Here is a 229,371-nt window from a genome sequence, read left to right on the forward strand (position 1 = left end):
AGCCGCGCGTGGCACCACGCCTCCCGGGAGGGGTACGGATCGGGGTGCAGCAGGAACTCGTCGGTGCACACCACGCCGGTCTCGTAGGCGCGGGCCAGCCCCTCCTCCTTGGAGGAGGTCCCCGGCGGATGGAACGAGTAGTCGTACAGTGTGAACAGCGGGGCCACGGTGACCGGGCCGCCGTCGCCCTCCCAGATCGGATAGGGGTCCTCCGGCGTCACCACGCCGAGGCTCCGGCACAGCCCCACCAGGTGCTCGTAGCGGGCCACCCCGCGCGGCCCGTCCGGATCGCCGCGGGGCGTCCACAGTTCGTGGTTGCCCGGCGTCCACACCACCTTCGCGAAGCGCGCGGCCAGCGTCCGCAGCGTCCGCGCGACGTCGTCCGCCTTCTCGGCGACGTCCCCGACCACCAGCAGCCAGTCGGCGTCCGAGCCGGGCCGCAGCGACTCGGCGATCCCCCGGTTCTCGGCGTAGGAGACGTGCAGGTCGCTCACTGCCAGCAGGCGGGGGGAACGGCTCATGTCGACGTCACCGCGCTCCTGTCTCGTCGCTCCGCCCCGCGTTCCGGGAACGGTCCCGGCGCAGGATAACAAGCGACCCCCGACGGCACGGACGCGACTTGCCCCGCGGGACTGGCGTTTCCGAAAACCTCTGACTAAGGTCAGAGAATGGATGTCGCACTGATCGAACAGGTGCGGCGGTTCAACCGGACCGTCACCCAGCGAATCGGCGCCCTCGACGACGCCTACCTCTCCCGCGGCCGCCCCCTCGGGCAGGCCCGCGTGCTGTGGGAGATCGGACCCGAGGGACGCGAGGTGCGCGCCCTCCGCTCCCGCCTGGACCTGGACTCCGGCCACCTGAGCCGACTGCTCGGCGCCCTGCGGGCCGACGGACTCGTCGTGGTCGAACCGGACCGCGCCGACGGCCGGGTGCGCCGGGCGCGGCTCACCCCGGCGGGCCGCGCGGAGCGGGCCGAACTGGACCGGCTCTCCGACGAACTGGCCGCCTCGATCCTCCGCCCGCTCAACGGCCGCCAGCGCGCCCGGCTGGTCTCCGCCATGGCCGAGGTCGAGCGCCTCCTCCTCGCCTCCATGGTCGACGTCGCCGTCACCGACCCGCGCCACCCGCACGCCCGCCACTGCCTGCGCTCCTACTTCGCCGAACTGGCGCGCCGGTTCGACCACGGCTTCGACCCCGCCCGCAGCATCTCCGCCGACGACGAGGAGCTGACCCCGCCCGCCGGGCTGCTGCTGGTCGCCACCCTGCACGGCGACCCCGTCGGCTGCGGCGCGCTCAAACTCCACCCGGACGGCCACGCGGAGGTCAAACGCATGTGGACCGCCCCCGCCGTGCGCGGACTGGGACTGGGGCGGCGGCTGCTCGCCGAACTCGAGTCCCGCGCGGCCGCCCACGGCGTCCACACCCTGCGCCTGGAGACCAACCGCGCCCTGGTCGAGGCGGTCGGGCTCTACCGCGCGGCCGGATACCGCGAGGTGGCCGCGTTCAACGACGAGCCCTACGCCGACCACTGGTTCGACAAGTCCCTTGCTCCCGACAGTTCCCGACGAAGCGAGTAGAGAGGAAGCCGAATGGATCCCGAGAGGCTGCGACGGCGGTTCGCGACGCTGACCACCGCCCACCTGGCGGACGCGTGCCTGCGCGCCCGCGTCCCGGTGCGCTGCGCGCCCGCCGCCCTGCGGGCCGCGAACCCCGGCGACCGCCTGGCCGGGCGGGTGGCCCCGGCGCGGCACGCCGGCAGCGTCGACGTGTTCCTGGAGGCGTTCGAGCACGCCGGACCCGGCGACGTGCTGGTGGTCGACAACGGCGGGCGGCTCGACGAGAGCTGCGTCGGCGACCTGGTGGTCCTGGAGGCCCGCGCCGCCGGACTCACCGGGGTGGCCATCTGGGGGCTGCACCGCGACACCGCCGACATCCGCGCGATCGGCCTGCCGGTCTTCAGCATGGGGTCGCTGCCCACCGGCCCGCAGCGACTCGACCCCCAGCCTCCCGACGCCCTGGAGCGCGCCACCGTGGGGGAGTGGACCGTGGACCGCACCGACCTGGTCCTGGGCGACGACGACGGCGTGCTGTTCGTCCCGGCCGACCGCGCCGAGGAGCTCCTCACCCTGGCGGAGGCGATCCGCGACACCGAGCGCCGCCAGGCCGACCGCATCCGCGAAGGCGTCTCCCTGCGCGCCCAGGTGCGTTTCGCCGACTACCTCGCCCGGCGCCGCGAGGAGCCCTCCCTCACCTTCCGCGACCACCTGCGCGCCGTGGGCGGAGCCGTCGAGGAGTGACGGTCCGGGGCGTCACCACTGTGCGGCGGCGGTCCAGGCGCCGTCCCGCGGCCGAATCGACGACGGTCAGCCCGGTCCCGGTGATCTCCTGGCCTGCCGGGACGGCCATGCCGTAGAGCGCAGGGGGCGGCGCCGTGGCGGTCATCCGGTTTCTCCGGCACCCGGCCCCACCGCGGCCGCCGCCACCCGGCCGAGACGGTGTACCCGATCCGGAAAAGGACGTCCACGGGAAACGGAGGGAGAGACGCGCCTTTGCGGTCCTTTCGGAAAACGGAACCGCCGCACGCGGTCACGGGGTTCTCCCACCGGATCGGCAACCGAACGCGAGTCCACTACTATGGGATTCCCGAAATGGGCGGGAGGCGACCGTGCATCTCCTCTTCTGGTATCTCCTCTGTTTCTTCTCCGTCCTGTTCGCGCTCCGAATCGTGACGCGCCTGGTCCTCATCCGGGCAGGGCACTACGACTACGAGTGCCAGAGGCGGTACGGCCGGTTCGCGGTCTTCGCGATCCATGACACGTTGTTCTCGGCGCGGAGGAAGCTGTGGGAAGCGCGGAGGAACCTGGAGTCCCTGTACCTGATCGGCTGGCGAACCCACCGCGGCGGCGGGAGGTCCGCGGCGGCCTCCGACTTCCACGAGACGCGGTCGACGCTCCTCGCGCAGTGCGCCGAAGCGACACGTGAGGCCCTGACGGTCGCGGAGAACGGGCGCCGCTTCGTCCACACCCGAAGGGTGCTCAACAGAACGGTCCTGCTCAGCCTGCTGGCGAATCTCGTGGTTCTGCTGCTCTTCTCCCCTCTGCCTCCCGCGTAGCGGGGCGGGGAGAGAAGGGGGCGGGACGTGATGCGGCATGACCGCGAAGACCCGTCGACCAAGGGACAGGAATGGACACGGTATCGCTTCCGGTGATTCTGCTCGGGGTCTTCGTCCTTTCGGGGGCCACCCTTGTCTACTCGCTGGAGGGGCTGTGGAGTGATCCCAGAAGCACCGCCCGGGGTTTCGCCGCGAACAGAATCGACCGGCGGCGGGTGCTGAGGATGGCGGAGATCCTCGCGGAGGAGGCCAAGGCCGTCGAGCCGGGGACGGGTAGGGAGGAGCCGGGGCTCTCCCCCGAGCGGAGGAGGGAGCTGGACGAATTGGGACTGGTGCAGGAGACCGGACTCTCCGACGACGAGATCCAACCGGACCTGCGGGCGCGCAGGGCCGTCTTCGTGGTGGACGTCTCGTTTGCCGTGCTCGCCGTCATCGGGATGGCCGCCTCGGTTGTCGGGGCGGTCGCCGCCCTCGTCTGAGGGCTGTTCCGCTGCTCGTGGCCAGAGGACCCGGGGGTCGCCGCGGGCGGCCGTCACCGCGTTCCGGACGGCCCTGGTCCACGAAGTGGCCGATGAGGTGGTCGGCGACCTCACCGAGGTGTTCGCCGACGATGACCGCGCCGGAGCGCCGGTCGAGGGGGTGGAGTGGGTCTTGGTGACGGTCTCGATCAGGTCGTCGAGTCGGACGGGCTGGTCCATGCGAACGGGATCTGCCATGCGTCAACCTCAGGTTGACGAAACCGGAGCGCCAACCTGACGTTGACGGACGTGCGGGGTGGCGTGCGGGCGACGGGCCTCGCGATTGGACGGGCCTCCTCCGGGAAGCCGTGCCAGAGAATCCGCGGCGCCGCTCTTCGACCCCCGGAGTGGCACGCCGACACGACAGACGCACGGAGGCAGTCATGAACGGTCCCGAGTTCGGCGCTCCGACCGGTGGTGTTCCCGCCCAGCGGGGGCAGCGGCTGGTCGCGAGTTTTCCCACCTACGTCGACGCCCAGCGGCTGGTGGACGAGATGTCCGACCAGGGATTCCCCGTGGAGCACCTGCGCATCATCGGCGACGGCGTGCGCACGGTGGAGCAGGTCACCGGACGGATGACCAAGGGCAGGGCCGCGCTGGTCGGAGCCGGGGCCGGCGCCTGGTTCGGCCTGTTCATCGGCCTGCTGTTCGGCCTGTTCGCGGTCGGTCCGGCGTGGCTGTGGGTGCTCCTGGTCAGCGTGGCCGTCGGTGCGCTCTGGGGCGCGATCTTCGGTTTCGTCGCCCACTGGGCGACCCGGGGCCAGCGCGACTTCTCCAGTGTCCACACCCTGCAGGCGGAGCGCTACGACGTCTACGTCGACGCCTCCCACGCCGGAGAGGCGGAGCGCTTCCGCCAGGAGGCCAATCTGTAGGACCGCCGCCGCGTCGCACGGCGGCACCACCTCCCGGGCGCGCCCGGGAGAGCGGGGAGGGTCAGCGGTAGGCGGTGGGTCCGGCGCTGCTCCTCCCGGAGGTCGAACGCGCGGCTCCTCCGGGGCGAGGGGTCCGGCGCCGCCGACGGAGCGGGAGCCGAGAACAGGTCCCACGCTGCCGCCACCGAGCAGAGCGGTCCTTCGGAAAGCGGAATCGCTGGAGGGGCGGGCGGAGCGCCGCCCCGCTCCGTCTCCGGGGGGGAGTGGGGCTTCGGGTGTGGGATGGTCGGATGGTGACCGCCCCGGTCCGGCCGGGGACCAGAAGAGAACGCCACTTCCGCAAAATGGAAACCGAATGGCTGCTCCGACTGCTCCGTACGCCGTCAACCGCTCGGTCCTGCTGACGGACCTGCCCCTCCTCGGACGCCCCGCGGTGGCCGGAGCGGCCGGATTCGACGGTGCCGAGTTCTGGCGGCCCCGGCCGGGCCGACGTCGACTCCCCGGAGAGGAAGACCGCAACCGTGACCCGCATCGCCTTCATCGGACTGGGCATCATGGGCAGTCCCATGGCCGTCCACCTGCAGAACGCCGGAAACCAGGTCATCGGCTACAACCGCACCCGCGCCAAGACCGGACCGCTGGTCGAGGCGGGTGGAACCGCGGCGGCGAGCGTCGCCGAGGCCGTCGCCGACGTTGACGTCGTCGCGCTCATGGTCACCGACACCCCCGACGTCACCGAGATCCTCACCGGTGAGGCAGGGGTCTTCGAGACCGCCGGGCCCGGCACCCTCGTCATCGACTTCTCCACCATCCGCCCCGACGCCACCGCCGAACTCGCCGCACAGGCCCGGGACAAGGGCCTGCGCATGGTCGACGCCCCGGTCTCCGGCGGCGAGGCGGGCGCCCGCAACGCCGCACTGTCCATCATGGTCGGCGGCACCGAGGAGGACTTCGCCGCGGCCCGGCCCGTCCTCGACGTCGTCGGCAGCACCATCGTGCACGTCGGCCCCAGCGGTTCCGGCCAGACCGTCAAGGCCGCCAACCAGCTCATCGTGGCGGGCGCCATCGGCGTGCTGGCCGAGGCGATCGTCTTCCTGGAGGCCTACGGGGTGGACACCGAGGCCGCGATCCGGGTTCTGAGCGGCGGGCTCGCGGCCTCCGCCATCATGGACCACAAGGCCGCCAACATGCTCGACCGCTCCTTCGAGCCGGGATTCCGCCTCGACCTGCACCACAAGGACCTCGGCATCGTCACCTCCGCCGCCCGCGAGGCCGGTGTGGCCATCCCGCTCGGCGCCACCGCGGCCCAGCTCATGGCCGCGGCCCGCGCGAACGGCGACGGCGACCTCGACCACTCCGCGCTCTTTCGCACCATCGCCCGGCTCTCGGGCCGCCGGTCCTGATCCACTCTCCGGAGGCGGCCACGGCTCCAGTCGACGACAGGACAGCCGTGGTGGACACCGCGGTCGCCTCCGGATACCACCAGCCGATGAGTGCGGGTGACGGCAGTGGTCTGCTGGAGATCAGTGAAGTGCTGCACTCCGCCAGAGCGAAGCCGATAGACGCAAAGAGGTGTCTGCTCCTCCTGCGCCGGTTCGGCCACAGAGAGGAGTGGTGGTCGCACATCCCGAGCGGATCACGGTCGACGAGGCCGGTGCCAGGGTGTCCGAGCAGTGTGCCGGTGCGACACGTGAGATCCGGAAGGTGGCGGAGAGCGGGCGCCGTCTCTGCGATTCTCGGAGCGTATCCACCAGGAAAGCCATGGGAAGCCTGGCCTTCGACGTCCTCGTCCTGGGTCTGGTTGCCCTCCTCGTTCTCTTCTGAAGCCCCGTGGGATTGGGGAGGAAGGATCATTCCGACGGTGGCCGCGGGTGGTTGCCTTTGCGAGTCCTGTCGCACTTCTTCCTGTTCCCGCTTCTGGGTCGGGTCAGTTGTTCTCCCCGGGGGGGAACGCAGGCCCCACGTCGCGGGGCGCAGACTGAACTCCGGTGACGGAGTTCGCGTGGGGCTGTGTGACTGGAACGCGTGAAGCATCGGCCGCACGGGGACCGAGGAGCTCCTCCGGTTGCTTGGGAGTGCGAATCCGCTGTGCACAGCCCGACCAGGTCGAGGCATTCCACGGAATCCTTCGGAGTGGGACGCCCCCGGTTGTCAGCGGGCGGTCGAGGCGTCCCCCCGAGCCCACCATCCCCCGACCCGCCCCCTGTCCTCCAGTTCCGGGCCGAGTTCGGCGAAGAACGCGGCAGCGGCCTCCAGGCCGTTGACGACGATGCCGACGTCGTCCATCCGCTGAGTCGTCATCCCCCGAGCATGGGTGGGTTGTTCGGCCGTGCCGGTGAGGGGCGGCACCCCGGCCCCACGCCGGAGCCGCGAGTGTCCGTGGTGGCCGGGTGGTGCGCCAGCGTCGTCACTCCTCGGACCTGGCCGATGCCCGGTGGGTGTTGACCGAGCTGTGCCGTCGGCGCCGAACACCGGTGGACGGCCCGGGAAGCATCCGCGAGGCGACATCGTCGACGCGGTCTTGTCCGTGGTGCGCACCGGCTGCGCGTGGCGGCGGTTGGGCGGCGATCAACGGCATGGTCCGCCGCCTCACCCGCGGCAGGCCCGCCGCCCGTCAGTTGGGAGACGGAGCGAGAAACCCGGAAAGCCCCTTCGGGTGAAGGAACAGACTCCCGTGTGCGAGCAGAGGTCGAAGGAGGCGGAGCCTCGTGTCCTCGACGCGGTGGAGACGGAACTGGCGGCGGCACCGGGCCACCACATTGCCGCCTCGACGGAGCTTCGGGGACGAGGCGGACGGAAGTGACTGTCGGGCAGGTGGCGCCGTTTCACCGGAACGGGCGTGGAGACCCCGGTGGGAGGCGAGGGGACAAAATCCCGCCCGGCCACCGAAGAGGCTCCACGTGGCTGTCCGCCGTGCCGTCCTCGACGCGCACCAGGAGGGCTTGCGCGGCCTGCGCAGTCGAGACGGTTCCCGGTCGTCCTGGATGGCAGGACCTCTGCCGCCGCCGACTGCGCACAAGAGCGACCGCGGAACCGAGTTGCGGCGCCGAGCCCGCATCGGTCTCCGACGGTGTCGGAGCAGCCATCCCCTCCTCGTCCGGGCGCGCCTTCTCGTCCGGCCGACCGGTCTGGTCGGGCCGCCGAAGAGCCACCGCCCCACCAGTGGAAATCCGAGAGGAAGTACCTCTCCACAATGGCGGAAGACATCGGAGAAGCGGTTTCCAGGTCTGGCCCGGTACGGCTTCGTCGCCCACTCGGAGCCGTACCGCCGAGGTACGGGAAACCTGGTCCTGCGGCTCGGCGGGAAAACGGGATAGGGTTGCTCCGAACAGCCTGAACCAGGAAGTCCTAGGCCATATGGAACCATCGAGACCTGTCCGGACCTCTCTGACTCTCCTGTGGCCGGACGCAGAAGTCTTCGGTGACAGTGACGGCGCTCGGCACTTCGAGAAGCATGGGACGTTGAATTGCCGCCCATTCTCCCCCTCCTGAACTATCTGAACGCGAACGCCCCCGTTGTGATCCTGGGGGCCGTCATCGTTTCCTACCCCATTATAAGAAATTTGCTGGAGAACCGTCGGAACTCCAGGGACGAGAAAGCTCTGAGGAATTTCTTCGAAAAAGGGGAGAAGCAGACGAAGAGGGTGTGGTATGCCCCCTGGAGGAAGAGGGAGTCGGAGTTCATACCGGGCACCCGGACCAGGATGCCGGTACGCGACCACAACAGGGTCAGGGAGGAGATCGAGACGGGGGTGGACGCCTCCGACGAGTTGCGGGACCTCGGGGAGGCGGGTGGATTCTTCCCGTTGGTCATCACGGTCGCATACGAGGAGAAGCTCGAGGGGGAGGTCAACAAGCTCAGCCCGTTCGAGAGGAAGATAGCCGGAGTGGAGGCTGAGTTGATGGTCCTCGACGGGGTCTACGGAAGGATCGAGGAGGTGATGGAGCCCTACAGCAGACTGGCGGAAAGAGCCGAACTGGTCAAGATGACCGCGGAGAACTGGGAGAAGGACGTCAAGGTCAGCGTGGAAGGCGCGACCGAAGCGGTGAAGTCCCTGGAGGGCGAGGTGGCGTCGCTGTCGGACTCCGTCGCGGGAATCGTGGGGAAGGTGATGCCGGAGGCTCAGCAGACGCAGAGTCCGGATCAGGGACAGTCATCGGAGGAGGAGCGTAGGGGCGGGAGGGCGACCGGCCAGAGGAGCGGTCCCGCACAGGAGGAGAGGAACACGAGAAGGAATGCCGTGAACCGGCAGAACGGTCCGGGTCAGCGGAATCAGGGAAGCGGGCGGGAGTGACTCCGCCGCAGCGGTGGACAGGAAAGCGAGTGTGATTCTGGTGTACCTTCTCTTCTGGTTTTTTGCCGCCGTCTTCGCGGTGCGGGTGGTCCTGCGCCTGGTTTTCATGTGGCTCGGGTTCTACCAGTTGATGAGCGGCCACAGGGGAAGCGACATGCTGGAGGTAGCCCACAGGCTGCACTCGGCTCGAATGGCGCTGCTGGGCGTCGGTGGACGCCTGCTCGTTCTCGACGAGATCAGCCGCGGTGGGGGAGTGGGACCGGAGGACCTGTCCGCGGCGGAGGAGGAGAAGAGAAAAGCCGTCGAGGAGTGCGCCGAAGCGAGACGAGAGATTCTCTCGGTGGCCGGAAGCGGACGGCGCTTCGTCGATCCGGGCAGCGTGTTCACCAGGCGGGCTGTGGGAAGCCTGGCGCTGGACGCGGCGATTCTTCTGATTCCCGTCCTGCTGGTCGTCCTCTCCTAGGGAAAAGGAACCAAAGCAGTGGAGTTGTTCGGTGTCACCGTGACCTACGTGCAGGCCGGAGTGCTGGCCTCCATGGCCGTGATGTCGTATGCCATCGCGAGGGTGAGGGCCAAGAAAGCCCGCGACGACTACTACATCAAAATGACCCAGGAGAAGGACCGGGCGATGAAGGACCGCCCGAGGACCCAGAAGCTGATAAGGGAGACGCTGCAGTACGAGAATATCGACCCGGAAACCGGTGTGAGCCTGAAGAGGCACGAGATCAACAAGAGGATGGCCTCTCTCAGGGAGCAGCACGGTTCCAAGCTGAAGTCGATCAGGGAGAAACTCGACTCCAGTACCCAAGATCCTTGAGGAGACGAAGAACAAGCACAGGGCGGCGCGGCGGAGCTTGAGGGGCGGAGAAGGACTTCTCAAGGACCTCAAGGGGCAGGAGAAGAAGTTCGCCGAGACCAGGAAGAGACTGAAGGAGACGCTGGAGAGCGTCGACAGGATGATCAACGAGAAAGTCCTGGCGGAGGAGCGCAGGTCGATGAGCACCGCCCGGGCTTTCTCGGCCTACGAAGAAGTTCTCCATAATCAGGGGGACGTGGAGAGGGCCACGAGGATGGTGGAGGGGATCCTGGGCCAGGCGGAGCGGATCGTCAACGAGCAGCTCGCTCCCGCGGGAACCGATCCGGTCGACCTCGTGGGTATGGTCTCCACCTACAGGGAGTCCTATGAGGAATGGATCCAGGCCGTTCGGTCCACCAATGAGTACCGTGCGGAGATCGGCGAGATCTCGACGAGCATCGACGGCGTCAGGGAGGAGCTGGCCCGTCTCCGCGGAGAGGCCAGACCGGAACTCGCCGCTCTCTACGAGCAGTCGAGACAGGAGTTGGACAACGAGTACTTCAGGGGGATCTCCAGGGAGAGCCTCGGACAGGAAAGCCTCAGACGCCTCCTCGGTCAGGAGCCGGACCAGCGGCGGCAGGTCGGTCCGGGAAGGCAGACGAGAGAAGACCGCTCCCGAGGGCGCTGAGTCCGCTCGCCCCCGTCCCCCTTCTCTGATCGAGGATGAAAGATGAACACTCTGCTGCTGGTGGCCATCCTGTTCTTCTCCGTTTTCCTGGTCCTCCGATCACTCGACGGGTGGTGGGACAGTGACGAGAGGGAGATCCGTTCCGCTGTCGAGAACAGGGTCAACAGAAGACTGGCGCTGGACGCGGCAAAATCCCTCGAAGCCCGTGCCGAACTCGCTCTGCAGAGAATCCGGGAGACGGGGAGCGGAGGTCCTCCGGCGGAGGGCGCCGACACCGCCCCGCCGAGCCCTGTGGACATCGACGACCTGTCGGCCGGTATGAAGGCGGACCCCCGCGACCTTCCCGAGGACGAACTGGAGAGGGAGAAGCGCGTCCGCGGGCTGGTCTTCGCCGTGGACCTGTCGTTCACGGTGATCGGCGCCCTCGGGATCGTCGTGTTCGCCGTCGGATCGATCATGCTCCTGTTCTGAACGGAACCGCCACGGCGCTGGACCGCCCCCGAGCACGGCCGCCGAGCGGCACTCCGCCACCCGACCGAACCGGACACGGAAAGGTCGGGTGCGGCAGGAGGTCCCCTTCCTAGCGTGGGTGCCGCAAGGGAAGGAGATCCGGGATGCTGGACCGGCTCAACCGGGCCATGGAGCACATCGAGCGCCACCTCGACCAGCGGATCGAGGGGGCCGAGCTGGCGCGGATCGCCGCCACGTCCGAGTACCACCTGCGGCGGCTGTTCTCCGCGCTGGCGGGGCTGCCGCTGTCGGAGTACGTCCGGCGCAGGCGGCTCACCGTCGCCGGGGCCGAGGTGCTCGCCGGGGAGCGGACGCTGCTCGACATCGCGGTGCGTTACGGCTACGGCTCGGGCGAGGCGTTCGCGCGGGCGTTCCGCGCCATGCACGGCGTGGGGCCCGGCGAGGCCCGCCGCAGCGGCGCCGCGCTGCGCTCCCAGCCCCGGATGTCCTTCCGCCTCGTCGTCGAAGGGAGTGGTGACATGCGGTACCGGATCGTGGACAAGGACGCCTTCCGCGTGGTCGGGAGGAAGACGCGGGTGCCCCTGGTGCACGAAGGACAGAATCCGGCGATCGTCGAGTTCGTGCGGGGCATCGACGCGGGGACGCTGCGGCGGCTGGAGGAACTGTGCGACCAGGAGCCGCGCGGGATCGTCGCGGCCGTCGACAACCTCGCCGACAGCCGCGCGGAGGGCACCGAACTGGACTACTACCACGGCGTGGTGACCGGCGCGGAGCCGCCCGGCGACCTGGAGGCCCTGTCCGTCGCCGCGGGCATGTGGGCGGTGTTCGAGGTCTCCGGCGAGGTGCCGCAGGCGATCCAGTACCTGTGGCGGGACGTGTTCACCCAGTGGTTCCCGTCCAACCCGTACCGGAGCGTGCCGGGGCCGGAGATCCTGCGCACCCTCCTGTCGGAGGACGGCGCCCACGCCGAGGCCCAGTTGTGGATCCCCGTGGAGCGGACCACCTGACGCGGTCGTCGTGCCGCTGCGGTCGCCCCCGCGCATCGGGGGTGACCGCAGCGGCACTCCCGGCCCGGACCGCGTCGACGGTGGGCGGCTTATCTGGGCATTTGACCCGCTATCGTCGAGATCGTCCCTGTAGGGCGAGTAGGCGAGACGGGGTGTGCCGGTGAGCGCCGTGAAGAGGACCGTGCTGGTCGAGGTCTGGTCGGACGTCGTGTGCCCGTGGTGCTACATCGGCAGACGCCGCCTGGAGCGCGCCCTGGAGCAGTTCGAGCACGCCGACGAGGTCGAGGTGGCCTGGCGCAGCTTCCAGCTCGACCCGGCCTTTCCCGTGGGCGTGCGCCGGTCGGTGCCCGAGGTTCTGGCGGAGAAGATCGGCGGCTCGCCCGACCGGGTCCGCCGGATGCACGCGGAGATCACCGAGCTGGCCGCACAGGAGGGCCTGGCCTACGACCTCGACCACGCCACCATGGTCAACACCGTCGACGCCCACCGCCTGACCCACCTGGCCAGGGCGCACGGCCTGGGGGACGCGGCCCACGAGCGGCTGCTGCGCGCCCAACTCGTCGAGGCGCAGGTCCTCGACGACGTCGACACCCTGGTCCGGCTGGGCGTGGAGATCGGACTGCCCGAGGAGGAGACCCGTAGGGTCGTCCTCGGCGACGACCACGTCCAGGACGTCCGGGCCGACGTCGCAAAGGCCCGTGCGCTGGGCATCACCGGGGTGCCGTTCTTCGTGCTCAACCGTGCCTTCGCGGTCTCCGGCGCCCAGCCCGCGGGGACGCTGCTGTCGGCGCTGCGCACCGCCCGCGAGCACGCGCGCGACTCGGCCGCCTGATTCCGCCGCACGGCCCCGCCGACCGGCAGGCGGTCGGCGTCAGACGGTGAGCCGGAACTCGGCCGTCGCGTGGCGCCGACCGTTCACCTGCAACTGCACCGCGTGTGTGCCGGAGTGGTAGCGGCGGGTGCTGATCGGTCGGAAGGAGTGGACCTTGCGCAGCGCACAGCTCTCGCCCGGCTCCAGGGTGCGCGTGGTGAGCTTGAAGACCTTCGCCGTGCGCGTGCCGTTGGCCTTGACGTGGTGGACGACGTAGTCGACCGCGACGGCTACCGGCGTCGTGCCGCGGTTGGTGACCGTCGCGGTGAAGCCGAGTTCGCCGCCGAGGGCGACCTCGGCCGCCGCCAGGTGGGGGCCGTCCACCGTGACGGGGACGTCCGCCGGGTAGCCCAGGGCGGCGAGCGCGCCGGGATGACCCTGCTTGACCAGGCCGCGCAGGCCGTGCCGGACCACCCAGGGGGTGTTGGCGTCCGCGTCGGCCAGCCATCGGAGGGCTGTTTCGACCGCCGTGTCGGGGTGGTCGTGGCCGATGTCGTTGAGGTGGTTGGCCACCGATCTGCGGACGTAGTCGGAGCCGTCCCGGTACAGGGCGTGCAGGACCGGCAGCGCCGGGGTCGGGTCGGCCACGAGCGCGGGCAGGCGCGCCGCCCAGGGCAGGCGCGGCCGACAGCCCTCGCTGGCCAGGCGGCGCACGTGCGGGTCCGGATCGGCGGTCCAGTCCAGCATCACCGCCAGGGCTCGCTCCAGGTCGCTGTCCAGGAACGGGCGGACCGCGTACTCGCTGGTGAGCCGTGGTGTGAGCGCGGCCAGCAACTCCAGGGCCGGCTCGAAGTCGGCCAGTCCGCGAACCGCCACGGCCTCACCCACGGGCAGGGTCATCCACCCCCGAAACGCCTCGTCCTCCAGCGCGGCGCGCACCACCGCATCGAACCGCGGGTAGTCGGCGGGCAGGTCGGCGAGGACGGCGTCGCGGACCAGGGTGACGCGCTCCTTGAAACCGTGGCCGGTCAGGCGGTCGGCGCAGGCGCGCACGGCGCTGCCAGCGGCCCCTGCGCGTTCCAGGTGGTCGGAGAGGGCGCGCACGGTGGCTGGACCGAGCATCTCGTCCGCGGTGGGCATGGGGTCTCCCGGAGGTCGGAGGGGTGGGCGACCAGCATGCCGCAGGGATGTGACAGTGCCGGGCGCCGGACCTCACGGCCTCCGTCCGCGCAGGCGCAGCCCCAGCCACGCGACGACCACTCCGAGCAGGCCGTAGAACGGCTGCAACCAGGAGAAGTACCTGATGATCACGGGTTGCACGAGGACCCAGCCGATCAGGAGCACACCGGCGGCGACGGCGGCCGTCGCGGTGTGCCGGGAGCCGACGGCGGCGAGCAGCGCGCACACCGCCATCGGGACCGCCACCACAACGGCCAGCGTGATCCCGGCGAGGAGGGAGCTGGCGAAGGGCAGGCGGGCGGTCACCGCCGGGCCGAGGATGTCGCCGCCCATCAGGCCGACCGCTCCGACCGTCGCCGACACCGCGACGAAGGCGGAGACGACGGTCAGCGGTACGGACCTGCGGCGGGTGGTCTCTGCGGGCATCGGCGCCCCCTTCCGTTCCGCACCGGCCGGAGTCGGTCCGGGTCCCACGGTCGTCCTCTTCCCGGATACCGGGCCCGGATGCCCGGTGCGGAGCGCCGCCGAAGACGCGGCGGCCCCGCCGGACGTGGTTTTCCGGCGGGGCCCGCGGCGTGGTCGCCTGACCTAGCGGATCAGACGAAGTTCACGTCGCTGCACAGGTAGTAGGTCTGGTCCATGTGCGAGGCCTTCCAGATCGTGAAGACGACGTGGCGGCCGCTGCGGTTGGGGGCGTTGACGGTGAACTGGATGTTCTGGCTGGGCGCGTAGCTGCCGGTCTGGTGCACCAGCTCCAGGCTGCCCCAGGTCAGTGGCTGGGTGGTGGGGTCGAAGCCCTGGTGGGTGACGTAGACCTGGAAGTAGTCCGCGCCGTGGCTGGCCTGGTCGTACAGGTGGATCGTGAAGGTGTTGTTGATGTTGGTGGTCTTCCACGGACCCACGGCGTCCAGGGACCGGTAGCGGCCGCCCTCGGCGTTGCCGCCGCTGCACAGCTGCCCGTCGGGGAGCGCCGCCCGGTGGTTGCCGCCGACGCCGTTGCGGTACAACCCGTTCCAGTTCCACATGGCGTTCGGGTTGTCCTGCCACGCCTGCCAGCACATCGGGTCTTCCTGCTGCATGTTGGGGTTGAGGTGGTCGCTGCCCCACCGCTCCCAGCAGCCGTAGTTGCGCGTCGCCGGGTTGATGACCGACCCGTGGGCGGCCGCGGGCGCGGTCCACTGGGTCAGGCCGAGCAGGGCCGCGAACAGCACGGCCAGAGCGCGTACAGTCCACCGGGAGTTCCCGGTGCGAACATGACGATGCATTGTTCGATCTCCAATTTCCGGATGTGGGGGTTCCGGGCATGGGAGCGTTCCCATGCTGCGGAAATATTACCCCATGAAGCCGGATAAAAACAGTCAGTTACGAACACGGAGAGTTTGTACCTGGTCATCCGCTGTGGTCAGACCTTGTGCGGCCGCCGTGGCCGGGGCCCTCGTCGGGTCGGGGCCGGTCGGGCGTGGCGGCGCCGAGGAGGCGGATCCGGTAATGTTCCTTTTGTTCGGATCGATCCGAACAAAAGGAACGCCTTCGAGGACTCCCCATGACCGACCGACCCCTGACCATCGCGATCACCGGAGCCAGTTCGGGCATCGGACTGCGCGCCGCCGAGCGGCTGGCCGCCGACGGGCACCGCGTCCACGCGATCTGTCGTGACCCGGACCGCGGCGCGGCCGCGGTGGCGCGGATCTCCGTGGCGGCGCGCCACCCCGCGCGGCTGGTGCTCGCCGACCTGGCCGACCAGAAGTCCGTCGCCGCCGCGGCGGACCGGCTCGGCGACGAACTGGACCACCTGGACGTCCTGGTCAACAACGCCGCCGTGTTCGACCAGACGATCCGCCGACCGCGCTTCACCGCAGACGGGCACGAACTCTTCTGGGCCACCAACCACCTGGGTCCGTTCCGGCTCACCGCCGCCCTCAGCCGCCTGCTCGCCGCGGCCCCCCGCCCCAGGGTCGTCACGGTCGCCAGCAAGGGACTCGTCACCATGCCGCGCATCCGCATCCGGTTCGACGCGCTCGACAGCGCCGACTGGTACACCCCGACCCGGGCCTACTACCACGCGAAACTGGCGCAGGTCATGATGAGCCACAGCCTGGCGCTACGCGCGGCGGGCCGGGCCGACGTGGCCTGCGTCCGGGTGCCCTCGGTACGGCTCGACCCCGGGCGGGTGGCCGCGATGCCCCGGCTGCTGCGCGTCCTGTACGCGCCCAAGAACCGGATCGCCCATCCCCCCGAGCGGATCGCCGAGACCTATGCCCGCGTCGCGACCAGGGACTCCGTCTGGAGCGACCACGCCGACCCCGGCGGGGACGCGCGGGCCGCACTCAGGGGTGTCTACCTCGACGAGAACGAGCGGCCGGTCGACGCCCCGGCGTTCGCCTACGACGAGGAGGCGCGCGAGCGGCTGTGGGCGGTGAGCCAGGGGGCGACCGGTGACCCCGGGTGGGCCTGGTGAGGCGGGGGACGACCGTGGGAGAGGACACGCGGGAGGAGTTCGTCGAGAACGCCGGACTGTACTTCGAGCGGCTCGGCCTGAGCCGGACCGCCGGACGCGTTCTGGGGTGGCTGCTGTCCGAGCCCGCGGGGACGGCCGACGCCCCGCGGCTGTGCGCCGAACTCGAGGTGGCCAAGAGCAGCATGAGCGTGGCGCTGCAGCAGCTCACCGCCGCCGGACTGGTGGAGCGCCACCGGCCGCCGCGGCGGCGCCGGGACCACTACCGGGTGGTCGAGGACGTCTTCGGCCGCGCGTTCCGGGCGAAGATGGCTGAGTTCGCCGCGTTCCGGGAACTGGTGGAACAGGGGTTGCGCGCGGTCGGCGACGAGCCCGCGGCGCGGGACCGCCTGAGCCGCATGGCCGGGATGTACGAGTTCATGGCCCGAGAGTTCCCCAGGCTCCTCGACCGCTGGGAACGGGAGCAGGGGAGGGAAGGAAGGCCGCGGTGACCGAGCGCAAACCGTCCGGAGAGCGGTTCGAGTCGTGGGTGGACCGCCAGGTCCGCGAGGCGATCGAACGGGGCGAGTTCGACGACCTGCCCGGACTGGGTCAACCCATTCCCGACATCGACAAGCCCTACGACGAGATGTGGTGGGTCAGGCGCAAGCTGCGGCAGGAGAACGTCTCGCTGCTGCCGCCCGCGCTCGCCCTGCGCAGGGAGGCCGAGCAGGCGCTGGCCGAGGCGGCGCGGGCGGACTCCGAGGCCGAGGTGCGCCGCATCGTCGAGGACGTCAACGACCAGATCCGCGCGATGACGCGGCGGCCGATCCCCGGCCCGCCGCTCACCCTGGTCCCCTACGACGTGGACGAGATCGTCCGCGAGTGGCGGGAGCGGCGGGGAGGCGGCGAGGGGCGCTGAGGTCCGGAAGCGGCCCCTGTCCCGTCCGGTCGTCGGGCGGGACAGGGGCCGCAGGAGCCGGGCGCCGTCGGCGGCCGCTCAGCGGCCGCCGACGGGCGCGGACGGGGTCCTGGGCCGGGGCGCGGCCGCCTCCTCCGCGCCGGTGCGGCGCGCGATGAGGTCGAGCGCCTGCTTCAGGTATCCGGCGAACCTCGGGTAGTTCTCGCTCATCGGGAAGTGTCCGATCTCCGACATCTCGATGAACTCGGCCCCGGGGATCTGCTCGGCGGTGCGTCGACCGTCGTCGGGCGTGGTGAGGTAGTCGTACTCGCCGGTCAGCATGACCACCGGGCAGCGTGAGGTGTCGATCTCGCCGCAGCGGCCCCGCAGGTCGTGGTCGACGGAGTAGAAGTAGAGGTCGCCGCGGAACGCCTCGGAGCCCTGCGTGTAGTAGAACCACGTGCGTCGGCGGTCGCTCTCCGGTGACTGGGGCGCCATGAGGTCCCACACGCCGCTCGCGCACACCTGCGCGGCGTTGGCCTGCGGGTGCTGCCACCAGTCGAGGAAGAAGCCGGGCGAGTGGTCGGCCGCCTCCACGGGGATGACCGCCTTGAACCGGTCGGGGTGGCGCAGCGCGAGCTGCAGGGCGACGTTGCCGCCGAAGGAGGAGCCCATGAAGATCGGCTCCTCCAGGCCGAGGGCGTCGCAGAAGGCCGTGATGAACGCGACGTAGTGGTCGGCGGTGAGCAGGTACTCCTCCTTCCACCACTCCGAGTTCAGCGGCGGGTCGGACTTGCCGTGCCGGGCGAGGTCGTAGGCGATGACCCGGTAGTTGTCGGTGATCTCCGAGTCCTCCAGCAGGCCCATCCACTGGTGGTTGTGGCATCCGGCGGTGTGCTGGCAGACCAGGGGCTGCCCGGTCCCGTTCTCCAGGTAGAAGACGCGGTACTGGGAGCCCTCGACCTCGATCGTGACGTAGTGCCCGGTGACCGGGGAGATTCCTGTCGGGGTTGTCATGGCGGTGTCCTTTCCGGGGTCAGACCAGCGGGCCGGTGGCGCGCAGCAGTTCGATCTGGCGGGTCACGCAGCGCAGGTTCTGCATGAGCACCAGGAGGTTGCCCTCCAGACGCATGTCGCGCTGGAAGGAGGCGGCCCAGATGCCGTGGAACATCGGTGCGGGAGTCTGCCGGCCGAACTCCCGCCAGGTGTCGGCGCCGGCCCGGACGGCGAAGTCGTAGTCCTCGAGCGGCCCGGGATCGACGATCAGCTCCTCGATCCTGCCCCGGTGCATCCGGACGAGGAACTTCTTCTCCTCCATGTCCCACAGGAACGAGCAGGAGAAGTACTTTCCGTGGGCCTGGATTTCCGGGTCGGAATCGCTCAGCCGACGGAATTCCGTCACGGCGGATTCCGTGCTGGTGGTCATGGTCATGGCGGTCGCCTCCGACGTGGGTGAACGGCTGTGCCCTGCGACCCCGGGTGACAGGGATCACAGGGCACATGTTCTCCCCCAAAGAGGGAGATAACGGTGATTCGGTGAATATGGCACTGGCTCGCCCGAATCTTTGTGCTTCTTTTGTGCGGGGTGCCGGAGTCCGCCCGCGGTGTTCGAGCGGAAGTCCTTCCCCGCGAACCTCCAGGCGTTCCCCGGGCACGTCAACCACGCGGCCTCGGGGGACCCGACCGCGGCCCGGGGGCGGTGAGGCGTCCCGGGCCGGAGCGCCTCCCGGTCCGGGCGACCGGGGAGCGAATCCCGTTCGGCCAAGGGTTGTAGAACCGGATTCGGTCCTGTTAGCATCACCGCGTCAAGTGAGTTGGATATTCCAACCCACTGGGAGTGGGAACGGTCGCGGCCCCGGTGGGCCGGAGCGGCCCGACCGGTGAGTGGGAAATCCCGACAGAGGAGGGCGTCATGCGGGACGCGGTGATCGTCGAGGCGGTGCGCACGCCGATCGGCAGGGGGCGGCCGGAAGGAGCGCTGCACGGGGAACACCCCGTCGACCTGCTGGCCCGCACCCTCGCGGCGCTGGTGGAGCGGGCCGGGATCGATCCCGCGCTCGTCGACGACGTCATCGGCGGCTGCGTGACCCAGGTGGGGGAGCAGGCGGGCAACATCACCCGAAAGGCAGCCCTGGCCGCCGGGTTCCCCGAGAGCGTCCCCGGCATGACCGTCGACCGGCAGTGCGGCTCCTCCCAGCAGGCCGCGCACATCGCGGCGCAGGGCGTGATCAGCGGGGCCTACGACATCGCGGTCGCCTGCGGGGTGGAGGCGATGTCGCGGGTGCCGATGGGCGCCAACGTGCTCCCCGGAACCGACCCGCTCGGTTCCCGACTGGCCGGACGCTACCCGGACGGACTGGTCGGGCAGGGCATCAGCGCCGAACTGATCGCGGCCCGCTGGAAGATCGGCCGCGAGGAGCAGGACGCCTACGCCCTGGAGTCGCACCGGCGCGCCACCGCCGCCTGGGAGCGCGGCGAGTTCGACCGGGAGGTCGCCTGGGGCGGGCAGTGGGACGAGACCGTGCGCCCCGACACCTCGGCCGAGGCACTGGCCGGACTCCGGCCCGCCTACCACCACCCGGCCGTCGCGGAGCGTTTCCCCGAGATCGGCTGGAACGTCACCGCGGGCAACGCCTCGCCGATCAACGACGGCGCGGCGGCCCTGCTCGTCATGGGCGCGGACGTGGCCGAACGGCTGGGACTGCGGCCGCGCGCCCGCTTCCACACCTTCGCCGTGGCCGCCGACGACCCGCTGCTGATGCTCACCGCCGTCGTCCCGGCCACCGAGAAGGCGCTGGCCAGAGCCGGACTGCGGGCCGACGACATCGACCTGTTCGAGGTCAACGAGGCGTTCGCCTCGGTGGTGCTGGCCTGGCAGCGCGAGACCGGGATCGACCTGGACAGGGTGAACGTGCGCGGCGGCGCGATCGCCGTCGGCCACCCCCTGGGCGGCAGCGGCGCCCGCATCATGACCACCCTGCTGCACCTGATGGAGGACCGCGGCGCCCGCTACGGACTGCAGACCATGTGCGAGGCCGGGGGAATGGCCAACGCCACCGTCCTCGAACTGCTCTGACCGCCGCTGTCGGGAGCCTCTCCCGCGCGGCTTTTGGCAGTGCTTCCGGGAAAGACCGTTCGAAATCCCAACCGACTGATCTAGGATGGGGCCATGTCGAAGAGCGTGGCTCCCCGGAAGTGCTCGGTCGCCGACACGCTCGACCTGGTGGGCGACCGCTGGTCGCTGCTGGTCGTGCGCGAGTTGAGCCACGGGGTCCACCGCTTCGACCGGATCGTCCGCAACACCGGGGCCTCCCGCGACGTCCTCACCGCCAGACTGCGCAGACTGGAGGCCGTGGGCATCATCCGCCGCAGGCTCTACAACGAGCACCCCCCGCGCTACGAGTACCGCCTGACCTCCGCGGGCTGGGAACTGTGCGACGTGCTGCTCACCCTCATGAGGTGGGGGGACCGGCACCTCAACCCCGACGACCCGCCGCTGCGCTACCAGCACTCCTGCGGCGAGGTCCTGGACCCGGTGGTGGTCTGCGCCCACTGCGGCGGCCCGGCGGTGCGGGGCGCCCACTCGCCCTCCGGCCCCGCCCTGGCCGACGACCGGTGCTCCTGACGCCGGAGCCGCCCGAACGCGGAAGAACGGGTCCCTGGCACCGGGATCACCGGTGCTGTTCGGGGGAGAGCAGACGCAGCAGCAGTTCGCTGTTCCGCAGCAGTTCCTTCTCCGGATCCCACAGTCCGGGCAGGTCGGTGCCCGGAGCCCGGTGCGGGTCGGCCAGGCGCGACTGGATCTGCCGCGCGGTCGCGCGGGCGTCCTGGGCCTCCCCCGAGGTGAGGTCGGACGACCAGCGGATCAGGGACGCCAGCTCCCGCAGCAGGCGGGCGTAGTCCAGACGGAACTCCATGGACGGGTGCGACGGGTCGCCCTGGACACGGTCCAACTCGTCCACCGTGGCCGCGATCACCCGGATGCGGGAGCTGACCCGCTCGGAGAGGTCCATGAGGCGGAGCACCGGCCTCGGGTCGTGCCGTTCCAGCACGGCCCGAGGGTTGCCGCGCACCGACTCCTTGGCGTCGTCGCAGGCGCGGCGCGCCCTGCGGGTGCTGCGGTGCAGTGCGTCGGACCACCGTTCCCACCAGGTCAGCCCCTTCTCGGGGTCGGCGACGCTGTCGGCGAGCGCCTCCGTCGCGGCGGCGGCGTCCGAACGGAGCTCCTGCAGCGCGCGGTGCGCCCGGCCCAGGTGGGTGGGCGGGAACAGCAGCGCGTTGATCCCCAGCCCCACCACCACCCCGACACCGACGTCAATGAGACGGGGAAGCACGTAGGAGACCACGTCGTGGCCGCCGAACAGCAGCGCGAACAGTGCGGTGAACGACACCTGCGAACTCTGGTCGCCCAGCGCCCGCAAGCTCGCCACCAGCAGCGACACCACGACCACCACGGCGATCCCCAGCGCCGTGGGACCGAAGGCCTCGCCGACCGGGATCGCCACGAGCCCGCCGAGCAGGAAACCGGCCGCGTAACTCGTCCCCTCCCGTACCGACAGCGCGATCGTCGGGTAGACGCCCAGCAGCGCGGCCAGCGGCGCGAAGTACGGGTTGGGCTGGCCCAGCCCGTACTTGGCGATCACCCAGGCCAGCACGGCGGCCAGAGCGGCCTTCACCACGAGCCGCAGGCGTTCGGACCAGTACTGCCGCCATCCTTCGGGGTGGGCGGGTGCCCACGTCCGCACCAGGTATCCGACCCAGTTGCGCAGCACGGAAATGCTCTCTCTCCCAGCACACGACGTCGGGCGCGGCCGCTCGGGTGGCCGCGCCGCGGATCAGGGACGCGGGAACGTCCTGGTCCAGCCACGGCCGGCGCGCCGCGAACGCTTCCCGCCCGCCGCGGCCCGGCACCTGGGGCAGACCCGGCGGACCTCGTCGGCCGCGCCTCCGGACTCGGGGAACGCGTCCGACCACGGGACGTGGGGGAAGCGCCGCAGCCGCGCCCGGCTCAGCGGCAGGCCGCACAGTGTCTGGTTCTGCCCCGGCCAGCAGGCGTGCGCCTCGCCCGAGGGCAGCCGCACCCCGTCCTCGTCGATCCACTGGCCCGAGGCCGCGACGAAGGGCTCGCCCTGTGCCGCCATCGTGGACCCCCTCTCCACCGCCGTGCACCGCTACCCGCGCCGCCCGCGCCCAACCGCGCGGGGATGCGGAACAAGAGGGGCGTCTCCTCCGCGAGGAGACGCCCCGGGATGCCGATGCCGGCGGTCGGCCGGAGGAGAGACCGGACCACCCGCGGGAGAGACGCGGGGAGGCATCGGCGGTCGAGCGGCTCAGGGCGTGAGCACGGTGCGCGCGCCGAGGGGGTTGTCGAGGTCGGCGAGGGCGCTGTTGACCTCGGTGAGGGGCACCCGGGCGCTGAGGAGTTCGTCGAGTTTCAACCGGCCGTCCAGGTAGAGCCGGCAGTAGAGCGGGATGTCGATCCGGAACCGGGCCGAGCCCATCTTGGAGCCCTGGAGGCGCTTCTCCAGCAGCAGGTCGGTGGCGGGGACGCGGATCTGCACGTCGGGGCGGGCCACGCCCACGACGGTCGCGGTGCCCTTGGTGTCGAGCATCCGGAACGCCTGCTCCATGGTGGCGGCGATGCCCACCACCTCGATGGCGTGGTCCACGCCGCCGCCGGTCAGTTCGCGCACCGCCTCCACCGGGTCGGTGGTGCCGGCGTCGACGGTGTGGGTGGCGCCGAACTCCCGGGCGAGGGCCAGTTTGTCGGCGAGCCGGTCGACCGCGATGATCTGCGCGGCCCCGGCGATGCGGGCGCCCTGGACGACGTTGAGGCCCACGCCGCCGCAGCCGATGACCGCGACGGTCTGGCCGACCTGGACCTTCGCGGCGTTGCGCACCGCGCCCACGCCGGTGATCACCGAGCAGCCCAGCAGCGCGGCCCGGTCCAGGGGCATCTCCTCGGGCAGTCTCACCAGGGCGCTCTCGTGCACGAGGAGCTGCTCGGCGAATCCGCCGAGGCCGACGAACGGCTCGACGGGCGTGTCGCCCCGGCAGAGCCGGGGCGGTTGGCCGGGCGGGCGGGAGCGCCGCTTGCGCTCGCAGTGCTGCAGTTCGCCGCGCATGCACCAGCGGCAGACTCCGCAGAAGGCGGAGGCGCAGGCCGCGACGGGGTCGCCGGGCCTGACGTAGGTGACGGCGCTGCCCACACGCTCGACGATCCCGGCGGCCTCGTGGCCGAGGACGAGTGGCAGGGGGAGGGCGTTGGCCCCCAGGTGCATGGTCCGGTCGGTGTGGCAGACGCCGGAGGCGACGACCCGGACGAGGACCTCGTCGGGTGCGGGGTCCGAGACGGTGACGTCCTCGATCACCAGGTCCTCGCAGAACTCGTGCAGGACGGCTGCTTTCATCAACGCCTCCCGTGGGTTTGCTCATGAGATGCAAATAACAATATATTGCTTATCATTAATTGCGTAGATGTCTGCTTCGGGTGGCGTGGCAGAGGCGCCCGGGACGGCCGCGCGGCGGGGAGGAGACCGGTTGGGCCGCGCCTCCCGTTGGGTGGGCGCGCAGGTGGCGGGCTGTCAGCGCGTCACCGTGGGCGGCGGGGTCGGCGGGGGCTCCGGTGAACACCACCGGGCCGCCGCCGTGGCCCGCGCCGGAGCAGGGTCGATGATCCGGTCGGCGCGGGCCGTCACCGCCCGGTGGCACTCGATGACGACCACCGTGGCGCCCCGCCGCGTCCCGCCGGCGAGCCGTGGACCAGCGTGCTCTTGCCCGCCCCGGCCGGGACCTCCGGGAGCGGGTCCGTTTCCGGGGACCTGGCGGGGTGGGTCACGGCCCCGGTGGCCGCGACGCCGGGGACGCGGAGCGGCGGTGGCAGGCCCCGGCGTCGCGGTCGTCCCGCGAGGCGACTAGCCGCAGTGGTCGTAGACGCTCACGCCGGACAGTTCGTCGTTGCCGACATTGCCGTACGGGAAGTTGCCCGCCCGGTTCTTCGGGAAGAACGCCGCGGGCCGGGTGCCCGGGTCATGGACGTGGAAGTGGCCGCAGAAGCCGTAGGAGCCCCACGCGCTGGCCTCGTCGTTGAACTTCCGGGGCACGTAGTACAGGCCGGGTTCGACGAAGTAGAGGTGCCAGCCCTCACGTTCGGCGCGGGACCCCCACGGGCCGTGCTCGGTCACGACCACGTAGGAGACGCGGTCCCTGTCCCGGCCGTCCCTGCCGTCCCGGCCGTCCCTGCCGTCCCTGCCGTCCCTGCCGTAGCGGTCTCCGCTGGCGGTCTCCCGGGCCGGCTGCAGGCACTCGGCGTTCCCGGCGTCCCCGCCGTCGGGGACGAGGGTCACCGCGCAGCCGGGCAGGACCACCGGCTCGTGGTCGATGCCGGCCTCGGCGGTGGACACGGTGCCGGACACCAGAGCACCGGTCAGCGCCCCGGTGAGAGCGATCTTGGTGAAACGACGCATGACTCCCCCCAAATGTCACGTCGCATGGTGACTGTATGGTTACACACCGTCCCAGGGTGGCGCAGTCTCCGCACCCGTGTCGGCTTTCGGAGTAAGGGAGCGGAAAAGCCCTGGTCAGGGTGTCGTGGTCGGGGGAAGCAGGCGTAGTACCGGCACGGTGGTCCCGGGGACGGCCAGGTCGGTTCCGGCGACCACGAGCAGACCGGTGCCCGGGGGCGCGGAGGCGGCGGTGTCGCCGGGGGGAGTCATCCGCCGGAAGTGGAACTCCGGTTCGGCGAAGGCCTCCTCGCGCGTCGCGGCGGTCTCCGCCGGTCCGGGGCGGCGGGCCACGGACCGGCTGATCCGGCCCACCGTGCGGGCGAAGTCGGCGGCCGCGGTGGGGTCGTGCGGCGGCGGTTCGGGCGGTGGCGCGCCGGGGACCAGCCACAGCGTCGCGCCGGGGGTGCACAGTCCGGCCAGCAGCGCCACGGCGGGGTGGCCGTGCGGGTCCCCGACCCGCACGGTCGCGTCCCGGCCGTCGCGGAGCCGCCCGACCGCGGTCAACTGCTCCTCGGGCGGGTCCGCCCAGTCCAGCAGCTCCAGGGCCGCCGGGACCGGCAGCGGGTCGGGACGGGCGCGCCGCAGCGGCCAGCGGGGGAAGACCGGCGGCGGCCACACGTAGGGAAGCCCGTCGGGCACGTCGCCGAACAGCGGCCGGTAGTGCTCGGGATCCTTGCGGAGCAGCGCGGAACGGTGCGACCGGTGCAGCGCCACGTCGCCCAGCCACGGCGGCAGCAGGTCGCGGGCGAACAGCTCCGCCTCCCGCGGTGCGCGTCCCCCGGTGAACTCCAGCAGCGCGGGCAGCGTGGCGTCGGCTCGGCCCCGCGAGCGCCACTCGGCGCAGACCGCCACCCCGTAGGCCACGAGGGCGGGGACGAAGCCGCGCCACATCGCCACGGCCGGGTGCCGCTGCCAGCCGTACTCGGGCCACACCAGGGCGCGCAGGATCTGCAGGGTCTCCACGCGCTGCTTGCCCAGTCGGCGGTCGTCCAGCACTTCGGCGCAGGCCGCGAAGGTGGGAAGCGGCAGAAAGGTCTGCATGGGCTCCCCCTACCCGGCTCGGCCGCTCCGTACGGTCCGGGACGGGGCGCCGGAGGTGCTTCGGGGCAATGCCCTGCCCGCCTGACTTCCCGCACCGGTTCTCAGGTGATCTCAACCCCTGGGGGCCGTGTGGCACCAGCCCGTGGGAGTTTCCAGGTCACCTCCACTCCAGGGGGGTGTGGAACCCGGCCCCGTGGGGTGGAGGCCGCATGCGCCCCCCTCGGGGCCGAGGCCGCAAGCCCGGGGGGCGAGGTTCCACGACCCCCGGAAGTCTGCGGCCCTTGGATCGGAAAGTCCATCACGTTCCCGAGGAGCGGGTGTTGCGGCGGCCGCTGGAACCCGAGAGGGCCGCCCGGGAGCCTTCCTCCCCCGCGTCCCGGCCTCGGTCGAGGCCGGGACGGGACCGGCCCCGTCCCGGGCGGCGGTGGGGGCGGGGCCGATCGTCGGAGAGGAGCTTCGGCCGCTCGCCTACTTCGTGCGCGGCGGCGCGAGTTTCGCCGAGAGGTCGCGCAGGGCGGCCTCGTCGGGGCGCGCCCCCGCCTCGATGGCCATCCGCGCGTCGACCATCTGCCGGGGCGAGTCGACGCTCAGGTGCGCGGTGAGCCGACCGTCGGCGGCCAGCCAGGCCGCGGCCCACCGCTCGCCGCCGTCGCGGACGACCACCGTGTCGTCGGGGCCGTGATGCCCCACGTACTGGATCTTGTGGCCGAACTGGTCGCTCCAGAAGTAGGGGACCGGATCGTGGACGGGCGGCGGCGTGTCACCGGACGGGTCGTGCAGCAGGACCGCCGCGACGACCCGCGCGGCCTCCCGGGCGTCGTCCCAGTGCTCGACGCGCAGCCGGCCGTTCCAGCGCGGCGACCACCGCACCGCCACGTCGCCGAGGGCGTGGACCCCGGGCTGCGAGGCGCGCAGGTGCTCGTCCACGAGCACCCCCCGCTCCACGTCGACCCCCGAGCCCTCCAGCCAGGCGGTGTCGGGGCGGACGCCGACGCCGACCACGACCACGTCGGCGTCCACGTGCTCGCCGCCGGCCAGTCGCACGCCGGTCTCGGTGACCTCCGCGACACCGGCGTCGAGCCGCAGGTCCACCTCCGCCCACCAGGGCAGGAACCGGGCGCCCACCGTCGGCCCCAGGGCGGCGGCGAGCGGGGCCGGGCCCGCCTCGACGCAGGTCACCGAGCAGCCGTGGCGCAGCGCGGCGGTGGCGACCTCGGCGCTGATCCAACTGGCCCCCACCAGGACGACCCGCTGGCCGGGCTTCAGTTCGGCCCGGAGCCGGGCCGCGTCGTCCAGGGTGCGTACCGTGAGCTGGCGGCCCGGGCCGGGGAGCCTGACGGGGGAGGCGCCGGTGGCGATGACGAGCGCGTCGTAGGACAGTTCACCGTCGGTGGTCCGCACCGTCCGGGACGCGGGGTCCAGGGAGGTGGCGGAGACGCCGAGGCGCACGTCCACCGACAGCTTCGCGTAGTCGGTGGGCAGGGTGGGGTCGTGGTCCTGCTCGACCAGCGCGGCCTTGGTCAGCGGCGGCCGGTCGTAGGGCGGGTGCGGCTCGGCGCAGAGCATGACCAGTTCGCCCTCGTAGCCCTTCGAGCGGAGCTGTTCGCACGTCCTGGCCGCGGCCAGGCCGCCACCGGCGATGACGATCCGTTCCATCGTGACGCTCTCCGTCTCCTCGGTCAGCCGATGACGGCTTCGGACTCGGCAAGCACCCGTCCGCCGGGGGTGAACCTCGCGGGGATGCGGCGGAAGCCCACGTTGGTGCCCTGGTCGGGGAAGCGCTCCAGCGCGGCGAAGTCGATCGTGTAGTCGGGCATGCGGGTCAGGATCTCCTGCAGCAGCCGCTTGGCCATGAGGCGGCCGAGGTGGGAGCCCGCGCAGCGGTGGACGCCGATGCCGAAGGCGACGTGGCGGTTGGGCCAGCGCCTGATGTCGATGGTGTCGGGGGCGTCGAACTGCTCCTCGTCCCGGTTGGCCGAGGCCCACGACAGCAGGACGCGGTCGCCGGCCTTCATCGGGCAGCCGTGGAAGTCCACGTCGCGGGTGACGGTGCGGGCCAGGGCCTGGGTGGGGGAGAAGACGCGCAGGAACTCCTCGACCGCGCGGTCGAGCAGGCCCGGGTCGTCGATGAGCTCCCGGCGGACCTCGGTGTTCCTGGCCAGCCACACCAGGGCCTGGCTCACCAGCGACGCCGTCGTCCCGGTGCCGCCGGAGACGAGCAGGTCGACGATGGCGAAGACCTCCTCGTCGGTGATCGGGCGGCCGTCGATCTCCTGGGCCACCAGGAAGCTGATGACGTCGTCCCGGGGCTCGGCGCGCCGGTCCCGGATGGTCTGCCACATCTGCTCGGACAGGGCGGGCAGTTCGACCTCGACGGCGTGGCGGAACTCGGGGCTGTCCTGCGGGTCGGCCAGGGTGGCGCGGTGGGCCCCGGCGTAGCGGTTCCAGTCCTCGACGGGCAGGCCGAGCCAGTCGATGGTGACGATCGCGGGCACGCCGATGATCGTGGTGAAGTCGCACTCGCCCTTCTCGATGACGCTGTCGACGAAGGCGGTGGTGTAGCGCTCCACCATCTCCTCCATCCGCTTCACCGCGGAGGGGGCCGTGATCTGGTTGACGATCTTGCGGTACTTGCGGAACTCCGGCGGGTCGACCTCGATGGGGATGTGGTGGTACATCGGGGTCGGCGGGATGACGATGGCCAGACCGTCGGTGTCGGCGGCCTCCCGGGTGGAGGAGAACAGGTCGTCGTCGCGGGCCGCGTCGAATACGCTCTGGTAGTCCGAGAGCACCCAGTAGCCGCCGTGGGCCTCGGTCCAGCCCCTCTTGTGGCTCTGGCGCAGTGCGCGGTAGGAGGCGACCGGGTCGTCCGCGTGTTCTGCGGAGTGGTGGTCGAAGTGGACGACCGGGCAGCGTGTGGGGTCGCTCATGGCTGTGTGCCCTTCCTCTGTGCGCGCGGATGTTCCCTGTGTGGCCTGGTTGGGGATTTCTGTGACGTGTGCGGAAGCCTGGTGTGATCTGTGTTGCAGCCCTAGTGATAATCGTTATACTGAAAACCATCAATGTCAAGATGGTCGGAATGAGGGAGCCCCGACCGAAGGAGGGCATCATGCGCGTCCGAGTCGACGGGAAGCAGTGCCAGGGGCACGGCGTGTGCTACATGACCTCGCCCGACGTGTTCGCACCGGACGAGGAGGACGGCCACGCCCACGTGCTCGTCGACGAGGTCGGCTCCGACCTCGAACAGGCGGCCAAGGAGGGCGCGGAGGCCTGCCCCGAGCGGGCCATCACCGTCGAGTGAGACGGCGCGGCGCGGGGCCGCCGCCGCTCTTCGGAGCGGCGGCGGCCCCGACGTGTGCCCGGACCGCGTCGCCCCAGCGGCCGGGGAGGCGGGAGACCTATACTCCGGCACACGGAAGCGCCCGCGATGCCGAGGGGAAAGTGGATGTTCGCTGTCTACGCCGAGAGTTTCTCGCCCGATGACCCGCTGTCCGCCCTGCGCCTGGGGGAGCGTCCCGACCCCGAGCCCGGAGCGGACTGGGCGGTCGTCACGGTCAGGGCCGCGGCGCTCAACCACCACGACGTCTGGTCGCTGCGCGGTGTCGGTCTGCGCGAGGAGCAGTTGCCGATGATCCTCGGCTGCGACGCCGCCGGGTACGACGAGGACGGCAACGAGGTGGTCGTCCACGCCGTCATCAGCAGCCCCGACTGGGTCGGCGACGAGACCCTGGACCCGCGCCGCTCGCTGCTCAGCGAACGCCACCAGGGGACGCTGGCCGAGCGGGTGGCCGTGCCGCGGCGCAACCTCGTCCCCAAGCCGAGGTCGCTGTCGTTCGAGGAGGCGGCCTGCCTGCCCACCGCGTGGCTGACCGCCTACCGGATGCTGTTCACCCAGGCCGGGCTCAAGCCGGGCGACAGCGTGCTGGTGCAGGGCGCGGGCGGCGGCGTGGCCACCGCCCTGATCGCCCTGGGCCGCGCGGCGGGGCTGCGGGTCTTCGCCACCAGCCGCGACGGGGCCAAGCGCGAGCGCGCTGTCGGCCTCGGCGCGCACGAGACGTTCGAGCCCGGCGAGCGGCTGCCGACGCGGGTGGACGCCGTCATGGAGACCGTCGGCAGGGCCACCTGGTCGCACTCGGTCCGGTCGCTGCGTCCCGGAGGGACGGTGGTCATCGCGGGCACGACCTCGGGCGCCGAGCCCGACAGCGCCGAGCTGCCCCGGATCTTCTTCCAGCAGATGCGCGTACAGGGCTCCACCATGGGCACCCGGCGCGAACTGGACCAACTGGTGAACTTCCTCGACGTCACCGGGGTGCGCCCGGTCATCGACCGGACGATGCCGCTGGAGCGGGCGCGCGACGGCTTCGCGGCCATGGTCGAGGGCGAGCTGTTCGGCAAGATCGTCTTCACCCGGTGAGCCGCTCCCGACCCCTCCCGGTCGGGACCGGCCGCCATGACGGGTGCGCCGCCGCTTCGCGGAGAGCGGCGGCGCACCCGTCCGTCTTCTCCCCGCCCTCCGTCCCGGCTTGCCCGGCCCCGGGACGGGTATATGCGGAACGGTTTTTGTATTTGTGTGATAACCCTTGGTAATTTTAGAGGGTGAATTAATTTAACTATGCATATCATTAAGGTACCCCGGGGTGTCCGTGCCACTGGGGAGCCGACCGACTTGTGGAGGTGCTTGCCATGGCACAACCGCCCCTGAGGCCGCAGAAGACGGCGATGCTGGTCGCCCAGCAGATCGTCGCCGACATCAACCGACGAGGAAACACGGTGGGCGACCGCCTTCCCCCCGAGCGGGTCATGCTCGACGAGTACTCCGTGGGCCGGGGGACCCTGCGCGAGTCACTGCGCTTCCTCGAACTGCAGGGAGTCATCTCACTGCGCCCCGGACCCGGCGGAGGGCCCATCGTCCAGCAGCCCGACGCCACCAGTCTGACCACCACGCTGACGCTGCTGATGCAGTTCGAGAAGGCGCCCTTCCGCACCATCACCGAGGCGCGCACCGCGCTGGAGCCCATGATGGCCCGGCTGGCCTCGGAGCGGATGAGCGACGACCGGCTCAAGGAGCTCAAGGAGAGCGTGGACACCATGCGCGAGAACCTGGAGGACCAGGAGGTCTTCCTGGAGGAGAACAAGCGCTTCCACGACCTCATCGCCCACGGCTCCGGCAACGTGATGTTCGGCTACCTCGTGGACTCCCTGCTCGACATCCTCGACGGTTCGGCCATCGGCATCGACTACCCCCAGTTCCGGCGCGCCGCGGTCCACAAGGCGCACCTGAGCATCTACGAGGCGATCGCCTCCCGCGACCCCGAGGCCTCCGCCGAGGCGATGTCCAGGCACATCCACGAGTACGTCCGCTATGCGGAGAAGAAGTTCCCCGACGTCCTCGAAACGCCCATCGTGTGGAGCTCCTGACCCCGGCGGGACGCGGCGACGGCGGCGACGCCACCCCTCCGGTGCCCCGGGCGCGCCGCATCAGTGGATCCGCGCTGCTCACGTGACTCTCATATAGACCCATGATTCCAATCATGATAAGAAATATGTATGTCACAAGCGCGATCCAACGATGTGGTCATCGTCGACGCGGTGCGCACCGCCGCCGGCCGTGGACGTCAGGGCGGGGCGCTCGCCGACCTCCACCCGGTGGACCTGCTCGCCCAGACCCTCAGGCAACTGATCTCGCGCCACGACCTCGACCCGGGGACCGTGGACGACGTCATCATCGGATGCGTGTCGCAGGTGGGCGAGCAGTCGGCGACCCCCGGCCGCATGGCCTGGCTCGGCGCCGGGTTCCCCGCCCACGTCCCCGCCACGACCATCGACCGCAAGTGCGGCTCCAGCCAGCAGGCGGTCCACTTCGCCGCACAGGGCATCGCGGCCGGTTCCTACGACATCGTGGTCGCCGGCGGTGTGGAGTCGATGAGCCGCGTCGTCATGGGCTCGGCGCGCATGGGCGCCGACCCCTACGGCGCCCTGGTCGCCGAGCGCTACGCCCCCGGACTGGTCTCCCAGGGGGTGGCGGCCGAACTGGTCGCGGCGCGCTGGAAGCTGGACCGCACCACCCTGGACGAGTACTCGGTCCGCTCCCACCGGCTCGCCGCCCAGGCCCAGCAGGCCGGTCTGTTCGATCGGGAGATCGTCGGCGTCCGGACCCCCTCGGGTACCTTCGACCGTGACGAGACCATCCGCCCGCAGAGCACCGTCGACAAGCTCGCCGCGCTCAGGACCGTCTTCGCCACCCCCGAGCTGTCCGAGCGCTTCCCCGAGATCGACTGGAGCATCACCGCGGGCAACTCCTCGCAGATCACCGACGGGGCCAGCGCGCTGCTGCTGATGAGCCGCGCCAGATGCGAGGAACTCGGCTACACCCCGCGCGCCCGCGTCCACTCGATGGCGGTCTGCGGCGACGACCCCCTGCTCATGCTGACCGCGCCCATCCCGGCGACGCGCAGGGTCCTGGAGCGCTCCGGTCTGTCGCTGTCCGACATCGACCACATCGAGATCAACGAGGCGTTCGCCCCCGTTCCCCTGGCCTGGCTCGCCGAGTTCGACGCCGACATCGCCAGGGTCAACCCCCGCGGCGGCGCGATCGCGCTCGGCCACCCGCTCGGCGCCTCGGGCACGCGGCTCATGACCACGATGCTGCACGCGCTGGAGGACAACGACCAGCAGTTCGGCCTGCAGTTGATGTGCGAGGCCGGCGGCATGGCCAACGCCACCCTCATCGAACGCATCTGACCAGCGACATCCCAGCGACATCGACTTTCGGAGGAGACAGCGTGGACGTCAACGGAGCTTCCGTCGTGGTGACCGGAGGGGCCTCCGGCCTGGGCGCCGCGACCGCGGCGCGGCTGGCGAAGCAGGGGGCCCACGTGGTCATCGTCGACCTGCCCCGGTCCAGGGGCGGGGAGGTGGCCGAGGAGATCGGCGGGCGGTTCGCCCCGGCGGACGTGACCGACCCCGACGCGGTCGACGCCGCGCTCGACCTCGCCGAGACCAGGGCCCCGCTGCGCGCGCTCGTGCACTGCGCCGGACGCGGCGCCACCGTGCGCGTGGTCGAGAAGGACGGCAGCCCCGGCTCCCTGGAGACCTACGAGCAGATCGTCCGGACCAACCTGTTCGGCACGTTCAACGTGCTGCGCCTGGCCGCCGCCCGGATGGCCCGCAACGAGGTCGTCGACGAGGAGCGGGGCGTGTGCGTCCTCACCGCCTCGGTGGCCGCCTACGAGGGCCAGATCGGCCAGATCCCCTACGCCTCGGCCAAGGCGGGCGTGGCGGGCATGACCATCGTCGCCGCCCGCGACCTGGCCACCAAGAAGATCCGGGTCGCCACGATCGCCCCGGGCGTGTTCGACACCCCCATCCTCAGCCGCTTCCCCCAGGAGGTCCGCGACGCCCTCGGCAGGTCGGTGCCGCACCCCAACCGCCTGGGCCATGTCGACGAGTACGCCATGCTCGCCCACCACATCGTCGAGAACAAGATGATCAACGGCGAGGTCATCCGCCTTGACGGGGCCATGCGCATGAGCGCGCGCTGAGGCGGGCGCACACCGAGCCGACCAGCGGGGCACAGGAAGAGGAATCCACAATGAGCAGCACTGTCAACGGCGACGCACCCGACCTCCTCGTCGAGGAGCGCGGGCGGGTGCTCGTGCTCACCATGAACCGGCCCGGGGCCCGCAACGCCATGTCGCAGGCCATGGCCCACCAGATCGCCGAGGCCCTGGAGACCCTCGACAGCCGGCCCGACCTCAGCGTCGGCGTCATCACCGGGGCGGGCGGCACCTTCTGCGCGGGGATGGACCTCAAGGGGTTCGCCCGCGGGGAGCGCCCGGTCGTGCCGGGCCGGGGGTTCGCCGGTCTGGTGCAGCAGCCGCCGAGGAAGCCGCTCATCGCGGCGGTGGAGGGCTACGCGCTCGCCGGGGGCTTCGAGATCGTGCTCTCGTGCGACCTGGTCGTGGCCTCCCGCGAGGCGAGGTTCGGGCTTCCCGAGGTCAAGCGCGGACTCACCGCCGCCGCGGGCGGCCTGCTCCGGCTGCAGCACCGCATCCCCTACCACCTGGCGATGGAGCTCGTCCTCACCGGACGGATGTGGCCGGCGGCCGAGGCCGCCGACGTGCACCTGGTCAACCGGCTCACCGAGCCCGGCGAGGCGTTCGCCGCGGCGCTCGCCCTCGCCGGGGAGGTCGCCGCCAACGCGCCCCTGGCGCTGGCCGCCTCCAAGCAGGTGCTGGTCAACTCGGTGGACTGGACACTGGACACCCAGTTCGCGCGCCAGGAGGAGTACGTCAACCCGGTGCGGGAGTCCGCCGACGCCAAGGAGGGCGCGCTCGCGTTCGTCGAGAAGCGCGAACCGCGCTGGAGCGGCCGGTAGGCCGGTTCCCGGCAGGGGCGGCGCGGTCGCGGCCGGGGACGCGCGCCGCGCGCCTCGAACCGGCGGACGCCGCGCAGGAGGGGCCGCTGGACACGGAAGCGGGGGCGCTCCCACGGAGCGCCCCCGACGTGTACCCCACCGCGAGGCGGGAATCGGCGCATAATTGTTGATCAACATAACCATGATTATGGTAGGCTCGGTGTCGATCCGAGGGGTGTCGCGTCGGCTCCTCCGACCCGTCCGGAGGGCGGAATCCGGGGAGGTGGCGGCCGGTGCGCTCCGGTGGGGTCGCGCCGCGGGGGATGTCGTCTTGGGGTGGCGCGACGGCCTCGGGTTGTGCCCGCGGCGGCAAAAGGTTCCGCCGCGGGCATTGACTCGGGGGACTGGGTACTCATATCTAGTATAATGATTAACCAAGACAGAAGGGGACTGCCCCATGACGGCCAAACCCGTCGATGAATACACGGAGATCCGTGAACTGGCTGCGAAGGTCGCCCGCGAGGTGTACGGGCCGATCGCCGAGAAGCTCGACGTGGAACGGAGCCCGATCTCGCGCGAGGAGCGGCTCCGCCTGGGTGAACTGGGCTTCCTCGGCATCGCCCACCAGGAGCGCTACGGTGGGGCCGGGGCTCCCCTCGCCCAGGCGCTGGCCGTGATCGAGGAGTTCGCCAAGGTCTGCCGGCCCGCGGCCTTCCAGATCTTCGAGGCCAACACCGGACCGGCGCAGGTGATCAACCACCTGGGCACCGAGGAGCAGCGCGAGCGCTGGCTGCCGGACATCGTCTCCGGCGAGAGGACCATGGCCGTCGCCATCTCCGAGCCCGACGCCGGCTCCGCCGCCACCGACATGCGTACCTCGGCCCGGCCCTCCGGCGACGGCTACGTGATCAACGGCACCAAGCGCTGGATCTCCAACGGCGGAGAGGCCGACCAGTACCTCGTCTACGCCCGGCTCGGCGACGCCCCCGGGTCCAAGGCGATCGGCGCGCTCGTGGTCGACAAGGGCACCCCCGGACTCAGCTTCGGCCCTCCCGAACGGCTCATGGGCTTCCGCGGCATCCCCTCGGCCGACATCATCTTCGACGACGTGTGGGTGCCCAGGGAGAACCTGGTCGTTCCCGAGGGCGGCTTCGGCAGGCTGTTCGGCGTCTTCTCCGTCGAACGCCTCGGCAACACGACGATGAGCCTGGCCATCGGCCAGGAGGCCCTGGACCGGACCATCCAGTACGTCCAGGAGCGCGAGCAGTTCGGCAGGCCGCTCATCGAGTTCCAGAGCATCCAGGTCACCCTCGCCGACATGGTGCTGCAGGTCGACGCCGCGCGCCTGCTGCAGCAGCGCGCCGCTGCCAGCGCCGAGAACGGGCTGCCCGACCCGCTGCAGGTCTCCCTGGCCAAGTGCACCGCCAACGAGATGGCCAAGCGGGTCACCGACCTGGCCATGCAGTTGCACGGCGGCAACGGGTACACCGAGGAGTACGGCATCGAGCGACTGCACCGCGACGCCCACGGCTGGGCCATCGCGGGCGGCACGCCGACCATGCAGCGCATCCGCATCGTCTCCGAACTGCTGGGCCGCAAGTTCAACCAGCGCCGGTAGCCGAGCCGCCGTTTCAGGACACATCCTCGAGGAAGAAGAGGGCGATCGTGGAAGATGGGCAGTTGTTCGACCTGGGTCCGCGTCACCGCGAGATCCAGCGGATCGCGCGGTCGGTGGCCGAGAGCGTCGAGGAGTTCGCCGACGAGGCGGACGCCGCGGTCGAGGTGCACCGGGGCGTCGCACAGGCGCTGCGGGACAGCGGTCTGGCGCGCCAGGTGGTGCCCGCGGCCTACGGAGGTGAGAGCGACGTCCTCGACCCGCTCGCGATCGCCGTCGTCCGCGAGGCGCTGATGTACACCTCGGCGCACCTGGACTCCCTGTTCGGCATGCAGGGGGTGGGGAGCTACTCGCTCACCGTCGGCGGCTCCGACGAGCTGAGGCGCGAGTGGCTCCCTCGGGTGGCCCGGCTGGAGGCGATCGCCGGGCTCGCCCTGACCGAACCCGACATCGGTTCCGACCTGCGGGGCGTCACCACGACCATCGAGGCCACCCCCAGGGGGGTGCGGGTCGACGGCCGCAAGTCGTTCATCACCAACGGCGGCGTCGCCGACTTCTACTGCGTCCTCGGCCGTGAGGGCGAGGGCTACTCCATGGTGCTGGTCCCCGCGGACGCGCCCGGCCTGACCGTCCGGCGCGGCGACGACCTCATCGCGCCGCACATCCTGGGGGAACTCCACTTCGAGGGGGTCGAGGTGCCCGAGGGCAACCGCCTCGGCGTGCCGGGTCGGGCGTTCTCCCTCATGCTGCAGACGCTGGCGGTGTTCCGGGTGACCGTGGCGGGCTCGGCCGTCGGGCTCGCCCAGGCGGCCCTCGACGAGGCGCTGCGGCACGCCGGGACCCGTCAGCAGTTCGGCAGGCCGCTGCTCGACCTGGGTGCGGTGTCGCAGAGCCTGGCGTTGTCGTGGACCGAGGTGGAGACGGCCAGGGCCATCACCTACCGGGCGGCCGCCCTCGCCAAGAGCGACCCACTGGGGCATCTGGACTACTCCTCGATCGCCAAGGTCAGCGCGACCGAGGCGGCGGGGCGCGTGGCCGACCGCTCGGTGCAGACCATGGGCCGCTTCGGACTGGTCCGCGGCTCCAAGATCGAGCGCCTCTACCGCAACGCGCGGCCGCTGCGCGTGTACGAGGGGGCCACCGAGGTGCTGCTCGACTCCCTGGCCAGGCGGCTCGCCAAGCGGAGCGGCTGAACCCTCCCCGCGACACCGCGTACAGGGACCGTGCTCCGCCGCGAACGCCTCTTGACCTACGTCACAATAATTTCTTATGATGATTAGAAGTAATAGGGGTGTGGGGTGGCCGGAAGTCGCGGCGGCGACGCCGCGGCGGAGTGCGGTACGCGCGGCCGGCGGGCACCCCACGTGACGATCAGGCTGGACAACCACTGTGAAGGGATGCGATAGCATGCGCCGTTTCGAGGGACGTATCGCCGCCGTCGTCGGCGGCGGGTCGGGCATGGGCCGCGCCATCTCGCACCGCCTGGCCTCCGAGGGCGCCCACGTCTACGTGGCCGACCTCAGCGAGGACGCGGCGAAGAAGGTCGCCGAGGAGATCGCCGCCGACGGTGGGACCGCCAGCCCCGTCCAGGTCGACGCCACCGACAACGACAGCATCACGGCGCTGTTCGACCGCATCCGCTCCGAACACGGCGTCCTGCACGTCCTGCACGCCCAGGTCGGCATGCCCGGCCCCGGCGGCATCGAGGTCGACGACGCCCAGTGGCAGAAGAACATCGACGTCAACGTCAAGAGCGCCTACTACACCTGCACCCTCGGCTACGACCTGCTCAGGGCCGCCGACGGCAAGGGGTCGATCACCATGACCTCCTCCACCTCGGCGCTCGTCGGCTCCCCGTTCAGCCCCGTCTACTCGCTGACCAAGGGCGCCCTCGTCCCCTTCACCCGCGCCCTCGCCCTCAAGGGCGCCCCCGACGGCGTCCGGGTCAACGTGATCTGCCCCGGCACCGTGCAGACCCCCATGCTCGCCCAGTTCTTCGGGCGCGAGCCGGGCGCGGACGTCTCCGAGCTGACCAAGGACTTCGTCAGCGGCATCCCGCTCGGCCGCGGCGCCCAGCCCGAGGAGATCGCCTCCGTCATCGCCTTCCTCGCCAGCGACGACGCCAGCTACGTCACCGGGGTCACCATCCCCGTCGACGGCGGACTGACCGCCAAGTAGCAGCCCCACACCGACACCGCTCCCGTCCGCGCGGTCCCACCCCGCGCGGACGGGGTCTGATCGGGAGGATCAGATGGACTTCAGCAAGGACACAGTGCACGAGGACATCCGCTCGGCGGTGCGTGACCTGTGCGCGAACTTCTCCGACGACTACTGGATGGAGCACGACCAGTCGCAGGAGTTCCCCTGGGAGTTCTACAACGCCGTGGTCAAGGGCGGCTGGCTGGGGCTGACCGTCCCCACCGAGTACGGCGGCGGCGGGCTCGGCGTCACCGAGGCCGCCATCGTGGAGCAGGAGATCGCCGCCTCCGGCGCGGGCATGAACGGCTGCAGCGCCGTGCACATCGGCATCTTCGGCTTCGAGCCGATCATCAGGCACGGCAGCGAGGACCTCAAGCGGCGCTTCCTGCCCCGCCTCGTCGGCGGTGACCTGCACGTGTCCTTCGCCGTCACCGAACCCGACGCGGGCACCGACACCACCAACATCTCCACCTTCGCCCGCAGGGTCGACGGCGGCTGGCTGGTCTCCGGCAAGAAGGTGTGGATCACCAAGGCCCAGGAGGCCGAGCGGCTGATCCTGCTGGCCCGCACCACCCCGCGCGACCAGGTGGCCAAGAAGACCGACGGGCTGACGCTGTTCTTCGCCCCCATGGACCGCGAGCGCGTCACGGTGCGGCGCATCCCCAAGATGGGCCGCAACGCCATCGACACCAACGAGCTGTTCATCGACGACCTGTTCGTCCCCGAGGGAGACGTCGTCGGCGAGGTCGGCAGGGGCTTCCGGACCATCCTGGCCGGCCTCAACGCCGAACGGGTCATCTCGGCCAACGCCGCCATCGGCATCGGACGCGCCGCGCTGCGCCGGGCCACCGACTACGCCAGGCAGCGCACGGTCTTCGGCCGCCCGATCGGCCAGAACCAGGGCATCGCGTTCCCGCTCGCCCAGGCCCTCATCAAACTCGACGCCGCCGACGTGATGTGCCAGCGCGCCGCCTGGCTCATCGACAACGACCAGCCCAGCGGCCGCGAGGCCAACGCCGCCAAGTACCTGGCCGCCGAGGCCGGGTTCTTCGCCGCCGACGCGGCGCTGAGCGCGCACGGCGGCTACGGCTACAGCAGGGAGTACCACGTCGAGCGGTACTTCCGTGAGGCGCGGCTCATGCGCATCGCGCCGATCAGCCAGGAGATGGTCCTCAACTACGTGTCCGAGCACGTCCTCGGACTGCCGAGGAGCTACTGATGCAGCCCTACCGCTCCGTACTCTTCGTCCCCGGCCACCGCCCCGGGTGGGTGGACAAGGCGCTGGCCTCGGGAACAGACGCGATCGTGCTCGACCTGGAGGACTCGGTGCCCCAGGCGCAGAAGGCCGCCGCCCGGGCCACCGTCGCCGAGTCCATCCGGCGGGTGCGCGCCGACAACGCCGACGTCGGCCTGTTCGTCCGGGTCAACCCGCTCAACACGAGGATGACCGGCGCCGACCTGGAGGAGGTCGTGGTTCCGGGACTGACCGGCGTCTTCGCCCCCAAGGTCGAGCAGGCCACCGACGTGCTGCGCTACGACGCGCTGCTGGACCACTTCGAGTCCCGCAACGGCGTGGACGGCCTGGAGTACATCATCCCGGTGGAGACGGTGCGCGCCATCCACTCCTGTCTGGAGGTGGCCACCGCGTCCCCGCGGGTGGGGGCCATGATCGGCCCGACCGCCGAGCACGCCGACATCGCGCGGGCCGTGGGCTACGAGTGGACGCCGGAGGGCACCGAGACGCTCTACCACCGCAGCCGCATCCTGCTCGCCTGCCGCGAGGCCGGGATCCACGCCCTCACCGGACTGTGGGAGGACCTTGAGAACCTCGACGGCCTGCGCGAGTTCGCGCGGCGGGGCCGCCGGCTCGGCTACCGGGGGATGATCGCGATCCACCCCAGCCACGTCGCGGTCGTCAACGACGTGTTCACCCCCTCCGACGCCGACGTCGCCTTCTACCGGGGGCTGGTCGAGGCCTACGAGAAGGCCGCCGCCGAGGGGGTCGGAGCGCTGCGCTACCGGGGTGTGCACATCGACAAGGCCCACTACGACAAGGCACTGGACTGGCTGGAGCGCGCCGAGCGCCTGCGGGCGGACGGCCGCGGGGCGGGGAGGGAAGCGAAATGACCATGCGCGGGCTGTACTTCGAGGAGTTCGAGGTGGGCAGGGTGTACAAGCACCCGTTCACCCGGACCGTCACCGAGATGGACAACGTCATGTTCACCTCGCTGACGATGAACCTGCAGCCGCTGCACCTCGACGAGGAGTTCGCCAAGAACACCGTCCACGGCCGCCGCGTCTTCAACAGCCTGTTCACCCTCGCGCTCATCGGCGCCTTCCACGTGCCCGAGCTGACCATGGGCACCACCCTGGGCAACCTCGGCTACGACGAGGTCAAGTTCCCGCACCCGGTCTTCCACGGCGACACCCTGCGCGCCGAGACCACCATCCTCGACAAACGCGAGTCCAGGAGCCGGACCGACTCCGGCATCGTCTGGTTCGAGCACCGCGGATACAACCAGGACGACGTCCTGGTCTGCATGTGCCGCCGGGTGGGACTCATGCTCAAGAAGCCGGTCGACGCCGACAACAGCGAGGGAGAGGCCTGATGAGCGTCAGCAGCGAGACCATCGCCGCCATCCGCGACTACGTTCCCGAGGTACGGGACCTGACCATCGGCGGCCGACCGGTCACGCCCGCCGGTGAGCGCTGGGACGTGTACAACCCCGCCACCGAGGAGGTCATCGGCACGGTCGGCGGCGCCTCCCCCGAGCAGGTCGACGAGGCCGTCCGCGCCGCCCGCGCCGCCTTCGGCCCCTGGTCGGTGACGCCGGGCGAGCAGCGGTGCGCCGCCATCCTCAGCCTCGCCGACCGCATGGAGGAGCGCTTCGAGAAGCTGCTGGCCTCCATCGTCAACGAGGTGGGCACCCCGGTCTCCCTCGCCGAGTTCCTCCAGGTGCGGATGGGGATCGGCCACCTGCGCTGGCAGGCCGAGGCGGCCAAGAAGGACCGTACGGTCCACCTGGGCCCCTACGACGTCCCGGTGCCCACGATGAGCGACGTCGACCACTTCCCGGTGGGTGTGGTCGCCGCGATCACCGGCTACAACTACCCGCTCAACCTGGCGATCTTCAAGTTCGGCGCGGCGCTGGCCGCGGGCTGCACCGTGGTGCTGCTGCCCTCGCCCCGAACCCCGCTGACCACCCTGCTGCTGGGCGAGCTGGTCCGCGAGTCGGACCTGCCCGACGGCGTGCTCAACATCATCGTCGGCGGCGCCGACGTCGGCCAGTGCCTGTCCTCCCACCCGGGTGTGGACAAGGTGTCCTTCACCGGCTCCGACGCGGTGGGCGCCAAGATCATGGCGCAGGCGGCGGCCAACCTCAACGGCGTCACCCTGGAACTCGGCGGCAAGTCCGCCAACATCGTCCTGCCCGGCTGCGACGTCGAGTCCTTCGCGGTGGACATGCACCTGCGCTGGTCCCGCAACGCCGGGCAGGGCTGCGCGGCACTGGCCCGGCTGCTGGTCCACGAGGGCCTCTACGACCGCTTCCTGAAGTCCGGCGCCGACGCCTTCGGCCAGATGAAGGTCGGCGACCCCTGGGACCCGGCCACCAACATCGGCCCGCTGATCCGCCCCGACCACCGCGACCGCGTCAACGGGTTCGTCACCGAGGCGCTGGAGCAGGGCGGCCGGGCGCTGCTGCGGGTCGACACCCCACTGCCGGAGAGGGGCTGGTACGTCAACCCGGTGCTGCTGGGCGACCTGCCGCACAGCGCCCGCGCGGTGCAGCAGGAGATCTTCGGCCCGGTCGCGGTCGTGCTGCCGTTCGAGGACACCGACGAGGCGGTCCGCCTGGCCAACGACACCGCCTACGGCCTGGCCGCCAATGTGTGGGCGCCCGACCTGCAGGAGGGCCGCCGCGTCGCCGAGCGGCTGCGCGCCGGAACGGTGTGGATCAACGGCGGCGGAGCGATGCGCCCCGACGCCCCCTTCGGCGGCGCGGGCCGCTCGGGCATCGGCCGGGAGATCGGCGAGTGGGGGATCATGGAGTTCCTGGAGCCCCGCCACATCCAGTGGGCCCTGTGACGCCCGCGCTCACCCCTTCGGTACGGCTTTTCGAAAGTAGGCGGAGATGACGGAGAACAGGGCCGCGGCGGACGGCCCCCTCGCCGGGGTGCGCGTCCTCGAACTCGGTTCGATGTACGCGGCGCCCACCGCGGGGCGGATGCTGCGGGACTTCGGCGCCCGGGTCGTCAAGGTCGAGGACCCGGTCACCGGGGACTACGCCCGGCAGTGGGTGCCGCAGAAGGACGGACTGTCGCTGGGCTTCTCCCGGCTCAACGCGGGCAAGCGCTCGGTCGGCGTCGACCTGCGCAGGCCGGAGGGCCAGGACCTGGTCCGGCGGCTGGCCGCCGAGGTGGACGTCGTGGTCGAGTCCTTCCGGCCGGGCCGGCTGGAGGAGTGGGGGCTGGGCTACGACGCGCTCAGCGCGGACAACCCCGGCCTGGTGCTGACCCGGGTGTCCGGTTTCGGGCAGACCGGCCCCTACCGGGAGCGGCCCGGGTTCGGCACCGTCGCCGAGACGGCCTGCGGGTTCGCGGGCATCAACGGGTGGCCCGACTCGCCGCCGACCGCGCCGCCGTTCGGCTTCGCGGACTCCATCGCCGGGATCTCGGCGGCCATGGGCACGGCCATGGCCCTGTTCCGGCGGGAGCGCACCGGGCAGGGCGACGTGGTCGACGTGGCGCTGTACGAGCCGCTGATGTTCATCATCGGCGACCTGGTGCTGCGCTACACCGGGCTCGGCGAGATCCAGACCCGTATCGGCAACGACACCGGCGCGGCCTCGCCCCGGGGCATCTACCAGGCCTCCGACGGCAGGTACCTGGCCATCGCCGCCTCCAACCAGTCGATCGCGGCGCGGCTGTTCGCGGCCATGGGCCAGCCCGACCTCATCAGGGACCCGAGGTTCGCGACCAACGCCGACCGGCTCGCCAACAACGAGCTGGTGCAAAAACAGGTCGCCGACTGGGTCGGCTCGCTCCCGCGCGACCGGGTGCTGGCCGTGCTGGAGGAGTACGAGGTGGTCAGCTCCCCGGTCAACGACGCCAGCGACATCGTGGCCGACCCGCACTTCCTGGAGCGCACCCTCGTGCCGATCACCGGCAACGAGACACTCAGGTCGGTGCTGATGCCCGGTCCGGTGCTGCACATGGCCCACTACCCGGGACCCGAGTACCACGGCGTGCCCGCGGTCGGTGAGCACACCCACTCGGTGCTGTCCGAGGAGTTCCGGTTCTCCGAGTCGGAGTTGGCCGGACTGGTCGACGGCGGTGTCATCAACGCCGCGCGTTGACGAACCGAGGGGTGTTTGCGACGCCACTCCTCCGTCGAGCGCGCAACGGTCCCATTCCGGGTGGGGATTTACGGTCCTGTTGTTTTCCCCGGGATAAAGTGCCGCGGAATCGGCGGAGGAGTGGAACAGCGGTATGCTGCCGAACATTATGAGTGGATTTGGGTCATCCGGCGTCACATGGGAACGGCGCAGCGAGAAGGTCTCCGAGATCGTCGCCCGTGAGATCGTGCGTGACATCGCCAGACGGCGTCCCGCTCCGAATTCCGTCCTGGAATCGGAGAGCGCCATGATCAAGCGCTACCAGGTGGCACGCGGTTCGCTCCGTGAGGCGCTGCGCATCCTCGAGGTGCACGGCCTGATCCGGATGAAACCGGGGCCGGGCGGCGGTCCCGTGCTGTCCGAGGTGAGCAGTCGCGATTTCGGCCGGATGGCCACTCTGTTCTTCCAGGTTCTCGACATTCGTTTCGCCGAACTCGTCGAGGCCCGTCTCATGTTGGAGCCGTTCATCGCCCGACTGGCGGCCGAGCGGCACGATCCGGACGACAACGAGGAACTGCGGGCCATCGTGCGGCAGGGTTACGAGGCCCAGACCACCGAGGCCTGGCTGCGGGCCACCGACGCCTTCCACACCAAGGTGCTGTCGATGTCGGGCAACGGCATGCTCACGCTCATCGCCTGCGCGTTGAAGGACATCTTCACCGAGCGCGCCTCGACCGTCTACGTGGCCAACGAGGGCGGCCACATCAGGGACGCGCACTCCGGGATCGCCGAGGCCGTCATCAACGGCGACGCCGAGACCGCGGAGCGCCTGATGCGCGACCACCTCCAGGGGTACGCGGAGATGGTCGCCCAGCGCGAACCGAACCTGATGGACGAGGTCGTCGACTGGCGTTAGCCGTCCTCCGCGTGCGCCGGTTCCCCGGCGCACGCGCTCCCGCCGGGCCCGTCGGACCCGTCGGGTCGCCCGTCCCCGTGCACCGGGGCCCGCAGCGGTGCGGCGGACGCGGGGGCCGTGTCCGCTCCTTCACCGCCTTCCCTCCGGTCGGCGCGCGGGTGCCCCGCACGTCGACCGCGTCGGCAACAGGGGCGTCCGGGGGTTCGCGTCCCGGTCTTCCCGGAAGGAAGCCGTCGCCGGCGCCGCACGGACGCGCCGAGGAGCGCCCACGGGCACCGCCCCGGTGACAGGGCAGAACCGTCACCGACGTGTTGCGTGCCGGGCCACACCGTTTCCAAATATTAATAATAATGGTTATATTATCCTGCTCTCCGCGGTCCGCCGGGTGCTCCGCGAGGCCGCGGTCGCCGTGGGCGGCGGTCCGGCGGGAGGAGGCGCCCGGTGGGCCGGTGGGGCCGGGGGTGAGGCGGCGTCCGCCCCGAAAGGGGTGGACAAGTGTGACCTGGACCTCTAACGTGACAACCATCACTATAATCATCATGATTATGTGGTTGGCGATTGGATGGTCCATGAACATGCGTAAGAACTGGTTCCGCTCTGTCTTCGCCGTCACCGGAGCCGCAACACTCATCGCCGGTCTCACCGCCTGCGGCAGCTCCGACGCCGGAGAGGCCGCGGGGAGCGGAGCGGGCGAGGGCCTGCCGGACACGATCAAGATCATGTCCATCAAGGAGATGACCGGCCCCGTCGCCTTCGCCGGGGAGAACAGCACCAAGGGCGTCGACCTGGCGGTCGAGCAGATCAACGAGCAGGGCTTCCTCGGCGACACCAAGCTGGAGATCGACCTCAAGGACAGCTCCGACAGCACCCAGGAGGCCGCCAGCTTCGCCACCCAGGCGGTGTCCGACTCCTCCTACGCCGCCATCCTCGGCCCCGGACTCAGCGCCCAGGCCTCCGCCATCTCCCCGATCGCGGAGAAGGGCCAGATCCCGGTCGTCTACTACCAGGCCGGCAGCGAGGGCGTCCTGGTCGGCGACTACACCTACCGGGTCACCGCTCCGGCGGGCTCCTACTACCCCGTCATCGGCGACTACCTGAAGGACAGGAAGGTCGAGACCGCCGCCGTCCTCTACAACAGCGGCAACCCCACCCTCACCGAACTCGGTGAGAAGACGGTGCCCGGGGTGATCGAGGACAACGGCGTCTCCATCGAGCGCTCCGACGGCGTCGCGGTCGACGCCCAGGACTTCACCGCGGTCAGCTCCCAGATCGCCAACGACGCCCCCGACGCGGTCTTCGTCCTGCTCACCGGCCCGCAGAACCCCCGCGCCGTCAGCCAGCTGCGGCAGAAGGGCTACGAGGGCGAGATCATCGGCATGACCACGATGGGCGCCGGCAACCTGCAGACCGCCGGGGAGGAGGCCGCCGGAGTCGTGTGGCCCAGCAACTTCAGCGCCCGCAGCGAGGCCCCCTCCACCCAGGAGTTCGTCGAGGCCTACCAGGAGAAGTACGACGGCGAGGTCCCCAACAACTACGCCGCCGAGGGCTACGACACCGTCTGGCTGCTGGCCCGCGGCATCAAGGAGGCGGACAGCGCCGAGCGCACCGCCATCCAGGAGGGAATCGCCAAGATCGCCGCGGAGGGCTTCGACGGCGCCCAGGGACCCCTGGCCTTCGAGGGCAACGACGTGCGCGTCGAGGGCGTGCTGGCCAGCTGGGACGGCTCCGAGGAGATCGTCCTCACCCTGGACGGCTCCTGATGCCGCGTCCCCCAGGCAGAGGTGTCACGGAAAGACGTGAGGCCGTGTTGAGCACACGTGACGCGGGCGCGCCGCGCACCGGAGCGGCGGAGAGGAGGAGGCGGTGGCGGAGATCCTGATCGACGCGGTCACCCTCGGCGCGCTGTACCTCCTCTTCGCGCTCGGCATGAGCGTGGCGTGGGGAACCATCGGCATCCTCAACTTCGCCCACGGCAGCACCTTCATGTTCTCGGCGATGGTCGCCCACTACGCCGTGCAGTCGGTGGCGCTGCCGATGTGGGCCATGGTCCTGCTCGGCGCCGCCGTCGGCATGGTGCTGTCGGTGCTGACCCAGGCGCTGATCTTCAACCTGATCCTGCGCCGCAACCCCGACCTGCTCAAGGCCGAGATGCAGATCGTGGTGGGCGGCATCGGCGCCGCCAGCGTCCTGCTGGCGATCGCCCAGAACCTGACCAAGAGCGTGCCGTTCGGCTTCTCGGCCAGCACGTTCCAGATCGCGACCTACCAGCTCGGCCCGGTGCAGATCTCCAACGTGCAGATCGTCATCCTCGTGGCCGCCTTCGGGCTGGCGGGCCTGGCCGCGTGGTGGCTGAGGTCCGCCCGCGCCGGACTGGCACTGCGCGCCATCGGCGTCAACCCCGAGGTCGCCAGCCTCATGGGCGTCGACCGCGGCCGGATGGCGCTCGGCACGATGGCGGCGGCCGGGGCGCTGGCCGGGGTCGCCGGGATCCTGCTCACCTACTACCTCGGCTCGATCGCCCCCGAGACCGGCGACAGCTTCCTGATCAGCGCGTTCGCCGCGATCATCCTCGGCGGTATCGGATCGGTCGCCGGAGTGGTCACCGGAGCGATGGTCCTGGCCCTGGCCGAGACCCTCGTGGTGACCCAGATGTCGGGCACCTGGGCCAGCGCGGTGGCCTTCGGCCTCATCTTCGTGGTGCTGCTCTTCCTGCCGCGCGGCATCTTCGGCCGTAAGGAGGTGCGTCGGACATGACCGCCTGGTACGCGTCCCACCTGGTCCTGATCGAGGCCACGTTCATCAACTTCCTGCTGGCGCTGAGCATCCACGTCCCCCTGCGGGTCGGCGTCTTCTCCTTCGCCGGAGTCGGCAGCTACGGACTGGGTGCCTACACCGCGGCCGTCCTGACCCTGCGCTACGAGGTCCCGGCCGCCGTCGCCATCGGCGCGGCCGTCCTCTTCTCCGCGCTCGTCGGCTACCTGTTCTCCCTGCTGGTCGCCCGGCTGAGCGGGTTGTACCTGGCCATGGCCACCATCGCGTTCGTGCTGATCATCGCGGTGCTCGCCACCAACGGCGGCGAGCTGACCGGGGGCGCGCACGGCCTGTACGGGGTGATCAGCGACCTGACGACCGGGGGCGTGGTGGTGGTCTGCGCGGTTGCGGCGCTGCTGCTCGCCCTCACCGAGCGCGGTCCGCTGCGCAGGCGCGTCGACGCGGTGCGCGAGGACCCGGAGCTGTCGCTGTCCATGGGCATCGCAGTGGTGCCCATGCGGCAGATCGCCTTCGCGGTCAGCGGCGCGCTGGGCGCGTGCGCCGGGGCGATGAACACCCTGCTGCGCACCACCGTCTCCCCCGAGGAGGTCAACTTCCACCTGATCGTGCTCGCCCTGACGATGGTCATCATCGGCGGGATCCGGTCGTGGCTGGGAGCCCTCATCGGCGCCGTGATCTTCACCTGGCTGCCGAGCGTGCTGTCCACCGCGGGCCAGTGGCAGGACCTGGTCTACGGACTGATCATCATCCTCGCCGCGGTCTTCATGCCCACCGGCCTGCTGGGCCTCGCCCAGAGCGGCTACCGGAAGCTGCGCGGCCGGTCGGGCGGGGCCGTCGCCGCGTCGGCCGACGGGGCCGACGCGCAGGAACGCGCGGTCCGCGAGGCGCTCGGCGGCGAATCCTCCAAGGAGGGGGTGCGATGACGACCACCGAAGCCGCCCCCGCCGTCCTCGAAGCCGAGGACGTGGCGGTGCACTACGGCGGCATCAAGGCCGTGGACGGGTTCGGGCTGAGGCTGCCCGCGGGCCGGATCTACGGCATCCTCGGCCCGAACGGCTCGGGCAAGAGCACCTTCCTGGCCGCCGTGACGCGCCTGGTGCCGCTCACCCGGGGGCGCCTGCTGCTCGACGGCGAGGAGTACCAGACCGCGCCGCCGACGAGGCTGGCCCACCGCGGACTGGCTCGCACCTTCCAGACCGTGCGGCTGCTGCCCGAACTGACGGTCCTGGAGAACGTCCAGCTCGGCGCCGACCTGCGCCCCTCGGGGGGCAGGCTGCGGTCCTGGCTGGGCCGCGACCGGCCCTCCGAGGCGGTCGAGGAGGCGATCGAGCGGACCGGGCTGGGCGACGTCCGCGGCTCCTGGCCGGGCGAGCTGTCCTACGGCATGGCCCGCCGGGTGGAGATCGCCCGCGCCCTGGCGGCGCGGCCGCGGCTGCTCCTGCTCGACGAGCCCACCGCCGGAATGAACCACTCCGAGCGCCAGGAGGTCTCGGAGCTGATGCGCAGACTGCGGGACGAGGGGCTGGCCCAGCTGATCGTCGAGCACGACGTCCAGATGATGGTCGACACCTGCGACCACCTCGTGGCGATGAACTTCGGCTCGCTCGTGGCCGAGGGATCGCCCGAGGAGGTCGTCTCCCATCCCGCGGTGCAGGAGGCCTACCTGGGGAAGCGGTGGCGGTCCCATGCTTGAGATCCGTGATCTGCACGTCAGCTACGCAAAGATCGAGGCGGTGCGCGGGGTGAGCGCGTCCGCGGCTCCCGGACGGATCACCCTGCTCCTGGGAGCCAACGGCGCGGGCAAGACCACGACGCTGCGGGCGGCCATGGGGCTGCTCCCGGTCAGGTCCGGACAGGTGGTCCTGGACGGCAGGCCGATCACCGGCCATCCGACGCACCGGATCGTGCGCGACGGCCTGGTGCTGGTCCCCGAGGGGCGGCAGGTGTTCGCGCCCCTGACGGTGGAGGAGAACCTGGTCCTCGGCGGCTACACCGCCGGCCGGGACAGGGCGGCCGAGGCCATGGCCCGCGTCTACGAGATGTTCCCGATCCTCAGGGAGCGGCGCAACGGCCCGGCGGGCCTGCTCAGCGGCGGCGAGCAGCAGATGCTGGCCTTCGGTCGGGCCCTGATGTCCACGCCGCGCGCGATGATGCTGGACGAGCCGTCCATGGGGCTGGCCCCCACGATGGTCGAGTCCGTGCTGGGCGCGGTCCGCGCCATCGCCGACTCCGGCATCGCGCTGCTCATGGTGGAGCAGAACGCCGACATGGGACTGGAGATCGCTGACGACGTCGTGGTCGTGGCGCGCGGCGAGGTCGTGTTCAGCGGTCCGGCCGAACAGGCCCGCCGCAACACCTCGGTGGTCCGCGCCTTCCTGGGGGAGGCGGCTCTCGAGTCCTGACCCCTCCCGTGGCGGGGCCGTGCGCGGCACGGCCCCGCCACGGTGCGTCCGCAGGGCGCCCGTCCGGTCCACGGCAGTACGAAGGCGGTGCAGCGTGTCGCTCCCCCCAGCCGGTCCCGCCGGGGTGTCCCCGTCCCGGGTCGTCGTCCCCCTGGTCTTCGGCGGGCTGACCTACGCGATGTCGCAGAACGCGATCGTTCCGGTCCTCTCCGAGATCCAGGCGGCCACCGGCTCCACCGCCAGCGAGGCGGCCTGGGTGGTCACCGGCTTCTTCGTCTCCTCGGCGGTGCTGACCGTGATCGCCGGGCGTCTGGGCGACCTGTTCGGCCGCAAGCCGGTGCTGCTGGTCTCGCTGGGGCTGTTCGCGGCCGGCGGGGTGATCGCCGCGGCGGGCGGCTCGCTGGGCGCGGTCGTCGTCGGGCGGGTGATCATGGGGGTGGCGGGCGGTGTCTTCCCGCTGTCCTTCGCCATCCTCGGCCGCCTGCTGCCCCGGGACCGGGCGGCGTTCGGCATGGGAATGGTCAGCTCCATGCTCGGACTGGGCGGAGCGCTCGGGCTGCCCGTGGGCGGCCTGGTCGCCGACCACTTCGGCTACCAGGGGCTGTTCTGGGGAGCCGCGGGCATGGCGGCCGTGGCACTGGCCGCGATCGCGCTCCTGGTGCCGGGGGTGCCCGACCGCGGCACGGGACGGGTCGACTGGGTCGGCGCGCTCCTGCTCACCCTCGCGTTGAGCACGTCGCTGCTCGCGGTCAGCCGGGGGGAGGCGTGGGGGTGGCTCTCCGCGCCGGTGCTGGCCCTGTTCGGCTCGGGTGTCGTGGGCCTGGCGGTCCTGGTGGCCTTCGAGCGGCGCGTCCGCGACCCGCTGGTCAACCTGGACCTGATGCGGCGGCGCAACGTCTGGCTGGCGCACGCCCTCGGGTTCCTGGTGACCTGCGGGCAGATCACGGCCTTCCTGCTGGTGCCGCAGATGGTCCGGTTGCCCGCCGGGGGAGGGGCGGGCCTGGACGCGGGGGCGACCCAGGCCGGGCTGTACCTGCTGCCCTTCTCGCTCACCACGCTGGTGGCGGGGGCGCTGACCGGCAGGGCCGTCGCGCGCTTCGGCACCCGGCCCCCGCTGGCGGTGGGCGCGGCGTCGGCGGTCGTCGGCCTGGCGGTCCTGGGTTTCTGCCCGGTGGGCCCGGTCACGGTTCTGGTCGGTGCGGGAGCCACCGGCATCGGGGGCGGGACGGTCTACAGCGTGCTGCCGGTGCTCATCGCCGAGGCGGTGCCCGAGAACGAGGCGGGTGCGACCAATGGGATCAATACCATCATCCGTAACATCGCCATGGCGATTGTGTCGCAGGTGTCCGCGGTGGTGCTGGTCCTGTGGACGCCGGCCGGCGAGGAGCATCCCGTGCGGGTGGCGTTCACGATCGACTACGGCATGAGCGCACTGCTCAACCTGCTGGCCCTGTGCCTGGTGCCGCTGGTGCTGCCCCGGCAGGGGGTCGGCGGTCGGCGGGGGAGGGGGCCGCTGCCGCGCGGCGCCGACCGGGCACACGGCCGCGTCCCGGAGCGGGGGCGCAAGGAACGGCCGACGGGCGCGCGCCCCGAGGCCGAGAGACCGGATGACAGGAGGGCATGTTCATGACCGACCACGAACAGTTCGAAAGACGGCTGCGCCGCGTGGAGGACCGTGCCAGGATCCACGACCTGGTCGCGCGCTACGCCGTCGCGGTGGACGACCGCGACCACGCGGCCGTCGCCCGGATGTACACCGCCGAAGGCGTCTTCGAGCACGCGGGGGTGCGGCTGCGGGGCCGCGAGGAGATCGAGGGGTTCCTGCGGGAGCGGGGCGGGCTCAACGGCAAGACCGTGCACTCGCCGCACAACGTCGTGATCGACTGGCTCACCGACGACACCGCGCGGGGCATCGTCACCGGGCACGCCGAGATCGAACGCGGCGGCGAGTTCCTCGTCGCGGCGCTGCGCTACCACGACTCCTACGTCAGGGAGGAGGGCGTCTGGCGGTTCCGGGAGCGCAGGACGAAGTTCCTCTACGTCACTCCGGTCCAAGAGCTCGCGGAGATCTTCCGCACCCCCTTCACCAAGCGCTGGCCGGGCCTGCCCCCGCAGCCGGGCGACCTGTAGGAGGGGCCGGGCCCCAGGGGAGTTTCCGGGGCCGTTCGGAAGGGGTACGGGGGCGGCGTCGGGGGCCTCCCTCCACGCCGACGCCGCCCCCGCTGCCCCGGCTCCGTGCCGCACAGGGGTGGCGGTACGGAGCCGGGGCTTTCAGGATGGTCCCGTCCGGCGTGGCTCCCGCGCGGCCACGGAGACCCGGGAGAGGGTCAGCTCCGCATGCCGAGGATGCGGGCGAGGTTGCCGCCCAGGATCGCGGCCTCGTCGTCGGGGTGCAGTTCCAGCCGCCGGATCGCCTCGATCTCGGCGGCCGGGTCGACCATCGGCCAGTCGGAGCCGAAGATCATCCGGTCGGGTCCGTGCCGGTGCACCAGGGCGCGCAGCCGTTCCGTGGGGATCTCGGCCAGACTCGGCGGCCACGAGGTCTCCAGGACCACGGGCAGCCCCACCACGTACTCCTCCGCCTCGTCGAGCCGCCGGAAGCCGCCGAAGTGGCAGGCCATCAGCCGCAGGTCGGGGAAGTTGCGCACCACCTCGGCGAGCATCTGCGGGGTGGAGTTCTCGTTGGCCGATCCCTCGCCGCCGAAGCCCACGTGGGCGATGACCGCGATGTCGGAGCCGAAGGCGTCGAACAGGTCCCACAGCCGCCGGTCGTCCAGGGCGAACCGCTGGAACAGCGGGTGCAGCTTCACCCCCCTGATCCCGTTGCGCTGCAGCGCGGCCATGTTCTCCTCGACCGAGAGGTCGAGGTGGACGGTGCCGAACGGGGTGAGCCAGTCGCTGCGCTGGGAGGCGATGAACTCGTTGGCGCGTTCGACGTGGCGGGCGTGGTCGGCGATGCCGAAGGCGACGCAGTGGTCGATCCCCGCGGCCGCCATGGAGCGCCTGAGACCGGGAACGGTCCCGTCGAACACCGCCTCCATGCCGGGGACGCGTCCGGCCAGGGCCTTGGCCGCGATCTTCTCGGGCCAGACGTGGGTGTGCGCGTCGATGATCATCGGTACCTCACAGCTTTCCGGACTCGCCGCCGTCGATGACGAAGATCGACCCGGTGATGAAGTCGGAGCCCGGTGCGGCCAGCAGGCAGGCCAGCGGCACCAGTTCCGACACGTCTCCCATGCGCTTGGCCGGGATGCGGCGCACCCGGCGGTTCAGCAGGTCCGGCGACTCCAGCACCGCGCTCTGGGCGTCGGTGGCGAACGCGCCGGGGGCGATGCAGTTGACCTGGATGTTGTGGCGGGCCCACTCCGCGGCCAGTGACTCGGTGAAGCGCATCACCGCGCCCTTGGAGGTGGAGTAGCCGACCAGTCCGGGCTTGCCGCGCAGGCCGGTGGTCGAGGCGACGTTGATGATCTTGCCTCCGCCCTGGGCGATGAAGTGCCGTCCGGCGGCCTGGGCCAGCGCCATCGGGGCGACCACGTTCACCGCCAGGGTGGCGCGCCACTGCTCGACGGGCTCGGTGGTGAAGTCGGCGGCCGGGGCCACACCGGCGTTGTTGACCAGGATGTCGATCCGGCCGTGCCGCTCGACGACCTGGTCGACGAGTCCGGCCAGCGAGGCCTCGTCGCGCAGGTCGGCCGTTGCCGTGGAGATGCGCTCGGGGGCGGTGGCCGCCAGTTCGCGCAACTGGTCCTCGGAGCGGGCGGTGCCGACCACCAGCGCTCCGCGTTCGGCGTATCCGCGGGCGATCGCGGCTCCGATGCCCCGGCCCGCACCGGTGACGAGCGCGACCCTGCCTTCGAGTTCTCCCGCCATCAGGCCCACCCCCCAACGGGTCGCCGGGGCGGGGCCGTGGGGTACTGGTGGATCGGGGGTCGGTCGGACACCGGTGACCCTCCTACTCGTGGTTGACTGCTGCCGTACCTCTGCCGTTGGCTGGTGGGCGCCCTGGCAACGGTGCGCCCGGGGAAACCGCGTCGGCGTTCTGCCGCCGGAAGCCGCAATTATTTATTATAATGATTATGACGCCACTATGCCAGGGGGGTCAAGGCGGTTGACACGGGAGGTGTGATCGCCCGAACATTAATCATGAATATGATTATATGGTAAGTATGGGAGGTGCCATGGCAGGGGAAGACGTACTCGTCGAGCGGCGCGACCAGGTCGCCTGGATCCGGCTGAACCGCCCGGAGCGGTTCAACGCCTTCGACGGACCGATGGCGCGGGCCGCGGTCAGGGCGATCGAGGACTGCGTCGACAGCGGTGTGATCGTGATCACGGGCCAGGGGAGGGGGTTCTGCGCGGGCGGCTACCTGGCCACCATGGACGATCCCGACCCGCGCGAGGTGCGCGCCATGTACGAGGGGTCGCTCGCCCTGCTCGACGCGATCCGCACCTCCCCGCGCCCGGTCATCGCCGCGGTCAACGGCGCGGCGGCGGGCGGCGGCAACGAACTGGTCGTCGCCTGCGACCTGGCCGTCGCCTCGACGAGGGCCACGTTCGGCCAGACCGGTCCCCGGGTCGGCAGCGCCCCGGTCCTCGGCGGCACCAACATCATGCCGATCCAGATCGGGGAGAAGCGCGCCAAGGAGCTGTCCTTCCTCTGCCGCCGCTACACCGCGGCCCAGGCACTGGAGATGGGACTGGTCAACGCGGTCGCCGAACCCGAGGAGCTGGAGGCCACCGTCGAGGAGTGGGCGGCCGAACTCCTCGCGCTCAGCCCCCGCTACCTGGAGATCGCCAAGATCAGCTCCAACCTGTGGTGGAACAGCGCCCGCGACTCCTTCCGCTCCGGAATCGGCATGCTCGCCCAGGCCATCGGCAACCCCGACATGCTCGAAGGCGCCCGCGCCTTCGCCGAGAAGCGGCCGCCCCGTTTCGCCCCCCTCTTCACCAGCCCCGAGGAGAACTGATGCGCACCTACAAGGATCTCCGCCCCGCCTTTTCCGACCGTGCGGACTGGGCACTGCCCACGGTGCTGCGCAACCGCGCCGAGCGGGCACCCGAGGCCGTCTACCTCGACGCCCCGGAGGAGGGGCGGCGCTGGAGCTACGCCGAGACCCTCGCCACCGCCGAGAACGTCGGCCGCTCGCTGCTCGTCGACGGCGCCCCCGGAGACCGGGTGCTCATCATGGCCCGCAACTCCTCGGCGTTCGTCTTCACCTGGCTGGGCAGCGCCATGGCGGGCATGGTCGAGGTCCCCATCAACACCGCCTACAAGGGCGACTTCCTCACCCACCAGGTGCGCACCTCGCGGCCGCGCTGGGCGGTCATCGACGCCGAGCACGCCGAGCGCTTCGTCGAGGTGGCCTCCGAGTGCTCCGACATCGAGCGCTTCTGGGTGGTCGACAACGGCGACGTCGACGGGGCGATCGCCGCGCTGCGCGGGGCGGGCTGGCGGGCCGACCGCTGGGAGGAGCTGACCGCCGAGCGCGAGGGCGAGTTGCCCGAGGTCTCGCCGCGCTCCCTGGCCTCCATCTTCTTCACCTCCGGCACCACCGGCCCCTCCAAGGGCGTGGCGATGCCGCACGCGCAGATGTTCTTCTTCTCCGCCGAGACCGCCTGCCTGACCCGGCTCACCGACGCCGACACGGCCATGGCGGTCACCCCGCTGTTCCACGGCAACGCCCAGTTCATGTCGGCCTACCCGGCGCTGCTGAGCGGCGCCCGGTTCGTCCTGCGCAGCCGGTTCAGCGCCAGCCGGTGGATCGACCAGATCCGGGAGTCGCAGGTCACGGTCACCAACTTCATCGGCGTGATGATGGACTTCGTCCACAAGCAGCCGCGCCGTCCCGACGACGCCGACAACCCGCTGCGCTGCATCTTCGCCGCCCCCACCGCCTCCTCCATCCTCGCCGACTTCAGGGACCGGTTCGGCGTCGAGGCGTTCGTCGAGGTCTTCGGCCTCACCGAGACCTCCGCGCCGATCCTGTCGCCCTACGGCGAGGACCGCCCCGCGGGCGCGGCCGGACTCGCCGCCGACGACTGGTTCGACGTGCGCCTGGTCGACCCCGACACCGACGAGGAGGTCCCGGTCGGCGAGGTCGGCGAGCTGGTCGTGCGCTCCAGGGTCCCGTGGATCACCAGCATGGGCTACTACGGGATGCCCGAGAAGACCGCCGAGGCGTGGCGCAACCTGTGGTTCCACACCGGCGACGCGCTGCGCCGCGACGCCGACGGGTGGTACTACTTCGTCGACCGCTACAAGGACGCGCTGCGCCGCCGCGGCGAGAACATCAGCTCCTACGAGGTGGAGCAGGCGATCCTCAGCCACGACTCGGTGGTGGAGTGCGCGGTCATCGCGGTGCCCGCCGAGGTCGACGCGGGTGAGGACGAGGTCATGGCCTGCGTGGTCGTGCGCGAGCCGGTCGAGGCCGAGGAGCTGTGGAAGTGGTGCGACACCCGCCTTCCGGCCTTCGCCGTCCCGCGTTTCCTGCGCGTCATGGAGACCCTGCCCAAGACCCCCTCGGAGAAGGTGCAGAAGGCACGGCTGCGCGAGGACGGCGTCACCGGCGACACCCACGACCGGCTGGCCGGTCAGCGGCGCTGAGTCCGCGGGGCCGGCCACCGCGCGGCGACCGGCCCCTCCCCGGGGTGCGGCGTCCGGCGCCGCTGAACGGACGCCGCACGCCTGCTTTCCCCGGGCCGTCCCCGGAGGGGCAAGGCCACAGGACCGGTGCCGGGAAGTGGGGGAGGGGCGCGGTGTTCCAGGCAGGCGTCCGGGGCGGCCCGCCACGGGTGCCGGGGGATGCCCTGCCCGCCTGACTTCCCGGCATTGGTCCTGTGGCCTCAGTCCCGGAAGAGGGTTTCAGGTGGCCTCGGTCCTACGCACGGTCGAGGCCCGGACTCCCGGCGGATTCAAGGGGTCCTCGCAACACCTCGTTGACCGAACGGGTTTGGGCAGAACGCTCGGCTGGGAAACCCCAGCCGAGCGTTCTGCGTGGCCGGGCGTCGACCGTGCGCGGTGGGGAAGGGTCAGCGGAACGCGGGCAGCACCTCGTTCCTGAACAGTTCCAGCGTCGCCAGAACCTGCTCCTGGGGGGTGTCGTACCACTGCGCCCGCAGCACGATGTAGGTCAGGCCCTGCCGCTCCAGGTCCTTGAGCGCGCGGACGGCGCCTTCGGGGTCGGTGAACAGGTAGGAGGAGTCGGCGACCTCCGCGGCGGCCTGCTCCGTGGCCAGGTGGCGGTAGTTGTCGCCCTTCTCCGGCGCGTTGAACTCCGCGTACTTGCGGGTGAGCGCGCCGCGGTAGCGGATGCCCAGTGCGCGGGCGCGGTCGGCGTCGTGGTCGAGCAGGAGCTCCCTGCGCACCACGAGTTCGGAGGGGCCGCGGCCCAGGCGCTCGCGCTCGGCCTGGTAGTGGCCCAGGACGACCTCCAGCTTCTCCGGGGTGACGTGCGGCGGGACGATCCAGGCGTCGCCCAGGCGCGCGGCGCGCTGGGCGCCCTTCTTGTGCGGGCCGGCGCCGATCCAGATCTGCGGGCCGCCCGGCTGGACCGGCCTGAGGCTGATGTGCTGGTCGCGGACGGAGTAGTGGGAGCCCTCGAAGGTGACCCGCTCGCCCGACCACAGTTGGCGGATCAGCGAGACGCTCTCCTCGAAGCGCCCGACGCGCTGGTCCATCGGGACGCCGAAGGAGTCGAACTCGTTCTCCCGGTAGCCCATGCCGAATCCGGCGACGGCGCGGCCGCCCGTGATGTGGTCGAGGGTCGCGAAGTCCTCGGCGACCTGGACCGGGTGGTGCAGGGGCAGGATGAACATGTTGGTGCCCAGCGTCATCTCACCGGCGTCCTGGGCCAGCGCGGACAGGATCGGCACCGGCTGGAGCGTGGGCATGTTTCCGAGGTAGTGCTGCAGCACCCAGACGGAGGAGATCCCCGCGTCACGGGCGGCCCGGACCTGTTCCCGCATGGCCGCGACGCGGTCCGCCGGGACCGCGTCCGGGGGGAAGTCGTTCATGATTGCGAGACCGAACTTCAGCGGCACGAAGCGCACCCCACTCATTCGCTGTTATTGATGATAATGAACAGTATTCTACCCGTCGCCGGGGGGCAACGGCCGAGAGGTGTGCCGAAGTCCCGGGGCTTGAGGGGTGGTCTTTAACTATGCTAATGATTGTTTTGATAGGTGCGACACGGCTCACAGTCTCCCAGGACGGCACGGCATGGCTCTCGACCTCAAACCGCTGATCAACCCGGACTCGGTCGCCATCATCGGCGCCTCGCCCAACCAGGCGGGGCACGCCGGGCGCTGCCTGGCCAACCTGGAACGCACCGGCTTTTCCGGCCGGATCTACCCGGTCAACCCCAAGTACGACCGCATCGGCGACCACCCCTGCCACCCCTCGGCCCGCGACCTGCCCGAACAGGTGGACGCGGCCTACCTGCTCGTCCCGGCCCGCGCCGTGGAGAGCGCGCTGGAGGACTGCCTGGACCGCGGGGTCCGCACGGTCACGATCTGTTCGGCGGGTTACGCCGAACTCGGCGAGGAGGGCGCCGAACGCCAGCGCCGTCTGGTGGAGCGCGCCCGTGAGCGGGGGGTCCGCCTGCTCGGCCCCAACTGCATCGGCGTGCTCAACCCGGTCGACTCCTACGTCGGCTGCCCGACCTTCAACATCACCTACTCCCACACTCCCGGCTCGATCGCCCTGCTCAGCCAGAGCGGCGGCATGGCCGCCGCGCTGTTCAACCGGGCCCAGGGGCGCTCGATCGGCATCCGGGCGATGGTCAGCCTCGGCAACGAGGCCGACATCCGGATGGGAGAACTCCTGGACGCCTTCGTCGCCGACCCCCGGACCGAGGTGATCGCGCTCTACGTCGAGCAGCTGCGCGACGCCGAGCACTTCGCCGCCGCGGCCGAACGCGCCCGCGCGGCGGGCAAGCCGATCGTCCTGCTCAAGGTCGGCGGCTCGGAGGCCGGGCGGCGCACCGTCCTCGGCCACACCGGCGCGATGGCGGGAGAGCAGGCGGTGTTCTCCGACATGATGCGCCACCTGGGCGTGGTGGAGGTCGCCACCGTCGACGAACTCCTCAACACCGCCTACGCGCTGAGCCGCCTGCCGCTGCCGACCGGCCCCCGCCTCGGCGCGCTGAGCCCCTCGGGCGGCGAGTGCGGCTACGTGGCCGACCGCGCCAGCGCGCACGGACTGCGGATGCCCCTGCCGACCCCCGACACCCTCGACGCCCTCACCGAGAAGCTGAAGCTGGCACTGCCCGGCAACCCCCTCGACACCACCGGACAGGTCATCGGGGACGGCGCGCTGCTCAGCGAGGTCATGCGGATCTTCACCGGTGACCCGAACCTGGACATGGTCGTCATGGGCATCCCCACCTGGGGCCCCTACGACTCCGAGGCGCTGCTGCCGCGCATCGTCGAGGCGGTCAAGGCCTGCGGCAAACCCGCCGTGATCTCCGCCTGGACCGCCCGCGACCTCACCGAACGCGCCGAGGAACTGCTGCGCGAGTCCGGGGTGTGCTGGTTCACCGGCTCCGACGACGCCGTGGCCGCGCTGGCCAACCTGTGGCGCCACGCCGAACTCGCCCGGGTCCCCGCCGCCGAACGCCCCGACCCCGTCGCGCTGCCGCGCCCCGCCGCCGACGCGCTCAACGAGCACGCCGCCAAGCGGCTGCTCGCCGAGGGCGGGGTGCCCGTCGCCGCCGAGACCCTCGCCGCCGACGCCGACGCCGCGCTGCGCGCCGCCCGGGAGATCGACGGACCGCTCGTCGTCAAACTCGTCGCCGCCGGTATCACCCACAAGTCCGAACTGGGCCTGGTGCGCCTGCTCGACACGGTGGAGGAGGCCGAGGTGGCGATCGCCGAACTGGTCCGCACCGCCGAGGAGGAGAACCTGGACGTCGAGGGCTACCTCGTCGCCGAACGGCTGTCGGGAACCGAGATCATCCTCGGCGCGGTCCGCGACGGCACCTTCGGCCCGGTCCTGATGGTCGGCGCGGGCGGAATCCTCGCCGAGCACTTCGCCGACCGGGTCTTCCTGCCCTGCCCCGCCGCACCCGAACAGGTCCGCGCCGCCGTGGAACGGCTGGCGGTCCACCCCGTGCTCGCGGGCGCCCGCGGCCGCCACCACGACGTGGACGCGCTGGTGGACGCCGCGGTCGCGCTCTCCCGTGTCTTCGCCGGAAGCCCGTGGATGACCGAGGTCGACCTCAACCCGGTCATCGTCGGCCTCCGTGGACGGGGCGCGGCCGCGGTGGACGCCGTCGTCGGCGTCGCCCCGCGGGCCTGAGGCCGCCCGGCCCCGCCGAGGAGGTCACCGCCGCACCGAGGACAACCGAGGCACGCCTGTCCCGCTCGGAGGAGAGCCAGGGACATCCGCGCACCCCCGTCGAGACCACGAGTAAGGAAGCACGATGCGGAGTACGGAGAACCAGCGGCAGAGCGTGCCCGCCGGAGGCGGCACGGCCTTCCCCCACCTGTTCGCCCCCACCCGGATCGGTCCGATGAGGCTGCGCAACCGGGTGATGGCCCCGCCGCACTCCTCCGCGATCGGCAACCTGTGGGGAACGGAGGAGGAGGCCGAGCGCAACTTCGCCTACTGGCGCTCGCGCGTCAGCGACGGCGGCCCCGCCTGGGTCGGGGGCGTCACCGGACGGGTCCGCAACAGGCTGATCCCCGGGTTCGAGCCGCACGGCTACGGCGCGGAGACCACCGGCTACTTCCGCCAGCCCTTCTACGTGGAGCGCGTCGGACGGTTCGTCGAGGAGATGCACTCCGCCGGGGCGGTCGTCACCACCCAGTTGACCCTGCTCGGCGGGGTGCCGCACGCCCCGTCGACGCGGCGCAGCTCCACGCTGTACAACTTCCGCCCGCACGTGCTCAACACCGACGAGATCGCCGAGTTCGTCGAGGAGTACCGCTTCTCCGCCGCCCAGGCGCGCCGGGCCGGACTCGACGGCATCGAACTGCACCTCAACCACGACGACATGCTGGAGTGGTTCCTGTCGCCGATGACCAACCAGCGCGACGACGCCTACGGCGGCTCGCTGGAGAACCGGGCGCGCTTCGCGGTCGAGGTGCTCACCGCGGTCCGCGAGGAGATCGGCGACTCCATGGCGCTGGGCGTGCGCTTCAACCTGCGCGAGGAGGAGCCCGGCGGCTACACCGCCGCCGACGGCGTCGAGATCGCCCAGTACCTGGAGTCCACCGGCCTGGTCGACTTCCTGCACGCCGTCATCGGCAGCCCGTGGGGCGATCCCAGCTACATCCAGCCCTACTTCTACAGGCCCGCGCAGTGGGCCGACCTCGCCGGTGAGCTCCGGCGGGCGGTGTCGCTGCCGGTCGTCCACACCGGCAGGATCAACAGCGTCCAGGTTGCCGAACAGGTGCTCGCCGACGGCAACGCCGACGTCGTGGGCATGGCCCGGGCGCTGATCGCCGACGGCGACATCCTCGGCAAGGCGCGCGGGGGCCGCCTCGGCGACATCCGGCCGTGCGTCGGCGGCAACGACTGCATCAGCCGCCGCTACGTGGAGAAACTGCCGTTCGGCTGCGCGGTGAACCCGCACACGGGCAACGAGGTGGAGGGGCCGTGGCGGAGGGCGGCCCACCCCCGCCGGGTGCTGGTCGTCGGCGGCGGCCCCGCGGGCATGGAACTGGCGGCCCTCACCGCCAAGAGCGGCCACACCGTGGAGCTGTGGGAGGCCACCGACCGGTTGGGCGGTCAGTTGCGCGCGGCGGTCAACGCGCCGTTCCAGGAGCAGATGGGCCGCTACCTGGAGTGGCAGGAGCGCCGCCTGGCGAACGCGGGCGTGAGGGTCGTGCTCGACGAGCGCGCCACCGCCGACAGCGTCCTCGCCGCGGACTTCGACGTGGTCGCGGTCGCCACGGGCGCCACCCCCCGGCGGCCCGCCGAGATCGAGGGTGTCGACCAGGACCACTTCGTCCACGACATCCGCGACGTGCTGCACGGGACGGTGGCGGTCGGCCGGGCGGTCCTGGTGGTCGCCCAGGACGACCACCTGCCGCCGCTGATGGTCGCCGACCACCTCAGCGAGCGCGGGCACGACGTGACGGTTGTCTACCCCACGGCCGGTCCCGCCCCGCTGCTGGGCCGCTACATCCTGGGCGGCATGCTGGGACGGCTGTCCGCCCGGGGGGTGGTCTTCCGCTTCATGGAGGACGTCGTCGGCATCGGGGAGGAGCGGATCCGGCTGCGCCACACCTACTCCCACCGGGAGAGCGAACTCGGCGCCTTCGACTCGGTGGTGCTGGCCTGCGGCGGCGACGCCGACTCCGCGCTCTACGACGACCTGCGGGGACGGGTCTCGGACCTGCACGTCCTCGGCGACGCCTTCGCCCCCCGGCGCCTGGTGGCCGCCACCCGCCAGGCCTACGCGCTGGCCGGGGAGCTGCGGAAGTAGCGGCCGGCCCGGACCGGCCCGCGGCGGACCCCACACCGGAAGCACCCCGGCCGTGCGGGGCCGCCGCCTCCTTCCCCGACCGGCAACAGCCCGGCGCGCGTTCCTCGCCGAAAAGACGGCGGATGCCGTCATGAGACGCTCGGAACGGAAGAGGAACTGCTCCGATCCGTCAGATCCGCTGCCTGACGAGGAGAACTTCTTCGGTTTCGCCGCGTACGCGCGGTTGCTCTCGGTAGTGTCGCGCGTATGCCCGCACAGAGGTGCCCGAGGAGGTGCGCCGGCGGGTGCTGGACTGCGCCGACCTGGACGTCCTCAACCGGTGGCTGGAGCGGGCCGTGACCGTCCCCACCGCCCACGACCTGTTCACCGACTGAGACACCGATGACGCTCCCGGGGACCGGCGGGCCACCCGGCCACCGGGAGCGGCCTCCTCGAGTGCCGCCGGCCGGAGGGCCGCTCCAGGCGGGTGGAGGTGAGCGGTTCAGGCCGTTCACCCGCGAGGGGCTGGAGGACGCCGCCCGGCAGTGGTCCGGGAGCCGCGGTCACGCTCAGCTTCGCGTGTGACCGCGGCGCGGGAAGAGGTTCCCCGGCGCCGAGTCACCGGACCGCCACCACGCGCAGCCTCCGGTAGTCCGCCCACCAGGAGCCGTCCCGGTACAGGGTCGGGCGCAGCCGCTCGGCGACCTCGGCCAGGAACGCGTCGGGGGCGGCGACGTCGGCCAGCAGGTGGGCGGCGAACATGCGCACCCAGTCGGCCAGGCCGTCCGGGCCGGTCAGCCGGGTGGGCCGGTCGAACAGCCAGGCGGCGCGCACCTCGAACCCGGCGCTCTCCAGCACGCGCGCGTACTCGGCGACGGTGGGGAAGTACCAGGGCGAGACGGGCCCGGGCAGGCCCCGCTCGGCGCGCAGGGCACGGACCGCCGAGTCGATGGCGGAGATGTTGCCCGCCCCGCCGAGTTCGGCCACCAGGCGTCCGCCGGGCCGCAGCGCGGCGTGCAGGGAGGCGGCGGCCCGGTCGGCCTCCGGGACCCAGTGCAGGACCGCGTTGCTCAGCACCGCGTCGAACTCCTCACGGAACGACAGGTCGCGCAGGTCGGCGACGCTGACCTCGATCTCGGGGAAGCGTGCGGCGGCCCGCTCGACCATCTCGGGGCTGGCGTCCACCCCGACCGCGCACACCCCTGCCCTGACCAGTTCCGCCACGTGGTCCCCCGTGCCGCATCCGGCGTCCAGGACCCGCTCCCCGGGGGAGGCGTCGAGCAGGTCGAGCAGGGCGGTGCCGTACTCGGCGACGAAGGAGTGTCGGGAGTCGTACAGTTCGGCGTTCCAGGTCTGCGAAGTCATGGTGTGACCCTACTAGTACGTCTCAAAATAAGAAACTTCGATCTCATATGTCGAGACATCGTGATGTGTGTGCAGTTCAGGGGTTTGTGCTCGTGTCCGCTTCATTGCGGCCGCTCGTGCTTCGCGGCCGGGGACGGTCGGTGCGTCCGCGCCGCACACCGCCCCGCTTCCCCGCCGCCGAACGCCCCGCGCCTCGCCGCGCTCGACCCCGCCCCGGTGAACGTCACCGAACTCCTCACCTGATTCGCCGCACGGTCCGGGGCGGGCGCCGTCCGCCGGGTGGGCCGGCCCCCGGCAACCGACAGTGATGGAGCACGATGGGCGGCGACGTCACCCTGATTCGCGGTCGGCCGCTCACCGACACGGTCGACCACGCCTACGCGGCAGCGGTCGAGGCGCCGGTACGCGCTGTGTGGACGGCGGGAGCCTGTCCCCTGGACGCCGAGGGCAACACGGCCGCGGTCGGCGACTACGCGGGCCGGGCGCACCAGGTGGTGCGCAACCTCGTCACCGCCCTCGACGGCGCGGGGGCCGGTCTGGGCGACGTCGTCAGGACCACCGTGTACGTCGCCACCGCCGAACAGGCCCACCTGGTGGAGGTCTGGAACGCCGTCCGCGAGTACATGGGCGAGCACGACGCCCCCGGCACCCCGCTCGGCGTCACCGTCCTCGGATACGACGACCAACTCGTCGAGGTCGAGGCCGTCGCCGTGACCTCCTGACCCCGGCCGGGACGGAGCGGCACTGGCACGCGTCGGCGCCTTCCTGGAATGCTGGGACCATGCGCGTGATCGTGGTGGGCGGAGGAATCGTCGGGGCCAGCGCGGCCTTCCACCTGGCACGGCGCGGTGTTGCGACCACGCTGGTCGACGCGGGCCACGTCGGCCGGGCCACATCGGCGGGCGCCGGGGTGGTCTTCCCCCGGCCGCTCCCGTGGGACCCCGAACCGCTGCGCGCGCTCACGCTGGCGGCGGCCGCGCACTACCCGGCCCTCATGACGGAGCTGGCCGAGGACGGCCATACCACCGGCTACCAGGCCGTGGAGGGGATGTCGGTGAGCGCCGGTGCGGCCACCGCCGACCGGGAGCACGCCCTGCTCGGACAGATGGCCGCCCAGCCCGGTTGCGCGGGCCTCGGAGGGGTGCGGCGACTCGCGCGGGGCGAGCCCGCGCGGCGGGTCCCCGTCCTGCCCGAGCACCTGGAGGGCGTGGCCTTCGGCGGCATGGCGCGACTGGACGGCCGCCTCGCCCGCAACGCGCTGGTCGACGCCGCCGAGGAGCGCGGCCTGCGCCGTGTCGGCGGCGACGCCGAACTCCTCGGCGACGGCACACGGATCACCGGGGTGCGTGCGGGCGGCGAGGACCTGTCCGCCGACGCCGTCGTCGTCGCGGCCGGGGCGTGGACGGCACGGCTGCTGGCCCCGTTCGGCGTGCGGGTGCCGGTGTTTCCGGTGCGCGGCCAGATCACGCACGTCGCGCTGCCCGAAACGAGCACCCGCGACTGGCCCGTGGTGCGCTTCGCCGACCATGACCGGTTCATGGTCGCGTTCCCACCGAACCGGATCGTGCTCAACGCCACCCACGAACCGGATGCGGGCTTCGACCACCGGGTGACGGTCGCGGGCCTGCGGCAGGTGCTCGCCGATGCCGTCGAGACGGCTCCGGGGCTGGCTGAGGCGACCGTGCTGGAGACCCGGGTCGGCTTCCGCCCGGGCAGTCGGGACGGCCTGCCGATCCTCGGCCCGGTGGAGTCGCTGCCGGGGGTGGTCGTCGCCACCGGCCTGGGCCCGTCCGGACTCACGCTCGGCCCCCACCAGGGCGCACTCGCCGCCCGCCTGGCCATGGGAGAGGCGGTCGGCATCGATCTGGACCCGTTCCGCCCGGACCGGGACACCGGGCGGTCGTGACGGCCGGGCTGGGGACCGCGGGCGCCGCGGAGGCCGCCGTGCCACGGTCCGGACGGTCACTTCGAAAAGCAGGCCGCTGCGGTCCGCGACGAGTCGACGGCGCAGTGCGGACGCGGTCAGCTCCGCTCCTCGGCCGCTTCGGCGTCGGCGATCCTCCCGCGCAGCATGAGGCTCATCACCGCCATGAACCGGTGCGCCCGCCGCCGGCCGAGCACGAAGGGATTCGCCCCGTCGGGGTGGCTCCTGAGCTGCTCGGCGCGAGCGGTCGGCGAGGTACCGCGCGCCCCCGAAGTGGTCGTAGTGGCCGTGGGCGACAACAACGTGTTTGGTCGTTGCCGGATCGGCCCCCACCTCGCGCAGTCCGGGGACGATCACGTTCTCGGCGTCCTCGGCTGACCTGAGCGCGTCGATCAGCACGATCCCGTCGTCGGTCAGGACCGCCATGGCGTGGACGAAGCCCACGCTCAGCATCGCGAGGTCGTCGAACAGTCTCAGCGGTTCCGGCGCGGGCAGGTCGGGAAGGCCGCTGCCGGGGGTCAGTGCCGTGACGAGGGCCAGCAGGACCGGGTCCTCCCCGGCCAGCCTGCGGGCGCGGTCGTAGTGGGTCTGCCCGCCGGTTCCGGCGGCTGCGGCCGGAGCGGCACCGACCACGCCGGTACCGGCCGCGAGCCCGAGGGCGGCCAGTTGACCGAAGCGGCGTCGGGAGACAGGCGTGTCCGTGCCGTCGTGGCGGGACGAGGAGTTCACCGGGACCCTCCTGTCGACAGTTGCGTCTCATGTGCGGAGGGTGACCGGGTTGCACAAGCCCGTACGGCCGGAAACGACATCGCCCCCCGGTTCCTGATGCCGCGTACCCACTCCCGGTTCGCTGTGGACGCAACGCCACGCCGCACCGCCCACCGAGGCGCTCCCGCGACCGTGGGCGGGCCCGTCGGTGGGCTCAGGCCGTCCGCGACACGCGGTCGCCGTCCAGCAGCGCCGCGACCTCCCCGGGCGTCCACGCCCCGCGCGCTCCGGGACGGTCGGCGAGGTGGGAGGCGATCCGCCCGGCCGTCCAGCCGTGGGACTCGGCCAGCCCCGAAGCGATCGTGCGCAGGTAGGCGGCACTGGGCGGGACCGGCCGCACCGAGGCCATCGGCCACGGCGCGGCGAGGGTCACCATGGGGCGGCCGTCCAGGGCGCCCAGCACCACCAGCAGGTCGTAGCGTCCCGACCCCAGCCGCAGCCGTCCCCGTTCCAGCAGCGCGGCCACGTCCAGATCCGTCCCCGGCGTCCGGTACATCTCCTGCGCGGCGATGTCGCCGAACTGCGAGACGGTGACCAGGTGCGCGCGGGCGGGCGTCACCGCGGGCAGGTCGGGGTCGTACACCGCCAGCCCGCCGCCCCACATCGGCGACTCCAGCGCGAAGTACACCCCGCCCCTGATCCACACCGCGCGTCGCTTCGACGGCGGCGTGCGGTCGCGGCAGCCGGGGTTGACGCGCGTCCCGCCGGGAGGACAGCCACCCAGGAGGTAGTGGTCGAGCCGGTGCGCGGCCATGTTCGCTCCGTAGCTGACGTACCAGACGAGGCCGGGGAGCACGGTCACGCCGCCGAGGACGCCAGGAGCCGCTCGAAGCAGACGCTCTCCTCGCAGTCCACGTAGTGCCCGAACCGGTCGATCCGCCGGTAGCCGCACCGCTCGTACAACCGCAGCGCCTCCGGTTGCTGGATGCCCGCCTCAAGGCGCATGCGGACCGCACCGCGGTTGACGGCCGCCTCCTCCAGCGCCCGCAGCAGGACCTCGCCGATCCGGCGCCCCCGCCAGGCGGGCGTGACGTACATGCGTTTGATCTCGTAGGTCGTCTCGTCCAGGCGGCGCAGCCCGCCGCATCCCACCGACACGGCGGTCTCGGCGTCGCGGGCCAGCAGGAACACGTCCATGTCCGCGGCCGAGGGCTTGGGGCCGCGTTCGAGGTCGATTCCGTACCGTCTGATGATCTCCGCTTCCTGCTCCTGGCGCAGTTTCACGCCGACGGGGTCGTCCCAGCTTGTGGCTTCCACGATCACTCCCACGCGCAGCAGGCTACCCCGATCACCGGTGTGGGCTCCGTGGTTCGCGTCGATTGGACGTCACCGCTCGGTCACGCACCGGGACGGACGCGGCGGTGGCGGCCGGTGAAGTCGCAGGCGGGGCGGGCGCTAGGCGAGCGCGGGCAGGATCTCGGTGGCGTAGAACTCGAAGAACCCGTCCTGGTCGCGGCCGATGTTGCTGATGTAGACCTCGTCGACCCCGGCCTCGACGTACTCGGAGATCGCGGTGAGGTACTCGTCAGGGTCGGGGCCGCACGGCATCTGCGCCGCCACCCGTTCGGTGGTGACCAGTTCGGCGAGCTGGGCGAAGTGCCGGGGCAGCGGCAGCAGTTGCGCGGCCTCCCCCGGCAGGGCGTCGTTGGGCCACCGCCTGCGGGCGTACTCCCGCGCCTCGTTCCGGTCGGGGCCCCAGCAGACCTTCAGGCCTGACTGGATCGGCTTGCCCGAGCCGCCGTGGTCGCGGAACTCCTCGATCACCGTCGGGGCGGTGCCCATGGTGATCAGGCCGTCGCCGATCCGCCCGGCCAGACGGGCCGATCCGGTGCCGAACGCCGAGACGAACACCGGGGGAGGCCGGTCGGGGAGGGTGTACAGCCGTGCGGTGTCGACCTGGTAGTGGCGGCCCCGGTGGCTGGTGAGGCGGCCGCTCCACAGTTCGCGGATGAGGCCCACGGCCTCCTCGAGCATCTCCCGGCGCTCCTCGGCGGACGGCCAGCGTTCGGCCACGACGTGCTCGTTGAGGGCCTCGCCGGTGCCCACGCCGAAGGTGAGGCCGCCGTGTAGCTGGCAGGCGGCGGTGGCGGCGGCCTGCGCGGTGATCACCGGGTGGATTCGCATGATGGGGCAGGTCACGGCGGTGGTCACGGGCAGCGAGGTGGCCTCGCCGAGCGCACCGATGACCGACCACACGAACGGGCTGTGGCCCTGTTCGTCCAGCCACGGGTGGAAGTGGTCGGAGATCCACAGAGCCGAGAATCCGGCCTCCTCGGCCCCGCGCGCCTGGCGGACGAGTTCGCGCGGCCCGTTCTCCTCGCTGGCCAGGAAGTATCCGAATCGTGTCATCGACGTCTCCTCTGCCGGCAGCCGTTCCCGGCTCCGCTAACCGGGGGCGGGAACGCTAATCCCGGGAGCTGTGGCATGCTGCGTGCGTGACCGCGGACACCGACGGGGCAGCCGAGTTCGAGACGCACCGGGGGCGGCTCTTCGCCATCGCCTACCGGATGCTGGGGTCGGCCGCAGAGGCCGAGGACGCGGTCCAGGACACCTACCTGCGCTGGCACGCCGCCGACCGCTCCGCCGTCGCCACCCCCGCGGCCTGGCTGACCCGGGTGCTCGCCAACCTGTGCGTCAACCGGCTGACCTCGGCCCGCGTCCGTCGGGAGCGCTATCCGGGGCCGTGGCTGCCCGAGCCCGTACTGACGGGAAGCGCGGCGGGTGAGGCGCCGCTGGGCCCCCTGGAGACCGCCGAGCAGCGCGACTCCGTCTCGTTCGCGCTGCTGACGCTGATGGAGCGGCTCACCCCCGTCGAACGAGCGGTGTTCGTGCTGCGCGAGGCGTTCGGGTACAGCCACCGCGAGGTCGCCGGAATCCTGGACACCACCGAGGAGTCCTCCCGGCAGGCGCACCGGCGGGCACGGCAGCGGCTCGCCGGGGAGCGGCGGTTCGAACCCTCGCCCCGGCACTGGCGGGAGACCGTGCACCGCTTTCTGGACGCCGCGCGCGGCGGCGACCTCGCGGAGTTGGAGAAGCTGCTGGCCGAGGACGTCGTGTTCTGGAGCGACGGGGGCGGCAGGGCCAGCGCGTCCCGGCGGCCCGTACCGGGCAGGGAGAAGGTGCTGCGGCTGCTCGGCGGGCTCCTGCGTCAGCTCACCCCCGAACACGAGTTGCGTGCGGTCGAGGTCAACGGTGCTCCGGCGGTTCTCGTGCTGCTGTCGGGGGAGCCGGTCTCGGTGCTCGTGCCCGAGGGGCGCGACGGCCGCGTCGCCGCGGTCCGCACCGTCGTCAACCCCGACAAGCTCGGTTTCCTCGCCGAGCAGCTCGCCCGCACCCCGCCGACGAAGATGTGATCCGAATCACCCATCCTTCCGCTCACGGTTGCCGCCACCACCCGGTTCAGGTCACGACGCCCCACACGGGGGCGGCGCACCGAAGGAAGGAGCCGGAATGGACAGGCACAGGGTCGTGATCGTCGGGGCGGGGTACGCGGGACTCACCGCGGCCCGGACGGTGGCCGCGCGCACGCGGTCCGACAGGGTCGAGGTCGTCCTCGTCAACGCACGGGACCACTTCGTCGAACGCGTCCGGCTGCACCAGGTCGCCTCAGGGCAGCCGGTCCCCGGACGCCCGCTGGCCGACCTGCTGGAGGGGACGGGGATCACGCTCGTCGTCGCACGGGTGGAGCGCATCGACACCGGAACGCGGACCGTCCACGCCGACGCCGCCGGACAGGCGATCACCGTCGGCTACGACACCCTTGTCCACGCCCTCGGCAGCGGTGCCGCCGACACCGCGGGCGTGCCCGGCGCCGCCGAGCACGCCCGCACCCTCGCCGACCTCGCCTCGGCGCGGGAGACCGCCGCCCTCCTCGCCTCCGAAGCGGCGACGGCCGAAAGGAGCGTCGTGGTCGTCGGCGGCGGGCTCACCGGGATCGAGGCGGCCGCGGAACTCGCCGAGACCCGCCCCGGCGCGCGGGTACGGCTCGTCACACGGGGCGAGGCCGGAACCGGGCTGTCCCCGCGCGGCCGACGGCACCTGCGCCGCACCCTCGACCGGCTCGGCGTGCGCCTGCACGAGCGCGTCGGCGTCACCGAGGTGCGCTCCGACGGAGTGCGGCTGGACGACGGCACCGTGCTGCACGCCGACGCCGTGGTGTGGAACACCGGCTTTCGCGTCCCCGACCTGGCACGCGAGGCGGGCATCACCGTGGACTCCCACGGCCGCGTCGTCGTCGACGCCACCCTGCGCTCCGTGTCCCACCCCGACGTCTACGCGGTCGGCGACGCCGCCCGGGCGCCCGGCCCGGGCGGACGGGAGTTGCGCATGGCCTGCGCCACCGGACTGCCCATGGGCGCAGCGGCGGGCCGTGCCGTCGCCGAGCGCCTGGCGGGACGGCCCGCGCCGCCGCTGCGCTTCCGGTACCGCATCCAGTGCGTGAGCCTGGGGCGGCGCGACGGACTCGTCCAGTTCGTCGGTGCCGACGACACCCCGCACGCGGCGGTGCTGACCGGACGGCCCGCCGCCCTGGTCAAGGAAGCCGTGGTGCGCGGCGCCGCGCTGTTCGCGCAGCGCCTGTCCGGTCTGCCCGCGCGCCGTCGGCGTCCGGTCACACACGGGAGGGGCGCGACCGCGGCGGTGTGAACGCTCCCACGCACCGTGTGTAAAAGCCGGACCCGCGGCTAGAGAGCCGGATACGCGGCACACGGGACGGGCGGTGGTCGCGGGCGGGACCGGTGGTTCGGCGGGGAACCCGCGGTGGGACGCCCGGCGAGGAGCAACGGTGGCGAGATCCGAAGCGGCGAGGGCTCCCAGCGGGGGCGAGGTGAGCATCGCCCACGTGGCGATGATCGCGGCGGCCGCGGCGATGGGCGGCTTCCTGTTCGGTTACGACAGCGCCGTCATCAACGGCGCGGTGAGCGCGGTCCAGGAGACCTTCCAGGTGGGGGCGACCGTGATCGGGTTCACGGTCGCCTCCGCCCTGCTCGGCTCCGCCGTGGGCGCCGCGATCGCGGGCGCGCTGGCCGACCGGCTGGGACGCATCAGGGTCATGCAGATCGCGGCGGTGCTGTTCGCCGCCAGCGCCGTCGGCTCGGCGCTGCCCTTCACCGTCTGGGACCTGGCCTGGTGGCGCGTGGTGGGCGGGGCGGCGATCGGTATCGCCTCGGTGATCGCCCCCACCTACATCGCCGAGGTGTCCCCGGCCGCCTACCGCGGGCGGCTCTCCTCGCTGCAGCAGTTGGCGATCGTCCTGGGGATCGCCACCTCCCAGTTGGTCAACTACGGGTTGGCCGCCGCGGCCGGAGGCAGTGCCCTGAACCCGCTCGGCCCGCTGCAGGCCTGGCAGTGGATGCTCGGCATCGAGACCGTGCCCGCGGCCCTGTACTTCCTGCTGTCCCTGGTCATTCCCGAGTCACCGCGCCACCTGGTGCGCGTGGGCCGCGCCGACCAGGCGCGCCGGGTGCTCGCCGAGGTCGAGGGCGGTGACGTGGACGGGCGCGTGGCCGAGATCCGCCGTGCCCTCGGGGCGGAGCGACGTCCCCACCTGCGGGACCTGCGCGGCCGCTACGGCCTGCTGGGCATCGTGTGGGTCGGCATGGCGCTGTCGGCGTTCCAGCAGCTGGTCGGCATCAACGTGATCTTCTACTACTCGGCGTCGCTGTGGCAGTCGGTGGGCATCGCCGAGACCGACTCACTGCTGCTGAGCCTGTTCACCTCCGTCGTCAACATCGTCGGCACCTTCATCGCGATCGCCCTGGTGGACCGCGTCGGCCGCAAACCGCTGCTGCTGGTCGGCTCGGCGGGCATGAGCGTGGCGCTGGGCGTGACCGCGTTCGCGTTCGACCACGCCCAGGGCAGCGGGGACGACGTGGTGCTGCCGCCGGAGTGGGCGCTGGTGGCGCTGCTGTCGGCCAGCACGTTCGTGCTGTTCTTCGCCCTGTCGTGGGGCGTGGTCACCTGGGTGCTGCTGGGCGAGATGTTCCCGCTGCGTATCCGTGCCGCCGCCATGGCCGTGGCCACGGCCACCCAGTGGATCGCCAACTGGCTGGTGACCGTCACCTTCCCGCCGCTGCGCGACTGGAGCCTGTCGGGCACCTACCTGGTCTACACGTCCTTCGCGCTGCTGTCCTTCGTGTTCGTGGCCAGATACATCAGGGAGACGAAGGGCCGGACCCTGGAGTCGATGGGAGAGCTCGCGGACTGAGTCCTCGGCCTTCCGCCCCTCCACGGCCACCGCCCCTGGTGGCGCCCGTGGTACGGGTGCGCCCCCGCGGGTCCTCGGACCCGCGGGGGCGCCTGCCGCGGAGGGCCGTGGCTAGTGGTTTCCGGCCAGTTCTCCGGTGAGGGTGCTGTGGATGCGGGCGCTGTGGGAGTTCAGACCGACGATCTCCACGGTCTTGCCGCGGTCGGCGTACTTGGTGGTGACCGCGTCGAGCGCCGCGACGGAGGAGGCGTCCCAGATGTGCGCCGCGCTCAGGTCGATGATGACGTGCTCGGGGTCGTTTCTGTAGTCGAACTGGTAGACGAGGTCGTTGCTGGAGGCGAAGAACAGCTCGCCGGTGACCACGTAGACGATGTGGCCGCCCTCGGGGTCGGGCACCGAGGAGACCTCGACCAGGTGGGCGACCCGGCGGGCGAAGATGACCATGGCGGTGATGACCCCGGCGACGACGCCGATGGCGAGGTTGTGGGTGACCACCACGATCACCACGGTGACCGTCATGACGGTGGTCTCGCCGATGGGCATCCGCCTGAGCGTCGCGGGGGCGACGGAGTGCCAGTCGAACGTCGAGACCGACACGATGATCATCACGGCGACCAGGGCGGCCATGGGGATCTGGGAGACCCAGGGGCCGAAGGCGATGCACAGGACCATCAGGAACACGCCGGCCAGGAACGTGGAGAAACGGGTCCGGGCCCCCGCGGTCTTGACGTTGATCATGGTCTGGCCGATCATCGCGCAGCCGCCCATGCCGCCGAAGCAGCCGGTGACGATGTTGGCGATGCCCTGGCCGATGGCCTCGCGGGTCTTGTTGGAGTGGGTGTCGGTGATGTCGTCCACCAGCTTGGCCGTCATCAGCGACTCCATCAGCCCGACCAGTGCGAACGCGAACGCGTAGGGGGCGATGAGGGTGAGGGTGTCCAGGGTGGGCGGCACGTCGGGCAGGCCCGGTGCGGGCAGGGAGGAGGGCAGGGCCCCCTTGTCGCCGACGGTCGGCACGGCCAGGCCCGCACCGATCGTCAACGCGGTCAGCGCGACGATGGACACCAGCGGGGCGGGCACGGCCCGGGTCAGCCTGGGGAAGAGGACCATGATGGCCAGCGCGCCCAGGACCAGGGGGTAGACGGTCCACGGAACGTCGCGCAGTTCGGGGACCTGGGCCATGAAGATCAGGATCGCCAGGGCGTTGACGAAGCCGACCATGACCGAGCGGGGGACGAACCGCATCAGCTTCGCCACTCCGAGCGAGCCGAGGAGGACCTGGAAGACCCCGCCCAGGATGACCGCGGCGACGAGGTGGCCCAGCCCGTACTCGCGCGCCAGTGGCGCCACGACCAGGGCCATCGCGCCGGTGGCCGCGGAGATCATCGCCGAGCGGCCGCCGACGACGGAGATGACCACGGCCATGGTGAAGGAGGCGAACAGGCCGACGCTGGGGTCGACTCCGGCGATGATCGAGAACGAGATCGCCTCGGGGATCAGCGCGAGCGCGACGACCAGGCCCGCCAGAATCTCGGTGCGTACCGTGGACAACGGGGGGAGGGGGAGTCGGCGGCGCGGCCGGACCGTTCGTAGGAGGTTCAAGAAACGCCAATCTAGTGCTGGGCAGCCCGAACGAGGGCGGCCTGAGCGGCCGGGGCTTCGGGAGGGGTACTGGAGGTCGGGGGCGTGTGCTCACCACTGCGGTGGTCGGTGCGGAAAGCCTCTCCAGTGGAGACCGTCCTGCCGGACGGAAGTCGTGCGGTGACCTTTCGGGAATCCGGGCGCGAGCGGCGTCGGTCGGCAGCCGCGGAATCGTCGACCGCCGGAAGCGGTCTCCGGCGGTTGGTACCTCCGGAATCCTACCCTTACGTCACTGTCTGGATGGCTCCGAACGCATGAGAGTGTCCTCACAGACCCTGGTGAGGAAGGAAACCGTCGGGCAGGTGCCCGGTCTCCGACCGCCCGACGGTTCCCGTGCGGCGTCAGCCGGGCCGCCCCGAGCGGTCCGTGGCCGCGGTCAGGAGGTGCCCCGGCGGACAGCACGAAGAGCGCGACGAGTACGGGCAGCGCTCCCAGCGCCAGGACGGCGGGCTGGTAGGACCCGGACACCCCGTATCCGGCCGACAGCAGGAGCGGCCCCAGGACGGTGGAGCCCACGGCGACGGACCGGGTCAGACCGCGCAGCGAGCCCAGCGCGGCCGCCCGTGGTAGTGGGGGAGTGCGGCGGTGTGCACGGCACGTGTCGCCGCGGCCGCCGCGCCCAACGTGACTCCGTAGGCGGTGGCGGTGACTCCCGGCGGCACGAGCGGCAGCGGCGCGAGGCCGCCCGCGTGTGCGGCCATCGTCACGCAGACGAGCAGTTTGGGGGAGAAGCGGTCGGTGGCCGAGCCGAACAGCAGGGAGGCGGCCAGCCCCGCGAGGGCCTGCGGCAGGAAGTCGGCGGCGGCTTGGGCCGGAGTGAGTCCCTGCCAGCCCAGGACCGGGGCCCCGCCGGGAGCAGACGGCCTCCCCCGCGTGCCCGCCGGAGCGTCCCGGGTCTCTCCGCTCCTCCCCGGGGCCGCCCTCTCCGGGAACCTACTCTAACGTTAGAGATGGTTTGTTCTCCGTTCATGTCCGGCGGATCGCCCGCCGGACGGAGGAAGCGCCCGAACGGGAAGGAGAGGGCTCATGCCCCGACAGCTGACCTGCCCCGAGTGCGGGGAGACCGAGGAGCTCACCGGGCGGCGCACCGACGAGGGCATCGAGGTGTCCTGCGACAGGTGCGGGGCGCGGTGGCCGCGCGACACCCCCTACTCGTGTGCCACCTGCGGTGGTCAGGACATCCACATGCGGGCCCAGGCCCTCACCCAGTACTCCCGGGGGACGCAGTTGTCCATCGTGGGCCTGCACCACGTCCCGCTGTGCGCCGTGTGCGACGCCGAGATGCTCGAACGCGCCAACCAGCACAAGCCGGTCCCCGGCCGCTACGAGCCCGCCGCCGTCCACAGGCGCGAGGACGGCGACGGCGGCGCGGCGTCGGAGTCCCTCATCCTGCCCCGGTGACCCCGGGCGGGCGCGGCACGCGGAGAACGGGTTCCGCGTGTCCGCGCGCGGAGGAACGTGGCTGCGGCGGCACGGACGTCGACAAAGGGGAGACGTCCGCGCCGCCGCGAGGGAAAAACCAGCGAGTACGCGTCGGAAGCGGTGCTGGACTCCCGTCCGGAAACTCTACTCTCCCGTGAGGGTAGACATGAACGGCGGGCCCCGCGGGAACCGCCGAGGAGCGTTCAGTTCTGTTCTTCGATGCCTCCGGCGAGGAGGGGTTCCATGAGCAGGGTGGGGTGGTCGCGTTGGATGACCTTGAGGCGCCACTTGTTGTGGACCAGGACCAGCAGCGCGTTGTCGGAGCGGCGGGTCAGGACCTCCGCGCCCGACAGGCCGTGCAGGACGGGGGCGGAGTCGGGGTCGGTGCGTCGGGCCAGGCCGTAGTCCAGGTGTGCCAGTTCCACCGGGGCGCGGAACTCGTGTTCCATGCGGTGGCGTACCACGTCGAACTGCAGTGGGCCGACCGCGGCCAGTACCGGGGCCTGTTCGCCGCGCACGTCGGAGACCAGCACCTGGACCACGCCTTCGGAGTCGAGTTGGGCGATGCCGCGGCGGAACTGCTTGTAGCGGCCCGAGTCCAGGGCGCGGGCCACCGCGAAGTGTTCGGGCGCGAAGCTGGGAATGGGGGGAAACTCCACCTTCGGCCCGTCGTAGAGGGTGTCGCCCACCCGCAGGGATTGGGCGTTGACCAGCGCGATCACGTCTCCGGGGTAGGCGGTGTCCACCGTGTGGCGCTCGCTGCCGAACACCGCCTGGGTGTACTTGGTGGCGAACGGGCGGCCCGTGGCGGCGTGGGTGAGGACCATGCCCCGGTCGAAGCGGCCGGAGCAGACGCGTACGAACGCCATCCGGTCGCGGTGCTGCTTGTCCATGTTGGCCTGCATCTTGAACACGAATCCGGCGAACGGCGCCTCCACCGGGCGGGGCGCGCCGGTGGTGTCGGTGCGCGCCGAGGGCGCGGGGGCCAGGTCGATGAGGGTGCGCAGCAGGTGGGACACCCCGAAGTTGGGCAGGGCGGCGCCGAACAGCACGGGCGAGGACCTGCCCGCCAGGAACGACGCCTCGTCGAAGTCGGCGCCGATCTCGTCCAGCAGGTCGAGTTCCTCGGTGGCCTGGTGCCAGGCGGGGCCTTCCAGTTCGGCGGCCGCGGCGTGGTCGAGGGTCTGCTCCAGGGCGCGGGTGGCGCCGCCGGGGGTGCGGTGCAGTCGGGTGTAGGTGTTGTCGCGGGTGCGGTCGATCAGGCCGCGGAAGTCTCCGGCGATGCCCACCGGCCAGTTCAGGGGGGTGGGGCGCAGTCCGATGCGCTGCTCGATCTCGTCGAGCAGTTCCAGGGGTTCGCGGCCGGGCCGGTCCCATTTGTTGACGAACGTGATGACCGGGATGTTGCGGTTGCGGGCCACGTCGAACAGTTTCAGGGTCTGGGGTTCCAGGCCCTTGGCCGAGTCCAGCAGCATCACCGCGCAGTCCACCGCGGCCAGTACCCGGTAGGTGTCCTCGGAGAAGTCGGCGTGGCCGGGGGTGTCCAGCAGGTTGAGTACCCGGTCGTCGTAGTCGATGCGCAGTGCGGCGGAGGTGATGGAGATGCCGCGGGCCTGTTCCATGTCCATCCAGTCCGAGGTCACGCCCCGCCGGTCGCCCTTGCCGTGCACGGCTCCGGCCGAGGTGATCGCCGCCGCGTGCAGGGCCAGGGCCTCGGTCAACGTCGACTTGCCCGCGTCCGGATGCGAGATCACCGCGAACGTACGCCGCCGCCCCGCCTCGTTCCGGATCTCGGCTGTCACCCGGTGCCCGGACGTGTCCGCTGGTGCGCTCAACGACTGCTCCTCTTCCTCGCTCAGGGGCGGGTGCCGATCTTGTTCCGTTGCGCGCGCAGCCGATCGCCGAACTCCTCCGCCATGGCCAGTTGTTCGCGCAGTGCGGTGCAGCGTGCCTCGATCGCCTCCTCGAACAGATCGAGTCGGGCGGTCAGTGCGGCGCGCTCGCGTTCGTCGGCCGCACCGGATTCGAGTCGGTCGATGACGTCCAGCAGGTCGCGGGTCTCCTCCAGGCTGAACTCCAGCGGTTTCATCCGCTTGATCAGCAGGAGTCGTTCCACGTCGGACTCGGTGTAGAGGCGGAAGCCCCCCTTGGAGCGCGCGGACGGCTCGACCAGGCCCACCTCGCCGTAGTAGCGGATCGTCCGCAGCGACAGGCCCGTGCGTTCGGCCACCTCGCCGATCTGCATGTGGTCCCTGTGCATCGGACCACCTCCTCAACAAATCTACCCTAACGTTATGGACGACTTTCCGCGATCCGGTCGCCGAAGTACCGCCGACTGACGCGTAGCCGACCCGGACTGGTAGGAGAGCCTGCCACAGATCGGTCGGGCATCCCCGCCGCAGTCCGGCCTCTCTACTCTTACGTAAGGGTAGACTCCGGGAGGGGTGGCGCGCCCTCCGGCTCGGCGCCCGGGGCCCCGCACGGTACGCCACCGGTTCGGGACAGCCGCCTTCCCCAGGCAACGGCGACCTCGAAGGGAAAGAACCATGGCGACCTACCGCCTCCGGCTCCGCGACGGTTCCACGGTCACCCACCGGGCCCTGCGGATCCGCACCGACGCCACCACCCTCTACCTGGAGGACCGGGCCGCCGGGGCCTGGCGCCCCGTCGTCGACTACCGGCTCGACGACGTCGAACGGCTGCAACGCCGGTTCGTCGAGAACAACGGGAGCTGGGTCTGGATGGAGGAGCGCCTCTCCGTCTCGCGGACCGGCCACCGGCCCTGGCGGGACTCCGCTCCCCCGAACCCCTCCGGCCAGGTCGGCTGACGGACGAAAAGCCCCGCCCCTCAGGGGTCCGGAGCGCTGTGGAACCGGTGGCCGGCCCGCGCCGCTTCGCGGCGGACGCCGCCGCGCGGCCCCGCCGCCTCAGGGACGGAGTCCGCGCAGGGAGGCGGGCAGCGGTTCGGCGTGGACGATGTGCAGACCGCTCACCGCACGGGTCAGGGCCACGTAGAGACGGTTGAGGCCGCGCGGTTCGGCGGTGACGATCCGGGCCGGTTCGGCGACGACGACCGAGTCGAACTCCAGTCCCTTGGCGAGGGTGGCGGGCACGCACACCAGCCGGGCGGACTCCAGCGCGTCCTCGTCCGCACCGAGCAGCGCGGGCTCCAGCCCCTCGGCGGACAGCCGCTCACGGATGGCGGGAACGTCGGAGTCGGCTGCGACGAGGCCGACGGAACCGTCGCCCCCGAGCGCCTCCCGGCAGGCCGACACGAGCGCGTCGAAGTAGTCGCTCCCGGCGGCCTCGGTGACCCGCAGCGCTCCGGGGGCCTGCCGCACTCCGGTGGGCGCTCCCAGGCCGGGAGCGATCTTTGGGAGCAGCCGCGCGGCGTAGTCGATGATCTGCGCCGGGACTCGGAACCCGCGGTCGAGGACCGCCAGGCGGGCGTCGGGCTGGCCGAGGTGGGCCAGCAGGGTCGACCAGTCGTCGACCGCCGCCGGGCTGGTGCCCTGGGCGATGTCGCCGAGCACGGTGAGCGACCCCCGGGCGCAGCGGCGTCCGAGGGCCCGGCACTGCATCGGGCTGAGGTCCTGGGCCTCGTCGACGACGATGTGGCCCAGCGTCGACGGCCGCTCGATCAGGGCGGCGGCCTCGTCGATGAGCGCCAGGTCCTCGACGGACCAGCGCGCCGACTTCGGACCGCGCGGCCGCCCGGGCAGCAGGATCGCCTCCTGCTCCTCGTCGGTGAGGATGCCCCCGGCGGCGCGGGCGAGTCGGTCGCGGTCGGTGAGCAGGCCCAGGACCAGGCGGACCGGGTCGGCCTTGGGCCACATCTTCCGGGCGGCGGCGCCGATCGCCCGGTTGCGGCGCAGTTCGCTGAGCGTGCGCGCCTCGTAGGGCTCGCCGGAGAACTCGATCCGCTGCATCACCAGGTGGGCGAGGCGCTGGGCGAGCAGGGTCGGCCCCGCCCCGTAGCCGATGCCGCGCTCCCGCAGTTCGGTGAGGACCTCGGCCAGTTCGTCGGGGTAGAGGCGCCACCTGCGCGCGCCCTTCGAGACGACCAGGGCCTCCTCGAGCGGCCGCGGCTGCGCCCACAGATCCCGGAAGACGACCTCGGCCATGCGGGCGTCGCCCTTGATCCGGGCGGCGTGCGGCTCCTCGACCCGGGAGACGGGGACCCGGCCGATCAGCTCCTCGACGGTGGTCTGGCGCACCCCGACCTCGCCGAGCGCGGGCAGCACGTTGCGGATGTAGGACAGAAAGGAGCGGTTCGGTCCGACGATGGCCACGCCGCCGTCCTGGCGCAGCCGGTCCCGTTCGGTGTAGAGCAGGAAGGCGACGCGGTGCAGGCCCACGGCGGTCTTGCCGGTGCCCGGGGCGCCCTGTACGCACAGCGCGGGCCGCATCGGTGCGCGGACCAGTTCGTCCTGCTCCGGTTGGATGGTGGCGACGATGTCGCGCATCGGCCCGGAACGGGGGCGTTCGATCTCCGCGGTCAGCAGCGCACCGGCCGCGTCGGACGCCTCCCCTTCCCCGGGGGCGGACAGCGGCTCGTCCTCGTAGGCGGTCAGCTCCGCGGAGTCGGAGAACCCGTAGCGGCGGCGCAGCAGTACTCCCTGCGGGTCGTCGCGGCCGGCCCGGTAGAACGCGGCGGAGACCGGCGCACGCCAGTCGATGACCAGGGCGTCGCCGTCGGCGTCGTGCACGTGCCGCCGCCCGATGTAGACCCGGTCGGCGTCGGGGGCGCGCACGGGCGAGGACGAGTCGGCGGGCCCGCTCTCGTAGACGGTGCCGGGCGGGTAGTCGAGCCGTCCGAAGAACAGCGGGACGTCGGGCAGGTCGACCAGGGCGTCGGCCCGCCGCTGGCGGTCCATGACCAGCAGCCGGTTGGTGAAGGTGTAGTCGGCGTCCTCGGAGCTGTCCTGCACGGTCTCGGTGGTGACGACGTCCTCGTGCATGCGCCGCAGGGCGGCGCGCGCCTCGGAGAGGAAGGCGCGTTCGGCCCGGATCTCGGGATCGAGCTCGAAAGAGGGCACGGTCTCGGACATGGTGGAGACGACCTCGGTGCTTGTCGGAGCGGTGGACTGCGGGGCGGTGGGGGCCGGACGGCCGGCGCGCCGGGGGGGCGGCGCGTGCCCGCGGGGCCTGGATCGCCGTCGTGACCGGGGGCTACCGCCACGCAAACTCTACCCTTACGTTAGACACATTTCGCCGCGCCGGTACGGCTGCTCCTCCACCGCGGCCCGTGGGACGCGGCCGTGCCACCGGCCCCGGACCGGGACGCGCACCGGCCGGGGCGGCCCGGGACAGAAGCGCCGAGGAGGCCTCCGCAGCCGTCGCCGTGCCCCTCCACCGCCCCGGTGCCTCTAGGACAGCACGGTCAGGAACGGCCCCGCGGCGACGCCCAGGGCCACCGACAGCGCCGCCGCGGCGACCGCCACCGCGGCGGCGCCACGCCCCTGCGGTCCGGCGCCTGCCGCCGGTCCGCGGCCGTCGTCGGACGGGACCCGCCGAAACAGCGGGAGAACCCACCGCAGGTAGTAGAAGAGGCTGGCGACGGTGTTGGCGAGCGCCACCACCACGAGCCAGACCAGACCCGCGTCGAAGGCGGCGGTGAAGACGGTGAGCTTGCCCACGAACACCGCCGTCGGCGGCGTACCCACCAGGCCCAGCAGGCAGACGACGAGACCGAGGGACAGCCACGGGCGGCGGCGGAACAGCCCTGTGAAGTCGCCGAGGTCGCGCGCTTCGGGCAGGGCGCACACGACGGCGAAGGCCCCGAGGTTGGTGACCGTGTAGGCGGCGAGGTAGAACAGCAGGCCCGGCAGCGCGAGCCCGGTCCCGACCGCCGCGACCGCCGTGAGCAGGTAACCGACCTGGCCGACGGTGGAGTAGGCGAGCAGGCGGCGCGCGTTGTCCTGGAAGAAGGCCGCGAGGTTGCCCAGGCTCATCGTGGCCGCGGCCACCAGCGCGACCAGCGGCGGCCAGTCCACCTCCACCCCCGCCAGCACCTGCCCGCCCAGCCGGAACAGCGCCGCCAGCGCGCCGACCTTGGGCACGGTGGTGACGAACGCGGCCACCGGCGCCGACGCGCCCTCGGTGACGTCGGGAACCCAGAAGTGCGCGGGCACGCCCCCGGCCTTGAACAGCAGCCCACCGGCGACCGCGACCGCGCCGACGGCGACGAGGGCTCCGGACGCGTCGGGCAGGCGCCGCGCCAGCTCGGTGTAGCCGGTGGCGCCCCCGGCGCCCAGCAGGAGGGCGGCGCCCACCAGCAGCACGACGGTGAAGAGCGCGCCCATCAGGTAGTACTTCAGGGCCGCCTCGGTGCCTCGGGCGTCCTTGCCGAACCCGGCGAGGGCGTACAGCGGGATGCTGGCGAGCAGGTAGCCGACGGCCAGCACCAGCAGGTCGCCCGCCCCCGCGACAACGATCGTGCCGAGCGCGCCGAGGAGCAGCAGCACGTGGTACTCCGTCTCCCGGCGGTGGCCCGCCACCCGGTCGGCCGACAGCAGGACGACCAGCGCGGTCCCGGCCAGCACGACGGCGCGCACGGCGTGCAGCAGCACGTCCAGCACGTAGGTCCCCGAGGCCGTGGCCTGCGGGGGTCGGCCCGCGAGGACGATCGTGGCGGCCAGGGCGACGGCCAGTGCGGAGAGGGCGAGCAGCCGCACGATCCACTGGCGGTGGCGGGGCAGCCAGCCGCCCAGCAGCAGTCCGGTGACGGCCGCCACCGCCACGGCGGCCTCCGGCACGAGCGCGACCGGGTCGACTCCTCCCATGCCGCTCACCGGACCACCACCGCCGCGACCGCCCGCGCGGCCGGGTCGATGACGTCCAGCAGGAACCACGGCAGCAGGCCGACGGCCACCGACAGTGCCGTCAGCGCCGCGATCGGCACCGCCTCGAAGGCACGCAGGTCGGTGACGCGGGTGTTGTCCGGGGTCCGCTCCGCGCCGAGGAACAGCCGTTGCAGCGCCCGCAGGAACAGCGCCGCGGTGAGCAGGATGCCGACCAGGGCCAGTGCGGTGGGCACCGGCGCCGGTCCCAGACTGCCGGTGAAGATCTGGAACTCGGCGATGAATCCGGAGAGCCCGGGCAGACCGAGCGCGCCGAACGCGGCCACGGCCGTCAGCGCCGCGAACCGGGGCGCCGGGGCGGCCAGACCTCCGTAGGAGGCCATGTCGTAGGTTCCGGCCCGCGCGTACAGGACCCCGGAGAGCAGGAACAGGGCACCGGTGAGCAGGCCGTGGCTGACCATCTGCGTCACCGCGCCGGTGACCGCCACCGCGGCCGCGTCCGCCTCGGCCCCGGTGGCCAGCCCGGCCGCGCCCAGTCCCAGCAGGATGTAGCCCATGTGGTTGACGGAGGTGTAGGCGACCATCCGCTTGAAGTCGGTCTGGGCCAGCGCGACCAGTGCTCCGTACAGCACCGAGACCACTCCCAGGGCCACGAACACCGAGGCGTGGGCGCGCCACGCCTCGGGCAGGACCGGCATGGCGATGCGGACGAAGCCGTAGGTGCCCATCTTCAGCAGCACCCCGGCCAGGATCGCCGAACCGGCCGCGGGCGCGTCGGTGTGGGCGGGCGGCAGCCAGGTGTGGAACGGCACCAGGGGGGTCTTGACCGCCAGACCGAGGGCCACGGCCAGCAGCACCAGGCCCCCGGCCGGGCCCCGGCCGTCCAGCGGGGTCTGGCGGGCCAGCTCCACCATGTCGAAGGTGCGCGGGTCGGCGGCCAGGTACAGGCCGATGAAGCCCAGCAGCAGCGCCAGCGACCCGACGAACGTGTACAGGAAGAACTGCAGCGCCGAGCGCGCGGCGGGGCCGTGGCCCCATCCGGCGATGACGAAGTACATGCCGACGATCGACAGGTCGAAGAAGACGAAGAACAGGATCAGGTCGAGCGCGACGAACAGGCCCAGCGACACCGTCTGCAGGAACAGGAACAGCGCGGCCTGACCGCGCACCCGCTCCGTCCGCCGCAGCGAGTACACCGCGCAGGCGCAGAACAGGACCGCCGTCATCGCCACCAGCGGCAGGGACAGGCCGTCCACCCCGATGTGGTAGCCGGAGCCGACGCTGGGGATCCAGCGCAGGTCCGTCTCGTAGGCGATCGGTCCGGCCGTACCGACCGCGGCTGAGGGGGAGCGGACGTAGCCGACCCACAGGCCGACGACCAGAGCCAGGTCCACGGCCGTCACCGCGATCCAGGTCCACGCGACCGTCCGGTCGCCCGGTCGGGGCAGCACGAGCAGCACCACGGCGGCGACCAGCGGCAAGAAGACCACGACGGAGAGCACGGATCACCCCAGCAGGACGAGCAGGACGAGCAGGACGGCCAGGAACGCCATGGCGGCAACGGCCTGGACGTAGTACTGGTGCAGCAGCCCGGTCTGCGGCCGCCGGGCCCACCGGCCCGCGGAGCGCAGCCCCGAGGCCACCGCGCGCACCGCGCCGTCCAGGCGCGGCTCGATCCGCGCGCCGGCGAGCCGGGCCAGGCGCACCCCGGCCGCGGCGCCCGAGCCGACCCCCGCCGCGAGAACCCGGTCGTCGAACGTCGCCAGCGCACGCGACACCGCCAGGACAGGCGCGACCGCACCGGTACGCGCGGCCCGCTCCAGCCACAGCCACTCCCGCGACCACCGCGGCCGTGCCCGCGCGGCCGCCCTGAGCGGGGCGGGGCTCCGGTCGCCGTGCGCCCACGCGACCGCCACGAGCACCGCGACGGCGAGCGTCCCCGAGACAACCATCTCTCCGACGCCCGGCGAGGCGGCGCCCTCCTGCCCCAGCAGGCCGCGCCACCACGCGGCCAGCGGCGGCAGCGCCACCACGCCGAGCCCGGCAGCCGCCGCGGCCAGCACCGGAAGCGGAATCCGCTCGGAGGCGGGCACCCGGCCCGCCTCCGAGCGGGGGGCCGGGGCCGACCACACGGCCACCAGAGCCCTGGCGGCGTAGGCGGCGCTGACCGCCGAGGCGGCCAGGCCGGCGGCGTAGAGCGCCCCCGACGCCGCCAGGGCGGCTGCCAGCACCTCGTCCTTGGCCACCCAGACCGCCAGCGGCGGCAGCCCGCCCACGGCGAGCGCCCCCACCGAGAACACCGCGCCGACCAGTGGACGGCGGCGGGCCGCGCCGCGCAGTTCCCGGAGATCCTGGGTGCCCAGCGTGGTCAGCCAGGCACCCGCGGAGAGGAAGAGCAGGCTCTTGGCCGCCGCGTGCGCGGCGAACTGCAGCGCGCCTCCGCCGAGGGCGCCCACTCCGGCGGCCAGCACCACGAACCCCAGTTGCGAGCAGGTCGAGGCGGCCAGCAGTTGCTTGAGGTCGCGCTGGACGTAGGCCACCGCGCCCATCAGCAGGGCGGTGAGCACGCCGATCCAGGCTGAGGCCGACGCGGCCCAGCCCGTGGCGGCCAGCGCGGGGTGGACGCGCAGTAGCAGATACCCTCCGGCCGCGACCATCGTCGCCGAGTGCAGCAGCGCGGAGACCGGGGTGGGACCGGCCATCGCGCGGGACAGCCAGAAGCTGAACGGCAGTTGCGCGGACTTGCCCAGCGCGGCGACCAGCAGACCGGCGACCGCGGCGTCGCGCCACGCGCCGCCGAGGCCGGGCAGCGCCGCCAGCTCCAGGGCCGCCGCGCCACCGGCCAGGGCCGCCCCCGCCGCCAGGTACATGCCCAGGTCGGCGGTGCGCGTGGTGAGGAAGGCGACGGCCGCCGAACGCCCCCGAGCGGGATCGCGCCACCAGTAGGCGATGAGCGCGTAGGAGACCGCGCCCATGACCTCCCACGCGACGAGCAGCCCCAGCAGGTCGACGGCGGTGACCGTGGCCAGCATGGCCGAGGCGAACAGCAGCAGGAAGCCGTGGTAGCGGGCGCGCGCCTGATTCGGCCCGAGGTCTCCGACGGAGAACACCGCCACGGCCGCGAACACCGCGGTGACCGTGGTCACCCCCACCGCCGCCAGCCCGTCGACGGCGAAGGCGACGCCGATCGAGGGCAGCGCCGCAACCGGGAGCGTCGGCGCGGTGACCGCCGCCGCCACGCCCAGTCCGACCAGGAGCACCGCCACGGCCACGGCCAGCGGCGCGGCCACGGTGTCGGCCCGGCGCCCCGACACCAGCAGCGCGGCCCCGGCCAGTGCGGGCAGTGCGAGCAGAATCCCCAGTACCACGGCGACCGCCTCAGTCCCGCAGGTCGGCGGCGGAGTCGACCATGTCGACGTCGCGGGCCCGGAAGATGGCGGTGGCCACGGCGAACCCGACCGCCATCTCCACCGCCATGGCGGTGATCGCCACCAGCACGAGCACCTGCCCGTCGGGGCGGTCGGCCGACAGGTGGAACCAGAACGCGGCGGCCGCCACGATCACGGCGTTGACCATCAGCTCCAGGCCCATCATGATCATGACGACGCCCTGCTGGCTGAGCGCCCCGTACAGGCCGACCGCCAGCAGCGCGGCCGCCAGCAGCAGGAACAGTTCCAGGCTCACCGGCCCACACCTTTACGGACGGGGGCGTCGGCCGCGCCGCGCCGCAGGTCGTCGCCGTAGCGGTCGTAGCGGCCGCGGTCGGTGGCCAGCACGACCGCGGCGACCATCGTGGCGAACAGCACCATGCCGACGACGACCATCACGAGCATGTGCGAGCCCATCAGCGCCGCACCCAGCGACTCCGTCGGGTCCGGTGGTGGGGCCGCTCCGGCCTCAGGCCAGGGCACCAGCCAGATCCCGGCGGCAAGGGCGGTGAACACGGCGACGGACACCGCCAGGGCGCCCCGCCGGTTGTGCACCATGGCCATCGGTGTCAGCCCGGCCGGGTTCATCATGTACATGATCATGAAGACGGCCATGACCAGCATCTCCATGACCATCATCAGGATGATGAGGACCCCCAGGTAGGACAGGTCCAGCAGCAGCAGCACGGCCACCCCGGTGAACACGAACGAGGCCAGCAGCGCGAACGTCGCGCGGGCCATGGAGTCCACCCGGAACACCGCGATCCCGGCGGCCACGGCGCCCACCGCGCAGACCATGAAGACGACCATTTCCCCCATCGGCGGTCACACCCATTCCAGGAGCACGAACACGGACACGGCCAGCGCCTGCAGCAGCGTCACCGGCAACAGCACCACCCAGCCGACCTCCACGAAGCGGTCCACGCGCACCGTGGGCAGCCGGTGCGCCAGCCACACCAGCACCGCGAGCACCGCCGCGGTCTTGAGCAGCGACCACAGCCAGTCCGGCAGCAGCGGTCCCGCGCCGCCGCCCAGGAACAGCGGGACCGCCATGGCCGAGGCCGCGGCGAGCATCAGGTAGCGGCCGGTGCGCAGCACCAGGGCGTCCACCCCCGACAACTCGGCGGCCACACCGCCCGCCACGTCCCGCCCCACCGCCTGGTCGAGGGGCCCCCAGAACGCCATCGCCAGCGCCGAGAGCAGGTAGACGGCGAACGCCACCGGCATCACCGCGGCGAACCACACGTCCTGCTGCGCGGCGACGATGTCACCGACCCGCAGCGACCCGGCCCCCACCGCCGCCGTGATCAGCGCGAACATGTGCGGCAGTTCGTAGGCCAGCCCCAGCGCCAGGAACCGGTAGGCGCCCAGCAGCCCCCACACCGAGTCGGCGCCCCAGCCCGCCAGCCACACCGCGGCCCAGATCAGCACCTCCATGGCGTTGAACCAGACCACGCCGACCGACAGGTCGCCGACCACCCGGCCGCCGAGCGGAACCACCAGCACGGCCATGGTCGCGGCCACGGGGACCAGCGCCACGCCCGACTGCCGCAGCAGCGTGTCGGCCCCGGGAACCGAGCGGCGCTGCCCCACCAGCAGCCGCGCCGCCTCGCGTCCCGGGGCGGCCAGGCCCGCGGTCGGCGCTGCTCCGGCGGCGTGCGCGCGCAGCAGCGCCGCGAGGGCCGCCGCCCCGTAGGCGAGGACGGCGAGCAGCAACGGGGCGGCCACGGCGCCCCACACGGGGGTCTCAACCACGGGCCGCCTCCGGTTCGTGGGTGGCGAGCGCCTCCAGGTCGGGGTCCAGGGAGGCCACGGTCAGCCGCGCTCCGGCCAGTTCCTGACCGACCAGCAGTTCCGGCAGCGCCGCCAGCGCGGCGCGCGCGTGCTCGGCCCGCTCCCGGCCCGGCGGCCGGGCCGCTTCCCGAGCGGACGGCGCCGCGAGGACCACGGCCGCCACGTCGTCGAGCCAGCGCGTCCACCGCGCCGTGGCGTCGCCCCGCAGGGGTTCGGGAAAGTGCGCGGGCGCCGGTCCCGTGCCGTCGGTCGTCCAGCGCAGCAGCCGGGAGCGGCGCACCCGCCGCACCCACCGGATGTGGCGGGCGCGCGGCCGCCACGGCCCCGGGGCCAGCAGGTCGTCGCGCAGCAGTCGGAACGCCGCGGCCGCGTCGGGCCATCCGGCCACGGCGAGCAGCCGCTGCAGCGAGTCGGCAGCGGCCGCCGCGCGGGTGCGTGTCCAGTCGGGCCGCCCGTCCGCGTCCGGCACGGGGGCGTCCCAGAACGGGGGACCGTCCGGTTTCCCCACGGTCGAGACCTCGGCCTGCTGCACCACGTCGCCCTGGAGCACCGTCCGCACCAGCAGACCGCTCGGCCAGTCGGGCAGCGCCGGTCCCAGCGCGACGTGCAGCCGGTCCAGTTTCAGCCCGTCGCGGTCGGGACCCCGCTGCGCCATCGCCAGGCCACCGGGCATCTTCATGCCCCCGCCGTGCGTCCCGTGCCCGTCGTGCGTTCCGTGGTCGTCGTGGCCGCCGTGTGTCCCGTGGTCGTCGTGGCCGTCGTGTGTTCCGTGGCCGCCGTGTGTCCCGTGGTCGTCGTGGCCGTCGTGTGTTCCGTGGCCGCCGTGCGTCCCGTGGTTGCCGTGTCCCTGCTGCTCCTCGTCTCCCCGCGGGGCGCGGGGTTCCGGCGGTCCGGGGCGGGAGGCCGCGTCGCGGCGCTGGGCGGCGACGTCGTGCAGTTCGGCCCGCGCCCGGTCGAGGCGGCGGGCGGCCTCGTGCGCGGAGACCACACGTACGCGGGCGCGCGGACCGGGCATCTGGTCCCACAGCCGGTCGACGGCCTCCTCCGCCTCCGGACCGCCGGAGCCGCACACCACCAGCAGGTCCGCGTCGATCGGGGTGAGCGCCCGCCGCCAGCCGCGCTCGCGCAGCACCCGCTCCACGGCCAGCCGGGCCTCCGTCCCGCCGACGGCGGCGACCAAGAAGACGCGGGGGAGGGACCACCGCAGCAGGCGCTCGGTCAGGTCCACCGGAAGACCCCCTCCCGCCAGGCGTAGACGACGGCCGCGACCAGGACCGCGAGGAAGAGGAACATCTCGACCACGGCCCCGGCCCCCATCTCGCCGACGACGAGGACCCACGGGTACATGAAGACCATCTCCATGTCGAAGGCCAGGAAGAGCATCGCCACCGCGTACCAGCGCACGTGGTGGCGCGAGACCGCGTGCTCGCGCACCGGCATCCCCGACAGGAAGGGGGCTCGCACCAGCGGCTCACGCCCCACGCGCACCAGGGAGGCGACGCCGTGGAGCCCGAGAGGCACCGCGACGGCCACCCCGAGCAGGGGCAGCGCGACCCAGAAGGAGTCCACCGATCCGCCTCCCCTCCGTGTCCGGACAGCCACCGAGAACGGCTTCCCGGAACGCGGGCGGATCATGCGCCGTGCGCGGCAGCGGATCGGACACGGTGGCGGACCGGCCTGACCCGGTGACGGATCCGTGCCCGGACGCGGACCCAGAACCGGTGCCGGAAGGTCGGGAGAGGCGGCGGGGCGTTCCGGGGATGGGGTTCGGGGCACCCCGACCACGGGGCTGCGGGGGCATGTGGTGCTGGTGGGCTGTGGTGGGGCGGGTCGTCCCGGGGCCGGGGTGCTGTGGTGCGGGCCTGCCGGGAAGGCGGGGGCACGGGCGGGTCGGCGCCGGGGCGCCTCCCCGTTCCTGCGCCAGCCCGTGGCGGGGCCGCCCGGGGGTCTGGAACACCTCGCCCGCCCGGCTTCCCGGTATCGGACTCAGAACCGGTCGATCTCGGTCAGGTCGATCGTGATGTCGAAGGGCACGGTCACGTCGAGCCGGTCGTGGAAGATTCCGGTCAGCGCGTAGGCGGCGGTGGCGGGGTCGAGCTGGTAGACGTAGACCGTCGGTCCGCCCGAGACGTTCTCCACCCGCCAGAAGTGCGGGATGCCCGCCGCCGCGTACAGTTGCGGTTTGCGTTCGCGGTCGCGCACCTGGGATTCGGGGGAGACGACCTCCACGGCGAGTTCGACCGCGTCGGGGCGGTAGAAGGTCTGCCCGTCGCTCTCGTCTCCGGCGCGGACCACCAGCAGGTCGGGTTCGGGACGCTGGCGCGGCCCCAGCACCACGCTCATCTCGCGCCGGACGCGCAGGTGGCGGGGGAGGGCCCGGCGCAGTCCCACCTCCAGCAGGGACAACACCAGGGAGTGGAAGAGTGTCTGCGGGCTCACCAGGACGAGGCTTCCGTCGATCAGTTCGGTGTGCGGGGGGAGGTCGGGCAGCCGGTCGAGGTCGGCGGCGGTGAACCCGTCGGGCGGGGGAAACAGCCAGTCGGGGATGGGCTGGGCGTTCACCGGTCCCCTCCTTGATCGGTTCGTGACGCGCGCGTCATACAGGGTAGCCGACGAGGGGGTTTCGGCGCGGACGAGCGTACCCTGGAACGTCGCGGCGACCGGGAAGGGGGACACGGCGTGCGGGTGCTCATCGTGGACAACCACGACTCCTACACCTACAACCTCTTCCAGCTGTTCGCCCGGACCCTCGGCGCCGAACCACTGGTCGTCGCCAACGACGACGCGCGATGGCGGAGCCTGGACCCGACCGACTTCGACGCCGCGGTGATCTCCCCCGGTCCCGGCACCCCGCGGCGCGCGGGCGACCTGGAGCAGGCGGTGCGGGTGCTGGCCGAGCCGGACCTGCCCGTTCTGGGCGTGTGCCTGGGCCACCAGGCGCTCGCCCACCACGAGGGAGCCGTGGTCACCGCGGCCCCCGCTCCCCGGCACGGCCATCTGAGCCGGGTGCGCCACGACGGCTCCGAGCTGTTCACCGGTGTCCCGCAGGACTTCACCGCGGTGCGCTACCACTCGCTGCACGTCGCCGAACCGCTGCCCGGGACCCTGGAGGCCACCGCGTGGGCCGAGGACGGCGTGGTCATGGCGCTGCGCCACCGCGCCCTGCCGCGATGGGGGGTGCAGTTCCACCCCGAGTCCGTGGCCAGCGAGCACGGCCGCGTCCTCGTCGCCAACTTCGCCCGCCTGGCCGCCCGCCACCGCCGCGTCGCCGCGGGCCGTCCGGGGAGGTCCGAGAACCGGGCAGGCACGGCCGCGGCGAGGACGCCCGCCCCCGCCCCGCGACCCCCGAGCACCCGAAGCGACCCCGCCACCCCGGAAGGACGCCGGGAGGCGCGGGCCGAAACCCCCTCGGAGGCGCGGTGGCCGCACCCCGGGGCGCTGCGGTTCCGGGTGCTGGAACGGGAGGTGGACGCCGAGGCGGTGTTCCTCGCCCGCTACGCCGAGCGCGAGTACGCCTTCTGGCTGGACAGCAGCCGCGTCGGCGGCACCGCGCGGTTCTCGTTCCTGGGCTGTGCCGACGGCCCGCGCGGCGAGGTGCTCACCTACCGGGTGGGCGACGGCGCGGTGCGGGTGCGGTCGGCCGACGGCGCGGTCAGAGACGAGCCCGGCACGATCTTCGACGTGCTCGACGCGCGCGTCGCCCCTGCCCCCGGCGCCCGCCCCGACCTGCCCTTCGACTTCGCCGGCGGCTACGTCGGCTACTTCGGCTACGAACTGAAGGCCGACTGCGGCGGCGCGGCCGCGCACCGCGCCGCCACCCCCGACGCGGTGTGGCTGCGCTGCGACCGCTTCGTGGCGGTCGACCACGTCGCGGGACGCACCTACCTGGTCGCCGCCGACGGCGACGACGACTGGCTGGCGGAGACCGAACGCGCTCTGGCCGGTCTGCGGCCCCTCCCGCCGCCGCCCGCGGCGCGCGGCGCGGACCCGGCGCGCTGGGCGGAGCGCTCCCGCGCCGACTACCTGGTCGACGTCAAGGAGTGCCTGAGCGAGCTGGCGGCGGGGGAGAGCTACGAGATCTGCCTGACCGCGCGGGTGCGGCTGCCCGCCCCCGCCGACGGCACCGCCTTCTACCGGAGGCTGCGCCGCACCGGTCCGGCCCCCTACGCGGCGCTGCTGCGGCTGGGGGAGACCACCGTGCACAGCGCCTCCCCGGAGCGCTTCTTGAGGGTGGGCCGCGACGGGACGGTGGAGAGCCGACCGATCAAGGGGACCGCGCCGCGCCACGGCGATCCGGACGTCGACGCCCGGCTGCGGGAGGAGTTGCGCCGCGACCCCAAGACGCGGGCGGAGAACCTGATGATCGTGGACCTGCTCCGCAACGACCTGGGCCGGGTCTGCGAGGTGGGCAGCGTCGAGGTGCCCGCGTTCCTGTACACCGAGTCCTACGCCACGGTGCACCAGCTGGTCTCCGCGATCCGGGGGCGGCTGCGCGCCGACCGGTCGGCGCTGGACGCGGTCCGGGCGTGCTTCCCGGCGGGGTCGATGACGGGGGCGCCCAAGGAGCGCACCATGCGGATCCTGGACCGGTTGGAGTCCAGCGCCCGGGGGGTGTACTCGGGGGCGCTGGGCTACCTGTCGTACTCGGGCACGGCCGATCTGAGCGTGGTGATCCGCTCCGCCGTCAGCCGTGCGGGGGAGTTGACGGTGGGGGCGGGAGGGGCGGTCGTGCTCGACTCGGTTCCCGAGCGGGAGCACGCCGAGATGCTGCTCAAGGCCGCCGTTCCGCTGCGGGGCCTGGAGACGGGACGAGCCCGTCCCGGCGCGGGGCCGGGACGGGCCGAGGCGGGGTGAAGGCGAGGAGGGGGCCCGCCCTCACCGCGCTCTCAGGGAGGGGAACCCGGGTCAGGCGACGGAGCAGGGGCTTCCGTTGAGCTCGAACCCTTCGGGGGTTCCCGCGCCGTTCGGGGCGTCGGCGTTGAAGCCGAACTCCACCGAGCCGTGGTGCGGGATGGTGCTGTTCCACGAGGCGCCGGTGACCGTCACGGTGGAACCGGACTGCTCCGCCACCGAGCTCCACGACTGGGTGAGGGTCTCACCGTTGGTGAAGTCCCACGTCAGCTCCCAGCCGTCGATGGGGGAGTGGCCGCCGTTGTAGACGCGCACCTGCGCGGTGAAGCCGCCGTGCCACGAGCTGGGCGTGTCGTACTCGACCTCGCAGGACGTCGCGGGTGCGCTGCCGGAGTTGAAGGCCAGCGTCGGCGACGGGCTGGAGGTGTTGCCCGCGGCGTCCCGGGCCACGACGTAGACCTCGTAGTCGGTGTCGGGGCTCAGCCCGGTCAGGGTGGCGCTGGTGTTGGTGGTGGTGGCCAGCACCTGGTCGGTGGCGGCGTCGTGCACCCGGTACTCGGTGACGCCGACGTTGTCGCTGGCGGCGGGCCAGCTGATCCGGGCGGAGGTGCCGTCCGTCGAACCGGCGGTGGGGGTGCCGGGCGCGGTGGGCGCCTCGGTGTCGCTCGGGTCGGGGTCCGGGTTCGGGTCGCCGCCGGTGAAGACCACGTCGGAGCAGTTGTAGAAGGCCTCCGGGCTGTCGGAGCGCTGCCAGATCGAGTAGATGATGTGGCGGCCGGACTTGTTGGGAAGCGTGGCCTCCCAGTAGTACTCGGCGCCCTCGGGGCCGCCGTCACGCATCGGCGGGTTGGTCACCTGGTCGAAGGGGACGGGTTCGAGGTCGTCCCAGCCCAGCGGGCTGTTGGGGTCCCAGTCGTCCTTGGTGACGTACTGGTACCAGGTGCCGGGGTGCGGCGCCCAGGCGTTGTACTGGAAGGTGATGGTGCTTCCGGCCTGCAGCGTGGTGGTGGGCCAGTGCTCGCTGACCGCGTTCATGCCGCTGAACTGCGGGTGGGGTCCGCACAGCTCCCCGTCGGGGATGATCTCGCGGTGCCGGCCCCCGGCGTCGCTGATCAGGTTGCCGTACCAGTTGTAGAAGGGGTAGTTGCCGTTCTCCGCGAGCACGTCCTGGCAGACGGGGTTGGTCGGCACGACGTTGCCGCCGGTGCCTCCCTCGATACCGTTCACGTAGCACGCGTAGCTGCGGGTGGCGGGGTAGGTCATGCCGCCGTGCGCGTAGGCCTCCTCGGCCGGGACGACGGCGGCGAGCGTGGCGGCCAAGCCAGCGAGCGCGCCGAGAGCGGCGAGCCGGCTTCTCATTCTCACCGTGAAACTCCTTGAGAGACGTTACGGCTTGGGGGCCGTCGCGACCTGTGGGGGGTGGCCGCGACGGCCGGATCCGGGCGTCACGGGACGGTCCGGAATCGTCTCCTCCGCTGAGAGCGCTCCCGGGATGGGGATGGATGCGGAAAGGAAGTGGGAGCGCTCCCAGAGGGGTTGATACCAGAATCGTGATACGGATCACGGGCGATGTCAACAGACGGTTACCCACAAATGACACAACGGAAGATCGGGGAGGGTTTCGGGTGGCCCGAAAGCCGCAGATCACAGGAGGGGGAGTGCGGGGAGCGGTGGTGGAAAAATTAACCAAACCGGTTCAGCGGGTCAGAGGGGCGGTCCGGGGCGCCGGACTTCGGCAAGCATCGGACTTCTCGGCGCCGAAGCGATAGCGTGGCCCCATGGCGACTGTTGCGAATCGGCCGTCCACGTCGGTCGAGGACTACGTCAAGGTCATCTACGACCTCCAGGAGCGCGGAACCGGCCCGGTCACCATCTCGGGGATCGCCGAGCGGCTGTCGGTCTCCAACTCCTCGGTGTCGGGCATGCTGCGCAAACTCTGCGAACTGGGACTGGTCGACCACCAGCGCTACGGCGACGTGCGGCTGACCCCCACCGGCGACAAGGTCGCCCTGGCCGTGCTGCGCCGCCACCGCCTGATCGAGCTGTACCTGGTCGAGGCGCTCGGATACTCCTGGGACGAGGTCCACGACGAGGCCGAGATCCTCGAACACGTCGTCTCCGACCGTTTCGTGGACCGGGTCGCCGAACGCCTGGGGCACCCCACCGCCGACCCGCACGGCGACCCCATCCCCACCCGAGACGGCCGGATCGCCGCCCGCGAGACCCGCCTGCTGGCCCAACTGGAACCCGGCAGCGGCGGCGTCATCGTGCGCGTCAACGACTCCGACCCGGCCCTGCTGCGCTACCTGGCCAGCCAGCGGATCGGTATCGGCATGCGGGTCGAACTCGTCGAGCGCCAGCCCTTCGGTGGTCCCCTCGTGGTGCGCCTGGGATCGGAGAGCGACCAGCAGGAGCAGTCCATCGGCCTCGGCGTGGCCGAGGCCCTGTGGATCGCGACCGACCACTGACGCCGCGCGCACGTTCTTCCGCCGAATCAGCCCCGACGAGGATTGCCGGGGCGCTGCGGTGGTAAAAGTTAGGCGTGGCGAACTCTGTAGATTGTCGCACCTTCCGCACGGCCGCGGTCGGTCTCGCGCTCGCGTGCGCCCTCACCGCGTGCAGCCTCTCCACCGCCGAACAGGCCGACGACGGACGCCCCACCGTCCTCACCACCTTCACCGTCCTCGCCGACATGGTCCGCAACGTCGCCGGCGAGCACGTCCGCGTGGAGTCCGTCACCAAGGTCGGCGCCGAGATCCACGAGTACGACCCCACCCCCAGCGACCTGGTCCGCGCCCAGGGCGCCGACCTCGTCCTCGCCAACGGCATGAACCTGGAACTGTGGTTCGAACAGTTCACCGACCCGCTCGACGCCCCCACCCGCGTGCTCACCGAGGGGGTCCGGACCATCCCGGTGGCCTCCGGGGGGTATGCGGGACAGCCCAACCCACACGCGTGGATGTCCCCCGACGAGGCCCTGGTCTACGTCGACAACATCCGTGCGGCACTCAGCGAACTCGACCCTGACCACGCCGCCGACTACGCGGCCAACGCCGAGGCCTACCAGGAGGAGATCGCCGAGATCGGCGAGTTCCTCCAGGCCGAGATCGCCACGCTCCCCGAGGAGCACCGGGTGCTGGTCACCTGCGAGGGCGCCTTCTCCTACCTGGCGCGCGACACCGGACTGACCGAGAAGTACCTGTGGCCGATGAACTCCGACGGCGAGGGCACCCCCCAGCAGATCGCCTCGGTGGTGGAGTTCGTCCGCGAGCACGAGGTCCCCGCCGTCTTCTGCGAGAGCACCGTCAACGACGGCGCCCAACGCCAGGTGGCCCACGAGACCGGAGCCGTCCTGGGCACCCCCCTGTACGTGGACTCGCTGTCCACCGCCGACGGCCCGGTGCCCACCTACCTGGACCTGCTGCGCCACGACGCCGAGGCCATCGTCAGCGGACTCAACGGAGAGGGGGAGCGACTGTGACCACTCCGCAGGCGCTGTCGGTGCACGGCCTCACCGTGCGCTACGGCGACGTCCTGGCACTCGACGACGTCACCCTGGAACTCGGCCACGGCGTGGTGTGCGGACTGCTGGGCGCCAACGGTTCGGGCAAGTCCACCCTGTTCAAGGCCATCACCGAGATGGTCGCCCCGCAGCGCGGAGACGTCCGGATCCACGGCCTGTCCCCCGCGCGGGCCCGCAGACGCGGACTCCTCGGCTACGTCCCCCAGACCGAACAGGTGGACTGGGCCTTCCCGGTGCGGGTGGTCGACGTGGTGATGATGGGGCGCTACGGCCACATGGGTCCGACCCGCCGCCCCAGGAGGTCCGACCACCAGGCCGTCGCCGAGGCCCTGGAACGCACCGGACTGACCTCCCTGGCCCACCGGCAGATCGGCGCGCTCTCCGGCGGCCAGCGCAAACGCGCGTTCGTGGCCCGCGGCATCGCCCAGGGAGCCGGCGTGTTCCTGCTGGACGAACCGTTCGCGGGAGTGGACAAGCCCTCCGAGCGCACCATCGTCCGGGTGCTGCGCGACATGCGTGACGCCGGCGCCACCCTGCTGGTGTCCACCCACGACCTCGCCGGGGTGGGCGAGCTGTGCGACGAGGCGGTGCTGCTGCACCGGCGCGTTCTGGCGCACGGCAGCCCCGAGCAGGTGCTCGCCCCCGATCTGCTGCTGCGCACGTTCGGTCTGGAGGAGGAGACGGCATGACGCTCGTCGACTGGCTCACCCTCCCCTTCACCTTCGAGTTCATGCAGCGGGCGCTGCTGGTCAGCGTGCTGGCGGGCGCGGTGTGCGCGGTGCTGTCCTGCTGGGTGACACTGATCGGCTGGTCGCTGATGGGCGACGCCGTCTCGCACGCGGTACTGCCCGGCGTGGTGCTGTCCTACCTGCTGGGGCTGCCCTTCGCGGTGGGGGCGCTGGTGTTCGGCGTGGGCTCGGTGGCGCTGATCGGCACGGTCAACCGCACCTCCCGGGTCAAGGAGGACGCCGCGATCGGCATCGTGTTCACCGCGATGTTCGCCCTGGGCGTCGTGGTGCTGTCCCGGATCTCCAGCGACACCGACCTGCGGCACATCCTGTTCGGCGACCCGCTGGGCGTCAGCGGCACCGAGATCGCGCAGATCGTGGTGATGACCGTACTGGCACTGGCGGTGGTGGCACTCAAGCACCGCGACCTGACCCTGTACGCCTTCGACCCCACCCACGCCCACGCCATCGGACTGAGCCCGCGCCGCCTGGAGGCGCTGCTGCTGGGGCTGCTGGCGGTGACGGTGGTCATCGCGCTGCAGGTGCTCGGCATCATCATGGTGGTCGCCATGCTGATCATCCCCGGCGCCACCGCCTACCTGCTCACCGACCGCTTCGAACGGATGGTGCTCATCGCGGTGGCGGTGTCGGTGGCCGCCTCCGTGGTGGGCGTCTACGCCAGCTTCCTGCTGGACGTCACCCCCGGCGGAATGATCGTCGTCGTCCAGGCCCTCGCCTTCGCCGCCGCCTACCTGCTGGCCCCCCGCCACGGCCTGCTCGCCCGGCGGATCGCGGAGCGGCGGCTCGCCGCACCGGCGGCCGGGCGCGGGAGCTGAGGGGCGACGGGTCAGTCGTCGGCGGCGACCAGCAGGGTGAGGCGGTGCTCGCGCCGGTCGACGAGCACGAGTTCGTGGAACTCGGTGTGGACGCCGCCCCAGTCGTGGAAGGCGCCGCAGCCGAGGTCCTTCAGCAGGTAACGCGCGGAGGCCGTCCGCACCGGCCGGTAGACGGTGTCGAGCAGCACCTCTTCCGGGGACTCCGGGACGGTGCGCTCCTCCTCGGCCCGTTCCCGGACCGGCTTCTCCGCCGCCTGCGGACCGGTCGGCTCGTAGGCGTCGACGGTGATGTGGCGGATCCGGTAGGGGCCGTGCCAGGTGGTGGACTCGTGCACCCCGTCGCCCGCGTAACCGTCCCGGAACCGGACGGGGCGGATCAGCGCGGCGAGGAGTTCGGTGTCGGACGCCTTCGGCGGGACGAACCGGAGGAGTTGGGCGTCGACCCAGCGGAACCCGTGGTCGTGCGGGTGGTCGGACACGAGGTTGCGGAAGTCCACGAAGATCTGCTGCCGGAAGGAGAGCGAGGCCGCCACGGGATCGACCCCAGCGGCCCGCGCACACCACGGTCCGGGCGCCGTCCGTCGCGGCGGATCCGGTCAGGGAGCGGCCGGGGCGGTGGAGCGGTCGGTGAACATCCGTACCGCCAGGGCCCCCAGCACGGTGGCCATGAAGGCCTTCTGCACGCGCAGCCACACCGGGCGCTCGGCGAGGAAGCGGGCGATGAGACCGGCGCCGAGGGCGATGACCGCGTTGCCGGTGACCGCCACGCAGACCTGCACCGAGCCGAGGACCAGGCTCTGCACGGCCACGTGCCCCAGGGACGGGTCGACGAACTGGGGGAGCAGGGAGACGTACAGGACCGCGATCTTGGGGTTGAGCAGGTTGGTGACCAGCCCCATCGTGAACAGCCTCCCGGGCGACTCCGCGGGCAGCGGAGCGGGCTCGAACGGCGAGTGCCCGCCGGGGCGGAGCGCCTGCCAGGCCAGGTACAGCAGGTAGCAGCCCCCGGCGATCTTCAACGCGGTGTAGGCCGCGGGGACCAGGGCGAACACCGCGAGCAGCCCCGCGGTGGCGGCGCACAGGTAGACGAGGAAACCGGCGGCCACCCCCAGCAGCGACACCAGTGCCGCGCGCGGCCCCTGCGTGATCGACCGGGACACCAGGTAGACCATGTTGGGCCCCGGGGTGAGCACCATGACCAGGGAGACGGCGGCGATGCCGAGCACGGCGGGGAGACTGACCACGAGGAGGGCTCCGTTCTGTCGTCCGCCAGCCTACGGCCGCGGCGCCCCGCGCGCACGGGGTTTGCGGCCGACCGGGCCCGCGGACCGCGGACCCGGTCGGCCGCACGCGCCCCGGGAGCCCGGAGCCGCTGCCGCCCGGAATCCCGGTGGACAGGCGGGAGAGGGATCTCCTGGACACCGGGAGTTCCGGGCGGGCTTTTCCCGGAACGGAGGGGGAGAACGGAGAGATCCGTGCTCGGCGGGGCCGGGCGCTGCTTCCCGGACCGCGTCCGGCGGGCCGGTGCCGCCCGGGGGAAGCGGTCAGTCCCGGCCCATCTGGTCCTCGGGGGACAGGTGCTCCACGGTGATCCCCGTGTCGGTGAAGGTGCGCGTCACCGTGCGCGAGGTGTAGACCCACAGGATCCGCAGCGGGGTGTCGCCGACGTTGCGGAACAGGTGCGGAATGGGCGAGGGGATGTAGGTGGTGTCGAACCGGCCGAGACGGGTCACCGACCCCTCCACCACCACCTCGGCCTCGCCCTCGAGAACGGTGACGTGCTCGTCGCAGTTGTGCGAGTGCATCGGCGCCCCGGTTCCCACGGGATAGACACTCATTCCGCTGGTGATCCGGTTCTCCTCGCCCGCCGACTCCTTGGTGATCAGCGGGGTGGTGGTGATCGAACCGCCGCGGTCGAGCACCCGAACCTCGGACGCCTTGATGATGGTCGGCACCGCATCCTCCTCTGCCTGGGCTTCGGCGTCCGAGGCTAACTCCCCGACCCCCTCCGGAGGAGCCGCAGAACATACAGCTTTACCTTGCATCGCGTGCTCTGTGCGGGCCGCGGCGCGCGCTGTACGGTCGTGCCACATCGTTTCCGAGCCCCCCGAAACCGAGGCGAAGGCGGTAACCGGCCGTGAGACTTCCCAAGATCGACCCGAACGACATGAACGAACGGCAGAAGGAGATGGCCGCGCGCATCGCCGGGCGCCGGGGTGCGGTCCGCGGCCCGTTCCAGGTGTGGTTGAACAGCCCGGAGCTGTGCGACCGCGTCGAGGCGCTCGGAGCGTTCGTCCGCTTCGAGTCCTCCCTGCCCCTGCGGCTGAGGGAGCTGTCGCTGCTGATGGCCGCGCGGCACTGGGACGCGCAGTACTCCTGGAACGCCCACGTCGACAAGGCGATCGAGGCGGGCATCCCCGCCGAGGCCGTCCGCGCGATCGCCGAGCGCGGGGAGCCGGAGTTCGAGCGCGAGGATGACGACGCCTTCTACCGGTTCTGCCGCGAGATCCTGGAGGAGCACTTCGTCCGGGAGGAGACGTTCCGCAGGGCCGAGAAGCACTTCGGGGCCCAGGGGCTCGTGGACGCCGTCGGTTCGCTGGGCAACTTCAGCATGCTCGCCATGTGCCTCAACACGTTCCAGGTCGACCTGCAGCCCGACCGCACGCCCCCCTTCCCCGACATCCGCGGCTACGGCCGGGTGGCGGACGGCGCCGACGGGCAGTAGCGGCGCGGCCGCCCCGGGACGCGGGAGCGCCGACGCCCGCGGCGCGACGGCGCCGCTTCCAGGGCGCAGGAAGGTCGCCGGGTTCCGCCGAGGAGGGGCACCGAGAGTGGCCGGAGGGGAGCGCCGCGAAGTACTTCTAAGTTCATAACTACTGTCGCCCCTGATCGCTGTTAAAGTCGTCAAGGAACACAAAAGCGCAGGTTAGAGGGGTACTTCCCCGCCTGTGGCCTGTGCCGGAGGTATTCATGGACCGCCTTCTCGTCATGCGGAGCTTTGTCACGGTCGCAAGGGTCGGCAGCTTCAGCGGCGCGGCCAAGCTGCTGGGTACCTCGGGGTCGCTCATCTCCCGGCACGTGGCGGACCTGGAGAAGCAGGTCGGCGTGCGGCTGGTCAACCGCACCGCCCGGTCGGTCAGCCTGACCGAGCTCGGGGTCCGCTACAGCGAGTTCGCCCAGCGGATCCTCGACGAGATCGACCAGGAGGACGCGAGCATCGCGCAACTGCACGACCGCCCGGAGGGGACGCTGTCCATCATCTGCCCCAAGTGGATCGGCGGCCTCGACCTCGGCGACGCCGTCGCCGCGTTCGCCGTCGCGCATCCCAGGATCCAGGTGCGGTTCGAGCTCGGCGGCCTGTCGGACCGGACCTACGACTTCCTGGACAGCGGGTTCGACATCGCCTTCCACACCCGGGACCTGCGCGACTCCAGCGTCCGGTTGAGGAAGATCGCCTCGCTGCCGTTCGTCCTGTGCGCCGCGGAGTCCTACCTCAGGCGGCACGGCTCCCTGACCTCGCCCAACGACCTGGCGTTCCACAACTGCCTCGTCCACGTCAACGATCCGGTCTGGCGCATCGGCCACGGGCACGAGAGCACCCTGCACAAGATCCGCAACGTCGCCTTCCAGTCGAACTCCTACATCGCCCTGCAGAAGGCCGCCGTGCACGGACGGGGGATCGCCCTGCTGCCCCACCGGCCGGCCTACGAGGACCTGACGAACGGGGCGCTGCAGGTCCTGCTCCCCGAGCTGCCCGTGCCCGACCGGCCGCTGTACGCGATCTACGGGCCGGCGCAGCGCACCCCCCGCAAGATCCAGGTCTTCCTGGACTTCATGACCGCCTGGTTCTCGGACAACCCCATCCCGGTGTTCGAGGGGTGAACGGCGGGCCCCCTCGCCGTGTGCAACAAACGGTTGCGGCATTCACGGTGGTGGCCGACCTGTCCGATTTCTAGGATCAACAGGTGTCGGCGGTGACCACGGCACCTCGAAGCCCGCGAGAAAGGTGACGGCGGTGGGAATCCAGCGCGTCGAATCTATCACTTACAGTGTTGAGGATGTTTCGGAGAGTGTCCGTTTCTTCGAGGACCTCGGACTGACGCTCGTCGAGTCGGACCACACCGGGGCCGTGTTCGAGACCCTCGTCAAGCAGACCGTCCACCTCCGGACCGAACCCGACAGCGCCCTGCCGCCTCCCGTGGAACCGGCCCCCACCGTCCGAGAGGTCGTCTGGGGCGTCGACACCCCGGACGAACTGGAACGGCTCGTCGGCAGGCTCGCGGTCGACCGCCCCGTGCGGCGCACCGACGACGGGACCTACCACACCTATGACGAGACCGGCTTCGGGCTCGGCCTCACCCTGGCCCGACCGGACGGCTTCGAACCGGACGAGCCGCGCCCGCGCAACACGATGGGGCACATCACCCGCAGGAACACCGTCCTGGAGACCGTCGGGCAGGTCCGGCCGCTGCGGATCTGCCACGTCGCGCTCAACATCCCCAAGCAGGGCCACCAGGAGGCGATCGACTTCTACCTCGACCGCCTCGGCTTCGTCGCCACCGACGTGGTGAAGCCCATGGGCACCTTCATGCGCTGCGAGGACGACGAGGAGCAGCACAACTTCCTGCTCTGCCACCGCCCCGACCGGGCCGGGATGAACCACATCGCCCTGGAGGTGCCCGGCTTCGACGACGTCATCGAGGGCGCCAACCACATGATCGAGCGGGGCTGGCTGGAGTCCAGGCGCCTGGGGCGGCACACCATCGGCTCCAACGTCTTCCGGTTCGTCCACGCCCCCTGCGGCGGACGCGTGGAGTACGCCGCCGACATGGACCGGGTGGACTCCTCCTACGGAACCCGCGTCCACGAGACCGCACCACCCCACCACATCTGGACTCTGCGCACGTCACGAGAGAACCGATAATGCCTGAACCCACCTACCCCGCCATCCGGATGTACATCGCCGGCGAGTGGTGCCGGGGGGAGACGGGGCGGACCGCCCCGGTGCTCAACCCGGCCAACGAGAAGACCGTCGGCGAGGTGCCCCTGGCCACCGTCGCCGACCTCGACCGCGCACTGGAGGCGTCCGTCACGGGCTTCGAGGCCTGGCGTGCCGCGCCGATCGCGCGGCGCACCGCGATCCTGTGCGACGCCGCCGACCGCCTCACCGCCCGGGCCGACCACGTCGGCCGGATCATGACCATCGAACAGGGCAAGCCGTTCAAGGAGGCCCGCGGCGAGGTGCTGCGCGTCGCCGACTCGCTGCGCTGGAACGCCGAGAACGCCCGCCGCGCCTACGGCCGGGTCATCCCCTCGGCCCCCGACACGGTGCTCTCGGTCCGCAGGGAGCCCATCGGACCCGTCGCCGCGTTCACCCCGTGGAACTTCCCGGCGGGCTCGCCCATGCGCAAGATCTCCGCCGCGCTCGCCGCCGGCTGCTCGATCATCATCAAGGCCTCGGAGGAGACCCCCGGCACGGCCTGCGAGATCGTCCGCTGCTTCGACGAGGCCGGACTCCCCGCCGGAGCCCTCAACCTGGTCTTCGGCGAGCCCGCGGAGGTCTCCTCGCACCTCATCGCCTCGCCCGTCACGCGGCTGGTCGCCTTCACCGGCTCCATCCCCGTCGGCAGACTGCTCGCCTCGGCGGCGGGTGCGGCGATGAAGCCCTCCGTCATGGAACTGGGCGGGCACGCACCCGTCATCGTCTGCGCCGACGCCGACCCGGTGACCGCCGCGAAGCGCGCCGCGGCCGCCAAGTTCGCCAACGCCGGGCAGGTCTGCACCTCCCCGAGCCGCTTCCTGGTGCACGAGAGCGGCTACGAGCGGTTCGTCTCCGCCTTCGTCGAGGAGGCCGAGGAGGTCGTCATCGGCGACGGCCTCGCCGACGGCGTGACGATGGGCCCGCTGGCCAACGACCGCCGCCTGGCCGCGATGGAGGAACTCGTCGCCGACGCCACCGAGCGCGGCGCCAAGGTCCTGTGCGGTGGCCAGCGCCTGGACCGGCCGGGCTACTTCTTCGCGCCCACGGTCCTGGTCGACGTCCCCGAGGACGCCGAACTCATGCGGGAGGAGCCGTTCGGCCCGCTCGCCCCCGTCGTGCCCTTCAGCGACCTCGACGAGGCGCTGCGCATCGCCAACTCGCTGCCCTACGGCCTGGCGGCCTACGGCTTCACCGGGTCGGCGGCCACCGCCGAGCGGCTCGTGCGGGACCTCGAGGCGGGCATCCTCTCCATCAACCACTGCGGCGGCTCCGTGCACGAGGCCCCCTCCGGCGGCTTCAAGTCCAGCGGTTACGGCCGCGAGGGCGGCGAGGAGGGACTGGACGCCTACCTCGTCACCAAGCGCGTCTCCCACCGGCTGAACTGAAAGGGCCTGGTCCGACCATGCGATTCTGCCGTGTCGCGGTCGACGGACGCCCCCGCTGGGGCCGCGTCGACGGCGACGCCGTCCACCTGCTGAGCGGGTCGCCCCTGGAGGGCGACCCCGCCCCGAGCGGACAGGCGCTGGCGCTGGAGACGGTCGAGTTCCTGCCGCCCGTCGTCCCGGGCGTGTTCTACGCCGTGGGGCTCAACTACCGGCGCCACGCCGAGCACGCCCTGTCCACCGGCTACGCGGGCGCGGTTCCCGACCGCCCCGAGGTCGGCTACCGGGCCAACAACGCCCTGATCGGCCACGGCGCGCCCATCGTCAAGCCCGTGGACGTCAGCGGACGCTTCGAGGCCGAGGGGGAGGTGGTCGCGGTCATCGGCCGCCCCCTGCGCCGCGCGACCTACGAGGAGGCCCGCGAGGCCGTCTTCGGGTGGACCGTCGGCAACGACGTGAGCGCCCGCGAGTGGCAGCACCGGGACCGCACGTTCTGGCGCAGCAAGAACAGCGACACCTTCAAACCCATGGGGCCCTGGATCGAGACGGACGTCGACCCGCTCGTCCAGACCACGACCGTGCGCGTCAACGGGGAGGAGCGGACCTCCTGCCCCACCGGCGACATGATCTTCGACCCCTACGAGTACATCGTCGAGACCACCAGGTACATCACCATGCACCCCGGCGACGTCCTGTGGATGGGAGCCGACTCCCTCTGCCAACTGGAGCCGGGAGACACCGTCGACATCGACATCAGCGGAATCGGTGTGCTCTCCAACCCCGTCAGGTCCGAAAGTGACGCACCCCCGGAAAGGAAACCCCGACAGCCATGGAACTGAAGGCCAACGAGCCGAAATACATCCACCACGTGAACTTCCCGACCACCGACCCCGAGCGCACCAAGGAGTGGTACGGCAAGGTCTTCGGGCTCAAGGCGATCCCGGCCAAGAGCAACACCAGGGTCCTGCTGATGACCCGCGGCAACTTCGACCTCCACTTCACCCCCGTGGAGGAGATGGACCGCATGGCGCCCTACCACTTCGCGGTGGAGGTCGAGGACTGGGAGGGCTTCCTGGCCCACCTCAAGGAGATCGGCGTGCGCCACACCCGACCGAACGAGCGCCCCGAGAACCGGTCGAAGTTCTGCTACATCCACGATCCCGACCACACCATGATCGAGATCGTCTACCACTCCAAGCGCCCGGCCTGACCGACCCCGCACCACACGAGGAGAGACCGATGGCGATCGCCAACTCCAACGGCGTGTCCATCTACTACGAGGTGCACGGCACGGGACCGGCGGTGCTGCTCGTGCACGGCTCGGGCGGCCACCACGCCGCCTGGTGGCAGCAGGTCGCCGAACTGCGCGACCGCTACACCGTCGTCACCATGGACCTGCGCGGCTTCGGCAACTCCGACTCGTCGATGACCGAGTTCGACAGTTGGGAGTTCCCGGACGACATCATCGCCGTCCTCGACGCCGAGGACCTGAGCGACGTCCTGCTGGTGGGCCAGTCCATCGGCGCCGTCGTCGCACTGCGGGCCGCCATGCGCCGCCCCGACCGCGTCGGCGGGGTCGCCCTGGCCCACTCGCTGGGCGGCATCAACCACCCGGAGCTGACCGAGCTGGTCGCCGCCGACCGCGCCGAGGCCGTCAAGCTCCCGGTGATCGACCGGCTGCTGAGCAGGGACTTCCAGAAGCGGGAGCCGGCCCGCACCTTCCTGTTCCAGCAGATGGGCACGTTCAACGTCGCCAAGATGGCCGACCTGCGCAACCTCTCGACCGGTGGTCCGACCATCGACGAGATCGCCGCCGCGCGGATCCCCGTCTGCTTCCTGGCGGGCGAGAACGACGCGGTGCTGAGCGCCGCCACCGTCCGGCGCGCCCACGAACTGCTCCCGGGATCGCGCCTGGAGCTCATCCCGGGCGCACCGCACTCCATGTACTGGGAGGCGCCGGAACTGTTCAACGCCGCCGTCATCCGCATCCGTGACGGCCTCACCCAGCGAAAGGCAACCGCATGAAGCTCACCCTGGCAGACGCCGAGGAGATCGTCGAGGCCGCACTGAAGAGCGGCCAGAGGATCGGCAGGGCGTTCAGCGTCGCCGTCGTGGACTCCGGCGGCTTCGTCGTCCTGATCAAGCGGTCCGACGGCGCCCGCCCGCTGACCCCCAGCATCGCCACGGCCAAGGCCTACACCGCGGCGGTCATGCAGCGCCCCGGCAAGCTGCTCAAGCCGTGGGCCGAGAGCAACCCGGGCTTCTTCGCCCAGCTCTCGACGATGGGCACCCACCCCATCATCGCCTCAGACGGCGGCGTCACCATCAAGCGCGACGGTGAGATCCTCGGCGGTCTGGGCATCTCCGGCGGAACCAGCGAGGAGGACCAGCAGATCTGCGACGAGGTGCTGGAAGCGCTGGGATACGAACTGCAGTTCCAGGCCTGGGGCGGCGCGCAGCAGCAGACCGCCGCGGAGGAGGAGGAACGGCGCGATGGCTGACGACTTCAAATACCGCATCGACCACCACGGCAGCCTCATCCGGCCGTCGGGTCTGATGGAGGCGCGCCGACGCTGGCAGGCCGGCGCCATCGACGAGGAGGAGCTGCGCAGGGTCGAGGAGGAGGCGATCGCCGAGGCCGTGCGGCTGCAGCGGAAACTGCGCTTCACGGTGGTCACCGACGGCGAGTTCCCGCGGGAGGACACCCGCAGCGTCGTGTTCGACGCGGTGAGCGGGTTCCGTCCGACCGACGAACTGGACGCCTACGGCCGGGTGCGCTGGATCGCCGACGGCGAGCTGAAGGCCGAGCGGCCGCTCGTCGCCGACCGGATCGCCTTCCTCAAGGAGCAGACCGTCATCGCCCCCAAGGTCAGCCTGCCGTCCCCGGCCTGGCTGGCGGCGCAGTGCTTCGAGCCGAGCGGGCCGTGGAGGAGCGCCCGCGAACTCGGCGAGGAGCTGGCGCGCATCATCGGCGAGGAGATCGGGCGGCTCGTCGAGGCCGGTGTGCGCCTCATCCAGATCAACAACTTCGCCTACGCGCGGCACCTGGTCCCCGGGCGCACGCCCCTGCTGCCGCTGGAGGACTGCATCGCGATCGACACCGCCGCGGTCAGCGGGGTCTCCAGGCCCGAGGACGTCCGCATCGGACTGTGCCCCACGCACTCGGCCAAGGGCGAGGTGGACACCGCCGCCGCGGCCAGGGTGTTCGAGGAGGTGCCCGTGGACCGGTGGGTGCTGCCGTACTGCGGGGGCACCGAGGGCGAACTGGCCCTGCTGCGCGCGGTCCCCGCCGACCGGGACGCCTGCCTCGGCGTGGTCGACCCGAGGACGCCGGAGCTGGAGGACATCGACACGGTCGTGGCGCGGATGGACGCCGCCGCCGAGGTGAAGGACATCGACGACATGGCGGTCAGCCCCAGCGAGGGCTTCTCCGACGTGGCGGGCCGGGCGGTGCTGAACGAGGACGAGCAGCGCCGCAAGCTGGTCCACGTGGAGACCGTCGCCCGCATGTGCTGGGGCAACGAACTGTAGCGCGCACCCGGTCGCACAGACTCGTCGGCCGACTGGTCCTCGGATCGACGCGGTTGGAGACCCCCGGACGCGGTGGGAGCGGCACGCTCCCGCGCCCCGGGGGTCTTCGTGCCCGGTCCGCGCACGGGGCACCCGCAGGGGTGCGCGCCGCGGCCCGCTAACCGGGTTCGTCGCTGGGGGAGCCTCCGTCACCGTCGGTCCGCAGAAGGTCGTCGAGCAGGTCGGTGGTGACCGTGGCGGCGAAGACGAACGGTTCGAGTACGGTGTCGGCCCCCGCGGCACGCAGTTGTTCGGACTCGTACGAGGTGTGCGCGGTGAACGCGACCCGGCCCCGGTAGCCGTGGTGGCGCAGGCCGTGCAGCAGGGCCAGGTTGGTGTCGCGCACGGGAATGGTGCTGACCACCCACCGGGCCCGCGACAGCGGCAGCGACTCCAGGAAGTGCGCGTCCTCGGCGCTGCCGAACACGGCGGTCACGCCCTCCCGGTCGTTGGCCGCGACGCGGTAGGGGTCGAAGTCCACCGCCAGCACCCGGTGCCCGGCACTGCCGAGCCGGTCGGCCACGTGCCCGCCGAACCGGCCGAGCCCGTAGAGGATGACGTCGGCCTCGGCCTCGGCCTCGCTGAGCCGCACCCGGCGGCTGTCGGTGCGTTCGAACACCGCGAGCCAGCGTTTGATGCGCTCGTAGATCTGGTGGGAGTACAGGATCAGGTAGGTCGAGCCGCCGATGGTGACCAGCCCGACGATGGTGATCAGGCTGACCGTGGCGTTGGTGATGTGGCCGAGACTGAGCCCGAGCGCGGCGAGGATGAGGGAGAACTCCGAGATCTGGGCGACGGTGAGCCCGCACAGGAAGCCGATCCGCACCGGGTAGCGCATCGCCGACATGATCACGATGACCACCAGGGGGTTGCCGACCAGCACGAACACCGAGAACACCAGGGCCGCGGTGAGCTGGTTCCCGGCGTCGGTGAACTCCAGCCTCGCCCCGAGGTCCAGGAAGAAGAACAGCAGCAGGAAGTCGCGCAGGCTGACCAGCCGGGAGCCCAGGGCGTCGCGGTAGGGGGTGGTCGCCAGCGACACCCCGGCCAGGAACGCCCCGACCTCGGAACTGAAACCGAGCCATTCGCTGAACGCGGCCACCGCGGCCGCGTAGGCCACCCCGAACAGCACCAGCAGTTCCTGGGAGCGGGCGATGTGGTGCAGCAGCCACGGCAGCACGAAACGCATCAGCACGGCGATCGCCGCCAGCAGGCCGACCCCCCTGGCGAGCACCAGGGCGATGTCGAGCGGCAGGTTGCCGCCGGTCTGCTGCCCGAACGCGGTCAACGCGATCATCACCAGGACCACGACGATGTCCTGGACGATGAGGAAGCCCACCGCGATGCGTCCGTGGAGCTGCTCGATCTCGCGCTTGTCCGACAGCAGTTTCACGATGATGATCGTGGACGAGAAGGTGAGGGCGACCGCGACGTAGATCGAGGTCACCGTGTCCATGCCCAACGCCAGCGCGATCAGGAAACCGATCACCGAGGTGAACACGACCTGACCGAGTCCCGTGGCCAGCGCCACCGGCCCGGTGGTGCGGATCAGGTGCAGGTCGAGGCGGAGCCCCACCAGGAACAGCAGGACCGCGATCCCGAGCCGGGCGAGCAGTTCGATCGTGCCCTCGGGCGTGACCCAGCCGGTACCGACCGGGCCGACCAGGAGGCCCACGCCGATGAACGCCACGATCAGCGGCTGACGCAGCCAGGTGGCGAGCAGACCCGCCAGGGCGGCCGCGGCGAGCACGACGGCGACGAGCGGAAAGGCGTGCGGCTCCATCAGCGGCCCCGCCGGGGTTCGCGGTACCGGTGCGGGGACCACCCCGGCCGCGCCACAGGGATGTCAGGACCGTCTTCCGAACGCATACGGTGCCTCCTGCCCCTCCGACCCCCGGTTCATGCCGGGGCGGGCGCGAGCACCGGGACGAACGTCGAAGGCCGACAGCCGTGCGCAACGGGCCCCGGTGCCGGGACGCGGCGGGTGCTCGGCCGGGGCATGGAAGACACAGGGGAGCCCGCCGGCCCCCGCGGGCGGCGGACTCCCCTCGGAACCCCGGGCGGTCAGGCCCCCGCGAGAACCTTCTCCTCCTGGTGCACCTCGTAGAGGTGGCAGGCCACGCGGCTGCCGTCGTCCAGCTTCCGCAGCGCGGGCGTCCGCGTGCGGCAGATCTCCATGGCCTTGCCGCACCGGTCGCGAAACAGGCAGCCCGCCTCTCCGCGCTGGACCCCGCCGGTTCCACCGCCGCGGCGGTCGGACCGGTGGCCGGCGCGGCGCGCGCGGCGCTGCTCCCGGCCCTCGGGGTGGGTCGCGGGACTGGCCGCCAGCAGGGCGCGGGTGTAGGGGTGCTTCGGGGAGTCGAACAGCTGCTGTGCGGGAGCCGACTCCACCAGCCTGCCGGAGTGCATGACGGCGATCCGGTGCGAGATGTGCCGCACCACGCGCAGGTCGTGGGCGATGAACAGGTAGCTCATGCCGGTCGACTCCTGGATGTCGGCCAGCAGGTTGATGATCTGGCTCTGCGTCGACAGGTCCAGGGCGCTCACCGCCTCGTCGCACACCACCAGCTTCGGCTGGAGCGCGAGCGCGCGGGCGATGGCGACGCGCTGCTGCTGGCCGCCCGACAGCTCCGACGGGAAGCGGTTCAGGTGCGCCCGCGACAGCCCGACCCGCTCGAAGGCGTCGGCGACCATCGCGTCGCGCTGCGCGCGGTCCGCCACGCCGTGGCGGCGCAGCGCGGCCGTCAACGACCTCGACACCAGGTGGCGCGGGTTGAGTGAGGACGACGGGTCCTGGAACACGGCCTGGACGTCACGGCGGTACGACAGGGGCGTGCGGTGGCCCAGCGCGGTCACGTCGAGCCCGCCGAAGCGGATCGAGCCGCTCGTGGCGTCGACGAGCCGCAGGATGGCGCGGCCGGTGGTGCTCTTGCCCGATCCCGACTCGCCGACCAGGCCCAGCGTCTCGCCCGGGCGGATGTCGAAGCTCACCGCGTCGATGGCGGGGAACCGGCGCCTGCGCCACCCCGTCGCCCGTCCGGTCTCGTAGTCCACCGTCAGGCCGCGGACGTCGAGCAGCCGCTCGCTGCTGGGAGCGCTCATCGCACCGACACCTCCAGGGTGAGTTCGCCCGTGCGCAGGCAGCGCACGTCGTCGGCGAGGGGGACCGGGGTCCGCAGGCAGCTCTCCCGGGAGAACGCGCAGCGGTTGGCGAAGTGGCAGCCGGACGGCCACTCACCGGCGAGCGGCACGCGGCCGGGGATCGTCGGCAGCCGGTCGGTCGTGGCCTCACCGGAGGGGTTCGCCGCCAGCAGGGCGGCGGTGTAGGGGTGCCGAGGCCGGTCGAACAGCGACCGCACGTCGTTGACCTCCACGATCTGGCCCGCGTACATCACGGCGGCGCGGTCGCAGGTCTCGGCGACCACACCGAGGTCGTGGGTGATCATGAGGATCGCCATGTCGAACTCGTCCTTCAGATCCAGCAGCAGGTCCAGGACCTGGCTCTGGGTGGTGACGTCGAGGGCCGACGTCGCCTCGTCGGCGATCAGCAGCCGCGGCTCGGCCGCCAGCGCCATGGCGATCGCCACACGCTGGGCCATGCCCCCGGAGAACTGGTGGGGGTAGTCGTCCAGGCGGCGCCGGGGGTCCTCCACGCCGACGCGGTCCAGCAGTTCGGCGGCCCGCTTGCGCGCGGCGGCCCGCGACATCCCCAGGTGGGCGTGGAGGGGCTCGGTGAGCTGCTGGCCGATCGTGTGCACCGGGGACAGCGCGGCCAGCGGGTCCTGGAAGACGGCGGCGAGTGTGCGGCCACGGACCTGGCGCATCTCCCGTTCGGAGCGGTGGGCGAGTTCGGCGCCGTCGAGCCGGATCGACCCGGCCGCCAGCCGGGTGCCCGGGGGCAGCAGGCCGAGGACGGAGCGGGCGAGCATCGACTTGCCCGAGCCGGACTCGCCGAGCAGGCCCACCATCTCGCCGCGGCCCACCGACAGCGACACGTCCTGGATCAGCGGGACGGGCGTGCCTGCGGGCCGGTCCAGTTCGACCGTCACCCCGCGGACCTGGAGCAGGGCGCCGGGCTCGGCCGCCGTGTCCCCGACGCTTCCGGCGGCGGCCGGACGGGCCCCCGTGCCGTCGGGCGTGCGCGTCCGCCGTTTCGCGGGCCTGCGCCGGTTGGTCAGCGCGTCGTTGACGCCGTCGCCGAGGAGGTTGAACGCGAGCACGCTCGCGATGATCGCCACGCCGGGCGGGAAGGCCAGGAAGGGCTGGCGGGCCAGTTCGCCGGAGGCGACGCTGAGCATGCCGCCCCAGGTCGGCGTGGCAGTGTCGAGACCGAGGCCGAGGAAGCTCAGCGCCGACTCCACCATGATCGCCGACCCCATGAACACGGCGGCCTGGACGATGAGCGGACCCACGAGGTTCGGCAGCAGTTGCCGGAACACGATCTCGGGGGTGCGCAGACCGGCGACGCGGGCGGCGTCGACGTAGAGCTTGCCGCGTTCGGCGAGGGTGACCGCACGCGTGATGCGGGCGAAGTTCATGCAGAAGATCAGCCCGATCGCGGCCATCATGGGCAGCAGACCGCGCCCCAGGATCGCGATGACCGCGAACCCCACGAGCATGCCCGGCAGCGCGTCGGCGATGTCGAGGGCACGGGTGCCGAGCCGGTCCCACCAGCCGCCGTAGTAGCCCAGCAGCAGACCCAGCGGTACGCCGATCAGCATCGCGATGGTCACCGAGCCGAATCCGACCAGCAGCGCGATCCGGGCGCCGTAGACCAGGCGGCTGAGGGTGTCGCGGCCGTAGTCGTCGGTGCCGAGCAGGAACTCGGCGGAGGGGCCCTGCAGGACGGCGGAGTGGTGCTGTTCGGCGGGAGGGTACGGGACGACCAGGGGCGCGGCGATCGCCGAGGCCGCCAACAGAAGGAGGAAGACGAGGGCGCCCAGCGTCACGGGCTGGCGCGCGATGCGCCCCAGCACACGTGCCGAGCCGGACGCCGCGGACGCGCGCCCGACGGAGGAGTCGTCCTCCGCGGGCGCCTTCAGCGGTTCACTCATTGCGGACGTGCCTTCGGGTTGAGCAGGCCGTAGCCCATGTCGATGAACAGGTTCACAGTGATGACCAGGCAGGCGATGATGAGCACACCGGCCTGGACCACGGGGAAGTCCTTGCCGATCACGCTGGTCAGCATCAGGCTTCCCACGCCGGGGAAGGCGAAGACCTTCTCCACCACGAAGCTGGCGCCGATCAGGATGCTGAAGGTGATGCCCGTGGTCGCCAGCACCGGGACCATCGCGTTCTTCAGGCCGTAGCGCAGCACGATCCGCCGCCGGGAGACCCCCGCGGCGGTCAGGGTGTCGACGTAGCGCGAGGAGAGCGCCTCCGCCATCGCGGTGCGGGTCTGCCGGGCGATCAGCGCCGCCGCGCTGATGCCGAGGGCCAGCGACGGCAGGATCAGCCCGTGCAGCCAGGCCAGCGGGTCGTCGCCCGGCGGCGTGTAGGCGATCACCGGCACCCACCCCAGGTTCACGGCGAACACCAGGGTGAGCAGCAGACCGGCCCAGAACTGCGGGAGGGCCAGGCCGACGGACGTCACGGAGGAGACCACGCGGTCCAGGGCGCTGCCGGGGCGCATGCCCGCGAGCGCGCCGAGGCTGATGCCCAGCAGCAGTGCGACGGTGATCCCGCCGAAGACCAGCGACAGCGTCGCGGGCATCCGCTGCAGGAGCATGTCGGTGACCGGCCGGGCCGTGGCGAAGGAGACGCCGAGGTCCCCCTGGAAGGCGCCCGCGTACCACTCGACCAGGCGCACCAGGGCCGGGCGGTCGAGGCCCAACTGGGCCTCGACCTGCTCGATCCGCTCCGGTGTCGCCTGCGCGCCGAGGATCGCCGCCGCGGGGCTGCCCGGGATGAGGTAGGTCAGTGAGAACACGACCAACGACACGGCAGCCAGTTGGGGCAGGGCGAGTGCGAGGCGGTAGGCGACGAGCTTCCTCATCGCTCCTCCCGCCCCGTCGCAGACTTCATGACCGGCATGGCCTACTGTCCTCCGGAGGGTCGCAGAGCCCTGTAGTCGACCAGGTTGGGCTCCCACGGCTGCGAGGGGGCCGTGACGCCCTCAACCCGGCCGGCGTTCCACACGATCGTCTCCTCGGAGGCGGCGTGACCGCAGGTCAGGGCCTCGTCAGCGATGATCTTGGTGACCTCGGACCACAGCTCCTCGGCCTCCTCGGAGGTGCCGGCCGCGATCGCCGCGTCGGCCGCGCTCTTGAGCTCCTCGCTCTCCACGCCCGCCGGGTTGCCCGGGGCGTCGGCGGCGAACCACGCCTTGTACCAGTCGTAGGGGGTCAGTTCGTCGTTGCTGCTGAGGCCGAGCGGGTAGGTACCGTTGCTCCACGAGGAGAAGAACTGCGGCGGCGGGGCGACCTGCACGGTGATGTCCATGCCGATTTCGGCCATCTGGAACGTGTACACCTCGATCTGCTTCTGGTTGAAGGGAGCGGCCATCATCTCGGCGGAGATGTCGGGGCTGCCCGCCTCCTCGTACAGTTCCTCGGCGCGGTCCAGGTCGTGCGGGTAGCCGTGGATGTCCGGGTTGTACCCGGGCTCTCCCTCGGAGAAGTGCTGGACGCGGGGGGCCAGGTCGGGAGCGATCTCGGGAAGGGCGTCGGTGTCGATGGCGTAGCACGCGGCGCGGCGCACGTCGGCGTCCGCGAAGAGACCGCCGGGGCCGCGGTCGAAGAAGATCAGGTTGTTGCGGATCGCGGGGTAGGAGAGCGAGTCGATGGAGGGCGTCCCTCCGAGCTGCTCCAGCGCCTCCGGTTCAACGCTGGAGACGTCCAGTTCTCCGCTGGAGAGCGCGCCCGCGGCCGTGTTGGCATCCTCGATGCCGTAGAGCTCGATCGTCTCGAAGCCGACGCTGTCCTCGCCCCCCCCAGTAGTCCGGGAAGAACGTGAAGGCCATGCGGGTGCCCAGGGTGGAGGCGTCCGGGTCGTAGGCCCACGGGCCGGTGCCGACGGGGTGCTCGGCGACGCTGCCGTCCTCGATCGCCTTGGGGCTGGCCATCGGGGCCGCGCGGGTCGACAGGGTGGTGAGCAGCGACGGGGACGGCTCGGCGAGGTTGAGGCGCACGGTCAGCTCGTCGACGACGTCGATCGACTCGATGACCTGCAGCGGGCCCGCGTACGGGCCGTTGCTGCCGCGGATCGACTCCAGGTTGGCCTTGACGGCTTCGGCGTTGAACGGGGTGCCGTCGTGGAACACCACGCCCTCGCGCAGGGTGAGGGTGAGTTCGGTGTCGGTCTGCTCCCAGTCGGTGGCCAGCACCGGGGTGATCTCCCCGGCCCCGTCCAGCGCGACGAGGTTCTCGTACGGCACGCGCATGTACCCGGCCTCCATGTCGGCGCCCGGGGCCCAGCTCTCGGGGAAACCGGCGTAGTTCACGGCCAGCGTCTCGCCACCGCCGTCGGCGGACTCCTCCGAGCCTCCGCACGCGGAGAGGGCCAGAACGGCCGCCAGGGTGAGGGGGAGGGCTGAGGTTCTCAGTCGTGGTGTGCTCATAGCGGTTGGGTGCCTCCTTGCGGCGGGCTGTCAGGGGGGTGGGGGTGTGTACGTGCAGGCAGTGATGCGGAATGCCGGGTTGTACAGAGCCCTCATCCTGCCGCCGGGGAAGAGACGTATGCCACAGGTCACACCGCAAGATTAAGATGCGGTTTTGTTCGGGTGGCGGCTGGGGCCGCGATGGGTGCAGGTCAGCGGGCCGTCCCGGGGCGCCGCGCCCCCGGTCTCCCGGCGCCGGCGACCGCGCCCCGCCCCGGCCGGGAACCGGAGGCCGCCTCCCGGCCGGGGCGGCGGCAGAGCCGGGAGGAAAAAGAAGAGGGCCGCCCGCGCGGACGGACGCCTGCTCCGTCCGCGCGGGCGGCCCCGAGGCCCGAGGGGGCGTGTCAGAGAACCTCGCCGAACCACACGGTCCGGTCGACCAACCGGGGGCGGACCGTGCCCAGGATGTACTCGGCGAAGTGCTCCGAGGCGGCGTGGGCGTCGAAGGCGGCCCGGTCGACATACTGCTCGTACAGCGTGAACGCCGCCTCGGCGTCGGCGTCGGCGTGCACGACGTAGGCCAGGTTCCCCGGCTCGCGCAGCGTGTGCTCGCGCATCTTCAGCAGCGCGTCCCGGACCAGCTCCGCGTCCTGCGGCTCGCACCGGTAGTGGGCCACCACGGCGTAGGGCATGCAGATCCTCCCTGTCTGTCGGAACGCGCAGATTCCATCACGGATCGGCGCCTGTCAGCAGTGCGCGGCGCGCAAGCAATGGATGTTCCCCGACACGTGGTTCTCGGCGCGCCGTGTTCCTATCGTGGGCTGTCAGACGCGGCCTCTCCGCGACATCCCCTCTTTCACCCCAGTGACAAGGAGCAGCATGCCCGTGCGAGAAATGGAGATCCTTGCGGGAGGACAGTGGGTGAGCTCCTCCGGGTCGGTGGACGTGTTCGACCCCACCGACGTACGCGAGCCCGCCGCCCGCGTCCCGGCGCTGACCGCCCGGCAGGTCGCCGAGATCTACGACGCCGCCGCGGCCGGTTTCGCCACCTGGCGCCGGACCTCGCCCTTCGAGCGCGCGAAGATCCTGCACGAGGCCTCCGCGCTGCTGCGCTCCCGCACGGCGGAGATCGCCGACGCCCTTGTCACCGAGATGGGCAAGACCCTGGCCGAGGCCACGGGCGAGGTCGGCAAGGCCGCCGACTTCTTCGAGTACTACTCGGGCATCGCCCGCGAAGGCTACGGCACCCTGCTCAACGACGCCCGGCCCGGCACCAAAGCCAGCTTCCAGCGGGAGCCGATCGGCGTGGTCCTGGCCGTCACCCCGTGGAACGACCCGCTGCTGACCCCCGCCCGCAAGCTCGCGCCCGCACTGGCCTCCGGCAACTCCGTGGTCATCAAGCCGGCCAGCGAGACCCCCATGTCCGCCATCCACCTGGCGAGAGCCCTGCACGACGCGGGCCTGCCCGCCGGGGTCCTCAACGTCGTCACCGGCCGCACCTCCGAGATCTCCGACGCCCTGCTCGACGACCCGCGCATCGCCGCGGTCACCTTCACCGGCAGCAACGAGGTGGGGGAGCGGCTGCGGGTGCGGCTCGCCAGCCGCAACGTCCGCTTCCAGGGTGAGCTGGGTGGCAAGAACGCCACGGCCGTCCTGGCCGACGCCGACCTGGAGGCCGCGGCAGACGCCGTCATGGCCGCCGCCTTCGGCCAGGCCGGGCAGCGCTGCACCGCCACCAGCCGCCTCGTCGTCGAGCGGGAGGTCCACGACCGGTTCGTCGACATTCTGCGCGAGCGCGTGGCGAAGCTGACCGTGGGCCCCGGCAAGGACTCGGCGACCACGATGGGACCGCTCGTCAGCGTCTCCCAGCGCGACTCCGTGCTGGGCGACATCGCCCGCGCCGTCGAGCAGGGCGCGGTGGTCCGCGCCGGAGGCGACACGCCCGCCGACCCCGAACGCGCCCACGGCTGCTACGTCAACCCGACCATCCTGGTGGGCGTCACCCCGGCGATGGACATCTGGCGCCACGAGGTGTTCGGCCCGGTCCTGGCGGTGCGGGCCGTGGACGGCTTCGACGAGGCCGTCGAGGCGGTCAACGACTCCGTCTACGGGCTCTCCGCCGCCGTGTTCACCCGGGACCTCAGCGCCGCCCACCGGTTCGTCGACGAGGTGGAGTGCGGCCAGGTCGCCGTCAACACCGCCACGACCGGCTGGGACGTGCACCACCCCTTCGGCGGCTTCCGCGACTCGGGTTCGGCCTTCAAGGAGCAGGGCTCTGAGGCGCTGCGCTTCTACACCCGCGTCAAGACCGTCGCGATCAACTACGGCGCGTGACAGCCTCATGCGCGCACCGAACCGGGAACGGGGGGACCAGTAATGGCTGACGAGGTTGTGGGCATCGTCGGCGCCGGCATCGTCGGACTCGCGGTCGGCCGGGAGATCACCCGCAGACGGCCGGGAACGCGCGTGGTGGTGCTGGAGAAGGAGGACCGCGTCGCCGCCCACCAGACCAGCCACAACTCCGGGGTCGTCCACGCCGGTCTCTACTACAGGCCCGGCAGCCTCAAGGCCCGCCTGTGCACGCGCGGCAGAAAGATGCTGCGCGAGTACTGCACCGACCGCGGCCTGCCCTACGACGAGTGCGGCAAGCTCGTCGTCGCGGTCACCGGGGAGGACGTGGCGCGGCTCGACGACATCTACGCCAGAGCCGACCGCAACGCCGTCCCGGGGCTGCGCCGCATCGGCCCCGACGAGATCCGCGACATCGAACCGCACTCCGCGGGGCTGGCCGCCCTGCACTCGCCGCACACGGCCATCACGGACTACACGCGCGTCTGCGAGTCCTTCGCGGAGGACATCGCCGCGGCGGGCGGGGAGATCCGGCTCAGCTCACCGGTCACCCGGATCCACGAGACCGCGGGTCCGCTCCAGGTCGTCGCGGGCGGACAGACCGTGCGGGTGGACAACCTCATCATCTGCGCCGGACTGCACACCGACCGGGTCTCCCGCCTGGCCGGGGACGAGGCCGGCCCCAGGATCGTGCCGTTCCGGGGCGAGTACATGCTGATCCGCCCGGAGAAGGCGGACATGGTGCGCGGACTCATCTACCCCGTTCCGGACCCCAGGTACCCGTTCCTCGGCGTGCACTTCACCCGCCGGGTGTCCGGGGACGTGGAAGTGGGCCCCAACGCCGTCCTCGCGTTCTCCCGCGAGGGCTACCGCCGCTTTGACATCCGCCTGGCGGATCTGGGAGGAACCGCCGCGTGGCCCGGTGCCTGGAGAATGGCTTTCCAGCACTGGCGCACCGGAGTCAAGGAAATGTACGGGTCGCTCTCCAAACGCGCCTACATGAAAGCCGCGCAGCGCTACGTGCCCGAGATCGGCCCCGACGACGTCGTGCGCGGCGGGGCGGGCGTGCGCGCCCAGGCGCTCGACCGCGACGGCAGCCTCGTCGACGACTTCCGCATCAACCGGCTGGGACGCGTCACGGCCGTCCGCAACGCCCCCTCGCCCGCCGCGACGTCGTGCATGGCCATCGCCGAGCACGTGGTCGACGCCCTCCACGGCGAGAAAGCCCGATAAAACCTCGAACCATTCGATTCGCGCAGCAACCGATTGCGTGAACAGAACTCCGCACGGAGCGATTCCGTCTTTAAGGTCGACAACAACTCCGGTCCTCTGGCCCGGCACAGAAGGAAAAGGAAAAAGGGATATGTTCGTCGTTGACACCCAGGTCCACATCTGGAGAGAAGAGACCCCCGACCGTCCCTGGGTTCCGGGCGCGCGGGAGCGGATCCGACTCAACGGACACCGCGAGGAGCCGTTCAGCTACGAGGAGTGCCTGGCCCTGATGGACGAGGCGGGCGTCAACCGCGCGCTCATCGTGCCCCCGTCCTGGGAGGGCGACCGCATCGACTACGCCCTGGAGGCCTGCGAGGCCCACCCCGAGCGGTTCGGCATCATGGCCCGCATCCCGCAGAACAAGCCGAACGAGGGCAGGGCCATGCTGCGCGACTTCGCGCAGAACCCCCACGTCAAGGGCACCCGGCTGACGTTCCACCGGCCCCAGGACCGCAACTGGATGATCGACGGCACCAACGACTGGTACTGGCCGGTCGCCGAGGAGCTCGGCATCCCCACGATGGTGCACGCCCCGATCTGGAAGGCCGAGCTCGGCGCCATCGCCGAGAAGCACCCCGGCCTGAAGATCATCATCGACCACATGGGCATCATGGCCCGCTGCGTCGACGACGCCATCGGCTACTGGGTCTCCGAGACCGCCGACCTGAACAAGCACCCCAACATCTACGTCAAGGTCTCGGCGCTCCCCGGCTACTCCACGCACCCCTTCCCCAACCTCAACATCGAGAAGTACGTGCGCGAGATGGTCGACAAGATGGGCCCCCAGCGCTGCTTCTGGGGCACCGACATCACCCGTCTGCTCGGCCACGGCCTCACCTACACCGACACCATCGAGCAGTTCACCAAGCACTTCGACTTCACCCCCGAGGAGCTGGAGTGGATCATGGGCCGCGGGATCTGCGAGGTCCTCGACTGGCCGATCGAGAACTGAGGCGATCCATGAGTCACCACCTCGACGGCGGGGACGCCGTGGTCGCCGCGTTCGGCGCGATCGGGGCCGACTACATCTTCTCCTCACCCGGCTCGGAGTGGGCCCCGGTGTGGGAGTCGCTGGCCCGGCACCACCGCGACCACCTGCCCTGCCCGAAGTACCTCGACCTGACCCACGAGACCGTGGCCGTGGGCATGGCCACCGGCTACAGTCTCCTCACCCGCCGCGCCCAGGGCGTGCTGCTGCACGCAGGCCCCGGCCTGCTGCAGGGGGCGTGCGCCATCCACGGCGCACTCCTGGCCGGCGCGCCCATGGTGATCGCCTCCTCCGAGTCGACCACCTACGGGGACGGCACCGGTCCGGACCCGGGCGGGCAGTGGTACCGCAACCTGTCGGTCGTCGGCGGTCCGCACACGATGGCGCAGCCCTTCGTGAAGTGGGCCAACCAGGCCGCGAGCGTCTCCACCCTGTTCACCATGGTGACCCGCTCCGCCGAGATGGCGGGGCGGGCCCCCTCCGGTCCGGTCTACCTCAACGTTCCGCTCGAGGTGCTGCTGGAGCCGTGGGAGGAGCGTGCGACGGCGCCGACCGCCCCGAAGGGCTCGACCGTCAGCTCCCCCGAGGAGATCGCCGCGGTTCTCGACCTGCTCGCCGAGGCGGAGAACCCGGTCATCGTCACCGAGAGCACCGGCCGCGAGGCCGACGGCATGCGGGCTCTCGTCGGCTTCGCCGAGGCCCTGCAGATCCCGGTGGTCGAGCCGAACTCCACCGTGTGCGCGAACTTCCCCAGAAACCACGAGTTGCACGCCGGCGACAGCATCGACCCCTTCATGGACACCGCCGACCTGATCCTCCTGGTCAACTGCCGGTCGCCGTTCTATCCGCCGAGCAGGCGCCCGGCCCGCGCCAGGATCGTCGTGGTCGACGAGGTCCCCCAGCGGCCGCACATCGCCTACCAGGTGCTGTATGCCGACCACTACCTGGAGGGGGGCGTGGCCGCCACCCTGCGGGAGATGACCCGGCTGGTCCGCGAGAACCCGCCCGAGGCGGCCCTGCTGGAGCGGCGGCGCGCGGCCCAGCTCACCAGGCGGGCCGCCGAGACCGCCGCCATCGAGGCCGCCGAGCAGCGCGCCGCGGGGGCCGACGGGATCGACCCGGTCCACCTGGTCGCCGCCCTGCGCGAACTGTTCGCCGACGACGACCCGATCGTGGTCGACGAGACCATCACCCACGGCGGCCTGGTCCGGCGCCACATGCGACGCTCCACCCCCGACTCCTACCTGTACGTGCAGGGCGGACTCGGTCAGGGCATCGCGTGGGCACTGGGCGCCAGGCTCGCCGCACCCGAGCGTCCCGTCGTGCTGACGGTCGGGGACGGAGCGTTCCAGTACAACCCCGTCATCCAGTCGCTCGACGCCGCACGGGCCTACGGCCTGCCGCTGCTCGTCGTCGTCTTCAACAACCACCAGTACCGGTCGATGAAGATGAACCACCTGCGGTTCTACCCGGAGGGAGCGGCGGTCGAGACCGGCGAGTTCCTGGGGGTGGACCTCAGCGGACAACCGGAGCTGTCCGCCTTCGCCGAACCCTTCGGCATGCACGCGGAAAGCGTCGCGCACGCCGACGACCTGACCCCGGCCCTGTCCCGGGCGCTGAAGGCCGTCAGAGAGGGCACGACCGCGGTCGTCAACGTCTCGGTGACCCGCTGATCCGCAAGCCGCCGACCGACCAACCGGAGCACCACCGATGCCACCAGCAAAAACCGTGATCCCCGCCGGTGACCTGGCCGACCTCGTCACCGCTCTGTTCACCGGGGCGGGAACCAGCCCCGAGCACGCCCGCACGATCAGCGACGTCCTGATCTGGGCGGGCCTGCGCGGAGTGGACTCCCACGGGGTCTCCCGCGTCCCCCGCTACCTGGAGCTGCTCGCCTCGGGCGAGGCCAACCCCAGGCCCGACCTCCAGGTGACGTCGAGCACGCCGGGGGTCGCCGTCCTCGACGCCGACCGTGCCCCCGGGCCGGTCGCCCTCACCGAGGCCGCCGCCGAGGCGGTAAGCCGCGCCCGCGCCAACGGGATCGGCGCGGTCGCGGTCCGCCGCACCGTCCACACCGGGGCCATCGGCTACTACACCTCGAAGATCGCCGAGGAGGGACTCGTCGGCATCGCCTTCGTCGCCGGAATGCCCAACATGGGCTACACCGGCGTCAAGGGCGCCGCGGTCGCGACGAGCCCGCTGTCGATCGCCGTCCCCACCCGGGAACGGCCCCCGGTCCTGCTCGACATGGCGACCGCCACGATCGCGCTCGGCAAGATCGCGCAGTACCGCAACAGCGGGAAACCGCTGCCCGAGGGCGCCGCCGCGACCGCCGACGGCGTACCCACCACCGACCCCGGCCTCGCGAAGATGCCGCTGCCGCTGGGCGGGGCCAAGGGCGCCGGGATGTCCCTGCTGTTCGAGATGCTCACCAGCGTCCTGGTGCAGGCGCCCATCCTCGCCTCGTTCCACGGCGACGACCCCGAGGGGAGGGTGCACCGGCAGAACGCCCTGATCATCGCGTTGGACCCCGCCGCGTTCGGGGACGCCGACGGCTACGCCGAGACCGTCGCCCAGACCCTCGACGCGCTCAAGGGCCTGCCGCGCGCGGACGAGGCCACCGAGATCAGCTACCCGGGGGAGCGCAGCGCGGCGACCGCCGCCGAGCGGTCCCGGGAGGGAATCCCCGTGGCCGGGAAGGTGTGGAAGGAGCTCGCCGCCGCCGCCGAACGGACGGGCGTGCGGCTTCCCGCGGTGTTAGGGGATACCGTGCGTCTGTGACGCGCGGTCCGCGACCGGCCCCGCCGTCAGGCGGGGCCGCACCGCAGCCCGTACGATCAGGTCCTCGGAAGCCGGACGGCCCACAGGTCCGGCCGGGGCCCTTCACCGTCTGTGGGGGACGCCTTCGCCGGTGTCCAGGGGGAGGAAGGAACGATCCCATGGCCGAACGTCCCGGACGCAGAAACCCGCGGGTCACGTGCGCACAGGTGCGGCGAGTCGAGCGGCTCACCCCCCACATGATCCGCGTCGTGCTGGGCGGCCCCGGACTGGCCGCCTTCAGCGCGGGCCAGTACACCGACCACTACGTCAAGCTGCTGTTCCCACCCGAGGACGCGCCCTACCAGGTCCCCTTCGACCTGCAGAAGGTTCGCGAGGAGCTGCCGCGCGAGCAGTGGCCCGCCATGCGCACCTACACCGTGCGCCACTGGGACGCCGACCGGCGCGAGCTGACCCTGGACGTCGTCCACCACGGGCCGGAGGGCATCGCCGGACCGTGGGCCGCCCGCGTCCAGGCCGGTGAGCAGGTGTGCTTCGCCGGTCCCGGCGGCGGCTACGCCCCCGACCCGGAAGCGGACTGGCACCTGCTCGTCGGTGACGAGAGCGCGCTGCCCGCCATCGCGGCCTCCCTGGAGCGGCTGCCGCAGGGCGCGCCCGCGCACGTCTTCGTCGAGGTCAGCGGCCCGGAGGAGGAGCAGAAGCTGGAGACCGCCGCCGACGCGTCCGTCACCTGGCTGCACCGGGGCGACGGCCGGGTCGGCGACGCCCTGGTGCGCGCGGTCGCCGAGCTCGACTTCCCGCCGGGCCGGGTCCACGCCTTCGTCCACGGTGAGGCGGGCTTCGTCAAGGAGCTGCGGCGCCTGCTGCGCCAGGAGCGCGGCGTGCCCTGGGAGGACCTGTCCATCTCCGGCTACTGGCGTCTCGGCCTGGACGAGGACGGCTGGCAGTCCACCAAGCGCGACTGGAACCGCCAGGTCGAACAGGAGCAGGAGGGCGCCTGACCCCTGCGGCGGCGGGCCGTCCGCACCCGCCGCCGCACAAGGCCCCGCCCCCGTTCCGGGCAGCCGTCCCGTGCGTCCGAAAGCAGCCACGCTCGCTGCCCGGTCCACGGCGGGGAAGTCGGCCACGGCCACTCGAGGCGGCCCGGCACCAGCAGGCCGAGGGCCCCGGGGCCCTGTCGCCGGAGTACTCGCTCGACCAGTAGTCGACGCCTCCGAACCCCGAGAAGTGCCCGCGGCACATCCGGAGCAGGCCCCCGTGGTTGACGGGGCAGGGGTAGAGGACCTGGCGGAAGTCCTCCGCACCGCAGGAGCGGCTGCTCCGTTCGGCGTCCCCGCCGCCGTGGTCGCACTCTCGGACAGCGCGGCACCGCGGTGCCCGGAGGCGTGGACGTGAAACCGCGGCCCGTTCGCTGGAGACGTGCTTTTGTCGGGGCGCACCGCGGCCCGCTCCCGAGGGGCGGTGTCAGCCGTGGTCGCGGGTCCGTTCCCGCTCGTGTCGCGACGCGGGACCGCGGCGGGGGAGCAGAAGCGGGGTGGCCAGGAGAAGGAGTCCGGCGGCCGCGATCGCGGCGCGGGGATCGGTGGCGGCGGCCAGCAGGCCCCACAGGGCGGTCGTGGCCGCGACGGCGGCCTTGTTCGTGACCGACCACGCGGACAGGGTGCGGACGGTGCGGTCCGCGGGAACCCGGTCGAGCCGGTCGGTGGCCAACACCGGGTTGAACACGCCCATGCAGGTCATCAGCCCGAACTGGACGGCGATGACAAGCACGAGTCCGGTGGTGCCGGGATGGACCAGGGCCAACCCGAGCGGCCAGCACGCGCGCAGCGCCCCGGCGGTGAGCATGACCCTGTGCCGCCCGAACCGCGCGACGAGTCGGCGGGCCAGACGCGAACCGATGAGGCCGCCGACGCAGGGCGCCGCGAAGGCGAGGCCGTACTGCCAGGGCGCAAACCCGAGCGGGCCGAGCATGAGGACGGCGAGCAGCGGCGAGGCCGCCACGATCAGGCTGTTGACCAGGACCGTGTTGAGAAACAGCGGACGCAGCACCGGGTGGGCCAGGATGCACCGCCACCCCTCGAGCAGGTCGCCGACGCACAACGGGGGCACGTCGGTCCGCGCGGGGCGCGGCTCCCTCCCCCCGGTCGCGTAGACGCCCACCGCCGAGAGCAGGTGGCTGACCGCGTTGGCCGCCACGGTCAGCACCGGACCGAACAGCCCGATCGCGGCTCCGCCGAGCGGCGGCCCGAGCACGGTGGCGGTCCAGGTCGTGGACTCCAGTCGCCCGTTCGCGACGAGCAGGTCCTCGGGCCGTACGAGCGCCTTCAGGTACGCGCCGCCGGCCGCGGTGAAGGCGATGCCGGCCGCGGCGACAACGACCGACACGACCAGGAGTTGGACGAAACCGAGCCGGCCGAGCGCGAACGCGACGGGAACGCTCAGCAGCGCCGCGAACCGCACCAGGTCCATCGCGACCATCACCGGCCGTTTGCGGCGGAACTCCACCCACGGACCGAGCGGCACCGCCACCACGGCCCCCACCGCCAACCCCGCTGCTGCCAGCACCGACACCTGGGCCGGCCCGGCGTGCAGCACGAGGATCGCGATCAGGGGGAACGCGTCGAACGCGAGCCACGTGCCGAACGTGCTGACCGCGTACGCCGCCCACAGCCACCCGAACCGCCACCCCAGCGACCGCCCGCCCCCCACGCCCACCACACCCCTCGCCGTCCGTATTGGGCAACTCCGCGTTGACCGGTGACATCAAAGCGAGTCGAGGGTGAGCGGAGCAAACAACCGGCCGTCCCGGCAGACACAACCGGAGGTTGTGTCACTAGGGTGGTCGGCGCGGGCCCCAACGCCGTGCGCATCCTCGTCGCCGTCGCGGACGCCGGACAGTTCCAGGAAGCCGCCGCCGACCTGTCGATCACCCAGCAGGCCGTCTCCAAGCGCGTCGCCGCCCTGGAGAATGACCTCGGCGTGCGGCTGTTCACCCGCACCGCGCGCGGCGCCCGGCCCACCATCGACGGACGGGCGTTCCTGCCCCACGCCCGCGCTCTCCTCCGGGCCGAGAGACGGGCGGTCGCCTCCGTGCGGCCCGGCCGCCGCGCGGTGCGTGTCGACGTGATCGGGCGGCGGCTCGCGCCGGCGGATCTGCTTTCCGACTTCAAGCGCGCCCACCCCGACACCGAACTCGACGCGGTGACCCTCTTCGTCGGCGAACGGACCCGCCTCGTCTGGTCCGCCGACCACAACCTGCGGCGCGTCGCCCTGCGCGATCCGACACCGGTCTACCCGCACTCGCTGGTCTGGCGCGGCGACAACCCGCCCCCCGTGCTCACCGCGCCGCGCGACCACCTCGCCGCCACACGTCCCGACCACCGTGGCGACAAGACCTGGACACCGGGATGGGCGCGGTAATTCGGTTGCCTTCCCGGGCGCTCTCGGAGAGAGTGCGGTCATGATCGACACGGGACTCGTGGACCGGACGGTACTGGTCACCGGCGCCGGGCGGGGGATCGGCGCGGCGATCGCCCGCGCGTTCGCCGCACAGGGGGCACGGGTGGCCGCGCACTACCTGCCCGCGGCGGCCCCGGCGCCCGACGGGGTGCGCTGGGAGCACGAGACACCTCCCGTGGAGGAGGTCGACGCTCTGGTGGGCGGGTTGGACGGGGCGGTGGCGGTCGCGGCGGACCTGGCCGCGCCGGACGCCGCCGGGCACCTGTTCGACCGGGTCGAGGAGCGCCTGGGGCCGGTGGACGTGCTGGTGAACAACGCCGCGCACTGCGAGAGCCCCGACACCGCGGACACGCTCACCGCAGAGGGACTGGGCCGCCACTACCGGGTCAACGCGATCGCGCCCGCCCTGCTCACCGCCGAACTCGCCCGCCGCGCCCGCGCGACGGACCCGCCGTGCGTGGTCAACATCTCCACCGACGCCGCCCGCGCCTTTCCCGGCCAGATCGGCTACGGCACCTCCAAGGCCGCCCTGGAGGCGTTCACCCGGGCCGCGGCACTGGAGCTGGCCCCGCGCGGCATCCGGGTCAACGCGGTGGCCCCCGGGCCGGTGCAGACCGGTTGGATGGATTCCGGCCTGGTCGAGCAGGTCCGCGACCTCGTGCCGCTGGGGCGCGTCGGAGAGCCCGAGGACGTCGCCGACGCGGTGGTGTTCCTCGCCTCCCACCAGGCCCGGTGGATCACCGGACAGGTGCTGCAGGTCGCCGGGGGACATGCCCTGTGACCCCGGGCCGCCTCCCGGCAGGCGGCCGCCGCGGCCTCGCGCTCGCCGAGTCGCTCCAGCAGGTCGACGCCCTCAGCGGTGAGCGCGCGGTCCCAGCGGGCGCGGTCCTGTTCGGCCAGGTCGGTGTCCTCCGGCAGGCGGAACGCAACACCGCAGGCCCTGATGGTCTGCTTGGCGCGGCTGATGCGCTGGGCCGTGGCAGCCTCGGGAACCAGGAAGGCCGCGGCGATCCGCGCGGTGGTCAGCCCACCGACCGCGCGCAGGGTCAGCGCGATGCGGCTCGGTGTGGACAGCTTCGGGTGGCAGCACAGGAACAGCAGGATGAGGGAGTCGTCCCGGTCCGCCGCGGACCCGGCGTCGGCGGGGCGACCGAGTGGTTCGCCGTCCTTGAGCGACACGCGCCGGTTCTCTCGGTTGACATCGTTCACCAGGCGTGCAGGAGGTTCCACATGGCGCGGGCAGCGTGTGCCTGACCGTCGGGCACCGACACCTGGACAGGCGACAGCGCGAGCCGGACGCGGTGCCCGAACTGCCGCCTGACCGTGGTGTCCTTGCTCACGACCACGATCTTCTCGTTGGTTTGTGTCACCGCGCTGGGAGCCAGACCCCGACGTGCGCACCGGTCGCCACGTCGTCTCCCGTCTTCATGTCCATTTGGTGTCCGTCACGAAGTACCGGCGTGGCGTACTCACCGACACCATGCTCGACCGGTGCGAGGAGACCATGCGGGCGGTGTGTGCCGATTCCGGGGCCGAACCGCGCGAGTTCAACGGTGAGGATGACCACGTCCGCCTGCTCGCGCCCGCCCAAGGTGCCACCGTCCAAGCTGGTCAACTCCCTCAAGGGGGTGTCCTCCCGACTGCTCCGCAAGGAGTACGGCGCGCACGTGAACCGCTTGGGACGGCCGTTCCACGAGGCCGACCCCGCCGACCGGCGCGGGGTTCTCGTCCGCGCCGACCCCGACCGGCAGCCCAGCCTCGGCGACGTCTTCGCCGGGCTGGGCCGGGAGACGGGCGCGTTCACGGCCGCCCACGGCGACCGCGAACGGGCCGTGATCGCCGACTACGTGACCAACACCATCGCCGTCCTGCGCGCCCGGACCGAACGGCTCGCCCGGCGAACACGCTGACACCGCCGCCATGCCGACTTCTCACCGCGCGGCCCGGCTCCCCGTGAGCGGACCGTTTCGTGTGTGTTACGCGGTCGGACACTTTCACGCAACAGGCCCTTCCTAGTGTCCTGACCCAGCAGCTCCGAAAACCCAGAGGACCACCCCAGAGGAAGGGCACAAGCGTGGCGACCGAGACCGCAACGTCCCCACAGGAGCAGAAGGGCCGGTGGATCACCCACTGGGACCCCGAGGACGCAACCTTCTGGCGCGAGCGCGGCAGCAGGATCGCCAACCGCAACCTGTGGGCATCGATCTTCGCCGAGCACCTCGGCTTCTCCGTGTGGAGCCTGTGGTCGGTGCTGGTGCTGTTCATGACACCCGAGACCGGCTTCGCCTTCACCCCGGAGCAGAAATTCCTGCTCATCTCCGTCGTCTCCCTGGTGGGGGCGGTGCTGCGCGTGCCCTACACGCTGGCCGTGCCCAAGTTCGGGGGACGCAACTGGACGCTGGTCTCGGTCGGGATCCTGCTGGTCCCCACCGTGCTGGCGACCGTGCTCATCCAGCGGCCCGACACCCCGTTCTGGGTGTTCGTGGTGCTGGCCGCCACCGCGGGCCTGGGCGGCGGGAACTTCTCCTCCTCCATGGCCAACATCAACTTCTACTTCCCCGAGAGCCGCAAGGGCTGGGCGCTGGGCCTCAACGCCGGAGGCGGCAACATCGGCGTGGCCACCGTGCAACTGGTGGGCCTGGCCGTCATCGCGCTGTTCACCGCCCAGGCCGGGCACTTCGTCCCGCTGTTCTACATCCCGTTCCTGCTGCTGGCGCTGTGGGTGGCCTGGCGGCACATGAACAACCTGGCCACCGCCCGCACCGACACCAAGGCGCAGATCGCCGCCACCAGGGAGCGCGACTTCTGGATCATGTCGGTGCTCTACATCGGCACGTTCGGCTCGTTCATCGGCTTCGGGTTCGCCTTCGGCCTGCTGCTGCAGAACCAGTTCGACCGCACGCCCCTGGAAGCCGCCATGGTGACCTTCATGGGCCCGCTGCTGGGATCGCTGATCCGCCCGGTCGGCGGCTGGCTGGCCGACCGGCTCGGCGGAGCCAGGGTGACCGCCTGGAACTTCCTGGCCATGGCCGCCGGCACCGGCCTGGTCGTGGTCGCCACCGTCCAGGGCTCGCTGCCGCTGTTCGTCCTCAGTTTCGGCGCCGTGTTCGTACTCACCGGCGTCGGCAACGGCTCCACCTACAAGATGATCCCCGCGATCTACGCCGCCAAGGCCGAGAACCTCGTCAGTCGGGGCACCCCCCGCGAGGAGGCCGTCGCCCACACCAAGCGGATCGCCAGCTCCATGCTGGGCCTCATCGGCGCGGTCGGCGCCCTCGGCGGGGTCGCCATCAACCTGGTCTTCCGCGAGGCGTTCGCCGCCACCGGATCGGCCACCCCCGCCTTCGTCGCCTTCCTCGCCTTCTACCTGGCCTGCGTGGCCATCACCTGGTCCGTCTACATGCGCCCGCCCGCCGCCGCGCCGACCGCGGAGCCCGCCGCACGATGACCACCACCCACTGCCCGTACTGCGCCCTGCAGTGCGCGATGCACCTGGAGAGCGGGCCGGGCGGCGTCCTCGCCGCCCGCCCCGCGGCCTTTCCCACCAACCGGGGCGGACTGTGCCGCAAGGGATGGACCTCGGCGGAGACGCTCACCGTCGCCGACCGGCTCACCACGCCCCTGCTGCGCAAGGACCGCGGCGCCGAACTGCGGCCGGTCGACTGGGACACCGCCCTCGACCACGTCGCCGACCGGCTGCGCGCCGTCCAGGCCGCCCACGGCCGCGACGCGGTCGCGGTGTTCGGCAGCGGCGGTCTGACCAACGAGAAGAGCTACCAGCTCGGCAAGTTCGCGCGCGTGGCCCTGGGCACCTCCCAGATCGACTACAACGGCCGGTTCTGCATGTCCTCGGCCGCCGCCGCGGGCAACCGCGCCTTCGGACTGGACCGGGGCATGCCGTTCCCGGTCACCGACCTCGACGACGCCGAGGTGATCGTGCTGGCCGGAGCCAATCCGGCCGAGACGATGCCGCCGCTCATGGGCCACCTGTCCGCGGCCCGGCTCGTCGTCGTCGACCCGCGCCGCTCCGGCACCGCCCGCGAGGCGCTGCGCCGCGACGGCATGCACCTGGCGCCCCGCCCCGGCACCGACCTGGCGCTGGCGCTGGGCCTGCTGCACGCGGCCCGCCTCGAAGGGCTGCTGGACGACGACTACATCGCCGAACGCACCACCGGCTTCGCCGCCGCCTGGCGGCACGCCGCGGCCTGGTGGCCCGAACGCACCGAGCACGTCACCGGCGTGCCCGCCGCCCACATCCGCGACGCCGCCCGCCTGATCGGCACCGCCGAAAACGCCTACATCCTCACCGGGCGCGGCGTCGAACAGCACGCCAAGGGCACCGACACCGCCTCGGCGTGGATCAACCTGGCCCTGAGCCTGGGCCTGCCCGGACGCGTCGGCTCCGGCTACGGATGCATCACCGGCCAGGGCAACGGCCAGGGCGGGCGCGAACACGGCCAGAAAGCCGACCAGTTGCCCGGCTACCGCCGCATCGACGACGCCGCGGCCCGCGCGCACGTCGCCTCGGTGTGGGGCGTGGACCCCGACGACCTGCCCGGTCCGGGACGCAGCGCCTTCGAACTGCTGGACGCCCTGGGCACCGACACCGGGCCGCGCGCCATGCTGCTGTTCGGCTCCAACCCGGTCGTCTCCGCCCCCGACGCCACCCGGGTGCGTGAGCGGATGGCCGCCCTCGACCTGCTGGTGGTGGCCGACTTCGTGCTGTCGGAGTCGGCGGCGATGGCCGACGTGGTGCTGCCCGTGACCCAGTGGGCCGAGGAGAGCGGCACCATGACCAACCTGGAGGGCCGCGTCCTGCGCCGCCGCCGGGCCACGGCCCCGCCCGAGGGGGTGCGCACCGACCTGGAGGTCCTGCACCATCTCGCGGTGCGGCTGGGGCAGCCCGCCGAACGCTTCCCCACCGACCCCGACCTGGTGCTGGCCGAGTTGGGCGCCGCCTCCGTCGGAGGGGCCGCCGACTACTCGGGCGTCACCCCGGAGCGGCTGGAGGCGGGCGAGGCCCTGCACTGGCCGGTCCCCTCCGGCGGCGGGCCCACCCCGCGCCTGTTCCTGGACGCCTTCGCCCACCCGGACGGACGCGCCCGGTTCGCCGCCGTGGACCACCGGGCGGCCGCCGAGGACACCGACGCGGAGTACCCGCTGCTGGCCACGACCGGCCGCCTCATGGGCCACTACCAGTCGGGGGCCCAGACCCGCCGTGTCGCGGAACTCGCCGACGCCGAGCCCGAGGCCTACGTGGAGGTGCACCCCGACACCGCCGCGCGGTGCGGCCTCGCCGAGGGCGAGTGGGCCACCGTCGCCTCCCGGCGCGGCTCGACCGTCGCCCGGGTGCGGCTGCGCCCCGACACCCGCCGGGACACCGTGTTCCTGCCGTTCCACTACCCGGCCGAGCAGGCCGCCAACAACCTGACCAACCCTGCCCTGGATCCGACCAGCCGTATGCCCGAGTTCAAGGTCAGCGCGGTGCGACTGCACCCGTGCGCGGGCCGCAGAGGAGGAGAAGACCGGTGAGTCACCAGCCCAGGCACGTCGTTGTCATCGGCCACGGCATGGTGGGGGCCCGTTTCGTCGACGAGGTCGCCCGCCGCGACCCCGACGGCGATCGGCTGCGCGTCACCGTGGTGGGCGCCGAGCCGGAAGGCCCCTACAACCGCATCCTGCTGTCCGAGGTCGTCAACGGCAGACTTGCCGAGGCCGACCTGGCGCTGCCCGAGACCGTCATGCCGCGTCTGACGGTGCGCTCGGGACGCGCCGCCACCGCGATCGACCCGGCCGCGCGCACCGTCGCCCTGGACGACGGAAGCAGCCTCGACTACGACGAGCTGGTCCTGGCCACCGGGGCGCGCGCGGTGCTGCCCCCGATGCCCGGCGCCACCGTCCCCTCCGGCGCGCCCGCCGAGGGCGTCACCGCGCTGCGCGACCTGGCCGACTGCCGCCGCCTGAAGGCGCTGGTGCGCCCCGGAGCGCCCGTCGTCGTCCTGGGCGGCGGCGTGCTCGGCCTGGAGGCCGCGCGCGCGTTGAGCCAGACGGGGGCACGGGTCAACCTGGTGGAGTCCTCGACGTGGCTGATGCGCCGCCAGCTCGACCAGGACGCCGCACGTGTCCTGCAGGGCCACTACAACCGCCTCGGCATCACCGTCCACTCCTGGAAGGTGGCCGTGCGCTGGATTCCCGGCACCGGCCTGGAACTCGACGACGGCCGCGTCCTGGCTGGAGACGCCCTGGTCGTCACCGCCGGGGTGCGCCCGCGCACCGAACTGGCCGCCGAGGCCGGACTGGACGTGGAGCACGCGATCGTCGTCAACGACTCGCTGACCACATCCGACCCGCGCGTCCACGCCATCGGCGACTGCGCCCAGCACCCGGGCGGAGGCGGCGGACTGGTGCAGCCCGGATACGAGCAGGCCGCGGTGCTGGCCGACCTGCTCACCGGGGCCGCCCCGCACGCCCGCTACACCGGGGCGCGTCCGGCCACCCGGCTCAAGGCCGACGGCATCGACCTGGTGTCCTTCGGCGAACCCGACGCCGAGGACGCCGAGACCGTCACCGTCAACGACGCCCACGGCGGACGCTACGCCAAGCTGTCGGTGCGCGACGACCGCGTCGTCGGCGCGATCCTGCTGGGCTTCCCCGACTCCGCGGCCACCATCGGCCAGCTCTACGACCACGGCTCACCGGTGCCCCAGGACCGGCTGGCCCTGCTGCTGGGCGGCGCACTGCCCGACACCTCAGCGGAGGAGGCCGACCCGGACGCGACCCTGGTGTGCCGGTGCAACGCGGTCAGCCGCGCCCGGTTGGAGAGCGCGTGGCTGGACGGCGCCCGCACCAAGGACGCCGTCGCCGCCGCCACCCGCGCCACCACCGGCTGCGGCGGCTGCACCCGTGACGTCAACGCCCTGCTGTCGTCCTGGAACAACGGCCAGCCCGCCCCGACACCGGCCTAGGCGCCAGGCCCGCCGGTCCGCCGCGGTCACGACCGGGTGTTGGACGTGACCGCGGCGGTGGGACCGGTGCGGGTTCCGGTCAACGCCGTGCCGCGATGACGACGGTGGCGTCCCGCTCCTCGCAGTGGGCCACGCGCGGCAGCAGTCCGCCGCGGGCGGCCGCGGCGGCGGTGCGCGGGGCCTGGCGCTCGCTGGTCTCGACCAGCAGGTGGCCGCCCGGGGCGAGCCACGACGGTGCGGCGGCGATCACCCGCCGCTGGACGTCGAGGCCGTCCGCGCCGCCGTCGAGCGCCGTCCTCGGTTCGTGCGCGCGGGCCTCCGCGGGCAGCAGGCCGAGCTCCTCGGTGGGCACGTAGGGGGCGTTGGCGACCAGTACGTCGACGCGGCCGCGCAGCTCCTCGGGCAGGGCCGAGTACAGGTCACCCTCGTGGACCCGGCCCTTCCCGGCGAGGTTGCGGCGGGCGCACCGCACCGCGACGGGGTCGATGTCGGCGGCGTGCAACTCGATGGGCCCCAGTGCCGCGGCGAGCGCGGCCCCCACCGCGCCCGAACCGCAGCACAGGTCGACGACAACAGCGCACGGCGGGGCCAGGGCCGCCGCCCGGCGGACGAGGAACTCGGTGCGGCGGCGCGGCACGAACACCCCGGTCTCCACCGCGATCCGCAGCCCGCAGAACCCCGCCCACCCCAGGACGTACTCCAGGGGGCAGCCGCCGGCCCGCCGCTCCACCATGGCGGCCAGTTCGGTCGGGGTGCGTGCCGCGGAGACGAGCAGGCGTGCCTCGTCCTCGGCGAACACGCACCCGGCGGCGCGCAGTTCGGCGGTGACGGACAGGAGGTGACGAGAAGAAGGCACGGGAACCGGCACAGGCAACCTTTCGGGAGGCCGAAGGGGCTCTCCCGGGGGCCTATGCCGGTCCGACCACACGGCCGCAGGAGGGGAGCGCCCATCGTGACACGGGAATGGGACTCACCTCCTCGGTTCCCGCGGACAGGGACATGACGAACCTACTCGCTCCGCGCCGCCGCACACCACAGCTTTTCCCGTCGGCTTAGTCTGCGCCCGAAGACGGTTGCGGACCTCCGGGCGGGAACGGGACGGCTGCCAGGAGGGGCAGCAGTTGCTCCTCCTCGTAGTCCAGGTGGGCCTCCAGATCACCCGCCATCCGGTCGAGTTCGGCGCGGAACCGGTCGGGGTCGGCGGTGGACACCTCGGCCAGCAACGCCACCAGTTCGCCGCGGACGCGCTCCACCGCGCGGTGCTCGGCGCGCAGCCGTTCGACCGTCTCCTTCAGCTCCGGGTGCTGCTGTTCCAGCGCGGGCAGTACACCGGCGTCCTCGGCGGTGTGGTGGAAGTGCAGGCCCTCGCAGAAGGCCAGGCAGTGCTGGCGGATCTGCAGGCCCAGACCCACCGGCGGCCGCTCGTCCGCCTCCGCGCGGGTCGCGAGGTAGGCGTCGGTCTCGGCGCGGACGTGGTGGAGTTGGCCGCGCAGCCACGTGTGGATCTCGACGAGCTTGTCGGCGAGACTGGCCGCCGCGCCGTCGTCCTCGGTGAGGCGCTCCAACGCCACCACCGGAATGGTCCGCCCGGTTCTGGCCTGGTAGTCGCCGTAGCCGGGGTCCCGGCGCACGATCTCGGCGAACAGCCGGTCGCGTTCGGCGCCTTCCAGGGGGACCGCGATCGCGCCGAAGGTCTTGGCGCCGACCTCGACGCGCGCCGCCGGGTGGGCGAGCAGGTTGCGGTACCAGTCGGGATGGCGGGGCGCGCCGCCGGCCGAGGCGACGACCAGCAGCCGTTCGCCGTCGCGGAAGTAGCCCAGGGGAGTGGTGTGCTCCCGGCCGGACCTGGCGCCCACGGTGGTGAGCAGCAGCAGGTCACCCCCGAGGGGGCCGTCGACGCGGCCCCTGTTGGCGCGGAACTCCTCGACGACGGGCCGGTTGAAGTCGCTGACGTGTGGTTCGGTGTGGTTGAACGGGTTCGGAGGCTCGGACGCGGACAAGCTGAGGGCTCCTCGGAAATCTTTGGGATACGGCGGTTCACGGGACGAGCGTCGCCCGGTCGCGCCGTCGGCGGACGGCGGAGCACGAGCACGGGAGCAGGAAGTCCGCGTGGGAGCGACGGGCCGGGAGGGCACTCTGGGGCACGGGTCCGTGGCGGTCCGAAACGGCCGGAAGCGGCCACGGACAACGAGAACGCGACGGCGCGAGGCGCGGCGGCCGTGTCAGGCGAGGGGCGTCTGTGGACTCATGACTGGCTCCCCGGAAGATGATGGTGCCTCCATGCCGCCGCCGTCCACCTGGTCGGCGACACGCGGCACAAGATCCCATTACAGACGGTGGCGACCGCGCCGTCAACCCCGTTCCGGGCAAGGAGCCTCAGCCGCCGGTCGGGGCGGTGGCGCGGTCTGGGCCCCGGCGCAGCAGCACCAGCGCGACCACGGCGGCCCACGCCGGTCCCGTGGTGATCGAGAGCCGCCGAGCCCGCCCACCTCGGCAGGGCCCCCTGCTGGGAGAATCCGAGGCTCGCCAGGAGGAGGCAGCCGACGAGCACCGCGGCACTGAGCACGCGGCAGACCGCGAGCGCCCACGGCGGCCGCGCACAGAGCAGCGGGCGAGGGCCGGGCAGGCCAGCGGAAAACCGGGGAAGAACGGCGTCGACGCGCCGCCGTGGGCCGCGCCGAGCGGGATGTACACCGGTGCGCCGGGAGTTCCGGGCGGACGGCCGTTCGCCGGGTCCCCGGGGAAACGGCCCGGCTCCGACCAGTCCGATCCCGCAGGCCCCCAGCAGCCACGGCTCGACTCCCGCGGCTACCCCGCACCGCAGGAGCGCGCGTCTCGGTACCACGGGAAGCCCCGGGGACAGGCACGGGCCCGCCCCACCACGCGGTCCCCGCGCGAGCGCGGCCTCGAAAGGACCCGCGCGCACCCGTCTGGCCACGTCCGTGCGGATGCGGGATGGCCGCGGTTCGTCGCCGTGCCGGAGTGCAGGGGATCCGACACGGCCGCACCCTCATCAGGACCGACCGGTACCCCCCGCCTTCCAGACCTGCTCCGTCTGCGGGGACAGGGACGCCCCAGACCCCTCCATGTCCGTACGTGGGCGTGTCCGGTGTGCGGGTGTGCCGGGTCGTGACGTCAACGCGGTGGTCAACGTCGCCCGGGTGGTCGGACCGGCCGTGTCAGCCGGGCCCCGCCGCGCGACCGTCCCGAGCGTGCGAGGCAGCGCGCAGCAGGGGAGAAAGCGCAGGTAAGACCGGGCCCTGTTCCGGCGCAGCGCTACAAGCGGGAACCCACCGAGGCGGTCGTGCGACCGTGGTGGGAACCCCCTCTCGGGGACGGGAGCGGAAGCCGCCCCCGGTGGCTCGAATCGTCATCGGTACGGACCCGCGTGCGATCCTGTCCAGGAGTTTCCCGGCCGAACCGCTCGACGGCAGCGGCCCGGCGGGGCGGGACCCTGTCGGGACCGGTCCGACAGGAGCGGAGCACCGGGGAGATCCACCGCCGAAGACGGGTCCGGTGACCGAATCCGCCGGTGGACTGCGGTAAAGAAGAAGGAAAGCAGTAGCGGTTGGTCCGAGGGAGTCGTGGGTGCGGTCCGAGATGGTGCTGGCCGGCCGGTACCGGCTGGAAGAGCGACTGGGACGCGGCGGAATGGGCGAGGTGTGGCGGGGTTTCGACCCGCACCTGCAGCGTTCCGTCGCCGTCAAACTCATCGCCGGGGGAGGAGGTGACGACGAGGCCCTGATCCGGCGGTTCCAACGTGAGGCGCGCATCGCCGCCAACATCCAGCACCCCGGCATCACCGCCGTGCACGACTTCGGCCGCCACGACGGCCAACTGTTCCTCGTCATGGAGCTGCTGCGCGGCCGCGACCTCGCCGCGCTCCTCGCCGACCACCCCGACGGCCTGCCGCTGGACCAGGTGGTGTCGGTCGCCACCCAGGCCGCCGACGCGCTGCAGGCCGCGCACGCCCACCGGGTGGTGCACCGCGACCTCAAACCCGGCAACCTGTTCCTGCTCGACAGCGGGCACGTCAAGATCTGCGACTTCGGGATCGCCCACATCGCCGACGCGACCAGCCAGCTCACCGCCGCCGGAACCGCGCTCGGCACCCCGGCGTTCATGCCCCCCGAGCAGTGGAAGGGCGAGGAGGTCGACGCCGGCAGCGACGTCTACGCGTTCGGCGGCGTCCTGCACACGATGCTGACCGGCAGCGTCCCCTTCACCGGCACCCTGCCCGCGCTGATGGCCCAGCACCTCACCCAGCCCCCGCCGCCCGTCCGCGCCGACCGACCCGACGTCCCCGCCGAACTGGCCGACCTCGTGGCTCGGATGATGGCCAAGGATCCCGCCGAGCGGCCCGCCAGCCACGACCTGAGCGGACTGATCCGCCGCGCCGCCGGGTCCTCCGCCGCCACGGGAGCCTCCCCGACGGCCGCGGCGACCCCCGCCCCGCCGCCCGCCGCGGCCACCCCGGTCCCGCCGCATGCGACCGCATATCCCGCCACGGGCCATTCCCGGCCCCCCTCGCAGCCGGTCCATCCCGGCGGCACCGCGGCCCCCGCGGCGGGCGACCCCCACACCATGTTCACCCTGGGACTGCGCCACAGGGAGCAGGGCGACGTCGCCGGAGCCGAGTCCTGGTACCGGCGCGCCGCCGAGGCGGGCCACCTCGACTCCATGTTCAACCTCGCCCTGCTCTCCCGGGAGCGCGGCAACATGGCCGAGGCCGAGTCCTGGTACCGGCGCGCCGCCGAGGCGGGCGACCCCGACGCCATGACCAACCTCGGCACCCTCCTCAAGGACCGCGGAGAGGTCGCCGAGGCCGAGCAGTGGCACCGGAGAGCGGCCGAGGCGGGCCACGTCGCCTCCATGCACACCCTCGGCAACCTGCTGTACGGCAGGGGCGACGCAGCCGAGGCCGAGCAGTGGTGGTGCCGCGCCGCCGAGGGCGGCAACATCCGCGCCATGGGCCTGCTGGGCAATCTGCTGGAGCAGCGGGGCGACGCGTTCGGCGCGGAGCAGTGGTACCGGCGCGCCGCCGAGTCCGGTCACCTCGACGCCATGGTCAACCTCGGCGTCCTGCTGGAGAACCGCCGGGACCTGTTCGGCGCGGAGCAGTGGTACCACCGCGCCGCCGAGGCGGGCGACATCGACGCCATGGTCAACCTCGGCAGTCTGCTGTACGACCGCGGCGACGTGGGCGGAGCCGAGTACTGGTGGCGCCGCGCCGCCCAGACCGGCAACACCCGGGCCATCCACAACCTCGGCAGACTGGGGTAGGACGGCGGAATCCTTCCCACCCCAGGAGCCGGGCTCCCTCCTCCAGACGCCCCACGGCCGCGGCGAGAACGCTTCCGGACTCCGCCCCGTACGTCTCGACCAGGAGGTCCAGGGGAAGCGGGGCGGCGCGGCGGGGAGCAGTTGTCGGCAGCCCTTCCTGGTAGAGGCGGATGGCGGGGTCGGGTCTGCGTGGTGGGGCGGAAGCGGTGCGGAGACGTCACCGTGAACTCCTTTCTCCCCGCGCGCATGCGGGGGTGGTCAGTGCGGTGAGGGCCTGGGCGAGGCCCGCCGCGGTGGTGGTGTCCGCGAGCAGGGTGCGCACGGGCAGGCGGGCCAGGGCGGGGTGGGCGGCGCGCAGGGCGTCGCGCAGTCCGATCACCGCGACCGAGGTCAGGCCGAGGTCGACCAGCGACGCCTCGGGGTCGACGTCCTCCGCAGGAGTACCCAGGGTGTCGGCGAGCAGGGACACCACCGCTCGGGTCACCCCGCCCGCGTCGGATGTGGTGAGCGCGTCGGCCAGGGTGGGGACATCGGTTTCGGTCGCCACGGCCGTGCGGCCGTGGTTCCAGCAGACGGGTAGGCCTACTGGTGGTTGTATCGGTTCGGGCCAGCGGGTGGGGGTGTGTCCGTTCGTGTGGAGGGCGGCGAGTTGGTCGAGCAGGGCGGCGTGGTCGTCGCGGCGGTCGTCGCCCGCGGCGATGACCGTCACCGCCCGGTCAGAGGTGGTGCGGGCGGCGGGGCCTGCTGGTGGGCGGGTCAGAGCGGCACGGGCGGGGCCAGCCAGGACGGTGCGTCCCCCGAGTTCCACCACAACCGCGTCGGTGCCCGCGGCGAGGGGCAGGGTGTCGGTGAGGCGGACGGGGGAGCGCAGTTGCCGGGCCCAGTAGGCGGCGTCCAACCGCGTCCCGTCGAGGGGGCGGCACTCGGCGGTGGAGTGGAAGACGGCGGTGCCGCCGCGGGGGGCCAGTCCGTGCAGTGCTTGGGTGAGGCGGGGCAGCAGGGGTTGCACGGCGGGTGAGTGGGCGGGCACGTCGTGGGCCACCCGACGGGCGAAGACCCCCTGGGCGTCCAGGGCTTCGCGGAGTTCCTCCAGGGGGCGGGTGGGGCCGCTGACGACGGTGGCGTCAGGAGCGTTGCGCGCGGCCACCACCAGCGTGCCCGCATGCCGGTGAACGGTGATGGCCTCTTCGGCCTGTTCGCGGGTGAGGTCGGTGACCAGCAGGCCGCCCAGCGGTTCGGTCTCGGCGAGCAGGGCGGAGCGGGCGGCGACCACGCGGGCGGCGTCGTCCAGGGTGAGCGCTCCGGCGGCGTGGGCGGCGGCGACCTCGCCCAGGGAGTGGCCGATCACCGCGTCGGGGGCATATCCCCAGTGTCGCCAGGTCGCGGTCTGGGCGGTCTGGGTGAGCCAGATGGCGTGCTGGGCGGTCTCGAACCCGGTGATCGGCTCGCCCGGCCGCCACGGCTGGCGGCCCAGGTGGGCGGCCAGCGCGGCACGGGCCTCCTCCAGTGCCTGGCGGAACACCGGCAGGGCCGCATAGCAGGTGGCGGCCATGTCCGCGTGCTGGGAGCCGTGCCCGGCGAACATCCACACCAGCCGCCCGGGCTTCTCGGGTGCGGTGTGCGGGCCGACCAGGGCCGGATGGGTGCGGCCCTCGGCCAGCGCACGCAGCGCCTCGGCGGCCTGCCCGGGGGTGGTGGCGACCACGGCGGCCCGCACCTTCTCGTGGGCGCGCCGGTGCTGCGCGGTCGACGCCGTCGCGCCCAGATCAGCGTCGGCCACCACCGGAGCCCAGGCCGCGGCGGTGCCGCGCAGCCGCACCTCGCTGGGGGCACTGACCGCCAGGAGTCGGTGGGCGGGGGACGCGGCGGTCTCCTCCGCGGGCGGCGTGCCGGGGGCCTGTTCCAGGACGATGTGGACGTTGGAGCCGCCCAGGCCGAAGGCGCTCACGCCCGCGGTACGCGGCCGAGAGGTCTGGGGCCAGGGCTCCGGCCGGGTGGGCACACGCAGCGGCAGCCGCGCCAGGGAAGGGCGCAGGCGCGTGTGGTTGGGCACCGGAGGCAGGACGCCGTGGTGGACGGCCAGTGCGGCGGCGGCCGTGCCGACCAGGGCGGAGGCGCCCTCGGCGTGCCCGAAGACGGACTTGACCGAGCCGACGGGCAGTCGGTCGGCGCGGGCGGTGGCCGCCACCTGGGCCAGGGCCCGGCCCTCGGCGGCGTCCCCGGCCGCGGTTCCGGTGCCGTGAGCCAGGATGTAGTCCACACTGGCCGGGGCCAGGTCGGCGTCTGCGTAGGCGGCGCGCAGCAGGTCCCGCTGCGCGGCCGCGCGGGGCGCGTACAGCCCGGCCGGGGAACGGCCGTCGGTGTTGACCGCTGAGCCGCTGACCAGTGCGTACACCCGGTCACGGGACCGCGTGGCGGTGTCCGTGCGGCGCAGGACGAGGGCGAGTGCGGCCTCGCCGCGCACGTACCCCTGTCCCCGTGCGTCGAAGGGGCGGCAGGTTCCGTCGGGGGCGAGTACCCCGGCGTCGGCGAATCCGGCGGTGATGCCGGGATGCCGCAACAGGTTGACGCCGATGACGATGGCGGTGTCGACCTCTCCGCTCTGCAGGGCGCGGCGGGCCAGGTGCAGGGCGGTGCCCGCCGCCGAGCAGGCGGTGTCCACGGTGATCGAGGGGCCGCGCAGGTCCAGGTGGTAGGAGACGCGGTTGGCCAGCATGGAGAACGTCAGCCCGGACAGGTCGGCCATCCGTACCGGGGCACCGGACCGCAGGGCCAGTGCGGCCTGGTCGGGGGCGGCCACTCCGGCCCACACGCCGGTCGCGGTGCCCGCCAGCGACGTCAGCGGAATGCCCGCGTCGGCCAGCGCCTCCACGGCCACCTCCAACGCCAGGCGCTGCTGGGGGTCCATGCGTGCGGCCTCGTGGGCGGGAACGCCGAAGAAGCCGTGGTCGAAGGCGTCAACGTCGTCGATCACCCCGGCAACCCACGGCCGCTCCGGGACCTGGTCGGAAGACAACTGCGGGAGCATGCGCTCCCACCGTGCCGGAGGGATGGGGCCGGTCAGGTCCCGGCCTGTGACCAGGGCGTCCCACAACCGGTCGGGACCGTGGACGCCGCCGGGCAGGCGGACTCCGATACCGGTGAGCGCGATGCGGGGAGGCGGGGTCATCGGGCCTCACCCCGCCAGAGCGCGGCGCATCCGTGCACGTCGACGCGCACCCCGGTGGACCGCTCGGCCAGCGCGAGGTCCAGGTCGGCCAGGGAGTCGCCTCCGTGGGCGAACCAGCCCCGGGTGTTGTAGTGGCTCATGAGGCGGCGGGCCAGCCGGTTCGGCGCCACGCCGCGGGTCAGGATGGTGGCTCCGGTGAAGAGGCCGCCCGGCCGCAGGGCGCGCGCGGCCTGGTCGAACAGCGCGGCCTTGGCGCCGATCCCCTGGCCGGGGAGGGCGCGGACCACCATGGAGGCGGTCACCGAGTCGGCGTGCGACTCCGGCACCGGCCACGCGTCGAGCACGTCGGCCCGGTGGGCCCGCACGGGCCACCGGTCACCGGACCTGCGTCGGCAGACCTGGAGCGGCCCGGAACGGTGGTCGAGCAGGTGCAGGGCGCGGATCGGACGATCGTGGGGCAGGCGGGCCGGGAAGTGGCCGTTGCCCGGGCCGACCTCGACGTGGACCGGGCCCACCGTCTCCCGGTGGAGGATGTGCGGCACCGTGTTGGGCACGCCCCGGGCCAGGCGGTGGCTGAAGCCGATGACGTAGGGGGTGTAGAGCCAGCGCAGGCTGAACGGGCGGTACAGGCCGGGGTCCGGGGAGGCCGAGAAGAGCCGACGAGGGGATTCGGGCATGCGGAACCTCATCATCAGGGGAGAAGAGGGAGTCAGGTCGCGAGGCGGGCCAGGGCGTCGGGGGTGTCGAAGGCGGCGATCCAGGCGTCGGCCGCGGCGGGGTCGGCGGCAGCGCGGGCGAAGCGGGCGGTGACGCTCTCGGGCAGCGTGCCCGTCCAGAACGCGCTGACCATGTCGACGAACGCGGCCACGTGGCGGCCGTGGGCTCGCCAGTAGGCGTCGAAGGTGGCGTTCAGGAACGCCTCGTCGAACGGTCCGTCGTGGGAGAGGATGCGCTGGGCGTAGACGGTGGCGGCCAGGGTGGAGGCGGCCCAGCCCTGGCCCGAGGCCGGGTCCACGGTCATGACCGTGTCCCCCAGGCCCAGAACCCGCCCGCCGCAGGGCAGGACGCCGACCGGGCAGCGCACCGCCGGACGGACGCGCCGGTGGACCGGTGCGTCCACCGGCGCGGCGCGGTGGCAGCGGCCGTACAGATCGGGCGCGTGGACGCGGAGCCGGTCCGTGAGTGCCGCGGCGATGTCGACGTGGCGCGCGGCGGGATCGGGCGCGCAGTCCAGCGGCCCGCCCGGGGCGCCGACCACGAGCAGGGCGTGGGCGGGCCCCCACGGGCTGAGCACAGGCACGCACAACACCTCCCCGCAGGGGGTGGTGACCACGTCGGCATCGGCCTCGCCCGGCTCCAGTCCGACCAGGTGGGCCTGGGTGACAGCGCGTTCCCGCAGGGCGGAGGTGCGGCGTGCGGGATCGGGTGGGAACAGACGGCCGAGTTCGCCGTCTCCCACGGCGAGCACGATCAGATCGTAGCGGCCCATGCGGGCGAAGGCGTCCAGATCGCCCACGGTCACCCCGTAGGTGTGCACCCGGCCGCCGCGGTCCTCGAACGCTGCCAACCAGTCCGCCAGCTTCACCCTGGGATCCACGGCGACACCCGCACCGGGCAGGCGGCCGGTGAATCCCAGGGGATCACCGGCCTCGGGACGGGCCTGGAGGCCCACCGCGGTGAAGGTCGGTGCGGCCACGCCCGCGTGGGAGCCGGAGGCGACAGCGGCAGGGGACCAGAAGTCCAGCCCCGCCGCATGCTCGGCGGCCAGCGTGGACGGAAGCGTGAACTGCGCGAGCGGCACCGGAGCGGACCGCAGCTCCTCGACCGTGCGGTGGTTGAACAGCTCCACCTCCACCCCGGCGGCGTGCAGCAGATGGGCCAGCAGCAGCCCCGACTGCCCCGCCCCCACGACCATGACCCTCACCACGCACCTCCCGCCGCCGCGCGGGCCGCGTGCCGCAGCGCGTCGCGCAGCAGGAACCGCGCCGACTCCGGACTGCGGACATCTGTCAGCACCACGGGGGTGTCGCCGTCGGTCCGCAGCATCTCGCGCACCCGGCCCGCGTCCGGCAGCACAGTTCCGGGGAGGGCGTCGACGCCCACCGCGTACGGCAGGCCGCGTTCCTCCAGCCAGTCCACCGCCGGACAGGACTCCTCCCACCGGGCCGGGTGGACCATGACCACCGCGCCGGAGGCGCCCCGCCACAGCCCCAGGTCGTCCCACCAGGCCGGACGGGCGTCGGCGGAGACGTGGGCGGCGGCCAGGACTCCTTCCACGCCTCCGTCCAGGGGAAACCGACCCCACTCCCGCACCGTCGTGGTGACGCGCCCGCCGGGGGCCGGGAGCCGTTCGCCCACCGCCACCGGCGGCACGGTGGAGGCCGCGCCCAGCAGTGTCGTCGTGCCCGACGACGGGCCGCCGACCACCACGATCTTGACCGCGGCCAGCCCGACGCCGCCGTCCCGCTCGCCTAGGGCGGCCTCCAGCACCGCCCGGCCGGGACGCACGGCACTGACCTCCACCAGGCGGGCGTCCACCAGGTGGCTGACGAGTACCTTGACCACCCCCGCCGGCAGCGCCAGACGCAGTGCCAACTCCACCACCGTCACGGGCCCCGCGGCACTGGCGAGGGCGTGCCACAGCTCCTCGCCCACGTCGCCCAGCCCACCGGGAAACTCCCCCGCGTGGCGGGCGCGGACCAGGGTGTGCTCCGCCACCAGCACCTCGGGACAGTCACGTCCCGGGGGAAGGCCACGAAACACCGTGCCTCCGGCGCTCACGCGGCCCCGCCCCTCAGAGCCGTGTCGGCGCGGCAGGGGGCGTCCAGAACGTGCCCGGCGTTCTCGGCCAGCACCGCCAACCGTGATCCGCCGCCGGCCGCCGTCGCGATCAGGTGACCGCGCTTCATCCGCAGCGGCACCTGCTCGGTCCGCCCCCTGACGAACAACTGCGCGGCGCCCTCGGTCAGGGACCGCGTACCGGCCACGATCGCGGCCGACCGCTCGCCGTGCTCCCGGGGAGATCCGGCCGACGAGGCGGGCAGCAGCCCGTCCGCCGACACCACCACCGCGTGCTCGACGCCCGGCGCCGTCTCCACCAGGCGGGACACCAGCCAGGTGGATTCCTCTGATGTGGAAGGCAGGCTCATCGACGCCTCCCGGTCCGTGAAACAACGAGAAGAATCATGGTTCGAGTCTTGACCGCGTCGGTCCGGGACTCCATGTATGCCCGGCATGGCATCGACATGGAGCGCGCGTGGTCCCGGAGTGGAGCGCCTATCCGCTCTCCCCGGGGAGCCGAGGTGACCGTCCGCACCGACCGCGGAGGGCTCGCCGAAGGTCGCCGACCCATCGGTCGGGGGCTTCCGCGGGGCGAGGCGGCTGCCGCGATCGCGGCGGTGAGGTTGACGCGGTTGTACCAGGCGGCGCGGTCGCTGCCGAGAAGGCGCCGAGCGGGGGTTCACAACCGTCGTCTTCCGCCCGTCGAGGTCGGGGGCCGGGCGCCCGAACCCCGCCTGCGGTCGGTGCGCCACCGTGAACGGCCCGGGGGCCGTGCGGTGGCCGGTCAACGGTGGACGGGGCGGCGGAATTCCTCCGGTGCGGCAGTGGTTTCTGTCCTAACTCCCAGATACAGGTGAGGGGAATCATAAGGATGGTCCTCCCTGCTTTTCGGTGGAGTGGTGATCCTGCGCACAATTCCTCCTCACTCCGATCGCGCGGTCCTTTTCTCCCGGCAGGGACCGCCATTGTGAACCGGTGGGCGGCACCGGGGCCGCGGTTTCCGGCACCGCCCACCAGAATGCCGATCGGTTTCAAAGGCCCCGGTCGGATCGGACGGCGGTTCGGTGGTGCGCGGAGAGGCCGGATCTGTTGCGTCCCCCGCTCCGTTCCCGTCCGCCCCGGCGCTCTGACCAGCACGGTCGCGCGCTCCGGACGCGCTTCCTCCCGGTGGTCGGCGAGGGGGAGGCGGACGGTCGGCTTTTGCGGGGCGAGCGCGCGGTGCCCGGTCGGCGCCGGCGCTGCGCGGCACATTCCCTCCCGAATCCTCTCCCTGGTTCCGTGACAGTCCACTGATAAAGTCCCGCGGACACCGGATAGCACTACTCTTCGCGGTTCGGCTGGTTTCCGGACGCATGCGGGGCTAGCGTGAGGCGTCGGCAAGAAACCGTCCGCGTGGAGTGCGCCCGGGGCCGCCGGGGCCGCGCGACTTCTCGGAACTCACAATTCACCGCTACCGGAACCGGAGCGCCATATGCCCTTCCTGACCGTCGGCACGGAGAACTCCGCTCCCATCGGGACCTACTACGAGGACCACGGAAGCGGTCGGCCCGTCGTCCTCATCCACGGCTACCCGCTCAACGGCCACTCCTGGGAGAAGCAGAAGAGGGTCCTGCTGGAGGCCGGCTACCGCGTCATCACCTACGACCGGCGCGGTTTCGGCCGATCCAGCCACACCACCGTCGGCTACGACTACGACACCTTCGCCGCCGACCTGAACACCCTCGTCGAGCACCTCGACCTCGCCGACGCCGTCCTGGTCGGCTTCTCCATGGGCACCGGCGAGGTCGTCCGCTACCTGGGCAGGTACGGTTCGGCCCGCGTCAGCAGGGCGGCGCTGCTCGCCCCGCTCCAGCCGTTCCTGCTCAAGACCGACGACAACCCCGAAGGCGTCGACAGGAGCGTGTTCGACGGCATCCAGGCCGCGATCGTCGCCGACCGGTTCGCCTACTTCAAGGCGTTCCTGGACGACTTCTACAACACCGACGTCCTCGGCGACACCCGGATCAGCCCCCAGGCGTGGCAGAACAGCTTCACCGTCGCCGCGGGCTCCTCGGCCCACGCCACACTCGCCTGCGTGCCGACCTGGCTCACCGACTTCCGCGCCGACCTGCCCCGCATCGACGTCCCGACGCTGGTGGTCCACGGGGACGCCGACCGCATCCTGCCGATCGAGGCCACCGCCGACCGGCTGCCCGCCCTCATCAAGGACCTGAGGTACGTCACCATCGAGGGCGGTCCGCACGCCATCAACTGGACGCACGCCGAGGAGGTCAACGACGCCCTGCTCGACTTCCTGAGCAGCTGACCCCGCGCGGTTCCCGTCTTCCCCGCGGACTCCGCGAGACGGGGACCGCGCCCGGCATCCCCGGAAACCACTCCGGTTCCTGACAAGGGGTGTCAGGAACCGGAGGCAGTATTTCCCCCGACCGGCGACCGCACGGCGACGGACGTGTGGAGAGGATGTGGGGGAGTCGATGACGGCAGTACTGGAAGGCAGAGTCGCCCTGGTCGCAGGGGCGACCCGCGGAGCGGGGCGGGGGATCGCGGTCGAACTCGGCGCGGCCGGGGCGACCGTCTACGTGACCGGACGCAGCACCCGGGAGCGGCGCTCCGAGTACGACCGCCCCGAGACCATCGAGGACACCGCCGAGCTGGTCACCGCGGCGGGCGGCCGCGGCATCGCGGTCGAGGTCGACCACCTGGAGCCGGACCGGGTCCGCGCCCTGGTGCGACGCGTCGAAAGCGAGCAGGGGCGGCTCGACGTCCTGGTCAACGACATCTGGGGCGGCGAACCGCTCTTCGAGTGGGGCACTCCCGTGTGGGAGCACGACCTGGAACGCGGACTGCGGCTGCTGCGGCTCGCGGTCGAGACCCACGCCGTCACCAGCCACCACGCCCTCCCGCTGCTGCTGCGCACTCCCGGCGGACTGGTGGTGGAGATGACCGACGGCACCGCCGAGTACAACGCCTCCCGGTACCGGGTCTCGTTCTTCTACGACCTCGCCAAGGCCGCCGTACTGCGCATGGCCTTCGCTCTGGCGCACGAACTGGGTCCGCGCGGCGCCACCGCGGTGGCGCTGACACCGGGATGGATGCGCTCGGAGATCATGCTGGACCACTACGGGGTCACCGAGGACACCTGGCGGGACGCCCTGGACCGCGAACCGCACTTCTGCATCTCCGAGACCCCGCGCTACGTCGGGCGCGCCGTCGCGGCCCTGGCGGCCGATCCCGGGGTCTCCCGCTGGAACGGGGCCTCGCTGTCCAGCGGTCGACTCGCGCGCGTCTACGGCTTCACCGACCTCGACGGCAGCCAACCGGACTGCTGGCGTTATCTCGTGGAGGTGCAGGACGCCGGAAAGCCCGCCGACCCGACCGGATACCGCTGAGCCGGGGCCGGGCAGCGGCGACGGCGCCGAGCGGATCGGGGAGGTGGAGCGGACCGCAGGACGGAAACCTTGTAATCTACAACATAAAGGAGAGGGGTGTTCTCAATCGACAGCTCACACGGGGAGGAGAGGGGCGGTCGATTTCCGAGAAGCGGAGCGAAGAGGCCGTACCACTCGCCCGGAACGCCTCCGAAACCGGGATGAGTTTCCGGCGGGACAGACCTGGATTCGGGTTCCACCCGTGGGAGGCCGTTGGATTCCGACCCAGTCCTTCGGATACAGGAGTGGCTTCCCGGGTTTCCGCTTTCTGGGTGTCCGCAGCGTTCGCAGAAGCAGCGGGAGTGCGCCGGACAGGCGGAAAGACCCCTGCGCGCAGCGGTGGGGAAGTCCGGTGCGGAACCGGCGCAGCCCACCCGGTCCCGAAAGGGTCCGGATCGTGGTGCCCCGACCTCTAAGGACAACGCGTCCCGCGTTTTCCTCCCCGATCGGCGATTTCCCGAAAACATCCGCGGACGGCTCTCACCCGCCTTCCGGTTTCCGGGTCTGGACAGCAGTGCGGCGAAGGTGGTAAGGCTTCTTCAGGAAAACGGAAACACGGAAACACGGCGATCACCCCGTATCATCCGCGGAAATTCCGTCACGACCACGTCGAGTCCGTTGTTCGACGGGGTGGAAGCTCTCGCCGTGCTCCCGGCTGTCCAGTTCCCGCGGACGCGTGCGCGGCGCTCGTCGACCAGGGCGCGCCGGTGAACGAACGTGCAGGAAGCGAGAGACCGTCCATGACCGGACCCACGGAGTCCTCCTCCCAGCCCGGTTCCCCTTCCGCACCCCGGCACGCCCCGCGCCCGCGGGCCGACTGGGCCGCGCTCGGAGCCGATCTGCGGGCCGCCGTCCCCGACGCGATCGCGGCGCTGGTCGTCACCGCCGTGATCTTCGTGGTGCTCTATGTCCGCATCGATTCGGGGAGTTCGCAGACCCTGCAGGTGATGCCCTTCCTCGCAGACGCGGACGAGTACTGGATGTACTGGCTGTGCCAGGCGTTCGGCTGGTCCGCGCTGCTGTGGGCCTGGCTGACGGTCATGCTCGGCCTCGTCCGGTCCAGCGGCCGACCGCGCTGGATGCCGTTCGGCCACGCCGGTGTCGAGCGGTGGCACCGCACGACCGGTCTCACCACGATCGGGCTGATGTTCGCCCACGCGTTCATGTTCTTCGCCGAACTGGTCCGCGGCAACGAGGACGGACTGGGCTGGGGAGCCCTGCTGCTCTCCGCGTTCGTCGACGTCTTCGTGCCCGGCGGGTACTCCACCGGGACCGGGCGGGTGGCGATCCTGCTCGGACTGATCGCGCTGTACCTGTCGATCCCGCTCGGGCTCGCCTACTACTTCCGGTTCAGGACCGGATCGCGGTTGTGGCGGGCGCTGCACCGGTTCATCGTCGTGGTCTATGCGCTGAGCGTGTGGCACACCCTGCTCTACGGCACCAACGTCTGGTTCGGCGGGTGGTTCCGCACCACCGTGTGGGCTCTCCAGGTGCCGGTCGCGGCGCTGCTCCTCGTCCGACTGCTGGCCCCCGCACGGCCGGGTGAACGTCTACGGCTGCGGGACCCGGCCGCACGTCCCCGCTTCCTTCCCGCGGCGGCCCGGCTGGGCGGCCGGATCGCGGTCGCGGCCAGCGTCGTGGTCCTGCTCGGCGTCACGATCACCGGACGCGACGGGGGACGGGTTCCGGGTGAGGAGGCCGGTGGGATGGTGGTGGGCCCGGGCACGGTGTGGGTGGGGCTCGCACTGCTGCTTCTTGTCATCGCGGTCGTGGTCCGTGCGGTCGGACGCGGTGGGCGCCCCGCACCGGACAGGTCCGGTGGATGAGCGGGGAGCGGACCGGCGGTCACCGTCTTCTGCCGTCCGGATCGCCGCCGGTCGGTTTCGCTTCCGGGCCGGGTGCACGCAGCGGCAAGGAACTGCGCACTGATCGTCAATGGCGCTCTGACGGTACGTGAGCACGCTGGGAGTCCCGGCCGGACGGGGAGGCCCCGTGAGCGCTTCCAACTCCGCACCGCGCTCCCTCAACTCCCGGCCGACACGGCCTTCCTGAGGGTGCGCAGGCACAGCGACAGCGCGTCGTACCTGGCGGCCCTCTTCTCGTGGCAGTGTCCCAGTGCCGCGATCAGCAGCGCCCACAGCACCTGCTGGATCCAGACGGCGTCGAGGTCGGGGTCGAGGACGCCCTGGTCCTGGCCCCGGCGGATCAGCCGCAGTACGGCCCGGTCCCCCTCGGTCTCCTGCCGCCACCTCTCGTAGTCGAGGAACTGGGGTTCCCGGCACAGCAGCATCAGCGCGTCGTCGAGTTCGAAGTAGGCGTGGCAGAGCCGCTCCAGCGCCTCCCACACGCCGCCCTCGTCGAGCCGGGCGTCCGTGACGGCGGACTCGGCCCGCTCGAGGAGGTCGCGGTCGATCGCGGTGAGGAGGTCGGAGCGTTCGGGAAAGTAGCGGTGGAGTGTGGTGCGCCCCACTCCGGCCGCCGCCGCGATGTCGCCCATCGAGGCGGAGAGGTCCTGGGAGAGGACGGAGACCGCGGCATCGAGGATGGCACGGCGGGTGCGCGCGCGGGGGCCGGACTCAACAAGCAGGTCAGAAGTCTCTCCCATGCCCAATAAGATAACCCGGCCGTCCCGTTGTGAAACTCATGTTGCCCAATGTGGAACGCTTGTGTTCCAATATTGGTCATGACAATCCCAAAAGAAGAGGCGGCTGTTTCGCGGTCGTCCCGTTCCTCCCGTCTGGGAGTGCTGTGGTCGTTCGCCCGACCGCACACAAGAACCCTGCTGGCCGGGCTCGCCCTGGCGCTGCTCGGCTCCGCCACGGGCCTGGCGGCCCCCATGGTCACCAAGTGGGTGCTCGACTCGCTGGCCGCCTCCACCTCCATAGCCCAGCCGGTCCTGGCGCTGCTGGCCCTGCTCGTGGTCGGTTCGGCGATCATGTGCTGGCAGTGGATCCTGCTGGGGACACTGGGGGAGCGCATCGTCCGCCAGGTGCGCGAGTCGATGGTGCGCCGCTTCTTCCGCGCCACGGTGCCCGCGGTGACCGGCCGCCCCACCGGCGAACTCGTCACCCGGGTCACCTCCGACACGGTGCTGCTGCGCGAGGCGACCGCCTCCAGTCTGGTCCAGTTGGTCAACGGCGCGGTCATGTTCGTCGGCACCCTGGTCCTGATGGGGGTGCTCGACCTCGTGCTGCTCGGCGTGACCGTGGCGGCGGTGGCCGTCGTCGCCGTGCTGTTCGCCGTGCTCATGCCCACCATCGCCAGTGCACGCGAGCGGGCACAGGAGCACCTGGGGCTGCTCGGCGGCACCCTGGAGGGCTCGCTGCGGGCGATCCGCACCGTCAAGGCCAGCCGCGCCGAGGAACGGCAGGCCGAACGGATCATCACCGACGTGGTCGCCTCCGCCGACCACAGCGTCGGCGCGGTCCGCAGGGAGGCCGGTGCGTGGACCGTCGCCTGGTCCGGCATCCAGTTGGCGATCATCGTGATCCTCGGCCTGGGGGCCTGGCGGGTCGGTCAGGGAGTGCTGGACGTGTCCAGCCTGGTCGCGTTCCTGCTCTACGCCTTCACCCTCATGGACCCCGTCACCCAGCTCAGCCAGAACCTCACCAGCCTGCAGTCGGGGCTGGCCGCCGCCGAACGCATCCGCGCGGTCGAGGACCTCGACACGGAGGAGTCACCCGCGGCGCGGCCGGCACCGGCCGCCGCGGCGCCCGAGAAGACGCCCGTGCTGGAACTGCGCGGCGTCACCGCCGCCTACGGCCCCGACGCCGAACCCGCGGTGCGCGACGTCGACCTGGCGATCCCCCGCCGCGGCCACACCGCGGTCGTCGGCCCCTCCGGCGCGGGCAAGACCACCCTGTTCTCCCTGCTGCTGCGCTTCCTCGAACCCCAGGGCGGCCAACTCCTCCTCGACGGGCGCCCCTACCGGGAGCTGTCCCACGACCAGATCCGGGCCCGCCTGGCCTACGTGGAGCAGGACACGCCGGTCGTGCCCGGCACCGTCCGCGACAACCTCCTCTTCTCCCGCCCCGAGGCCACCGAGGCGGATCTGAGGCGCGTCCTGCACCAGGTCCGCCTCACCGAACTCGTCGACTCCCTCGACGGCGGACTGGACACCCCGCTGTCGGCCACCTCGGTGTCGGGCGGACAGCGCCAACGCGTCGCGCTGGCCCGGGCCCTGTTGTGCGAGCCGGACGTGCTGCTGCTGGACGAGGCCACCGCCCAGCTCGACGGGCTCACCGAGAGCGCGATCCACGACTGTATCCGGGAGCGCTCCCGAACCGGTGCGGTCGTCACGATCGCCCACCGGCTGTCCACGGTGATCGACGCCGACACCATCGTCGTCATGGAGGCCGGACGGGTACGCGCCCGCGGAACCCACACGGAACTGCTGGCGACGGACGGACTGTACCGGGAACTCGTCGAGGCCCTGCGCATCGCGGAGAGGACCGCGGCGCCGGGCTGAGGGCGGGACCGGTAAAGGCGCCCGGCATCATGAGACGCATGGAGATCTGGATCAACCCGGCCTGTTCCAAGTGCCGCTCGGCGCTGTCGCTGCTGGATGCCGAGGGCGCGCACTACACGGTGCGCCGCTACCTGGACGACCCGCCCGACGCCGCCGAACTGGAACGGGTCCTGGAGCAGCTCGGTCTGGAACCGTGGGACATCACCCGGTTGGGGGAGCGGCGGGCGCGGGAGCTGGGCATGGCCGACTGGCCGCGCACCGAGGCCGACCGCGGCCGGTGGATCGACGCGCTGGCCGCGAACCCGGTGCTCCTCCAGCGGCCCATCATCACCGCGGAGGACCGGGCGGTGGTGGGCCGCACCGAGGAGGCCGTCCGCGGGGTGTTGGGGGCAGTGCCGAGAAGTTGAGAGGGAGTTCCGGGAAGCCCCGGCCCAGGAGAGGGTTCCCCCTGGACCTGGGAGTGCCGTGCGGCCTCGCCCCAGGGAGGTGTGAGACCCCGGCCCGAGGTGGGGTCTCACACCGCCTCGGGCCAAGGGAAGTTGTGAGGTGGCCCGGACCCCCGGGGGGCAGGGTTTCCCGACCCTCTCGGGCCGGGGCCACCCGGGACGCTCCCTGACAGCGCCGTGGCCAGAACACGGCGATCGGGACGAGCGGGCCGGCCGATTCGGTCACGCCGGTCGGGCGAGCAGCAGTCGGCGGTCCAGTCTGCCGGCGGCCCCACCGTCGGAGACTCCGGCGCGGCCCCCGCGGGTAGGGTGCGACGACGAGAACCCGAGACCGAGGAGCCCGGCATGTCGAGGATGCTGCGCGACCGCTGGCAGGAGACCCGGGAGGCGTTCGAGCGAGGCTGGTACGAGGTCGGCGGGCGCCGCGTCGACCTGTCCGCCCATCTGGAGCGGATGCACGAGGGGACCCGGCTGTACCTGCCGGGCGAACCCGGCGGACACGTCCCCGCCGCGGTGGCGGACACGCGCGTGGAGGTGACCGGCGAGACCACCCTGCGGGCCGTCCTCCGCCTGGCGGATGAGCGGGGCGACCAGGTCGCCGCGCTCAACTTCGCCTCGGCCCGCAACCCCGGCGGGGGAGTGGCCAACGGGGCCCAGGCCCAGGAGGAGAGCCTGGCCCGCTCCAGCGCCCTGTACGACAGCCTGGTGCGCTGCCCCGAGTACTACGAACACCACCGCGAGCAGCGCACCCTCCTCTACAGCGACCGGATCATCTACTCGCCCCACGTGCCGGTGTACCGCCGCGACGACGGCTCCTGGCTGGAGGAACCCGCCGTGGCGGCGTTCCTCACCGCGGCGGCGCCCAACCGGCGCATGACCGAGCGCAACCGGCCCCACGAGGCCGCGCTGATCCCCGAGACGCTGCGCACCCGCGCCGGGGCGGTCCTGGCCGTGGCCGCCCGCCACGGCCACACCCGACTCGTGCTCGGCGCGTGGGGCTGCGGGGTGTTCGGCAACCGCCCCCGCGAGGTCGCCGACGCCTTCCGCGCCCACCTCACCGGCGGTTTCGCGGGTGCCTTCGAGCACGTGGTATTCGCGGTCCTGGACCCCGCAGGCGCGACACGGGAGGCGTTCGAGCCGCTGGCCGAGCAGACCTGAGCGCACCGGAGAGCGGCGGCCGGCCCGACCGACGCCCGTCCCCGGTACGTGGACGGACCCGCCAGGGAGAGGCCGGGCCGAGTCGAGGAGGGGCCATGGACTACGCCCGCACGATCACCCTGGACGTCCCCTGCGACCAGGCCGTGCCGGAGGTGAAGGAGGCCTTCGCCGCGCAGGGGTTCGGCACGCTGACCGAGATCGACGTACGAGCCACGCTGCGGAGGAAACTGGGCCTGGAGACGCAGCCCTCCATCATCCTGGGGACCTGCAACCCGGAGTTCGCGCGCCGGGCGCTGGAGACCGAACCCGAGATCGGACTGCTGCTGCCGTGCAACGTGGTGGTGCGCACCCACGGCGGCCGTACCCTCGTGCAGGCCATGGACCCGCAGGTCATGGTGAGCGTTCCCGAACGCGATGGACTCCGCCCGGTTGCCGAGGAGGCCGGGCGGAGTCCGGGCGGCCCTGGACGCCTGAACCGGGTACTCGCGGAGGGCAGGAACGCGGACGCACCCGCGGGCCACGTCCCCCTCCCGGGGTGGATTCGCAGGTGCATCCGCCACCGATTTCCGGTTTCCGGATGTCGAGAACCCGGCAGCGGCGCCGACCTCCCGGTGACGGCGCGCCCCGGGGCGCGAAGGATCCACCGAAGCGGGAGACCACCATCAGGGAGTCGGCGGCCGAGGTCCTGCTGTTCGGCGGCTCCGCGCCGGCCGTCCGCCTCACCGAGCACGGCGTGATCGACGAGTACGCGGTCTTCGTCCACCCCGTGATCCCGGGCGGCAGCACGCCGGTTCCCGAGTCGTGCTGCCGCGGCACCGGTACCCCCATCGCAACGGCACGACCACGGCGTACTGGAGCGAGCCGGAGGTCGCCGCGGCCTACCGCGACAGGTTCACCGGGATGCAAGACCGGGCCGAGCGGATCGAGCGCTACGAACAGGACCTTGCACAGGTTCTGGACACCACGAAGCGCACCTTCCTCATCGTGTCGCTCCTGCCGGACCGCTCCGGCACGATGCAGATAGACGCCCACACCGCAGACGCTTTCAACCGTGAGGTCCTCGGTCAACAGCCGATGATCATGGGAACGTCGCGGACCTGGATGCGAACCCGGGTGGGTCCCCGGCGGCTCTTCGCCAGTACCAGTTCAGTCAATCGGGAGACAGAGTCACAGTTCGCATGCGAGCTCCACGCTGACGGGGGCGGAGCCTTGGCCAACCCTGTCAGTGAACGCCGCGACCAGTTCGGGGCACCGAGTGAAGGCTCCCTCCTCGGGGATGAGACGCTGGTGCTCGGCATCTTGAGCAGCCTGCGCTTCCTGGGACGCCACGCCCGGGACCGGGCCGCCACGACGGGGACCGCAGTCGTGCGTGCCACCATCTGTCCGGCCTCCACCGAGGCACCGGCCAACCTCATCTTCGAGCGCGGCGACTTCGATGATGCTGCCAGGGAACGGACAGTACGGAGCACTCCGGTGGCCAACGCCGTGGCCGACATTGACCTACTCGCCGAAGACGGACCGGAACTGGTCGCAGCTGCCTACCGTCTGGCCAGCGACCTGTTCCAGGAGTTCGGCCTGGCCGAAGCGATCCAGCTCACCCGGGAAGAGGCCCTTCGCCGCCGATACTGGAGCCAAAGGGCCCGCCCCCAACTGGAGACATGGGCGGAGCAGGCCGGTATCGAATGGGTCGACGAGACTGTTCCGCTCTAGCGGTCCCATGGGGTGCCCGAAAGCCTCTCACAAACGACCGGTTGTGAGAGTTCTGTGAGAGGGCCGGTGCGCGCCCGGTTTGCCCAGGTGATCGTTCTCAGAACCCCTCTCAGAACTCCTGTGTTCTGCGAAGGGGTTCTGAGAGACTCCTGATCATGGAGTCGACACCGGATCAGGTCGCGAACGCGGTCGAACGCCACGACTGCCCCAAGTGCGAAGCCCCGGCCGGGAGCGCGTGCCGTACCCGCAGTGACAGGACCGCGGTCAAATACCACACCGCCCGCTTCATCCTCGTGCCCGCGCTGCGCAAGGAACTCGAGGTCGGTGTTCCCGAGGACCGGGGCCCCGGCAAGCCGTGGAAGCCAGGGCCAGCGCTCGAGCACGCGCCCATGACTGAGGCATCCAGGGCGCCGATCCGGATCGGCTACGCCCGCTGCCCCACCGCACAGCAGGAACTTGCCAGCCAACTCGAGGCGTTGGAGGCGGCGCACTGCAAGAGGATCTTCTCCGAGAAGATCAGCACCCGCGTCAAGGTCCGCCCCGAACTCGAGGCCGTCCTGGCACTGGCGCGCGACATCAAGCAGGCCGCCCCGACCAGCCGGTGATCCTGACCGTCCACGAGCTCAAGCGCCTAGCCCGTAACGCCGCCGAGCTGATGGCGCTCTCCGCCCAGCTCCAGGCCGACGGTGTTCGGCTCGAACTGCTCACCGGGCCGCTCACGGGCGTCTACGACCCCAACGGCATGGGCTCGATGCTCTTCGCTGTCCTAGCCGTGGCCGCCCAGCTCGACCGCAACTACATCCGCGAGAAGACCCTCGAGGGGCAGGTCGCCGCCGCGGCCAAGGGCAACCATGGCGGGCGCCCAAGGTCTTCGACGATGACATGCTCCTCTTCGTCCGCGCGCTCAGGGACAAAGGCGTCCCCGTCCCCGAGATCGCCAGGAAGCTGACCATCAAGACCGGCAAGAACATCGGGAAGAACCCCTCGGTCGCTTCTGTCTACCGAGCGCTGGCCGCCAACGACTCAGAGGACATCGACTGCTGACCTCAAACATTTAGGAATTTTCGCCTGGCCTGTGGTTTCAATGGGTCCAGTCAGAGCTTTCGGTCAAAGCCGGTTCAGTAGAAGGTGACCAACTCCACCTGCCTGTTCTCTGGAGTGAACTTCAGGCCGAGGTCGAACGCTTTATAATCACCGCCTTCGACCTCTAATTCCACCCGAGCGCTGTACATGAGAGCGCCATACTCATACCGCAGGTTGTAAAGGTGCCCTTCCGACACCAGCGCGCTGAGCATGGATTCCAGAGCAGGTCGATCCAGGAGATCCAAGCCCGCAGCCTGAAGCGAGGCCAATTTTTTATCATGCAGGTACTCGTACCTGCCGGGTGTCATCCAGATCGTCGGTTTCTCCACGAACGGAGCCTCAGGGCTGAGCGTGGCCAGGGCCGCATATGAGTCGTGCGCGTTCCTGCCGCTCAGGTGGGTGTTGATGCGATAGCTCAGAAAAGGGAGGTACAAGTCAAGACGGATGCCAACGGGGGTATATCCATGCTCATGGAAAGGCAACCCGATCGGGTTGGGCGCTTCATCCTCGTAAACCCCGTCGAGGATCTTGTCACCCACGCGCATCCCCACGTTGGGCAGGGACATCCCCAGGTACTTCTTCAAACTGTTGCGGCGAGTGCAGTCAGCGTACCCGAAGTAGGCTGGGTGTTGCTGGGCGGCCTTCCTCATCTCATCCGCCTGCACTGCTGACAGGTTCTGGATATAGACGCAGTAGACCATGACGGGATCCGATAGCGTGAAAGGCCGGTGGTAGACAACGGTCTCCTGGAACGCCCGAGAGACCTCCTCGGTCGTCCCGTGGACGATGTCGCCACGAAGAATAGAATTAACCGGAACTCCGTTCCTCGTCTTCGGTAGGGCCGGAATCCACGCTTCGGCAATGTCGAGAGCGTAGAGCCCACGCGAACGAGCGGATGCCACCTGAGAATCGAAGAGCAGGGCGATTTCCTTGCGCTCGCGTGTGGGCATCAAAGCCTTGGCCACACTCTCGTACCCAACACCCTCACGTTCCAGTTCACGGGCGAGTTGGAGGTGGGCCGCCCTCATCATCCGGTGAAACCCGTCGTGGTCAAGGTGAAAAAGTCTCTTCGTCTCTGTGAGTAGACTGCTGTTGTGGGTCGTCACAGAATAAATTCGAAACGGGCTGGAGAGCAACTTGTCCCAGGTCAGTTCCTTCTCGTTGGACATCCTGACTCAATTCCATGGAAGATAAACGGTATCCAGACTCGGCTGGATCTGCCTGATTTAGAATGCTGCGTCCATGGTAGTGAGGTAGGCCTCGGCCAGCACAGGGCTAAACGTTTCTGGTTTGCCTCAGCGCCCTGGCTTCACGGGTATCGAAGTGGGGATGGGAGCGCGTACGTGGTGACGGGACCACTGGGCAGCGTGTGCCCATGTCAGAAAGCCTGACATGGGCACACGGATCACTACTCAGGTGCATCGAGTCGCGCAGCGTGCCGGGCACCACCACCCCGCCCAGGCCCATCACCCGGTCGTTGACGACGTTGAGCCAGGTCGCGCCGCGTTTGCGCAGCCCGAAGTACTTGGGGTTGGCGCGGGCGTGCAGGTTGCCGGTGGGGACGATGAACCGCATGCCGTCGGCCGAGGCGATCAGCCCGCCGCCCCACGCCTTGACGATGCCGATCTTGGCCTGGGCCTGGATCAGGCGGGCGTTGGCCGCGCTGATGGTCTCCGCTCGCAGGTAGGCCTGGTCGACCTGCTGGAGCCGGGCCAGGGTCAGGGCATCCACGCCGGGTTTGGCCACGGGGGTCAGGCCGATGTTGCACGCCTCGGCCACCAGCAGCGCGCACAGGCTCACCTCGAAGCCGTCCATGTGCGCGTCCGCCCCGGAGATGTGGGTGAAGTCGCGGGGGAAGCCGGTGCGGGCGCCCACTTCCATGAGCAGGTCGGGGAAGTCCAGGCGGGGCATCATCGCGTCCACCAGGGCGCGGAACTCCTTCATCAGCGGCGGCTCGGCCAGGGCGTTAAGGGCCTCCACGCGCAGCTTGCCGCCGTCGAACTGCACGGCGGTGTTGGTGCCCAGCCCGTCCAGCACCCGCACATAGCCCGCGTCCAGCGCCGAGGCGAGCTCGGCCAGGTGGCCGGCGGGCTCCTCCTCGAGCTTGAGGGCACGCAGTACCCGGGGGCGGGTCTGCTCCCACCGCTTCCCCGTCAGCAGGTGGGCGCGGGGGTCGCTCCACCGGTCGGCGCCTTGGGTGAAGACGTCGCGGCGGCGCAGCGCCCGGTGTAGGTGCTCGATCACGCACAGGATGAACGCGGCTTTGTCCACCCGTTCCCCCTCCAGGTCGGGGTTGGCGTAGATCAGCCGCTTCCAGGAGCCGGTGACCAACTCGGCGTGGGCGGCGATGTCGCCGGTGCGCACGTGCTTGCGGCTGCGCGCGATGGCCGCTGCGGTGCGCAGAGCCTCCAGCACCGGCTGTCCGGCCTCGGTGGCGTCGAAGGCGATCACCTCCACCAGCAGCTCGATGAAGCCCTGCACGGTGCGGTAGCGCTTGACGAGCCGGGCCCGCCACGCGGCGGCCGCGTCGTCGTCCTCGGGCACCTGCTCGGCCACGGTCTTGACCGCGTCGATGAGCTTCTCGCGCGGCACGACCTCCTCGATGGCGTTCCACACCTCGGCCAGCGACACCACGCGGGTTCCGGTGGCCTGCGGGGTGTGGATGAGCACGTCCACGGCGGCCGCCATCTTCTTGGCCGCGGCCTTCAGGTCCGGCAGGGCACGCAGCTTGTCCTCGTTGCCCTCGCGTTCGGCCTTGTTCAGCAGCTTGGAGGAGATCAAAAGGTCCAACACGTCCAGGGCGTCGTCGACCGAGGAGGTCTCCAAGCGGTGGACAGTGGCCAGCAGTGTGGCCGTCTGTCGGTTCTCCTCGAGGTCACGCAGGGTCGGGGCCTTGGACTTGAGCCCGTATTTGGCCAGGGTGTCCAGCTTGACGGCGGGCACATCCTCGAGGTTCACCCGTCCGGTGCCCAGGCCGCCGATCTCGGAGGTGCGGTCCAGGGCTTCGACCATGGACTGGCTGGAGACGCGGGTGGGTTCGGTGCGCAGCCGCTCGAGTTCGGAGAACCGCGCCCCGTCGGGTACCTGGAGCAGGCCGGTCATGCTCGAGCGGACGGTGTCGGGGTGCGCTGGTGCAGGGAGGCGTGCAGGCGGGCGTTCTCACTCTTGCGGACGTTGGTGACCACGCGGGCCAGCACGGTCATCCCCGGCAGCAGGACCTTCTTCTGCACCAGGTGCATGATCGCGCGGTCGAACAGGGTGCGCGGCCCGTCCTCGGTGGCCCACACCCGGGCGGCCAGGTACTCGCGCAGACCCTTCTCACCCTCGCTGAAATCGGTGTAGCCGAAGGTGTCGCGGATCTCCTGGGCGTGCTCGTAGGCGGTCTGCCAGCGGCGGCGGTACTCGCCCACACAGGCGGGGTCCACGCCGAGCTGGTCGGCGACGAACGGCACGACCCCGTCGGGGACGCCAGTGGGGTTGTCGGGCAGGAACATGCCGAGCATGCGCACGGTGCCCCATTGCAGGGCCCACCCGAGCTTGGTCGCCGGGAGGCGCTTGGTCGCGACCTCCTTGAGCGCCTTGGCGTCCAGGCGGAAGAATTGCTCGAGGTCGCCGATGGAGACTTCGTCGGGGAAGCGGGCGTAGCGAGCGATCTGCTCGTCGGAGAGGAACTCGTGAGACATGGGCCAGAACGTATGGCCCCCGAGGTGCCCAGAATCGTCCCGTCACCGAACCGAAGCGGAGGTCAGGCCGCTAACGGGAATTTCTTCGGCGATCCTCCTCGCCCCCCGGCCCGTCCCCCGGGAGGGGCGGACCGGACCGGTGGTCCCCACCGCTTCGCGAGGCATCCACAGCGGAGTTTCCCGGCCCCAGCGGCAGGGGTACGGCGGTCAGGCGGGTCGGTCCTGTCCGGAGCGCGTCCGGGTGTCAGTGGCGCTCCGCGACGTCGGGGAGGCCGAAGTCGCGGAGATCGAACGAGAGGGGTGGACGGTGGCGACAGCGGTGTCACACGACGGTACGCGGATCGGGTTCGAGCAGACGGGAACGGGGCCGACACTCGTCCTGGTCGACGCGGCGAGCGGGTTCCGCGAGTTCGGGCCCATGAGGTCCCTGGCGGGGCACCTCGCCGACAGGTTCGCGGTCGTGACCTACGACAGGCGCGGACGCGGCGAGAGCGGCGACACCCCGCCGTACGCGGTGGAACGGGAGGTGGAGGACCTCGCGGCCGTGATCGAGGCGACCGGAGGAGAGGCGCTCGTCCACGGATTCTCCTCCGGGGCGGCTCTGGCCCTGCTCGCGGCGGCAGCGGGACTGCCGATCACACAGCTCTCCCTGCTCGAACCGCCGATCGACCTCGACCGGCCCGCGCAGGAGAGCAGCCTCGCGGCCGAGATCGACGCGCTCGTCGCCGCGGGCCGCCGGGCCGACGCGGTCGAGCACTTCCAGACGAGCATCGGGGTGCCCGCCGAGATGGTCGCGGGAGTGCGGCAGACCCCCTTCTTCCCGGTGCTGGAGGGCATCGCGCACACGCTCGCCTACGACAGCCGGATCACCTCGGCCCTCTCCCCGGCCACACTCGCCTCCGTCACCGTGCCGAGCCTGGTCATCGACAGCGAGGCCAGCGACCGGAGGCTGCGCTCCTGGGCCTCGGGCGTGGCGGCGGCCCTTCCCCGGGGCCGCCACCTGTCCCTCAGCGGAACGTGGCACGGCGTACCCGACGACGTGCTGGCCCCCGCGCTGGCCGACTTCTTCCACGACGGAACCGCCTGAGCGGACACGCGTTTCCCGCCGGGAAGCTCCCGGGAGAGGGGGCCACAGCCCGGCGACCGGGGGGACAGGGCCGAAAACGCCTGCCCCACCCGGCCGCCCCGTCGCCGCCCCCGCGGCGTTTCCGCGGAAAACGTCAGAGTTCCACGCTCTCACCGGGCCGCAGCCTGCGGACGTCGGCGCCCGACCGTCTGGCCTCACCGGCGAGCACCCCGTCGAAGACCGCGAGGCCCCGCTCGTTGAGCAGTCCGTCGTGGACCGCGTAGGCGCGGCGCGGTGCCACCGCGCGCAGGTAGCGGACCAGGTCGGCCACGGTCAGCCAGGGAGCCTGGAGGGCGGGCAGCACGGTGGGCGCCTCCACCACGGTCCACGCGTCGCCGGGGTGGAAGACCTCGCCGTCGACGAGGAATCCGACGTTGTCGATCGGAGGCACGTCGGGAAGGTTCATCCGGTGCTTCTCCCCGGCGGCGACGACCTCGAACCCGGCGGCCGGGAACGTCTCGCCGTCGCGGACCACCCGCACCCGGTCGCCGAGGTCGGCCAGCTGGCGGGCCGCCCCCGGGCAGGTGTAGACCGTCAGCTCCGGGTTGTCGGCGGCGGCCGCGCGCAGCCGGTCCGGGGCGAGGTGGTCGAAGTGCTCGTGGGTGACGAGCACGGCGTCGACACCGGTCAGCGCGTCGCTCTCCGGGGTCATCTCTCCGGGGTCGATGACGAGGGAGCGGCCGTCCTTCTCCAGTCGCACGCAGGCGTGGCCCAGTTTGGTGAGTCTCATGCCCCCATCCTTCCCCGTCGCCCCGGGGCGACGGGTACCCCGGTCAGCGTCCGGCCGCGTCCAGCAGCCCCCGGATGTCGATCTTCCTCATCCCGAACAGAGCCTGCGTGACCCGGACGGCCCTGTCCGGGTCGGGGTCGTTCATCAGTTCGGTCAACTGCCGGGGAACGATCTGCCACGACAGGCCGAACCGGTCCTTCAGCCAGCCGCACTGCGACTCCTCGCCGCCGTCGGTGAGCCTGGCCCACAACTCGTCGACCTCCTTCTGGCTCTCGCAGTCCACGTACAGCGAGACGGCCTCGGTGAAGGTGAACTGCGGACCGCCGTTGAGCGCGATGAACCGCTGCCCGGCGAGTTCGAAGACCACGAGCATGACCTGTCCGGCCCGGTCGGGCACCGCCTCGTTGTAGCGCTGCACGTCCACGATCCGGGAGTTGCCGAAGACGGACGTGTAGAAGTTCGCGGCCTCCTCGGCCTGGTCGTCGAACCACAGGTAGGTGGTGATCTTCTGCATGGCAGCCTCCTCGGCTCCGTGGGAGTTCCCCGGTCGCTCAATCCCACCAGGGGGCTGTGACAGAAAACCGGCGTGTTCAAACCTGACGCGGGATGTCACTTCCGTGCCGTACAAGAGCAGCGGGCACGTCGCCGTCCCCGGACCGGGACGAAGCGGTGCCGAGGAGCCGTCGAGGGAAAGGGACGAGGCCGTGACCAGGTATGCGGCGCTGCTGCGCGGGGTCAACGTCGGAGGCCACCGGAAAGTACGGATGGCCGATCTGCGGGCACTGCTGTCGGGACTGGGGTATGACGCCGTGGCCACGCTGCTGCAGAGCGGCAACGCGGTCTTCACCGCCCCCGACCAGCCGGAGGAGCGGCTCGCCACCGCCATCGAGGAACGCGTCGCCGCCGAGTTGGGCATGCGGGTCACCGTCGTGGTCCGCACCGCCGAGGCCCTGGCCCGGGTGGTGGAGGACCTCCCCTTCCCGGTGCGCGACCCGGCCCGGTGCGCGGTGGCGTTCCTGCCGGGCCCGGTCGACCGCGAACGGCTGGCGGGCCTGGACCGGGCCGCCTTCGCCCCCGAGGAGTTGGCGGAGGGCCGGCGGGAGCTCTACCTGTACTTCCCCAACGGCCAGGCCCGCGCCGCGCTGCCGTCGCTTCTGGACCGCCACCTGGCTGTCCCGTTCACGATCCGCAACTGGAACACCACCACCAGGCTGCGACTTCTCGCCGAAGAGGTTTAACCCGCCCCGTTTGAGAGATCTCTTCACCGGCCGGGGTTTCTTCTCGTTTGGAGGGGAGAGGAACCCCCGGCCCGCGCCGATGTGCCCGGGCCGCACGGACGACAGAACTTCGCGTCCGTGCGGCCCGGGCGACGTTGGGCGCCGCGTTGGCGTGACGATCCAGCACGCTTCCCCATGCCCGGCACGTCCGAGTGCGGATGTGCGGGGGGGGGCGTTCCTGGTGTCGCGGGTCGAGCAGGTCCGGCCGGGTTCGGCGGCCTTGTGCGTCGGCCACGCGGGAGTGGGCGCGGGCAGGTCTTCTCTCCGCAGCGGGTGTTGGCACTGAGCCGCACCGCCTGGTGGCGGTCCTTCCTCGACCGGTAGGTGGACGGGCCTACTCTTGGGGCTTCGTGTGTGCCTTTGAGGGAGGCGAAGAGGTTGCGGTAGACCGGGGCGCCTGTTCCGTGCATCCGAGGATGCCACGGCGAGCCGATGCGGGAATCCGAAACGGCCCGGCCTTCTGGACAATAAGTGATCTACACCGTAAAGGAAGGGGTGTTATTCCTTCCAACCGGTCGACACCGGAAGCAGAGAACACCGATTCCCGCAGAGAGACGACGACAGAGCATCTCCAGGTGTGGTGGGCGGGCGCAGGACAGAGGCGTAGGGTGTCGACGGTCCTGCGCTCCGATTCCGGTGTGGACACAAGCGTCCACACCGGAATCGCTCCCATGGAGAGGAACCCGAATGTCCGTATCCGCGCCGCTCAGTGTGGCGATCGTCGGCACCGGCATGATCGGCGCCGTCCACGTGCGTGCCGCCCGTGACGCCGGAGCCCAGGTCACAGGTGTCCTCGGCTCCTCCCCGGAACGATCCGAGGAGTACGCCCGACGCTGGGGGATCAGCCGGGCCCACCCAGACCTGGACGACCTCGTCGCCGCTCGACCGGACGTGGTCCACGTGTGCACCCCGAACGCGTCCCACCACCACTACGCCAGGGCACTGCTGGAGGCGGGCCTCCACGTCATCTGCGAGAAGCCGCTCGCGACCGGCGCGGCCGAGGCCGAGGAACTCGCGGCGGTCGCCGCGAGGACGGGACTGGTCGCCGCCGTTCCCTTCGTCTACCGCTACCACCCGCTCGTCCGGGAGATCCGGGCCCGCCGCATCCGCGGCGACTTCGGCGACCTGAACCTCGTCCACGGCTCCTACCTGCAGGACTGGCTACTCGACCCCGATACGTCCAGTTGGCGCGTCAGCGCCGCGCACGGCGGGCCCTCCCGGGCCTTCGGTGACATCGGCTCCCACTGGTGCGACCTCGTCGAGTTCGTGACCGGCGAACGGTTCACCGAGGTCATCGCCACCACCCACACCGCCTACCCCACCAGACCGGAACCCACGGGCCCCTCGTTCTCCGGTGCCACGGCAGGCGCCGCGCGGATCACCGTCGACACCGAGGACAGCGTGACGGCGATGTTCACCACGAGCGGCGGAATCCCCGTCTCGACCGTGGTCTCCCAGGTCGCCGCCGGACACAAGAACCGGCTGTGGTTCGAACTCGACGGCTCGCGCGGATCGGCCGCCTTCGACCAGGAGAACCCCGAGCAGATCTGGCTGGGAACCGCGGACGGCGCGCTCACCCTGCGTCGGGGAGAGGGGGCGCTCTCCGCCGACCAGCGTCGGCTCACCCGGGTCCCCGCCGGTCACGCCCAGGGCTACCCCGACGCCTTCGCCGCCTTCCTCGCCGACAGTTACGCCGCCGTCAGGGGCGAGGCCCCGGAGGGGCTGCCCACGTTCGACGACGGCGTGCGGTCGGCCCGCATCGTGGACGCGGTGCTCGCCAGCGCCCGCGACAGGGCGTGGACGGCGATCCCCTGACAATCCGCTCCGGTGCGGTGGGCGCCCCGACCACCGCACCGGAAAAACCGCACTTCACGGTGGGTGAGCGTGCCCGCAGAGGGGTAGCCGCCGCGGACGGATCCGGGACCCTGGTCCGCCGCACCCGTGCGGCGCCGCTCCGTCTGGGGAGGAGAATCGCGATGACGTCGACGCATCCGGTCACGCTGTTCACGGGACAGTGGACCGATCTGAGCCTCGAAGAGGTCGCCGCACTCGCGTCGAGGTGGGGTTACGACGGGCTGGAGATCGCCTGCTCCAGCAGCCACCTCGACGTCTGGCGGGCCGCCGAGGACGACGCCTATCTGCGGGAGCGACAGGACATCCTCAAGCGCTACGGGCTGGGGGTGTGGGCGGTCTCCAACCATCCCGCGGGCCAGGCCGTCTGTGACGACCCGATCGACTTCCGTCACCGGGACATCGTCGAGGCCAGGACCTGGGGGGACGGCGACCCCGAGGGGGTGCGGCAGCGCGCGGCCGAGGAGGTGGGACTGACCGCGCGGGTGGCGCGCAGGATGGGCGTCGACACGGTGGTCGGGTTCACCGGTTCCAGGATCTGGAAGTACGTGGCCATGTACCCGCCGGTGTCCTCCTCGGTGCTCGACGCCGGCTACGAGGACTTCGCGGCGCGGTGGAACCCGATCCTCGACGTGTTCGACGCGGAAGGCGTCCGGTTCGCGCACGAGGTGCACCCCGGCCAGATCGCCTACGACTACTGGACCGCTGCGCGGACGCTCGAGGCCGTCGGGCACCGTGCCGCGTTCGGGTTCAACTGGGACCCCAGCCACATGATGTGGCAGCGCGTCGACCCGGTGGTCTTCATCACCGACTTCGCCGACCGCGTCTACCACGTGGACTGCAAGGACACGCGGCTGCGGCCTCCCGACGGGCGCCGCGGCGTCCTCGGCTCGCACCTGATGCGGGGGGACCTGCGGCGGGGGTGGGACTTCGTCTCCGCCGGGCACGGGGACGTGCCCTGGGAGGACTGCTTCCGCGCGCTGCGGTTGACCGGCTACACGGGGCCGGTCTCGGTGGAGTGGGAGGACGCGGTCATGGATCGGATGCGCGGGGCGGCCGAAGCGGTCGGTTACGTTCGCTCGCTGCTGTGGGCCGCCTCCGACAGCCAGGAGTGGGCGGATTCGGCCGGGAGTGGGGGGCGGGGGTAGGAGGTCAGCCCGGTGTCGCCGAGGCGGGGCTGTCGAGGATGTGCTGGAGGTGGGGCAGGGGCCGGGGCCGCCACGAGTGCCCGCCACCGCGGGCGCAGCTGCGCGCCGGGGGATGGGGGGACGCCGACATCGGCGGCATGCTCTTCGCCTGCACGACGGTGGCGGTAGCGGCTTGACCCGTGTGGGACGCGGTGGAGGAGGTGACCGGAGGGCCGGTGCGTACCTTCCGTCAGTGGGTCGCCGACCACGCCGAGGACCTCCGGTGATCCGACCGCCTCGGACCGCTCCGTCCGCGGCGCTCCTGCGGCCCGTGGCGGCCGCTACGCCGGAGTGTGGCCAGGCTGCTGCCCGCCGGATCGGGAGGTGACCGCCGCTGTCGCGGTGCATGTCGGACACGGGGGATTTCGGCGGTGAAGTGCTTGCGCACACGCGCCCGCGGTGTGATTGACATCCCCACCTCGGATTGTAACTATCTGTAGTCGGCAGAGTCCGATAAGTGATTGGAAGGTGTCATGGCCGAGCTGCCCGGGATCCTCATCGACCTTCTCGCCGACGAGGTCGTCCACCTGGAGGGATGGCGTCTGGAGCTCATCGAGGGCGACCTCGACTGAGTATCCGGACCGTGACGGAGGCTCCTCGACCCGCTCGGGGAGCCTCCGTCGTTGCCTGACCGAGGAGAAGCCAACCATGGCAGAGCAGACAGCGCGGCCGTCCACCGGCCACCCGCCCGCCCGACGCGAGGCCGTCGTCGACGAGCTGCACGGGCGCGTCGTGGCCGACCCCTACCGGTGGCTGGAGGACGGGGAGTCGGCCGAGTGCCGGACGTGGCTGGCCGACCAGGAGGAGCTGTTCACCCGACACGCCCGCACGTGGCGGTGCCGGGACGCCTTCGCGGCGCTGTTGGAGGAGCTGACCGCTGAGGGGGGCGCCGCCGTCCCGGTGCTGTCGGTGCCGGTGGTGCGGGGAGGCCGCCGCTTCCTGCTGCGCCGCGCCCCCGGACAGCAGTTGCCCGTGCTGGTGGTCACCGACGCCGACGGAGGCGAGCGGACGCTGCTGAACCCGCTGGACCTGGACGCCTCGGCCACCACCACCCTGGACGCCTGGCGTCCCTCGTGGACCGGTGACCTCGTCGCCTACCAGGTCTCGCACCGGGGCGAGGAGCGGCCGACGCTGCGGGTGCTGGACGCCGCCACCGGACGCACCGTCGACGGCCCCCTGCGTCCGGGCCGGGCCACGCCGGTGGCCTGGCTTCCCGACGACACCGGCTTCTACTACGTCGACACCCCTGACGGCTCGTCGGCCAGGCGGTTGCGGCTGCACCTGCTCGGCGACGCCTCCCGCGACGACGCCGTGCTCTTCACCGTCGACCTGCCGCAACTGTCGGTGGCGACCAGCCCGGACGGCCGGTGGATGATGCTGAGCGCCGCCCCCGGGGCCACCTCCGGCAACCTGCTGTGGCTGGCCGAGACGGCCACGGACCACCTCGCCCCGAGGCTGGTCCACGACGGCACCGGCGACGGCACCCGCGCGGTGGTGAAGTTCGGCCCCGACGGGCGGATCTACGCGGTCACCGACGCGGACGCCCCCTTCGGGCGGTTGTGCGCCGTTGACCCGGACGCCCCCGACTCCGCGCGGTGGCGCACGCTCATCGCCTCCGCGGCCCCGGCGGTGCTCACCGACTGTGTGGTGCTGCGCGAATCCGACAGCGGACGGATGCGCCTGCTCGTCAGCTACTCCCGGCACGGCGCGGCCGACCTGGTGGTGCACGACGCCGACGGGACCCGGCTCGGCCGCGTCCCGCTGCCGGGCCCCGGAACGGTCCTGCGGCTGTCCGCGCCGCCCAGTGGGGCGGCGGAGGCGTGGTTCGGCTACACCGACTTCGTGACACCTCCCTCCGTGTACCGCTTCCGCCTGGGGCAGGGGGTCAGCGCGGCCCGCCCGTCGGTGCGCGACCGGGGACCGTGGCCCGCCGTCCGCCAGGTCACCTACCCGTCGCACGACGGCACGCCGGTGCGGATGCACCTGGTCGGGCTGCCCGGCGACGGCGTGGGGCCACGTCCGACCCTGTTGACCGCCTACGGCGGTTTCGGTGCCTCCAGCGTCCCCGGCTACTCGCCGGCGGTGCTGGCCTGGGTCAGGGCGGGCGGGCTGTACGCGGTCGCGCACGTGCGGGGCGGCGGTGAGGGAGGAACCGCGTGGCATGCCGCGGGCAGGGGGCGCCACAAGCCCAACGCCGTCGCCGACTTCGTCTCCGCCGCCCGGTGGCTGGTCGCGCGGGGGTGGACGTCCCCTGACCGGCTGGCTCTCAGGGGTGCTTCGCACAGCGGGCTGCTGGTGGCCGCCGCGCTCGCTCGGCACCCCGACCTGTGCGCGGCTGCCGTCTGCTCCGACGCGGTGACCGACATGGTCCGCTACCCCCGTTTCGGGTTGGGGCGGCTGTGGACCGAGGAGTTCGGCACCGCCGAGGATCCGGAGCAGCTCGACGTGCTGCTCGGCTACTCGCCCTACCACCGTGTCCAAGACGGTGCCGCCTATCCGGCGGTGCTGTTCACCTGCGCCCGCACCGACCCGCGTGTGGACTCGCTGCACACCCGCAAGATGGCCGCGGCGTTGCAGCACGCCACCTCCGCGCGGCGGCCCGTGCTGCTGCGCTGTGAGGCCGACGTCGGCCACGGGGCGCGTTCGGTGGCGCGCTGGATCGGTCTGCAGGCTGACATCCTCGCGTTCTGCGCGACCCACACCGGGCTGCGCCTCCCGCACGCCGACGACCGCTGCTGACCCCGGGGCGGGTGCACGCGGCCCGGGGCGCACCCGCCCCGGGGGGCCGCCGATCCCCGCCGGGAGTGGGGGATGATACCGGCCATGGACATCGGGTACCTGGCCGCGCTCGCCGGGGGAGCGCTGGCGCTGTTCAGTCCGTGTAGCGCCCTGCTGCTGCCGTCCTTCTTCGCCTACGCCTTCCGCACTCCCGCCCGCTTGTTGGCGCGCACCGGCGTCTTCTACGCGGGGCTGTGTGCGGCCCTGGTGCCGCTGGGCATGGGGTCGGCGCTGGTGAGCACTCTCTTCTACGGGCATCGGGAGGCGCTGGTCACGGCCGCGGGCACGGCCGTGATCCTGCTGGGGGTGGCGCAGGTGCTCGCTCCCGGTTCCGCCTGGGGGCTGCCCGCCCGCTGGCAGGCGCGGATCGGTGGGCGGACGGGCGCCGTGTCGGTGTTCGGGCTGGGGGCGGTCTACGGCCTGGCGGGGTTCTGCTCCGGTCCGGTGCTGGGTGCGGTGCTCACCGTGGCCGCGACCGGGACCGTGCTGCGTGGCGCGCTGCTGCTGGCCTGCTACGCGCTGGGCATGGCGGCGCCGATGTTCTTCCTGGCCGCGCTGTGGGACCGCTGCGACCTGGGACGTCGGCGCTGGCTGCGGGGACACCTTCATACGGTCGGTCCGCTGCGGCTGCACACCACCGGCACGGTCTCGGGGCTGCTGTTCGTCGGCGTCGGCGTGCTGTTCGTGGCCTACGACGGAACCGCGGCGCTGGGCGGGCTGCCGGGGCTGGGATGGTTGGAGGAGGCGGCCTACCGTGCCCAGGAGCCCCTGTTCGCGCTGGATGCCCGCGTCGATCTGGCCCTGCTCGCGGTGGTGGGGGCGGTGCTGGTCGGGGTGGTGCTCCGCCGTGTCCGCCGGGACCTCGGTGGGCGCGGCAGGGGAGAGGGCGCCTCCGGCGGGGACGGGCGGTGAGGGGACAGGGGCCGTGAACTCCCCGGTCGCGCCGCCTTGGTGGAGCCGAGGATGAGATCATAGAAATCTTCGTTGTAAAGGAGGCAGTTTCTTAATAGAAAGACAAACGGATCGAGGTTTGAGTGCCAAGTCCGTGAAAATCGAGGTATTCCACAGAATCATCCAGGAACGAGCCACCACCGGCAGTCGGTGGTGGCCCGCTTCGGACGGCCGATGCGGAATGCCCCACCCCTCCCCGAGTTCTCCGCGAAGACCCCCGTGCCCACCGCAGAACCCAATACTCACACCTCAGAGAGACCACGAATGGAAAACACGGAAAAAGACAGAAAGCAGAGGCAACATGAGCGATCCGCAGACAGAAGAACCGGGGAGAGCGGTTGGTTCTCCACGACGGAGAAGCCGTCGCGGAGCGGGTGGCTACGTCGTGCTTGCGGCGGCGCTGCTGCTGGTCGCCGTCGCTGCCGTGGTGCGTGTTGTCGACTGGTACGGCGATGGGGCGGTTCCCTCCACCGCGGCGAGTCCTTCCCCGTCCGGGTCCGTCGCGTCACCGCCCGTGCTGCGGGGACCGGTTCCACCGGAGGTCGAGACGGCGCTGACACTGGGTTCTGCCGAGGCGCCGGTGACCATGGTGGTGTTCAGCGACTACCAGTGCCCCTACTGCGCGACCTTCGCCACCGAGCAGCAGCCGGTGCTGGTGCGTGACTACGTGGAGACCGGGCTGTTGCGGCTGGTCTGGCGCGACTATCCCTACCTGGGGGAGGAGTCGGTGCGTGCGGCGGTGGCGGCCCGTGCGGCCGCGCGTCAGGGCGACTACTGGGACTACCACGAGGCGCTCTATGTCGACCCCGACGCCTGGATCGCCGAGGGGGCCTCGACGGAGAGCCTGGTCCGCGTGGCCGCCGAGGCGGGCCTGGACACCGACCGGTTCGTCGAGGACATGGCCGACCCCGCGTTGCGCGAGGCGGTGCGGGCCGACTTCGACTTCGGTCTCGGCCTCGGTGTTCCGGGGACCCCGGCGTTCCTTATCAACGGCACCGCGTTCTTCGGAGCCCAGCCGATCGAGAGGTTCGCCGAGCAGATCGAGGCCGCGTCGGACCAGGCCGACTGACGTTTCGTGTCACCTGTCGGCCGTGTGCGGTGGTGGTCCCTCGGTGCCGGGGCGGGCGGTCAGTTGTGCCAGTTGGGCGCGGAGTTCCCGGACCTCTTCGGTGAGGGCGCGCACGTCCGCCTGGCTGGCGGGAGGTGTGCTGCCGGAGGGGTGGACCCGTTCGGTGATCCATGACGCCAGGGTTCCGGTGACGATGCCGATCAGGGCCACTCCGAGCAGGAACAGCACTGAGGCGACGGCTCTTCCGCCGAGTGTGACCGGGTACAGGTCGCCGTAGCCGACGGTGGAGACCGTGGTCAGGGCCCACCACAGCGCGTCCTCGAAGGTGTGGATGGCGGCGTCGGCGTGCTGGCTCTCCAGGTGCAGCACCGCCAGGGAGGCGCACACCAGCACGATGATCAGCGTCACCGTTCCGTACAGGGTGATGTTGCCGCGCATGGTCGCCGAGGCGCTGCGGTCGAGTCGGTACAGCACGGTGACGACTCGGAGGATCTGCAGGGGACGCAGCACCGGGAGGGCGATCACGATGAGGTCGAGCAGGTGGCTGCGGATGAACGCCCGCCGGTTGGGGGCCAGGACGACCTGGGTCAGGTAGTCCACGGCGAACAGTGCCCAGGTCAGCCAGGTTACCCAGACGCAGACCTGCTGCAGGCGCGCGTCCAGGGTGGGCAGGAGGATCGGCAGTGCCCACGCCACCAGGAACAGCAGTGAGGCGAGGGTCAGGGGAAGGGAGACGCGGCGTTGCCACGCGGCGAGGAGGGTGGTGTTGTCGGTCATCGTGGTTGCGGCGCGGGTGTCGGGGATGTGGCGCCTTTCCTCCTGGTCGGGAGTCGGGGGCGTCGGGTTCGCGGAGGTGCCGGCCGTGCGGCTGACACCTGTCTTCCGTGGTGGGAAGGTTGTCCGTGCCGTTCCACGGTAGACGGAGGTGCTGCTGCGCTGGTGGGGTGCCTGCCGGATCGTTGCGGTTTCGATCCGGGGCGGGTGGGGAGGCGTCGGGACGTTCGGCGGTCCCGCCGTGGACCCGCGGGGTTGGGGCCGGTTCTGTCTCGGGGAACCGCGTACTCGGTGTCCGCCGGCGGTGCGGCGGCGGGGGCGTCGGTGGTCTCAGAGGAGCGGGTCGTCCCCGTCGTCGCGGTCGGCGGCCAGGTGGGCTTCGTAGTCGGACAGGAGGTCGTCGACGCTGCGTTGTTGTGCGTGGGCCAGGGCGGTGAGGCTGGCCAGGGCGAGGCGGCCGAGGGCGCTGGTGAGCATGACGAGTCCTTCGTGGCCGTGGTCGGCGGCGCGGTCGTAGAGTTGGCGGACCACTTCGTCGGAGGGGGCGCGTGCGGCCATGCGGTCGGCTCCGAGGACTTCGGCCATGTCGGCGTCGGCGTCGCCGACGCGGATGGCGCGCACGATGCTGAAGGCGGCGCGTTCGGCTTCGGTGTAGCGGTAGGGCATGGTGCTGTCTCCTCGTTGGTTCTGCGGGTGACTATCCCCGCTGGCCGGGGGATGTATCCGCGGGTGTGCGGGGTTCAGGTGCGGGGGTGGTGAGGAGGCGCGGGACTGCTGTGTCGCAGGGCGTGGCGGTGGCGGCCGGCCAGGATGTGGGCAGGGTGGGGTCGGACTCGCCGGTGTTCTGGCCGCGTCGGTGCAGTCGGTCGGTGACCGGTGGGCGGCTGTGGTGTTCGCTCATGGGTGGGGGAGGGGTGTGCGGCAGGCGTCGGCGTCGGGGAGTGCGGGGCGCCGGTCTGCGGTGGCCGGGCCGCCCGGTACACGCTGGAGGCCCTCCTGTGTCGGGTGCCGGGTGGTGGCGCGCGTCTATGTGTTCGGGTGGCCGGCCCGGGACGGCTGACTGCGTCGGGGGGTCGGTTCGCCCGGAGCGCGGTGCGGGGGTGGGTCGGCCGCCCCGACGCATGGGGACCTGCTCGGCCCGGTCAGGCGGTGCACTGACGCGGACGGCTCCCGCTTCCGCCGGGCGGGTGCGGTGGCCGTCCGCGTCGGTCTGGTCGGGTCGTTGCCTCGGGGCGCGTCGGTGGTGTGCGCCGCAGGCCCGCGATGCGGGGCCGGGACGGCTAGGCCGTTAGGCCGTCACGACCAGGGTGGCGGCGGCCCGGTCGTGGATGGAGCGTTGGCGTGGTTCGTCGATCACAGCCAGGACGACGTTGAGGACTCCGCCGAAGGGGAGCGCGTTCATCAGCAGGAGGAGGGCTGTTCGGGCCGCTGCCGATCCCTTCGTCGGTGGTTGCCCGGTGGCCGCGTCCACGACCCTGATCTTGAGTATCCGCTTGCCCGGCGTCTGTCCGCTGCGCGCGGTCGGCAGCCAGAAGTAGCAGAAGCTCGACAGTGCGGCCAGGAGCAGGGCGAGGAGGACCATGAGGGCGGCCAGGCCCTCGCTGCCGAGGTTGGACATGGTGACGGCTCCGCCTATTCCCACTCCCAGGTAGACCACGAAGAACAGGAGGACGGCGAGGACGGAGTCGATGGCGTAGGCGCCGATCCGGAGACCGAAGTTCGCCGGCTGCGGTCCCGGGGGGTGCTGGGCGGGGGGCCAGCCGTGGGCGGCAGCGGGCTGGGCGAGGGGCGGTGGGTGGCCGTAGGGGGCGGGCTGGGGCTGGTGGGGCTGTGGGAAGGACGGGGGGTGACCCATGGCCGCGGTTCCTCACACAGAGTTCGGTATCGGTGGACGCAGCGGATTCTGCCACCGATTTCCGGGGTTGTCGCATCGTCGTCTCGGCGGGGGAGCGGGTGCCGGGGCGGCGTGTGCGGTGTCACAGGGGTGGCTGCCGGAGGGGCGGAGGGGGCCGCGGGGGGGTGGTTGTCGCTGGCCGGGCCGCTGGTCCGGACGGTGTCCGAAGGGGAATCACACGTCTTCTACCTGGGGTGACAGGACAACGAAACACGCGTGTCACCTTTGGCTGACGGAGGTGAAACACGGTCGCGGTTGCCTTGGAAGCGGTACACGAACACGAGGACGCACCGTGCGGGGACGCAGCGTCGCGACGCCCGACCACGTCACACGCGAGGAGAGAGCACGCGGCATGGGACAACTTGTTGTCATCGGCAACGGCATGGTGGGCCACCGCCTGGTCGAGGCGCTTCGCGACCGCGACGCCGATCGCGCCTGGACGGTCACCGTCCTGGGTGAGGAGCCCCGGCCCGCCTACGACCGGGTCGCTCTGTCGTCCTATTTCGACGGCGCGACAGAGGAGGACCTGCGTCTGGGGGATCTGGGCGGTGACGATCGGGTGGTGCTGCGCCTGGGTGAGCGCGCCACCGCCGTCGACCGGGCCTCGCGCACCGTCACCACATCCGGGGGTGAGCGGATCAGCTATGACACGCTGGTGCTGGCCACCGGCTCCTACCCGTTCGTGCCCCCGGTTCCCGGACACGACCTGCCCGGCTGCCACGTCTACCGCACCATCGAGGACCTGGAGGCCATCACCGCCACCGCCGAGTTCGCGCGTACCGGTGTGGTCGTCGGCGGTGGTCTGCTGGGGTTGGAGGCCGCCAACGCGCTGCGGTTGCTGGGCCTGCGGGCGCACGTGGTGGAGATGGCGCCGTGGCTGATGCCCCGCCAGGTGGACGAGGGCGGTGGCGCGGTGCTGGGCCGTCTCATCGACGAGACCGGGGTCGTCTGCCACACCGGGGCCGCGCTCAGGGCCATCGAGGCCGACGCCGACGGGCACGCCGCGCGGGTGCTGCTGGGTGAGGACGAGGCGATCGACGCCGACATCGTCGTGTTCTCCGTGGGGGTGCGTCCCCGCGACGAGTTGGCGCGCGAGTGCGGTCTGGAGTTGGGGCCGCGCGGCGGTGTGGCCGTGGACGAGGCGTGTCGCACCAGTGATCCGCACATCTACGCGGTCGGTGAGTGCGCCAGCGTCGACGGCATGGTCTACGGGTTGATCGCGCCGGGCAACGCCATGGCCGAGGTCGTCGCCGACCGGTTGGTGGGCGGGGACGCGGTGTTCACCGGTGCCGACACCTCCACCAAGTTGAAGCTGCTGGGTGTGGACGTGGCCAGTTTCGGTGACGCCCACGGTCAGGCCGACGGCAGTCTGGAGGTGGTCGTCAACGACGCTCCCGGCAAGCGTTACGCCAAGCTGGTGGTCTCCGACGACGCGCGTACCCTGCTGGGCGGTGTGCTGGTGGGGGACGCCTCGGCGTATGCGGCGCTGCGGCCCATGGTGGGGCGGGAGTTGCCCGGGGATCCGCTGGCGTTCATCTCCCCCGGGGAGGGCGCGGGTGTGGGGGCGGGCGCGCTGCCCGACGACGCGCAGGTGTGCTCCTGTCACGCGGTGACCAAGGGCCGGATCATCCAGGCGGTCACCGAGGAGGGGGCCTGTGACGTCGCGGCGCTCAAGGGCTGCACCAAGGCCGGTACCGGGTGCGGCAGTTGTGTGCCGATGCTCAAGACGCTGCTGTCGGAAGCGGGGGTGGAGCAGTCCAGTGCGCTGTGTGAGCACTTCGCGCAGTCGCGTGCGGAGCTGGTGCAGATCGTCATGGCCACCGGTGTCGGCACGTTCTCGGAGCTGATCGGCCGCTACGGCAGCGGTCGGGGCTGCGACATCTGCAAGCCGGCGGTGGCGTCCATCCTGGCGTCCCTGGGCGGTGGGCACATCCTGGACGGCGAGCAGGCCGCGCTGCAGGACACCAACGACCACTTTCTGGCCAACATCCAGCGCAACGGCACCTATTCGGTGGTGCCGCGCATTCCCGGTGGGGAGATCACTCCCGACAAGCTCATCGTCATCGGTGAGGTCGCCCGCGACTTCAACCTCTACACCAAGATCACCGGTGGGCAGCGCATCGACCTGTTCGGTGCGCGGGTGGAGCAGTTGCCGCAGATCTGGAGGCGTCTGGTGGACGCCGGGTTCGAGTCGGGGCACGCCTACGGCAAGGCGTTGCGTACCGTCAAGTCGTGTGTGGGGTCCACCTGGTGCCGCTACGGCGTGCAGGACTCGGTGGGGTTGGCCGTGGAGTTGGAGCTGCGGTACCGGGGGTTGCGGGCCCCGCACAAGATCAAGGCCGGGGTGTCGGGGTGTGCGCGCGAGTGCGCCGAGGCGCGCAGCAAGGACGTCGGGGTGATCGCCACCGAGCAGGGGTGGAACCTGTACGTGGGCGGCAACGGCGGGTTCACGCCGCGGCATGCCCAGTTGCTGGCCTCCGACCTCGACCACGACACGCTGATCCGCTACATCGACCGGTTCCTGATGTTCTACATCCGTACCGCCGACCGGTTGCAGCGTACCGCGCCGTGGATCGAGTCGATGGACGGCGGTCTGGAGCATGTGCGTGCGGTGGTCGTGGAGGACTCGTTGGGTGTCGCCGAGGAGTTGGAGGCGGCGATGGCCCGGCACGTGTCCTCCTACGCCGACGAGTGGCGTGGTGTGCTGGAGGATCCCGACAAGCTGTCCCGTTTCGTGTCGTTCGCCAACGCGCCCGGGACTCCCGATCCCACGATCCGGTTCGAGGTGGAGCGCGGCCAGCCCGTTCCCGTGTCCGCTGAGGCTCCTGTCGACCTCGGCCTTCCTGTTCTCCCGGCCCACGTGAAGGGGTGATGTGCACATGACCACGACGACTCTGACCCATGAGCGCAGTTGGGTGGGTGTCTGCCCGAGCGGTTCGCTCATTCCCGAACGCGGTGTGGCGGTGCTGCTGCCCGACGGTGCGCAGGCGGCGCTGTTTCGCACCTTCGACGGTTGTCTGTACGCCGTCGGCAACGTTGATCCGTTCAGTGGTGCGGCGGTGATGTCGCGCGGCATCGTGGGGGACCGCGGTGGTGAGCCGACCGTCGCCTCGCCCATGCTCAAGCAGGTGTTCTCGCTGCGCAGCGGTGTCTGCCTGGATGTCGAGGGCGTGGGGTTGCCGGTGTATGCGGTGCGGGAGCGCGGGGGCCGTGTCGAGATCGCGGCGGAGAGCACATGACGGCGCTGGTCCATCGGCACAGGAGTGTTCCGCGGCAGGGGATCGCGGAGGCGCCGTTGGCGGGGTTCACCGTCGCGGTCACCGCCGCGCGGCGCGCCGAGGAGTTGTCGGCGTTGTTGCGGAGGCGGGGGGCGCAGGTGGTGTCGGCTCCGGCGCTGCGGATCGTGCCGCTGAGTGATGACGCGCAGTTGATGGAGGTGTCCTCGGCTTTGGTGGCCGAGCCCGCCGATGTGGTGGTGGCCACCACGGGGATCGGTTTCCGCGGTTGGGTGGAGGCGTGTGAGACGTGGGGGCTGGCGGAGGCTCTGCTGCGGTCGGTGCGGTCGGCGCGGGTGCTGGCGCGTGGCCCCAAGGCCAAGGGGGCCGTGCGTGCGGCCGGGTTGACCGAGGAGTGGTCGCCGCCGTCGGAGTCGTCGGCCGAGGTGTTGGACTATCTGCTGGAGCGGGGGGTGGAGGGGCTGCGGGTGGCCGTGCAGTTGCACGGTGAGCCGCTGCCGGATTTCTGCGCCGCGCTGCGGATGGCCGGTGCCGATGTGGTGGAGGTGCCCGTCTACCGGTGGACGGCGCCGGAGAACGTGGCGGCGTTGGACCGGTTGGTCGAGTCGGTGATCGGTGGTGGTGTGGACGCGGTCACGTTCACCAGTGCTCCGGCGGCGGCGGGGTTGGTGGAGCGGGCGCGTCTGACCGGTGAGGGGGATCGGTTGCTGGCCGCGTTGCGCGGTGAGGTCATGGCGGTGTGTGTGGGGCCGGTGACCGCCGGGCCGCTCATGGCGTGCGACGTGCCCACCGACTGGCCGGCGCGGGCCCGTATCGGTGCGTTGGTCAAGCATCTGTGTGAGGTGTTGCCCGAGAGCCGTCCGGTGCTGCCGGTGGCCGGTCACCGGATTCGGTTGCTGGGGCACGCGGTCAGTGTGGACGGGCGGTTGCGTCCGGTCTCGCCCGCGCCGATGCGGGTGCTGCGGGAGTTGGCGCGCCGACCGGGGCGGGTCATGGACCGTACGGAGCTGCTGCGGTGTCTGGGCGATGACGCCGACAGTCACGCCGTGGAGACGGCGGTGGCGCGGCTGCGGTCGGCTCTGGGGGATTCCCGGATCATCCAGACGGTGGTCAAGCGCGGCTACCGGTTGGCGTTGGATGCCGGTCACTGTCCTGCGGGGGAGGTGTGATGCGTCCCGCGTTGGTGGTGGCGGTGCACGGTACCCGGGATGTGCGGGGTACGGAGGCGGCGCGCGCGTTGGTCGGGCGGGTTGCCGCGCGGGTGGACGCGCGGGTGGAGTTGGCGTTCGCGGACGTGCGTGCGCCTGATGTGGGTGCGGTGGCCGCCGCGGTGGCGGGGCCGGTGGTGGTGGTGCCCGCGTTCTTGGCCAGTGGCTACCACGTGCGGGTGGACATTCCGGCGCAACTGGAGCGGGTCGGGCGTTGCGACGTCTGTGTCACCGAGGCGTTGGGGGCGGATCCGCGGTTGGTGGTGGCCGCGGCGGCCCGGCTGGTGGAGGCGGGGTGGCGGCCGGGGGACGCGGTGGTGCTGGCGGCCGCGGGCTCGTCGGATCCGGGTGCGCTGGCCGAGGTCGCCGATGCCGCCGAGCGGTTGGGGCGTCTGGTGGGCGCGCGGGTGCGTGTGGCGTATGCGGCGACCGCGTCTCCGCGGGTGGATGAGGTGGTGGCCGGTCTGCGTGCGGCGGGGCACGAGCGGGTGGCGGTGGCGTCGTGGCTGCTGGCGCCGGGTCTGTTCCATGCCCGTGTGGTGGGGTCGGGGGCGGACGTGGTCGCCGGACCGCTGTTCGCCGATGAGGGTGTGGTCGAGGCGGTGGTGGAGCGCTACCGTCGCGCATCGGTTGCGGTGCCCGCCTGAGCGCACGTGTGCGGCTTCCGTCCGCATGTCTTCTGTCGGGGAGGCGGTGGGTGGGGGCCTGTGTGGTGGGTCTTCCGGGGGCGCCGTGGGTGGTTTCTCGTACTTTGGGCCGATCCGCGGCGGGGTCCGGTCCCCGTAGCATGATCCCGTGTATGGCCTTGTGCGTTCCGTGTGGGACGAGCCCCGCCCCTCCCCCTCTCCGCCGCCGCGTGCCTGGTGGGACTGGGCACTCGTGGGGGTGTTCGCGGCGGCCGTGGTGCTGGAGGGGGTGGTGAGACCGGACCTTCCGGCCCTGTCGGTGGCGGTCACCGTCGGGCTGGTGCCCACGCTGCTGTGGCGCCGCTCCCGGCCGCTGCCGGTGCTCGTGGTCGCCTTCGGCGTTTCGGGAGTGGTTCCGCTGGTGACGGGTGGCGGGGCCGCGGAGATGTACACGACGGGGTATCTCCTGCTTCTGCCGTACGCGCTGTTTCGGTGGGGTTCGGGTCGTGAGGTCGTGGCCGGCTCGGCGGTGGTGCTCGCCAAGTTCGGCCTCTCGCTCGCCTTCGACGGCCCCGGTCTCGCCGACGCGGTCGGCGGGTTCGCCGTTCTGTTCTCGGTCGGTGCCCTGGGCACGGCACTGCGGTACCGGGCGGGGGCCAGGGCCCGCGAACTCGACCGGGTCCGGTTGCTCGAACGCGAGCGGCTGGCCCGCGACCTGCACGACACCGTCGCCCACCACGTCTCGGCGATGGCGGTCCGCGCCCAGGCGGGACTGGCCACGGCGTCGCGGCCGGGGGCCGCGGTCGACGCCCTGCGGGTGATCGAGACCGAGGCGTCGCGCACCCTCACCGAGATGCGTGCCATGGTCCGTGCCCTGCGCCGCGGTGGACCGGCGGACCTGGCGCCCAGTCCGCGCGTCGGTGACCTGGAACGGCTCGCGGGTCGGTGCGGGTCGGGCCCGGCCGTCGAGGTGCACCTCGACGGCCCTCTCGACGAGCTTCCTCCGCCCGTGGGCACGGCGGTCTACCGCCTGGCCCAGGAGGCGGTGACCAACGCCCGGCGCCACGCCCGCAACGCCACCCGCGTCGAGGTCCGCGTCACCGCCGACGACAGGTCGGTGCGCCTGCGGGTGAGCGATGACGGCGAGACCGGCTCGCTGCGCCCGGGGGCGGCGCCCGGCTACGGGATCGTCGGCATGGTCGAACGCGCCCACCTGCTGGGCGGCACCTGTGAGGCCGCTCCAGACCCCGGTCGGGGGTGGACCGTGACCGCCGTGCTGCCCCGGAGTGGGGCGGCATGAGTATCCGGGTGGTCGTCGCCGACGACCAGGAGATCGTCCGCACCGGCCTGACGATGATCCTCGACGCCCAACCGGGCATCGACGTCGTCGGTGAGGCCGCCGACGGGCGGGAGGCGGTCGCGCTCGCCCGTCGGCTGCGGCCCGACGTGTGCCTGTTCGACGTCCGCATGCCCGGGGTCGACGGTATCGAGGCCACCCGCGCCCTCGCCGGTCCGGGCGTCGCCGACCCGCTCGCCGTCGTCGTCATCACCGTCTTCGACCTGGACGACTACGTCCACGCCGCGCTCAAGGCGGGTGCCCGGGGCTTCCTGCTCAAGGACGCCGGCCCCGAGCTGCTCGCCCAGGCGGTTCGTGCGGCCGCGGTCGGGGACGCGCTCATCGCCCCCAGCGTCACCGCGCGGCTGCTGCGGGCGTTCGCCGACACCGGGCCCGCCGAGTCGCCGGTGCAGCCCGTCGAGCCGCTCACGGACCGGGAGGAGCAGATCCTGGTCGCCGTGGCGCGCGGGCGGACCAACAGCGAGATCTCGGCCGAGTTCCACATCACGCTCAGCACCGTCAAGACCCACATCGCCAGCCTGATGGCCAAGATCGGGGCCCGTAACCGTGTCGAGGCCGCCATGTGGGCCTACGAGACCGACCGGCTCAGGGACCGGTCCGGAGGCGGCGGCGCTTCTCGGCGGTGACCGGCCCTCTCGTGGAGGTCCGCACCCGGGGAGTCGTGTGGAGGGGGCGGCCGAAGTACGGAGCCGTCCTCGTACTATCGGCCGACCCGGTTCAGGCCCATGTTCCGATGAGTCGACGCCCCCTCGACCGTCACGATCGAGTCATGGCGACAGCAGACACGACGTCGCGTCGCCGCAACCACGAAAGGACTCGTTGTGACCTCCTCCAGCCGACGCGAGTGGCTCGTGATCGCCCTGTTGATCCTGCTCAGTGCGGTTCCTGTGCTCGCCGGCGCCGTCCGGCTGGGCGAGCTGGCCGGTGGCGCGCAGATCACGCCGGAAAACGCCCGGTTCTTCGCCTCGCCCACACCCGTGGTGCTGCACATCATCAGTTCCGTCGTGTACTGCGTGTGGGGGGCCTTCCAGTTCGCCCCCCGCTTCCGTCGTCGGCGGATCGGCTGGCACCGTGCCGCCGGGCTGCTCCTGGTCCCGCTCGGGCTCCTCTCGGCGTTCTCGGGGCTGTGGATGACCCTGTTCTACCCCCGTCCCGAGGGTGACGGCGACCTGCTCACCCTCCTGCGGCTCGTGTTCGGCTCGGCCATGGTCCTGTCTTTGGTCCTCGGCTTCGTCGCGGTGCGGCGGCGCGACATCGCCGGGCACAGCGCCTGGATGATCCGCGGTTACGCGATCGGTCAGGGCGCGGGCACCCAGGTGCTGACCCACCTGCCGTGGGCGCTGTTGCTCGGCGCCCCCGGCGAACTCAGCAGGGCGGTGCTCATGGGCGCCGGCTGGGTGATCAACATCGCCGTGGCCGAGTGGATCATCCGTGGGCGCTCGGTGGGGTCTGCCCGTTCCGCTCCGGTCTCGCGCATGGGGCAGGTGTGAGGGGGCGTTAGGGCGCGTACCGAGGTGGTGGGGGTCGGGGAGGTGGAGCGGCCCGTGTCCGCCGACGGCGGCTGGTCCGGGTGGGGGCTTCGGTGTGGTCGCGTGCGGGTGGTCGTGCGGGGGCGGGTGCCGATCGTGGAGCGGTGGGGCGGGGGCCTGTTCGCCTCGGTGGACGGGCTGCGATTCGTGGTGTCCGAGCGGGTCGTCGACGCCGGGCCGTCGCCGCACATCCTGGCGAACCGGCGGCCCACCGTGGAGGAGTCCCTTCACAAGCTGGTCGGGGACATCGGCCACTCCGAGCGCGGGCGGACCACGCAGGCGTACCGGACGGGGCGGGAGGACCGGTTCGGCGGGCTCGGCCTGGTTCTCGACGCCGCGGTGCTGTGGACCATCCGTTCTCTGGACGCCGCTGTCGAGCAGCTACGGGCGTTGCCCGCCGAAGCACGCGGGCCCGGCGTGCTGAACAACGTGCCGGGCCGCTACAGCTTCCGCGCCGCTCTCCCGGCTGGCGGCGGTGTCGCCGTACGCGGCACCTCACCGCTTCGGGAGGAGCTGGTCCGTTCACAGCGGAACAAAAGACAAAGGCAAGGAGTTTGGTTCCTCCTTGCCATTTCTAATGTATAGCACACCGGGGGGCTTGCGGCAAGACCCGGGTTGTGCTGCAGAATCGTCGATCGAAGCCAGAACCTGCGGAAATTCGGGAATTCGCGGCGCACGCGTGCTTTTGTCGACGTGTGGGGTGCGCGGGACGTCGAATGGGCTCGCGGTGCGATTGCGGGAAATCGGCGCGGAAGTGCGGGTGCGCGCGCCGCCGAAGTGCGCGGAACAGCTGACCGAAATGCAACCCAACCTTGTTGAACGGGGATTTCCATGATCGACGTGATCGTGGTCGGCGGTGGGCCGACCGGTTTGATGCTGGCCGGTGAACTGCGGCTGCACGGCGTGCGCGCGCTCGTGCTGGAGAAGGAGACGGAGCCGACCGAGGTCGTGCGCGCGCTCGGTCTGCACGTGCGCAGCATCGAGGTGATGGACCAGCGCGGCCTGCTGGAGCGGTTCCTCGCACACGGCCGAAAATACGTGCTCGGCGGCTACTTCGCCGGTATCGACAAGCCGTGGCCGGACCGGCTGGACACCACGCACTCCTACGTCCTCGGCATCCCGCAGCCCGTCGTCGACCGACTGCTGGCCGAGCGCGCCGCCGAGCTCGGCACCGAGGTCCGGCGCGGCCGCGAGCTGGTCGGGTTGAGCCAGGACGAGGACGGGGTGACCGCTGAGCTGGCCGACGGCACGCGGCTGCGCTCGCGCTACCTCGTCGGCTGCGACGGCGGCCGCAGCACGGTGCGCAAGCTGCTCGGTGTCGGCTTCCCCGGTGAGCCCGCCAGGACCGAGTGGCTGCTGGGCGAGATGGAGGTGACCGAGGACCCGGCGACGATCGCCGCCATCGTCGCGGAGGTCCGCAAGACCCATCGCGGGTTCGGCGCCGGGCCCCTCGGGGAGGGGGTGTACCGCATGGTCGTGCCCGCCGAGGGGGTGGCCGAGGACCGCACGGTCCCGCCGACCCTGCAGGAGTTCAGGCAGCGGCTGCGCGTGTTCGCCGGCACCGACTTCGGCGCGCACTCACCGCGCTGGCTCTCCCGGTTCGGCGACGCCACCCGGCTGGCCGAGCGCTACCGGGTCGGCCGGGTGCTGCTGGCCGGCGACGCGGCACACGTCCACGCTCCGCTCGGCGGGCAGGGGCTCAACCTCGGTATCCAGGACGCGTTCAACCTCGGCTGGAAACTGGCCGCCCAGGTCGGCGGCTGGGCGCCGCGGGGGCTGCTGGACAGCTACCACACCGAGCGGCACCCGGTGGCCGCCGACGTGCTGAACAACACCCGCGCGCAATCGGAGCTGATGTCCCTCGAACCGGGACCCCGGGCGGTGCGCCAACTGGTGTCGGAACTGATGGACTTCGAGGAGGTGAACCGGTACCTGATCGAGAAGATCACCGCGATCGGGGTCCGCTACGACTTCGGCGAGGGGCACGAACTGCTCGGACGGCGGATGCGGGACGTGCGGCTGGAGCGGGGGCGCCTCTATGAGCTGATGCACGGCGGCCGCGGGCTACTGCTCGACCAGACCGGTCGGCTCTCGGTGGCGGGCTGGGCGGACCGGGTCGACCACGTCACCGATGCCAGCGAGGAACTGGACGTGCCCGCCGTACTGCTGCGGCCGGACGGCCACGTGGCGTGGGTCGGTGAAGACCAGCAGGATCTGTCCAGCCAGCTGCCCAGGTGGTTCGGCGCCGCCGCCGGCTGAGCGCGCGGTTGTGGCGTGACAGGGGCGGGACCTGTCTCCGGCCGGGTTCGGCGCGGTCCGGTGTCCTTCCCCGCCAGATCGAAGCCCCGCGAAGTACGCCGATCCCGGCACGGCCGACCTCACCGGGTTTTTCCCGTCCGTGGTTGAGGGCGTTCCGAGGCAGCGGGTGCTTGCCGGGATGTTCGAGTACCGGATCGTGACTTCTGGTCCCGGTGCTCGGGGTGGTGGCGGCCGCGTGGGCGCCGGGCGGATTCCTCGTGGACCGCCGCCACCTGTCGCTCACACCACCGGGTGACCTCCGGCCACCCGCCTTCCGCGATTGGGCGGCAGGTGGTGGCGGTTCTGCGGAGGACCAGGAGGCGATCATGGTTTCGCGGGTCGCCGTCTGCAATGGACTTGGCGCCCTGTCGGGCCGCATCGGCGGTGGAACGCCACGACTGCCCGAACTGTGACGCGCCCGCCAACAGCACTGCCGCTGCGTACCGGCCGGGAACCCGCGTCCACGGCCGCAGCCTCCACCAGCACACCCTCCGCTCCGGCGCGGGAGCGGAGGCGACGAAGACACCCCGGGATTCGTGCCCCTTTCGTGACCAACTTTGCCGCTCCCGCTCCGTCATAGACGGTGGACCGCGCCGGAACCCGCCCGCACGTCAGGTCCGGCCGCGAACGAAGAGACCCGAGCAGTGAGGATCCCGCCATGCCCGCAGACGATCTCCGCACCGCCGTCCGGGGCAGCGTGCTGCTGCCCGGCGACGACGGTTTCGCCCAGGCATGCCGGGCCTGGAACCTGACGGTGGACCAGCCGGTGGCCGCCGTGGTGGAGGCCGCGGACGCCGACGACGTCGCCGCCCTGGTGCGCTGTGCCCGCCGGAGGGGCCTGTCCGTGGCGGCCCAGCCCAACGGGCACGGCGCCTCCGGCGACACCGACGGGGTGATCCTGCTGCGCACCGGCCGCCTCGACGGCGTGGAGGCGGACCCCGAGCGGCGCACGGCCCGCATCGGCGCCGGGGCCCGCTGGGAGCAGGTGCAGCGGGCCGCGTCCCCGCACGGCCTGACCGGCCTGGCCGGCAGCATGCCCCGCATCAACGTGGTGGGCTACACCCTGGGTGGCGGGCTGTCCTGGTTCGGCCGCAGGCACGGCTGGGCCTGTGACGCGGTCCGCGCCTTCGACATCGTCGACGCCGACGGCGACCGGGCGCGGGTCAGCGCCGAGGAGAACCCCGACCTGTGGTGGGCGCTGCGCGGCGGCGGGGGCGACTTCGCCGTGGTGACCGCGGTCGAGGTGGAACTGTACCCCGCGCCGGGCCTGTACGGCGGACGGGTGGTGTGGCCGGGAGAACGCACCGCCGAGGTGTTCGAGGCGTTCGTGGAGATCACCGGGAACGCGCCGCGCGAGCTGTCGGTGTGGTTCCAGCGCTTCCAGCTCCCCGAGGCCCCGCCCGTGGTGGCCGTGGACGCCGCCTACCTGGGAGACCCCCAGGAGGGCAGGGCGGCGCTGGCCCGCCTGGACAAGATCGGCGGCGCACTGGCCGACACGCGCGCCGTGCTGCCGGTCGAGAGGCTGGGAGACATCACCGCCGAGCCGACCGACCCCACCCCGGGGCTGGGGCACACCGAACTGCTCACCGGCCTCGACGCGGAGACGGCACGGGCCCTGACCGACGGGCCGGTCGCGCCGCTGGTCAACATCCAGGTGCGGCACCTGGGCGGCGCGCTCGCCGAGCCCCGGCCCGGCGCCGGTGCGCGCGGCCCGCTCACCGAGCCCTACCTGGTGCACCTGCTGGGTCTGGGCCTGCCGCGCCTGCGGCAGGCCGTGGCCTCCCGCAGGGCCGAGCTGGTCGAGGCGCTCGGTGCCCGGGCGGGCGGACCCAAGCCCTACACCTTCCTGGTACCGGGTGAGCGGGCGGCGGACGCCTTCGACGCCCAGACCCTGGAGCGGCTGCGCGCCGTCAAGCGCTCCCGCGACCCGCACGGGGTGTTCCGGGCGAACTTCTCGGTCCTGCGCTGAGCGCAGGAGGCCGCCGGTGCGCCCGCCGGCGGCCCGGTTCCCGCGGGTCCGCACCGGTGTGGCAGCGTGGGCACGGCACACCGGTCCCGTCGACGAGGAACCTTCTCCATGGACATCGAGGCACTGCGCAGGGACACCCCCGGGTGCGCCCACAGGGTGCACCTGAACAACGCCGGGGCGGGACTGCTGTCCGAGCAGACGCTGCGGGCGATGACCTCCCACCTGGAACTGGAGGCCGCCATCGGTGGCTACGAGGCCGCCGACCGGGAGGCGGAGCGCATCGGCGCCGTCTACGCCGACATCGCCGAACTCGTGGGCGGACGGGCCGAGGAGGTGGCGCTGTTCGACAGCGCCACCCGCGCGTGGAGTGCCGCGTTCTCCGCCGTGGCCCTCAGCCCGGGCGACCGGATCCTGACCTGCCGGGCCGAGTACGGCAGCAACGCGCTGGCCTACCTGCGGGCCGCCCGGCGCACCGGCGTCGAGATCGTCGTGGTCCCCGACGACGAGTCGGGGCAGATCGACACCGCCGCGCTGGCCGACCTGGTCGACGAGCGCACCAGGCTGGTCGCGGTCAGCCACGTCCCCACCAGCGGCGGACTCATCACCCCGGTCGCCGAGATCGGCCGGATCACCCGGGCCGCCGGAGTTCCCTTCCTGCTGGACGCCACCCAGTCGGTGGGGCAGTTCCCGGTCGACGTCGACCGGATCGGCTGCGACATGCTCTGCGCCACCGGCCGCAAGTTCCTGCGCGGGCCGCGCGGCACCGGTTTTCTGTGGGTGCGCACCGAGGCGCTGGAGTACCTGGAGCCCCACGCCGTCTCTTTGAAGGCCGCCACCTGGGACGGCGGGCGCGGCTTCACCTGGAACGGCGGCGCGCGGCGCTTCGAGACCTGGGAGATGAGCCCCTCCAACGTCCTGGGCCTGGGCGCGGCCGTGCGCCAGGCCCTCGGCGTGGGGCTGGACCGGATCGGTCGGCGATCCGTCGCGCTCGGCGCCCGCCTGCGTGAGCGTCTCGACGCCGTGGCGGGCCTGGCCACCCACGATCTGGGGCGGCAGCGGTGCGCCATCGTCACCGCCACGGTCGCCTCCCTGCCCGCCGCCGACGTCGCCGCCGCGCTCGCCCGCCACGGCGTCAACGTCTCGGTCACCGCCGCCGACCACACGCCGTTCGACACCGAGCGGCGCGGTCTGCCTCCGCTGGTGCGGTTCTCCCCGCACTACTACAACACCGAGGCCGAACTCGACCGGGCGGTCGAGGTCGTCGCCGCGCTCGCCCGCACGGCCGCCTGAGTCACCGGTGCGGTCCGTCGACGGTTCGGCGGGCCCGGGGCACGGACCCGAACTCGGCCTTGCGCGGCGGGCGGCTGTTCTTTCCCCGTGGGGCGGGGAGGTCGGGCCGCGGACGCGGTCTGCGGGGGTGGCCCTGCTTGAGTCGGCGGCGGGCGGGAACAACCCTGGAGACCATGACCACCCGACCGCGTGCCCGCCGAATGCGGGTCCTGGAGGCGGAGCCGATACGCACCGCGCGGCTGCGCCTGGACCCGCTGCGTGTCGACGACGCCGCCGAGATGGCCGAGGCGCTGGCCGACCCGGCCCTGTACCGCTTCCTCGGCGGTGAGCCGCCCGACGAGGAGCGGCTGCGCGAGCGCTATGCCGACCTGGTCGCGGGCGCGGAGGAGCCGGGGGTGTCCTGGTGCACCTGGACGGTGCGCCAGGCCGCGGACGGTCGGGCCGTGGGCATGGTGCAGGCCGTCGTCGGTCCCGACGTGGGCGGGATGCGCGCCGTCATCTCCTGGATGGTGGGCACGGCCTGGCAGCGCCGCGGATACGCCGCCGAGGCGTCGCGCGCCCTGATGGGGTGGTTGCGCGAGCGGGGTGTGGGCACCGTCACCGCGCACATCGACCCGCGCAACGCGCCGTCGGCCGCGGTGGCCCGCTCCCTCGGCCTGGCGCCCAGCGGAGGCGACCACCACGGCGAGGACGTGTGGACCGACCGTCCCCGCCGCACCTGACCCCGCCCTCGCGGGGTTTGCGGACAGCGCCGCTCCCGGTGTCCGAAAATCCCGCCGCCGCGTCAGGTCTTCCACTGGGGCCTTGGCGAGCTGGGAAAACGTGGGGGGTGTGTGTCCGAAACCCCGCGGGGGCCAAGGCGGGGGCGGGGTGCGGGGCGGCCGGTGACCGTAAAAAGGGCGGGCGCCCACCGGGCGGACTTGGCAGAATCGGCGGCATGTCGACGCGCGAACTCACCATCCTGGGCACCGCCAGCGCGGTTCCGACCAAGCGGCGCGGACACAACGGCTACTTCCTGCGCTGGGACGCCCACGGCATCCTGTTCGACCCCGGTGAGGGCACCCAGCGGCAGATGCGGCACGCGGGCCTGGCCGCGCACGACATCACCCGCATCTGCGTCACCCACTTCCACGGCGACCACAGCCTGGGTCTGCCCGGGGTGGTGCAGCGCATCGCCCGCGACCGCGTCGACCACCCGGTGCGGGTGGCCTACCCCGGGCAGGCCCAGGCCTACTGGGAGCGGCTGCGGCACGCCACCTCCTTCGTCGACACCGACGTCGTGGAGGCCCAGCCCGTGGCCGGGCAGGAGGCGGTCGTGGCGGGGGAGGAGGACCTGGTGGTCACCGCGCTGCCGCTGCACCACTCGATCCCCACCTACGGCTACCGGATCGCCGAACCCGACAGTGTGCGGATGCTGGCCGACCGGCTCGCCGAGCGCGGGATCCGCGGTCCGGCGGTGGGCCGGCTCAAGGCCGAGGGGTTCGTGGTGGACGCGGCGGGGCGGCGCGTGGAGTTGGCCGACCACAGCGTCCCCAGGCGAGGGCAGGTGTTCGCGTTCGTGATGGACACCGGCCTGTGCGACAACGCGATCCGGTTGGCCGAGGGCGCCGACCTGCTGGTGATCGAGGCGACCTTTCTCGACGCCGATGCCGACCTGGCCGAACGCTACCGGCACCTGACCGCCGCGCAGGCCGGATACGTCGCCGCGCGCGCCGGGGTGCGCCGCGTGGTGCTGACCCACATCTCCGAACGCTACGGCAGCGACGACGACGCGCGGTTCGTGGCGGAGGCCGCCGAGCACTTCGACGGCGACATCGTGCTGGCCGAGGACCTGGCGCGGGTCGCGGTGCCGCGCCGCGTCTGAGGCGGATCCGGCACGCGGGAACGGAGTCCCCGGCGGGCGAGGCGACGGTCGGGGGCGCTTCGGTGGTCCTTGACCGGCAGCGTGCGGGGCGGGTAGACACGGGTGCGGGTCACAGCCGGTGACGGCCGGTCGTCGGCTCGCGTGCACGGCGTGCACGCCCGTCGCGGCCGTGGACCCCGCTGCCCCGTGCCCCGGGCGGCGACGCCGCGCCGCCCGCCGTGTCCGGCGGCGTCGCCGATCCGGCCGTGCGGCGTGCTCTCCTGTCGTCTCACCGAAGGACTCATCACCGTGGGTAGAAGATCCCTGTCGCGTCTGCTGGCACGCAGGCCCAGCCGCGCTGTCGCCACCGCCGCCGCCGTGGCCGTGCTCACCGCGGGAGGCGCCGCCGCGGTGACGTTCGGTGACCTGGACGCCTCCGCCGACCAGGCGGTCAGCGCCGCCGTCATCCCCGAAGCCCCGCCGATCGGGCAGGCCTCGGCCGCGCCGCTGGACGAGCGGGAACGCCAGCGGGCCACCCAGGTGCGCGAGGAGGCCGTGGCCGACGGGGTGCGCACCGCCCGGGTCGACGCGGCGGCGGCCCAGCAGGCCCCCGCCGCCTCCGAGGCCGGGCAGGAGGGCGCCTCCGGGCAGGCGGGACAGTGCGAGGCGTCCATGTACGGTGATCCGCAGCCCACCGCCTCGGGGGAGACCTTCGACCCGACGGCGCTGACCGCGGCGCACAAGACCCTGCCGTTCGGCACCATGGTCGAGGTCACCAACATCGCCGACGGCCGCAGTGTCACGGTGCGCATCAACGACCGGGGCCCCTACGTCGCCGGCCGCTGCCTCGACCTGAGCACCGCCGCGTTCTCCGCGATCGCCTCGCCCAGCCAGGGGGTGATCCAGGTCTCCTGGAAGGTGGTGGACTGACCCGCCGCGGTGGCCGTATGCGGCCATTCCCGCCAGGGGCCGGTGCGTCTCTCCGGGGCGCCGGTCCTCGGCTGCGGGTATCCGCCGTCTCCTGTTCGTCGCGGCGGCGGCCACGCCGATCGCCGCCGCCCGGGTGGCGCGTTCCGTGCCGCCGGGCACGCCGACCACCTCGGCGCCGTCACTCCGCCGTTGCCGCCCGTGGTCGCCGTGGCGCTGGCCGCGGCGACCACGGGCGTGGGTGTGTGCGGTGTTCTCCCTGTCCCGGCTGGTGCGGGTGCCCGCCCCGGGGTGGCGGCCCGGGACTGTCGGCGGCCCGGGGCGGGCCCCTTTCCCGATTCCGTAAAAGCCGCGGCGCGGGCGTGTGACGGGTGCGGGTTCTCGGTAGCCGCGCCGGTGGCGTGGGCGCGCAACGGCCCGTGTCCGCGCACCGGTTTGGTGCCGAACAGGAAGGATGATCGCGATGGCACTTCCCGTGACCCGTCGCCGGGAGCGGCTGATTCCCACGCAGTGGAATCCGTTTCCCGAGTTCGAGGAGCTCTACGACCGGATGGGACGGCTGCTGGAGTCCACCCTGGGTGAGCCGGCGGCCTCCGGGACGATGATGTGGACGCCGCTCGCGGACGTGTCCGAGGGCGAGGACTCCTACATCGTGGAGGTCGAGGTTCCGGGGCTGGCCAAGGACGACATCGACATCCAGGTCAGCGGCAACGAACTGGTCATCTCCGGAGAGACCAGGCAGCAGGAGAGGGAGGGGGTGCGCACCCACCGGCGGATGCGCCGCTACGGCCAGTTCGAGTACCGCACCCTGCTGCCGGGCGACATCGACCCCGAAGGTGTCCAGGCCAGGCTCGACAACGGGGTGCTCACCGTCACCGCTCCCAAGAGCGACCAGGGCAAGCCCCGCCGCGTCGCTATCTCCCAGGACTGAGGACTCGCACCGCACCGGGCCGCGCCCCGCACGGCTGGGGTGCGGCCCGGTGGCGTGCGCGCCGCCGCGTGCCGGCAGGCGCGGCGGTGAGGGCCGCCGGTGACGGTGCGACATGGCAGAATGCCCCGCGAGTCCTGAGACGCGGGGGTGGCGAGTGTTCCGAACCGGATCGGGGTGGGTGTTCTCACCCACCGATCTCGTGGACGCGATGGAGTGCGGGCACCGCAGCGCGCTCAAACACGCGCTGGCCGCCGGAGTGGACGGCGCTCCCGCGCCCGAGCCGCTGGACGCGCTGGTGGCGCGCGGCGGCGAGGCCCACGAGCACGCCGAACTGCAGCGGCTGGTCGACCTGTTCGGCGACGACGTGGTGGTCATCGACAATCCCCGCCCCACCCACGCCGACCTGACCGCGGCGGCCGAGGCCACCCGCGAGGCCGTGCTCGCCGGGGCCCCCGTGGTCTACCAGGGGGTCTTCTACGAGCCCGTGCGTCCGGGCGTGGCCTTCCACGGCCGCGCCGACTTCCTGATCAGCACCGCCGTGGACCCGGCCACCGGGCGTCGCCGCGACGTCGACGCCAAGGTCCGCCACGAGCCGTGGGACGCCAAACTCGCCCACCGGGTGCGCCCCGGCGCGGTGCTGCAGTTGGCCGCCTACGCCGAGGCGCTGGGCCGCACCGGGCTGGGGGAGCCGGAGTTCATGCACCTGCTCACCGGGGACGGCCGCACCCACACGCTGCGCGTGGCCGAGTACCTTCCCCTGCTGCCGCAGGTGCGCCACCGGCTGCTGCTGCGGATCGCCGAGTCGCCCGCGCTGCCCGCGCCGCTGTGGGGCGAGCCGTGCGCGGCCTGCGACAGTTGCGGCTATGCGGCGCTGTGCGCCGAGGGGCGTGCCCGCGACCGGCATCTGAGCCTGGTGGCGGGCATCAGGGGCGACCAGATCGCGAAACTCCGCGACGCCGGCATCGCCACCATCGACGCGTTGGCGTGCGCCCGCGAGGAGGACCGGCCCGCGACGTTGCCCCGACACTCCTATGCGCGGCTGCGGGAGCAGGCCGCCCTGCAGGTGCGCCAGGACGCCACCCGAAGCCCCGACAACCCCACCGGCACGGTCATCGCCACCGTCTACGCCGACGACGGTCTGGCGATGCTGCCCGAGCCCTCCCCCGGCGACGTGTTCTTCGACATGGAGGGCTACCCCTACCACGAGGGCCGCGGCCTGGAGTACCTGTTCGGTGCCCTCACCTGCGACGACGGGCGTTTCCACGCGTTTTGGGCGCACGACCGCGCCCAGGAGCGGCGGGCGTTCGAGGCGTTCGTGGACTTCGTGTGCGAGCGCATCGACGCCCACGAGGGCGCGCACGTCTACCACTACGCCTCCTATGAGGCCGACCGGCTCAAGACACTGGCGGCCGCGTTCGGCACGCGCGAGACCGAGGTGGACGAGCTGCTGCGGCAGCGCCGCCTGGTCGATCTGTACACCGTGGTCAAAAAGAGCCTGCGGGTGTCGCAGCGCTCCTACTCGATCAAGTACCTGGAGCCTCTCTACCTGGAGCAGTACCGGTCGGGGGCGGTGGTGACGGCCGCCTCCAGCATTGATGCCTACGCCGCCCACCTGGGGGCGTGCGAGGCCGGGGACACCGCGGAGGCGGAGCGGATCCTCGCCGACATCGCCGCCTACAACCGCGACGACTGCGTGTCCACCGCGCGGCTGCGCGACTGGTTGGAGCGGCTGCGCGTCGAGCACGGGGTGGGTGCGCGGCCGGTGGCCTCGGCTCCGGTGGAGGACGGCGACGCCGAACGCGCCGCCGAGGCCGCCCGCCGCCGCGCCGAGGTCGAGGAGCGGCTCAGCGCGTTGACCGGCCCGCTGCTGGCGGGGGTGCCCGAGGAGCCGCGGCAGCGCGGCGTCGAGGAGCGGGCGCGGGCGCTGCTGGCGGCGCTGGTCGGCTACTACCGGCGGGAGGAGGCGCCGCTGTGGTGGGACTTCTTCCGCCGCCTGGCCGCTCCGGTGGAGGAGTTGGAGGCCGACACCGACTGCCTGGTGCCGCTGCGGGTGCGCGCCGGGGAGTGGAACCCCCCGCAGGGGCGGCAGCGCAAGGCGTGGCGGCGGGTGGAACTGTTCGCCGACACCGGTCGCCCGCATCCCTTCACCACGGGCGAGCAGGTGCGGCTGCTGTATCCGGGGCCGCCCGGGCAGGCCGCCGACACGGTGCCGGTCACGGTGGAGCACGCCTCCGCCGACCGGGTCGCGGTGGTGGAGAAGTGCGACACCGGCGCCGAGCACGACCGCCGTCCGCTGGCGGTGCTGCCGGGCTCCCCGGTGCGTTCGGCCCCCAAGGACCAGGCGCTGTGGGAGGTGGCCGAACGGGCGGTGGCCGCACTGCCCGACACGGTGACCTGTGCCGGGTTGGACGTGCTGCGTCGGGTGCCGCCCCGGCTGCGCGGCGGCGGACCGCTGCCGGATCCGCGGGACTTCGACGGTGACGCGGTGGCCGCGGTGATCGCCGCCGTCGACCGCCTGGACTCCTCCTATCTGGCCGTGCAGGGGCCGCCGGGGGCGGGCAAGACGTATCTGGCGGCCCGGCTGATCACCCACCTGGTCGCCTCCGGCAGGAGCGTGGGGGTCTGCTCCACCAGCCACAAGGCCATCGAGAACGTCCTGGGCGCGGCCGTGCGGGCCGCCGCGGAGGCCGGTGTGGCGCTGCCGTGCGCCAAGCGCCCCGCCGACCGGCCCGATCCGGCGCTGGCCTGGCACCAGCCCCGGCAGGTCAGGGAGTTGGTGCGGTGGTGTGCCGAACAGGACGGCGGGTTCGTGGTGGGGGGCACCGCGTGGAACTTCGCCAACGACAGCATGCGCGCCACCCCGCTGGACGTGCTGATCGTCGACGAGGCGGGCCAGTTCGCGCTCGCCGACACCCTCGCGGTCTCCGCGTCAGCCCGCGACCTGGTGCTGTTGGGGGATCCGCAGCAGTTGCCGCAGGTGGTGCAGGGCACCCACGGTGAGGGCGCCGACTCCTCGGCGTTGGAGCACCTGGTGGGCGACACCGAGATCATCGACGCGTCGAGGGGCTACTTTCTGGACCAGACCCGCCGCATGCACCCGCGGGTGTGCGAACCGGTGTCGCGGCTGGCCTACCGGGGGCGGCTGCATGCCCACCCGGTGGCGGCGCGCCGCCACCTGGAGGGGATCGACGCGGGCCTGTACCGACGCGTCGTCGCGCACAGCGGGCGCAGCACCCACAGCCCCGAGGAGGTCGCGGCGGTGGTGGAGGTGGTCTCCCGGCTGGTGGGAGTGGACTTCTGCGAACCGGGGGCGGCCCCGCGTCCCCTCACCGGCGGTGACGTCCTGGTGGTCGCGCCGTTCAACCTGCAGGTGCGGGCGCTGCGCGCCGCGTTGGCGGACGCGGGGCTGGAGGGGGTGCGGGTGGGCACGGTCGACCGGTTCCAGGGCCAGGAGGCGCCGGTGGTGGTGTGCTCGATGACGGTGTCGGGGGCGGTCGAGGCGGCGCGCGGGCTGGACTTCGTGCTGTCGCGCAACCGTCTCAACGTGGCGCTGTCGCGCGCCCAGGTGCTGGCGGCGCTGGTGTACTCGCCGGACCTGGTCGGTGCGGCTCCCCGTTCGGTCGCCGAGTTGCGGGTGCTGGCGGGGTTCGCGGACCTGTGCGCCCAGGCCCGCGACTGGCAGGGGTAGGGGGCCGGGAGGACCACCGCGGGGTTCAGCGGTGGAGACGGCCCGGTTCGGAAACGGGATCCGGCGCTCGCGCAGGTACGCCTCCGACTCGGCGGCCCGGTCCACCGGCCGGGCGTCGACCGCCGTCCACCCACACCAATCCCAGGAGCGGAAAGAGCCGGTGAACGCCGCCGAGGACCCGCCTGGCCGCGGCCCGCTGGATCGCCGTGGAACGGCGGGAAAGGCGTGCTCCAGCACACCGCCTCCCGCACAAGGATGGTGTCAGGTGTCGGATCGGGGATCGCGTCATGCGGGGGCCGGTGGCCGCGGCGGCCAGCAGGGCGCGGGCGGCGGCCGGGGTCTCGGGCCCCACAGCACGGTGCGCAGGCTCACAGGTCGAGGGCGTCGCCGAGGCCGTCCACCAGCTCCTGGCGGCTGCGGGCGGGGGAGCGGGTCCAGGTGGTCTCGCCGCGCTCGTCAGCGGCGGCCAGTTCGGTGACGCGGCGGCGGTCGCGGTCGCGGCGCAGTTGGCGCAGTTCCTCGTAGGCCTCGGCGGACACGAGCACGGCTTCGGGGCGGCCGTAGCGGGTGGTGGTGACGGCCTCGCCGGTGCGGGTGACCAGGTGGCCCACATGGTGTGGGGTCGAGCAGTCCCGCACGTCATCGCGGAGCGGACCGGCCACCCGACCATGCTGACAGCCTGCGCGGACGTGCGGGGGAAGCGAAGTCCCGGGTGTGTGCCCGAAAGGGCGGGTCAGGGCTTCCAGGGGCCGATGCGGTCCAGGCGGCGGCGCTGCTGGTGCGCGGTGGGCGCGTCCAGGCCCCGGCCCCGTTCGGTGAGGCGGTCGGCGACGTTGGTGCGGTGCTCGACGGGTTTGTGGTCGTCGTATTTGAACTTGGCCAGAACCTGGGTGACCTCCAGGCGCAGGCCGCGGATGCCGGACAGCATCCGCCCGTAGGGGGGTTGGTCGACGGCGACGGGAGCGTGGTCGCCGTCGGGCTGGAAGTGCGCCATCTGGCGGCGCAGCAGCTCGGCCTTGGCCTCGGGGTCGTCGATGATGGCGGCGCGGCAGGTGAACCGGACGGCCGTGTAGTAGCTGGTGGGGACGCCATCGTGGGGCGGGGTTCCGGCCGGGGCGCGCCAGGGGCCGGGGATGAAGGCGTAGTCGCCGATGACGGTGAAGGCGACGTCGGCATCGCGCTCGATCGCCTTCCAGACCGGGTTGGGTCGGGCCAGGTGGATCAGGAGGTGGTTCTCGTCGACGGTGAAGTGGGTGGGGACGGTCAGGGGCGGGTCGCCCGGCAGGCCGTTGACGCAGAGCTGTCCGAAGTCGTGGCCCTGGGCGATCCAGTCCTGCCATTCGTTCTTGTCCAGGGCGGCGTCCCAGGGGTGGACCAGCATGGTGTTCTCCTTACGCGGGTGGCGGGGCGGTCTGCGGGCGGTTCAGGTCGGGGCCGGTGGGAGAAGCTTCCTCGGTTGCCGCCCTGTGGCGCCGAACGGGGCTCTGAGCAGCGGCCACGGGTCCGGCCGATCACGGCGCACAGCACACGATCCCTGGGGGTGCGTCCACGCCACCGGCCCCGGGCGGCGTACTCGTGCACGAGGAGGCCGTCCGGGGCCGGTGGTGGAGCGTTCACGGCACATCCCACAGGATTCGGTCACACGACCGAGCGGTACAGCATAACGACCAGATGGTGTCAGCGCACCGACCGGGTGGTCCACCCGAATGGTCTGATCGTGAGGACGACGGTCGGATGGCCGAGGTAACCGCTCCGCGGACGGCCGCGCACGATGTGCGGACGGCCCGCGTCCGTGCGGGGTTGTCCCTGGACGAGCTCAGCCGACGCGCCCAGGTCGGCAAGGGGGCCCTGGTGGGTGGGGAGAAGGCCCGGGGCAACCCCGACCCGGCCGCCCTGGTGCGCCTGGCCGACGCCTTCGACGTCTCGGTGTCGGCTCTGGTGCAGAATCCGCCCGAGGGCCGCGTGCGCGTCGTGTCCGCCGGTGCCGCTGTGGACCGGGCGAGGAGTACCCCAGCCGCCCCCCCAGGCCGGGGCCGTGGAAACCGTCAGCGTCGCCTCCGGCCGGATACCCCTGGTCGTCCACGGCACCGAGCACACCGTCGAAGCCGGGCAGACCGCCACCTTCGGCGGCGACGCCCCCCACACCCACCGCGGCGCGGGCACCGAAACCTGCCACCTGACCATGACGGTCCACCTGCCCACCCTGACCCGCGCGGCGTCCACCGGGGCCGCCGAGCGACAGCGGTTGGCCTGTCCCCGCACGGTCACCGTGCGGGGACAGGACCGAACCGGGGGCGGGGAGGTCCGGAAGCGAGCGGGACCGCGGGGGTGGCTCCTCCCGTCCTCCGGCGGAGCGCGGCCGCCGCGGGAGCGGCGGGTGCCGGTCGCATCCGCCGGGCGGGGCGGATGCGACCGGGCGGGGTCAGCGCAGGCGGGACTCGATGGCCTCGATGATCCGCGGGCGCAGTTCCGCGGCGCCGATGACGGCGTCGACGGAGCCGACCTCGACCGCGCGCTGGATGTTGTGCACGCGGTCGAACTCCGCGGCCACCTCGCCGAGCTTCTCGGTGCGCACCGACGCGCGCAGTTCGTCGAGTTCCGCGGTCAACGCGGCGCGGTCGGCGCCGGAGGCGGCCGCCACGCGGGCCTCCAACTCCCGCACGCGCTCATCGGCCGCGGTGCGGGCGTTGACGTCGCCGGAGAACACCACCGCGGCGGCGGGGGCGCCGCCCAGCACCGAGGCGAACGAGCCTTCCAGCGCGAGCACGGTCATGTTCGGGTTCAGTGCCTTGGAGAACACCACGAACGCGCCGCCGTGGTACCGCGAGATCACGCAGAACACGATGGGACCGCGGAAGTTCACGATCGCGCGGCCGATCTCGGCGCCGTACTCCAGTTGCAGCTTGCGCATCGACTCCGGCGAGCCGTCGAAACCCGACAGGTTCGCCAGCACCACCAGCGGACGGTTGCCGCTGGCCGCGTTGATGGCCCGGGCGGCCTTCTTCGACGACTGCGGGAACAGCGTGCCCGCGGTGTAGGTGTCGGGTCCGTCGGTGGGCGGGAAGCCGCGCCGCGGCACCGACCGCGACTCGATGCCGAGCAGGCACACCGGGATGCCGCCGAGATGCACGTCCTGCACCACCGCGGTCTCGGCGTCGGCCATGCCCGCCCAGCGCTCCAGCACCGGGTGGTCCTGGTCGGAAAGCGCCCGCATCACGGTCCGGATGTCGAACGGCTTCTTGCGGTCGGGGTTGGCCTCGGCGGAGAAGATCTCGCCGACGGTGGTGAAGTCGCTGCCCTCCACGGTGTGCGGGAAGTCGGAGATGTCGCGGTCGATCGGGTCGGTTGTCCTCGCCCGCCGCGGCGCCTGCTCGCCCGGAGCGACGTAGGAGTGGGCGTAGTGCGCCATCAGCACGTCCCGGGCGGCGGCCAGGTTCGGCGCCCAGTACTGCGCCTGCCCGTTCGGTCCCATCACCCGGTCGTAGCCGCCGATGCCGAAGTTGTCCTCGGCCGACACGCCGCCGGAGAAGTCGAGCGACTGCTTGCCGGTGAGCACCATCGCCGAGTCCGGTGTCATCACCAGGATGCCCCTGGTGTGCATGAGCATCGTCGCTTCGGCGTTCCAGTACGGCTGCGCGCCGACGTTGATGCCCGCGACCACGATGTTGATCTCGCCGCCGTCCTGGGTGAACTCGACGATCCGTTTGAGTGCCGCGGCCACCCAGTCCATGTTCTCGGTGCCCGACTCCATGGAGATCCGGGCGCCGGAGGACAGCGCGTACCACTCCAGTGGCACCCGCATCCGCTCGGCCAGGTCCAGCGCCGCGATCACGCGGCGGCACTCCGGCTCCGACAGCGCGCCCAGCGACTTCGTCGGGTCGCCGAGCAGCACCACCCTGGTGACGCCCCGCGGGTGCAGCGGGGTCGGCGTGGACACCACCCCCGCGACGATCGCCGCGGTGTTGTTGCCCTTGGGCCGGTCGACGGGGACCAGCGTGTGGTCGTCGTCGAGGTCGTACTCGACGAAGTCGCCGAGCAGGCCGGTCAGCTCGTAGGGGTACACCGTGTTGCGGCTGCTGGCGCGCAGTACCTTCTGCCGGTAGTCGTCGACCGGCTCGACCGGCTCGGTCGGCGGTTCGCCCACGGTCAGCTCGGTGCCGCCGGCGGCGTCGAAGGAGACGCGCACGGCGATCCTGGTCAGCTCACCGGTCCGCCGGTCGCGCTGGCGCGCGATGAACAGGATCTCCTCCAGTCCGGCGCCCGCGGTGGTGGGCAGCACGCGCCCGGCGATCGTCTCCAGCTCCGCGCGGGTGAGGTCGCTGGGGGGCCAGACGTAGACCGTGATCCGGTTGGTGTTGAAGCGCTTCCTCGACGGCCGCCGCGACTGCGCGCGGCGGATCGAGTCGAGGCAGGCGGCGACGGTGTCCTCGGCCGTCGGCAGCGCGACCAGCCTGCCGTCGTGTTCGCGCAGCTCGGTCAGGTCGCGTACCTGCGCGAACGCGACGAGGCGGTCGTCTGAGGGGTTCTCCCGGGCCACGCACCGGAAGAGGTAGACCTCCTCGTCCGAGGACGGCAGCCGGGTGAGGTCGAACTTGCTCAGCCGCTCCAGTTGCATCCGCTGCGCGATGGACGGGTGCAGGCCGCGGATCAGCCGCTCCTCACTCATCCCGGTGGCCGACGGGCGGAACGTGAAGTGGTGGTGCATCACCGCGCCGTCGCGGCCCGCGACGGTGGCGGTGAGCCTGCGGACCTGCTCCGGCAGCGGGTGCGCGCTGATGGCCTCGTGCAGCGCGGCCGCCATCGCGTCGGAGTCCTCCGGTTGCCTCTCCCAGGCGAGATAGATGTCGGCGTCGACGGCGTCCCTGTCGCCCGCCAGCTCCGCGAGCCCGCGCAGCGCGCTGCCCAGCGCTTCGAAACGCACCGCGGCGGAGACCACGCACGAGTCGGCGCGCTCGGCGACCACGAACGCGCAGCCCCCGACCTCGCCGGTGTGGACGCCGGTGAGGGCCTTGTTGCCGTAGTAGCGTCGGGTCAGCACCTCCAGCATGACCGTGTTGTCCCGGTCGTGGCGGACGAGCCGCTGGCCGAGCAGCCGCACCAGCGGCTCGGTGCTGCGCACCATCTCGGCGACGCGCTCGGCGCGGTCCGGCGAGTCCGGGTGCGCGTCCAGGTGGCGCAGGTGCCTGCGGACGTCGGCGTAGACGCGGGCGCGGTTGCGGCGCAGCAGCGGCTGGCCGAACCAGGCGAACACCACGCCGCGCGCGAGGTCGGCGACCGCGGGGAAGCGGACCTGTGTCGCGGCCACCAGCCGCTCCAGCGCGAGACCGGCGGGCTCGCGCAGCGCCGCGTCCGGCGGCGGCTCCCGCAGCCACGCGCGCAGCAGCGCCGTGACGACCGCGGCGTCGGCGGACGCGCGCTGCTGGGCGAGGAAGATCCGAAACACCGCGGCTTCGAGCTCGGGACAGCGCTCCAGGTCGGTGACGCCGTAGTGCCCGAGCGCCGTGGCGAGCTTGGTCTGGAACGCCTCCGGCAGCCCGGCCCGCTCGACGTCGAGGCTCTGCAGGTAGGTGTGGAAGTGCTCGCGGGCGCTGTGCACGTGGCCGTCGCCGCCGTCCTCGCCCGCCGGCCGGTTGCGGCTCAGCTCGGCGAGGTCGGCGAACACGCTGACGAGTTCGAGTTCCTCGGCCAGCGGCCGGTGGCCGTCCTCGACGGCTTCCCGGCGCGCGGCGAGGTAGTCGTCGAGGACCCGGCGTTCGTCGTGCGGGTCGACGTCGAAGCCCAGCAGCAGGCCGCGCAGGTTCTCCTGGCCTCGTGCGGCGCGTTCCCGCGCCGGGAGCGCACCACGCGCGGCGGGCAGGTCCAACTCGACGGACTCCGTGTCCGGGGCGTCCTCGGCCTCGGTGTCGGCGAGCGGCTCCAGCCGCAGCAGCGGGGCGCCGGTCTCCACCTGGCTGCCCACCGACACCAGGCATTCCTTCAACCGCGCCCTGAACGGTGCCCGCAGCACCGTCTCCATCTTCATGCTCTCCAGCACCAGCACCGGCGCGCCCGCCTCGACCTCGGCGCCGACCGCGAGCGGCGTGGCGACGACCAGCGCGGGGGTGGGCGAGCGGACGATACCACCCTCGTCGCGGCTGACCCGGTGTGCCACGCCGTCCACCTCGACCAGGTAGACCGGACCGTGCGTGCCGGTGAGCAGACGGTAGCGGGTGCCGTTGACGACGATCCGCCCGGTGTGCCGGTCGAAGCGGTCGAGTTCGACGTCGGCGGTGCGAACGCCGCCGCCCGCCTCGACGCCGACACGGAACCGGTGGGCGCCGATTCGTGCGACGCGCACGCGGTAGCCGACGCCGCGCAGCTTGAGGTCCAGTGGTCGGCCGCTCTCGTGCTGTACCTGCGGGCGTCCGCCGAACGCCGTCGACAGCAGCCGCTGCCGCTCGACGCGTTCCTCCTCCTCGTAGGCCTCGATGGCGGCGGCGGCCAGCGCGACGGCGGAGTGCCGGTGCGAGACGAGTCGGCCTTCGCCGCGGACGCGGTCGATCCAGCCGGTGTCCGCGCTGGCGTCGATCACCTCGGGCTGGTCGAGCAGGTCGAGCACGAAGCTCTTGTTCGTCGCGCCGCCCTCGATGATCACGGTGGTCTGTGCCAGCGCCCGACGCAGCCTGCCGAGCGCCTCGTCGCGGTCGCGGCCGTGGGCGATGATCTTCGCGATCATCGAGTCGAAGTCGGCGGGGATGACGTCGCCCTCGCTGACACCGGTGTCCACGCGGATGCCCGGCCCGGCGGGCAGGTCCAGCCGCGCGATGCGGCCGGGGGAGGGCGCGAAGTCGCGGTCGGGGTCCTCGGCGTTGAGTCGGGCCTCGACGGCGTGCCCGCGCTCCACCGGCGGCTCGCCTTCGAGCCTGCCGCCGGATGCCACCCACAGTTGCGCCTTGACCAGGTCGAATCCGGTGGTGGACTCGGTGATCGGGTGCTCGACCTGCAGGCGGGTGTTGACCTCCAGGAACGCGAACAGTTTGTCGTCTGGACGGTAGAGGAACTCGACGGTCGCCGCGCCCCGGTAACCGACCGCGACGGCCAGCCGTTCGGCCGACGCCTTGAGTTCGGCTGTCTGCGCGGAGTCGAGCACCGGCGACGCCGACTCCTCGATGATCTTCTGGTTGCGTCGCTGCACCGAGCAGTCGCGGACGCCGAGCGCCCATGCGGTGCCCTCGCCGTCGGCGATCACCTGGACCTCGACGTGCCGGGCGCCGGTGACCAGGCGTTCCAGGAACACCACGCCGCTGCCGAACGCCCGCGCGGCCTCCTGGCTGGTGCGTTCGTAGGCGTCGGCGAGTTCGGTCTCGTCCGTGACCACGCGGATGCCGCGCCCGCCGCCGCCCGCGGTCGCCTTCAGCATCAGCGGGTAGCCGATCTCGCTCGCCGCCGCCAGGGCGGCGTCCAGGGTCTCGACCGCGCCGCGGCTCCACGGCGCGACCGGTACGCCGACCTCCTCGGCGATCAGCTTCGCACCGATCTTGTCGCCGAGCTTGCGCATGGCTTCAGCGCTCGGTCCGACGAAGGTGACTCCGATCCTTGCGCACAGCTCCGCGAACGCCGGATCTTCCGCGACGAAGCCCCAGCCGACCCACGCGGCGTCGGCCCCGGTCTCCACCAGCGCGCGCTCCAGTATCTCCAGGTCGAGATACGGGCGCGCGGACGCGGGACCGAGATCGTAGGCGGTGTCGGCTTCGCGGACGAAGGCGGCCGTGCGGTCGACATCGGTGTACAGGGCGACGGTCTCGATCCGTGCCCCGGTCTCCGCGGCGATGTCCCGTACGGCGTGGATGAGCCGCATAGCGGCTTCACCACGGTTGACGATGGCGATACGACTGAACACCCAACCGAGCCCTTCTGTAGACCAACGGGGTACGCGCCGCGGCACAGCGGCCCCGGCAGTGTTCACCCTTCCGTATACCGGACGGCAGTGCCATGTCGCGGACAGCCCACGCTGGGCGTCTCCATTTGTGGAAAACGATCAAAAGCCCGCCGCGGCGGGTGTGGAGCACGCGGCGGGCCCGGTCGGGCGAGGGGGGTCAGAGCGGGTGGGTGGAGTCCACCAGCCACGCCCCGTCGATGTTGACGAGGGTGAGGGCCTCGGCGCGGTCGTCGGCGGAGCCGTCGTGGGTCAGGTGCGCGGTGGCGGTGGTGCCGTCCTCGCCCAGTTCCACCGTCTCGACCGTGGCGGTGGTGTCGGGTGAGGCGAGGGTGGCGGAGAAGGCCTCGGCGCAGTCGGCGTCACCGCCGTGGGTCTCGACCAGTTCCCGGCGGGCCTCCTCCGTCAGCACGAAGCAGCCGACCTGGCCGTCTGCGGTGCGCACCGCCTCGATGTAGGTTTCCGCGGCCGCGCGCGCCCCCTCTTCGTCCTCTCCCTCCAGCACGGGGGTTTCCAGGGGGTTGACCGAGGCGGTGGGGCTGGTCTGTGCCGCCTCGGGGGTGTCGGAGGGCTCCGAGCCGCATCCGGCGGCGAGGGTGAGGGCGGCCAGGCAGGCCGCGAGGGTGAAACGTCGCATGGCGATCGTCCTTCACTGGTGTGGGGATTGGTTCCCGGGGCCGTCCCGGGGTGTCCACTTCCTATCGCACGGCGGCAGCGCGGCGGCATCCGGGGAGGGGTGGGGACTGTGCGGCGTCGGGGCCGGCGCTTCTTCTCCGGGGGCTGGGGCCGTGCGCCTCCTCGGGGCACACGGCGGGGGTTTCCCGTGGTCGCTGAGAGGAGGCTCCGCCGGAGTCCCCCCGGGGTGTGCGTGGTCGGGGGCCCCGGCGGGGCCGCGCAGCCTCTAGGGTGGCGGATCGGACGGTGAGGCCGTCCGAAGTTCACCGGCCGGAGGACTGATGTCGCCCAAGAAGAAGAGGAAAACCCGTCAACCGCGTCCGGGTCGGCGCGGGGGGTCGGCGCCCGCCGCTCCCGGGGCCGGAGTCGGGCGCACGCCCGTGGTGGTCGAGGAGCCGCCGCCGCGGTGGCCGCTGCTGGTGTGGGGCGCGCTGGTCGTGGTGTGGGTGCTGGGGTCGCTGTCGTCGTTCATGGGGGTGCTGGCCTCCGCCGGGGTGATGCCCGAGGACGTCACCGACGCCACCCGCCGCGAGGGCGCGTGGGCGCTGCTGTGGCTGCTGGTGTTCGCGCTGCTCACCCCGCTGGTGGGGGTGGTGGTCGCCGCGGTGCTGCGGCGCCGTGTCGCCGCGGCCCTGTTCGGCTGCGCGCTGCTGCTGTCGGGAGGCGTGCTGTGGTTGATCGCGCCCTTCGGTGAGGTGTGGGCGGCGTTGCGGGCGGGGCTCGCTCTGTGATCCGGTCGTGTCCCGGTCGGGCGCGGCCCGCCGGGGCGGCTCACCGACCGGCGTGACTTTGTGAGCCATGATGGAGGCCAGCAACCACGGGATGCGGGGCCAGGTCCGGTGCGGTCCGTGGAAGCCGCCCGTCCCGCGTCCCCACCGCACGCCGGTGGCCGATGCCACCGTGATCCGATTGGGGCTGTGACCGTACCGTGCCCGAAATGTGGAAAAATGCCCAGGTGATCGATGCTTTCCGTGCCGCGTTCCAGGAGTTGATCGACGCCTCCCTCCTGGGCGACCCGCAGCGTTTCGGCCCTGCGGTGGGCCGGGTCTACGAGCTTGCCTCCCACGTCCCGGTCGCCGAACGGGAGATCGCCCTGGAAGCGCTGGGGCCGATCTTCTCCGGACACCACACCGGTCCGGGAATCGAGGCCGACCTGACCGTTGTGGCCGGCGCCCTGGTGGAGATGGGAACCCAGCCGGGGAGTACCGGTGTCGAGGTGCTGCGTCTGCTGCGTGAGACCGGGCGTGCCGCAGGCATGTTCCTGCACGCCTGGGACAAGGTCGGCGGCGGTGCGCCGCCCGACCCCGACCAGGTCACCGCCGCCGACGAGAGCAGGGTCGCCGCGGTGCTGGGGGAGTCGGCTCCCGTGGCCACCCTGTGCTGGTGGACCGCGCGCCGCTACGGGCTGTCCGCCAAGACCATGCTGAGTTCGGCGCGGGTGCGCCGGACCGTGCGCGGTGACGCCGAGATGCACAGCGACCTGCTGGCCATCGCCGGGCAGTTGTCGGCGCACCTGGTCGAGTACGGCGAGGTGACGGCGCTGCTGCGCATGGACGAGGTGTCGGAGGCCCTGGTGCTGGACCGGTCCTCCCGCCGGGGGTTTCGGGTGCGTTTCGAGGGCATCGGCGACAACTTCCAACTGCACACCCTGCTGGCCGACGCCCTCATCGGTGAGGAGGGCGTCGGCCTGGCCGGGCAGCGTCCCGACCCGCGGTGGGTGGCGGCCTTCCGCGACGCCGACCCCGACCCGCAGGCCAAGGTGGTCCACGGCTGGTGGAACCTGGTCGGCGCGGACGGCACCTGGGTGTGGAACGAGGGAGTGCCCGCCGACATCCCGCTGCTGCGGGGTGAGCGCGTGCTGATCCTGGAGGAGCAGACCTACCCGCGGTCCTGGAACGCCGGACGCCTCTACCCGCTGGTCGAGGGGTCCTTGTGGGTGGTGGAGGAGTTGGCCGCCGACCAGGTCGAGCGCTGGTGGTCCCTGGTGGAGCCCGACGACCAGCCGGCGGCCGCCGCCGACGTCGCAGGAGCCCCGGCTGTGCCGTGGTGGGAGGAGCCCGCCGCGGCCGCGGCGGGTCCCGACTCCGAGGCGCAACCGGCGTGGCCCGCCGCAGAATCCACGGAACCGGAGCCGGAACCGGCTGCCGTGCCGTGGTGGGAGGAACCCGCCGCGGATCCCGTGGTCGGGGCGCAGGCCGGGGAGGCTCCGGCCCCGCAGCCGACCGCCGAGGAGACCGACTCCGCCGACGGCGTCCCGGCCGACCCCGAGCGGTCCGAGCCGCTGCCCGCGACCGAGGCGATCCCCGTCCTCACCGACGCCGACCTGGCCGCCTACGACGCGGCCCGCGGCGACGACACCGCCGAGGAGCGGCGCGACGCCCCCGGCTCCGCCCTGCTGCCGCCGCTGCCTCCCGGGGTGTCGGACAGTTCCGGCTGGGGTCCCAGTTGGCGGTGACCGCGCAGCCGCCGGTCCGCGAGACGCCCGCCGGGAGGCCTTGCGGACCGGCGGGCGGCTGTTCGGGGCGGTGCGCCCCCGCCTCCCGGGGCGGTCGGCCGTCAGTCGTCGGAGTCGTCGTCGGCCAGGTCGGCGAAGCCGTCCTCGTCGTCCTCACCGATCGCGTGCGCGCCGCGGGGGCGGTAGCTGCGCCACCGTGAGGGAAACACCAGCGGGACGAGCAGGGCGAGGGCGAGCGGCAGCAGCAGCCCCGCCTCCGCCAGGGCCACGGCCCCGTCCCGGCCGAGGATCGGTACCCCGCCCATGACCGGCAGGGGCAGCGTGTCGGGGACGAGGGCGGTCCACCGCGGACGCACCAGGTGGGCGACGGTCACGCCCGCCAGGACCACCCCGGCCATGCCCGGGATCAGCGGAGTGAGTCGGGGCGGCACCAGCACCAGCGCGACCAGCAGCGCCAACGCGAGCAGCGCCCCCAGGGTGAGGAGTTCACCGAGACCGAGGAAACCGCGGTCGGAGCCGACCAGGGCGGCCGTTCGGGGAAGGACCCACCCGCTCGCCAGGAGGAGAACGGGCCCCAGCAGCAGCCCGAAGACAAAACCAAGAAAATGTCGCACGGGGGATGGCTCCTCTCAAAAAATTCACGAGCACCCTACCGACAAATGACTGCTTGTGGGCCTGTCGTTGCGTGTCGGGATTTCTGTGCGACATGTCCGGTTTCCGGGTGGTGGGCCCGCGACTCCTGAGGCTACGGCGAGCCGCGAATCCGTGACGCGGGCGGTCAACCACCGGACGAGGCGGCTCCCCGAACATCGCCCGGCCCGGGCGGATACTCGGCGTCGGCCGCGGGTAGCGCACTGTTCATGAGGGTTCTCCTGGTCGGCTGGTTCAGTTTCACGCACGGCGAGGCGACCGCCGGGGACGTGGCCGCCGCCGAGGCCGTGGCGCGGCGACTCGCGCGGGCCGGCATCGCCTGCGACACGGCGTGGAGTCCGTTCTTCCGCTCTTCCGGTCCGTCCTTGGAGGAGGCTGATCCGGCGCGCTACAGCCACCTGGTGTTCGCGTGCGGACCGCTGCACGGCCCCCAGGTGCGGTGGCTGCACGAGCGCTTCGCCGCCTGCCGCAGGATCGCTGTCGGGGTGTCGGTCATCGACCCGGCGGATCCCGCGGTGACCGGCTTCGACGCCGTGCTGCCCCGCGACCGCGCGGACGGGCCGCCGCACCGCGACCTGGCCACGGCCGCGCCCCTGGCTCCGGTTCCGGTCGTGGGCGTGGCCATGGTCGACCGCCAGCCCGAGTACGGGACCCGGGGGCAGCACGAGCGGGTCGGCCGCATCGTCACCTCGTGGGTCGCGGGACGCGACTGCGCGCCCCTTTCCGTCAGTACCCGGCTGGACACCCGGGACTGGCGACAGTGCGGCACACCCTCACAACTGGCGGCGCTGCTCGGCCGCTGCGACCTGGTCGTCACCACACGGCTGCACGGCCTGGTCTTCGCCCTGCGCTCGGGGGTGCCCGCCATCGCCGTCGACCCCGTCGACGGCGGGGCGAAGGTGACGGCGCAGGCCAGGGTCCTGGACTGGCCCGCCGTCGTCCCCGCGGGGACGGAGGAGGACATGCTGGCCCTGCTCGACCGCCTGTGGGACTGGTGCCTGTCACCCGAGGGGCGCCGCCGGGCGGCACGCCACGCCGATCCGCAAGCGCACGCCGAGGAGGGCGGGGCCGAGGAGACGCTCACACGCATGCTGGAACAGCTCGGGGCGCGGCCGAGCCCGAACGTACCGGGCCGGGTCTAGGACCTGAGGAGTCCGACGACCACAGGGAGGTGCCAAGCCCCCCGCCTTCACCGACGTCCGACGCGCGACGAACTGGTCGAGCACGCCTGCGCCGACGGTGCCGGCGAGCGGATCATCGAGGTGCCGGAGCCGCTGCGGGACCGAGGCCACGGGCGAGAAGAAGAAGGAGCCCCGTACCACAGGTCGCAGCCGTGGGAGCCGCGAGACGGACGGTGTACGCCGTGATCCGCTGCGAGCTCAGCGGCGAACTCCCCGACCACCTCGGTCTCGGTGTTCTCCCGCCTCCCGTGTTCCCCACCTCTCAGGACAGAACGTCTAGGCTGGAGGGCATGGACGTTCCGCACGCCGCCGAACCCGGCGACGTCGACCCCGACGTCGTCGAACTGGCCACCAAGATCTTCGCCATGGCCCGCGCCGGAGAGACCGCGTCCCTGGACGCCTACCTCACCGCGGGAGTACCCGCCAACCTCACCAACGACCGCGGCGACTCCCTGGTCATGCTGGCCGCCTACCACGGCCACGCCGACACCGTGGCCTGCCTGTGCCGACACGGGGCCGACGTCAACCGCCTCAACGACCGCGGCCAGTCGCCGCTGGCGGGCGCGGTGTTCAAGGGCGAGGACGCGGTCGTGGAGACCCTCGTCGCCCACGGGGCCGATCCCGACCTGGGCCAGCCCTCCGCCGCCGAGGCCGCCCGCATGTTCGCCAAGGAGCACTACCTGGAACTGTTCGCCCGCCGATGAGCCGCCGCCCCACAGCCCACATCCCCACCGGGCCGGTGCCGCTGCCCCCGTCGGTCGCCGCGCACACCGACGGCGGCGCGGCCCACCCGGTGTGGCGCAACGAACTGGGCGGGCTCACCTTCCGGGTCGACCATCCGCGCGGGCGCCGCTTCGTCAAGTGGGTGCCCGCCGCGAGCGGACTGGACCTGGCGGCCGAGGCCGAACGCCTCACCTGGGCCGCGGCCTTCACACCCGTGCCGCGCGTGCTGGGCCACGGCGTCGACGGGAGCGGCCAGTGGCTGCTGACCGCGGCCCTGGACGCGACAAGCGCGGTCGATCCGCGCTGGACCGCCGAGGCGGCCACCGCGGTGCGCGCCGTCGGCGAGGGGCTGCGCGCCCTGCACGAGGCGCTGCCCGTGGCCGACTGCCCGTTCACCTGGAGCGTGGAGCGGCGCGTCGCGGCGGCGCGCCGCCGTGGCCTGCTGGACGCGGAGCGGGCCCGTGCGCTCGTCGAGCAGGCCCCGCCGGTGGACCGCCTGGTGGTCTGCCACGGCGACGCCTGCGCCCCCAACACCCTCGTCGACGACTCCGGCCGCTGGGCGGGACACGTCGACATGGGGGCGCTCGGCGTCGCCGACCGGTGGGCCGACATCGCGGTGGCCGCCTGGAGTACCGAGTGGAACTACGGCCCCGGCTGGCAGGAGGCGCTCATGGACGCCTACGGCGTCACCCCCGACCCCGCGCGCCTGGCCTACTACCGCACCCTGTGGGATTCGACCTGACCCCGAACCGTGCGGCAGGACCCGGCCCGGTGTCCCCCCGGGGGCGCCGGGCGGTCCCGCACCGCGGGCCCAGGAGCCTGGGGCGCCCGATGCTCTTTGCGCCCGTCCCTTCCGTGGGGGCGCGGGCGGAGGCGACGCTTCGCACCTCCGAGCACTCCGCCGCCAACCCGTGGTGCCTCCGGGCAGTCCAGGGGAATGCCCCACCGCTTTCTCGGCCCCGGCATCGGTTCCGCGACGGGGGCGGGTGCGTCCGGCACACCGAACGCCGTTGTCCTCCCCCGATGTCCGGTTCTGCGAAACTCGTGGCCGGGGTGGGGAAAGGACGGCCGTGCGGTGGGCAGGATCATGGACACCGACGGCTGTCCAGGGAGACCAGCGTGAACCATCCGATCCGTCCCGACCCGGTCTTCGACCCCGAGTTGTCCGAGGAGGAGCGCGCGCTGCTGCGCGCCCACCTCAACCCCCCCGACCGCCGCAGGCCCCCGGAGGCGGAGGCGTCGAGGCGCCTGCCGCTGCCGCGGTGGGCGGTCGAGCACCCCGTGGCCGCGGCCGTGGTCGCCGTGCTCGCCGTCGTCGTGGGTCTGCGCCTGCTGGCCAGGGTGGCTCCGTTCGCGGCGCCACTGCTGCTGCTGACCGTGGTGGTGGCGGCCGCGGTGGTCCTGCTGGTCGCCGCGTTCAGAACCCCCGGGGGCGGTGAGTCGCCCGCGCGGGCCGCCGCGCGCCGTTACCGCGACCGCTACGTCACCGCCGAGGAGTTGGACGCCGAGGCGGGTCGCCTGCTGGTGCGCGCCCAGCGGGCCGCGGCCGCGGTCGAGGACGCCCGGGTCGTGCGCGACGATGTCGTCGACGCCGCCCTCAACGCGTCGGTGCTGCCGCACCAGCTGTGGGAGACGGCCACCGCCCTGCGCCGCATCAGCGACCTGCGTTCCCGTCCCACCCCCGCCGAGGCCGACGCCGAGGCCGCCCCCCTCCTGGCCGGGCGCCGACGTGCCCTGGAGGAGGCGCAGCGGTCGGTGGCCGTCCGCGTGGCCGCTCTGGAGGACTACGCCGAACGGGTGACCGAGGCCGACCGTGCGCACCAGCGCGCCCAGCAGTTGCGGGGCCTCCTCGCCGAGCAGGAGGAGCTGCGGGACCTGCTGGCCGCCACCGCCGCCGACGAGCACGCGGTGCGTCACCTGGCCGACCTCACCGAGCGGGTCGAGGCCGCCGAGGCAGGGCTGCGGCGGGCCGCCGACGAGGCGGTCGAGGCCGCGCGGCGCCTGGGCGGCGCGGACTGAGCGGTCCGCGGTCAGGACCACCGCACGGGGCGGCCGTGTTCCAGGTAGTGGACGCCGCCGCTGGTGGGGGACACGCACGCGCCGATCCGGCGGGCCTGCGGTTCGGGCAGGTAGTCGACCAGGCGGGCGGGGGCGACCAGGCGGGCGGCGCTGAGCTCCTCGGGGGGCAGGCGCACCCGCGCGAACTGGTCGGGGGCGAGCGTTCCGGCGAACACGAACACGGTGGCGGGCCGCCGGTCCGGGCTGGCGTCGGCGGGCAGCCAGTCCACGCACACCAGCCCGCTCAGGGAGGGGGTGAACCCGAGCTCCTCGGCGCACTCGCGCAGGCAGGCCCGCAGCGGCGACTCGCCCATCTCGATGACTCCGCCGGGCAGTCCCCAGCCGGACCGGTAGGTGGGCTTGACCAGCAGGACGCGTCCGGTGTCGTCGCGCAGCAGCGCGCTGGCCGCGCCCCGGGTGCGCGGCAGGCTGTCGAAGAACTCCAACTCGCTGTCGGACATGGCTTCGACCCTAGCCACCGACGCGGCGTCGGCGCAGGGGCCCGTACGGTCCCGAACACCCCTTTTTTTCCGGTCAGGTCCGGCCGTGCTGTTGGTCGTAGCGCCGTTTGAAGTCGGCGCGCAGCCGCGCGGACTCGGCCGGGTCGTCGCGGTGCAGGGCGTCGTACTCCTCGACCGGGATGGCGTGGCGGGCGTAGTGGTCGTAGTCGAGGTCGCCGGGCCGCAGCAGGGCCGCGCCGCATCCCAGGGCGGGCTCGTCGGGGTCGGCGTAGCTGACGGGGACGCACAGGCTTCCGTCCGGGTAACGGACCGCGAGGACGCGATTCACGCCATCACCCCATAGTTGCGGTGGAAGTACTCCACAACAGCGTAGGCGAGGTCCACCTGCCCCTCCAGCATGTTCACCAGGACCTGCTCTTTTCGGGCCAGTGCGATGGCGAAGCACTCGGCCCACCATTCGTGTCGGCGGTGCCAGTACTCCTCGACCAGGTACGGCAGGCAGGCCTCGTGCAGCTCCCGCCACTGGCGGGTCTCCGACATCATGCGGTCGGCGAGGTCGAGGACGTGGCCGATCTCGTGGTAGACCAGCGACACCGAGGCGTGCGGGTTGCTGCCCAGCACCAGGAAACCGAAGCGGTAGATCCCGGCGAGGCGGTCGAAGGTCGGCGCGTGCGGGTCGTCGGGGTCGGTGGAGACCCCGCGCAGGTGGTTGAAGCAGTTGAGGTCGGCCACCGAGCCCTCGCCGATGTAGATGCCGTTGACCTCGTCGATGACGCGGTCGACGATGGGGAAGGGGAGGCTGGCCAGCGCGTCGATGTGGTCGAGGACACGGGACGAGGGGATGGTTCCGGCGGGCCAGCGGCGGTGCAGCACCGTCTCCAGCCGCCCCAGGTGCCGTCGCCCGTCATCGGGGAGCGGGAGCACTCCCTGCGGGTGCGGTCCGCATTCCAGGCGTTCGTTCACGAGTAAGCAACATAGATCCTCGCGGGGGCGCAGGCGCACACCGGGCGCGGCGCGGCCGGGATGTGCGGGGCGCCGTCAGGGGGCCGAAAGCAGGGCGATCCGCTCGGGGAGTCGGGTGTCGGTGGCGGGCCGGACCTCGGTGCGGTTCCGGTCGAGGAGTTCCAGTTCACGCAGCCGCTGCCGGGCCTGGGCGCTCGTCCACGGAGGCCGGGCCACCGCCAGGCGGGGCAGGTGGTCGGGCGCGTGGACGAGCGCGTTGTGGACGGACTGCTCGCAGTCGGGGCCGACCAGCAGCACCAGGGACGCGGCGTCGCGCAGCGTCTCGCCCCACAGCGCCTCGCAGCCGACGCGGCGGGGCGTGCCCATCAGGCACAGCGGGGCGGGCCAGTCGGGGCGGCGCACCGCCCGGCTGACGGACAGCTCCGTGGTGGCGGTCGTGCCCGGCTCCGCCGGGTAGTCCATGCACAGCAGGGCGGGGGTGTCTCCGGTGAACTCGGTGACGAAGGCGTGCTCCTCCTCCGGGGTGGCCGCGACGACCACCACCTTGCGGGGGCCGGTGCGGTCGTGGTGGGGGTCGATGGTGACCACCCCGGCCTCGACGAGGTCCCGGCAGACGGTGGCGACCACGCCGAGGGGCAGACCGGTCTCGGCGGCGAGTTCGGCCAGCACCGCGGGGCGCTGGTACAGCCTGGCCACGATCGCCGGGGTGGCGGGGCTGGGGCACAGGCTGTGGGCGCGGGTGACCGCGTGGCCGGCGGCCCTGCGGGCCTCGGTCAGGCGCAGTGTCTCGGTGTGCCGCAGGGGCCGCTGCGACCACCGGGACGGCAGTCCCAGCAGGGGACGGATTCGGCTGAGGGGGACAGTCACGGGGATTCCTCGAGGAGAGGGTGTGGGCTGTCCATAGTGTCGCCGGATCCTCGACAGCGATCAAACCGGTGTGTCAGGATTTGCCACAGGGTGCGGTGTTGTAGGGGATCTGAGATCATCGGCGTGGTAGCCATAAGTTTCTTTCCCGCAGTGTTTTGGAGACCACGCACATGTCCCCCTCGTCGTCCCCCCGGGTGTTGATCGTCGGAGCCGGTCAGTCCGGCCTGTACCTGGGTCACCGACTGCTCGATCACGGTTTCGGGGTCGAGTTGGCCACCAATCAGACCTCCCTGGAGATCCGCGACGGCCGGGCGTCGGTCACCCAGTTCTCCTGGCCGTCCACCCGGGCGCTGGAGGAGCAGGCCGGCCTGGACCTGTGGAAGGAGCAGGCCCCCCGGTTCGAACGGGTGAACATGTCGCTGCGTCCTCCCACGGGTGACTGGGTGGAGTACTCGGGCCGGTTCGACGCCTCCCCCGTGGCGCAGCGGGTCGGCGGTTACGCGGTCAGCGTGGACCGCAGGGTGAAGATGGCCGACTGGTTGGAGAACCTGGAGGACAAGGGGGCCAAGGTCCACATCCAGACGACCACCCCGGAAGACCTGCGGTACTACGTGCGCATGTACGACCTGGTGGTCATCGCGGTCGGCGCGGGCGGGCTGGGAGCCCTGTTCGACGTCGAGCCGGACCGTTCCTCCGGTGCGCACGAGCGCGTGATGACCCAGGCCTTCCTGGACGGTGTCACGTGGCAGGGCGAGCAGCAGTTCGACGTCTACTCCACCAACGGCGGCGAGGTGTACTTCACGCCGGTGCTCACCGCCGAGGGCGAGGCCACCAGCGTGACGATGCTCAGTACTCCGGGGGGAGCCCTGGACGCCGAGGGCATGGCCGGGCGCAACCCGGCGCCGCTGCTGGCGGGCATGCAGACCCTGCTGGGCAAGGTCATGCCCGACGTGGGTGAGCGTATCGCCCACCTCGGCGTCGACGACCTGGTGGGCGGGCCCAAGGGCATCGCCTACTCGCGGTTCACCCCGGCGGTGCGCAAGCCGGTCGCCCTCGTCGACGGCACTCCCGTGCTGGGCATGGCCGACGTGGTGGTCACCTCCGACCCGGTGGCGGGGCAGGGGTGGGCGAACTCCACCTTCTGCGCCCAGTCCTACGCCGACGCGATCCTCGCCCACAGCTCCCGCGGCGGGCGGTTCGACGAGGAGTTCATGACCGCGACGTTCGAGGACTTCTACCAGGACCGCGGCCGTCACGCCGCGGTGTTCTCGGACATGGTCCACGGGTTCTGGCGGGGGGAGATCCCCGAGCACTTCGGCGAGCTGGTGGAGGCGGCCCTGCGGTACCAGCAGGTCGCCGACCGCTGGATCGGCGGGTTCGACGACCCGGCCGACTACGAGCGGTGGATGTTCGACCCTGAGGCGGCGCGCGCCTACATCGCTGAGGTGGCGGCCAAGACGGGCTGAGGCCGAGTCGTGGCGGGGCCGCCCCACGTCGTGGGGCGGCCCCGCCACGTGTTCCCCCTGTCATGGACCGACGGTGAACAAAATCCCACCAAAGGGAACTTTCCCACCAAACTGTTTAAGTGGATAAAATTGGGAAACATGAGCCAGGGGGTATCGGATGTGGCTTCTGTAGGCTCTGCGTCCGATACGCCCGCGGTGTTTCCCCCGTTTTCACAGAGAGGCGCGTATTGCCTGGTTGCCGCTGGTTGATCCTTCCGTGACATAGGTGTCTCCTGCTTCTCGGCCGCCATTTCCCCGGATGACGCGCCCCCGCTTTTCTCCCCCGCCCCCTCCGATCCCCAGTTACGCCAGCTAGAAATTGAGGTTGCGTCGTGTCCCAAATCTCCTCCAACGAGGCGAACGAGGGGCTCTACAGCCCCACCGTGCTGAAGATGGTCTACACGCCGGTGGTGATCTGGTTCAGCCACACCCTGGCCTGGAAACTGCCCAACCCGGTCGTGCACCGCAACCACCGCGAACACGTGGGCCGGACCCACCTGACCGTGGGACCGGGCAACGGCTACTTCCTGGCCAAACTCCCCAAGAACACCCCGCTGCGCACCCTGCACCTGCTCGACCTCAACCGCGCCTGCCTGGACGTCACCGCACAACGGGTGGGCGACCGCTTCGACGTGCACACCATCGAACAGGACGCCCTGCAACGCTGGCCGGTGGAGGAGGCCGGCCTCGACTCGGTGGACTGCCACATGATGCTGCACACCGTGCGCGGAAAGAACCTGCTGGACAAGGAGGCTCTGATCGCCGAGGCCGCGCGCGCCCTCAAACCCGGTGGCCGGTTCTTCGGCGCCACGGTCCTGGCCAAGGGCGAGGGGGTACGGGTCAACGGGATCGCCCGCAGACTCCTGGACGTCTACAACAGCAAGCAGAACACCTTCTGCAACCTCGGCGACAGCTCCGAGGACCTGCGTGCCATCTTGGACAAGCACTTCTCCGACGTGCAGTTCCAGGTGCACGGCTGCACCGGGGTGTGGGTGGCGACCAAGTAGCCGCCGCCGTCCTCGCGCGGGGAGGGAGGCCGACGACGGTCCCTCCCCGCCCCAGGGGAGCCCCGACCGCGTTGCCCGCCAGCCACCCTCATCCGCGTTTCCGCCACCGATCACGTGACGAGGTTCTGCTGTGTCCGAAAAACGTCCCCGCCGTCCCCTCGAAGCCCTGGCCGCGATCACCGGAATCGGCTGCCGTCTGCCCGGAGGAGTCCACGACCCCGCCGCACTGTGGGACGCCCTGACCGAAGGCGCACTCCTGCCCCGACCCATCCCACCGCAGCGGTGGGAGCGGATGGCCGCCCTGCTCCACCCCGACCAGCGGCCCGACGAGCCGTGGATCGCCGGCGTGATCGACGACATCGACGCCTTCGACCACTCCTACTTCGGCATTCCCGCCGGAGAGGCCGCACAGATGGACCCCCAGCAGCGCATGGTCATGGAGGTCGTCGTCGAGGCCCTGGCGGACGCGGGCCTGTCCCCGGCCGCACTGGCCGGATCGACGCGGGTGGGCGTGTGGGTCGGGTCCGCCTCCTTCGACCAGGCCGCCCTGAACTTCGCCGCGGGGCGCAGGGTCGACATGCACACCGTGTCGGGGACATCGCCGTCGATCCTGGCCAACCGCGTCTCCTACACCCTGGACCTGCGCGGCCCCTCCCTGGCGGTCGACACCGCCTGCTCGGCGTCGGGCACCGCGCTGCACCTGGCCCGCCAGTCGGTGGAGTCGGCAGAGGTCGACACCGCCATCGTCATCGGCGCCAACATCCTGCTCAACCCCGGCCCCACCGCCGCCTTCCACGACGCCGGGGTACTCGCCCCCGACGGGGTGTGCCGCCCCTTCGACGAGCACGGCGAGGGCTACGTGCGCGCCGAGGGGGTCGTGGCGCTGGTGCTGCGCCGCACCGAAGAGGCCCAGCGCCACCACGACCGCGTCTACGCGGTACTGCGCGGCTCGGTCGCCAACTCCGACGGCCGCTCCCCGGGCCTGTACGCGCCCAACCGCGACGCCCACACCGCGCTTCTGACCGACGCCTATGCCAGCGCCGGAATGGACCCGTCCCACGTGGACTACGTGGTCTGCCACGGCACCGGCACCAAGGCCGGGGACTCCTCCGAGGGCCGCGCCCTGGCCCGCGTCCTCGCCGCGGGACGGGACGAACCCCTGACCATCGGCTCGATCAAGTCCACCCTCGGACACACCGAGGGAGCCTCCGGACTGCTGGGGGTGGCGGCGGCCGCCCTGGCCCTGCACCACGCCACCGTCCCGCCGACCGCCGCCCACGAGACGATCCGCCCTTCCCTGGCGCGGCTGCCGCTGCGTGTGCCCACCCGGCCGGAGCCCTGGCCCCAGACCTCTCGGCCGCGCACCGCCGGAGTCAGTGCCTTCGGGTTCGGCGGCTCCAACGTCCACATCGTCCTGGAACAGGCGCCCGCCCCCGAAGGCGAGTCCGGGGAGCAGGAAGTTGCCGGGCATCGGGTCATTCCCGTCAGTGCCCCCAGCGAGGTGCGGCTGCGCGGCACCGCCGCGGCCTGGGCTCCGGTGGTGGCCGACGCTGATCTGGGCGCGACGGCGTCGACCGCGCAGCACCGGCGCGCCCACGAGAAGGTGCGGGCCGCCGTGGTCGTCTCCTCTGCCGGGCAGGCCGCCGAGGCGCTGTCCGCGCTGGCTGACGGGCACGCCCATCCGGCTCTGGTCGGCCCGCACACCGCACCCGAGAAGCCCGGGCGGCTGGTGTGGATGTTCGCCGGGCACGGCTCCCAGCACGCGGACATGGCCGCCGCCTGCTATGCGGTCCTGCCGGTGTTCCGCGAGGCGCTGGAGGAGGCCCGTGCCGCGCTGGCCGCCCACCTGGGCCGGCGGCCGTGGCGGCCGGGCGAGCCGATCACCGGGTTCGAGACCGCCCAGCACGCCATCTGGCTCACCCAGACCGCCCAGACCGCGACCTGGCGACACTGGGGCTACACTCCGGACGCGGTGATCGGCCACTCCCTGGGCGAGGTCGCCGCCGCCCACGCCGCCGGAGCGCTCACGCTGGACGACGCCGCCCGCGTGGTCGCCGCCCGCTCCGCCCTGCTCGCCGAGACCGAACCGCTGGGCGGCCTGCTGGTCACCGACCTCGACCCGCAGCGGGCCGAGGAGGCCATCGCCGCCCACGGCCACGCCGACACCCTGGTGGTGGCCGCGCGCAACGCTCCTGACGCCACCGTCGTCAGCGGCCCCACCCGGCCCCTGGAAGAACTCCGCGAGGCCCTGGACGCCCAGGGGGTCTTCGCCCGTCGGGTGGCCCACGACGTGCCCGCCCACTCACCCGCCGTGCAACCCCTGCTGCCCCGCCTCACCGAAGCACTGCACGGCCTGGCACCCCGCGGCGGCACCGCCGTCTTCCACTCCACCGCCGACGCGGCCCCCCTCGACGGGACGCGACTGGACGCCGCCTACTGGGCCCGGCAACTGCGCTCCCCGGTCCGCCTCACCGACACCCTGCCCCTCGCCGCGGGCACCGACGCGGTTGTGCTGGAACTCGGCGGACGCTCCACCCTGTCCCGCGCCGCCACCACCACCCTGACCCACCACCAGATCCCGGTCACCGTCATCGCCGCCGGAACCACCGACCGCGACGACCACGCCGCCCTGCTGGACCAACTCGCCGCCCTCCACACGAACGGACACACCCCCACCCACTGGCCCGAACCGATACAACCACCGGTGCGGCTACCGGTCTGCTGGGACCACGGCCAGCTGACCGACGCCGAGGCGGCCCCCACCCTGGCCGAAGCCCTGGACGCCCCCGACACCGACTCCGCCCTGATCGCCGAGGCCCTCGTCCACCTGCTCGCCGACACCCTGGGCACCACACCCCAGGACGTCGACCCCGAGACACCACTGGTCGACCTCGGCCTCACCTCGGTCGCGGCGATCGGTCTGCGCGACGCCGTCCGCGACGCCCACCCCGCCCTGCAGTCCTTCGGCGTGCGCGCCCTGCTCGACCTGGACACCACCCTCGGCCGCCTGGCCGACATCGTCGTCGACCACTGCCGGACCGTGTCCGCGGCCCGCTGAGGCGCCACGGTGCGGCCCCGCGCTCCCCGGGGCGGGGCCGCACCGTGCTCTCCGCAGCCGTACCGGTCCGCCCCCGGCAACCAGACGGACGCCCGCCCCAAAGGGGGTGGTCGGACCTCTCCAGGGACTCGTTATTCTTCATCCCATGGCGCCTCGGTTCGGTTCTCCCGCCCCCTCCTGCAAGGGACAGGCCACCCGCGACAGGATCCTGGACGCGCTGCACGAACTGCTGGACGCCTCTCCCGCGGCGAGGGTGAGCATGGCCGACGTCGCCGAACGCGCGGGACTGAAGCGCCCCAGCGTCTACAACCACTTCAGGACGGTCGACGAGATGTGCCTGGCGTTGATCGACCGCTCCGCCGCGGAGGTGTTCCACCAGGGACACACCGACAACGCCGCCGACCTGGGCACCTACCTCAGCACCGCGTTCGTGAACGTGTTCTGCCTGTGGGCGCGCCACCGGGTGGTGTTCGTCATGGCGCTGGAGATCTACGCGCGCGACAGGACCTTCGCCCGCGCCTGGGACCAGCAGGTCGCCACCCGGTGGATCGACAAAGCCCTGCCCGTCTACGCCGCTGACGTCGAGGCGGGACGGCTGGCCCCGGTGCCCGACCCGTCGGCGTTCCTCAACCACATCGCCCTGACCACCCAGCACCACTTCCACCGACTCTGGAGAGACGGAGTCCCCACGGCCCGGCGGGCCCGCACCGAACTGGGCCGGTGCCTCACCGCCGTCTGGAGACTCTTCGCCCTCCCGGGACAACCACCGAAGGTCGACCGTGCGGCGGTCGACGAGGCACTCGCGCTGGCCTGCCGCCCCACGACGGCACCGACCACCTGAGCCGCACCGGAAGGCGGGCGCCTCACACGGAGGAGCCCGCACCCTCCTCGCCCCCGGCCGCCGACCGACCCGCCACCGCGTCGGCCGCGTCCATCACCAGCCGGGTGAAGATCTCCGGCTGGTCCAGGTTCACCATGTGACCCGCACGCGGCACCACCAGCAGCCGGCCGTCCACGCACGCGTCCAGAAACAGCCTCTCGTGGATGCGGAAGTGGTCGCGGGCCCCGTTGACCAGCCACACCGTTCCCGGATAGGCCGTCAACAGCCCCAGCACGTCCAGATCGGTGACCTCCTCGATCACCGCGCGTCCCGCCTCCATCGCCAACCCGCCGTCCAACACCGCCTCGGCGCCGTCCGCGGGCAGCGTGAGACGGTGGAACCGCTGGTTGACCGACAGACCCCGGTCCGGCAGGCGGTCCATCAGGACCGTGGGAAGCCGGTACATGCTCGCCCACCCGTGCACCGGCCGCGCCGAACACCCCGCCGCCACCAGCCCCGCCACCCGCTCCGGATAGGCCGCGGCCGCCGCGATCGACACGAACCCGCCCAGGCTCAACCCCACCACCAGCGCCGAGGAGCCCACCGAATCCACGGCGTCGCGCACCGTCTCCACCGCACCGCCCAGGGTGAAAACCTCACCCCGCCGCGTGCCGTGACCGGGCAGGTCCACCGCCACCACGGTGCGTCCCCGCGCGCGCAGCGCCTCCAGTTGCGGACGCCACATGGTCCGCGACGTCCGCAGACCGTGCACCAGGACGATCGGCACGCGCATCAACGCCTCCCCACCCCGAAACCGCCACCGGCCCCATTCTCCCCGACGCCACCACCGAAAAACGGACTAATCGGTGTAGACCACGGTGACCGGCGCGTGATCGGACCACCGCCGGTCGTGGGAGAGGGCCCGCTCCACACACGCGCGCTCCGCCCGCGCCGCCAACGCGGGCGTGGACACCTGGTAGTCGATACGCCACCCCGCGTCGTTGTCGAACGCCCGACCCCGGTAGGACCACCACGAGTAGGGACCGTCCTGGTCCGGCAGCAGCGACCGCACCACGTCCACGTACCCGGCCTCGTCGAACACCCGCGACAGCCACTCCCGCTCCTCGGGCAGGAACCCCGAGTTCCTGCGGTTGGTCCGCCAGTTCTTCAGGTCGGCCTCCCGGTGTGCGATGTTCCAGTCGCCGCACACCACCAGGTCCCGGCCCCCGGCCTCCACCTCGGCGCGCCGCCGCACCAGGTAGGGCAGGAACGCCGCCATGAAGCGCTCCTTCTCCTCCTGCAGCGGCGTGTTGACCTGGCCGGAGGGCAGGTACAGGCTCGCCACGCTCACCGGCCCGAAGTCGGCCTCGACGTAGCGGCCCGAGGCGTCGAACTCCGCGCAGTCGAACCCCACCCGCACCGCGTCGGGGGCCGTGCGGGAGTACACCGCCACGCCCGCGCGCCCCTTGGCGTTGGACGGGGCCAGCACCACGTGCCACCCCTCGGGTTCGGCGACCTCCGCCGGAAGCTGCGCGAGCTCCGCGCGCGTCTCCTGCAGGCACACCACGTCCGCCTTGGTGGCCGCAAGCCACTCCACGAACCCCTTGCGGGCCGCCGCGCGCAGCCCGTTGACATTGACCGTCGTAATGATCACGTAAAAGTCCACTCACTCGCTGGTCGATCGATCCCGCAAACCGGGGAGCGGCGGTACACCGAGCACCTCGGCCGCACCGCGGTTCCCGCACACCCACACCCGCCCGGTTGCTCCGACGCGGCCCCGTAGCGGCGCTGGATCCGACGGAGCAGTCTACGGTCGTAGACCCCGGGTCCTCGACGGTCCGGTCCCCAAGGGCACCGCCGCACCGCGAGACGGACGGGGCGGGAAGCCACCGGCAACAGCCCGCCGCAGACCAAGGATGCGCAAACCGGTCGGCGACAAGGCGCGGTCGCCGGGTACGAGAGCGTCATGATGAGACACGCACTGTGGCAGGGACTGATCGCCGGAACGGCCGGGACCGTGGTGATGACGCTGGGGGAGAAGGTCGAGCAGCGGCTGACCGGTCGGCCTGACTCGTATGTTCCGGCGCGGGTCCTCGAACGGCTGACCGGTATGGCCGAACGGCACGGACGCCAGTCCGAGCCGGCGAACTGGGTCATGCACCTCGGGCAGGGGGCCCTGCTGGGCGTGCTGCGTTCGGTGATGGCCCACGCCGGGCTGCGCGGTCCGTGGTCCTCGGCGAAGTTCGCGGTGGTCCGACTCACCACCGACCAGATCCTGGAGAACGCCACCGGAGTCGGCGCGCCGCCCGCGTCGTGGCCCCGCCGCGAACTGGTGGTGGACCTGCTGCACAAGACGGTCTACGCCTTCGCCACCGGTGGCGTGGCCGACGCCCTGGCCGCCCGCTCGGGCCCCGGCCCCGGGCAGCGGCACGCGGCAACACGCCCGGGGCGGCACGCCGACGTCGGACCGCTGCCGCGGAAGGAGTCCCACAGCCGGTGAACGGAAGGGGCGTGAGCGCAGGGAACCGCGCCGCGTACCGCTGGTTCCGCGGGGGGACGCTGCCGGTTCCGGTCAGGCAGGCGGGGCCGCGCACGATCCTGGTGAACGAAGACCGAGAGCGTCGGCCGGTAGGCCCGGGCGTCCTCACCCGGGCAGAAGCCGGCCCTGAGCGGCAGACCGCTCGGCTGGTGGAGCACGGAGACCGGGGCCGGATGAACGCCGAGTCGGTCGAGGCTGCTCTGTCCGCACCGGGGTGGCGCTTGGTGGTGTTTGGATCGCGGCGAGGTCGGAGACGATCTGGTGCGGGACATGGTGGAGGTGCCGACCTTGTTGTGTGCCCGCCGGTATGAGTGCCGATCTGCGCGCAGCCGTGCCCGCAGGGCGGTGGAGGCCGCTGGGCGTGGCTGAGCCGAACAACAGGCCGTCGCGGGTCCGCCGTCAGTGTCCGAGAGACCGGCCCAGGGGCCTGACCGAGCGGGACGCGGGAGTGCTGCGGCTGGTGGGGGCGCACATGGGCCGCCTGGCGGCTGGACGAGCATGGCACGCCGGTACGGAACACGGTAGAAGCACAGTGGGCGGAAAACCGCAGCGCCGGACTCCGTCCGCCGAGCACCGAAAGGAGGACACAGGCGCGCTCCCCGTCCGCGGGAGCCGCCCCAGATCCGATGAGCGTCGCCCCCGGCACCACCCCCCAGCCCACCGAGCCCCCGCGCATGCGCGCCGCCGACGCCGTCGACGAGTACCTGACGGTCCGGCGGGCGGCCAAGCCCTCCCCGCACACCATCGCCGCCTACCGGCGCGACCTGACCGCGGTCCTGGACTGCGCCGCCCGCGTCGACCGGCGTCCCGTCTCCGCGCTCACCCTCGACGACCTCACCGCCGTCCTGCTGCGCCACGCCTTCGCCGCGTTCGCCGCCGACCGCGCCGCCTCCAGCGTGCTGCGCGCCTGGTCCACCTGGAACGGGTTCTTCGCGTTCCTGGTCACCGAGAACCTGGTCGACGGCAACCCCATGCCCGCCGTGCCCCGGCCCCGCCCACCGGCCCGCCAACCCAAACCCCTCATGGGCGAGGACACCCCCGAACGCCTGCTCACCGCGCTGGCCCGGGGATGTCGCAGGGCCCGCGACCCCTGGCCCGAACGCGACCTCGCCGTGCTGGCGCTGGCCCTGCTCACCGGACTGCGCTCCGCCGAGATGCTCGCGCTGCGCCTGGACTCCCTCAGCGGACGGCCGGGAGAGCGGCGCCTACGCGTGGTCGGCAAGGGCGGGCGCACCCGATCCCTGCCGGTGGAGGCCCCGCTGGAAGCGCTCATCGACGCCTACCTCGGCACCCGACGGGTCCGTTTCGGCGTCCGCCTCACCGGCGACGCCCCGCTGCTGGTCGACAACCGCGGCCGGGCACTGCGCCGCGGCGGCCTGCAGTACCTGGTCCGCCAGTGCTACCGGCACGCCGGGGTCTACGACCGCGTCTCCCGCGGCACCCTCGTGCACGCCCTGCGCCACACCTTCGCCACCCGCCTGGCCGAGGACGGCGCGTCGGTCACCGAGATCATGCACCTGCTCGGCCACACCTCCGTGACCTCCTCGCAGGCCTACATCGACGTCACCGCCCGCTCCCAGCGCGAGGCCGCCCGCGCCAACCGCACCTACGACGTGCTGCGCCGCCTGACCGGCGGCGACACCCCCGTGCCCTGAGGCCCGGCTTCCGGGGCGGGGCCCGCGAGGGGCGTCCGCCGTCGCCGACCCACCGGACCCGCTCGACCGTGGGCCCCCGGCCAGGCGGCCTCGGCCCCGCACCGCGAGGCCGAGGCCGAGGCCGCAGGAGTACCGCCTAGCCGCGGGGGGTCTGGGCGAGCACGATCTCGTTGCCCCACGGGTCGCGCACGTGGGCGTACCGGGCGCCCGGCTCGCCCTCGGGGCCCAGATGCGGCATCACCCCGGCCTCGGCGAGGCGGTCGAGGTCCTTGTCGAGATCGTCGCTGTACAGCACGAGCAGGGGCGCCCCCGCGGTCCGGGAGCCGACACGATCGCCTTCTGCGGGCATCAGCCACAGCCCCGGCTCGTCGACGGCCCCCGGACCCACGTGGACGGAGCGGAATCCGGAAGGGAGACGGGCGTCGAAAAGCACGCGGAAGCCGAGGGCTCCGGTGTAGAAGTCGATCGCGGCATCCAGGTCCGCGACGAGCACGGTCAGTCGGCCGATACGGGACATGATTCCTCCGAAGAGACCGGTGTTCACAGGGCCGCAATACTAGGGGGAGCCTGTGACAGAAGCGGCGGGCGAGCCGCCCCCACGCGACCCGCCCGCCGTCACCATCCCCGCGTCAGGGGATGCGCCTGGCCACCCACGAGGACACCACGTGCAACGGCCACTCCAACGGGCCGCGCCGCCTGACCGCGAGCCGCCACAGGGTGGCGAACAGCAGCGCGCCGAGCAGGATCGACAGGCTCAGCCACTCGGAGACGAAGGACAGCGGGGTGCCGTCCAGCATGCTGTTGTCGTCCAGCCAGATCACCAGGATGTGCCCCACGTAGGTGGTCAGCGCCAGCATGCCCACCGACACCAGCGGATAGACCAGCCAGGCCGCGCGTCCCAGCGCGTCGGTGACGATCAGGCACAGGCCCAGCAGGGCGATCGCCACGCCACCGGCCCCGTAGACGTCCAGGGGTGTTCCGCTGTGCGGAATCGTCACCAGCAGCCACGCCCAGTCGGTGGTGGGCACCGTGCCGCCCAGCCCCTCGGTGAACAGCAGGTCGAACCCCTCGGCGCCGTAGGGGGCGCCGATGCCGGGGTCGAGGGTGGCGGCCAGGCGCGCGTCGACGCCGAGCACACGCACCGCCAGCCACGACACGGTGTAGGACGCGGCGGCCAGGATCGTCCCCAGGGCGACCAGGCGCCAGCGCACCCGTGTGGAGTGCAGGTCGAGTCGGCCGATCGCCAGGCCCGCGAACACGAACGGCAGCCAGGTGATCGCCGGATAGGAGCCGGTCAGCAGGAAGTTCACGATCCCGTCGTCGGCCAGTGCCACGAGCGGGTCGTAGGCGTTGACGGTGTCGACGATCCCCGCCACCGTTCCGTCCGCGGCGATCAGGGAGCGCACCCAGAACGACACGACCGGTCCGAGGACGCCGAGGACCGCGGCGGCGCCCGCGATGATGCCCCACCGCTCGGTCAGCAGCATGGCGGCGAACACGAAGAACACCGCGTAGTAGGCCAGGATCACCGAGACCGGGGTGCCCAGCATGGTCAGGGCCGTGCCCAGGGCGAGCATGACGGCGGCGCGCACGATCACCCGCCACAGCGCCATGCCCAGGTCCCGGTTGACCTTGCGGTCGTGCCCGCCCGAGAGCAGCGCGATGGACACGCCCGCCAGCAGCGCGAACAGCGCGGCGGAGCGTCCGGCCGCGATCGGCTGCAGCGGGTTGGAGCCGTCGGCGAGGGTCCACCCCACGCCCACGTGCACCACGAACATGCCCAGGATCGCCAGACCGCGGGCGACGTCGATGCCGACCAGCCGGGGAACCGGAGGTTTCATCGGTGGGGAGGGGGGCGCCTCGGGTGCGGCGTGGCGGCGCCTCCTGGAGCGCACGGGCGGGTCGAGGGGATCTGCCTCCGGTAGGGGAGCAGGGCTGTAGGAGGGGTCAGCGGATCGGCTGGAACTGTTCGACACGCATATGAGGATCCCCCGACCAAACCTTCTAGCCCAGTCTTTTAACCCACTTGTGACCAGTTGTGGCCAAGTCGGATTCCGGGGTGCGGCGGTGTGAACCGGACAGGGGGGTCGCGCGTCGAGAGGGTCTTCCGCACGGGCGGTCGGGAGGGGCGTGGGTTGTCGGGTGGGGAGGACCGGTGGTGTGTCGAACAGGTCCGGGGAACCGGTGGGCAGCACCGTACGCGGGAATCATCCGTACATCAAGATTTTTGCTGCATAACATATTTTATGCAGCAAAACTTCTTCCGCCGGGCTCCGCGCCGGTCCACGACCGGCGCGGAGGAGTGCGCCCGGGACTGCCGTGCGCGGCCCGCCCGGAAGGCCGCGCCCAGTCGCATGTCGCGCGGGTGCCCCGGTTTGCGCCTCCGAAGGCGGCGCGCCACCGTCGTCGGTCGGGTACTGCCGACGGGCCGGCCGTCCGGAGCCGGTTGCGTGCGCCGTGCCCGTCGGCCGGACCGATCGACACCTGTCGTGCCCGAGCCCTCCGGTGGTTGTGGCCTGCGCCGGGGAGGGCCCCCGGAACCGCTACTTGACATAATGTTGATTATCGGCGGAAGGGGAAGGGGCGTGCGGAAGGGGTGGCGCCCGCCGCACGGACGCTTCACGGCCGCGGCGCGCTACTCGGAGGTGTCGGGCACGGGCAGCCCCTGGCAGGCGGTCAGGTCCGCCCGCACCTGCTCGGGATCGTGGCCCAGACGGATGAGGACCGCCGCCAGGTGGTCGGCCAGCGCGTCGGCCTCCCGGGTCAGCGCCGCCACCCGGGGCGCGGTGCGGTCGGGCACGGGGAACTCGCGGTAGCCGAGGCCCGCCCTCGCCGAGCAGCTCCAGTCCGCTCTGCTCGTCCCGGGTGAGCAGGCTGACCAGGACGTCCACGCCCGCGGAGCGCAGCGCGCGCATCTCGTCGTCGAGCCAGTCCCCGCCGCGCGGACGGGGCATGGAACCGAGCCTGCCCGGGCCGGTGAAGGAAGCCTCGGAGACGGGAGCGGACCAGGGGGACATGGGGGCCTTCTCTCTGTTCGCCGGGGGGACAAGAATCGCCCGCCTCTGCCCCGACCCGCCACTCCCTTTCGGAAGTCGTCCGCGTGTGGACGGTGTGGCCGGTCACCGGGGACGGAGGCGGTGGCCGCTGCTCCCCCGTCGGGGGTGACTACGTGGAGCAGCTTTCCGCGGGGCGCACTCCGGTTAGGGTGGGCGCCATGTGGCAGCGTGACATGGACCTTGTGGTACCCCTGTGGCAGGGCGGCGACGACGTGCGGATCGCGGCCGGTGCGAGCGCGCTGGCGCGGCTGGTGCCCGCGTCGGGCAGTCGGATGCACATGGCGGTGTCGGACGGTCGGCGCGGCGCCACCGACGGCGTGTGCAACCTGGAGTTGGTGGCCCAGGCGGTGCGGCAGATGCGCACGCGCATGCTCAGACGCGCCCCGCGGCGGGTGCTGACCCTGGGCGGGGACTGCGCCAGCGACCTGGCGGCGATCGAGCACCTGGCCCGCCGCCACCCGGGCATGGTGGTGTACTGGGTGGACGCCCACGCCGACCTGAACACCCCCGCCTCCTCCCCCACCGGGCGGGTGCACGGCATGGCGCTGCGGCTGCTGCTGGGCGAGGGGCATCCCGCGCTGCTGGGCGAGAGTCGGCTGGTGCCGTCGCAGGTGACGCTGGTGGGCGCGCGCTCGGCCGACCCGGGCGAGGTCGAGTTCGTCCGGGCCGCGCGCATCGACGTGGTCGACACCACGCGGCTGACCGCCGATCCGCGGTCGGTGGTCGCCGGGCGCTCCCCGGGCACTCCGGCCTACGTCCACCTGGACATGGACGTGTGCGATCCGGCCGAGTTGGCCGCGGTGGCGTGCCCGACCCCCATGGGGCCGCGGGTGGGATCGGTGGCGGCGGCGCTGGCGTCGATCACGGCCCACCACGACGTGGTGGGTGTGGGGGTGTGCGAGTACACGCCGACGGTGGAGCACGACGTGGGCGCGGTGCACACGCTGCTGGGGGCGCTGGGGTTGATGGAGGCGGAGCAGGCGACCGCCTCCCGGTGAGCTCCGCCCGCGATCGCGGGCGGAGCTCACCGGGGTGGGCCCGGTCGTGGTGCGCGCCGTCCCGGAGGGCTCCCCCGGGACGGCCGCCTCCCCCTCCGGCTCGCGGCCCCGGCGGGGCGCCCTGGGCGCAGATCCGTGTCCGCTGGGTGACGGACCCGTTTCGGACTGTGCCGTTACGGAGGTATGTGAAGTGTCGTAACGCGGTGCGTCCACCAGGAAACACCGGCGTAACGGGCGTTTTTCTCCGAGGCAACGGGGAGTGGCCAGACTCCGTAGCTGTATCCACTCCGGTATCCCGCATCCCCCGACACCGAGGAGAAGCAAGCGTGAGCATTCTGCGTCGAGGCGGCGTCGCCGCGTCGTTACTGACCGCAGCCGCCCTGGTGCTGTCCGGCTGCGCCGGCGGCAGCGCCGACGACGGCGGCGAGGACACGGTCAGAGTCGGCATGCTGCACTCGCTGTCCGGCACGATGGCCATCAGCGAGGTGACGGTCCGCGACGCCGTCCAGCTCGCCATCGACGAGATCAACGCCGACGGCGGCGTGCTGGGCCGCCAGATCGAACCGGTCGAGGAGGACGGCGCCTCCGAGCCCGCGGTCTTCGCCGAGAAGGCGGAGAAGCTGCTGCAGTCCGACGGTGTGGCCACCGTCTTCGGCGGCTGGACCTCGGCGTCGCGCCAGGCGATGCTGCCGGTGTTCGAGGGCAACAACGGCCTGCTGTGGTACCCGGTGCAGTACGAGGGCCTGGAGAGCTCCCCCAACATCGTCTACACCGGCGCCACCACCAACCAGCAGATCGTGCCCGCCCTCGACTACCTGAAGGAGGCCGGCCACACCAAGCTCTACCTGGTCGGCAGCGACTACGTGTTCCCCCGCACCGCCAACCAGATCATCACCGCCTACGCCGCGGCCAACGACATGGAGATCGTGGCGGAGGAGTACACCCCCCTCGGGCACACCGAGTACTCCACCATCGCCAACGACATCGCCTCCTCTGACGCCGACGCGGTGTTCAACACCCTCAACGGCGACTCCAACGTCAGCTTCTTCCAGCAGTTGCGCTCGGCCGGGGTGAGTCCCGAGGACATCCCGGTGCTCAGCGTCAGCGTCGCCGAGGAGGAGGTCGGCGGCATCGGCACCGACAACATCACCGGCCACCTGGTGGCGTGGAACTACTACCAGACCACCGACACCCCCGCCAACGCCGAGTTCGTCGCCGCCTTCCAGGAGGCCTACGGCTCCGACCGGGTCACCTCCGACCCGATGCAGTCCGCCTACAACGCCGTCCACCTGTGGAAGGCCGCGGTCGAGAAGGCCGACAGCTTCGAGGTCGACGCGGTGCGCGAGGCGTTGGACGGCATCACCCTGGACGCGCCCGAGGGCACCGTCACCATCGACGGCGCCACCCAGCACGTGCACAAGATCGCCCGCATCGGCGAGATCGGCTCCGACGGCATGATCACCGAGGTGTGGAACTCGGGTGAGCCCATCGTCCCCGACCCCTACCTGGAGGGCTACGACTGGGCCGCGGACCTGTGAGGTTCCCGACCCCCTGACCCAGTCTCCCGGGCGCCAGCACCGGACCGCGCTGGCGCCCGGGAGCAGGAACGGTGCGCACTATGGACGCGATCAACCAACTGCTTGCCCAACTGCCGGTCGGGTTGTCGATCGGCGCCGTGCTGCTGCTGGCGGCGCTCGGCCTGAACTTCACGTTCGGGCAGATGGGCGTCATCAACATGGCGCACGGCGAGTTCATCATGGTGGGCGCCTACACGGCGTTCGTGATGCAGGCGTGGGTGGGCCTGCCCGCCTCCTACTCGCTGCTGGTCGCGCTTCCGGTGGCGTTCCTCGTCACCGGGCTGCTCGGGCTGGCCCTGGAGGCCGGACTGATCCGGCGCTTCTACGGGCGCCCCCTGGACACGCTGCTGCTGACGTTCGGCATCGGACTGGTGCTGCAGCAGTTGGCGCGCGACGTCTTCGGCGCGCCCAACGTGAGCGTGCCCGCGCCCGCGTGGCTGGCGGGCGGCGCCACGGTGGCGGGAATGCAGCTTCCCCACGCGCGGATGTTCATCCTGGCGCTGGCGGCGGTGTGCGTGGCGGCCATCGCCTACTACCTGAACCGCTCCCGGTCGGGGCGGCGCATGCGCGCGGTCATCCACAACCGCGACCTGGCGGCGGTGTCGGGGATCGCGACCCGCCGGGTGGACGCCACCACCTTCTTCCTCGGATCGGGGCTGGCCGGGATCGCGGGCGTGGCGCTGACCCTGATCGGTCCCACCGGTCCCACCACCGGCACCAACTACATCGTGGACGCGTTCCTGGTCGTGGTGGTGGGCGGTCTGGGCCAGTTGCGCGGCACCGTGCTGGCGGCCCTCGCCCTGGGACTGCTCAACGCGCTGGTGGAGCCGTGGAGCGGCGCGAGCCTGGCCAAGGTCATCGTCTTCGCCGCCATCATCGTCTTCCTCCAGTTGCGTCCGCAAGGAATGTTCACCGTACGGACGAGGGCGCTGACCTGACTTCCTCCCCCCGCCGGGAGGCGGGGGGTTCCTCAGAGGAGACCAGATGACGTCGACCATCACCTCTCCCCCGCCCGCCGCCGCGCCGCCGCGGGAGCGGCCGTGGCCCTCCCGCCTGGCGGGCCCGGCCGTCTTCGTCGCCGTGCTGGCCGTGGCGTTGGGCGTTGTGCCCGCGGTTGTGGAGCCGTTCCGCCTCAACCTGGTCGCCCAGTACCTGTGTTTTGCGATCGTGGGCATGGGCATCGCGCTGGCGTGGGGCCGCGGCGGCATGCTGACGCTGGGACAGGGCGTGTTCTTCGGCCTGGGCGGCTAC

207 protein-coding genes and 3 pseudogenes (2 of these 210 cut by a window edge) are annotated in these 229,371 nt (G+C 72.1%); 130 read left to right on the top strand and 80 right to left on the bottom strand.

Going from position 1 to position 229,371, the window contains the following annotated elements:
- Window positions 1-521 carry the 5' portion of a metallophosphoesterase family protein gene (locus tag NI17_RS06615; RefSeq protein ID WP_068692867.1) on the bottom strand. It extends 322 nt beyond the left edge of the window, so only the first 521 of its 843 coding nucleotides appear in the window; the start codon lies at window positions 519-521; the stop codon falls past the left edge of the window.
- Between the two features lie 147 nt (window positions 522-668).
- On the opposite strand from NI17_RS06615, the gene NI17_RS06620 reads away from it, so the two are divergent.
- The 7 genes from NI17_RS06620 (at window position 669) to NI17_RS06650 (ending at window position 6,326) form a co-directional block, all read left to right on the top strand.
- Window positions 669-1,577, top strand: coding sequence for a bifunctional helix-turn-helix transcriptional regulator/GNAT family N-acetyltransferase (locus tag NI17_RS06620; RefSeq protein ID WP_068692868.1), 909 nt, complete (start codon window positions 669-671; stop codon window positions 1,575-1,577).
- Between the two features lie 12 nt (window positions 1,578-1,589).
- Window positions 1,590-2,297 (top strand): RraA family protein, encoded by a 708-nt coding sequence (locus NI17_RS06625; RefSeq protein WP_068692869.1) that lies wholly within the window; start codon window positions 1,590-1,592, stop codon window positions 2,295-2,297.
- 368 nt (window positions 2,298-2,665) lie between these two features.
- Window positions 2,666-3,112 (top strand): hypothetical protein, encoded by a 447-nt coding sequence (locus NI17_RS06630; protein WP_068692870.1) that lies wholly within the window; start codon window positions 2,666-2,668, stop codon window positions 3,110-3,112.
- A gap of 71 nt (window positions 3,113-3,183) precedes the next feature.
- The gene (locus NI17_RS06635; RefSeq protein ID WP_068692871.1) at window positions 3,184-3,591 is read left to right on the top strand and encodes a hypothetical protein; all 408 of its coding nucleotides are present in this window, start codon (window positions 3,184-3,186) and stop codon (window positions 3,589-3,591) included.
- Window positions 3,592-4,013: 422 nt separating this feature from the next.
- The gene (locus NI17_RS06640) at window positions 4,014-4,502 is read left to right on the top strand and encodes a YflT domain-containing protein (protein WP_068692873.1); all 489 of its coding nucleotides are present in this window, start codon (window positions 4,014-4,016) and stop codon (window positions 4,500-4,502) included.
- A 521-nt stretch (window positions 4,503-5,023) separates the two neighbouring features.
- A complete protein-coding gene (locus NI17_RS06645) occupies window positions 5,024-5,905 on the top strand; it encodes a 2-hydroxy-3-oxopropionate reductase (protein WP_068692874.1) in 882 nt (293 codons plus the stop codon).
- 211 nt (window positions 5,906-6,116) lie between these two features.
- Entirely contained in the window at window positions 6,117-6,326 is a 210-nt protein-coding gene (locus NI17_RS06650) for a hypothetical protein (RefSeq protein ID WP_068692875.1), read from the top strand.
- Window positions 6,327-6,653: 327 nt separating this feature from the next.
- On the opposite strand, the gene NI17_RS06655 is transcribed toward NI17_RS06650, so the two are convergent.
- Window positions 6,654-6,803: a hypothetical protein gene (locus tag NI17_RS06655; protein ID WP_199860124.1), complete on the bottom strand. Its 150-nt coding sequence runs from the start codon at window positions 6,801-6,803 to the stop codon at window positions 6,654-6,656.
- Between the two features lie 1,166 nt (window positions 6,804-7,969).
- On the opposite strand from NI17_RS06655, the gene NI17_RS06660 reads away from it, so the two are divergent.
- From NI17_RS06660 to NI17_RS06690, 7 genes are all read left to right on the top strand, one after another.
- Complete coding sequence (locus tag NI17_RS06660; protein WP_068692876.1) at window positions 7,970-8,797, top strand: hypothetical protein; 828 nt, start codon at window positions 7,970-7,972, stop codon at window positions 8,795-8,797.
- A 31-nt stretch (window positions 8,798-8,828) separates the two neighbouring features.
- Entirely contained in the window at window positions 8,829-9,260 is a 432-nt protein-coding gene (locus NI17_RS06665) for a hypothetical protein (RefSeq protein WP_068692877.1), read from the top strand.
- Window positions 9,261-9,278: 18 nt separating this feature from the next.
- Window positions 9,279-9,614: a hypothetical protein gene (locus NI17_RS06670; RefSeq protein WP_068692878.1), complete on the top strand. Its 336-nt coding sequence runs from the start codon at window positions 9,279-9,281 to the stop codon at window positions 9,612-9,614.
- Between the two features lie 37 nt (window positions 9,615-9,651).
- Window positions 9,652-10,281, top strand: coding sequence for a hypothetical protein (locus NI17_RS06675; protein ID WP_068692879.1), 630 nt, complete (start codon window positions 9,652-9,654; stop codon window positions 10,279-10,281).
- Window positions 10,282-10,323: 42 nt separating this feature from the next.
- The gene (locus NI17_RS06680) at window positions 10,324-10,752 is read left to right on the top strand and encodes a hypothetical protein (RefSeq protein ID WP_068692880.1); all 429 of its coding nucleotides are present in this window, start codon (window positions 10,324-10,326) and stop codon (window positions 10,750-10,752) included.
- Window positions 10,753-10,895: 143 nt separating this feature from the next.
- A complete protein-coding gene (locus NI17_RS06685; protein ID WP_068692881.1) occupies window positions 10,896-11,759 on the top strand; it encodes an AraC family transcriptional regulator in 864 nt (287 codons plus the stop codon).
- 160 nt (window positions 11,760-11,919) lie between these two features.
- Window positions 11,920-12,591, top strand: a complete 672-nt coding sequence (locus tag NI17_RS06690; RefSeq protein ID WP_084012755.1) for a DsbA family oxidoreductase — start codon at window positions 11,920-11,922, stop codon at window positions 12,589-12,591.
- A gap of 39 nt (window positions 12,592-12,630) precedes the next feature.
- Here NI17_RS06690 and NI17_RS06695 read toward each other — a convergent pair whose 3' ends face one another.
- From NI17_RS06695 to NI17_RS06705, 3 genes are all read right to left on the bottom strand, one after another.
- Window positions 12,631-13,710 carry a DNA alkylation repair protein gene (locus tag NI17_RS06695; protein ID WP_068692882.1) on the bottom strand — a complete coding sequence of 360 codons (1,080 nt, stop codon included), beginning with the start codon at window positions 13,708-13,710 and terminating at the stop codon, window positions 12,631-12,633.
- Between the two features lie 72 nt (window positions 13,711-13,782).
- Window positions 13,783-14,175 carry a hypothetical protein gene (locus NI17_RS06700; RefSeq protein ID WP_068692883.1) on the bottom strand — a complete coding sequence of 131 codons (393 nt, stop codon included), beginning with the start codon at window positions 14,173-14,175 and terminating at the stop codon, window positions 13,783-13,785.
- A 170-nt stretch (window positions 14,176-14,345) separates the two neighbouring features.
- On the bottom strand, window positions 14,346-15,014 hold the full coding sequence (locus tag NI17_RS06705; protein WP_068692884.1) for a lytic polysaccharide monooxygenase auxiliary activity family 9 protein: 669 nt from the start codon (window positions 15,012-15,014) through the stop codon (window positions 14,346-14,348).
- A 278-nt stretch (window positions 15,015-15,292) separates the two neighbouring features.
- Between NI17_RS06705 and NI17_RS06710 the strand changes: the two genes are divergently transcribed.
- Genes NI17_RS06710 through NI17_RS06720 form a run of 3 tightly spaced genes read left to right on the top strand, consistent with a single transcriptional unit; the run spans window position 15,293 to window position 17,105 of the window.
- Window positions 15,293-16,207 carry an SDR family NAD(P)-dependent oxidoreductase gene (locus NI17_RS06710; protein WP_068692885.1) on the top strand — a complete coding sequence of 305 codons (915 nt, stop codon included), beginning with the start codon at window positions 15,293-15,295 and terminating at the stop codon, window positions 16,205-16,207.
- A 14-nt stretch (window positions 16,208-16,221) separates the two neighbouring features.
- Window positions 16,222-16,695, top strand: a complete 474-nt coding sequence (locus NI17_RS06715; protein ID WP_068692933.1) for a GbsR/MarR family transcriptional regulator — start codon at window positions 16,222-16,224, stop codon at window positions 16,693-16,695.
- Window positions 16,692-17,105 (top strand): DnaJ family domain-containing protein, encoded by a 414-nt coding sequence (locus tag NI17_RS06720; protein ID WP_068692886.1) that lies wholly within the window; start codon window positions 16,692-16,694, stop codon window positions 17,103-17,105. Before NI17_RS06715 ends, NI17_RS06720 begins: the two co-directional genes overlap by 4 nt.
- Window positions 17,106-17,183: 78 nt before the next feature.
- Here the strand turns inward: NI17_RS06720 and NI17_RS06725 are convergent, their stop codons facing one another.
- Window positions 17,184-18,101 (bottom strand): alpha/beta fold hydrolase, encoded by a 918-nt coding sequence (locus NI17_RS06725; protein WP_068692887.1) that lies wholly within the window; start codon window positions 18,099-18,101, stop codon window positions 17,184-17,186.
- A gap of 19 nt (window positions 18,102-18,120) precedes the next feature.
- Window positions 18,121-18,486, bottom strand: coding sequence for a hypothetical protein (locus NI17_RS06730; RefSeq protein WP_234402048.1), 366 nt, complete (start codon window positions 18,484-18,486; stop codon window positions 18,121-18,123).
- A 510-nt stretch (window positions 18,487-18,996) separates the two neighbouring features.
- Here NI17_RS06730 and NI17_RS06735 point away from each other — a divergent pair.
- The gene (locus tag NI17_RS06735) at window positions 18,997-20,160 is read left to right on the top strand and encodes a thiolase family protein (RefSeq protein WP_068692888.1); all 1,164 of its coding nucleotides are present in this window, start codon (window positions 18,997-18,999) and stop codon (window positions 20,158-20,160) included.
- Window positions 20,161-20,253: 93 nt separating this feature from the next.
- Window positions 20,254-20,709 carry a winged helix-turn-helix transcriptional regulator gene (locus tag NI17_RS06740; protein ID WP_068692889.1) on the top strand — a complete coding sequence of 152 codons (456 nt, stop codon included), beginning with the start codon at window positions 20,254-20,256 and terminating at the stop codon, window positions 20,707-20,709.
- 46 nt (window positions 20,710-20,755) lie between these two features.
- On the opposite strand, the gene NI17_RS06745 is transcribed toward NI17_RS06740, so the two are convergent.
- The 7 genes from NI17_RS06745 to NI17_RS06780 all read right to left on the bottom strand — a co-directional run bounded on the left by NI17_RS06745 (window position 20,756) and on the right by NI17_RS06780 (window position 28,560).
- On the bottom strand, window positions 20,756-21,856 hold the full coding sequence (locus NI17_RS06745) for an FUSC family protein (RefSeq protein ID WP_068692890.1): 1,101 nt from the start codon (window positions 21,854-21,856) through the stop codon (window positions 20,756-20,758).
- Between the two features lie 63 nt (window positions 21,857-21,919).
- Window positions 21,920-22,225: a hypothetical protein gene (locus NI17_RS06750; RefSeq protein ID WP_068692891.1), complete on the bottom strand. Its 306-nt coding sequence runs from the start codon at window positions 22,223-22,225 to the stop codon at window positions 21,920-21,922.
- A 189-nt stretch (window positions 22,226-22,414) separates the two neighbouring features.
- On the bottom strand, window positions 22,415-23,494 hold the full coding sequence (locus NI17_RS06755) for a Zn-dependent alcohol dehydrogenase (RefSeq protein WP_068692892.1): 1,080 nt from the start codon (window positions 23,492-23,494) through the stop codon (window positions 22,415-22,417).
- A 504-nt stretch (window positions 23,495-23,998) separates the two neighbouring features.
- Window positions 23,999-24,550 (bottom strand): hypothetical protein, encoded by a 552-nt coding sequence (locus NI17_RS06765; RefSeq protein WP_068692893.1) that lies wholly within the window; start codon window positions 24,548-24,550, stop codon window positions 23,999-24,001.
- 114 nt (window positions 24,551-24,664) lie between these two features.
- Window positions 24,665-25,630 carry an MSMEG_6728 family protein gene (locus NI17_RS06770; RefSeq protein ID WP_068692894.1) on the bottom strand — a complete coding sequence of 322 codons (966 nt, stop codon included), beginning with the start codon at window positions 25,628-25,630 and terminating at the stop codon, window positions 24,665-24,667.
- A gap of 468 nt (window positions 25,631-26,098) precedes the next feature.
- Entirely contained in the window at window positions 26,099-27,286 is a 1,188-nt protein-coding gene (locus tag NI17_RS06775) for an NAD(P)/FAD-dependent oxidoreductase (RefSeq protein ID WP_068692895.1), read from the bottom strand.
- Window positions 27,287-27,309: 23 nt separating this feature from the next.
- Window positions 27,310-28,560, bottom strand: coding sequence for a cytochrome P450 (locus NI17_RS06780; protein WP_068692896.1), 1,251 nt, complete (start codon window positions 28,558-28,560; stop codon window positions 27,310-27,312).
- Window positions 28,561-28,739: 179 nt separating this feature from the next.
- Here NI17_RS06780 and NI17_RS06785 point away from each other — a divergent pair, with 179 nt between their 5' ends.
- From NI17_RS06785 to NI17_RS06890, 22 genes are all read left to right on the top strand, one after another.
- Window positions 28,740-28,931: a ferredoxin gene (locus NI17_RS06785; protein ID WP_068692897.1), complete on the top strand. Its 192-nt coding sequence runs from the start codon at window positions 28,740-28,742 to the stop codon at window positions 28,929-28,931.
- Window positions 28,932-29,075: 144 nt separating this feature from the next.
- Window positions 29,076-30,044 (top strand): zinc-binding dehydrogenase, encoded by a 969-nt coding sequence (locus NI17_RS06790; RefSeq protein WP_068692898.1) that lies wholly within the window; start codon window positions 29,076-29,078, stop codon window positions 30,042-30,044.
- Window positions 30,045-30,313: 269 nt separating this feature from the next.
- A complete protein-coding gene (locus NI17_RS06795) occupies window positions 30,314-31,048 on the top strand; it encodes a FadR/GntR family transcriptional regulator (protein WP_084012750.1) in 735 nt (244 codons plus the stop codon).
- 129 nt (window positions 31,049-31,177) lie between these two features.
- Complete coding sequence (locus tag NI17_RS06800; protein WP_068692900.1) at window positions 31,178-32,371, top strand: thiolase family protein; 1,194 nt, start codon at window positions 31,178-31,180, stop codon at window positions 32,369-32,371.
- A gap of 41 nt (window positions 32,372-32,412) precedes the next feature.
- The gene (locus NI17_RS06805; RefSeq protein WP_068692901.1) at window positions 32,413-33,171 is read left to right on the top strand and encodes an SDR family NAD(P)-dependent oxidoreductase; all 759 of its coding nucleotides are present in this window, start codon (window positions 32,413-32,415) and stop codon (window positions 33,169-33,171) included.
- 50 nt (window positions 33,172-33,221) lie between these two features.
- On the top strand, window positions 33,222-34,007 hold the full coding sequence (locus tag NI17_RS06810) for a crotonase/enoyl-CoA hydratase family protein (protein WP_068692902.1): 786 nt from the start codon (window positions 33,222-33,224) through the stop codon (window positions 34,005-34,007).
- A 436-nt stretch (window positions 34,008-34,443) separates the two neighbouring features.
- Window positions 34,444-35,604: an acyl-CoA dehydrogenase family protein gene (locus tag NI17_RS06815; RefSeq protein WP_068692903.1), complete on the top strand. Its 1,161-nt coding sequence runs from the start codon at window positions 34,444-34,446 to the stop codon at window positions 35,602-35,604.
- 47 nt (window positions 35,605-35,651) lie between these two features.
- Window positions 35,652-36,794 (top strand): acyl-CoA dehydrogenase family protein, encoded by a 1,143-nt coding sequence (locus tag NI17_RS06820; RefSeq protein ID WP_234402049.1) that lies wholly within the window; start codon window positions 35,652-35,654, stop codon window positions 36,792-36,794.
- A gap of 214 nt (window positions 36,795-37,008) precedes the next feature.
- Window positions 37,009-37,779: an SDR family NAD(P)-dependent oxidoreductase gene (locus NI17_RS06825; RefSeq protein WP_068692904.1), complete on the top strand. Its 771-nt coding sequence runs from the start codon at window positions 37,009-37,011 to the stop codon at window positions 37,777-37,779.
- A gap of 73 nt (window positions 37,780-37,852) precedes the next feature.
- Window positions 37,853-39,019: an acyl-CoA dehydrogenase family protein gene (locus tag NI17_RS06830; RefSeq protein ID WP_068692905.1), complete on the top strand. Its 1,167-nt coding sequence runs from the start codon at window positions 37,853-37,855 to the stop codon at window positions 39,017-39,019.
- Window positions 39,019-39,927 carry an HpcH/HpaI aldolase/citrate lyase family protein gene (locus NI17_RS06835; RefSeq protein ID WP_068692906.1) on the top strand — a complete coding sequence of 303 codons (909 nt, stop codon included), beginning with the start codon at window positions 39,019-39,021 and terminating at the stop codon, window positions 39,925-39,927. The genes NI17_RS06830 and NI17_RS06835 overlap by 1 nt, the downstream gene beginning before the upstream one ends.
- Window positions 39,924-40,409: a MaoC family dehydratase gene (locus NI17_RS06840; protein ID WP_234402050.1), complete on the top strand. Its 486-nt coding sequence runs from the start codon at window positions 39,924-39,926 to the stop codon at window positions 40,407-40,409. Before NI17_RS06835 ends, NI17_RS06840 begins: the two co-directional genes overlap by 4 nt.
- Window positions 40,409-41,887, top strand: a complete 1,479-nt coding sequence (locus tag NI17_RS06845) for an aldehyde dehydrogenase family protein (protein WP_068692907.1) — start codon at window positions 40,409-40,411, stop codon at window positions 41,885-41,887. The genes NI17_RS06840 and NI17_RS06845 overlap by 1 nt, the downstream gene beginning before the upstream one ends.
- Window positions 41,888-41,933: 46 nt before the next feature.
- Complete coding sequence (locus NI17_RS06850) at window positions 41,934-43,157, top strand: CaiB/BaiF CoA transferase family protein (RefSeq protein ID WP_119267760.1); 1,224 nt, start codon at window positions 41,934-41,936, stop codon at window positions 43,155-43,157.
- A 133-nt stretch (window positions 43,158-43,290) separates the two neighbouring features.
- Window positions 43,291-44,052 carry a FadR/GntR family transcriptional regulator gene (locus NI17_RS06855; RefSeq protein ID WP_068692908.1) on the top strand — a complete coding sequence of 254 codons (762 nt, stop codon included), beginning with the start codon at window positions 43,291-43,293 and terminating at the stop codon, window positions 44,050-44,052.
- A 569-nt stretch (window positions 44,053-44,621) separates the two neighbouring features.
- Window positions 44,622-45,812, top strand: a complete 1,191-nt coding sequence (locus NI17_RS06860) for an ABC transporter substrate-binding protein (protein ID WP_068692909.1) — start codon at window positions 44,622-44,624, stop codon at window positions 45,810-45,812.
- A gap of 103 nt (window positions 45,813-45,915) precedes the next feature.
- Entirely contained in the window at window positions 45,916-46,806 is an 891-nt protein-coding gene (locus NI17_RS06865; RefSeq protein ID WP_068692910.1) for a branched-chain amino acid ABC transporter permease, read from the top strand.
- Window positions 46,803-47,747, top strand: coding sequence for a branched-chain amino acid ABC transporter permease (locus NI17_RS06870; protein WP_068692911.1), 945 nt, complete (start codon window positions 46,803-46,805; stop codon window positions 47,745-47,747). Before NI17_RS06865 ends, NI17_RS06870 begins: the two co-directional genes overlap by 4 nt.
- Window positions 47,744-48,517, top strand: coding sequence for an ABC transporter ATP-binding protein (locus NI17_RS06875; protein ID WP_068692912.1), 774 nt, complete (start codon window positions 47,744-47,746; stop codon window positions 48,515-48,517). Before NI17_RS06870 ends, NI17_RS06875 begins: the two co-directional genes overlap by 4 nt.
- Window positions 48,510-49,226, top strand: a complete 717-nt coding sequence (locus NI17_RS06880; RefSeq protein WP_068692913.1) for an ABC transporter ATP-binding protein — start codon at window positions 48,510-48,512, stop codon at window positions 49,224-49,226. Before NI17_RS06875 ends, NI17_RS06880 begins: the two co-directional genes overlap by 8 nt.
- A gap of 94 nt (window positions 49,227-49,320) precedes the next feature.
- Window positions 49,321-50,856, top strand: coding sequence for an MFS transporter (locus NI17_RS06885; protein ID WP_084012752.1), 1,536 nt, complete (start codon window positions 49,321-49,323; stop codon window positions 50,854-50,856).
- Window positions 50,853-51,356: a nuclear transport factor 2 family protein gene (locus tag NI17_RS06890; protein ID WP_068692914.1), complete on the top strand. Its 504-nt coding sequence runs from the start codon at window positions 50,853-50,855 to the stop codon at window positions 51,354-51,356. Before NI17_RS06885 ends, NI17_RS06890 begins: the two co-directional genes overlap by 4 nt.
- 197 nt (window positions 51,357-51,553) lie before the next feature.
- Here the strand turns inward: NI17_RS06890 and NI17_RS06895 are convergent, their stop codons facing one another.
- Window positions 51,554-52,342 (bottom strand): amidohydrolase family protein, encoded by a 789-nt coding sequence (locus NI17_RS06895; RefSeq protein ID WP_068692915.1) that lies wholly within the window; start codon window positions 52,340-52,342, stop codon window positions 51,554-51,556.
- A gap of 7 nt (window positions 52,343-52,349) precedes the next feature.
- Window positions 52,350-53,099: an SDR family NAD(P)-dependent oxidoreductase gene (locus NI17_RS06900; RefSeq protein WP_068692916.1), complete on the bottom strand. Its 750-nt coding sequence runs from the start codon at window positions 53,097-53,099 to the stop codon at window positions 52,350-52,352.
- Window positions 53,100-53,407: 308 nt separating this feature from the next.
- Here NI17_RS06900 and NI17_RS06905 point away from each other — a divergent pair, with 308 nt between their 5' ends.
- Window positions 53,408-54,196, top strand: coding sequence for an enoyl-CoA hydratase/isomerase family protein (locus NI17_RS06905; RefSeq protein ID WP_068692917.1), 789 nt, complete (start codon window positions 53,408-53,410; stop codon window positions 54,194-54,196).
- Window positions 54,196-55,833 carry an ATP-dependent acyl-CoA ligase gene (locus tag NI17_RS06910; protein WP_068692918.1) on the top strand — a complete coding sequence of 546 codons (1,638 nt, stop codon included), beginning with the start codon at window positions 54,196-54,198 and terminating at the stop codon, window positions 55,831-55,833. Before NI17_RS06905 ends, NI17_RS06910 begins: the two co-directional genes overlap by 1 nt.
- 425 nt (window positions 55,834-56,258) lie before the next feature.
- Here the strand turns inward: NI17_RS06910 and NI17_RS06915 are convergent, their stop codons facing one another.
- Entirely contained in the window at window positions 56,259-57,287 is a 1,029-nt protein-coding gene (locus NI17_RS06915; RefSeq protein ID WP_234402052.1) for an LLM class flavin-dependent oxidoreductase, read from the bottom strand.
- Window positions 57,288-57,447: 160 nt separating this feature from the next.
- Here NI17_RS06915 and NI17_RS06920 point away from each other — a divergent pair, with 160 nt between their 5' ends.
- Both NI17_RS06920 and NI17_RS06925 read left to right on the top strand, forming a co-directional pair.
- The gene (locus NI17_RS06920) at window positions 57,448-59,526 is read left to right on the top strand and encodes an acetate--CoA ligase family protein (RefSeq protein WP_243597645.1); all 2,079 of its coding nucleotides are present in this window, start codon (window positions 57,448-57,450) and stop codon (window positions 59,524-59,526) included.
- Window positions 59,527-59,650: 124 nt separating this feature from the next.
- Window positions 59,651-61,660, top strand: a complete 2,010-nt coding sequence (locus NI17_RS06925; protein ID WP_068692919.1) for an oxidoreductase — start codon at window positions 59,651-59,653, stop codon at window positions 61,658-61,660.
- A gap of 597 nt (window positions 61,661-62,257) precedes the next feature.
- Here NI17_RS06925 and NI17_RS06930 read toward each other — a convergent pair.
- Window positions 62,258-63,004: a class I SAM-dependent methyltransferase gene (locus NI17_RS06930; RefSeq protein ID WP_068692920.1), complete on the bottom strand. Its 747-nt coding sequence runs from the start codon at window positions 63,002-63,004 to the stop codon at window positions 62,258-62,260.
- Between the two features lie 317 nt (window positions 63,005-63,321).
- On the opposite strand from NI17_RS06930, the gene NI17_RS06935 reads away from it, so the two are divergent.
- Together NI17_RS06935 and NI17_RS06940 are read left to right on the top strand one after the other, a co-directional pair.
- A complete protein-coding gene (locus tag NI17_RS06935) occupies window positions 63,322-63,726 on the top strand; it encodes a RidA family protein (protein ID WP_068692921.1) in 405 nt (134 codons plus the stop codon).
- Between the two features lie 59 nt (window positions 63,727-63,785).
- Window positions 63,786-64,910: an NAD(P)/FAD-dependent oxidoreductase gene (locus NI17_RS06940; RefSeq protein WP_068692922.1), complete on the top strand. Its 1,125-nt coding sequence runs from the start codon at window positions 63,786-63,788 to the stop codon at window positions 64,908-64,910.
- Window positions 64,911-65,129: 219 nt separating this feature from the next.
- On the opposite strand, the pseudogene NI17_RS06945 reads toward NI17_RS06940, so the two are convergent.
- The 4 genes and pseudogenes from NI17_RS06945 to NI17_RS06960 form a co-directional block, all read right to left on the bottom strand.
- Window positions 65,130-65,381: pseudogene (locus NI17_RS06945) on the bottom strand (MBL fold metallo-hydrolase); the annotation flags it as partial.
- Between the two features lie 469 nt (window positions 65,382-65,850).
- Window positions 65,851-66,498, bottom strand: coding sequence for a histone deacetylase (locus tag NI17_RS06950; protein ID WP_234402054.1), 648 nt, complete (start codon window positions 66,496-66,498; stop codon window positions 65,851-65,853).
- Window positions 66,495-66,953 (bottom strand): GNAT family N-acetyltransferase, encoded by a 459-nt coding sequence (locus NI17_RS06955; protein WP_455569272.1) that lies wholly within the window; start codon window positions 66,951-66,953, stop codon window positions 66,495-66,497. The genes NI17_RS06950 and NI17_RS06955 overlap by 4 nt, the downstream gene beginning before the upstream one ends.
- A 138-nt stretch (window positions 66,954-67,091) precedes the next feature.
- Window positions 67,092-68,045, bottom strand: coding sequence for a TIGR03557 family F420-dependent LLM class oxidoreductase (locus NI17_RS06960; RefSeq protein WP_068692925.1), 954 nt, complete (start codon window positions 68,043-68,045; stop codon window positions 67,092-67,094).
- Window positions 68,046-68,131: 86 nt separating this feature from the next.
- Here NI17_RS06960 and NI17_RS06965 point away from each other — a divergent pair, with 86 nt between their 5' ends.
- The 3 genes from NI17_RS06965 to NI17_RS06975 all read left to right on the top strand — a co-directional run bounded on the left by NI17_RS06965 (window position 68,132) and on the right by NI17_RS06975 (window position 71,901).
- Window positions 68,132-69,049, top strand: a complete 918-nt coding sequence (locus NI17_RS06965) for an RNA polymerase sigma-70 factor (RefSeq protein WP_068692926.1) — start codon at window positions 68,132-68,134, stop codon at window positions 69,047-69,049.
- Between the two features lie 97 nt (window positions 69,050-69,146).
- Window positions 69,147-70,340, top strand: coding sequence for an NAD(P)/FAD-dependent oxidoreductase (locus NI17_RS06970; RefSeq protein ID WP_068692927.1), 1,194 nt, complete (start codon window positions 69,147-69,149; stop codon window positions 70,338-70,340).
- Between the two features lie 139 nt (window positions 70,341-70,479).
- Window positions 70,480-71,901, top strand: coding sequence for a sugar porter family MFS transporter (locus NI17_RS06975; protein WP_068692928.1), 1,422 nt, complete (start codon window positions 70,480-70,482; stop codon window positions 71,899-71,901).
- Between the two features lie 111 nt (window positions 71,902-72,012).
- Here the strand turns inward: NI17_RS06975 and NI17_RS06980 are convergent, their stop codons facing one another.
- Together NI17_RS06980 and NI17_RS24530 are read right to left on the bottom strand one after the other, a co-directional pair.
- Window positions 72,013-73,503 (bottom strand): SulP family inorganic anion transporter, encoded by a 1,491-nt coding sequence (locus NI17_RS06980; protein ID WP_068692929.1) that lies wholly within the window; start codon window positions 73,501-73,503, stop codon window positions 72,013-72,015.
- Between the two features lie 569 nt (window positions 73,504-74,072).
- The gene (locus NI17_RS24530) at window positions 74,073-74,249 is read right to left on the bottom strand and encodes a hypothetical protein (RefSeq protein ID WP_157129773.1); all 177 of its coding nucleotides are present in this window, start codon (window positions 74,247-74,249) and stop codon (window positions 74,073-74,075) included.
- Window positions 74,250-74,568: 319 nt separating this feature from the next.
- On the opposite strand from NI17_RS24530, the gene NI17_RS06990 reads away from it, so the two are divergent.
- Window positions 74,569-74,943 carry a hypothetical protein gene (locus NI17_RS06990; RefSeq protein WP_068692930.1) on the top strand — a complete coding sequence of 125 codons (375 nt, stop codon included), beginning with the start codon at window positions 74,569-74,571 and terminating at the stop codon, window positions 74,941-74,943.
- A 224-nt stretch (window positions 74,944-75,167) separates the two neighbouring features.
- Here the strand turns inward: NI17_RS06990 and NI17_RS06995 are convergent, their stop codons facing one another.
- Both NI17_RS06995 and NI17_RS07000 read right to left on the bottom strand, forming a co-directional pair.
- Window positions 75,168-76,799: a peptide chain release factor 3 gene (locus NI17_RS06995; RefSeq protein ID WP_243597646.1), complete on the bottom strand. Its 1,632-nt coding sequence runs from the start codon at window positions 76,797-76,799 to the stop codon at window positions 75,168-75,170.
- Window positions 76,800-76,819: 20 nt separating this feature from the next.
- A complete protein-coding gene (locus NI17_RS07000; protein ID WP_068693466.1) occupies window positions 76,820-77,224 on the bottom strand; it encodes a MerR family transcriptional regulator in 405 nt (134 codons plus the stop codon).
- 286 nt (window positions 77,225-77,510) lie between these two features.
- Between NI17_RS07000 and NI17_RS07005 the strand changes: the two genes are divergently transcribed.
- Entirely contained in the window at window positions 77,511-77,792 is a 282-nt protein-coding gene (locus NI17_RS07005) for a hypothetical protein (RefSeq protein ID WP_068693464.1), read from the top strand.
- Between the two features lie 99 nt (window positions 77,793-77,891).
- Here the strand turns inward: NI17_RS07005 and NI17_RS07010 are convergent, their stop codons facing one another.
- The 10 genes from NI17_RS07010 to NI17_RS07055 all read right to left on the bottom strand — a co-directional run bounded on the left by NI17_RS07010 (window position 77,892) and on the right by NI17_RS07055 (window position 89,551).
- The gene (locus NI17_RS07010; RefSeq protein WP_068693457.1) at window positions 77,892-80,015 is read right to left on the bottom strand and encodes a HelD family protein; all 2,124 of its coding nucleotides are present in this window, start codon (window positions 80,013-80,015) and stop codon (window positions 77,892-77,894) included.
- Window positions 80,016-80,333: 318 nt separating this feature from the next.
- A complete protein-coding gene (locus NI17_RS07015; protein ID WP_119267507.1) occupies window positions 80,334-81,749 on the bottom strand; it encodes an NADH-quinone oxidoreductase subunit N in 1,416 nt (471 codons plus the stop codon).
- A gap of 5 nt (window positions 81,750-81,754) precedes the next feature.
- Window positions 81,755-83,269, bottom strand: coding sequence for a complex I subunit 4 family protein (locus NI17_RS07020; protein ID WP_243597647.1), 1,515 nt, complete (start codon window positions 83,267-83,269; stop codon window positions 81,755-81,757).
- Window positions 83,270-83,272: 3 nt separating this feature from the next.
- Window positions 83,273-85,135 carry a proton-conducting transporter transmembrane domain-containing protein gene (locus NI17_RS07025; protein WP_243597648.1) on the bottom strand — a complete coding sequence of 621 codons (1,863 nt, stop codon included), beginning with the start codon at window positions 85,133-85,135 and terminating at the stop codon, window positions 83,273-83,275.
- Between the two features lie 10 nt (window positions 85,136-85,145).
- Window positions 85,146-85,451, bottom strand: coding sequence for an NADH-quinone oxidoreductase subunit NuoK (nuoK, locus tag NI17_RS07030; RefSeq protein ID WP_068693454.1), 306 nt, complete (start codon window positions 85,449-85,451; stop codon window positions 85,146-85,148).
- Window positions 85,448-86,014 (bottom strand): NADH-quinone oxidoreductase subunit J, encoded by a 567-nt coding sequence (locus NI17_RS07035; protein WP_068693453.1) that lies wholly within the window; start codon window positions 86,012-86,014, stop codon window positions 85,448-85,450. Before NI17_RS07035 ends, nuoK begins: the two co-directional genes overlap by 4 nt.
- Before the next feature lie 6 nt (window positions 86,015-86,020).
- Entirely contained in the window at window positions 86,021-86,950 is a 930-nt protein-coding gene (locus NI17_RS07040) for a complex I subunit 1 family protein (RefSeq protein ID WP_068693445.1), read from the bottom strand.
- Complete coding sequence (locus NI17_RS07045) at window positions 86,943-88,217, bottom strand: hypothetical protein (protein ID WP_243597649.1); 1,275 nt, start codon at window positions 88,215-88,217, stop codon at window positions 86,943-86,945. Before NI17_RS07045 ends, NI17_RS07040 begins: the two co-directional genes overlap by 8 nt.
- Complete coding sequence (locus NI17_RS07050; protein ID WP_068693443.1) at window positions 88,208-88,558, bottom strand: NADH-quinone oxidoreductase subunit A; 351 nt, start codon at window positions 88,556-88,558, stop codon at window positions 88,208-88,210. Before NI17_RS07050 ends, NI17_RS07045 begins: the two co-directional genes overlap by 10 nt.
- A gap of 417 nt (window positions 88,559-88,975) precedes the next feature.
- Window positions 88,976-89,551 (bottom strand): Uma2 family endonuclease, encoded by a 576-nt coding sequence (locus NI17_RS07055; RefSeq protein ID WP_068693441.1) that lies wholly within the window; start codon window positions 89,549-89,551, stop codon window positions 88,976-88,978.
- A gap of 117 nt (window positions 89,552-89,668) precedes the next feature.
- Between NI17_RS07055 and NI17_RS07060 the strand changes: the two genes are divergently transcribed.
- Window positions 89,669-91,843: a chorismate-binding protein gene (locus NI17_RS07060; protein WP_119267681.1), complete on the top strand. Its 2,175-nt coding sequence runs from the start codon at window positions 89,669-89,671 to the stop codon at window positions 91,841-91,843.
- Between the two features lie 51 nt (window positions 91,844-91,894).
- On the opposite strand, the gene NI17_RS07065 is transcribed toward NI17_RS07060, so the two are convergent.
- Complete coding sequence (locus tag NI17_RS07065; RefSeq protein ID WP_084012808.1) at window positions 91,895-93,199, bottom strand: lytic polysaccharide monooxygenase; 1,305 nt, start codon at window positions 93,197-93,199, stop codon at window positions 91,895-91,897.
- A gap of 419 nt (window positions 93,200-93,618) precedes the next feature.
- On the opposite strand from NI17_RS07065, the gene NI17_RS07070 reads away from it, so the two are divergent.
- From NI17_RS07070 to NI17_RS07085, 4 genes are all read left to right on the top strand, one after another.
- Window positions 93,619-94,308 (top strand): metal-dependent transcriptional regulator, encoded by a 690-nt coding sequence (locus tag NI17_RS07070; protein ID WP_068693437.1) that lies wholly within the window; start codon window positions 93,619-93,621, stop codon window positions 94,306-94,308.
- Between the two features lie 74 nt (window positions 94,309-94,382).
- Window positions 94,383-95,321, top strand: a complete 939-nt coding sequence (locus NI17_RS07075; RefSeq protein ID WP_068693435.1) for a metal ABC transporter substrate-binding protein — start codon at window positions 94,383-94,385, stop codon at window positions 95,319-95,321.
- Complete coding sequence (locus NI17_RS07080; protein WP_068693433.1) at window positions 95,318-96,052, top strand: metal ABC transporter ATP-binding protein; 735 nt, start codon at window positions 95,318-95,320, stop codon at window positions 96,050-96,052. The genes NI17_RS07075 and NI17_RS07080 overlap by 4 nt, the downstream gene beginning before the upstream one ends.
- A complete protein-coding gene (locus NI17_RS07085; RefSeq protein ID WP_068693431.1) occupies window positions 96,049-96,927 on the top strand; it encodes a metal ABC transporter permease in 879 nt (292 codons plus the stop codon). Before NI17_RS07080 ends, NI17_RS07085 begins: the two co-directional genes overlap by 4 nt.
- Window positions 96,928-96,938: 11 nt before the next feature.
- Here the strand turns inward: NI17_RS07085 and NI17_RS07090 are convergent, their stop codons facing one another.
- The 3 genes from NI17_RS07090 to NI17_RS07100 all read right to left on the bottom strand — a co-directional run bounded on the left by NI17_RS07090 (window position 96,939) and on the right by NI17_RS07100 (window position 98,882).
- A complete protein-coding gene (locus NI17_RS07090) occupies window positions 96,939-97,460 on the bottom strand; it encodes a hypothetical protein (protein WP_084012807.1) in 522 nt (173 codons plus the stop codon).
- A 63-nt stretch (window positions 97,461-97,523) separates the two neighbouring features.
- Complete coding sequence (locus NI17_RS07095) at window positions 97,524-98,171, bottom strand: LysE family translocator (protein ID WP_068693429.1); 648 nt, start codon at window positions 98,169-98,171, stop codon at window positions 97,524-97,526.
- A 300-nt stretch (window positions 98,172-98,471) separates the two neighbouring features.
- Window positions 98,472-98,882 carry a cupin domain-containing protein gene (locus NI17_RS07100; protein WP_068693427.1) on the bottom strand — a complete coding sequence of 137 codons (411 nt, stop codon included), beginning with the start codon at window positions 98,880-98,882 and terminating at the stop codon, window positions 98,472-98,474.
- Between the two features lie 182 nt (window positions 98,883-99,064).
- Here NI17_RS07100 and NI17_RS07105 point away from each other — a divergent pair, with 182 nt between their 5' ends.
- From NI17_RS07105 to NI17_RS07145, 9 genes are all read left to right on the top strand, one after another.
- Window positions 99,065-99,652 carry a carboxymuconolactone decarboxylase family protein gene (locus tag NI17_RS07105; protein ID WP_199860162.1) on the top strand — a complete coding sequence of 196 codons (588 nt, stop codon included), beginning with the start codon at window positions 99,065-99,067 and terminating at the stop codon, window positions 99,650-99,652.
- A 245-nt stretch (window positions 99,653-99,897) separates the two neighbouring features.
- A complete protein-coding gene (locus NI17_RS07110) occupies window positions 99,898-100,809 on the top strand; it encodes a LysR family transcriptional regulator (RefSeq protein ID WP_068693425.1) in 912 nt (303 codons plus the stop codon).
- 133 nt (window positions 100,810-100,942) lie between these two features.
- Entirely contained in the window at window positions 100,943-101,851 is a 909-nt protein-coding gene (locus NI17_RS07115; protein ID WP_068693423.1) for a VOC family protein, read from the top strand.
- Entirely contained in the window at window positions 101,851-103,293 is a 1,443-nt protein-coding gene (locus tag NI17_RS07120; protein ID WP_068693421.1) for an NAD-dependent succinate-semialdehyde dehydrogenase, read from the top strand. The genes NI17_RS07115 and NI17_RS07120 overlap by 1 nt, the downstream gene beginning before the upstream one ends.
- 17 nt (window positions 103,294-103,310) lie before the next feature.
- Window positions 103,311-104,129, top strand: a complete 819-nt coding sequence (locus NI17_RS07125; RefSeq protein ID WP_068693419.1) for a fumarylacetoacetate hydrolase family protein — start codon at window positions 103,311-103,313, stop codon at window positions 104,127-104,129.
- Window positions 104,120-104,500 carry a VOC family protein gene (locus NI17_RS07130; RefSeq protein ID WP_068693418.1) on the top strand — a complete coding sequence of 127 codons (381 nt, stop codon included), beginning with the start codon at window positions 104,120-104,122 and terminating at the stop codon, window positions 104,498-104,500. Before NI17_RS07125 ends, NI17_RS07130 begins: the two co-directional genes overlap by 10 nt.
- Before the next feature lie 29 nt (window positions 104,501-104,529).
- Complete coding sequence (locus NI17_RS07135) at window positions 104,530-105,315, top strand: alpha/beta fold hydrolase (protein ID WP_068693417.1); 786 nt, start codon at window positions 104,530-104,532, stop codon at window positions 105,313-105,315.
- Complete coding sequence (locus tag NI17_RS07140) at window positions 105,312-105,791, top strand: GlcG/HbpS family heme-binding protein (RefSeq protein WP_068693416.1); 480 nt, start codon at window positions 105,312-105,314, stop codon at window positions 105,789-105,791. Before NI17_RS07135 ends, NI17_RS07140 begins: the two co-directional genes overlap by 4 nt.
- On the top strand, window positions 105,784-106,821 hold the full coding sequence (locus NI17_RS07145; protein WP_068693414.1) for a methionine synthase II (cobalamin-independent)-like protein: 1,038 nt from the start codon (window positions 105,784-105,786) through the stop codon (window positions 106,819-106,821). The genes NI17_RS07140 and NI17_RS07145 overlap by 8 nt, the downstream gene beginning before the upstream one ends.
- A gap of 157 nt (window positions 106,822-106,978) precedes the next feature.
- Here the strand turns inward: NI17_RS07145 and NI17_RS07150 are convergent, their stop codons facing one another.
- The 7 genes from NI17_RS07150 to NI17_RS07175 all read right to left on the bottom strand — a co-directional run bounded on the left by NI17_RS07150 (window position 106,979) and on the right by NI17_RS07175 (window position 115,089).
- The gene (locus tag NI17_RS07150; RefSeq protein ID WP_068693413.1) at window positions 106,979-108,643 is read right to left on the bottom strand and encodes a cation:proton antiporter; all 1,665 of its coding nucleotides are present in this window, start codon (window positions 108,641-108,643) and stop codon (window positions 106,979-106,981) included.
- A 281-nt stretch (window positions 108,644-108,924) separates the two neighbouring features.
- Window positions 108,925-109,962, bottom strand: coding sequence for an ABC transporter ATP-binding protein (locus tag NI17_RS07155; RefSeq protein ID WP_068693411.1), 1,038 nt, complete (start codon window positions 109,960-109,962; stop codon window positions 108,925-108,927).
- A complete protein-coding gene (locus tag NI17_RS07160) occupies window positions 109,959-111,914 on the bottom strand; it encodes a dipeptide/oligopeptide/nickel ABC transporter permease/ATP-binding protein (protein WP_084012806.1) in 1,956 nt (651 codons plus the stop codon). The genes NI17_RS07155 and NI17_RS07160 overlap by 4 nt, the downstream gene beginning before the upstream one ends.
- Window positions 111,911-112,855, bottom strand: a complete 945-nt coding sequence (locus NI17_RS07165; RefSeq protein WP_068693410.1) for an ABC transporter permease — start codon at window positions 112,853-112,855, stop codon at window positions 111,911-111,913. Before NI17_RS07165 ends, NI17_RS07160 begins: the two co-directional genes overlap by 4 nt.
- A 41-nt stretch (window positions 112,856-112,896) precedes the next feature.
- On the bottom strand, window positions 112,897-113,760 hold the full coding sequence (locus tag NI17_RS24390; protein WP_084012805.1) for an ABC transporter substrate-binding protein: 864 nt from the start codon (window positions 113,758-113,760) through the stop codon (window positions 112,897-112,899).
- Window positions 113,681-114,418, bottom strand: coding sequence for an ABC transporter substrate-binding protein (locus tag NI17_RS24395; protein WP_068693407.1), 738 nt, complete (start codon window positions 114,416-114,418; stop codon window positions 113,681-113,683). Before NI17_RS24395 ends, NI17_RS24390 begins: the two co-directional genes overlap by 80 nt.
- A gap of 383 nt (window positions 114,419-114,801) precedes the next feature.
- The gene (locus NI17_RS07175; protein WP_068693403.1) at window positions 114,802-115,089 is read right to left on the bottom strand and encodes a putative quinol monooxygenase; all 288 of its coding nucleotides are present in this window, start codon (window positions 115,087-115,089) and stop codon (window positions 114,802-114,804) included.
- Window positions 115,090-115,276: 187 nt separating this feature from the next.
- Between NI17_RS07175 and NI17_RS07180 the strand changes: the two genes are divergently transcribed.
- The 6 genes from NI17_RS07180 (at window position 115,277) to NI17_RS07205 (ending at window position 122,785) form a co-directional block, all read left to right on the top strand.
- Window positions 115,277-116,731 (top strand): aldehyde dehydrogenase family protein, encoded by a 1,455-nt coding sequence (locus tag NI17_RS07180; protein ID WP_170163003.1) that lies wholly within the window; start codon window positions 115,277-115,279, stop codon window positions 116,729-116,731.
- 42 nt (window positions 116,732-116,773) lie between these two features.
- Window positions 116,774-117,979: an L-2-hydroxyglutarate oxidase gene (lhgO, locus tag NI17_RS07185; protein ID WP_068693401.1), complete on the top strand. Its 1,206-nt coding sequence runs from the start codon at window positions 116,774-116,776 to the stop codon at window positions 117,977-117,979.
- 130 nt (window positions 117,980-118,109) lie between these two features.
- Window positions 118,110-118,970 carry an amidohydrolase family protein gene (locus NI17_RS07190; protein ID WP_068693400.1) on the top strand — a complete coding sequence of 287 codons (861 nt, stop codon included), beginning with the start codon at window positions 118,110-118,112 and terminating at the stop codon, window positions 118,968-118,970.
- A gap of 8 nt (window positions 118,971-118,978) precedes the next feature.
- Window positions 118,979-120,679, top strand: a complete 1,701-nt coding sequence (locus NI17_RS07195) for a thiamine pyrophosphate-dependent enzyme (RefSeq protein WP_068693399.1) — start codon at window positions 118,979-118,981, stop codon at window positions 120,677-120,679.
- Between the two features lie 37 nt (window positions 120,680-120,716).
- Window positions 120,717-121,787, top strand: coding sequence for an Ldh family oxidoreductase (locus NI17_RS07200; protein ID WP_119267577.1), 1,071 nt, complete (start codon window positions 120,717-120,719; stop codon window positions 121,785-121,787).
- A 158-nt stretch (window positions 121,788-121,945) separates the two neighbouring features.
- Complete coding sequence (locus NI17_RS07205) at window positions 121,946-122,785, top strand: siderophore-interacting protein (RefSeq protein WP_119267578.1); 840 nt, start codon at window positions 121,946-121,948, stop codon at window positions 122,783-122,785.
- 463 nt (window positions 122,786-123,248) lie between these two features.
- On the opposite strand, the gene NI17_RS07210 is transcribed toward NI17_RS07205, so the two are convergent.
- Complete coding sequence (locus tag NI17_RS07210) at window positions 123,249-124,493, bottom strand: MFS transporter (protein ID WP_068693470.1); 1,245 nt, start codon at window positions 124,491-124,493, stop codon at window positions 123,249-123,251.
- Between the two features lie 129 nt (window positions 124,494-124,622).
- Here NI17_RS07210 and NI17_RS07215 point away from each other — a divergent pair, with 129 nt between their 5' ends.
- Window positions 124,623-125,204: a LysR family transcriptional regulator gene (locus tag NI17_RS07215; protein ID WP_068693398.1), complete on the top strand. Its 582-nt coding sequence runs from the start codon at window positions 124,623-124,625 to the stop codon at window positions 125,202-125,204.
- 40 nt (window positions 125,205-125,244) lie between these two features.
- Window positions 125,245-126,024 (top strand): SDR family NAD(P)-dependent oxidoreductase, encoded by a 780-nt coding sequence (locus NI17_RS07220; RefSeq protein ID WP_068693397.1) that lies wholly within the window; start codon window positions 125,245-125,247, stop codon window positions 126,022-126,024.
- 224 nt (window positions 126,025-126,248) lie between these two features.
- On the opposite strand, the pseudogene NI17_RS24635 reads toward NI17_RS07220, so the two are convergent.
- A pseudogene (locus NI17_RS24635) lies at window positions 126,249-126,473 on the bottom strand (RNA polymerase sigma factor); the annotation flags it as partial.
- A complete protein-coding gene (locus NI17_RS24400; RefSeq protein ID WP_279395516.1) occupies window positions 126,449-126,583 on the bottom strand; it encodes a hypothetical protein in 135 nt (44 codons plus the stop codon). The pseudogene NI17_RS24635 and the gene NI17_RS24400, both read right to left, overlap by 25 nt.
- Window positions 126,584-126,606: 23 nt before the next feature.
- Here NI17_RS24400 and tnpA point away from each other — a divergent pair.
- From tnpA to NI17_RS07245, 4 genes and pseudogenes are all read left to right on the top strand, one after another.
- Window positions 126,607-126,919: pseudogene (tnpA, locus tag NI17_RS07230) on the top strand (IS200/IS605 family transposase); the annotation flags it as partial.
- A gap of 398 nt (window positions 126,920-127,317) precedes the next feature.
- Window positions 127,318-128,691 carry an MFS transporter gene (locus tag NI17_RS07235; RefSeq protein WP_068693393.1) on the top strand — a complete coding sequence of 458 codons (1,374 nt, stop codon included), beginning with the start codon at window positions 127,318-127,320 and terminating at the stop codon, window positions 128,689-128,691.
- Window positions 128,688-130,775: a molybdopterin oxidoreductase family protein gene (locus NI17_RS07240; protein WP_068693392.1), complete on the top strand. Its 2,088-nt coding sequence runs from the start codon at window positions 128,688-128,690 to the stop codon at window positions 130,773-130,775. The genes NI17_RS07235 and NI17_RS07240 overlap by 4 nt, the downstream gene beginning before the upstream one ends.
- A complete protein-coding gene (locus tag NI17_RS07245; RefSeq protein ID WP_084012803.1) occupies window positions 130,772-132,208 on the top strand; it encodes an FAD-dependent oxidoreductase in 1,437 nt (478 codons plus the stop codon). The genes NI17_RS07240 and NI17_RS07245 overlap by 4 nt, the downstream gene beginning before the upstream one ends.
- A 79-nt stretch (window positions 132,209-132,287) precedes the next feature.
- Here the strand turns inward: NI17_RS07245 and NI17_RS07250 are convergent, their stop codons facing one another.
- Entirely contained in the window at window positions 132,288-133,076 is a 789-nt protein-coding gene (locus NI17_RS07250) for a putative protein N(5)-glutamine methyltransferase (protein WP_243597650.1), read from the bottom strand.
- 184 nt (window positions 133,077-133,260) lie between these two features.
- Window positions 133,261-134,208, bottom strand: coding sequence for a nitroreductase/quinone reductase family protein (locus tag NI17_RS07255; RefSeq protein WP_068693391.1), 948 nt, complete (start codon window positions 134,206-134,208; stop codon window positions 133,261-133,263).
- Window positions 134,209-135,796: 1,588 nt separating this feature from the next.
- Here NI17_RS07255 and NI17_RS07260 point away from each other — a divergent pair.
- Window positions 135,797-137,491, top strand: coding sequence for a serine/threonine-protein kinase (locus NI17_RS07260; protein WP_068693389.1), 1,695 nt, complete (start codon window positions 135,797-135,799; stop codon window positions 137,489-137,491).
- A 217-nt stretch (window positions 137,492-137,708) separates the two neighbouring features.
- On the opposite strand, the gene NI17_RS07265 is transcribed toward NI17_RS07260, so the two are convergent.
- The 5 genes from NI17_RS07265 to NI17_RS07285 are packed head-to-tail and all read right to left on the bottom strand — an operon-like array spanning window position 137,709 to window position 143,809.
- Entirely contained in the window at window positions 137,709-140,660 is a 2,952-nt protein-coding gene (locus NI17_RS07265; protein WP_243597651.1) for a type I polyketide synthase, read from the bottom strand.
- The gene (locus NI17_RS07270) at window positions 140,657-141,337 is read right to left on the bottom strand and encodes a class I SAM-dependent methyltransferase (protein WP_068693202.1); all 681 of its coding nucleotides are present in this window, start codon (window positions 141,335-141,337) and stop codon (window positions 140,657-140,659) included. The genes NI17_RS07265 and NI17_RS07270 overlap by 4 nt, the downstream gene beginning before the upstream one ends.
- Window positions 141,338-141,369: 32 nt before the next feature.
- Window positions 141,370-142,575: a styrene monooxygenase/indole monooxygenase family protein gene (locus NI17_RS07275; protein WP_234402094.1), complete on the bottom strand. Its 1,206-nt coding sequence runs from the start codon at window positions 142,573-142,575 to the stop codon at window positions 141,370-141,372.
- Window positions 142,576-142,580: 5 nt separating this feature from the next.
- The gene (locus NI17_RS07280) at window positions 142,581-143,441 is read right to left on the bottom strand and encodes a DUF742 domain-containing protein (RefSeq protein WP_341721518.1); all 861 of its coding nucleotides are present in this window, start codon (window positions 143,439-143,441) and stop codon (window positions 142,581-142,583) included.
- Window positions 143,438-143,809, bottom strand: coding sequence for a roadblock/LC7 domain-containing protein (locus tag NI17_RS07285; RefSeq protein ID WP_170163024.1), 372 nt, complete (start codon window positions 143,807-143,809; stop codon window positions 143,438-143,440). Before NI17_RS07285 ends, NI17_RS07280 begins: the two co-directional genes overlap by 4 nt.
- Window positions 143,810-144,912: 1,103 nt before the next feature.
- On the opposite strand from NI17_RS07285, the gene NI17_RS07290 reads away from it, so the two are divergent.
- The 3 genes from NI17_RS07290 (at window position 144,913) to NI17_RS07300 (ending at window position 148,695) form a co-directional block, all read left to right on the top strand.
- Window positions 144,913-145,746 carry an alpha/beta fold hydrolase gene (locus NI17_RS07290; protein WP_068693198.1) on the top strand — a complete coding sequence of 278 codons (834 nt, stop codon included), beginning with the start codon at window positions 144,913-144,915 and terminating at the stop codon, window positions 145,744-145,746.
- Between the two features lie 169 nt (window positions 145,747-145,915).
- Window positions 145,916-146,830, top strand: a complete 915-nt coding sequence (locus NI17_RS07295; RefSeq protein WP_068693197.1) for an SDR family oxidoreductase — start codon at window positions 145,916-145,918, stop codon at window positions 146,828-146,830.
- Between the two features lie 779 nt (window positions 146,831-147,609).
- Window positions 147,610-148,695 carry a ferric reductase-like transmembrane domain-containing protein gene (locus NI17_RS07300; protein ID WP_068693196.1) on the top strand — a complete coding sequence of 362 codons (1,086 nt, stop codon included), beginning with the start codon at window positions 147,610-147,612 and terminating at the stop codon, window positions 148,693-148,695.
- Window positions 148,696-148,892: 197 nt separating this feature from the next.
- Here NI17_RS07300 and NI17_RS07305 read toward each other — a convergent pair whose 3' ends face one another.
- Window positions 148,893-149,474: a TetR/AcrR family transcriptional regulator gene (locus NI17_RS07305; protein WP_119267727.1), complete on the bottom strand. Its 582-nt coding sequence runs from the start codon at window positions 149,472-149,474 to the stop codon at window positions 148,893-148,895.
- Between the two features lie 78 nt (window positions 149,475-149,552).
- Between NI17_RS07305 and NI17_RS07310 the strand changes: the two genes are divergently transcribed.
- The 8 genes from NI17_RS07310 to NI17_RS07340 all read left to right on the top strand — a co-directional run bounded on the left by NI17_RS07310 (window position 149,553) and on the right by NI17_RS07340 (window position 155,695).
- Window positions 149,553-151,337, top strand: a complete 1,785-nt coding sequence (locus NI17_RS07310) for an ABC transporter ATP-binding protein (RefSeq protein ID WP_068693194.1) — start codon at window positions 149,553-149,555, stop codon at window positions 151,335-151,337.
- A 29-nt stretch (window positions 151,338-151,366) separates the two neighbouring features.
- Window positions 151,367-151,744 carry an arsenate reductase family protein gene (locus NI17_RS07315; RefSeq protein ID WP_324609975.1) on the top strand — a complete coding sequence of 126 codons (378 nt, stop codon included), beginning with the start codon at window positions 151,367-151,369 and terminating at the stop codon, window positions 151,742-151,744.
- 384 nt (window positions 151,745-152,128) lie between these two features.
- Window positions 152,129-152,941: a TIGR02452 family protein gene (locus NI17_RS07320; protein WP_119267726.1), complete on the top strand. Its 813-nt coding sequence runs from the start codon at window positions 152,129-152,131 to the stop codon at window positions 152,939-152,941.
- A 95-nt stretch (window positions 152,942-153,036) separates the two neighbouring features.
- Entirely contained in the window at window positions 153,037-153,678 is a 642-nt protein-coding gene (locus NI17_RS07325) for a DUF302 domain-containing protein (RefSeq protein WP_084012789.1), read from the top strand.
- Window positions 153,679-153,742: 64 nt separating this feature from the next.
- Window positions 153,743-154,651 (top strand): hypothetical protein, encoded by a 909-nt coding sequence (locus tag NI17_RS07330; protein ID WP_068693190.1) that lies wholly within the window; start codon window positions 153,743-153,745, stop codon window positions 154,649-154,651.
- A gap of 155 nt (window positions 154,652-154,806) precedes the next feature.
- Window positions 154,807-155,256: a zinc finger domain-containing protein gene (locus NI17_RS07335; protein WP_234402092.1), complete on the top strand. Its 450-nt coding sequence runs from the start codon at window positions 154,807-154,809 to the stop codon at window positions 155,254-155,256.
- Window positions 155,253-155,600, top strand: coding sequence for a recombinase family protein (locus tag NI17_RS24640; RefSeq protein WP_369974898.1), 348 nt, complete (start codon window positions 155,253-155,255; stop codon window positions 155,598-155,600). The genes NI17_RS07335 and NI17_RS24640 overlap by 4 nt, the downstream gene beginning before the upstream one ends.
- Window positions 155,534-155,695, top strand: coding sequence for a hypothetical protein (locus tag NI17_RS07340; RefSeq protein ID WP_199860145.1), 162 nt, complete (start codon window positions 155,534-155,536; stop codon window positions 155,693-155,695). The genes NI17_RS24640 and NI17_RS07340 overlap by 67 nt, the downstream gene beginning before the upstream one ends.
- Before the next feature lie 74 nt (window positions 155,696-155,769).
- On the opposite strand, the gene NI17_RS07345 is transcribed toward NI17_RS07340, so the two are convergent.
- The 3 genes from NI17_RS07345 to NI17_RS07355 form a co-directional block, all read right to left on the bottom strand.
- Complete coding sequence (locus tag NI17_RS07345) at window positions 155,770-156,903, bottom strand: hypothetical protein (RefSeq protein ID WP_068693189.1); 1,134 nt, start codon at window positions 156,901-156,903, stop codon at window positions 155,770-155,772.
- 106 nt (window positions 156,904-157,009) lie between these two features.
- The gene (locus tag NI17_RS07350) at window positions 157,010-158,836 is read right to left on the bottom strand and encodes a Tn3 family transposase (protein WP_068693188.1); all 1,827 of its coding nucleotides are present in this window, start codon (window positions 158,834-158,836) and stop codon (window positions 157,010-157,012) included.
- Window positions 158,833-159,417, bottom strand: coding sequence for a DUF4158 domain-containing protein (locus tag NI17_RS07355; RefSeq protein WP_068693187.1), 585 nt, complete (start codon window positions 159,415-159,417; stop codon window positions 158,833-158,835). Before NI17_RS07355 ends, NI17_RS07350 begins: the two co-directional genes overlap by 4 nt.
- A 241-nt stretch (window positions 159,418-159,658) precedes the next feature.
- Between NI17_RS07355 and NI17_RS07360 the strand changes: the two genes are divergently transcribed.
- Complete coding sequence (locus tag NI17_RS07360; protein WP_234402091.1) at window positions 159,659-160,504, top strand: alpha/beta fold hydrolase; 846 nt, start codon at window positions 159,659-159,661, stop codon at window positions 160,502-160,504.
- Window positions 160,505-160,637: 133 nt separating this feature from the next.
- On the opposite strand, the gene NI17_RS07365 is transcribed toward NI17_RS07360, so the two are convergent.
- Together NI17_RS07365 and NI17_RS07370 are read right to left on the bottom strand one after the other, a co-directional pair.
- Window positions 160,638-161,273 carry an MBL fold metallo-hydrolase gene (locus NI17_RS07365; protein WP_068693186.1) on the bottom strand — a complete coding sequence of 212 codons (636 nt, stop codon included), beginning with the start codon at window positions 161,271-161,273 and terminating at the stop codon, window positions 160,638-160,640.
- 43 nt (window positions 161,274-161,316) lie between these two features.
- On the bottom strand, window positions 161,317-161,787 hold the full coding sequence (locus tag NI17_RS07370) for a VOC family protein (RefSeq protein WP_068693185.1): 471 nt from the start codon (window positions 161,785-161,787) through the stop codon (window positions 161,317-161,319).
- Window positions 161,788-161,977: 190 nt separating this feature from the next.
- Between NI17_RS07370 and NI17_RS07375 the strand changes: the two genes are divergently transcribed.
- From NI17_RS07375 to NI17_RS07400, 6 genes are all read left to right on the top strand, one after another.
- Complete coding sequence (locus tag NI17_RS07375; protein WP_068693184.1) at window positions 161,978-162,511, top strand: DUF1697 domain-containing protein; 534 nt, start codon at window positions 161,978-161,980, stop codon at window positions 162,509-162,511.
- A 726-nt stretch (window positions 162,512-163,237) separates the two neighbouring features.
- Entirely contained in the window at window positions 163,238-164,365 is a 1,128-nt protein-coding gene (locus NI17_RS07380) for a Gfo/Idh/MocA family protein (RefSeq protein WP_068693183.1), read from the top strand.
- Between the two features lie 161 nt (window positions 164,366-164,526).
- On the top strand, window positions 164,527-165,549 hold the full coding sequence (locus tag NI17_RS07385; RefSeq protein WP_068693182.1) for a sugar phosphate isomerase/epimerase family protein: 1,023 nt from the start codon (window positions 164,527-164,529) through the stop codon (window positions 165,547-165,549).
- 687 nt (window positions 165,550-166,236) lie between these two features.
- Window positions 166,237-168,327: a prolyl oligopeptidase family serine peptidase gene (locus NI17_RS07390; RefSeq protein ID WP_068693181.1), complete on the top strand. Its 2,091-nt coding sequence runs from the start codon at window positions 166,237-166,239 to the stop codon at window positions 168,325-168,327.
- 84 nt (window positions 168,328-168,411) lie between these two features.
- Complete coding sequence (locus NI17_RS07395) at window positions 168,412-169,278, top strand: cytochrome c biogenesis CcdA family protein (RefSeq protein ID WP_068693205.1); 867 nt, start codon at window positions 168,412-168,414, stop codon at window positions 169,276-169,278.
- 424 nt (window positions 169,279-169,702) lie between these two features.
- Window positions 169,703-170,386: a DsbA family protein gene (locus tag NI17_RS07400; RefSeq protein ID WP_234402090.1), complete on the top strand. Its 684-nt coding sequence runs from the start codon at window positions 169,703-169,705 to the stop codon at window positions 170,384-170,386.
- Between the two features lie 9 nt (window positions 170,387-170,395).
- Here NI17_RS07400 and NI17_RS07405 read toward each other — a convergent pair whose 3' ends face one another.
- The 3 genes from NI17_RS07405 to NI17_RS07415 form a co-directional block, all read right to left on the bottom strand.
- Entirely contained in the window at window positions 170,396-171,163 is a 768-nt protein-coding gene (locus NI17_RS07405; protein ID WP_068693179.1) for a potassium channel family protein, read from the bottom strand.
- A 327-nt stretch (window positions 171,164-171,490) separates the two neighbouring features.
- The gene (locus tag NI17_RS07410) at window positions 171,491-171,826 is read right to left on the bottom strand and encodes a hypothetical protein (protein ID WP_068693178.1); all 336 of its coding nucleotides are present in this window, start codon (window positions 171,824-171,826) and stop codon (window positions 171,491-171,493) included.
- Window positions 171,827-172,448: 622 nt separating this feature from the next.
- On the bottom strand, window positions 172,449-173,015 hold the full coding sequence (locus tag NI17_RS07415) for an RDD family protein (protein WP_068693177.1): 567 nt from the start codon (window positions 173,013-173,015) through the stop codon (window positions 172,449-172,451).
- A 391-nt stretch (window positions 173,016-173,406) separates the two neighbouring features.
- Here NI17_RS07415 and nirB point away from each other — a divergent pair, with 391 nt between their 5' ends.
- From nirB to NI17_RS07495, 16 genes are all read left to right on the top strand, one after another.
- Window positions 173,407-175,926: a nitrite reductase large subunit NirB gene (gene nirB / locus NI17_RS07420; protein ID WP_068693176.1), complete on the top strand. Its 2,520-nt coding sequence runs from the start codon at window positions 173,407-173,409 to the stop codon at window positions 175,924-175,926.
- A gap of 7 nt (window positions 175,927-175,933) precedes the next feature.
- Window positions 175,934-176,293, top strand: a complete 360-nt coding sequence (nirD, locus tag NI17_RS07425; protein ID WP_068693204.1) for a nitrite reductase small subunit NirD — start codon at window positions 175,934-175,936, stop codon at window positions 176,291-176,293.
- Entirely contained in the window at window positions 176,290-177,459 is a 1,170-nt protein-coding gene (locus tag NI17_RS07430) for a uroporphyrinogen-III synthase (protein WP_068693175.1), read from the top strand. The genes nirD and NI17_RS07430 overlap by 4 nt, the downstream gene beginning before the upstream one ends.
- The gene (locus NI17_RS07435; protein WP_068693174.1) at window positions 177,459-178,145 is read left to right on the top strand and encodes a sirohydrochlorin chelatase; all 687 of its coding nucleotides are present in this window, start codon (window positions 177,459-177,461) and stop codon (window positions 178,143-178,145) included. The genes NI17_RS07430 and NI17_RS07435 overlap by 1 nt, the downstream gene beginning before the upstream one ends.
- Before the next feature lie 160 nt (window positions 178,146-178,305).
- Window positions 178,306-179,424: a sensor histidine kinase gene (locus tag NI17_RS07440; RefSeq protein ID WP_341721519.1), complete on the top strand. Its 1,119-nt coding sequence runs from the start codon at window positions 178,306-178,308 to the stop codon at window positions 179,422-179,424.
- Window positions 179,421-180,107, top strand: coding sequence for a response regulator (locus tag NI17_RS07445; protein WP_068693172.1), 687 nt, complete (start codon window positions 179,421-179,423; stop codon window positions 180,105-180,107). The genes NI17_RS07440 and NI17_RS07445 overlap by 4 nt, the downstream gene beginning before the upstream one ends.
- Window positions 180,108-180,302: 195 nt before the next feature.
- The gene (locus tag NI17_RS07450; RefSeq protein WP_068693171.1) at window positions 180,303-180,971 is read left to right on the top strand and encodes a DUF2306 domain-containing protein; all 669 of its coding nucleotides are present in this window, start codon (window positions 180,303-180,305) and stop codon (window positions 180,969-180,971) included.
- Window positions 180,972-181,073: 102 nt separating this feature from the next.
- Window positions 181,074-181,595 carry a Tn3 family transposase gene (locus NI17_RS07455; protein WP_199860144.1) on the top strand — a complete coding sequence of 174 codons (522 nt, stop codon included), beginning with the start codon at window positions 181,074-181,076 and terminating at the stop codon, window positions 181,593-181,595.
- A gap of 246 nt (window positions 181,596-181,841) precedes the next feature.
- A complete protein-coding gene (rox, locus tag NI17_RS07460; RefSeq protein ID WP_068693169.1) occupies window positions 181,842-183,269 on the top strand; it encodes a rifampin monooxygenase in 1,428 nt (475 codons plus the stop codon).
- 697 nt (window positions 183,270-183,966) lie between these two features.
- Window positions 183,967-185,277 (top strand): FAD-binding oxidoreductase, encoded by a 1,311-nt coding sequence (locus NI17_RS07465; protein ID WP_068693168.1) that lies wholly within the window; start codon window positions 183,967-183,969, stop codon window positions 185,275-185,277.
- Between the two features lie 108 nt (window positions 185,278-185,385).
- Window positions 185,386-186,567, top strand: coding sequence for an aminotransferase class V-fold PLP-dependent enzyme (locus NI17_RS07470; RefSeq protein ID WP_068693167.1), 1,182 nt, complete (start codon window positions 185,386-185,388; stop codon window positions 186,565-186,567).
- Between the two features lie 173 nt (window positions 186,568-186,740).
- Entirely contained in the window at window positions 186,741-187,289 is a 549-nt protein-coding gene (locus NI17_RS07475) for a GNAT family N-acetyltransferase (RefSeq protein WP_234402089.1), read from the top strand.
- Window positions 187,290-187,504: 215 nt separating this feature from the next.
- The gene (locus NI17_RS07480; RefSeq protein ID WP_068693165.1) at window positions 187,505-188,431 is read left to right on the top strand and encodes a ribonuclease Z; all 927 of its coding nucleotides are present in this window, start codon (window positions 187,505-187,507) and stop codon (window positions 188,429-188,431) included.
- A gap of 288 nt (window positions 188,432-188,719) precedes the next feature.
- The gene (locus tag NI17_RS07485) at window positions 188,720-189,340 is read left to right on the top strand and encodes a septal ring lytic transglycosylase RlpA family protein (protein WP_068693164.1); all 621 of its coding nucleotides are present in this window, start codon (window positions 188,720-188,722) and stop codon (window positions 189,338-189,340) included.
- Window positions 189,341-189,800: 460 nt separating this feature from the next.
- Window positions 189,801-190,268 (top strand): Hsp20/alpha crystallin family protein, encoded by a 468-nt coding sequence (locus NI17_RS07490; RefSeq protein ID WP_068693203.1) that lies wholly within the window; start codon window positions 189,801-189,803, stop codon window positions 190,266-190,268.
- 154 nt (window positions 190,269-190,422) lie between these two features.
- Window positions 190,423-193,956 (top strand): TM0106 family RecB-like putative nuclease, encoded by a 3,534-nt coding sequence (locus tag NI17_RS07495; RefSeq protein WP_068693163.1) that lies wholly within the window; start codon window positions 190,423-190,425, stop codon window positions 193,954-193,956.
- A gap of 368 nt (window positions 193,957-194,324) precedes the next feature.
- Here NI17_RS07495 and NI17_RS07500 read toward each other — a convergent pair whose 3' ends face one another.
- Both NI17_RS07500 and NI17_RS07505 read right to left on the bottom strand, forming a co-directional pair.
- Window positions 194,325-194,618, bottom strand: a complete 294-nt coding sequence (locus NI17_RS07500) for a type II toxin-antitoxin system prevent-host-death family antitoxin (protein ID WP_170163013.1) — start codon at window positions 194,616-194,618, stop codon at window positions 194,325-194,327.
- Window positions 194,619-194,689: 71 nt separating this feature from the next.
- A complete protein-coding gene (locus NI17_RS07505) occupies window positions 194,690-195,337 on the bottom strand; it encodes an FMN-binding negative transcriptional regulator (protein WP_068693161.1) in 648 nt (215 codons plus the stop codon).
- A 353-nt stretch (window positions 195,338-195,690) separates the two neighbouring features.
- Between NI17_RS07505 and NI17_RS07510 the strand changes: the two genes are divergently transcribed.
- Window positions 195,691-196,410, top strand: a complete 720-nt coding sequence (locus NI17_RS07510; RefSeq protein ID WP_234402088.1) for a helix-turn-helix domain-containing protein — start codon at window positions 195,691-195,693, stop codon at window positions 196,408-196,410.
- Here the strand turns inward: NI17_RS07510 and NI17_RS07515 are convergent.
- Both NI17_RS07515 and NI17_RS07520 read right to left on the bottom strand, forming a co-directional pair.
- On the bottom strand, window positions 196,379-201,835 hold the full coding sequence (locus NI17_RS07515) for an ATP-binding protein (protein WP_119267634.1): 5,457 nt from the start codon (window positions 201,833-201,835) through the stop codon (window positions 196,379-196,381). The two genes, NI17_RS07510 and NI17_RS07515, sit on opposite strands and share 32 nt — an antisense overlap.
- Window positions 201,836-202,031: 196 nt before the next feature.
- The gene (locus tag NI17_RS07520) at window positions 202,032-202,508 is read right to left on the bottom strand and encodes an MTB12 C-terminal domain-containing protein (protein ID WP_068693159.1); all 477 of its coding nucleotides are present in this window, start codon (window positions 202,506-202,508) and stop codon (window positions 202,032-202,034) included.
- A gap of 319 nt (window positions 202,509-202,827) precedes the next feature.
- Between NI17_RS07520 and NI17_RS07525 the strand changes: the two genes are divergently transcribed.
- Together NI17_RS07525 and NI17_RS07530 are read left to right on the top strand one after the other, a co-directional pair.
- Entirely contained in the window at window positions 202,828-203,277 is a 450-nt protein-coding gene (locus tag NI17_RS07525) for a hypothetical protein (protein WP_119267635.1), read from the top strand.
- Between the two features lie 224 nt (window positions 203,278-203,501).
- Window positions 203,502-205,001 carry a hypothetical protein gene (locus NI17_RS07530; RefSeq protein ID WP_170163014.1) on the top strand — a complete coding sequence of 500 codons (1,500 nt, stop codon included), beginning with the start codon at window positions 203,502-203,504 and terminating at the stop codon, window positions 204,999-205,001.
- Between the two features lie 101 nt (window positions 205,002-205,102).
- Here the strand turns inward: NI17_RS07530 and NI17_RS07535 are convergent, their stop codons facing one another.
- Window positions 205,103-205,615, bottom strand: a complete 513-nt coding sequence (locus tag NI17_RS07535) for a hypothetical protein (protein WP_068693155.1) — start codon at window positions 205,613-205,615, stop codon at window positions 205,103-205,105.
- Between the two features lie 246 nt (window positions 205,616-205,861).
- On the opposite strand from NI17_RS07535, the gene NI17_RS07540 reads away from it, so the two are divergent.
- From NI17_RS07540 to NI17_RS07555, 4 genes are all read left to right on the top strand, one after another.
- Window positions 205,862-206,794: a polysaccharide pyruvyl transferase family protein gene (locus tag NI17_RS07540; protein WP_068693154.1), complete on the top strand. Its 933-nt coding sequence runs from the start codon at window positions 205,862-205,864 to the stop codon at window positions 206,792-206,794.
- A gap of 329 nt (window positions 206,795-207,123) precedes the next feature.
- Window positions 207,124-207,537: an ankyrin repeat domain-containing protein gene (locus tag NI17_RS07545; RefSeq protein WP_068693153.1), complete on the top strand. Its 414-nt coding sequence runs from the start codon at window positions 207,124-207,126 to the stop codon at window positions 207,535-207,537.
- The gene (locus tag NI17_RS07550; protein ID WP_068693152.1) at window positions 207,534-208,298 is read left to right on the top strand and encodes an aminoglycoside 3'-phosphotransferase; all 765 of its coding nucleotides are present in this window, start codon (window positions 207,534-207,536) and stop codon (window positions 208,296-208,298) included. Before NI17_RS07545 ends, NI17_RS07550 begins: the two co-directional genes overlap by 4 nt.
- Window positions 208,299-208,675: 377 nt before the next feature.
- On the top strand, window positions 208,676-209,575 hold the full coding sequence (locus NI17_RS07555; protein ID WP_243597652.1) for a hypothetical protein: 900 nt from the start codon (window positions 208,676-208,678) through the stop codon (window positions 209,573-209,575).
- Between the two features lie 11 nt (window positions 209,576-209,586).
- On the opposite strand, the gene NI17_RS07560 is transcribed toward NI17_RS07555, so the two are convergent.
- From NI17_RS07560 to NI17_RS07575, 4 genes are all read right to left on the bottom strand, one after another.
- Window positions 209,587-210,075, bottom strand: coding sequence for an NUDIX domain-containing protein (locus NI17_RS07560; RefSeq protein WP_068693151.1), 489 nt, complete (start codon window positions 210,073-210,075; stop codon window positions 209,587-209,589).
- A 73-nt stretch (window positions 210,076-210,148) separates the two neighbouring features.
- Window positions 210,149-210,403, bottom strand: a complete 255-nt coding sequence (locus tag NI17_RS07565; RefSeq protein WP_068693150.1) for a hypothetical protein — start codon at window positions 210,401-210,403, stop codon at window positions 210,149-210,151.
- The gene (locus NI17_RS07570; RefSeq protein WP_119267769.1) at window positions 210,400-211,038 is read right to left on the bottom strand and encodes a hypothetical protein; all 639 of its coding nucleotides are present in this window, start codon (window positions 211,036-211,038) and stop codon (window positions 210,400-210,402) included. Before NI17_RS07570 ends, NI17_RS07565 begins: the two co-directional genes overlap by 4 nt.
- Before the next feature lie 75 nt (window positions 211,039-211,113).
- Window positions 211,114-211,905, bottom strand: a complete 792-nt coding sequence (locus tag NI17_RS07575; protein WP_068693149.1) for a DUF742 domain-containing protein — start codon at window positions 211,903-211,905, stop codon at window positions 211,114-211,116.
- 170 nt (window positions 211,906-212,075) lie between these two features.
- Between NI17_RS07575 and NI17_RS07580 the strand changes: the two genes are divergently transcribed.
- The 4 genes from NI17_RS07580 (at window position 212,076) to NI17_RS07595 (ending at window position 218,316) form a co-directional block, all read left to right on the top strand.
- A complete protein-coding gene (locus NI17_RS07580; RefSeq protein WP_068693148.1) occupies window positions 212,076-213,371 on the top strand; it encodes a styrene monooxygenase/indole monooxygenase family protein in 1,296 nt (431 codons plus the stop codon).
- Window positions 213,372-213,742: 371 nt separating this feature from the next.
- Window positions 213,743-214,417: a class I SAM-dependent methyltransferase gene (locus tag NI17_RS07585; RefSeq protein ID WP_068693147.1), complete on the top strand. Its 675-nt coding sequence runs from the start codon at window positions 213,743-213,745 to the stop codon at window positions 214,415-214,417.
- Between the two features lie 130 nt (window positions 214,418-214,547).
- Window positions 214,548-217,475, top strand: a complete 2,928-nt coding sequence (locus tag NI17_RS07590; RefSeq protein ID WP_243597653.1) for a type I polyketide synthase — start codon at window positions 214,548-214,550, stop codon at window positions 217,473-217,475.
- 145 nt (window positions 217,476-217,620) lie between these two features.
- A complete protein-coding gene (locus NI17_RS07595; RefSeq protein ID WP_068694279.1) occupies window positions 217,621-218,316 on the top strand; it encodes a TetR/AcrR family transcriptional regulator in 696 nt (231 codons plus the stop codon).
- A 22-nt stretch (window positions 218,317-218,338) separates the two neighbouring features.
- On the opposite strand, the gene NI17_RS07600 is transcribed toward NI17_RS07595, so the two are convergent.
- Window positions 218,339-219,088 carry an alpha/beta fold hydrolase gene (locus NI17_RS07600; RefSeq protein ID WP_068694281.1) on the bottom strand — a complete coding sequence of 250 codons (750 nt, stop codon included), beginning with the start codon at window positions 219,086-219,088 and terminating at the stop codon, window positions 218,339-218,341.
- Window positions 219,089-219,154: 66 nt separating this feature from the next.
- Window positions 219,155-219,946, bottom strand: a complete 792-nt coding sequence (locus tag NI17_RS07605) for an exodeoxyribonuclease III (protein ID WP_068694285.1) — start codon at window positions 219,944-219,946, stop codon at window positions 219,155-219,157.
- A gap of 315 nt (window positions 219,947-220,261) precedes the next feature.
- On the opposite strand from NI17_RS07605, the gene NI17_RS07610 reads away from it, so the two are divergent.
- Window positions 220,262-220,795: a hypothetical protein gene (locus NI17_RS07610; RefSeq protein WP_068694283.1), complete on the top strand. Its 534-nt coding sequence runs from the start codon at window positions 220,262-220,264 to the stop codon at window positions 220,793-220,795.
- 665 nt (window positions 220,796-221,460) lie between these two features.
- Window positions 221,461-222,489, top strand: coding sequence for a tyrosine-type recombinase/integrase (locus tag NI17_RS07620; protein ID WP_369974894.1), 1,029 nt, complete (start codon window positions 221,461-221,463; stop codon window positions 222,487-222,489).
- Window positions 222,490-222,625: 136 nt separating this feature from the next.
- On the opposite strand, the gene NI17_RS07625 is transcribed toward NI17_RS07620, so the two are convergent.
- The 3 genes from NI17_RS07625 to NI17_RS07635 all read right to left on the bottom strand — a co-directional run bounded on the left by NI17_RS07625 (window position 222,626) and on the right by NI17_RS07635 (window position 225,289).
- Window positions 222,626-223,006 (bottom strand): VOC family protein, encoded by a 381-nt coding sequence (locus NI17_RS07625; protein WP_084012910.1) that lies wholly within the window; start codon window positions 223,004-223,006, stop codon window positions 222,626-222,628.
- Window positions 223,007-223,118: 112 nt separating this feature from the next.
- Window positions 223,119-224,384 (bottom strand): DUF418 domain-containing protein, encoded by a 1,266-nt coding sequence (locus tag NI17_RS07630; protein ID WP_243597654.1) that lies wholly within the window; start codon window positions 224,382-224,384, stop codon window positions 223,119-223,121.
- 740 nt (window positions 224,385-225,124) lie between these two features.
- Window positions 225,125-225,289 (bottom strand): hypothetical protein, encoded by a 165-nt coding sequence (locus tag NI17_RS07635; protein WP_199859999.1) that lies wholly within the window; start codon window positions 225,287-225,289, stop codon window positions 225,125-225,127.
- 414 nt (window positions 225,290-225,703) lie between these two features.
- Here NI17_RS07635 and NI17_RS07640 point away from each other — a divergent pair, with 414 nt between their 5' ends.
- The 4 genes from NI17_RS07640 to urtC form a co-directional block, all read left to right on the top strand.
- Window positions 225,704-226,543: an arginase family protein gene (locus tag NI17_RS07640; protein WP_068690681.1), complete on the top strand. Its 840-nt coding sequence runs from the start codon at window positions 225,704-225,706 to the stop codon at window positions 226,541-226,543.
- Window positions 226,544-226,875: 332 nt separating this feature from the next.
- A complete protein-coding gene (gene urtA, locus NI17_RS07645) occupies window positions 226,876-228,081 on the top strand; it encodes an urea ABC transporter substrate-binding protein (RefSeq protein ID WP_068690683.1) in 1,206 nt (401 codons plus the stop codon).
- 89 nt (window positions 228,082-228,170) lie between these two features.
- The gene (gene urtB, locus NI17_RS07650) at window positions 228,171-229,058 is read left to right on the top strand and encodes an urea ABC transporter permease subunit UrtB (RefSeq protein ID WP_199860012.1); all 888 of its coding nucleotides are present in this window, start codon (window positions 228,171-228,173) and stop codon (window positions 229,056-229,058) included.
- A gap of 46 nt (window positions 229,059-229,104) precedes the next feature.
- Window positions 229,105-229,371, top strand: the start of a protein-coding gene (gene urtC / locus NI17_RS07655) for an urea ABC transporter permease subunit UrtC (RefSeq protein WP_084012550.1). Its footprint extends 870 nt past the window's final position; 267 of the gene's 1,137 nt are visible here — the first part of the coding sequence; its start codon is at window positions 229,105-229,107; its stop codon lies off the right edge, out of view.

Source organism: Thermobifida halotolerans (assembly GCF_003574835.2).
GTDB classification, from domain to species: Bacteria; Actinomycetota; Actinomycetes; order Streptosporangiales; family Streptosporangiaceae; genus Thermobifida; species Thermobifida halotolerans.

Excerpts from the sequence above, each read along its gene's own strand:
- NI17_RS06620 (WP_068692868.1), top strand. The coding sequence starts at position 669 with ATGGATGTCGCACTGATCGAACAGGTGCGGCGGTTCAACCGGACCGTC.
- NI17_RS06625 (WP_068692869.1), top strand. The coding sequence starts at position 1,590 with ATGGATCCCGAGAGGCTGCGACGGCGGTTCGCGACGCTGACCACCGCC.
- NI17_RS06635 (WP_068692871.1), top strand. The coding sequence starts at position 3,184 with ATGGACACGGTATCGCTTCCGGTGATTCTGCTCGGGGTCTTCGTCCTT.
- NI17_RS06640 (WP_068692873.1), top strand. The coding sequence starts at position 4,014 with ATGAACGGTCCCGAGTTCGGCGCTCCGACCGGTGGTGTTCCCGCCCAG.
- NI17_RS06655 (WP_199860124.1), bottom strand. The coding sequence starts at position 6,803 with ATGACGACTCAGCGGATGGACGACGTCGGCATCGTCGTCAACGGCCTG.
- NI17_RS06680 (WP_068692880.1), top strand. The coding sequence starts at position 10,324 with ATGAACACTCTGCTGCTGGTGGCCATCCTGTTCTTCTCCGTTTTCCTG.
- NI17_RS06685 (WP_068692881.1), top strand. The coding sequence starts at position 10,896 with ATGCTGGACCGGCTCAACCGGGCCATGGAGCACATCGAGCGCCACCTC.
- NI17_RS06695 (WP_068692882.1), bottom strand. The coding sequence starts at position 13,710 with ATGCCCACCGCGGACGAGATGCTCGGTCCAGCCACCGTGCGCGCCCTC.
- NI17_RS06700 (WP_068692883.1), bottom strand. The coding sequence starts at position 14,175 with ATGCCCGCAGAGACCACCCGCCGCAGGTCCGTACCGCTGACCGTCGTC.
- NI17_RS06705 (WP_068692884.1), bottom strand. The coding sequence starts at position 15,014 with ATGCATCGTCATGTTCGCACCGGGAACTCCCGGTGGACTGTACGCGCT.
- NI17_RS06710 (WP_068692885.1), top strand. The coding sequence starts at position 15,293 with ATGACCGACCGACCCCTGACCATCGCGATCACCGGAGCCAGTTCGGGC.
- NI17_RS06725 (WP_068692887.1), bottom strand. The coding sequence starts at position 18,101 with ATGACAACCCCGACAGGAATCTCCCCGGTCACCGGGCACTACGTCACG.
- NI17_RS06735 (WP_068692888.1), top strand. The coding sequence starts at position 18,997 with ATGCGGGACGCGGTGATCGTCGAGGCGGTGCGCACGCCGATCGGCAGG.
- NI17_RS06740 (WP_068692889.1), top strand. The coding sequence starts at position 20,254 with ATGTCGAAGAGCGTGGCTCCCCGGAAGTGCTCGGTCGCCGACACGCTC.
- NI17_RS06750 (WP_068692891.1), bottom strand. The coding sequence starts at position 22,225 with ATGGCGGCACAGGGCGAGCCCTTCGTCGCGGCCTCGGGCCAGTGGATC.
- NI17_RS06755 (WP_068692892.1), bottom strand. The coding sequence starts at position 23,494 with ATGAAAGCAGCCGTCCTGCACGAGTTCTGCGAGGACCTGGTGATCGAG.
- NI17_RS06765 (WP_068692893.1), bottom strand. The coding sequence starts at position 24,550 with ATGCGTCGTTTCACCAAGATCGCTCTCACCGGGGCGCTGACCGGTGCT.
- NI17_RS06770 (WP_068692894.1), bottom strand. The coding sequence starts at position 25,630 with ATGCAGACCTTTCTGCCGCTTCCCACCTTCGCGGCCTGCGCCGAAGTG.
- NI17_RS06775 (WP_068692895.1), bottom strand. The coding sequence starts at position 27,286 with ATGGAACGGATCGTCATCGCCGGTGGCGGCCTGGCCGCGGCCAGGACG.
- NI17_RS06780 (WP_068692896.1), bottom strand. The coding sequence starts at position 28,560 with ATGAGCGACCCCACACGCTGCCCGGTCGTCCACTTCGACCACCACTCC.
- NI17_RS06785 (WP_068692897.1), top strand. The coding sequence starts at position 28,740 with ATGCGCGTCCGAGTCGACGGGAAGCAGTGCCAGGGGCACGGCGTGTGC.
- NI17_RS06790 (WP_068692898.1), top strand. The coding sequence starts at position 29,076 with ATGTTCGCTGTCTACGCCGAGAGTTTCTCGCCCGATGACCCGCTGTCC.
- NI17_RS06795 (WP_084012750.1), top strand. The coding sequence starts at position 30,314 with ATGGCACAACCGCCCCTGAGGCCGCAGAAGACGGCGATGCTGGTCGCC.
- NI17_RS06800 (WP_068692900.1), top strand. The coding sequence starts at position 31,178 with ATGTCACAAGCGCGATCCAACGATGTGGTCATCGTCGACGCGGTGCGC.
- NI17_RS06810 (WP_068692902.1), top strand. The coding sequence starts at position 33,222 with ATGAGCAGCACTGTCAACGGCGACGCACCCGACCTCCTCGTCGAGGAG.
- NI17_RS06815 (WP_068692903.1), top strand. The coding sequence starts at position 34,444 with ATGACGGCCAAACCCGTCGATGAATACACGGAGATCCGTGAACTGGCT.
- NI17_RS06825 (WP_068692904.1), top strand. The coding sequence starts at position 37,009 with ATGCGCCGTTTCGAGGGACGTATCGCCGCCGTCGTCGGCGGCGGGTCG.
- NI17_RS06830 (WP_068692905.1), top strand. The coding sequence starts at position 37,853 with ATGGACTTCAGCAAGGACACAGTGCACGAGGACATCCGCTCGGCGGTG.
- NI17_RS06835 (WP_068692906.1), top strand. The coding sequence starts at position 39,019 with ATGCAGCCCTACCGCTCCGTACTCTTCGTCCCCGGCCACCGCCCCGGG.
- NI17_RS06840 (WP_234402050.1), top strand. The coding sequence starts at position 39,924 with ATGACCATGCGCGGGCTGTACTTCGAGGAGTTCGAGGTGGGCAGGGTG.
- NI17_RS06845 (WP_068692907.1), top strand. The coding sequence starts at position 40,409 with ATGAGCGTCAGCAGCGAGACCATCGCCGCCATCCGCGACTACGTTCCC.
- NI17_RS06850 (WP_119267760.1), top strand. The coding sequence starts at position 41,934 with ATGACGGAGAACAGGGCCGCGGCGGACGGCCCCCTCGCCGGGGTGCGC.
- NI17_RS06855 (WP_068692908.1), top strand. The coding sequence starts at position 43,291 with ATGCTGCCGAACATTATGAGTGGATTTGGGTCATCCGGCGTCACATGG.
- NI17_RS06860 (WP_068692909.1), top strand. The coding sequence starts at position 44,622 with ATGAACATGCGTAAGAACTGGTTCCGCTCTGTCTTCGCCGTCACCGGA.
- NI17_RS06870 (WP_068692911.1), top strand. The coding sequence starts at position 46,803 with ATGACCGCCTGGTACGCGTCCCACCTGGTCCTGATCGAGGCCACGTTC.
- NI17_RS06875 (WP_068692912.1), top strand. The coding sequence starts at position 47,744 with ATGACGACCACCGAAGCCGCCCCCGCCGTCCTCGAAGCCGAGGACGTG.
- NI17_RS06880 (WP_068692913.1), top strand. The coding sequence starts at position 48,510 with ATGCTTGAGATCCGTGATCTGCACGTCAGCTACGCAAAGATCGAGGCG.
- NI17_RS06890 (WP_068692914.1), top strand. The coding sequence starts at position 50,853 with ATGACCGACCACGAACAGTTCGAAAGACGGCTGCGCCGCGTGGAGGAC.
- NI17_RS06895 (WP_068692915.1), bottom strand. The coding sequence starts at position 52,342 with ATGATCATCGACGCGCACACCCACGTCTGGCCCGAGAAGATCGCGGCC.
- NI17_RS06900 (WP_068692916.1), bottom strand. The coding sequence starts at position 53,099 with ATGGCGGGAGAACTCGAAGGCAGGGTCGCGCTCGTCACCGGTGCGGGC.
- NI17_RS06905 (WP_068692917.1), top strand. The coding sequence starts at position 53,408 with ATGGCAGGGGAAGACGTACTCGTCGAGCGGCGCGACCAGGTCGCCTGG.
- NI17_RS06910 (WP_068692918.1), top strand. The coding sequence starts at position 54,196 with ATGCGCACCTACAAGGATCTCCGCCCCGCCTTTTCCGACCGTGCGGAC.
- NI17_RS06915 (WP_234402052.1), bottom strand. The coding sequence starts at position 57,287 with ATGAGTGGGGTGCGCTTCGTGCCGCTGAAGTTCGGTCTCGCAATCATG.
- NI17_RS06920 (WP_243597645.1), top strand. The coding sequence starts at position 57,448 with ATGGCTCTCGACCTCAAACCGCTGATCAACCCGGACTCGGTCGCCATC.
- NI17_RS06925 (WP_068692919.1), top strand. The coding sequence starts at position 59,651 with ATGCGGAGTACGGAGAACCAGCGGCAGAGCGTGCCCGCCGGAGGCGGC.
- NI17_RS06930 (WP_068692920.1), bottom strand. The coding sequence starts at position 63,004 with ATGACTTCGCAGACCTGGAACGCCGAACTGTACGACTCCCGACACTCC.
- NI17_RS06935 (WP_068692921.1), top strand. The coding sequence starts at position 63,322 with ATGGGCGGCGACGTCACCCTGATTCGCGGTCGGCCGCTCACCGACACG.
- NI17_RS06940 (WP_068692922.1), top strand. The coding sequence starts at position 63,786 with ATGCGCGTGATCGTGGTGGGCGGAGGAATCGTCGGGGCCAGCGCGGCC.
- NI17_RS06960 (WP_068692925.1), bottom strand. The coding sequence starts at position 68,045 with ATGACACGATTCGGATACTTCCTGGCCAGCGAGGAGAACGGGCCGCGC.
- NI17_RS06970 (WP_068692927.1), top strand. The coding sequence starts at position 69,147 with ATGGACAGGCACAGGGTCGTGATCGTCGGGGCGGGGTACGCGGGACTC.
- NI17_RS06990 (WP_068692930.1), top strand. The coding sequence starts at position 74,569 with ATGCCCCGACAGCTGACCTGCCCCGAGTGCGGGGAGACCGAGGAGCTC.
- NI17_RS07000 (WP_068693466.1), bottom strand. The coding sequence starts at position 77,224 with ATGCACAGGGACCACATGCAGATCGGCGAGGTGGCCGAACGCACGGGC.
- NI17_RS07005 (WP_068693464.1), top strand. The coding sequence starts at position 77,511 with ATGGCGACCTACCGCCTCCGGCTCCGCGACGGTTCCACGGTCACCCAC.
- NI17_RS07010 (WP_068693457.1), bottom strand. The coding sequence starts at position 80,015 with ATGTCCGAGACCGTGCCCTCTTTCGAGCTCGATCCCGAGATCCGGGCC.
- NI17_RS07015 (WP_119267507.1), bottom strand. The coding sequence starts at position 81,749 with ATGGGAGGAGTCGACCCGGTCGCGCTCGTGCCGGAGGCCGCCGTGGCG.
- NI17_RS07035 (WP_068693453.1), bottom strand. The coding sequence starts at position 86,014 with ATGGGGGAAATGGTCGTCTTCATGGTCTGCGCGGTGGGCGCCGTGGCC.
- NI17_RS07065 (WP_084012808.1), bottom strand. The coding sequence starts at position 93,199 with ATGAGAAGCCGGCTCGCCGCTCTCGGCGCGCTCGCTGGCTTGGCCGCC.
- NI17_RS07070 (WP_068693437.1), top strand. The coding sequence starts at position 93,619 with ATGGCGACTGTTGCGAATCGGCCGTCCACGTCGGTCGAGGACTACGTC.
- NI17_RS07085 (WP_068693431.1), top strand. The coding sequence starts at position 96,049 with ATGACGCTCGTCGACTGGCTCACCCTCCCCTTCACCTTCGAGTTCATG.
- NI17_RS07110 (WP_068693425.1), top strand. The coding sequence starts at position 99,898 with ATGGACCGCCTTCTCGTCATGCGGAGCTTTGTCACGGTCGCAAGGGTC.
- NI17_RS07120 (WP_068693421.1), top strand. The coding sequence starts at position 101,851 with ATGCCTGAACCCACCTACCCCGCCATCCGGATGTACATCGCCGGCGAG.
- NI17_RS07125 (WP_068693419.1), top strand. The coding sequence starts at position 103,311 with ATGCGATTCTGCCGTGTCGCGGTCGACGGACGCCCCCGCTGGGGCCGC.
- NI17_RS07130 (WP_068693418.1), top strand. The coding sequence starts at position 104,120 with ATGGAACTGAAGGCCAACGAGCCGAAATACATCCACCACGTGAACTTC.
- NI17_RS07135 (WP_068693417.1), top strand. The coding sequence starts at position 104,530 with ATGGCGATCGCCAACTCCAACGGCGTGTCCATCTACTACGAGGTGCAC.
- NI17_RS07140 (WP_068693416.1), top strand. The coding sequence starts at position 105,312 with ATGAAGCTCACCCTGGCAGACGCCGAGGAGATCGTCGAGGCCGCACTG.
- NI17_RS07145 (WP_068693414.1), top strand. The coding sequence starts at position 105,784 with ATGGCTGACGACTTCAAATACCGCATCGACCACCACGGCAGCCTCATC.
- NI17_RS07150 (WP_068693413.1), bottom strand. The coding sequence starts at position 108,643 with ATGGAGCCGCACGCCTTTCCGCTCGTCGCCGTCGTGCTCGCCGCGGCC.
- NI17_RS07155 (WP_068693411.1), bottom strand. The coding sequence starts at position 109,962 with ATGAGCGCTCCCAGCAGCGAGCGGCTGCTCGACGTCCGCGGCCTGACG.
- NI17_RS07160 (WP_084012806.1), bottom strand. The coding sequence starts at position 111,914 with ATGAGTGAACCGCTGAAGGCGCCCGCGGAGGACGACTCCTCCGTCGGG.
- NI17_RS07165 (WP_068693410.1), bottom strand. The coding sequence starts at position 112,855 with ATGAGGAAGCTCGTCGCCTACCGCCTCGCACTCGCCCTGCCCCAACTG.
- NI17_RS24395 (WP_068693407.1), bottom strand. The coding sequence starts at position 114,418 with ATGAGCACACCACGACTGAGAACCTCAGCCCTCCCCCTCACCCTGGCG.
- NI17_RS07175 (WP_068693403.1), bottom strand. The coding sequence starts at position 115,089 with ATGCCCTACGCCGTGGTGGCCCACTACCGGTGCGAGCCGCAGGACGCG.
- NI17_RS07180 (WP_170163003.1), top strand. The coding sequence starts at position 115,277 with ATGCCCGTGCGAGAAATGGAGATCCTTGCGGGAGGACAGTGGGTGAGC.
- lhgO (WP_068693401.1), top strand. The coding sequence starts at position 116,774 with ATGGCTGACGAGGTTGTGGGCATCGTCGGCGCCGGCATCGTCGGACTC.
- NI17_RS07190 (WP_068693400.1), top strand. The coding sequence starts at position 118,110 with ATGTTCGTCGTTGACACCCAGGTCCACATCTGGAGAGAAGAGACCCCC.
- NI17_RS07195 (WP_068693399.1), top strand. The coding sequence starts at position 118,979 with ATGAGTCACCACCTCGACGGCGGGGACGCCGTGGTCGCCGCGTTCGGC.
- NI17_RS07200 (WP_119267577.1), top strand. The coding sequence starts at position 120,717 with ATGCCACCAGCAAAAACCGTGATCCCCGCCGGTGACCTGGCCGACCTC.
- NI17_RS07205 (WP_119267578.1), top strand. The coding sequence starts at position 121,946 with ATGGCCGAACGTCCCGGACGCAGAAACCCGCGGGTCACGTGCGCACAG.
- NI17_RS07220 (WP_068693397.1), top strand. The coding sequence starts at position 125,245 with ATGATCGACACGGGACTCGTGGACCGGACGGTACTGGTCACCGGCGCC.
- NI17_RS07240 (WP_068693392.1), top strand. The coding sequence starts at position 128,688 with ATGACCACCACCCACTGCCCGTACTGCGCCCTGCAGTGCGCGATGCAC.
- NI17_RS07265 (WP_243597651.1), bottom strand. The coding sequence starts at position 140,660 with ATGACCCCGCCTCCCCGCATCGCGCTCACCGGTATCGGAGTCCGCCTG.
- NI17_RS07270 (WP_068693202.1), bottom strand. The coding sequence starts at position 141,337 with ATGCCCGAATCCCCTCGTCGGCTCTTCTCGGCCTCCCCGGACCCCGGC.
- NI17_RS07275 (WP_234402094.1), bottom strand. The coding sequence starts at position 142,575 with ATGGTCGTGGGGGCGGGGCAGTCGGGGCTGCTGCTGGCCCATCTGCTG.
- NI17_RS07285 (WP_170163024.1), bottom strand. The coding sequence starts at position 143,809 with ATGAGCCTGCCTTCCACATCAGAGGAATCCACCTGGCTGGTGTCCCGC.
- NI17_RS07290 (WP_068693198.1), top strand. The coding sequence starts at position 144,913 with ATGCCCTTCCTGACCGTCGGCACGGAGAACTCCGCTCCCATCGGGACC.
- NI17_RS07295 (WP_068693197.1), top strand. The coding sequence starts at position 145,916 with ATGACGGCAGTACTGGAAGGCAGAGTCGCCCTGGTCGCAGGGGCGACC.
- NI17_RS07300 (WP_068693196.1), top strand. The coding sequence starts at position 147,610 with ATGACCGGACCCACGGAGTCCTCCTCCCAGCCCGGTTCCCCTTCCGCA.
- NI17_RS07305 (WP_119267727.1), bottom strand. The coding sequence starts at position 149,474 with ATGGGAGAGACTTCTGACCTGCTTGTTGAGTCCGGCCCCCGCGCGCGC.
- NI17_RS07310 (WP_068693194.1), top strand. The coding sequence starts at position 149,553 with ATGACAATCCCAAAAGAAGAGGCGGCTGTTTCGCGGTCGTCCCGTTCC.
- NI17_RS07315 (WP_324609975.1), top strand. The coding sequence starts at position 151,367 with ATGAGACGCATGGAGATCTGGATCAACCCGGCCTGTTCCAAGTGCCGC.
- NI17_RS07320 (WP_119267726.1), top strand. The coding sequence starts at position 152,129 with ATGTCGAGGATGCTGCGCGACCGCTGGCAGGAGACCCGGGAGGCGTTC.
- NI17_RS07325 (WP_084012789.1), top strand. The coding sequence starts at position 153,037 with ATGGACTACGCCCGCACGATCACCCTGGACGTCCCCTGCGACCAGGCC.
- NI17_RS07335 (WP_234402092.1), top strand. The coding sequence starts at position 154,807 with ATGGAGTCGACACCGGATCAGGTCGCGAACGCGGTCGAACGCCACGAC.
- NI17_RS07340 (WP_199860145.1), top strand. The coding sequence starts at position 155,534 with ATGCTCCTCTTCGTCCGCGCGCTCAGGGACAAAGGCGTCCCCGTCCCC.
- NI17_RS07345 (WP_068693189.1), bottom strand. The coding sequence starts at position 156,903 with ATGTCCAACGAGAAGGAACTGACCTGGGACAAGTTGCTCTCCAGCCCG.
- NI17_RS07350 (WP_068693188.1), bottom strand. The coding sequence starts at position 158,836 with ATGACCGGCCTGCTCCAGGTACCCGACGGGGCGCGGTTCTCCGAACTC.
- NI17_RS07355 (WP_068693187.1), bottom strand. The coding sequence starts at position 159,417 with ATGTCTCACGAGTTCCTCTCCGACGAGCAGATCGCTCGCTACGCCCGC.
- NI17_RS07365 (WP_068693186.1), bottom strand. The coding sequence starts at position 161,273 with ATGAGACTCACCAAACTGGGCCACGCCTGCGTGCGACTGGAGAAGGAC.
- NI17_RS07370 (WP_068693185.1), bottom strand. The coding sequence starts at position 161,787 with ATGCAGAAGATCACCACCTACCTGTGGTTCGACGACCAGGCCGAGGAG.
- NI17_RS07380 (WP_068693183.1), top strand. The coding sequence starts at position 163,238 with ATGTCCGTATCCGCGCCGCTCAGTGTGGCGATCGTCGGCACCGGCATG.
- NI17_RS07385 (WP_068693182.1), top strand. The coding sequence starts at position 164,527 with ATGACGTCGACGCATCCGGTCACGCTGTTCACGGGACAGTGGACCGAT.
- NI17_RS07390 (WP_068693181.1), top strand. The coding sequence starts at position 166,237 with ATGGCAGAGCAGACAGCGCGGCCGTCCACCGGCCACCCGCCCGCCCGA.
- NI17_RS07395 (WP_068693205.1), top strand. The coding sequence starts at position 168,412 with ATGGACATCGGGTACCTGGCCGCGCTCGCCGGGGGAGCGCTGGCGCTG.
- NI17_RS07405 (WP_068693179.1), bottom strand. The coding sequence starts at position 171,163 with ATGACCGACAACACCACCCTCCTCGCCGCGTGGCAACGCCGCGTCTCC.
- NI17_RS07410 (WP_068693178.1), bottom strand. The coding sequence starts at position 171,826 with ATGCCCTACCGCTACACCGAAGCCGAACGCGCCGCCTTCAGCATCGTG.
- NI17_RS07415 (WP_068693177.1), bottom strand. The coding sequence starts at position 173,015 with ATGGGTCACCCCCCGTCCTTCCCACAGCCCCACCAGCCCCAGCCCGCC.
- nirB (WP_068693176.1), top strand. The coding sequence starts at position 173,407 with ATGGGACAACTTGTTGTCATCGGCAACGGCATGGTGGGCCACCGCCTG.
- nirD (WP_068693204.1), top strand. The coding sequence starts at position 175,934 with ATGACCACGACGACTCTGACCCATGAGCGCAGTTGGGTGGGTGTCTGC.
- NI17_RS07430 (WP_068693175.1), top strand. The coding sequence starts at position 176,290 with ATGACGGCGCTGGTCCATCGGCACAGGAGTGTTCCGCGGCAGGGGATC.
- NI17_RS07435 (WP_068693174.1), top strand. The coding sequence starts at position 177,459 with ATGCGTCCCGCGTTGGTGGTGGCGGTGCACGGTACCCGGGATGTGCGG.
- NI17_RS07445 (WP_068693172.1), top strand. The coding sequence starts at position 179,421 with ATGAGTATCCGGGTGGTCGTCGCCGACGACCAGGAGATCGTCCGCACC.
- rox (WP_068693169.1), top strand. The coding sequence starts at position 181,842 with ATGATCGACGTGATCGTGGTCGGCGGTGGGCCGACCGGTTTGATGCTG.
- NI17_RS07465 (WP_068693168.1), top strand. The coding sequence starts at position 183,967 with ATGCCCGCAGACGATCTCCGCACCGCCGTCCGGGGCAGCGTGCTGCTG.
- NI17_RS07470 (WP_068693167.1), top strand. The coding sequence starts at position 185,386 with ATGGACATCGAGGCACTGCGCAGGGACACCCCCGGGTGCGCCCACAGG.
- NI17_RS07475 (WP_234402089.1), top strand. The coding sequence starts at position 186,741 with ATGACCACCCGACCGCGTGCCCGCCGAATGCGGGTCCTGGAGGCGGAG.
- NI17_RS07480 (WP_068693165.1), top strand. The coding sequence starts at position 187,505 with ATGTCGACGCGCGAACTCACCATCCTGGGCACCGCCAGCGCGGTTCCG.
- NI17_RS07490 (WP_068693203.1), top strand. The coding sequence starts at position 189,801 with ATGGCACTTCCCGTGACCCGTCGCCGGGAGCGGCTGATTCCCACGCAG.
- NI17_RS07505 (WP_068693161.1), bottom strand. The coding sequence starts at position 195,337 with ATGCTGGTCCACCCCTGGGACGCCGCCCTGGACAAGAACGAATGGCAG.
- NI17_RS07510 (WP_234402088.1), top strand. The coding sequence starts at position 195,691 with ATGGCCGAGGTAACCGCTCCGCGGACGGCCGCGCACGATGTGCGGACG.
- NI17_RS07520 (WP_068693159.1), bottom strand. The coding sequence starts at position 202,508 with ATGCGACGTTTCACCCTCGCGGCCTGCCTGGCCGCCCTCACCCTCGCC.
- NI17_RS07525 (WP_119267635.1), top strand. The coding sequence starts at position 202,828 with ATGTCGCCCAAGAAGAAGAGGAAAACCCGTCAACCGCGTCCGGGTCGG.
- NI17_RS07540 (WP_068693154.1), top strand. The coding sequence starts at position 205,862 with ATGAGGGTTCTCCTGGTCGGCTGGTTCAGTTTCACGCACGGCGAGGCG.
- NI17_RS07545 (WP_068693153.1), top strand. The coding sequence starts at position 207,124 with ATGGACGTTCCGCACGCCGCCGAACCCGGCGACGTCGACCCCGACGTC.
- NI17_RS07550 (WP_068693152.1), top strand. The coding sequence starts at position 207,534 with ATGAGCCGCCGCCCCACAGCCCACATCCCCACCGGGCCGGTGCCGCTG.
- NI17_RS07560 (WP_068693151.1), bottom strand. The coding sequence starts at position 210,075 with ATGTCCGACAGCGAGTTGGAGTTCTTCGACAGCCTGCCGCGCACCCGG.
- NI17_RS07580 (WP_068693148.1), top strand. The coding sequence starts at position 212,076 with ATGTCCCCCTCGTCGTCCCCCCGGGTGTTGATCGTCGGAGCCGGTCAG.
- NI17_RS07595 (WP_068694279.1), top strand. The coding sequence starts at position 217,621 with ATGGCGCCTCGGTTCGGTTCTCCCGCCCCCTCCTGCAAGGGACAGGCC.
- NI17_RS07600 (WP_068694281.1), bottom strand. The coding sequence starts at position 219,088 with ATGCGCGTGCCGATCGTCCTGGTGCACGGTCTGCGGACGTCGCGGACC.
- NI17_RS07610 (WP_068694283.1), top strand. The coding sequence starts at position 220,262 with ATGATGAGACACGCACTGTGGCAGGGACTGATCGCCGGAACGGCCGGG.
- NI17_RS07620 (WP_369974894.1), top strand. The coding sequence starts at position 221,461 with ATGAGCGTCGCCCCCGGCACCACCCCCCAGCCCACCGAGCCCCCGCGC.
- NI17_RS07625 (WP_084012910.1), bottom strand. The coding sequence starts at position 223,006 with ATGTCCCGTATCGGCCGACTGACCGTGCTCGTCGCGGACCTGGATGCC.
- NI17_RS07640 (WP_068690681.1), top strand. The coding sequence starts at position 225,704 with ATGTGGCAGCGTGACATGGACCTTGTGGTACCCCTGTGGCAGGGCGGC.